The organism is Corynebacterium provencense (assembly GCA_900049755.1).
Taxonomy (GTDB): Bacteria; Actinomycetota; Actinomycetes; order Mycobacteriales; family Mycobacteriaceae; genus Corynebacterium; species Corynebacterium neomassiliense.
This window is the reverse complement of sequence record LT160593.1, coordinates 289,922-520,607: the sequence shown is the minus strand read 5'-3', so window position 1 is coordinate 520,607 and position 230,686 is coordinate 289,922. Positions and strand designations below refer to the sequence as shown.

Sequence of the window (230,686 nt, the reverse complement as noted above, 5' to 3'; positions counted from 1 at the left end):
ATGCCTTCCCCCCGTAGCCCGGGACGACCGAGACGATTCGACGAAGACGAGGCGCTGGAAGCAGCGCTGCTGGTGTTCTGGCGCTGCGGGTACGCGGAGGCATCCATGAGCGCCCTGCGTGAGGCGATGGGAATGTCGAGCGCGAGCATCGAAAACGCCTTCGGCTCCAAGGCCGAACTGTTCTCGAAGGTGATCGAGTACTACCTCACCCGCTATGGCGCAGTCACCGAGGCCGCCACCGATCTCCAGTTGCCTCCCCGCGAAGCGCTACGGACTGCACTGGTGCAGTCGCTGGAGATGCAGACGGATCCCGGTCATCCGCCGGGATGCCTGATCGCCCTCACCTCACCGGCGGCATCACACCGCAACGCAGACACAGCACTGATGGGAACCCGTGCACGCAACATCACGAGAGCGCGCATACGGACGGCGATAGAGCGCGGAATCAGCGCCGGCGATCTTCCCGACTCCACCGACGTGGACGGCCTCACTACGACGTTCGACTCCTATCTGCTCGGACTCTCCGTCGAAGTCTGCGACGGAGTACCCGCCAAGGCACTCCACTCGTCGATCGACTACGTCATGAATGCGTGGATGAGTGTAGTCAACAACGAGTGAACACAGCGGACCGGAAAGCGCCGCAGTTTCAAGGCCGACTACAGAACCTTGCGCTGCCAAAGCGAATCGTCACTGTGACGCTGGACAGGGATTTCGATCACTAAGGTCGAGTTAAGAGTGCGGACCTGCAGAGACCCGAGGGCAGGCCAAAGACAGAAAGGCCCCCATTCCGAAACCGGAATGAGGGCCTGCCCTGATACTTCGCTTGTGGAGCTGAGGGGAATCGAACCCCTGACCTTCTGCTTGCAAAGCAGATGCTCTACCAATTGAGCTACAGCCCCGGAAAGTCCGTTGGTGGGCCTAGCAGGATTTGAACCTGCGACCTCGTCATTATCAGTGACGCGCTCTAACCACCTGAGCTATAGGCCCCTCGAACGAATGGAAACTATACAGCCCCCGCGGAGAAACAAGCAAACTACCTGTTCAGGACATGTTTCCCGGGAAAGGCGTTCCCGGGTCACATGACCTCAGTCTGTGCTCTTCATGCCCGGAGGATCCGTACGCGCACCCCATCCTTCCGACGCCGGTCCTGTCCCGGGCACCTCGTCGGCGTCCTCCGGCGGTGTGGTGTCACCCGGCCTGAAGTCACCCGGGGCGTCCTGCCCGGCGTCCTGCACGACACTTTCCACGGGGTCCTGCCCGGCGTCCTCCACGGCGTCCTCCACCGGGACGAGGGTGACCCGCAGGCCCCCCACATAGTGCGCGATACCGTTGTAGATGACCGCACACAGGGGACAGAGCAGAACCAGGGCCACGACCTCGACCGCACCCAGCGCAGCCGCGACACCGAAGTACATTCCGGCACTGACACCGTCCGAGGCAAGAAGGTCTCCCGCCAGGCTGTTCACCCGGTCACGGATACCGGTCGCTCCGAGCAGGATGTAGATCAGTGCCGCGGCGGCCATCCACGCGACGAACAGGCACGCGCCCACACCCGCCCCGATCCGGGCGGCACTGACGGGGCCGACGGACCGGACAATGCTGACGGTTGCGACCGCGTCGTCGCCGGAGCCGTCTCCCTCTGCTGCGGGCCCGTCGTCAGTCACGGCGTCAGCTCTCGCTGTCGTTGTCGGCGACCTGCTGGGCTGATTCCTCACCCTCGTCCTCGACGTTCCTGTCGATGGCGAGGAGTTCCACACCCTTGTCCAGGTCGACGAGCCGGACACCCATGGTCGCCCGCGAGGTCTTGCGGATCTGCGCGACCCCGGTGCGGATGATGACCCCGGCACTGGTGACGGCGAAGATCTCGTCATCCTCGTTGACCACGACAGCTCCGATGAGCTTGCCCCGTTTCGGGTCGTACTTGAAGGTCACCACGCCCATCGTTCCGCGACCCTTCACGGGGTACTCCTCCATCGGGGTGCGCTTGCCGTAGCCGCCGGAAGTGGCGACGAGCAGGCACGAATCCTCCCTCACCACGGTGAGTGCGAGCAGCTGGTCCTCACCCCGGAAACGCATGCCCTTGACACCTGCGGTGGCCCGGCCCATGGGCCGCAACGTGTCATCGTCGGCGGTGAAGCGCAGCGCCTGGCCCTCCTCGGAGACCAGGAGGAGGTCATCGTCACCGGTGCACAGCTGCGCACCGATGAGCTTGTCGCCCTCGTTGAGGTTGATGGCGATGAGGCCGCCGGAGCGTGCGGTGTCGTAGTCGGTGAGCCGTGACTTCTTCACCCGCCCCTGCTGGGTGGCGAGAACCAGGTACGGGGCGTCCTCGAACGACTGGATCTGGATGATCTCCGCGATCTGCTCGCCGGGCTGGAACTCCAGCAGGTTGGCGACGTGCTGGCCGCGGGCCGTACGCGACGCCTCGGGAAGTTCATAGGCCTTCAGCCGGTACACGCGACCGAAGTTGGTGAAGAACATGATGATGTCGTGCGTGGAGCAGACGAAGAAGTGACGGACGATGTCGTCCTGCTTCAGCTCCGCTCCCCTGACACCCTTGCCACCGCGGCGCTGCGACCGGTAGCTGTCGACCTTGGTGCGCTTGGCGTAACCGGTGGAGGTGATCGTGACGACCACGTTCTCCCGGGCGATGAGGTCCTCCTCGGACACGTCACCGGTCGCACCGATGATCTCGGTGCGACGCTCGTCGCCGAACTTCTCTACGATCTCGGCGAGCTCGTCATGGACGATCGTCCGCTGGCGTTCCGGGGACGCCAGGATCGCCTTGAGGTCGGCGATCGTCGCCTCGATCTCGGCGAGTTCGTCGATGATCTTCTGACGTTCCAGAGCTGCCAGGCGGCGCAGCTGCATCGCCAGGATGGCGTCCGCCTGGATGTCGTCGATGTCCAGCAGGTCCCTCAGGCCTTCGCGGGCGATGTCGACCGTCGCCGACCTGCGGATCAGGGCGATGACCTCGTCGAGAGCGTCGAGGGCCTTGACCAGTCCCCGCAGTATGTGGGCGCGCTTCTCCGCTTCATCGAGGCGGAACTGGGTACGCCGGACGATGACCTCGATCTGGTGGCGTACGTACAGCCGCAGCATCTGGTCGAGACGCAGGGTACGGGGCACACTGTCGACGATGGACAGCATGTTGGCACCGAAGCTGGTCTGTAGCTGGGAGTGCTTGTACAGGTTGTTGAGCACGACCCTCGGGACGGCGTCCCTCTTGAGGGTGACGACGATCCTCATACCGACACGGTCAGAGGATTCATCGTCGATCTTCGCGATTCCGGCGATTTTGCCGTCACGGACCTGCTCGGCGATGGAGGAGACGAGATTGTCGGGATTGACCATGTACGGCAGCTCGGTGATGACGATCGTCTGCCGGTTGCCGTCCTCCTCGATGGTGGAACGCCCCCGCATCCGGATCGAGCCGCGGCCGGTGGTGTAGGCGTCCCTGATCCCCTGGTCCCCGACGATGAGGCCGGCTGTCGGGAAATCCGGGCCCTTGACGCGTTCCATGCACGCGTCCAGCGCGGTCTGCTCGTCAGCCTCCGGGTTCTCCAGCAGCCAGAAGATCGCCTCGGCGAGTTCGTTGAGGTTGTGCGGCGGGATATTTGTCGCCATACCGACGGCGATCCCGCTGGAACCGTTCATCAGCAGGTTCGGCACGCGGGACGGCAGGACATCCGGTTCCTGGGACTTGCCGTCGTAGTTCGGGGAGAAGTCGACCGTGTTCTCCCTGATGTCACGCACCATCTCCAGCGCCAGGGGGGTCAGCCGGCACTCCGTGTACCTCATGGCGGCGGGCCCGTCATTGCCGCGCGAGCCGAAGTTCCCCTGTCCGTCGACGAGCGGGTACCGCATGACCCACGGCTGGGCGAGACGGCACAGGGTGTCGTAGATGGCCGTGTCACCGTGCGGATGGTAGTGCCCCATGGTCTCGGCGACCGGTCGGGCGGACTTCACGTAGCTGCGGTCGGGTCGGAAGCCGTTGTCGTACATCGCGTAGATCACGCGCCGGTGCACCGGCTTCATGCCGTCGCGGACCTCGGGAAGGGCCCGGCCCACGATCACGCTCATCGCGTAGTCGATGTAGCTGTTCCGCATCTCCTCGGTGAGGTCGATGGGGGTGATGCGGTCGAACAGCGTCTCGCCGCCGCCGTTGGTGTCGTCGCTCACGTAGTGCGATCCCTTCTGGCTGACTAGATATGACCTGACCATTCTAGCACGTCAGGGGATATATTTTCCGCCGGTCACCGGAGGCGGGACGGCTGCGGCGTCGACCACTGTCCCACCGGTCGTTCCGCTAGTGAGGCTATCCTGGCCACCATGACTGACAACCCCCGGCAGCCGGCCCGACGTCGGCGTCCCGCCCCCGGTCCTGCGACCGTGACAGCTACCCGCCGCATCCCCGGCGGCATGGTCCGCCTCACCCTGACCCCGGAGAAACCTGTTTCAGCGATGGACCTGCAGTACACCGACCACTACGTGAAGCTTCTCTTCCCCCCCGTCGGGGCGACCTGGTCCTGGGAGGACGCCACGATCGACCCTGCCACCGTCCGGGACGTGCTGCCGAAGGAACAGCTTCCCGTCATGCGGACGTATACGCTGCGCAGCTGGGACACGGAGGCGAACACCGTCGACATCGACTTCGTGATCCACGGTGACCAGGGGATCGCCGGTCCGTGGGCCGCCGAGGCCGACGAGGATCCGGAGGGTCTCGGAACCGGGGTCCGGAGAAGCGTCGGGGGAACCGTGTGAACCGTTCACGGTTCGCCTTCGCCGGCCCCGGCGGGGCGTGGCGTCCTTCCCCCGGGTACAGCAGGTGCGTGTTCGCCGGGGACGAGTCCGCGGCTCCGGCGATTTTCGCCGGAGTGGAGAACCTTCCGGCCGGCAGCAGTGCCGAGGTCTTCCTCGAGGAGGAGGACGCCGCGCACGCCCTCGACGCTCCCGTCGCCCCTGAGGGGTCAGAGGTGACTGTCCACCGGGTGTACCGTGACGGCGCGGTGCACGGAACTGAACTTGTCCGGGCGGTCGTGGAGTCCGGTCTGGCCGCCGAGGCGGCATCCGGTACACGGACCTCCTGGTTCGTCCACGGTGTCGCGGAGATGATCCGCGATCTGCGGCGTCACCTCTTCGTCGACAACGGCCTTGACCGGGCTGACGTGTCGATCTCGGGTTACTGGAGGCTCGGGATGGTCGAGGACGAGTGGCAGGCGAGCAAGAGGGAGTTCAACGCCGAGATCGAGGCCGCCGAGGCGGCCGCTCAGGCCGCGAGGTAGAGGTAGGGACGCTGCGCGTCCGCCACTTCCCCGGTTTCGCGACCGGTGACGTGGAGGAGGGCGACAATGTGGTTGCCCGCGTCGAACTCCTGGTACAGGCGGGTGGTGAGATGGACAGCGGCACCGTCAACCAGACCCGCTCCGTTGTGGTCACGGTGGAGTGACTTCGGGAGGCGCTCACGGGTGAACTGCCCCGCGGCGAGTGTCTGCAGGGGGTTGAGCACCGAGATTCCCAGGGTGGGGGCGGATCGCAGTGCATTCCAGTCCGAACTGTCGGCAGGGACGCGGACGGAGACCAGCCCCGGGGCCAGACTCTCGTCGAAGAAAGAGTCGATGACCACACACATCATCCGACGGTCGACTTCAGCGGCAAGAACTGCCAGCGGAAGACGTGCCCGGTCGGAGACTGTTCCCTTGTCGGTGGCGACTGCGGCCGCCTGGAGTGCTGTGGTCATGGGTACAAGTAGACCACTCGGTCTGCGGCAGTGCAAGTGCCAGTGCTGCTGAATGGTGCGAATATGCAGGTCAGACCGTGAAAATATCATAGACAGATCGGTCTGTGAAGGACCTTCGGAAACGACAGGTGCACAGCCGATTCCCTGATTGCCCGTCATCATGACCGTGCCCCCCGTGACCTCGGGGAAAGGTCACCGGCCCCGGCACAGCTTCCTCGCCCTGCAGTCCGGCCTGGTGGTGGCGGTCCGGCCTGGTGGTGAAAGAAGCAAGGGGAAGTCATCCGGGAACTCTTCATCCCGGACGCCCTTCACGTCCTCGCTCCGTGTGCGCGGGTGCACTCTCCCTATGCGGTGGCATGGGCGCGGTTGATGGACTCCGTCACCTGGTGGCGGAGAAGCACAAAATCAGGATCCGCCGTCAGTGCCCGCAGACGCTCCTGGAGAGTTTCACGTGAAACCTCCCCGTCTTCCAGATCCACTCGGAGGTTTTCCGGGACAACCACATCCTCGATAACCCTCCCCGGACCCGCCGCCATCACGATCACCCGGTGGCCGAGGAGAAGCGCCTCCTCCACGCTGTGGGTCACGAAGATGATGGTCGGGCGCTTCTTCGCCCAGACTCGCAGCAGCTCCGCCTGCAGCTGCTCCCGGGTAAATGGATCCAGAGCGCCGAAAGGCTCGTCCATGAGTACATAGCGGGGACCTGCAGCCAGCACCCTCGCAATCTGGGTACGTTGCTGCATCCCCCCGGAAAGCTCATGAGGCAGCCGCTCCGCGGCGTCCCCCAGTCCCACGAGCTCTATGAGTTCATCGGCACTCTCCTTCTGGGATATGTCCCCCGAGTAGCGGTACGCCAACCGCACATTGTCGCGTACCGAGTACCACGGCAGAAGTGTGGGCTGCTGAAAGACCACTCCCCTTTCCGGATCGGCACCCTCCACCGGATGGCCGTCGACATCCAGGGTCCCGGAGGACGGCTTCAGGAAGCCGGCCAGGATCCGTAGCAGAGTCGATTTACCGCACCCGGAGGGGCCGACAAGACACACGGTCTCCTCCGCGGGAACGGACAACGACACCTCCTCGAGTGCGTGGACCCTGCCGGCAGTTTCGGTCTCGTAGTACTGCGAGACTCTCTCGAGAGTGATCACTGAATGTCCTTCCAGAGGTCGGGTCGGGTCGCCGCCGCATAGGCGTCTGCAGGCTTCACGGAGGGAATCTCACCCTGATCACGAAGGAACTCCGCCGTCGAGTAAAGTGCGCCGGCCACCTCGGCAAGGTACTCCGGTTCCTCACTGCCGTGGATGAAGATCTGGCCCTCGATCTGTCGGGACGCCGAATCCTCATCCATTCCGGACGCTGATGCATTGACCTTTCCGAAGTCATCCGGATCCTCGTCGGCATGGTCGACAACCCAGGCCTCCAGCTCCAGGAAAACCCGGAGAAGCTCACTGTTTCCGTCGATCCAGGGGTTCGTCGCCAGAGTGACATTGTAGGTGGCGTGTCCCGCTGCAGCCTGCTCCTCGGAGTCCGTGAGAACGTGCCCCTGCGGGGCTCCCCCGGTTCCCTGCTTGAGTTGTTCCAACGTCGGGTCCCAGACATACGCCGCGTCGATCTGGTCAGACTTCCAGGCAGCAGGAAGCTTGTCGGGCGAGATATTGACGATCTCCACGTCGCGCTGCGGATCCAGTCCGGCATCTATCAGGGCATTGAGCAGACTGTAGTGGGCTGTCGAGGAGAAGGGCACGGCAATCCGCTGCCCCTTGAGTTCGGGGACGGATGTCGCCTTCTTCGCGACCAGAGCCTCGGTCGCGCCGATGACCGAGTTGGCAGAGATCACGGACACATCGAGATTCAACGGTGCACTCAGGGCTTTGGTGGTCGGAGTGGATCCCAGTGCCGCCATGTCCACAGATCCTGCCGCAAAGGCCTGCACTATGTCCTGGCCCGTAGGGAAACGGGTCCAGGAGATCTCAGCGTTGGGGAGACAGGCTTCAGCAAGTCCCTGGTCCTGTGTGTAGAGATCGGCTGCCGGTCCACCCAGGTAGCCGATGCGCAGGGATCCGCCGGCTTCCGCTGGAGTCACCGGACAGGTGGCGTCTTCAGCACCGCCTGCCCATTCATCGGCAGGAGGGCCGACACAGGAGGTCAACGCCAGGCCGGAAACGGCGATGACGGCTGCCCCCGCCACCCGGTGAGAGCGTTTCACGTGAAACCGTGGGACTGCTCCGGCAGCGTTCCGCACTTCTGTGGTCCGGACCCTGCGGGCCGACGCCTTCACCGGCAAGGCCGGCGATGGAACAGGGGTGTCCTTGTACGTGGTCACTGCTTCGTCCTCCAGGGTGCATAGGTACGCTCCACCCACAGCAGAAGCTGATCGAGGAGAAGAGCTGCGATACCGATGACGATGATGCACGCAATCGCCAACGAGGTGTCCAGCTGGGTGCCGGATATGTAGGCGAGTCCACCGATGCCGGGGATGCCGTCGTTCATTTCAGCGGCAACGATCGCGGACCAGCAGAGCCCGGACGCCAGCCTCACACCGTTGATGATGTCAGGCAGAGCTCCGGGAAGCAGCACGGTCCGGAACACCTGGACACGGCTCGCCCCCAACGACTCGGTCGCCAGAATCCAGTCCCGGCGAACTCCGGTCACACCGACGAGCGTTGACACGGCCACGGTCGGAAAGGCTGCCAGAAACAGCAGGACGACCTTCGACTGGTCCCCGATACCGAACCAGACAATGAGAAGTCCTATGTAGCCCAGTGGCGGAAGGGCCCGGAGAAAGGACAGGTAGGGTTCCACCACTGAACGGACCCCGCGGCTACTGCCGAGCAACCATCCGAGCAGCACCCCGACCACTGTGCCGGCCCCCAGTCCGACCGCTATGCGCTGGATGGTGGCCAGCAGATGCTGCCACAGGAAGTATCCCTGGACACCGCACTCCGGACGACCGCTCCCTGAAGCCGACTGACACAGGTTCGTGGTGACAAGCCTGTCGGCCACCTCACCCGGACCCGGGAGAACCACCGGGTCCAGACCCCCGAAGCGGGCGACTGCCCACCATACCGCGATGACACCTGCAAGCGTGCCGAGATGCAGAGGTATCCGTCGCCGACGCAGGCCGGCAAGCAGACGTGACACACCACCATGACCCCCCTCCCCTGCTCCACCGAGGGCGGGACCGCCGGGCACAGAGTCGACGGGCACAGAGTCGACGGAGACGACACTGACAGAGGCACTGCCTCCTGACGCAGTGCCGTCAGAACTACCTCCCCCTCCCGAGACACTGTCGGGTGAACGGGCGTCCGGGACTGAACCGGGTGAAGCACCGGAAGGCGTCATGACGCACCTCCGACAGAGCTGACTGCGGCATGGTCGACGGAGGTGTCGATAACCGGGTTGATCTGTGTTCCGGAGAGTGCTCCGGCCGGTTTCCCTCCCACGGAGGAGCCGGTCTCAGAAGAAACAGAAGGTACCCGAGGTTCAGGGTGATTCGTCACTGTGACGCCACGGCGAAGTAGTGCGGGAACCGTTCCCTCGCCGACGTAGAAGCTCTCCTCCAGGTGCGGATAACCGGAGAGGATGAAGTGGCGGATACCCGCGGCACGGAATCTGTCGATGTTCTCCGCCACCTGATCATGGGAACCGACGAGCGCGGTACCCGCACCACCCCGGACCAGACCGATCCCCGACCACAGTCCGGGGAAGAACTCCAGGTCCCTGGCGTCCCCTCCCTGGCGGAACGCCGCACCACGACCGTGGATCTCCGCGATCCGACGCTGACTCTCAGACTGCGAGGTCCTCAGACCTGCCTGGGCCCGGGCCACGGCGTCCGGGTCGAGGGAATCATAGAGCCTCTGGGCGGACGCCCAGGCCTCTTCCTCGGTGTCCCGCGAAATGACGTGGAGACGTATACCGTACTCGAGCGTTCTGCCGTACTCTGCCGCCCGGGCCGCTACCCGCGACAGCTTCTCCGCGACCTCGTCCGGATGCTCCCCCCATGTCAGGTAGACCTCGGCCCGCCTGGCCGCCACCTCGATACCGGCCGGTGAGGAACCACCGAAGAAGATCCTCGGCACCACCCGGGGCCTGCGGGCCAGGACGCCACCTTCAATCCGGACGTGTTCTCCTTCATAGTTCACCGGACCGGGTTCGGACCACAGTCGGGAGGCGGCGTCGAGGGCTTCGTCGGCGATGGCGTACCGTTCCTCCTTCGTCGTGTGGTCTCCGAAGGACCGTTGTTCGGCGTCCTCCCCTCCGACCACCACGTTAAGTAGCAGGCGGTTGTCCGAGAGTTCCTGGTAGGTCTGCACCTGCTGGGCGAGCAGCGCAGCGGGAACCAGACTGGGGCGGAAGGCGACAAGGAACTTCAGCCGGTCCGTTGCGCTGAGCAGTGCGGCTGTCGTGAGCCAGGAATCCTGGCACCAGCGTCCGGTCGGGGTGAGGACGGACTCGAATCCGTTGTACTCTGCGGCCTGTGCCAGTTGGGTAAGATACCGCAGGTCAGGGAATCGGTCACCGACCTCGGCACCGGCTCCGTGACCCCCTCCCACGATCCCCCGGGAGTCGCCGTTGGTGGGAAGGAACCAGTGGAGTGTCACTTCCGGGGACGGGGGCAGTGACAGGGGCAGTTCGGTGGATGTCGTCGTCATGGGCTCCGAGTAGACCACCCTGTCTGTTCCCGGCTCCACCGTTCCATTCGCCGTGAGCGGAACGGGTCCCACCTCCCGCTTTGCAAGAGTACAGACAGAGCGGTCTGTTCTTTTCATTCCAACTGACCTAAGGTGTAACCCATGACCGTCACCGCACTCTCCCCCGAGACCCGCCCCACCTCCACCACAGGGACCCGCCCCACCGTGTACCGACAGACCACGTACCCCGCACCCTCCGGCCGTTCCCGGTCCCACGCCCCCACTCAGAACGGACCGGCAGGAACTGCAGAGCCCGCCGAACCTGCCGAGCCTGCCGTGGTGTCCACCGCACGTTTCGCCACCCCGGTGACCGGTCCCGCACGCGTACTCCACCAGATACGGACCTCACCCGGCATCACCCGGTCACGGCTCCACCAGGACCTGGACCTGTCACAGCCGACCGTGACCCGGCACGTCGCCGCCCTCATCGACGCCGGCCTCGTCGAACAGGCCTCCCCCGCCCAGAGCTCCGCAACCACGGTAGGACGCCCGGGAACCACCCTCCTTCCCGACGGACGCCACCTCACCGCCCTCGGAGCACACGTGGGACTACGCAGTACGCAACTTGTCGCGGTCGACGGCTCCGGACGCCCCCTGAGATCCCGGACCCTGAAACTACCTCTGCCGGACCTCCCACCCGAAGAAGCTCTCGAAGCCGTGCACCACGGCCTCACCTCCCTGGCCAGAGGCCTGCCGGACCCGGTGGGTCTGGGTGTCGCCTTCTCCTCCCCCGTCGACGCGACCGGGCATGTCTCCTCCCGTGCATACGGCTGGAACTCGGTCGATGTCGCCGGAATCCTCGGCAGGGCCGCCGCCGGCAGTGGACTTCCCGTGTCTCTGGCGACCGGTGTCGGTGCCATGGCAGGATCTGAGCTGACCAGCACCCCGTTGGGAACAGCTGACAGTGACATCCCCGGCGGCAGATCCACGCTCTACGTCTATGCCCGCGAACTTGTCGCCCACGCCTGGATCGTCGGGGACGCCGTCCACCAGCCGTTCACGGGAGTCTCCCCCGCCGCCTTCACCCGTATCGCCGAATCCGGGTCTTTCAGTGTCTCCCGGAACGGCTCCGGACATCCCCTGGGGACGACAGCAGTCCTCGAAGCCTCCCGGCGGCGCGGGATCAGGGTCTCATCGGTCAGCGAACTCGTCGCGCTGTCCTCGACGAACCCGGTGGCCAGGGAACTCCTCGACGAACGTGCCGAACTGCTCGGCCAGATCATTTCACTGGCTGTGGAAGTCGTGGACCCTGCGACAGTGGTCTTCGCGGGAGAGGCGTTCACCGCCGATCCCGGCGCCGTGAAAATCATCGCCCGTCACCTGCGCGGGGACGCCCCGAGGCGTCGTCTCAGCATCCAGCGGGCGGGTGACGGGATCCTGTCACGGGCTGCCGCGGTCACCGCCCTGCACCGGCTGTGGTCAGACCCCCTGTCATGATCCCCCTGGCCTGATCCCCCTGGCCTGATCACCGCCTGGTCACCCCGACCAGACCCCCGGACCGGTTCCGGTTGACGCTGTCCGGTGCTGTCTAGCGAGGTTCGCCGGAGGCAGCGGCGGCACTGTCCGCGCCGGTACGGTCGGCACGGATCTGCCCGACGAACGCCTCCAGTCGGTCGGCCACGGGACCGGGCTCCCGGGCCCACCGGTTGTGGCCCAGGGTCTCGGGGAGCTCCTCGATCCTGGCAAAAGTCTTCGGCAGCAGTGACGCCAGTGCCCGGCAGGACTCGACCGTGCAGAAGTCATCGTCGACGAACCTGGTGAGCAGCACCGGTACGCTGACTTTCTGCATCGCGTCCATGTAGTCGATGTCCCGGCCCTTCAGGTCCTCCAGGGAGTTGGTACGACCGAACCGGGCCCATTCCCGCAGGTGCACGCCGGACTGTCGTCCGTAGTTCGCCACGTCCAGGGGCCCCGCCGGCCAGTAGCCGAGGACGGAGCTCACGGCCCGCATGACGATGCCGCCGATCCGCAGCCGACGCTTCTCGGGGTCAGGGAAAGCCCGGTGGTAGGGTGATCCGGTTCCCACACCCATCATGCCGACCACCCCGAGTTCCGCCGCCTCCGGTCGGGCGAGGAACAGTGCCCCGATCTGACCGCCCATCGAATGGGTGAGGAGGACGGTCGGGTGGTCCTCCTCCAGGTCGAACCAGGCCTTCGCGGCGCGGACAGTCCGGGGATAGTCCTGGGACGCCATGTCGTGGTACCCCCAGCGGGAGGACAGTGACGCCACCGCTGTGCTTGACCCCTGCCCGCGCAGTTCCCCGACAGCCACGGGAAAGCCACGTCGGGCCAGTTCTTCGGCCAACGGCCGGTAGTACCGGGCACCCATGCCGAATCCGGGCCACACCACGACGAGAGGCCGCGGGGACCCCGCAGCCGCGGAGGAGACCTGTGCTGCGGCAGGGTACAGCAGCACGGTGGAGACTGATCCGCCCGGCATGGACACGTACATCGATGACGGGGTGGTGGCTGACTGGCGGGGTGAGGGGGTGTCAGACATCGAGGAAACGGACATCCTTCGCATTTCTGGTGATGAAGCTGCGGCGGGCGACCACGTCGTCACCCATGAGGACGGCGAAGGTTTCGTCGGCGTCCGCGGCGTCCTCCAGGGTGACCTTCTTCAGGATCCTGTCGGCGGGGTCCATGGTCGTCTCCCACAGTTCCTTGGCGTTCATCTCGCCGAGGCCCTTGTAACGCTGGATGCCGTCGTCCTTGTTGATCTTGCGCCCGGCGGCGATACCTTCGGCGAGCTGGGAGTCCCGCTCTGCGTCGGAGTAGGCGAAACCGGGCTCACCCTTGGCCCACTTGAGCTTGTACAGCGGCGGCATGGCGAGGTACACGTGGCCTTCCTCGATCAGCGGGCGCATGAACCGGTACAGCAGGGTCAGCAGCAGGGTGGCGATGTGCTGGCCGTCGACATCGGCGTCCGCCATGAGGACGATCTTGTGGTAGCGGAGCTTCCTGATGTCGAACTCGTCGTGGATACCGGTGCCCAGAGCGGTGATGATCGCCTGCACCTCGGCGTTCTTCAGGACCTTGTCCAGGCGGGCCTTCTCCACGTTGAGGATCTTGCCGCGCAACGGGAGAATCGCCTGGAACATGGAGTCACGTCCGGACTTCGCCGACCCGCCTGCGGAGTCACCCTCCACAATGTAGATCTCGGAGCGCACCGGATCCTTCGACCGGCAGTCCGCGAGCTTGCCCGGGAGACCGCCGAGATCCGTGGCGGACTTCCGGCGCACCAGGTCACGGGCCTTACGCGCGGCGACGCGGGCCTGCGACGACGAGACCGCCTTGTTGACGATGGCCTTGGCCTCGGCGGGGTTGGCGTCGAACCAGTCCGAGACATGCTCGTTGGTGGCCTTCTGGACGAACCCCTTGATCTCGGAGTTCCCCAGCTTGGTCTTCGTCTGCCCCTCGAACTGGGGGTCTCCGACGCGCACCGAGATCACCGCGGCAAGTCCCTCACGGCAGTCGTCACCGGTGAGGTTCGGCTCCTTGTCCTTCAGCAGCTTGTGGTCCCTGGCGTAGCGGTTCATCAACGAGGTCAGAGCGGCGCGGAACCCCTCCTCATGGGTGCCGCCTTCAACGGTGTTGATGGTGTTGGCGAAGGTGTGGACCGACTGGGAGTACCCGGAGTTCCACTGCAGGGCGATCTCGACCTCGTGGTCCTCCCCCTTCGCCTCCAGGTCGATGACGGTGGGGTGGACCGGGGTCTTGTTCTTGTTGAGGTGGTCGACGTAGTCCTTGAGACCGTCAGGATAGTGGAAGACTCTCGTCCGGACCTTCCGCCCGGACGACCCGCTGTCGTCGACCTCTCCGGCGGCCCGGGGTGCCGCTGCTTCGTCGGCTGCGGCGTCGGCAAGGTCCTCCTCCTGCTCGACAACGTGGTGACGCTCGTCGGTGAGGGTGATGGTCAGTCCCTTGTTGAGGAAGGCCATCTCCTGCAGCCGGCGGGAGACCGTGTCGAAGTTGTAGGTCGTGGTCTCGAAGATCTCCGGGTCAGCCCAGAAACGCTGCTTCGTGCCGGTTCCGCGGGCCTTCTTCACCTGCTCCAGCTCCTCGGGGACCGAGTGGTCGAAGACCTGGCGCCAGAGGTAGCCGTCCCTGCGGATCTCGGTCTCCACCCGGGTGGACAGGGCGTTGACGACAGAGATACCCACACCGTGGAGACCACCGGACACGGCGTACGCCTGGGAGTCGAACTTGCCGCCGGCGTGGAGTTCGGTCATGACGACCTGGACGGTGGGACGCCCCGTGGGGTGCATCTCCACGGGGATGCCGCGGCCGTTGTCGGTGACCTCCACCGAGCCGTCGTCCTTGAGGGTGACCTCGACCCGGTCGGCGTAACCCGCCATGGCCTCGTCGACGGAGTTGTCGACAACCTCCCAGATGAGGTGGTGCAGACCACGCTCACTGGTGGAACCGATGTACATGCCCGGACGCTTCCGGACCGCTTCGAGGCCCTCCAGGATGGTGATCTGGTCTGCGCCGTAGTCCTCGGATCCGTGGTGGGTTCCCTGTCCAGCGCTCATCTCAGCCTCAGCCACAGCCTTTTCCACTCCTTGATAATTACAGCTCCAACCACACCATCCTACCTGTTCGGGGACGGCTCCGGGATCATCCGTAGGTGTCCCGCGGTCCCCGACCCTTCACGTGGTAGCGGCCCTTCCTCCAGTTCGGGGGACGCGGACCGTAGATGCGCAGTTCAGCGACGACATCGGGCCCCACCTTCCGCGCGATGGTCTGCAGGATCATCGACTGCATGAGGCGCAGGTTCGTCGCCCAGGCGGTGGAGTCGCACTCGATGTGGAGCTGCCGCTCCTTCTCCTTGTACATCGCCACCGTGGTGTGTCTGGCGACGTCCTCGCCGACGATCCCCGCCCAGTTTCCCTTGAGTGTGCCGACGGCGAAGTTGCGGTTCCAGCCGTTGCGACGGATCTCCCGTTGCACCAGCTCCCCGAACACGCCGGGATCACGGTAGCTGCGGTCCGGACGACCGTCGTACCGGGTCTTCATGGTCCGGGGACGGTTCCCCCGCCGACGCCGCGGGTTGAAGGGCTGCCGTTGCGGAACCGGCGCCGGAGACAGGCCGTCCCCCTTCCCGGTGCCTGACGCCCCGGGCGCAGGCTTCGACAGTCGCCGGAGTTTCTCCCACTGCGCGGCGACCGGATCGTGTTCCGGGTACTCCCGGTCAAGACTGTCACTCACCGTCGACCCTCCCGTCTGCGCTGTCTGTGCCGGCTGTGCCGGCTGTGCCGTCCGCAGGATCCGCAGGATCTGAGGTGCCGGCCGGCCCCGGGGGCACGTCGAGCCCGGAGACCCGCCCCTCCTCCGTCACCTCCGCGCGCACCGTGTGGACCTGCGCGGACGTCAGAAGTCCGGCGGGGATGTCCTCGTCAACCGCTGCAGTGACGAGAACCTGCTCCGCCTCACCCGCCAGTTCGACGAGGGCCGCCCGCCTCGTCCGGTCGAGTTCGGCGAAGACGTCGTCGAGGATGACGACCGGTTCGGTACCGTCGGCACGCTGCATCCGGTGTGAGGCGAGCCGGAGAGTGAGCGCGAATGACCAGGACTCGCCGTGGCTGGCGTACCCCTTAGCCGGCTGTGTACCGAGCACGAGCTGAAGATCGTCACGGTGCGGACCGGTGAGTGTCACGCCGCGGTCGATCTCGGCGTCCCTGCGCTCCGCCAGCCGTGCCAGCAGCACGGCCTCGGCGACACCGGGGTCGATGAGGTAGTGCGTGCCCGAGGAGGGCTCCGCACCGATCCCGATCTCTCCGAGATCGGCGTCCACGGTGGACGTGTAGGCGATGTGTGCCGGACGGGAACCGGGTGCGAGCCTGCCGTAGGTGTCGGCGACATGGGGTGCGAGATCGTGGACGACCTGGACCCGGGCGGACATGATCTCCCCGCCGAGCCGGGCAAGCTGTCCGTCCCAGACATCGAGGGTGTCCGACACCGCCGCCGGGGAGGACGCCGACTTCAACAGGGCGTTACGTTGCCGCAGCACCTTGTCGTAGTCCGCACGGACCCCGGCCAGCCGTGGATACCGCGCGGTCATCACCTCGTCGAGAAAGTGCCGACGCTGCTCCGGCTCCCCCCTGACCAGGGCCAGATCCTCAGGTGCGAACATGGTCGTCCTGACGATCCCGGTCAGTTCCCTCTGACTCCGGCAGGGCGTCCGGTTCACCGCCGCGCGGTTGGCCCCGCGGGCGTTGATGACAAGGTGGGCCGTGAGTTCCCGGCCGTGGTTGACCGCGGTGGCCGAGATCCGGGCACGGTCCTGTCCTTCACGGACCAGGGCGGCGTCACCGCTGACCCGGTGGGACGACAGGTGTGCCAGGTAGCCCACCGCCTCGACGATGTTGGTCTTCCCGTTGCCGTTCGGTCCGACGAACACCGTGACACCGGGACCGAGCCCGAGGTCGAGTGACGCCCAGGACCGGAAGTCCCCGAGATGCAGTGAGCGCAGGTACATGCAGGTGGCGGTGTCCCTAACCCGGAAGGCGGACCGGCATGAGCAGGTAGATGAACGGGGTTTCCGGGGTGGGGAACGCGCCGTCGGGCCCGGGCTGCGGAAGATCCTCGGGTTCGGGGAGGAGGATGGCGGGACGGGAAGGTTGGGTGAACCCGAACACCACCCGGTCAGTGTGGATCGCCCCGAGACCGTCCTTGAGGTATCCGGGGTTGAACGCGATGACCAGAGGCTCACCCACGAATGCGCAGGGAAGCTGCTCCTCTGCGACACCGATATCGGAACCACCACCGGAGATGGTCAGCCCACCGTCCTCGAAGGCCATCCTGATCTGAGAGTTCCCCTCGGTCACGAGGGAGACGCGCCGGATGGCGTCGAGAAGCGGTGCGATCTCCACGGACGCCAGGGACGTGTTCTGCTTCGGCAGAAGGGGGCGGAACTTCGGGAAGTCGGCGTCGATGAGACGGGTGGTCGACCTCCGGTCGTTGGTGGCGATGCCCAGCAGCCGGCTGCCCCCGGAGGAGGGGTCGGTGTCCAGTGCGATCTCCACCGGCTCCCCGGTGGAATCGAGGGAACGGGCCGTGTCCGCCAGGGTCCGTGCCGGTATCAGCAGTTCGGCGGAGATGTCGGCACGGGCGGGGGCCCAGTCCACGGTGCGCACCGCGAGACGGAATCTGTCGGTGGCGGCGAGGACGAGGTGTTCACCGTCGATCTCCATGCGGATACCGGTGAGCATGGGAAGGGTGTCGTCGCGTCCGGCGGCGACCGCCACCTGGCTGATGACCTCGGAGAACAGGTAAGGGTCGAGTGTTCCGGCGACCGGAGGGAATTCCGGGAGCACCGGGTAGTCGTCGATGGTCATGGCGGGGAGCTCGAAGTGGGAGCTCCCGCAGTTGACGAGCACCTTGGTGCCGTCGAAATCGATGCGGACCGGCTTGTCCGGGAGTGCGCCGATGATGTTGGAGGCCAACCGGCCGGCGACGAGTATCCGGCCGGGTTCCGCGACGTCGGCGGACACCCGGACCTTCGTGGAGACCTCGCGGTCGAAGCCGGAGAGCTGGAGCCCTTCGTCCGTGGCCTCGATGAGAACTCCCCGCAGGATCGGCTGCGAGGCCTTGCTCGGGAGGCTGCGTGCCACCCAGGCCAGGGCCGAGGAGAGGTCGTCCTTGGCCACGGTGAAGCTGACGGACTGCTGGTCCCCCAGCTGGTCGGTGGTCACTCGTCGTCACCTTTCTGCAGGTCGCTCATGGTGTCACTCATTCGAACATGATTCGAACACCCGGGTTGCCGGCGTTCCCGGCACTCCCGGGCTGGGATGTGACCCTGCCCGGGGCAGGGAACACCTTCGGCTCTGTCGTCCCACAGTAGTCCACCGGGGTGGACTGCCGCGAGGCATCCCCTGAGATGGGACGGTGCGCGGGTCCCGGCCGTGCCGGTGACCGCGTCGCTGTATCCCCACCCCCTTTTTCTTCGTGATGATCTCCAGTAGATCGGTAGCAGTAGCAGTAGGGAGTGTGGAACGTGTGGACAACCACGGATCGGGCCTGTTCGTGGGCTTGACGGAGCTGTGGAGCTGAGGGTCACACAGTTGTGGATAACTCGGACCAATTGTGGACAACTCCCGTCGCCGCGCGGTTGTCCACAGGCGTTCCACCGGATTCTGCACTGGAGGACGCCAAGTTGTCCACAACCCTGCGGGTCTCTGACCTGCAGAAACAGTACTTTGTCAGAGGAAAGATCAGAGAACAGCTTCGGCTGAAGCACAGTCTTGTGATTCATCCACAGGCGGAGGGGTTTATCCACTGGCGGTGGATCTCCTGGACGGCTGATTCCGGCTCCACCGCTGAACAGGACGGAATCCCGGCGGATCACAGACTTGTAATTACATCGCTGTGGATAAACCTGTGGAGAGTGTGGACAGAGCGACCGGGTTGCCCGACTCCGGCCGTCGGAGGTTCTGTATGTGCCCGTTCTGCTCCGCCGGGAGTTCCTCTTCGTTCTGGGCGTCCTCCCCTCCCTCCCCGTTGTCCCTCCCCGGACACCTGACCCGGACACCTGCCCGCAGCTTCCTGCCCGACTGCGCAGTCCCCTCCGACTGCCGGCCCCCGGCGCAGATGTCAGCGCTGCCGGGCTCGGGACTTGATCTTCTGGGTGAGCTCTTGGAACTGCTCGAAGATGACGGTGTTCTCCTGGATCGCCTTCCTCATCTTCTTTTCCGCGTGCATGACGGTGGTATGGTCCCGGCCCCCGTACACCTCACCGATCTTCGTCGTCGACATCTCGCAGTATTCCCTGGTCAGGAACATTCCGAACTGTCGTGCCGTGACAATCTTGCGTACCTTCGACGGGCCGGTCAGCTGGTCGAGGGAGACGTTGAAATGCTCCGAGATCACCTCGATGACCATCTCCGAGGTGATCTTGACATCCTGCGGGAGAATGTCCTTGACCACGACCTCCGCAGCGGAGATGGTGATCGGTTCCCCGGTCATCGAGCAGTAGGCCACCACCCGTGTCAGCGCGCCTTCGAGTTCGCGGATGGACGACTCGTTACGGCTGGCGATGAACTCCAGGACGTCCCTGGGAACTTCAGCGCCGTTGAGCTGGGACTTCTTCGCCAGAATCGCCATCCTGGTCTCGAGGTCCGGGGTCTTGACATCAGTGGTGAGTCCACCCTCGAAGCGGGTCCTGAGCCTGTCTTCGAGGGTGGTGAGCTGCGACGGGGGCCGGTCGGACGACAGGACTATCTGATGGTTCGCCTGGTAGAGGGCGTTGAAGGTGTGGAAGAACTCCTCCTGGGTCGATTCCTTGCCCTGAAGGAACTGGATGTCGTCGACGATCAGCAGATCAAGGTTGCGGTAGTTGCGTTTGAACTGGTCAAGGGCCAGTGGTCCGCCCTGAATCGCGTTGATGAACTCATTTGTCATCTCTTCGCTGGAGACGTACCGGACCCGGATGGTCGGCTTGAGCTCCCGGGCGTAATGGCCGATGGCGTGCAGAAGGTGGGTCTTGCCCAGACCAGGCTGCCCGTAGATGAACAGGGGGTTGTACGCCTTCCCCGGGTTCTCGGCCACCGCGCGGCAGGCAGCCGCCGGAAACTGGTTCGACGGACCGGTCACGAAAGTGTCGAAAGTGTACTTCGGGTTGAGCCGGTTCTCGTCGTCGGCGTGGGTCGCCGCCGCGGCCGGGGCAGTTGCCGCGGTGGTCACGGGAATTCCGGCGGTGACTGTGACCGGTTCCGCAACGGCGGAATGGTCCGTGAACGGTGACGGGGGTTCGGCGGAGGGCCGTACCGAAGGCTGGACACCGACCGCGCCACCTGCGGTGTCGACGGGTCCGGGGAACGTGGCGTCCGCCATGTTCTCCCACAGGTCAGGAGTGTGCACCGGTCCCGGGGGAACCGGTGGGAGTTCACTGAACACGGAGTGGCGACGGTCCCCGTCTGCGCCGTCCTGACGGGCTGCGACGACCTGCGGCGGGGCGTCAACCCTGGTCACGGAGGGTTTTCCTGCGGGCGGGCGCAGTTCCTCCTGGCCGGTGGCCGTTTCGGAGTCCCGCTGAAGTCCCTGCTGGACTCCCTGGTCGTGGGACTGTTCCGCAGCACGTTCGGCGGCGGGCTCCGGTGTCCTCTCCTTGACGCTGAGGGACAGGGTCACCGGATAGCCGAGTTCTCTCTCCAGGACTTCGCTGATGTCTCCGCTGATCTTCTTCTTTGTTTCATTGCACACCCAGTTCGACGGTGCGGTGAGCACAGCAATCCCGTCGACGACGACCACCGGGTCCAGCTGTTGCAGCAGGCTGCGGGAACGGGGGGTGATCTCGGGGAACTCAGCCGAATCCGCATCTGCGGTGACCCACCGGGTGACGAGGTTCGCCCAGACGGAGGGAAAGTCCTCTGGTGTGGTCATCGGGTCGGTCCTTTCGAAGGTCTGCGAATCGGGAGAGGGGTGAATCGGGGCCGGGACATGTCAGAGTAGCCCGTTCCGGGGTGACCCCGTAGGTCTACCCGTTCACGGACACGGCCGACGAAATAATACACAGGGGACACCGAGGGTTCACCGGAAGGAAACCCACCGGGATGTGGAAAACCCCGGGGCGGTGTGGCCTGCGCATCCACAGGTTTGTGCACACCTGTGGATAACTTTTCCGGCTGTGTTGTCAACAGGCTACTCCACTGCTGTGGACAACCCCAAGGAGGCTGTGGAAAACGGTCTGACCTGCACGTTAGCGGGTTAAACAACACCTTGAAGGTTCGGGGGCGGACGAAGTTGTCCACAAGCTGTGTGTGGACAGTGCAACCTGTTCCCTGACCTGCGGCGCTCTGCTGTTCCACGGCGTCCGGGTGTTTTCCACGGCGCGGGGACATCCGTCCCCCCGGAAGGGTCGGTGGAGCATCCCCCGGGTTTCCACCCGGGACTCCCCCGGCTGTCCGGGGCCTGTGGCCCGGATTGTGGCCCGGAGTGTGGCTCGCCGCCCGGACGCAGTGGCGGTTCCGGCGGAGAAACAGCCGGTGCCGGGCCCCTGAGGACCGCGGTCGGAGGCTGGGTCGGGAGGGGGAACAGGCAGGTAAATGACAAGCGTGTGACGCGTGTCGGATTTTGCGCAACGCTCCGGAGCCTGTAAATTGTCCCTCGTCTTTGAGTGTCAACGGACCACGGGCCAGCGCCCTGACATCCCCGACCCTCCTCTCCGCCCGGAACGACTGGGGCGGACGGTCGACACCGTACGGGCCAGTCCCGGATAGTCGACCACACCAGCTATGACCGCAACACCGTGGTCGGCGGCCGGTCCGTAAGTGCCTCCCTGTCCGGGAGGCACGGAGCGGGTTCCGGTGGTCGACCACGGTCACACAGAACAAGGAGTGAGTACCGTGGCCAAGGGCAAGCGTACTTTCCAGCCGAACAACCGCCGTCGTGCCCACAAGCACGGTTTCCGTACCCGCATGCGCACCCGCGCAGGCCGCGCCATTGTCTCGGCGCGCCGCAGCAAGGGCCGCAAGTCCCTCACCGCGTGATTCTCAGCGCAACTGACTGAGACTGCACACCACCGCCGTGCTTCCCCCGGAACACCGCCTGCGTTCCACCTCCCTGTTCGGGGAGACTGTCCGCAGGGGCAGGAAGAAAGGGAGTCGCACGGCGGTGGTGTACGTGTATGAGCGCCAGTATGAGGGAACGGGCGCGGGATACCCGGCCACGGTCGGGGGACCACGGGTGGGCCTGGTGGTCTCGAAAGCCGTGGGCAATGCCGTGACCAGGCACGCCGTGTCCCGGAAACTGCGTCACACCGCCGGGCGGATCATCGCGGACGGCGTCCCTGCCGGTCTGCTGCGCCCTGAACACTCTGTCGTGCTCCGGGCCCTGCCCGCCGCCGCGGACGCGACCTCCGGGGAGCTGGAGCGGGATGTGCGTCATGCACTCCGACGCCTCCTCGGTTGAGAGCGCCCCGCTACAGGGCGGGGGACAGCCCGGTGACCTGTCCACCGGACGTGCCCGCCTGCTCCGGTGGCTGATCCTCGGTTACCAGAACTACCTTTCACCCCTTAAACTGGGTCCGTCGTGCCGTTTTACGCCGTCGTGCAGCGCTTACGCCCTCACCGCCTTCGCCAGGTTCGGGGTGGTGAAGGGTTTTGTGCTCAGTGCTGCCCGACTGGCGAAATGCGGCCCCTGGCACCCCGGCGGTTGGGATCCTGTCCCTCCTGCGGGGAGTCGGCGTCACTGACGGCAGTTCCCGGGTCCTGAGCGGGGCTCCGTCTCTTTTACCGACGCCCGCAGCCCACCATCAAGGAGAGCAAGGAGAGTCCGAGAGCAGTGCTCAATTTCATCTACTACCCCATCTCGTGGGTGCTCTGGTTCTGGCACAAAGCCTGGAGCCTCATCCTCGATCCGGATTCCGGGATCACCTGGGCTTTGTCGATCATCTTCCTGGTGGTGACGATCCGTCTGATCCTGGTCCGACCGATGATCAACCAGCTGCGTTCCAGCCGCAAGATGCAGGACATGCAGCCGCGGATGCAGGAGATCAAGAGGAAGTACCCCAACGACCAGCAGACTCAGGCTCTGGAGATGCGGAAGCTCCAGAAGGAGATGGGGGTCAACCCGCTGGCGTCCTGCCTCCCGATGCTGGTCCAGATCCCGATCTTCATCGGACTGTTCCACGTGCTCCGGTCGTTCAACCGGACCGGTACGGGCCACGGCCAGATCGGTATGACGATCGAGGAGACCAGGAACACCGCCAACTACGGGTTCGGTGTCGACGAGGTCCGGTCCTTCCTCGATGCACGTCTCTTCGGTGCCCCGCTCTCGTCCTATATCTCCATGCCACAGGACACCTTCGGGGCGTTCACCGCGGACGGGTCGATCGACTTCACCCGGACGAACATCATGCTGGTCGTCATCCCGATCATGCTCATCGCCGCAGTGATCATGCACTTCAACGCCAAGCACTCACTGGCACGGCAGGCGCGGAAGAAGGCCGAGCAGCCGAAGAAGAAGGGAGCGACGACCCCGCAGCAGGACATGATGGAATCCCAGATGGCCATGATGCAGAAGCTCATGGTCTGGGTGATGCCGGTGCTGTCCCTGCTCGGTGCGTACTTCTGGCATGTCGGCCTGGCCGTTTACATGCTCACCAACACCACCTGGACTTTCGCCCAGCAGGTTCTGGTCTACCGGAAGATGGACCGTGAGGAGGCCGAGGAGAAGGAGGCGAAACTGGCCGCGAAGCGGACCAATGCTCCCCGACCCGGCAAGAAGCCGAAGCAGCAGACATCCGGTGAATCCCAGGCGACCTCGACTGCTGTCCTGGAGGACACCTCCCGATCCGCCGAGGCGCAGGATCCGGCCGTGCAGGACGCCGGGAACGCGGCGGCCGTCGCCGGTCCGGAGGTGGACTCCGGTGACGCTGCCACCGCAGGTGCCGGTACTCCTGCCGGCCCGCCTCTGACCGAAGCCCAGGTGAAGTCGATCCGCGGTGAGGCGGCACACTGGACCCCTGCTGAGCTGGACGCCGAGATCGCCGGTATCGAGGCCCAGATCGCCGACCCCGCCACCCGGAAGAAGTCCAAGAAGCAGAAGAGGCTTGCGGTGCTCAAGGAGTACCGGGCCGAGCAGCAGAACGGTATCGGCTGAACAGTCGGTCTCTGCCGGCCGGACCGCGAAGGCCGGCCGGCGGCAGTCCCCGGTGACACCCCCGGATGAGCGACCCCGTGGTCGCCGCCGGGGGTGTCGTCTGTCTGCAGGGCTGACCTGCTAGAATGAGGCCCGTGACTGACTCTGTGACCCCCTCCCCCGACGGCCCGCCGGAGACCGCTGCCCGTGTCTTCGGTGACCGCCTCCGACTTGCCGTGCGGTATGCGGAATGGCTCGCCGATGCAGGCGTGGTCCGGGGGCTCATCGGTCCCCGTGAGGTATCGCGGCTGTGGGAGCGTCATATCCTCAACAGTGCAGTGGTCGGTGAGGTCATCGGAGACGGTGCGAGGGTCGTTGACGTAGGGTCCGGGGCCGGTCTGCCGGGGATACCCCTGGCGATCGCACGACCTGATCTCACGGTCCAGCTGGTGGAGCCGCTGCTGCGCCGGGTGACGTTCCTCAACGAGGTTGTCGACGATCTGGGGCTGGCGAATGTCGAGGTGTACCGGGGGCGTGCGGAGGACAGGAGTGTCGTGGACGCCGTGGGTGGCGCCGATGTGGTGACGTCGAGAGCTGTGGCTCCGGTCGGCAGGCTCATGGGTTGGTCGCTGCCGTTGGCGGCGGTCGGCGGTTCGGTGCGGGCACTCAAAGGATCGAGTGTCGGCGAGGAGCTGGAGCGGGATGCCGCGGAGATCCGGCAGGCCGGGGGTTCGGCGGGCAGGGTTCTGACTGTGGGCGAGGGCGTCCTCGAGCAGCCGACCTATGTTGCAGTCGTGGATCGGCTCAACTGACAGGAGTCCGGTCAGGCTGTCCGGTCACACAACCCGGCTGAGGGGTGCCGCAGCTGCGTTTCACGTGAAACCGGATGCTGCGGCGGAGGGTGTTCCGAGGTCCGGTTCAGAGGGCCGGTTGGCGTTGTCGCCGGAATGGCGGAGGACTAGGCTTGGGGCGGAAGCCGAGGGGAAAGCCGCCCATGTTTCACGTGAAACCGGTCACCGGCAAGAACGGATGACATCGGCGCAGATGCAAGAGATAGGAACTCCATGAGTCCAGCTGACTGGGATGAGACCCCGATCGCTGAAGCAGCACGACGTGCGTCGATCATTCAGAATCCCGCCAAACTGACTCTCCCCCGCCCCGGGCGTTGTCGCCGCATCACAGTCGCCAACCAGAAAGGCGGCGTCGGCAAGACCACCTCCACCGTGAACTTCGCCTGGACCCTGGCCCTGCACGGGATGAAGGTCCTCGTCGTGGATCTCGATCCGCAGGGCAATGCGTCCACGGCGTGCAATGCGGAACACCGGATGGGAACCCCGTCCAGCTATGAGCTCCTCATCGGGCAGAAGAAGGCCGAGGAGACCATCCAGCAGAACGCCGACAACCCCAACCTCTACTGCATTCCCGCCACCATCGACCTCGCCGGGGCGGAGATCGAGCTCGTGTCGATGGTACGTCGCGAGTACCGCCTGCATGACGCCCTGAACGACGACTTCCTCTCGGACGCCGGATTCGACTACGTCTTCATCGACTGCCCTCCTTCCCTCGGACTGTTGACCATCAACGCGATGAACACCGCCACGGAGGTCCTCATCCCGATCCAGTGCGAGTATTACGCCCTGGAGGGGGTGGGGCAGCTCCTCAGCAACATCAACATGATCCGCATGCACCTCAACCCGGAGATCCATGTTTCCGCGGTGCTGCTGACCATGTACGACGCCCGCACCAAGCTCGCCGAGCAGGTGGCTGAAGAGGTCCGCTCCCACTTCGGGTCAGTTGTGCTCCGTAACCTCATTCCGCGCAGTGTGAAGGTCTCGGAAGCCCCCGGGTACAGCCAGACAGTCCTGCAGTATGATCCCGGCTCCCGGGGTGCCATGGCCTACTTCGACGCTGCGGTAGAGTTTGCTGAACGTGGCGACTACCTGCCGACAGAGAGCACCGCGCCTATCGGTGTCGCTCCTGAACTCCGACTGGAGGCGGAACGGTCATGACCGCGAAGAAGAGTGACAAGGCCGCCAAGAACACCGGGACAGCCGGGGCCGGTAAGACCGCTAAATCCGGCAGAGCTTCAACGGCAGGTGAGTCAGGTACGACCGGTGGCCGGAACCGCAGGAACGGACACCCGCAGCTACCGCGCATGGACACCCACCGGGGAGGGCTCGGTCGTGGACTCTCGGCGCTGATCCCCACCGCTCCCCCGGGCCCCAGGCTCGGCGACAGTGCCGCGGACGTCATCCTCGGACCGTCAGGTCGTGGAGGTGGCTCCTCCGCAGCAGCACAGGGCAACGCAAAGCGGTCCACAGGTCCGGGCGGGGCCCTGGGCGCCCTGGGACTCGGAGGAGACTCCCCCTCCTACCCGGCAGCAGGGACCGGGGCAGCCGGGACCGGGGGACGTCCGTCCTCGACCGGTACGGCAGGAACGCTGCCGTCCGGCCGCGCGGTCCGGGACGCCTCGGCCGCCACTGTGGCACGGGCTGTCTTTTGTACAAATCTAGATGTGTACAAAAAACAGGTCCGGGACGCCCGCAGCGGGGCCGACCCGGAGACCGGCTCCACGGTCCGGAACCCCGCCGAGTTGCCCGCTGAACCGGTCAACGAGTTCGGTGCAACCTACCGGGAGATCCCTCTCACCGAGATCCGCACCAACCCGAAGAACCCCCGTCAGGTCTTCGAGGAAGACGCCCTCGACGAACTCGTCCACTCGATCCGGGAGTTCGGGCTCCTCCAGCCTGTCATCGTCCGACCCCTCCCCCGCGGCGACGAGGTCGCCTTCGAGCTCATCATGGGCGAGCGGCGACTGCGCGCGACGAAGCTCGCCGGTCTGGAGGTCATTCCCGCCATCGTCCGGGAAACCGACGACCAGGACATGCTGCGCGACGCGCTCCTGGAGAACATTCACCGGGTTCAGCTCAACCCGTTGGAGGAAGCCAGCGCCTACCAGCAGCTGCTGGAGGAGTTCGGCGTCTCACAGGCGGAACTGGCACGCCGGATAGGGCGGTCACGTCCGTTGATCACCAACATGATCCGCCTGCTGCAGCTTCCGGTACCCGTACAGCGCAAGGTTGCCGCCGGGGTCCTCAGCGCAGGACATGCCAGGGCGATCCTCGGGGTGAAGACCGGTGCGGCCGAGCAGGAGAAGCTCGCCGAGCGGATCATCGCCGAGGGCCTCAGTGTGCGTGCCACCGAAGAGGCTGTGGTCCTGATCAACCGGGGGGACGCTGAGGACGCACCGAAGAAGAAGCGCGAGCCCAGGGAACAGCCCGAAATGGTCCGGGAGTGGGCCAGCTCGGCGGCGGACGCCCTGGACACCCGTGTCACGGTCCAGATGGGTGCGAAGAAGGGGCGGATCGTCGTGGAGTTCGGGGACACCGACGACTTCGAGCGGATCACCGAACTGCTGAAACTGCCCCGGGACTGAGCCTCGGAACGGGGGGACCGGGGATCGTCCGGCTCCTGCGGCCGGGATTCCCGGTGGGTACACTTTCGGTGGTGACGACACACAGCTGACGAGGAGTTCGGGTGGAGATCAGGTACAGCGCGCTGAGCCACGCCGGTGCAGGAATGCTGGAGGCCAGGGCGTCCCGGGACACCTTCTGGGAACTCCCGCCGGGGACGCGGACGGACGACCCCGAGTTCGACCGGCAGATGTGGATACAGTCCGTGCTGTACCGCTGGGGTATCTGCGGGTACACCGCTTACGTAGGTACCGGGGAGAGCGGCAGTGTGGAGCGCCCGGCAGCGACCGTGTTCTTCGCTCCCTCCGGGTACTTCCCGGGGGCGGATGCCATGCCCTCCGGCCCGGCGTCCTCCGATGCGGTACTGATCTCGAATGTCTTCGTCGACCAGCCCTACATGGGGCTGTATCTTGAGCACAGTCTCATCGAGACGGTCCTGACCGAAGCGGAGCGCCGGGGTGTGAAAGCGGTGGAGGCGTTCGGCAGGAATGATTCCGGGGAAGCTTCCGACGTGTACATTCCCGAGGGCTACCATGGCTGGGAGGAGCGTCCCACCGGCGAAGACCTCGAGAGCGCGCCGGTGCTTTCGGCGGACATCCTGGTGCAGGAGGGCTTCTACGTCATCGGTCCGCACCGACGCTTCCCCCGCTACCGTCGGGACCTCCACAGCAGGTCAAACCTGTTCTCCACGTTCGGGACGGACGCCCACGAGCTTCTCAACGACCGGGAACCTCTCAGCACCGTCCTCGGTGGAGGACGCTGACAGCGTCCACCCGGGGCGGCTACCCCGGGTGTTGACCGCTGCGGGCTCACCATCAGGACCCACCCCGGGGTCAGAGGCGTCCTTCCTCGGCCAACAGTTCGCTGAACGAGTACTGGCCGGTCTCGGCGACGTCCTTGTCCATCATGTACAGACGCTTCACCGCGACCACCAGTGCTTCGGCAATGGTGTCACGGACCTCCGGGTCGGTCAGTTTTGCGACATCGCCGGGGTTGGTGATGTACCCGGCGTTGAGCTGGACGGTGGGCATCTTGGTCATGCGGAGAACATCCCAGGTCCGCCCGTGGGTGTGGTTGTCACCCAGCCCTGTCCGGGCGGTGACCTCCCGCTGGATCAGACCGGCGAGACGCTCACCGGTCACTGACGTCGCCCCCGTCTCCGAGCCGTAGTAGAAGGACGCCGCGCCGTTCCCCTTCTCATTGTGGTACCAGTCGCAGCGCAGGGAGATCATGAGGTCCGCGCCGAAGGCGTTGGCGATGGACGCCCGGTCCAGGTTGGTGGGATTGTCGGTACGGGGCCGTGAACAGATGGTCTCCACGCCTGCGGAGATCATGCGCCCTTCCGTGCGTGTGGCGAGATCCCAGAGGATCTCCTCCTCGGTGATGTCGCCGTAGGGGCCGGGTACGATGCTCCCGGTCTTCTGTCCGCCGAAACCCGGGTCCAGGACGATACGTTTCCCGGCAAGGTGTGTGCCGGCCGACCGCAGCTGTTCCTGTTCCCTGGCAGCCTGCGGTGAGCCGCCGGTGATCCTGCGGCCCAGACGTGACAGGGACCTGAGGGTCGCCGGGCCGACGATACCGTCAGGGGTGAGACCTGCGTTGAGCTGGTAGTCCGTGACCGCGGCGTAGGTCACGGGGCCGAAGTGCCCGTCGATGCGGGATTTGAGGAAACCGAGGTCGTGGAGATGGGTCTGCAGTTCGGCGACGTCGTCACCGACGAGGTAGTGGCCGGGTGCCTGCAGGTCCAGGACCCGCGCACCCAGGGAGTAGGACGCCTCACGTAACGCCCGGAGCGTCCCGTCGGTGATGTGGCCGTCGGCGACGATGCCGCGCTTCTGCTGGAAGGCTCGGAGGGCGGATTCCAGTCCGGCGTCGAAGTACTCGTCCTCGGGACGCCGCTTCTGGTTTCCTCCGCCCGTGGCGTCCCCGCTGAATCCGTCAAGGAAACCCAGCCGGGCAAGGGTGCCGCGGACCTCCGCCACGCGCGGGGACCGGTCACCGAGTTTATGGACTTCGCCGTACACTGCTGCAGTACCTGCCGGTCAGACCAGGGCGTCGAGAGTTTCGGCGAGCGCGGCCCGGGACTGCTTTCCGTGGAGTTCGGCCACCTTGTGGCCGTCCTTGAAGACGAGCAGGGCAGGGATACTCATGATCTGGTACATCGAAGCCAGAAGGCGCTCTTCGTCGACGTTGACCTTCGCCACGGTCACGCGACCGTCGTAGTCCTCGGCGATGGAGTCGAGTACGGGTTCCATCTGCCGGCAGGGGCCGCACCAGGAGGCCCAGAAATCGACGATGACCGGACGCCCGGCGTCTATGACGGAGGAGCGGAACGTGTCCTGGGTGACGGTCACTGATTCTGCCATTGTGGATCCTCCCGGGTTAGAGGGACAGTTAAGGGGTTCACACAAGGATACCCGTGCAGTGCCCGGGACAGGTCATTGACGAGCGTGCGCCCGGGTTGACGGCGGTGGTGCACGGTAACGGTGGGGTCCCGGCCGGGGGGTGTGAGAGGTCGCCGGGTCAGGCGTCGAGGGCGGCGAGATAGGCTTCGGCGTCGAGAGCGGCGCGGCAGCCCGACCCTGCGGCCGTGACCGCCTGCTGGTAGCGGGAGTCCACCAGGTCTCCGGCGGCGAAGACCCCGGGAACTGATGTCGCCGTGGACGGCTCCGCGACCTTGACATAGCCGTTGTCCTGCAATTCGACCTGGCCTGCGAAGACCTCGGTGCGGGGATCGTGGCCGATGGCGACGAACATCGCGTCCATGGGGATCTCGCGGGTCTCTCCGGTGACGGTGTCCTGCAGTCTGAGCCCCTGGACGGTCCCCTCCCCCAGGACCTCGACGACGGTGGCGTTCATGATCATGTCGATCTTGGGGTTGTTGCGGGCCCTTTCCTCCATGATCTTCGAGGCCCGGAACTCGTCACGGCGGTGGATGAGGGTGACTTTCTCGCCGAACCGGGTGAGGAAGTCTGCTTCCTCCATGGCCGAGTCACCGCCGCCGATGACGGCGATCTGGCGGTCCTTGAAGAAGAAGCCGTCGCAGGTCGCACAGGCGGAGACGCCGTGTCCGAGCAGCTTCTCCTCACCGGGGACGCCGAGGTACCTGGGCGCGGCGCCGGTCACGAGGATGACGGTCCTGGCGTGGAACTCCTCGTCGTCGGTGAAGACTTTCTTGATGTCTCCGTCGAGTTCCACCCGGACGACATCTTCCATCCTCAGGTCGGCGCCGAAGCGTTCGGCCTGGTTGCGCATGTTCTCCATGAGGGTCGGGCCCATGATTCCCTCCGGGAAACCGGGGAAATTCTCCACTTCGGTGGTCTGCATGAGCAGGCCGCCGAAGTCCATCCCCTCGAACACGAGGGGGTTGAGCTCCGCCCGGGCCGCGTACACGGCCGCCGTGTAGCCGGCCGGGCCGGAGCCGATGATGATGACGTCGTGGATGGTGGGGGTCTGCTCGCTCATGACGCCCGATCTTAGCCCCCGCACCGGGTTGGCGTGGCAGCCGGTGGCAGGGTCCCTCAGGCGGTCACCGCCGGCACTGTGTCACGGGCGACGGTCGGTGTGAGCCCCGCCTCTGACAGGGAGGAACGTAACTGCCTGCGGGCCCGGCTGAGCCGTGATTTGACGGTCCCGACCGGTACACCGGTGCGTGCGGAGACGTCCTCCATCGACAGCCCGTGGACATCGGAGAGAACGACCGTGACCCGTAGGCCGGGACGAAGTGAGCGGACGGCGTCCTGCAGGAGCAGGCGTTGGATGGTCCGGCCTGCGTCGACAGCACGGGTGTCGGGAGTTCTGCGCAGGCGGTCCAGTATCCCGTCCTCACTGGCGTCCACCTCTTCGTGGCGTCGGCGTGTGGACCTGATGTGGGTCAGGGCGGTGTTGGTGACGATGGTGCGGAGCCAGGCTGCCGCACAGTCGGTGCCACGGAAGCTGTCCGCCTGACGGTGGACTTTCAGCAGTGCCTCCTGGAGAATGTCGGCGCGATCCTCCGGCGCGATGTGGAGACGGTGCAGCGTCCACATCAGGAGCCTTTCGTGCCGACTGACGAGTACACCGTAGGAGCGGTCACATCCGTCACGGTGACGCTTCAGCAGCTGGGCGTCTGTCAGGTCGTCGTAGTCCCATCGCGGCCCTGTGGTTCGCGTTCGTTGCGCTGCCGGTCCTGCCGTTCCTGCCTGCCCCGGCGTCCCTGCAGGCGCTGTCGTTCCTGCGGCGTGCGGAGTTTCCCCCGGAAGTACAGTCTTCACTGGTGTTTCCCCTCGTGTTGTCCCCTCTCCACCTCCCCCGGTGGAGCAACTACCCGTGCAGTGTAGCTGCTGGATCCGGTGTGTGGGGAGACTGCGGAGTCACGGACCTGTTCCTGTGGATGTCGTATCCACAGGGTGGGGTCGGCTCGGCGGACTTCAGGGCAGGGTGAGTACCCCGGACTACGGCGGACTGCTGTGACCCCTGGCGGTATGACACATCCGGAGGTGGCCTTCGTGGCGGCTCTGACCGCCGTTTCGGGGCGCGGACGCCCGTGAGCAGTAATGAATGATGTGTTTGAATGGTGCCGCTTCCCGTCGTCCCCGGAACCGGGCGTCCGGACCTCGTGACGTCACCGGGTCGAAGGACATCGCCGCGGTTGTCTGCCCGTCTGATCCACTGTCTTTCCGGAACGGTTTCACGTGAAACATGGCCGGTGTCTGCGCCTGTGGTCCGAGTCTGCTCCCGCGAAGGTGCGTGGATTCCGGGGTGTATCCGGCAGTACCGGGGCGGTACGGGCAGTACAGGACGGAGCCTGAGGTACCGGCGGCCGGCACGAAGGTGGCCGGCAGTCCCCGGGGATCAGTCTGCGAGGAGACCGCGGATCTTCGCGGCGATCAACCGGGCTCTTTCTGCGGAAACAGGGGCGCCGCGCTGTGACCCCAGGGCGAGGGTGTCCGCAAGGATTCCGGCCTGCCGGACGGTGAGACCACTGAACGCATCGGGATAGGTTGTCCGGAACTCCTCGGTACGGTCGATACGGTCGGTACGGTCGATCTGAGGGTCGCTGACGATAAATCCCACTGTGTTCCTCTCCCACCGGTGCCGGCCGCGTCCGTACCACGGACCGTGGCCCCCGAGCTGACCCGGAGTGTGCTCCGGGCAGAGCGCTGGGCCGGCCCGGATGACAGTGCAGACGGTATCACGGACGCCGCACCGCTTGGCTGTCACCACCCCTCGATTCGAACAGGTGTGCCAACAACTGACCGGTCCAACACTATCCCCGGAACCGGAGGGTGTCCAGTGCCTGCCACCGGTTCCCCCCGGGCAGGCACCCGGACCGGGAGCCTTACTCCGTCGGAGCCGGTGCCACTGCAGAACCGGTACGGTCCCCCTTGACCACCGGCGCCCCGTGGACGGTGATCTCCCCCACCGTCGCGGCGTCCGGCATGGGCAGTCCGGTGATCCACACCAGAACCCGGTCCGCCGGCTTCGGGAGATCCCGGGAAACCCCCTGCTTCCCGTCCTCCGGCACCGTCGTCTCCGGGGACAGTGTCAGTGAGTTTCCCTCGGAGGTCGCGGTGGCCAGCAGTGTCGTCTGGTCCAGTGAGGTCACGTCCCCGTCACCCGTACGCAGCTCCACGGTCATGCCCGGCCTCACCCCCGTCAGCTCAACCTGGGTCACGGCCACGGGCTCCGGCAGAGTGAGCAGAAGACCGATACCGTCCTTCACCGACGACGACGTCGGACCGAACTGGGCCTGGTACTGGGCGCTCGACCAGGTGCTGGACGGGTCTCCGTCGATGGTGAGCGGGGCGTCCTCCGGATTGTCCGGAGTTCCACGGCCGTCCTCCGGAGCCCACTCCCCCACCCCGGTCGGGCGGGAGACCCCGATGGTCCCCAGCCCGTCGCCGCCGAGAATCGAGTCCGTCGTCAGCGGGGAATCCTTCCGCCCGCCGCCCAGCACGGCCAGAGCCACCGCGATCACGGCGACCACGGCGACGACCCCTGCGACAGTGGCCACACCGATCACCGTCAACCGGCCCCGGTTCTCCGGTGCAGCACCGAAACCGGCACGGTCGGTGACCTCCGGGGCCACGTCCGCGGTGGTACGCAGATGCGGGCCCGTCGACTGGTCGTTGTCCGGGTGCGTCGCCTCACGCAGGACACGGGCCAGCTCGTGACCGTCACTGAACCTGCCCGCCCGCGCATCATCGGCGATCCTGGTGAGGTTGTCCGGTACCGCCCCGGGAACCCCCGACAACAGGAGTGACAGAGACACCCCGATGGAGTGCAGGTCGGCGACAGAACCTGCCCCTGCCGAAGACCCTGCCGAAGACCCTGCCGACTCCCCTGCAGAAGACCCGGCCGCACCTGCCGGACCCTGCGGTATGACGCCTGGGAAAGCGAGCACGGCACGACCGTCCGTGCTGATCCTGATCCGGTTCCGGTGGTCGATACCCAGTGAGCATCCCGACCCTGCGGCGTCCGCGAGACCGACCATCGCCCACGCCGCGGCATAGGGGTCGGGGCCGGACTCGGCGACCCGTGTCAGCGGCGTCCCCTCCGTCCAGTCCGCGACGACCACGACCAGGGTCCGCGCGTCACAGATCTCCCGGACCAGAGCCACCGCCGGGGACGTCGCCGTCGCCTCCGCCAGCTTCGCCGTGGCATCGATGATCTCCCGGGTGGACCGTCCCGACCTGAGAGCGTCAATGACCGTCAACGCGACAAGATCACCGTCGGAATTGTCCCGGGCCTGCCACAGTCGGGCCGTCGGCGATCCGCCGTGGTCCGCGAGGAGGCGGTAACGGCCCTGCAGGATCGGCGCACCAGGCACCAGCCGCGGGCCCCGGACCCTGCCCGCGGACAGCGGAGGCAGTGCCCCGACCATGCCGGTGGGCATCATGCCGGCACCCGAATCGCCGAAGGACAGGGCGGTGATCTTCGTGCCCGGGGGTGCGACGGTGGCCGCGCCGTCGCCCTGCTCCTCCTCCGCCACCGCTGCCCGGCGGAACAGGCGGCCGACGACCGGCAGCCGGGACAGGGCAGCCCCGACAGTGACGACCTCCGGCAGCCTGGAGAAGGACAGCAGACCGATGACCACAGCGAGGAAGATGACCCCTGTCACCAGCAGACGGACGATGAAGCCGACCGACGTGTCCGCCCCCACCACGAACGTGGTCAGCAGGACATCCACCCGCCACGCCACCAGAGCCCCCACCGCGGACGCCGCGAACGCCCACAGCCCGGTCTTCAGGACACTGCGCATCCCCAGATGTCCCAGGGACCGTTTCAACAGCCTGTGACCGATGATCGCACCGGTGACGAACCCCATACCGTTCGCCGCTCCGAGCAGGACCACCACGAGCCGGGGCTCACTGGCCACGTGCGGGGCGAGATAGGCGAGCACCAGCTTCGTCACCGTGATCCCCGCGATGATGAAGGTCGGCGTCCACACCTCCTCACGGGCGTAGAAGACGCGCAGGTGCAGCAGGACCATCGCATAGGGGATCAGCGTGAACGCCGAGAAACTTATGGTCCAGCCGAGGACGTTCGCGGCGTCCTTCGAGTAGTCCCCGTAGGCGAACAGTGCCGGGCCGATGACCGTGCCGAAAGCGGTCATGTAGACGATCACCGGGACCATGGCCAGCATCGTCAGACGGGTCGCCGTCGACAGGTCCTTCACCACCGCCTTGTCGTCACCGTCGGCGGCGTTCCGGGACAGCCGGGGCATGAACGCGGTGAGCAGGGTGACGCCGATGATCCCGTAAGGCATCTGCAGCAGCTGCCACGCCTGCGTGTAGATCGTCGGGGCGCCACCGTCCGCACTCGAGGCGATACGGTTGTTGAGCACGTAGCCGGTCTGGGAGATCAGCACGTAGACGACGATCGCCACGGCCATTCCGCCGAACTGCTTCAGACGGCTGTCCAGGCCCCACAGCGGGCGCAGGTCGATTCCCGCCTTACGCAGGAAGGGGACCATGATCAGCGCCTGCACCACCACGCCGGCGGTGGTGCCCAGGCCCAGCAGCATGATGTGCGGGTCGGTGAGCGTCACCGAATCCGTCGGCGACAGTTTCGAGTCCTCCGGCAGCAGCCAGTACAGGCCGAGGATCGCGATGGTCACCAGGTTGTTCACCACCGGGGCCCACGCACCGGGTCTGAAGTAGCCCTTCGTGTTCAGGACCGCCATCATCACCGAGAACAGTGCGTAGAAGACGATCTGCGGCAGCACCAGGTAGGCGAAGGCCGTGGACATGCCGACGTTGACCTTGCCGTCCGCGTCGAGGGACATCCGCGTCAGCAACGGTGCGGCGAACACCGCCAGGACAGTGACCGCCATCATCAACGTGAAGGTGAGGGTGAACAGTCTGCGGATGAACGCCGCACCCCGGTCCGGGTCCTCCTTCTCCGCACGCACCAGCAGCGGGATGACCAGACTGGACAGCACCGCACCGAGCACCAGTTCGGTGATGAGGTTCGGGAGGGTGTTCGCCGTGTTGAAGGCTGACCCGACCTCCACGCCGAGCGCGGACCCGATGAGGACCGTCCTCAGGAACCCGGTGATCCGGCTGAGGAGGGTGGCGAAGGCCATGGAACCCGTGTTCTGCACGACCTCGGCATCACTGGGAGTGCCGTCGGTGGTCACGGTGCCGGAGTCCGCACCCGCCGGTACGTCGGGGTTCTCCACGGTCATCGTCGCACCGGCCCCCGACGCGGGGAACCGGTCCAGGTGGGAGAGGTCATCCCCGTCCGGGGTCGCCGCCCGGGGATGACGCGCCGGGGAGGGTTTCGGCGCGGGCGTCACCGAAGGGGAGCCGGACGCCACGAACCGGTGACGCTGCCCCCGCGGGCCGGGTTGTCCCGCTCGGTGTCCCGGATGGCCCGGCTGTTGGTCGGGGTCCTCGTACGAATCAGTCACGTGCACCATCATCGTGCACGTGGGCCGTACTTGGCGAACTGCGGCGTGGAGTACGTCGCGATGACCGCCGTGATCTACTTCGTGGATCACCCGGTGCGGGGTCGGACAGGCTGTGCGCTGCGGCCGTCCGGGCGTTACGCCGCCGGCGGAGGCCACGGCCCACGAAGAAGACCAGGACCAGGGCCCCCAGGACAGCTGCCGCGGTGCGCCAGCCGAGACCCGGCGCGGACGCGACCCGGATCTCCACGTCCTCCGAGATCCGTACGTTGTCCGGGGTGGAGAGGTACATCGTCAGGTCCGAGGGGGCACCGGTGTCCGGGATGGACGAGGTCATCTGCAGGGTCACACTGCCGCGCGCGGGAATCCGCTGCACACCCGGAGTGTTCAGTGTCACCTCGGGGGCTGCCGTGTAGTTCACCCGGACAGACACCGGCAACGGCAGTCCGTTGCGGGCCACGACGATGAGCGGGGACGAGTCACTGGTCCGGGTGAAGACATTGCCCGGGGGCAGCAGGGTCACCGCGTTGCGCAGGGCGTACGCCAGGCCCGTGACCCGGCCCGTCCTGTCGGAGGCGCCGATGCGTACCCGGGCGGAGTCCTTTTCGGAGCGACGCCCAGTATCGGACACGGACCGCAGCAGGTCGTCGAACATCGGGCGGGTGAACACCCGCCGGGTCAGCGCGATGTTCGGGACATCGTCCATCATCATCGTGATATTGCGGATGTGTCCGGCGATCTGTGCGACATTGCGGGCCTCCCCGTCATTGACGGCGGCCGGGTCTCCGTCCAGGGTAGTGGCCTGCGCAGCCTGGTTCCCGGTCTGGTTCCCGGCCTGGGTGGCGGACAGGGTCGCGGTCCCGGCCGGTGCGGAGAGCGCGGAGCCGAAGGACACCGCCCTGGCTGAACCGTCGGTGAGGTGGCGGGTCACCGCCGACAGGAACGTCGCCGCGTCCGTCGCGTCGACCGACCATGCTGCGGGCGGTACGGCGAGGATGTTCCGGGACCGTGCGGTGCCTGAACTGACGGCGGCGATCTCCAGGTCCAGCACGCTGACTGCCGCGGACATCCGGGACGCCGCCCCGTCGCCGGAGAGATGACGCCGGGAGGACGCCGGGGTGTAGGCCACGGTCTCCGGCCGTTCACCGGTGGCGGCCAGGGCGGCGCCGAGATCAGCGGGGAACTGCAGTGCCCTGACCGTGCCGGACCCGGTGTCGAGGGTGTCCACGGCACTTCCTTCGGCGGGGTCCGGGTCCCGCCGTGCACTGTCGCCCGTGCCCGGTTCCCCGCCTGTGCCGTCACTGCCGCCGGAACCGGTGTCGGTGACCGTCGAGTCCGCGACCACGGCGGTGACCGGCCCCGTCGAGGTGGACTGCACCAGCGGCAGTGCGTCGGCGTCGAGGTATCCGGATCCGGGGATCTGCACCCCGGTCGCCGGAGTGACGCCGAGGATCTCCTCGACGGTCGACGTCCCCCGGTCCGTCAGACCTTCGGCGAGCCACGGGTCGCCGCCGGCGGCCACGGCGTTGACGTCCGCATTGGCGAAGGGCAGCGGGACCACGCAGGAGTCGGTGACGGCGTCACGAAGGTCACCGAGCCAGGTGGCGGCGGCGTCCGCACCCGTGCCGTCCACCGCGTCCCCGGCGGCGTCCCTCCGGTTCCAGCTGTCACGCAGCCGGGTCGGTTCCTCGACCGGTGACGGCACGGCGCTGCCCACCTTGTACCCGCCGGCCATCCGTTCGACGGTCTCCAGCAGGTCAGGATCCACCGCCAGGCACGTCGCCGTGCGTACGGAGCTGCCGTCGGGCCCGTTGACGGCGTCACGCCAGACGTCGAGGAGACCGCGGAGCCGCCCGCCCTCGGACAGCTCGCCGGCGAGAGTTTCGTCGGGGAGATACAGTTCGGCGGGGTCCGGGGCGTCCCCCACCTGGCCGGCCACGGCAACTGAGCTGGAGGACAGGGGCCAGAGCACGGTGAGCCCGGCGCGGGTTCCGTCACCGGTGTCTGTCGTGCCGTCTGTGCTGTCGCTGTCGCCGGTGACGGTGAGTGTGGTGCGGGCCGCGGCGAGGTACGCGGTGCCGGACTCCCCGTAGTCTCCGTTGAAGTTGAACAGCAGGGGATGGACCCCCGCGCCGGTGATCCCGAGGCCGGGCAGGGTCACACCGCCTCCCTCCGCGTCCGCGGCGTCGCCACCGGAGGTCTCCCCGGCGGAGGTGCCGTCGTCGGATCCGCCGACGGGGACGGAGACCTCGACCGTCCGGGTACTCCCGGCCTCGACCGTGCCCTCCACGGGCACGAACGTTCCCACCCACGGGTACTCGCCCTGGTTCGCCAGCAGTGATGTCGCCACCCCTGCGGGGGTGTCCACCGGGTCGGCGCGCTGGGCCCGCAGCTCCAGTGCGCTGAGATCCTGGTCGGAGGAGTTCGTGATCTCCACCGTGACCTGAAGGACATCGGCGGTCGTCGCTGTCGTCGTGGACTGTCCGGTGACTTTCGCCGTCACCCCGTTGTCCGGGTCCGCGGACCGTGCCTCCGGATTCGCCCACAGCAGGTCGTCGGTGGTGGTGGTTCCCGTACCCCCGGCACCGGTGGAACCGTCGTCCTGGGCCGCGGCACCGGACACCCCGGTGAGACCGGCCGTGACCCCGAGGGCGGCCGCGAGGGTGAAGGACGCCACCCGCGACCGGACGGCCGTGCGGAGCCGGCTGAGACCACGATAATAACCGCGACGAACCCGCCGGGATGTGCCGCGATGGCGGCACGCACGGGGTCGAGGTCGGAGGAGGGCACGGGCTGTCTCTTATACGCATCAAGATGTGTATGAGAAACAAAGGGTGAAGGACGCCACCCGCGACCGGACGGCCGTGCGGACACGGGCCCGGACGGCGGCGGAAATTCGGGACACTCGCACGTCGACAGTCCTTACCGCAGGGTGCGGCGCCCGGCCTTCGCTTCGGCGCGTGCCAGGTCGGGCAGCCTGTCGAGAGCCTGGCGGGCGAGCTTGCGTTCGTCGGCGTAGGCGAGCTTCTCGACCAGGTGGCTCACCGGGAGCCATGCCACCTCCGTGACCTCGGGGTCCTCGTCGTTGAGCTGGCCGTCGACGATGCGCAGCAGGTGGTGGTGGACCGTCTTGTGGATCCTCCGGCCCTCGGAGACGAACCAGTAGTCGATCGTGCCGAGTTCGGAGAAGACCTTCCCGTGCACCCCTGTCTCCTCCCACACCTCACGTTCGGCGGTGGTGTGGGCGTCCTCCGGCTCCTCGATGTGCCCTTTGGGGATCGACCAGAGGAGGCGGCCGCGCCGGTCGAGACGCCCGATGAGTGCGACGTACATTTTCGACAGGTCCACCGAACCGTCACCGCGGACGGATTCAGCCAGCCCGGACAGCACCAGGCCGCCCGCGCTGGTTTCGACGGAGGTCGGCAGCTCATGGTGGTCCCGCTGGTGGACCGGGCGCGCCGGAGACCGACGGGGGTCCGGAATGCTGCGACGACGCCTCTGACTCATGGTTGCCCAGACTAGTGCCTCCACCTGAGAAAGGGTGAGCCGGCTGTATCATTGTGGGAATGCAACGATCCACCGGAACCATGCTCGCGACCGCGCGGGACGCCGTGAAAACCCACGACCGTACCCTCACCTCCCTCGCCGCCGCTTTCGCCACCCGTGGACACTCCCTGTACCTCGTCGGCGGTTCCGTACGGGACGCCCTCCTCGGCCGCCTCTCCCACGACCTCGACTTCACCACTGACGCCCGCCCGGATGTTGTCACGGAGATCCTCGCCGGGGTCACCTCCACCGTGTGGGACACCGGTATCGCCTACGGCACCGTTTCCGGCATGGTCCACGGAATGACCGTGGAGATCACCACCTTCCGCGCGGACCAGTATGACGGGGAGTCCCGCAACCCCGAGGTCACCTACGGCGACACGCTGGAGGACGACCTGGTCCGACGGGACTTCCGCTGCAATGCGGTGGCCCTGCGGCTCACCGCTGACGGGGAGCATGAACTGTGCGACCCGCTCGACGGGCTCGCGGACCTGGCCGCCGGGATTCTCGACACGCCCGCCGCCCCGGAGAAGTCCTTCCACGATGATCCGCTGCGCATGCTCCGGGCCTGCCGCTTCACCTCCCAGCTCGGCTTCTCGGTCGCCCCCCGGGTGCAGGACGCCATGACTGCGATGGCGGCGGAGATCGACCGCATCACCGTCGAGCGGGTCGCCGCGGAACTGGACAAGCTCATCCTCGGCGCCGAACCGTGGACCGGCCTGGACCTGATGGTGGCCACGGGCATCGCCGCCCGTGTCCTGCCGGAGCTGCCGGCCCTGCAGCTCACCCAGGACGAGCACCGGCAGCACAAGGACGTGTACGCGCACTCCCTGCAGGTGCTGCGCAACGTCACCGGGCTGGAGGACCGGCTCGCGGCGTCCTCCCCGGGCACCGGAGGTGACGGGGACGCCGAGTCCCCGGAGCAGCCCCCGGAGCAGTCCCCGGGGCAGTCCCTGGAGCACCGTCGGCTCGTACTGCGCTGGGCGGCGCTCATGCATGACTGCGGCAAACCCGCCACCAGGGCCTTCACCGGGTCCGGGACGGTGACCTTCCACCACCACGAGGTGGTGGGTGCGCGCATGGTGCGCCGGCGGCTGAAGGCGCTGAAGTACCCCAAGAAGACTGTCGAGGAGATCGGCCAGCTGGTCTTCCTCCACATGCGTTTCCACGGGTACGGGGAAGGGGCGTGGACGGACTCCGCCGTACGCCGGTACGTCAACGATGCCGGGGTCCTGCTGCCCGAACTCCAGCTTCTCGTCCGGGCCGACTGCACCACCCGTAACCGCCGGAAGGCCGAGCGTCTCCACCGGATCTGCGACGACCTGGACGCCAGGATCGTGGAGTTGAAGGAGAAGGAGGACCTCGCCGCCGTCCGTCCGGAACTCGACGGCAACGAGATCATGGAGGTGCTCGGTATCGCGCCGGGGCCGCTCGTCGGGGAGGCCTGGGCATTCCTGAAGGAACTCCGGCTGGACCGGGGACCGGTGGACCATGACGTGGCCGTCGCCGAGCTGCGGTTGTGGTGGGCAGACAGGGAGGCTCAGCGCGCACAGCAGGACGTGCACGAGGACGTGCACGAGGATATGGAGGATACTGACAGGTGAGACGCGCGGACCTCCCCGTCGACGGCACCGTCGGGGAGCCCGGGAACCTCGACAGGATCCGGGACGGGATCCGGGACGGACTCCGGACGTCGTGGACGGTGGCCCTGGGACTGCTGCCCCTCGGTCTCGCATTCGGGCTGCTCGTCAGCCAGGCGGGCTTCGCCTGGTGGTGGACCCCGGTCTTCAGTGTCGTCATCTACGCGGGTTCCATGGAGTTCCTGGCGGTGTCCCTGGTCACGGCCGGGGTGGCACCCCTGTCGGCGGCACTGACCGCTTTCCTGGTGAACTTCCGGCACGTCTTCTACGGGCTGAGCTACCCGGTCGGGGCTGTCCACTCCCCGCCGGCGAGAGCGTACGGGATCTATGCGCTGACCGACGAGACCTACGCCGTCCTCTCCTCCCGGCCGCGGGCGGACTGGACGCAGGTGAAGGTCCTGACGGTGCAGGTCTTCTGCCAGTTGTCGTGGGTGCTCCCGGGCATCGCCGGCGCACTCGTCGGGGCGGCGCTGCCGGTGGACCTCGAAGGCCTGGATTTCGCACTGACCGCGTTGTTCGTCGTGCTGGCGGTGGAGGCGGCCGATGCCCGCCGGGACCCTGTCCTCCCGGTCGTCGCAGCCGCTGCCGGCCTGGTGGGACTGCTCCTGGGGCGGGACCGGATGCTGTTCACCGCGCTGACGTTGTACTTCGTCTTCCTGGTCGGGAAGTTCCTCCTGCAGCGCAGGACAGGAGGTGGGCCGCGGTGACGTCCACCGTGACCGGGACAGCTCCCCACCCTGGGACCGTTGATCTGGCCGTGGCAGGACTGCCCGAGGGGGTCGACCTGCAGAACACCCTGCTCATCCTCGGCGGAATCTGCGTGGTCACGGTCGTCCTGCGGGCACTGCCGTTCGCGGCGGTGAAGTTCTTCCGCGAGAACGCCCTGGTCGGATGGCTGGGAACAGCCATGCCCGTGGGAGTGATGGTGGTTCTGGTGATGTACACGCTGGGTGACAGCACCGAACGCCCGGGCGGGGTGTGGGCCGCGCTGGCGGCCGTCGCGTTCACCGTGGCACTGCACCTGTGGAGACGTTCGGCGACATGGTCCGTGCTGCTCGGCACGGCGCTCTACGTCGTCCTGGTCAACTGGGTCCTCTGAACCGGGGTCCTGCTACGCCGTCGCCTTCTCGAGCAGGGGGACGAGCAGATCCAGGGCGTGCAGCATCGAGGCGGGGGTGCCCAGGGAGATGGCGTTGGCGAGTTCCTCGTCAGTGACGATGGAGTGGCCCTCCTTCACCGCGGTGAGCTGCTTCCATGAGGCGTCCGCGGTGAACTCCTCGGCGCTGAGACCGATGGGGAATCCGATGACGACATCGGAGTCTGCCTTGTCCACGTTCTCCTCGGACAGGGAGACGTAGAATGTGTCCTTCGCCAGGTCGGTGATCTCCGGGTTCGGCTGGAAGCCGAGGTCTTCGACCAGGTCGGCACGCGCGTCCCCGGCGACGTAGGCGCCCCATTCCACGGTGGTCTTCGCGAGGACCGTGGCGGTCTTGTCCGCCCACTGCGGGTGGGCGTCCTTCACTTCGGTGATCCGGTCCTTGACCTGCGTGACCAGTTCCTCGCCTTTCGCCTTCTCGCCGAGGGCGGTGGAGATCATGCTGACCTGGGAGTCCCAGGGGGTCATCCAGTTGTCCGCGCCGTCGGGGACGGAGACCGTGGTGGCGATCTTGCTGAGCCTGTCGTAGGTCTCCTGGCTGCCGTCGGCACGCACGTTGAGGATGAGGTCAGGTTCCAGGGCGGCGATCTTCTCGTAGTCGGGTTCCATGGTGCCCAGCTGCTCCGGTGCCTCGTCGTAGGTGGCTGTCGCCCAGGGGCTCAGGCCGTCGCCGCCGAAGTCGAGCCAGTCGGACACCCCCACCGGCTGGACCCCCAGCTCGGTGGCGATTTCGGCGTCCCCCCAACCCAGGGCGACGACCCGCTCGGGCTGGTCCTTCACCTCGACGTCGCCGAACTTCGTGGCGACGGTGACGGGGAAGGAGTCGGTGGCGGTGGAGGCGGCCGTGTCGTCGGCACCGCCGGAGGAGTCGTCGGAACCGGAGTCCGACGAGCAGGCGGCCAGGGCGACGGCCGTGGCCAGGGACAGTGCAGCCGCGGTGATGCGCGTGATCCGTGAAGTCATGGAGGTGAGCCTACAGTTACCTCGGGGGACTGCGCAGCACCCCCGCCCGACTGCCCGACCGGCTGGCTAGACTCGGGCCCCATGGGAACACCTCAGTTCATCGTTGAACTCCGCGAACAGATCGGCCACGCACCACTGTGGTTGCCGGGGGTCACCGCGGTCGTCGTCCGGGACGTCGCCCCGGACGCACCCGCGTTCGCGACACCGGAGGTGCTGCTGGTCAGGCGGGCCGACGACGGCAGGTGGACGCCGGTCTGCGGCATCGTCGAACCCGGGGAGGAACCCCACGCCGCCGCGGTGCGGGAAGTCGCCGAAGAGACCGGGTTGACCGTCGAGGTGGACGCGCTCATCGGGGTCGGCGCGGTCGGACCGGTGACCTACCCCAACGGCGACGAGTGCCGGTACATGGACACCACCGTCCGTTGTGTCGTCGTCGAGGGCGGTGGAGGCGGGACAGGTGAGGACGCCTGGACACCCCGCGTCAACGACGACGAGTCCACCGAGGTCGGATGGTTCGAGGTGGCACAGCTCCCTGCACTGGACCCCCGGTTCCGTCTCGTCATCGCCGACGCCGTGGCCCAGCTCCGGCACCCGGCAGGTTTCCGCCCGCGGATGGGGTACACCCGGCGCGACCGGCCGGCGTGGCACTGACACATGAGTCGGAAGCGGGCGCTGCCCAACATCGTCGCCGACGCCCTGGAACGCATCTGGGAGGGTGCGACAGCCGACGACCTCGAGTCAGCGGTCCTCGACTTCAAGGAGGACCCCGCCCACACCCCCACCGCCCACGTCACGGCGAAGACGGCCGACATGCTGGTAAGGACGGCGGCATGTTTCGCCAACGGGTCCGCAGGGCGGGCGTTCATCGTCTTCGGGATCGCCGACCGCACCCCCGGCCCGGCGGCGTTCAACGGGACCGGGAGGGACCCTGCGGACATCGCCCACACCATCTTCGCCAACACCCGACCCCACCTTGCCGTGGACGCCTGGTCGACGCAGGTGCACGGTGCCCGGCTCGTCATCATCCGGGTCGCCGCGGGAATGGCGGTCTACACGGGGTTCGACGGGGTGGTCAAGCACAGGGTCGGTGATTCCTGCCTCCCCCTCGACGGTGCCGAGCTCGCAGAGATGACCCGGGCGCGCAGGAACCCGGACCCGACGGCGCACCCGGTCGCACTGCCGGCGTCCGCGCTGGCCCAGTCTCTTATGCACATTTCTGCCGGACTTCGATGTGTCGAACGAGACCAGGTCCGGTCGCTTATACACATCTAGTAGTGTATGAGAGACAGGGGCAGACCCCGGACCAGAGTCCGGTCAGGGTCCCGGGGAACTCCACGGTGCGGGCCGGCTTCTCCGACGACCCCGCCGCCCTCTTCGACGCCCTTGACCTGCTCACCGATGACGGCTCGCCCACTGTTGCGGCGAAGATCCTGTTCGGTATGGCGGATCCGGAGCACCCGGTGGCCCGCCACATCTTCCGGGACGCCGGGGGCGAGATCGTCGCGGAAACCGAGCTGCATGATCCGCTGGTTCTCGCCGCACGCTCCCTGCACCGGCTCGTGCGTTCCCATTCAGATGCCGGGATACCGCCGACGGCGCAGACTGAGGCACTGAACAATGCGTTGCTGCACCGGGACTGGTCCCGGCCGGACCCGGTGGTGGTCTACCAGTCCGCGGACATGCTCCGCGTCAGTTCTCCGGGGGGACTGCCGCCCGGGGCGTCCGCCGAGAGGCTGCTGTCCGGACCGTCCCAGCCGCGGAACCCGGCACTGGTCAACGCGGTGCAGCAGTTGGGGATGGTGGAGTGGTCCTCCCGTGGTTTCGACCGGATGTGGGTCTCCATGCTCAGCGCCGGTTTCGAACCGCCGACGGTTGACGTGCGCGCCGACTCGGTGGACGTGGTGCTCTTTGACGGGGTGGCTGACCTCGGGTTCGTTGCCGCACTGTCGGCGGTGCGGGCCGAGTTCGGCCGCGGCATCACCAGGGACGCCGCGACGTTGGTCGTGCTGCGCTACCTGCTCGGCAGTTCCGGTGGTGCAGGTCCGCGCAGCGCCGGGGCGGCGGTGATCACGCTGGAACGGGTCGCGGCCCTGCAGCAGGCGACCGAGGCGGACGCCAGGACGCTGATGACCTGGCTGTCACAGCGTGGACTGCTGCACCGCACCTCCAGGCGTCGCGACGAGTGGCGCCTGTCGGACCGGACTCTCGCCGTGGTGTCGGGGTCGGGACGGTCATTCTCAGCGGAGTAGATCGGCTGGTGACGGTGGAGACCACGGACGCCCGGACCGGGTACCTCATTTCTGGGAGTGAGGAGGATGAGGTCAACAGCGTCAGTCGGTCGCTGTCGGGCGAAGAGGTCGCCCTGTATCCCGTCGAGGACTGGGTCTGCGGACCACCTACCAGGTGTTCTCCGGACGCTCACGGTCATATTTCGCGGCGCGGACAGAACACATCATCAGCTGTACCTGGTGGAAGATCATCAGCGGCACGATGACCAGTCCTGCTCCCCCGGTGAACATCACCGTCGCCATCGGTAGCCCGGAGGCGAGGGACTTCTTCGTCCCGCAGAACTGGATCGCCACCTGGTCTGCGAAACTGAATCCCAGTTTCCGGGCGACGAAGGAGGTCAGGGTCAGCATGATCCACACCAGGGCCACCGACCCGAGGACGATCCCGACCACCGCGACCCAGCTGACGGAACTCCACACGCCCATGACGATGCCCTCGGAGAACGCCGAGTAGACGACCAGCCCGATGGAGATCTTGTCGACGTACCCGGTCGGTTTCGCCTTGGCGAAGGTCTGTACGGCGGGGAACACGGCGCGGGCGACCTGTCCGAGGATGAACGGGGCGAGCAGCTGCAGGGCGATGTCGAGGAACACGGAGGTGTCGATGTGCAGGCCCGTCCCGGAGCTCATCAGCAGAAGCACCAGCAGCGGGGTGGCGAAGACCCCGATGAGGTTGGACGCTGATGCGCTGATGATCGCGCCGGGGACGTTGCCGTGCGCGATCGAGGTGAAGTTCACCGAGGACTGCACTGTGGAGGGAACGAGGCAGAGGAAGAGTATCCCCTGGTAGAGGTCGTCACCGATGACGTCCCTGAGCGGCATGAGGGCCAGACCGATGAGGGGGAAGAGCACGAAGGTGAAGGCGAGGATCAGCAGGTGGAGCCGCCAGTGCGTCAGTCCGTTGAGGGCTTCCCGGGTCGACAGCCGGGCACCGTAGAGGAAGAACAGGACGGCGATGACGATCTTGACTGTCCCGTCCACAGCCACGGCGAATCCGCCCTCGGCGGGGAAGGCGAGTGCGAGAAGTACCCCGACGACGATGAGGACGATGAGAAGGTCCGGCCGGTATCCCAGGATGCGGGAAATGAAGTTCCTCATGTCGGGCACTGTATCCGACGCCGGGGGCCGGAGCGGGCACTGGTAGAAACATACTGCATGGAACTGAACGTGATCGGCACCGGCTATCTCGGTGCTGCGCACGCCGCAGGAATGGCGTCCCTCGGCCACGATGTCACCGGTGTGGACACGGACCGTGGCAGGGTGGGGACCCTGAACGCCGGGCGGGCCTTCTTCCACGAACCCGGTCTCGACGAACTGCTCAGGGAGGGCACCGCCACCGGCGTCCTGCGGTTCTCCACCGATCCCGCAGCCCCTGCCGGGCACGGCAACGTGCACTTCCTCGCGGTCGGCACCCCCCAGGAACGTGGCTCCTACCGGGCGGACACGGGCAGTCTGGACGCCGTTGTCGATGCCCTGGTCCCGCACCTGTCCGGTGCGCATCTTCTTGTCGGCAAGTCCACCGTTCCGGTGGGGACGGCACAGCGGCTGCAGCACAGGGTGGACCGGATCCTGCGGGAGACCGGGTCGTCGGCCCGGGTGACGGTGTGCTGGTGCCCGGAGTTCCTCCGGGAGGGGCATGCCGTGGAGGACACCCTCCATCCGGACCGGATCGTCCTGGGTCTGCCTGAACTGCCGGAGGACGCCGCAGCTGAGGTGGAGGCGGTGATCCGGGAGATCTACGCGCGTCCGCTGGCCGGGGACGCGACGCACCGTCCCGCTCCGCTGCTGGTGACTGATCTTGCGACCGCTGAGCTGGTGAAGGTCAGTGCGAACGCGTTTCTGGCGATGAAGGTCAGCTACATCAACGCTGTCGGTGAGGTCTGCGAAGCCGCCGGTGCGGATGTCGCTGTCCTCGCCCGGGCGATCGGGATGGACGGCCGGATCGGGCCGGAGTTCCTGCGAGCGGGGCTGGGTTACGGCGGGGGCTGCCTGCCGAAGGACATCCGCGCGTTCATGGCCCGGGCGGGTGAGCTGGGTGCTGACGAGGTGCTGACGATGCTGCGGGAGGTCGACACGGTGAACCTGAGACGCCGGGAGAAGATGATGGCCCTGGTCCGGGATTCTTTCGGGGGTGCGGTCTCAGGTCACCGGGTCACGGTACTCGGAGCGGCGTTCAAGCCGGACAGTGACGATGTCCGTGACTCCCCTGCCCTGCAGGTGGCGGGGGCGCTGAACCTGGCGGGTGCGCAGGTCACGGTCTACGACCCGGTGGCCGTGGACAATGCACGTCGGCTCTTCCCCACTCTTCGCTACGCCTCCTCCCTGGAGGCGGCGCTCGTCGGCGCGGAGGCGGTGGTCGTCGCCACGGAATGGAAGGAGTTCCGGGACGCGGACCCGGCTGTCGCGAGGGAGCTCGTGTCCAGGCCGGTGATCTTCGACGGCAGGAACTGTCTTCCGTCCGGTTCCTGGACGGATGCAGGGTGGGTCTACCGGGGAATGGGGCGGTGTGTGTCCTGAGCGCGGAGCCGGTCATCGGGGAGGACACCCCGGCGCATGGACCGTATGAGCCGGGTGGCCCGTGGTGCACTCGCGACCGCAAGATAGATGTCGTGGACGAGGTAGGCCAGACCTGCCCCGACGAGTCCGTGGGCGGGGACCAGGAGTGCCGCAGCTCCGGTGAGGACTACGGCACCCACCCCCTGCAGCAGGGCCGAACAGCCGATACGGCCGTTCACCCGTTCCAGGTTGCCGTAGATGTACGCAGAGGTCGACACCGCCTGGCCCAGGGCGATGAGCAGCAGCAGTGCCAGTGACCCGCGCGCGTAGTCCGCACCGTAGAACCACATCAGCACCGGACCACCGAGGGCGACCATGACGGTACGCAGGACCGATATGCGCAGGTACATCAGGATGAACCTGCGGGTCAGCGGGCCGAGCTGGTCTGGATTCCGTGACGCCGAGCTCACGTACGGTCCGGCGACAGCGGTGACCAGCACGGTGGAGGCGGTGACCACGGTCCAGCTGAGGTTGAAGTAGGCGGCGGTCTCCTCCGATGTCCCGCGCAGGACGATGACCGGAACCGCAAGTCCCGGAAGCGCCTGCACGACCATCCAGACCGTGGCCAGGAGGTTGAAGCTGATGATGCGGCGGGCAGGTGGGAGCCGGGGCGGAAGGTCCCGTTCCCGGCGCAGCAGTCCTCCGGTCGCGAAGAGTGCACACTGGACGACCACCACTCCGACCAGGGAGGGGATGATCCAGCTGAGGACGATCCCGGTGGATGCAGGGCTGGTGGCGAGTGCGGCGATGATCACGAGCTTCGCCACGGCGTGGGCGATGTTGCGCAGTGCGCTGAGTTTTCCGGTGCGCAGACCGATGAGCACCGAATCCTGGAGGCTGTAGCGGGCCAGCACCGGGACGGCGAGAACGAACACAATTTTCTGTCCGTTACCGGGGAAGAGCTGGTCGGACGGGCCGATCCAGAGGAATGCCAGTGCGAGGACGACGGCGAGGCAGCCGGTGACCGCCTGGACCAGAGTGACCATTTTCAGCTGCAGTCGGCCGGCCACCGGGACGAGGCGTTCGACTACCGGGCCGAGGGCGAGATTGGAGACTGTCGCGAGGGTGAGCGCACTGTTGACGGTGGTTGAGGCGATCCCGACGTCCTGTGCCGGGAAGAAGCGAGCGGCGATGAACCAGTACACCGCACCGAGTGCGGAATTGACCAGACTGGCGACGGTGAGCATTCTTCCGTCGAACACCATGGTGCGGAGTTCGCCGGTTCCCGGAATTTCCGTCTTTTTCTGTGACATTTCCCACCCGAGGGGCATTTTTTCTCTGTGTGTTCGCCTGTTTGACGACTGATATGCTACGGAGAATGAGTTTTGAAATCCATTCCCGGATGCTGTTCCGGCTGCTCGCAGTCGTGCTTGCGACGGTGCTGGCGACGGTGCTGGCGGGAGCGTCCGGGCCCGCGGCGGCGCAGGAGAGCAGGGGCAGGGGGGCGTCCTCGGGTGCGGGGGTCTACACATCCAGATGGGGGTAAGGGACAGGGGTGTAGTAGGCGGCGGGCTCCTCCGGTTTCCCGCGCAGGACGATGACCGGGAACGGCAGGCCCGGCAGCGGCCGCCCGACCATCCCGACCGTGGGCACGGCGGCGCAGGAGAGCAGGGGCAGGGGGGCGTCCTCGGGTGCGGGGGTCGGTCCGGGGACCGCTGCAGGTGCCACCCAGTTCACCGCCGAAGTCGGGTTCACCCCCCACGGAAACCTGTGGTGGCCCGTGACGTCCTCCGCACAGGACATCACCTACAGCCTGCGGAACACCGGGACGGCACAGGTCTCCGGCGAGCTGACTGTGCTGGTGGACCAGATGTTCGACAGGCAGACCAGGGTGGGACAGCCCCGTCCGTTCACGCTGGCCCCGGGGCAGACCCTCACCGGTGCGGTCAGGGCGGAAGTGGCACCGCTGTTCGTCATGCGGCCGACGCTCTCGGTGGACGGCGGGGAGGGTCCGCTGCGTGTCGAGGTGTCACCGGACACCCCGCAGTGGGTGGTGCCGTGGGCGGCTGCGGGCGTCCCGCTGCTGGCAGTGGTGATGCTGGTGGCGTCCTGGAACAGGAGAAGGGAGAGTGCGGTCGCAGGAGGGGAGATCCGCCGGGGCAGACCGGAGTCCGGTCCGGGGTCTGGTCCCGGGTCCGTTCCCGGGGCTGCAGGCACGGCTTTCAGTGCCGGGTGAATCCCCCCTGTCCGAGCAGCTGTGCAGGGGTGAGGTGACGGGGCAGGACGCGCAGGCCCGCCACTGCCCCGCCGACGGCTGCGCGGACCACGGCGGGACGGGACCTGTAACTTATACACATCTAGTTGTGTATTAGAGACTGAGGTGGGGGCGGGGATTGCGGGGTTCTATACGCGTCCCCTCGGCGCGGATGCGGCCGAACCTGCCGCCCCGCTTGTCGGTAACGGTCATGCCAGCACGGCCGGGAGGCGGCCCTCCGCCGACGTGGACGAGGGAACGCTGTGGCGGCTGTCTCTTGTACACAGCTAGAGGTCTAGACCACGGCGGGACGGGACCGCGCCGGGCTGTGACGCCACTGGTCCACGAGGATCCCGCGGAGAAGGTCCGCCCACTGGCGCGGGCTGATCGCTGACGTTCCGTCGGCCCGGCGGCTTTCCCGCAGACACCACACGAGGTTCCGGATGTTGTGGACGGCTCTGCCGGGAACGAACCGGGCGGGTCCTGCATTGCCGACGAGATGGGTGATGCGGGCCGACGGCAGCTGGCGTCCGGGCACGGTGCGGGCGAGCCGGGCGGTGTATTCGGTGTCGTCGTGCCAGAGGAAGAAGTCGTCGAGTGGCAGGTGGGTGGCCAGTGCCGCCTCCGCGCGGATCAGTGGACCGACGAAGGACGCCGCGGACACGCTGAGGTGGCCCCGCTGCGCGGCGGCGAGGGCGTGGGGGATCCGGTGGTCGAGGAAGGGCCTGTTCCGGGTGTGGAGGGCCCCGTCCCGGTCAACCACGGTGGGTGCGACGAAAGGGACCGCCGGGTCTTCGCTGAGGGCGGAGAGCAGCAGGTCGAGGCAGTCGGGGTGGGGGACGGTGTCGTCGTCGGTCAGCCAGAGCGAGTCTGTCCCCTCGTCCAGGGCGGCGGCGATCCCGAGGGCGAAACCTCCGGCTCCACCGCGGTTGGTCCGGGTCTCCAGGAGGGAGATCTCCCGGTGGCGGGACGCCGCGGTGCGCAGCCAGTTCCGTGAACCGTCCGTGGAACCGTTGTCGACCACGATGATCCTGTCCGGGGGCCGGGTCTGGGACCTGAGCGCGGTCAGGGTCGTGCGGAGTCGGTCGAGCCGGTTGAAACTCACGACCACAGATGTGACGAAAATCTCGGAACCGGACCTTTGACTTTGCTGTGGCGATGTCATAGCATTGATTGTAATTGTCAGGTGTATTCTCACTTTCGTGAATGTGCCTGAACTGCCTGCCGTAGCGCTCCTGAGGGGGAGAAACAGGGCGACGGCGCCACACATCACCGTGACCGCTGAGCTGGTGGTCCTGTGGATCACCGGTTTCGTCAGCGTGCTGCTGCCGGTCCTCGTCTGGCTGGACACCGGTGGCCCGTTCCGTACCGCAGTCACTGCCGTGAGCGCGGTCCTGGTCCCCGGCGTCCCGGTGGCGATGGCCTTCTACCCCCGGCGCCGGCGGATGTGGCTGGCCCTCGGTCCCGCGGTCTCCCTCGGAGTGCTCGTGCTCGTCGCCGTGGCACAGCTCCTGACCGGCCAGTGGTACCCCGGGACAGCGGCGAGCCTGGTGAGCCTGCTGGGCCTGGCCGCGGTACTGCCCGCCGCCCGTCGGAACCTCCCCGAAGCCGCGCGGAAACCCGACGCAGTCCGGTACCGGACCCTGACGACGGTCACGGTCGTCCCCGTGGTGGTCTGTGCGGCGTCCTTCGGCCTGTGGACCTCGGCGGTGCTCCGCCTCGACCCGGGCAGGGCGGGCAGCCGGGGGATCATCACGGCCGTGCCCCCGGAGTACTTCGCCGGGCTCGCGCTGCTCCTCTGCTGCGCCCTCTGGCTACTGGTCTCCAGATGGGACCCGCGGCACCCCCTCCACCTGCAGCTCGGACTCCTCGCAGCGGCCCTGACCGTGCAGATCACGACATTCGTCAGTTTCGCCGACGGCGGCGCGGTGGTCGGGACGGGATACGTCCACGTCGGATTCGTCGACGCGATCGGGGACCTCGGACGCACCCTCGAAGGCTTTGACGCCCGGTTCAGCTGGCCGGGGTTCTTCGCGGCATTCGCCATGCTCGCCGCATGGGCGGGAGTGGATTCGGTGGCGGGACTGCTGACCGTCTATCCGGCGGTCGTCGGAATCCTCTTCATCCCGGTACTGCTCGTGCTCGGCAGGATCCTCACCGGCAGTGACCGCACGGCCTGGGGCGGGGTACTGGTCTACCCGCTGGTCAACTGGGTACAGCAGGACTACTTCTCCCCGCAGTCACTCGCATTCCTGCTCTACTTCACCGTGGTCGTGGTCATGCTCACCGAAACCGGGGGACGACCCTCCGCCGACGGAGACGGGGGAACACTGTGGCGGTGGCTGCGGACCACTCCCCCACGACCCGGCAACAGGACGCGCCGGGGTGAACTGTGTGTCGAGGTTCTCCTGCTCCTGCTGTGCACCGCCATGGTGGTCAGCCACCAGCTCACACCGGTGGCCCTGTTGACCACCCTGATCCTCTTCGGCGCGACCGGGGTCGTCCGGCAACGGTCGCTCTGGATGGCGGTGGGGGTCATCTTCGTCGCCTGGTTCGCCTTCGGGGCCAGGGACTGGTGGAGCGGCAATCTCGCGGTGGTCATCAACGGTTTCGGGAAGTCGCAGGAGGCACTGAGCTCGGGGATCGGTGGGCGGGTGCAGGGCGATGCCGCATACCGGCAGATGCAGCAGCTGAGGATCCTGTTCACCGCGGTCCTCGGTCTCACCGCAGTCGCGGGATGGTTCACCGTCCGCGGGGTGTGGCGGAAAGTGTGCTGTCTTCTCCTTGTCGCGTCACCGGTCTCCCTGGTCGCAGTGCAGACCTACGGGGGTGAAGTGGTTCTCAGGGTGGTACTCTACGCGTCCCCGGTGCTTGTCGTGCTCACGGCGTCCGCCGTGGCGTGGTGCTGTTCCCCCGGCCGGAACAGGCCTGGCCGGAACTCCGCCGTGCACCTGACTGGGCGGGTCCCTGAGCGGGTGAGGGGCGTCGTGCTCGTCGCCGGGGCGTTGATGGTCACCGTGGTCGGGGTGGCAGCCAGGGGGACGAACACGGCCTTCGAGCGCAACCCCGCCTCCACCGTCGAAGCCGCCCGGGCGGTCCTGGACAGTGCCCCTGCGGGAAGTGTGGTCGTGCCCGTCGAGACCGATGCCGTCCTGCGCATGGACAGGGTCGGTGAACTGCGTTCCACCAGGCTTTCCGGGGAGGGGGAGGTCGCGGACCAGATCATGGACGCCCGTCCCGACTTCGTGTTCTTTTCCTCGGCCAGGGAGGCCTACGAACACATCCTCCACGGCCGGCCGGCCGACTGGTTCACAGACCTGGTCCGGCAGATGGTCGACAGCGGAGACTACGAGATCTTCACCCGGACCGACACCGCCACAGTCCTGAGGAGGATTGCGTGACCCCGCTCCAGTTCATCACCGGACCAGCCCTGGCCGCCTCGCTGATCACGATGTTCCTCGTGTACGTCATCTCTGTCGTCCGCAGATCTAGGGACGGCGGGGCGCAGGTGACCACGCTGGCCACCTCGCGTCCCGGCCTCACCGGGGTGTTCCTCACCGCGTTCTGGTGCGGTGCACTGCTGCTCGTCATCCGTCTGGGAGTGCTCTCGTGAAAAAGACCCGCACCGCCGTGGCCGTCGCCGCGCTTGTGGTGGTGTTGCTGACCGCCACGGGCATGTACCTGCACCTGGGTCGACCTGAACTGTCCGCCGACGTCTCCGGGGACCCCGGGCTCGTCGCGGACGCCCGTCCGCTGCTGGACGGGGTGAGGGACAGCGTCGCCGTGTGTGAGGTGGACGGTGGTGACGTCACCCGGGCACTGTTCGGGTCCTCGGGGATCCGGGAGTACGAGATCGCCTCCCTGAGCAAGGTGGTCACCGGTGAACTCTTCGCCGACTCGGTCCGTCGCGGGGAGGTGCGCCCGGACTCCAGGGTGGGTAGCTACCTCGACCTCGGGGACAGCCCGGTCGCCGGGGTGACCCTGTCCGAGCTGGCGACCCACACCAGCGGGCTGGGATACTGGGGCGATGACGACCGTGACCACGGTCCGTCGGTGTGGTGGACCGAAACGGTCCGGGGGGACACCGTCGTCCACGACATGTCGGTCCCCGACCTGCTCGACAGGGCACGTCATGATCCCCTGGAGACCCGTGGGAGGTACGCGTACTCGAACATCGGTTTCGCGCTGCTGGGGCACGCGCTGGCGCAGGCCGCGGGCACAGACTACCCCGACCTGCTGGAACAGCGGGTGACCCGGCCTCTGGGGATGACCCGCACCCGCCTGGGACAGTCCTCGGACCGTAACCGGATGCAGGGCTACAACGCGGAAGGACGCCGTGTCCCCGCCTGGAACCTGGGCGCCTACGGCCCGTCCGGCGGCATCGTCAGCACCCCCGACGACATGTGCCGGTTCGCCCGTTTCCTGGCCCGGCCTGATCCCGGAGACGGCGTCGGAACCTCCGCCCGGGTCCCGGTCACCACCGACGCTGAAGGTGCCGGGTCCGGCCTGGGGTGGAACACCAGACAGCTGGGGGAGACCCGGGTGGCCTGGAAGGAGGGCATGACCGGGGGGTTCTCCTCGGCCGCGGCGACCCTCCCCGGGTACTCCCTGGTCATACTCAGCAACACCGCCGTCCCCCTGGACGGACTCATGTGGGAGCTGGTGCAGAAGCGGGCGCTGTCACAGAACTGACGGATCAGTGTCTCAGATGTTTCTCATCATGAGATTCTGCCGTGACGGTGCAGCGAAGCCGGTGCGGTGAAGTCGGTGCAGTTCGGCAGCGGCGCACAGAGAAACTCCTTCTTTATTCCCCCCGTAAAGGGGGATTAAGACATTTTCCGGGAACTGTCGGAACAATTCCCACGACTAGTTACCTGTGACGGTCCTGACCGGTGAATCAGCTGATCCTTTCCGGCAGGTTTCCAGTGCTGCTTCCGTCACGGCGGAGAAATGACACGAAAGGACCGGGAAGTAACTGATGGCTGTCGAAATCACACCGGCGCAGAACGGGAACATGGGCAGTGCGGTGACAGGATTCACCGTTGCCGGGGCCACCGCGGAGGACTACGCCGCCCTGCGGCAGGCCGTCTACCGGGACCGGATCATCGTCCTGAAGGACCAGCAGGACATCACCCCCGAGGAGTTCGTCGAGCTGGGACGTCACTTCGGCACCATCGTCCCCTACTACGAGGAGACCTACCACCATCCCGACCACCCGGAGATCTTCGTCTCCTCGAATCTCTCCGCGGACGGCAGGCCCCTGGGCGTGCCCCGGACCGGCCGCTTCTGGCATGCGGACTACATGTTCGCCCAGGAGCCGCTGTCCGTCACGGTCTTCGCGCAGAAGATCCTGCCGCCCGGACGACGGGGAACCTACTTCATCGACATGGTCAAGGCGTTCCGTGACCTTCCGGAGTCCCTGAAGCAGGAGGCCCGCGTGACCAGGGCGTCCCACAGTGTCCGGCGTTTCTTCAAGATCCGGCCGGGGGACGTCTTCCGTCCCCTCGGCGACCTCATCCGTGAGGTCGAGAAGATCAGCCCTCCTGCCGTGCACAACACCGTCGTGACCCACCCGGTGACCGGGGAGGAGATCCTCTACGTCAGTGAAGGTTTCACCGACCACCTCATCGGCGCGGAGCGCGACAGTCTCCTCCGTGATCTCCTGGAGGCCAGCGGACAGCTCGACGAGACTTTCACCGACCCGCACATCGTGCTGCACACCTATGAGCCGGGCGAGATCGTGGTCTGGGACAACCGCGCGCTGGTGCACTGTGCCCTCCATGCGACCGACCCGTCGGCACCGGTGATGTCACACCGTGTGACCACGGTCGACGGGCACCCCTTCGACGCGAACCCGACCCCGGCCGGGCGGGGAGCCGGCACCGGAAGCGCAAAATAGGGAATCCGGTGAAAATGACGGGAAAACTCTCTTTCCGGCCCGGCGACGATCTCTTCGACCGGGCGGTGGAACCCTACAGGTCGAAAAATTCCGTGTACCTGAGATCATGCGAGATGATCGACTCCGACGGTGACACTTTCACGACCGTGGGGCAGTTCAGAATAGGTGAAAGCTGCTACATCGACGACACCGGACATTTCAATGCTGCAGAATTCGTCATCAGCTACAACCAACTTATGTACACGAGCCTCGCGGCGGCCGTCTCAGAGTGGAACATACAGTTTTTCTCAGGATGGACCCCCGGAGACTTCTGGCGGCGTCAGCTGCCCGATGTGCTGATCCAGGAGCTCTGGAGCCGCTACTCACGCCCGATCAACGCCCGGGCGTTCACGGGACGCTTCCGGGTGGAGGGGACAGACACCTCCCGCACCGACCGGGGGATCCTCAAACTCCGCACCTCCGTCGAGTTCACCGACGACAACGGTGGCCGGGCCCGTGGCACCGTGCTGCTGGCGTTGACGAACATCCCCCGGAGCTCCGGGAGGTGAGTCGTGGCCCGCACAGAAGTGGCCCGCACAGAAGTGGCCCGCACAGAAGTGGCCCGCACAGAAGTGGCACGGCAGGCAGCACCGCGCCGGACGCGCCGGACGCGCCGGCAGAGACGGGGGTCAGTGTGGTCATCCCCTCCCTCGACGAGCAGCACAATCTCACGGTGCTGCTGCCGAGGCTGCCCCGGACCCCGGACGGCCTTGAGGTCATCGTCGTCGAAGGAGGAGATCTGGAGCGTACCCGGACCCTGGTCGACAGGTTGTGCCCGGAAGCGACCGTTGTCCCCCAGGCGCGGATAGGGAAGGGGAACGCCCTGGTGACGGGTGTTTCTGTGGCGCGGGGTGACTATGTCGTCCTCCTGGACGCCGACTGTTCGGCAGATCCTTCCGAGATTCCCGCGTTCACCGCCGCTCTCGACGCCGGTGCGGACATGGCCAAGGGATCGCGCTACCTGGACACCGGCGGGAGTCTGGACCTCACCGGGTTGCGGAGCCTGGGAAACCGGGGACTCTCCGCCGTGTTCAACATCCTGTTCCGGCGCCGGTTCACGGATCTCTGCTACGGCTACAACGCCTTCCGCACTTCGTCGTTCCCCCTGCTCGGCCTTCCTGACCCCCGGACCCCCGCGGAGAAGATGTGGGGTGACGGTTTCGAGATCGAGACCCTGTTCACCTGCCGTGCCGCAGCCGCCGGTCTGAGGATCACCGAGGTCCCGAGTCTGGAGCGGCGGCGTCTCCACGGCAGGTCGAACCTGAACGCGTGGAGTGACGGCTGGCGTGTCCTGTTCACCCTCCTGCGGGAGTGGGCGGGGACCGTCCTCCAGGTCAGCGACGACCACCTGCCCCGGATACGGGGCTGGATGCCGCGTGCCCCCGGACAGCACACATTCCGCTGAGTCGGGCGGGAGGACGCCGTCAGTCCGGCACCGGAACAGTCGCAGCCAATCCAGCCCGTCCATTCCCTTCCCCCGTTCACCCCTATCACCACCACCGTTCCACGTCCGCAGCCCGGCGGACATACCTGCACAGAGGAGGCACACCGTGACACACACCCCCGGCCGGACGACACCGGCCCTCGACATCGTCGTCTGCACCTGCGACCCGTCGAGACTGCCGCTGCTGCGCGCGTGTCTCGACGCGGTGCAGCGCGGAATCGGCCCCCGGGACACCCTCACCGTCGTCGTGGACCACTGTCCGCAACTGCTGACCCGTCTGTCCCCGCCCACCGGAGAAGCCGGAGAAACCGGGGCAGACGGAGCTGCCCCACCTGTCACTGTCGTGGAGAACACCCGGACACGCGGACTGTCCGGGGCTAGGAACACCGGACTCACTGTCGGGGGAAATCCGGTGGTCTGCTTCCTCGACGATGATGCAGTACCCTCCCCCGGCTGGTCAGAGGCAGTACGTGGAGCGTTCGACGATCCCGACGTCATCGGTGTCGGCGGCAGGGTCGAGCCGAGGTTCACCGGCCCCGACGGGGTGGAGACCCGTCGCCCCCGGTGGATACCGGCGTCCTGTGACTGGATCTTCGGCTGCGACCGTGACGACAGCCCCGTTGACGGAGAGACTCTCCGCAACCCGGTCGGCGCGGCGATGGCGGTACGCCGGGAAGCCCTGGCGGACCTGCCCGGAAGTCGACCTCCCGGGCCCGGAGAGACGCAGGCCGACGGTGAGGTGTTCCGTGAGGACCTGGGCAGGACCGGATCCGACGCGGCAGGAGGAGAGGAGACCGAACTCTTCCAGCGGTTGACAGCTCGGCAGCCGGGACACACCGTACGCAGGGTGGACGCTTTCCATGTCCGGCACACCGTACCGGCGTCACGGACCCGCCCCGGCTATGTGCTGCGGCGCAGGTTCCCCTCGACCGCGACTTCATCTCCCTCGGCGGCGACAGCATCGCCGCCCTCACCGCCTCCGGAAGACTACGGATGCGCGGCTACGCGGTGCCCGCCAGGGAGTTCCTCACCGGGACCCTGCTCTCGGACATCGCCACGTCCGCGGAACCTGTCACACCCGCCGGAGCCCTGTCCGCCCCCACCTCCGGTACTGTCTCCGGCACACGCCCGGCCGGAGAGGCCGGCGGCGGTACCGCCGTCGCCACGGGGGCACTGCCGACCGTGCCGCTCCCCGCTGACACCGCCCTGTGCGGCACCCTCCACGGAATCGACCCGNACATGGTCTGCTTCCGGGCGCAGGTCACCGAACCCTCCGGGCGGGTACGCACCGTCGACGGTGCCCCCCGCCGTCCCCGCCGGTCGCCCCGTCTCCTCGACCGCGACGGGCTCGCCGCGGCGCTGCTCGACGGTACCGTGCGGGGCTACCTGTGGACCAAGGTGATCCGCAGGAGTGTGCTGGCCGGAGTGCTTGACCGGTACCCGCACACGAGTTCGCAGAGTGACTTCATGACCGTGCTGGCGTGTGTACCGGACCTGCACCGGACACTGCTGCTCCCCGACACCGGTTACGGGTACGTGCAACGGCAGGGCTCGGTCTCCACGACAGACACCCGGCAGCTGGACAACACCGCACGTTGCGCTGATCTGGCCCTGTCGGTTCTCCCGCCGATGGTGGGGGGACGCCTGCGACCACGGATACTCGCGGCGTCCTTCCGGGTGTGGTTCCACCTGGTCCCGTGCTGTGCCACCCCGGTCCACCAGGCGTGGCCCCCGGGCAGGGTCCGCGACGTACACCGCGGGCTCCTGCCCGGCATCGGTGTGCGCGGGATCGTCTGCACGGCGTTGACCGGGCATCCCGGGGTGGCGGCCCATGCCGTGGTGCTGCGGTGTCTGGGACCTGCGGGACTGTATCCGCCGGTGTACCGGACCGGGCGGGCCCTGCTGGACGCGGTGTCCGGCCGCGTCGCCCGGCACAGCCCACAACTCAGGAACAGCAAGACGGAATCAAGAACAGCAAGACGGAGGCACAGCAGTGACAGATGACAGCAGGGGTACCGGAGACAGGACCGGGGACGCCACGGTCCCGGACCGGCCGGCCACTCCACTGGAGCTCACGGTCGCCGGGGCATGGTCGGCGCGCACGGGGGTCGAGCCGGTCCTGCCCGATGACAGGTTCTCCGAACTCGGCGGCACCTCCATGGACGTCGAGGTCGTCCTCGTGGAACTGCGCACCGCCCTGGGGCGCGACATCGACGCCTCCCTCATGGCGGACGACCCGACCCTCGCCACCCTCGCCCACCGGATCGAGGAGCGCGGCAGACGCGACTTCCTCACCCCCTCCGACACCTGTACCCACCTCACCCCGGGGGCCGGAGACCTGCCGAAGGTCTTCTGCTTCGCGGGGGCGGGGGCCTCGGCGGTGACATTCTTCGGTCTCGCCACCGCACTGACGGGGGTGCGTGACCTGTGGGCCTTCCACGCCCACGGCTTCCACTCCCGTGGACTGCCCGACCGGACCCTCGCCGCGCACGGCAGACGGCACACACCCCGGGTCACCGAACTGCAGCCGGACGGGCCCGTGACCCTGGTCGGCCACTCCTTCGGAGGCCATGTCGCCCTCGAGGTCGCCCGCCGGCTGCTGGCGGAGGGTCGGGTGGTCGACCGCATCGTACTGCTGGACACCGTGCTCGACGGTGCGGGCGGGTCGGTCGCCAACTTCGCCGACAGTCCGGTGGCCGGACCACCGTTGCGTGAGCGTCTGCGCACCCACTGGCGGATCGCCACCGCCGGGATCATCCCCCGCGACGTGCGGACACAGCACGACGTGTTCTGGGAACAGGCGGTGCGGGTGCAGAACCGCATCCGGCTCACCGATGTCCCCGATCGCACGGTCGTGCTGGTCACCGACGAGAACGCGCGTCAGGAAGCCCTGTGGAGAGCGTTGGACGGTCCCCTCGAGGTCCGGCGGGTGACAGGCAGTCATCTTGACCTCCTGTCGCAGCCTGAGCCGTTGTCGGCCGTGGTGGACGCCGTGACAGGTCCGCCCCCGGCCGACACAGATCCGCACTGACCCCGAACCCCCGACCCCCGAACCAGGACTGACGATGATCTACCTCCCCCAGCTCACCACCCTCGCGGAATCCCTCTCCTACCACTCCTCCCGCACCCCGCACCGGACCGCGGTGATGACCTCCGAAGGAGACGAGGTCAGCTACGCCCGCCTCGACAGGAAGTCCTCGCAGCTCGCGTCCGCACTCACCGCCGCAGGCGTCAGCGAAGGTTCCCGTGTCGCCTTCATCGGCAGGGAACGCGCCTCCTACTGGGAGACCCTCTTCGCCTGCGTGAAGACAGGTGCGGTCCTCGTCCCGGTGAACAGGGCACTCACCGCCGCCGAGGTCGGCCACATCCTCTCCGACTCCGACGCCGTGGCCCTCGTGATTGACGGGGACCACCCGTTGCGGGGCACCACCGGGCTCGCCGAATTCGACGCCACCCCGGAGACCTGGGATCTCTGGCTCGAAGGCTACGAGCCCCTGGCCACCCCGTTCATTCCGGTCCCGGACACTCCCGTCGCACAGCTCTACACATCCGGAACCACCGGCCTGCCCAAGGGTGTGGTCCTGGCGCACCGCAGCTGGTTCGGGGTCCGTGACGCGCTCGGTGAGGCGGGGTCGGACTGGATCACCTTCGAGGAGGGCGACATCTGCTTCGTCGGTATCCCCGGGTTCCACATCGGCGGACTGTGGTACGCCACCCAGGTCTTCAACGCAGGTCAGACGGTGTTCAGCATGCCGGACTACGAACCGCGTGCCGCCCGGGAGCAGTTCCGGGTCCACAGGATCACCAACGCGATCTTCGTGCCCGCGATGATGGCGTCCCTGGCCACCCTGACACCCCCGGACCCGGAGGCGTTCACCGCACTGCGCCAGGCGATCTACGGCGGTGCACCTATCGGGCCCTCAGTCCTCGAGATCTGCATCCGGGTGCTGGACGCCAGGTTCATCCAGATCTACGGGCTCACCGAGACGGGCAACACCGCCTGCTGCCTCCCACCGGAGGAGCACTACATCGGCTCCCCCCGGCTGAAGGCTGCCGGACACCCCTACCCGGGGTTCAGGGTCCGCATCGTCGACAGGGACGGCTCTGTCCTGCCCGCGGGTGAGGTCGGGGAAGTCCAGCTGTACACCCCCAACCGCATGGTGGAGTACTACAACCTGCCCGAGGCCACCGCACAGACCCTGGTCGACGGGTGGATCCTCACCGGGGACGCCGGCTACACCGACTCCGACGGCTACGTCTACATCTCCGACCGTTACAAGGACATGGTGCTGGTGGGAGGCGAGAACGTCTTCCCCGCCGAGATCGAGAAGGAGATCGTCAAGGTCCCCGGAGTGGAGGACGCCGCGGTCATCGGGGTGCCCGACGAGAAATCCGGGGAGGCTGTCATGGCCTTCGTCCAGGCCGCCCCGGGCCGCACCCCGAGCACCCGCGACCTGGTCACATTCCTGCGTGGTCAGCTCGCCCCGTTCAAGATCCCCTCCCGGTGGCGTTTCGTCGACTCGGTGCCCCGCAACTCCTCGGGCAAGATCCTGCGCCGTGAACTGCGCGAGGAGTTCTGGGCGGGCAGGGACCGGAAGGTCAACTGAGCTGACTGCCCGCCCGCTCACGCACCGCCGCCCCGTCGGCGCAGGACGCCGAGGCGCCCGGGGACTCCACGGCGAGACTGCCGGCCGCGACGGCGAAGCGGGTGGCTTCGCGCAGACCTGACCCTGTCGCCAGTGCGGTGGCCAGAGTGCCGCAGAAGGCGTCTCCGGCGCCCGTGGTGTCCACGACCTGTGCCGGTGCCGGTGACTCCACCGCCACCGTCCCACGCGGGTCGATGACAAGGGCACCCCGGGCCCCGAGCGTCACCACCGCGGAACGGCACAGTCCCCGGCCCACTGCAGCTGCCAGGCCGTCGAGCACCTCGTCGAGACCTGTTTCCCGCGGCACCCCCAGGACATCCGCGGCCTCGGTCTCGTTGACGATGAGAGGATCCGCCGTGGACACGAGTTCCTGCAGGTCATGGCCGTGCACTGTCACCGGCGCAAGATTGAGGACGAACCGTGCCCCGTGCCGTTCGGCGAGGTCGGGCAGACCTGCGGAATGCCCGGGGGTGAGTTCCCCCTGGGCCAGGAGAACATCGGCGGCAGGGGTGGCGTCCTCCCCTGTCGGGTCCCCGGGGCCGGGCACCTGCGCCGGATCGGTGAGGGTGTTCGCCCCCGAGGTCACGATGATGATGTTCTCCCCCTCGGCGTCACCCATGATGAACGCCGAACCGGTCGGGGTGTCCTGCGACCGGGCCACCCGGGAGACGTCCACGCCGGCGGCACGCAGGGTGTCGAGGGCGGCTGCACCCGCGGCGTCCTCCCCCACCGTGGCCACCAGGTACACCGTCGCCGCCCTGTCGTCCCCGGTGTCGTCCACGGTGCCGTCCCCGGCACAGCAGGCGGAACCTGCCGCGAACCGTGCCGCCGCGACCGCCTGGTTCGCCCCTTTCCCTCCGAGCACAGGCCCGCCGCCCACTGTTCCCGCAGGCTCGGCGATGACCGTCTCCCCGGGGGCGGGAAACGCCCGGACGCGGACGAAAGTGTCCGTGTTGACGCTGCCGCAGACAATGACGGCAGGACGCGGACCGTCCGCGGGACGGGACTGTCTGTGCTGCACCGCGCGGGCCCGGCTACCGTGCGCTGTGGCTGTCCCGGGCAGCCACAGCGCGCCGGGCCGCCTCCAGATCGAGGACCGGGTTGCTCAGCGTGGTGGTCGTTCCGGAGAGGTCGGCGTCCGCGTGGTCGCAGGCCCCGCAGTCGTCACAGGAGCCGCCGCAGGAGTCCGCTGCGGCGGACCCGGTGGTGCGGGAACCGGCCGCAGAAGACCCGGAGGAGGACGCCGCGGCACCCCCGCCCGAGGAGCAGCAGCCCGCCGCCGCGCGACGGGCCTCGACCTCCTGGCCCTTGCGCAGGTCGATGCGGGCCACGATGTGGGCGGCGTTCGCCGCGCCGACACCGATGAGGCCGAGCGCGCCGACGGTCAGCAGGACCGCGACCGCCCACATCCAGCCTCCGCGCAGGCTGACCAGCCCGCCGACGATGACGGCGGCACCGGCGCCGGTCCAGAACGGGCCGACGATACGGTGCGCGGTGGTCCACATCTCACGGCTCTTGCGGACCTCCGGGACGTGCAGTCCGACCCACCTGTTTCCGGGGAGCGTCCCCGTCAGTCCCATAATGCCGGTGACCAGCACCGCAACGCCGAGGATGAACAGCAGGACAGAGAGAACGGTCATGACCGGCAGTCTATTACAATGACCAGCCATGAGTAATTCCAGCGAGACCACCCCCTTCCGCTACACCCCGGAGCTCGCCGGCGACATCGAGGCCCGCTGGCAGAACACCTGGCGGGAGCAGGGCACCTTCAACGCCCCGAACCCCGTCGGGGACCTCGCTGAACCCGGCCGGGAACTCCCGGAGGACAAGCTCTTCGTCCAGGACATGTTCCCCTACCCGTCAGGCGTCGGCCTGCACGTCGGCCACCCCCTGGGGTACATCGCCACCGACGTGTACGCCCGCTACAACCGGATGCTGGGGCGCAACGTCCTCCACACCCTCGGGTACGACGCCTTCGGCCTGCCCGCCGAGCAGTACGCCGTACAGACCGGCACCCACCCTCGCACCACGACCCGGGCGAACATCGAGAACATGGAACGTCAGCTGGGACGTCTCGGCCTGGGGCACGACCGGCGTCGGGTCATCGCCACGACGGACACCGACTTCTACCGGTGGACGCAGTGGATCTTCCTGAAGATCTACAACTCCTGGTTCGACCCGGAGCTGAAGAAGGCCCGGCCCATCTCCGAGCTGGAGGAGAAGTTCGCCGCCGACGGCGTCGACGGGACGCCGTGGTCCTCCCTCTCCCCCGCCGAACAGCAGGCGGAGCTGGACGCGCACCGTCTGGTCTACCGGGCGAACTCCACGGTGAACTGGTGCCCTGGGCTGGGCACCGTGCTGGCCAACGAGGAGGTCACCGCGGAAGGCCGGTCGGAGCGCGGCAACTTCCCGGTGTTCCGCAAGCGGCTGTCCCAGTGGATGATGCGTATCACCGCCTACGCGGACCGTCTCATCGACGACCTCGAGGACCTGGACTGGCCCGAGAAGGTCAAGGCGATGCAGCGCAACTGGATCGGCCGGTCCCGCGGCGCCGAGGTCGACTTCGCCACGGACCTTCCCGACGGTCAGGGCATCAGGGTGTTCACCACCCGGCCGGACACCCTGTTCGGGGCGTCCTACATGGTGCTCGCCCCCGAACATGAACTGGTGGACCCGCTGGTGGAACTGTCCGCGGGGGCCGACTACCCGGCGGGCACCGACCCGAGGTGGACCAACGGCGAACAGTCCCCGGCTGCGGCGGTGGCCGCCTACCGGCGGTCCATCGCCGCGAAGTCGGACCTGGAACGGCAGGAGAACAAAGAGAAGACCGGTGTCTTCACCGGCGCCTACGCCACCAACCCGGTCAACGGTGAACGGGTGCCCGTGTTCATCGCCGACTACGTCCTCACCGGCTACGGCACCGGCGCGATCATGGCCGTCCCTGCACACGACACCCGTGACCACGAGTTCGCGACCGTCTTCGGCCTGCCGGTCCGTGAGGTCGTCGCCGCCCCCGGCACCGAAGTGGACGTGCAGGAGGAGGCTTTCACCGGTGACGGTGTCCTCGTCAACTCCGCCAACGGTTCCGGCCTGGACCTCAACGGCAGGAACAAGGCGGAGGCCGTCGCCACGGTCATCGCCTGGCTCGAGGAACGGGGCCTGGGTGAACAGAAGATCCAGTACAAGCTGAGGGACTGGCTCTTCGCCCGCCAGCGGTACTGGGGTGAGCCCTTCCCGATCGTGTACGACTCTGACGGAGTGGCGCACGCCCTGCCGGAGTCCATGCTCCCCGTGGAACTCCCCGAGGTCGAGGACTACCGCCCGGTGAGCTTCGACCCGGACGACGCTTCCTCGGAACCGCACCCCCCGCTGGCGAAGGCGAAGGAGTGGGTCGAGGTCACACTGGACCTCGGTGACGGCGAGAAGGTCTACCGGCGTGACACCAACGTCATGCCGCAGTGGGCGGGGTCCTCCTGGTACCAGCTGCGGTACATCGACCCGACGAACCAGGAGAAGTTCGTCGACATCGACAATGAGCGCTACTGGACCGGTCCCCGGGAGGGCATGCCCTCCGGCGGTGTCGACCTGTACGTCGGTGGAGTGGAGCACGCGGTGCTCCACCTGCTCTACAGCAGGTTCTGGCACAAGGTCCTCTTCGACCTGGGGTACGTCAGCTCCTACGAGCCCTACCACCGGCTCTACAACCAGGGCTACATCCAGGCCTACGCCTACACGGACTCGCGTGGTGTGTACGTGCCCGCCGCCGAGGTCGAGGAGAAGGACGGCAGGTTCTTCTACAACGGTGAGGAGGTCAACCGGGAGTACGGCAAGATGGGCAAGTCCCTGAAGAACGCCGTCTCCCCCGACGAGATCTGCGACGCCTACGGGGCGGACACCCTCCGGGTCTACGAGATGTCCATGGGCCCGCTGGACACCTCCCGCCCGTGGGCGACCAAGGACGTCGTCGGTGCCCAGCGTTTCCTGCAGCGCGCCTGGCGTCTCGCGGTCGACGAGCAGACCGGGGACGCCGTGGTCTCCGACGCCGCCCTCACCGACGAGGATCTCCGCACCCTGCACCGTACGGTCGCCGGGGTCCGGGACGACTACGCGAACCTGCGGGACAACACCGCTGTCGCGAAGCTGATCGAGTACGTCAACTACCTGACGAGAACCTACGCGGGCGGGGCGTCCGGCTCTGCGCCGCGCGCCGCCGTGGAACCCCTGGTCCTCATGCTGGCTCCGGTGGCCCCGCACATCGCCGAGGAGATGTGGGGCCGTCTGGGGCACGGGGAATCCCTGGCACACGAGGACTTCCCCACCTTCGACGAGAAATGGCTGGTCGACGATTCCGTCGAGCTGCCGGTCCAGGTCATGGGCAAGGTCCGCGGCCACATCACCGTTGCCGTGGACGCCCCCCGTGACGCCGTGGAGGCCGCGGCCCTGGCGGAGCCGAACGTCCGGGCTCACACCGACGGGAAGAATATCGTGAAGATCATCGTGGTCCCCGGCAGGATGGTCAACATCGTCGCGAAGTAGCCGGCCGGTCCCGCAGGGGGTCTACTCCCCCAGGATCAGCTTCTGCAACAGGGTGGTCGCGACCAGCAGGAACCACGGGATCAGCGCCCACACCGCCCCCATCAGCGGCGCCCAGGCGTGGTAACGGCTCCACCGCCGGCTGGTCACCACGCACACGCCCACGGCCCCGGCGAGGGAGACGATGACCGGTACCGCGTGGGTGAGCGTGGAATCCCCGGTGAGTGCCCGCAGCACGAGATAGACGGCCACGGTCAGTACCGGGACCCCCAGCCCCCACTGCCACGCCATTTTCACCGCCGCGCGACGGTCCTCCCGCTCCAGGTGTCCGATGACGTCGTCCCTGTTTCTTCTGCCGTCTGTACCGCCTGTCCCGTCATCCATGACACCCAAGGGTAGTCAGGGTGCGGACACCGGGGGCGGGGCCGGGCGTCCGAACCGGACGGCTAGACCGCGCTGACGAGAACAGGTGCAGGCGAATGCCTGAGAATCTGGTTCGTCGACGGTCCGATGAAGACCTTGTTGAACGTCCCCAGAACCGAGGAACCCACCACCAGCAGGTCACCCTTCTTCCAGCGCAGGTCGCCGACGGAGGTCTCCCAGTCCCCGCCGGTGCCCACCCCGGTCTGCACCTCAAGCTCCGGGTGACGTTCCAGTGCACGCCGGCGCCCCCGGTCGATGATCTCCTCGGCGCGGGCGGTCCACCTGGCCAGGATCCGGGCGTCCTTCCCCTCCGGCAGGGGGACACGGGTCGGGTACATTGTCGCCCCGGTCGGGCTGAACACGACCAGCCGCAGCGGGACCCTGTGACGGGCGGCGAGGTCCGAGGCGTGGCGCAGGGCCTGCTGCGACTGCTCGGTGTCCACGTACGCGCAGCTCACCCTCGTTATCCCGTGGCCGGACAGTACGGGCGCGTGCGGTGCCGTGAGCACGGGCAGCGGCGAACAGTGCAGCAGTGCGTCGGCGGTGGCGCCGGCGCGGAAGCGGCCGTCGGGGGCACCGTTGCGTGGCCCGATGAGGATACAGTCCGCCCCGAAGTCCGTGGCGGCGTCAATCAGCGCCGTCGTCTCGGAGTGGCTGAGCAGCACGTCCCCGCCGTCTGTCGGGGTGCCGGGCACGGAACTGCCTGCCCGGTACGTGGTGTCGATGCTGTCCTCGGGAAGACCTGCGTCACGCAGTGCGGTGACCGCGTCTTCCAGGCAGGCCGCTGATTCGGCGGCGGCCCAGTCCCCGAACGCCCTGCCGAGGTGGTCCTCGCCGTCGCCTTCCGGCCAGACCCGGGGAATGACGCTGACCGGCCGGACGAGGACCGGTCCGCTGCGGGCGAGCCAGGCGGCCGTGGCGGCGGCGTCCGCTCCGGCGGTGTCCGGCGCACCGTCTCCGGGACGCCAGGCGAGCAGTATCCGTGTGGTGTTCACGCTGGGCACATTACCGGGCGGAGTCGTCGGAGGCGGATTCCCCGTCTTTCTCGGTGGCGGTCCCCGACACATGGGGCCCGAAGGTCGCGAGCACCCTGTCGAACAGGGGCATGGCGTCCTGGATCTGGGTGAGCTCATCCTCGGTGAGCCCGTCGAGCAGTGTGGCGAGCTGCTCGACGCGTTCCTCGCTGATCTTCCCGAGCTGGCGGACGCCTTCCTCGGTGAGGCGCACCCGTACTCCGCGACGGTCGCTGACGTCGCGGACCCGGGAGACCAGCCCCATCTGTTCGAGGTGGTTCACCGCGTTGGATGCGGTGGGCATCCGGATGGCCTCGAGGTCGGCGATCTGGCTGATGCGCAGAGGGCCGTTGTCCTGGAGGTTCATCATGATGGACAGCTGGGCCATGCTGATGGCGGAAGTCGCGGTCTGGCGGAAGTACAGCAGGTACAGGCGCGTGAGCACCGGCCGGAGCTGCTTCGCGACGCCGATTGATGAGACGGTCATGTCACCGAATCTACCTGTTCCACGGAGGAACTGTTCACCCGGAGGGAATATTCTGGATAAATATGCTCGGCGTCACAGTCTGGCGAGACTGTCGGCCACGTCCTGCTCTTGGCCGGAGCTGTCCGCGGCCACGGCGGACACTGCGGACACGGCTGCTCCGGCGTCCCCGGCAGGGCGGGTCGCGTCCTCTCCGGCGATGAAGACCTCGAGATCCCGGCGTCCCTGGTCGTCGTTGACCTGGTGGCGCGGAGACTTCATGAGGTATGTGGAGGCCGGGTCGACCGAACCGCCGATACCCCGGTCCAGGGCGATCTTGGCGGCGCGGACAGCGTCGATGATGACCCCGGCCGAGTTCGGCGAGTCCCAGACCTCGAGCTTGTACTCCAGGTTCAGGGGCACGTCACCGAAGGCGCGGCCTTCCAGCCGGATGAAGGCCCACTTGCGGTCCTCGAGCCATTCGACGTGGTCGGAGGGCCCGATGTGGACGTTGCGGTCGGAGATCTTCCCCGCCAGTTCACCGTGGAGGTTGGAGGTCACCGCCCGGGTCTTGGAGACCTTCTTGGATTCCAGGCGGTCACGCTCGAGCATGTTCTTGAAGTCCATGTTCCCGCCGACGTTGAGCTGGTACGTGCGGTCGACGGTGACGCCGCGGTCCTCGAAGAGCTTCGCGAGGACGCGGTGGGTGATCGTCGCACCGACCTGGCTCTTGATGTCGTCGCCGACGATCGGCACGCCGGCGTCCGCGAACTTCTTCTCCCACTCGGGGTCGGAGGCGATGAAGACCGGCAGGGCGTTGACGAAGGCGACTCCGGCGTCGATGGCGCACTGCGCGTAGAACTTGTCGGCCTGTTCGGACCCGACGGGGAGGTAGCAGACGAGGACGTTTGCGCCGGTCTCCCTGAGCGCCGCGACGATGTCGTCGTGGGTGGCGTCCGGCTCGGCGGATTCCTCGATGGTCTCCCGGTAGTACTTTCCGAGGCCGTCGAGGGTGTTGCCCTTCCGGACCGTCACCCCGGTCTCCGGTACGTCGCAGATCTTGATGGTGCAGTTCTGGCCGGACTCTATGGCTTCGCTGACGTCCTTGCCGACCTTGTCGGCGTCGACGTCGAAGGCGGCGACGACCTTGATGTCCCGGACATGGTAGTCACCGAAGCGGACGTGCATGAGGCCGGGGACGGTGGCGTCGTCAGGGGTGTCGCGGTAGTACTCGAGGCCCTGGACGAGGGAGGCGGCACAGTTGCCGAGTCCGACGATGGCCAGTCTGATCGTGGAGCTGTCATTTGCGGTCATGGGTGGGACCATAACCCCGCTGCGGGAGGAAAAGCGCACGTCCGGGGCTGTTTGCGGGGTCTTGACCGGTTCACCGGCGAGCTTGACCGATACAGCAGGACGCCCTGACGCTCCGGGCTCCCGTGCAGCGCCGCCGGCCGGCCACACCGGCGTCACGGGTGATGCACGCAGGAGTTACCTAGGATGGTGACATGAGCGGTGACATGAGGTCGGTACCAGTCCCCTGCCGCACCGTGGACCACGAGCTGAGCCGCCGACGGACACTGCGTGCCCTCGCGCGCGGGGAGATCAGCCGGAAAAGTGTCTGCGACGCAGGTCGTGAGGTCCTGGCCAGTGCCGAGGTGCTGGGTGTGAACACCGGCCGGGCATGCCCGGTGTGCGGCGACGACCTGCGGGAAACTCAGTGGATCCACGGAACGGCGATGGGGGAAAAGTCAGGGACAGCGCGTAGTCTCTCGGAGGTGAGACAGCTCCTGTCCACCCTCGGGACGGATGAGGAACTCACGGTGCACACCGTGGAGGTCTGCCTGCGGTGCGGGTGGAACCATCTGATCCGCGAAGAGGGCTACCGGGGTGTTGTCGGTAGTATTCTGCCAGAATCCGGGTCCGCGACGGGGCCCGGCCGTCGACGGGAAGACCAGCTAGGTGAGTAACGAGAACAGCTCGAACGAGGGCGCTAACCGGACGCCGGGAGACGGCGGGGACAACCTGCGTATCCGCACGCGACGTCGCCGGCCGCCGTGGCGCCGGGTCATCACGACGGTCTGCTCGGTCATCGCCGTCCTCATCATCGTCCCGCTCGTCGCCTTCTTCGCCGCCTACGCGGTGACCAAGGTGCCGCAGCCGGAGGAGCTGCAGAACAACCAGATCTCCAATATCTACGCCGCGGACGGCACCAGTGAGATCGCCCGCATCGTGCCTCCCGAGGGCAACCGCCAGAACATCAGCATCAGTGAGGTTCCCGAGCACGTGCGCAGTGCCGTCCTCTCCGCCGAGGACCGGGACTTCTACTCCAACAGCGGCTTCTCCGTCACCGGTTTCGGTCGTGCCGCGCTCGGTCAGCTGACGGGGAACTCCTCCGCCGGCGGCGGTTCGACGATCACCCAGCAGTACGTGAAGAACGCTGTCGTCGGTGACGAACGCTCCCTGGTCCGCAAGGGCAAGGAGCTGGTGATCTCCGCGAAGATGACCCGTGAATGGTCCAAGGACCAGATCCTCGAGGCCTACCTGAACACGATCTACTTCGGCCGCAACGCCTACGGCATCGACGCCGCGGCCAAGGCGTACTTCAACAAGCCGGTGAAGGACCTCACTGTCGAGGAGGGGGCGGTGCTCGCGGCGTCGATCCAGCGGCCCAGCCAGCTCGACCCGTGGACCAACCGTCCGGAGGCGGAGGAACGCTGGAACTACGTCATGGACGGCATGGTCGGGCTCGGCGCGATCACCCCGGAGCAGCGCGCCGCCGCCGTGTACCCGGAGACGGTGGACCCGGCGACGACCGCGGAATCCTCGTTCGCCGAAGGCACCAACGGTCTGATCCGCACCCAGGTGCTCAATGAGCTCGCCGCGAACGGCATCTCCGAGGACGCCGTCAACACCGGCGGCCTGAAGATCACCACCACGATCGACTGGAACAAACAGCAGGACATGGTGGACTCGGTCCACGCCAAACTGGACTCCTACGATGACACCGTCCGCGCCGCCGGGGTGGCCGTGAACCCGAAGACGGGCGGCATCGAGGCCTACTACGGCGGCGACGACCCCAACGGTTACGACTGGGCCAACGCGGGCCTGCAGACCGGTTCGACGTTCAAGATCATCACCCTGGCCGCGGCCGTGGAGCAGGGCATCCCCACCAGTGCGCTCTACGACTCCTCACCGGTGGTCTCCGGGGACAATACCGTCACCAACGACTCCGGTGAGACCTGCGGCACGTGTTCGCTGGCCCAGGCCCTGAAGATGTCCCTGAACACCTCTTTCATCCGCCTGACACAGAGTCTCAACAACGGGCCGCAGGATGTCGCCGACATGGCCCACCGCCTCGGTGTGGCCACCTCGATCCCGGGCATCGACAAGACCCTCACCGAGAACGGCGGGGTCCCCTACGAGGGCATCACGCTGGGCCAGTACCAGTCCCGTCCGCTGGACATGGCCTCCGTCCTGGCGACCCTGTCCAACCAGGGAAAGTACTTCCCGGCCCACTTCGTGCAGAAGGTCGAGACGCAGTCCGGCGAAGTCCTGCTGGACAACTCCGGTATGCAGCCGACCCAGGTCATCAGCCCGGAGACCGCGGACGCCGTCATCGCCGCGATGGCGCCGATCGCCGCCTACTCCAACGGGCACTCTCTCGCCGGCGGTCGGGTGTCGGCGGCGAAGACCGGTACCTCCCAGCTGGGTGACACCGGTGCCAACAAGGACGCCTGGATGATCGGGTCCACCCCCCAGCTCGCCACCGCGGTGTGGATGGGCAACGTGGACGGTCAGCCGCTGGTCGACCTGACCTACGGCGGCCCGATGTACGGGTCCCGGTCACCGGCGGACATCTGGAAGAACTTCATGGACGCCGCGCTCGCCGATGACCCGGTGGAGTACTTCGGTGGTGAGTCCGGCTCCGCGTCTGCTGCGGCCGCGGGATCTGCCGGGTCCTCCGGGTCCGGGTACTCCTCCGGCTACGGCACGGGGGGTTCCACCTCCACGGGCGGCGGTGGCGGTGGCGGTGACTCCACGACGGACGACGGCGGCCAGGAGGCTCCGGCCCCCGATCCGGGCGGTACCGGTGGTGGCGGAACCGGTCAGCTGCCGGACGTCGGCGCGATCATCGACGACCTGCTCAACGGCCGGTAGCGGGGGCCGGGACGTGTCTGACGTCGGCGTCATAGTCACGATGGTCAGCGTGGGCATCGGGTTCGTCCTCTTCGGGGCGTCCTTCAAGGGGTTCATGGACAGGCGGGGGCCGAAGGTGGTGTGGGGCCTGTTCACCGCGGCGGTTGTCTTCATCACGCTGGTGCCCGTGGGGATTGCGGTGTTCTGGGCCGCGTAGCGTATGCTGGACCGGTTGCTGACGCAACGAACCCTCCTGCCGTGCCCAACAGGGGTACGGCCGAAACACTAGACCACAGGAGGTGATGAGGTCCGTGCGTCAATACGAGATGATGATCATCATCGACCCGTCCCAGGATGAACGCACCGTTGCCCCGTCGCTGGACAAGTTCCTCGAGACGGTCCGCAAGGAAAACGGTACGGTTGACAACGTCGACATCTGGGGCAAGCGTCGCCTGGAGTACCCGATCAACAAGCAGGCCGAGGGCATCTACGCCGTCGTCGACCTGCACTGTGAGTCGGCCACCGTCCAGGAGCTCGACCGTCTGCTGAACCTGAACGACACGATCATGCGCACCAAGGTTCTGCGCAAGGACGCCCACTAGGGCTCCTCACGGCACAGGACTGCAGGGCCTCCGGGTCCCGCACCCCCACCACCGTCAGTAGAGACCGGGCAGAGAGCCGGCAGAAGACATAGGGAGAGACCACATGGCACAGGGAGACACCCCGATCACTGTGGTCGGCAACCTCGTTGCCGACCCGGAACTCCGTTACACGCCCAGCGGGGCTGCCGTGGCGAACTTCCGTGTCGCGTCCACACCCCGACGTTTCGACTCCCAGTCGAACCAGTGGGTCGACGGCGAGGCTCTCTTCCTCACCTGCAACGTGTGGCGTCAGGCAGCCGAGAATGTCGCGAACTCGCTCACCAAGGGTGACCGGGTCATCGTGACCGGCCGTCTGCGCCAGCGCAGCTTCGACACCCGCGAGGGCGAGAAGCGGACCGTGTTCGAGGTGGAGGTCGACGAGGTCGGCCCGTCCCTGCGGTACGCGACCGCGCAGGTCGCCAAGACTCCCCGGCAGGGTGGTCAGGGCGGCTGGAGCGGTGGTCAGCAGGGCGGTGGTGGCCAGGGCGGGTACTCCGGTGGACCGCAGGGTAACGCGGGCCAGGGATTCGGCGGAGGCTACCAGGGCGGCAACGCCGGTGGTGGCCAGGGTGGTTCCGGCAACCAGAGCCGGCCCTCCGCTCCGCGCGGCAACCAGGGCGGATTCGGCGGGCGTAACGCCTCCACCGATGACGACCCGTGGAATTCCGCTCCCCAGCAGTCCGGGTTCGACGGTGGCGAGGAGCCCCCGTTCTGATCTGCCGTGTGACCGTTCCCCAGCAGAAACACCCCCAGAAGTCCCAGCACAACGAAAGGCACCGGATCAATGAAGCTGATCCTCACCGCTGCCGTTGACAACCTCGGTGTCCCGGGCGACATCGTCGAGGTCAAGGCCGGCTACGGCCGTAACTACCTGCTCCCCCGTGGCCTGGCGATCACCGCCACCAAGGGTGCCGAGGCACAGGTCGAGAACATCCGTCGGGCCCAGGCTGACAAGGTCATCCGTGACCTTGACCACGCTCACGAGGTCAAGAAGGAGATCGACCACCTTCAGGGTGTGACCGTCAAGGTCCGCACCTCTGAGAAGGGTAAGCTCTTCGGCTCCATCAACGCCGCGGACATCGCCGCCGCCGTCAAGGAGGCGGGTGGACACGAGCTTGACAAGCGGTCCATCCTCCTCGACCAGGGCGACATCAAGGCCACCGGCTCCTACAACGTCGACGTGAAGCTGCACCCGCAGGTCGTCGCGTCCCTCAACTTCAAGGTCGTCGCCAAGTAACTGGCGTCGCCCCGTCAACCGCCTTCCGGGCGGAGCACTGACAGTGCTCCGTCACACCTACGACGGCCCCGGCCCAGACACCCGGGGTGTGCCGGCCCAGACACCCGGCCCCGTCGACTGCCGTGAACCCGGCCAGGCGATCCGAAGAACATACTTCAGACAACAGCACACCGCACGGACCTTTCCGGCCATCGGCCGGGACAGGTCCGTGTGGTGTCTCCGGACGCTTTTCGGCGGGGGTTTCCGGTCAGATGACCCACCTCCGGGACCGTTGTGGACAACGTGCGCACCACCGGGTGAATAGCATGTGCATAGTATGCGCATATTCGACCTGCGTCGATATAAACAGATACAGTCCTACCTGCGGTCGCGCAGGTGAGGAAACAGTTGTCCACCCGGCATTTCCATGCACTCCCCAGGTTGTCATCGCTCTGACCTGCGTTAACAAGGGTCACCTGGCTCTCGCGGCCGAAGTTGTCCACAGTTTGTCCACAACGCGACCTGCACTGATCGTCGATATGCACTGAATGTCCACAAGTTGTCCACAATTCCCTGTGGACAACTCTGTGCACGACCGGCTGTCTGACCTCCGCCGGGAGTGGTGGACGGCAGACCCTCGGCCGGCGTGACCGACTTGGGACGGGGCGTGAACCCGGTCTACAGTGGGCCCATGAGTGCACAGGACAATGCGGTGTCAGGGGAGCCGTTCGGGAGTTCCGGTGTGCCGGGGGAGAATTTCGCGGCAGACCAGGGTGGTGTACCCCTGCCTCCCGAGCCCTCCGCATGGGACGAGGGTCCCACTTCGGCGCCCTTCCCGGGCGGCGGCAACGGTGACGGACGTCGCCGGGGTGGCAGGGGAGGCCGGGGAGACGGTCGGGGCAGGCCCGGCGACGGGCCCGGATTCACCGGACTCGGGGAACCGATGCGCCAGATGCCGCAGAATGTGGAGGCCGAACAGGGCGTCCTCGGCGGCATGATGCTGAGCAAGGACGCCATCGCCGATGTCGTCGAGAGGCTCAAACCGGACGACTTCTACCGCCCGGCCCACCGGACCATCTACGACACCATGCTCGAGCTCTACGGCGAGGGGATGGAGGTCGACCCTGTCATCCTCGGCGGTCGCCTGGACAACAACGGTCTCATCGATGAAGTCGGCGGGCTGCCCTACCTCCACGAACTGTCGAGCAAGGTCCCGACCGCGGCGAATGCCGGCTACTATGCGGACCTTGTCGCGGAGAAGGCGGTGCTGCGTCGGCTGGTCAGCGCGGGTACGCGCATCGTCCAGTACGGGTACTCGGGACTGGAGGGCGCGGAACTCGAGAGCGTCGTCGACCGTGCCCAGCAGGAGATGTTCAACATCACCAACGAGTCCTCCAGTGAGGACTACATGGTGCTGGCCGACCTCCTGGAGTCGACGATGGACGAGCTTGACGACCTCTCCGCCGGCGCCGGGGGTGAAGGTGGCGTCATGTCGGGATTCCGTGACCTCGACGAACTCACCAACGGATTCCGTGGCGGTCAGATGATCATCGTCGCCGCCCGTCCCGGTGTCGGCAAGTCCACCCTGGCGCTGGACTTCATGCGTTCCTGCTCGGTCCAGCAGAACAAGGCGTCCGTGCTGTTCTCCCTGGAGATGAGCAAGTCCGAGGTGATGATGCGCATTTTCTCCGCGGAAGCGTCGGTGCCGCTGGCGGCGATGCGCGGCGGGAAGATGGACGACGCCCAGTGGGACAAGCTCACCCGGAGGGTCACCGAGATCGAGAAGGCGCCGATCTTCATCGACGATTCGCCGAACCTCACGATGACCGAGATCCGGGCGAAGGCCCGGCGGCTGAAGCAGAAGCACGATCTCGGTCTCATTGTCGTGGACTACCTGCAGCTGATGAGCTCAGGCAAGAAGGTCGAGTCCCGTCAGCAGGAGGTCTCGGAGTTCTCACGCCAGCTCAAGCTGCTGGCGAAGGAGGTCGACGTACCCCTCATCGCGATCTCGCAGCTGAACCGTGGTGTCGAGGCACGTGGCGACGACGCCCTGCCGCGGGTGTCGGACCTGCGTGAGTCCGGTTCGCTGGAGCAGGACGCCGACATCGTCATCCTCATCAACCGACCGGACTCCCAGAACCGTGACCACGAGCGTGCCGGCGAGGCGGACCTCATCCTCGCCAAGCACCGTGGTGGTCCCATCGGAACAGTTCGGGTCGCGCACCAGCTGCACTACTCGCGTTTCTCGGAGCTCAGTCCGGGGGCGTGACGGGGGGCCGGGTCAGGCGGTGTCAGCCAGTGCCAACCGGTGCCAGGCTGTCAGTCGGCGTTCTCGAACTGGGCGATGAGACACTCCAGGATCGAGGACAGGTCACGGGCCTGGGTGGGGGAGAGACGGTCGACGAAGAGGCGTCGGACGGTGTCGACGTGTCCGGGGGCGGCTGCGACGGTCGCGGCGAGACCGGCGGGCGTCAGCACGATGAAGGCGCCTCTTCCGTCAGAGTCGCACATCTCCCGGTCCACGAGGTTGCGCTTGCGCATGCGGGTGATCTGGTGGGAGAGGCGGGAGCGGTCCCACTGCAGCTTGTCCGCGAGTGCGGCGATGCGCATGCGTTGCCCGGGGGATTCGGACAGGTTGACCAGGACCTCGTAGTCGGCGATGGAGATGCCGTTGTCCCGGAGCATCTGGCGGGCGAGGTTGGCCTGGATCCGTGTCCCGACCTTCAGCCACCGCCGCCACAACAGCTGCTCCTCCGCGGTGAGCCAGTTTCCTGCGGGGGTGGCCGAAGAGGGTGACGCCGCGGCGGCCGCTGCGGGCGCGGTGAACGTGCCCTGTGCAGGTGAGGCGGATGCGGTAGCGTCGGCTGTGTCCGCAGCTGGGCGGGGGTCGGCGCCGGAAACGTTGCCGGCGTTCCGGTCGGTGGGGCGGTCGATGTCGAGGTCCGGGTCTTTCATACCTCTGATTGAACCACATTCCGGAACTAGATGACATATCAACTACATAACGTGTACAGTGGTCCGTGTCGTCGCGGTCCAGTCTCCGCGGAGACGGACAAGTAACCATCCCCGAAAGGAACTCCACATCATGAGCACTGTCAACGACTTCGCCGGCACCTTCACCATCGATCCGGCCCACACCGAAATCGGCTTCATCGCCCGCCACGCCATGGTCACCAAGGTCCGCGGCGCCTTCAGCTCCTTCACCGGCACGGCCACCACCGGCGAGAACCTGGAGGGTGCCTCGATCAACGTCGAGATCGACGCCGCCTCCGTCGACACCCGCAACGCCGACCGCGACGGTCACGTCCGGTCCGCCGACTTCTTCGACGTGGAGAAGTTCCCGAAGATCACCTTCACCTCCACCGAGGTCAAGGCCAAGGGTGATGACGTGCTCGAGGTCACCGGCGACCTCACCATCAAGGACGTCACGAAGTCGATCACCATCGACTTCGACTTCGACGGTGAAGCCACCGACCCGTGGGGCCAGACCCGCGTCGGTTTCGAGGGCCAGGTCACCATCCAGCGTTCCGACTTCGGTCTGAACTGGAACACCGCCCTGGACGCCGGCGGCGTCCTCGTCTCGGACAAGATCACTCTCAGCTTCGACGTCTCCGCAGTCAAGAACGCCTGACCGGGCGGTACTGGTATCCGGCGCGGTTGTCCTACACCGCGGCGGAACCGGCCCACAGTCCGACTGCCGCGGCGAGCACCGTCACTGACAGTGTCCCCGCCGCGTAGACCATTCCGGCCATTTTCCTGCCGTGTCGCAGCAGGTCCACAGTCTCCACGCTCGCCGTGGAAAATGTGGTGTACCCACCGAGAAAGCCGACCCCGGCCAGTTGTTGCCACTCAGGGGCAAGAATACCGGTGCTGACAAACCCCGTGAGCAATCCCATTAGCAGGGAGCCGCTGGCGTTGATCAGGAATGTTGCCCACGGCAGCCTACCCGCGGAGCCGGGGAACCGTGTCACCACGTGATCTTTGACCACGCCGTCAATGACGAATCTGCAGCTTGCGCCTACACCGCCGGCCAGCGACAATGCGCAGAACAGGATCGGTGTCACCGGGCGTCATCTCCGTCCGTCACCTCGTGATGTGGAGCACTCCGGACGCCTCTGGCTGCTATCATACCTGCGCCTGCGGCCACAATGCCTGAAACGACGGACACGACGGCATAGCTGATTCCGTCGGCTGTCAAACCCTCAGCGGAGAGGCGGGCAGTGTCCGTGGCCAAAGCACTGTAGGTGGTAAAACCCCCCATGACCCCCGTTCCTGCAAAGAGTCTGAAAGCACAGCGTCCTCCGGTGTCGTCACCGAAACGGGGAAGCAGTTCCAGAATGAGACCCAGGAGGAACGCGCCGATGATGTTGATCACGGTGATCAGCCAGGGGATGCCGCTGTAGGGGAACGCGAGCACCAGCCCCTCCCTGACAGCAACTCCTATGGTGCCACCGACCAGGACCAATGCAATGAGTCGAGGTTGCAGATACACAGCTATCCCACCTTCAGATACACGTAATGTACAGACGGTAGGGACTGTTGTCGGGGGTAAATCGCACATGATGCGAACCGAGGTTGGGTACGGCAAGCCCCACTGCCGGTGTCTCCGAGGGAGACACCTCAGAAACTGATCGACATCCTACCTTCATCCTCATCGTCCCGGAAGTCGGACAGAGTCGCGATACTTCGCATCAACAACCTGGTTTAGGAGGCTCTCTTAGCGGAGATCCACACGTCGATTTCCGCGGTGACAGGTTCGACACCCGCGTCGTCGATGAAAGTGACCTTCACCGTGTGCAGTGAGCCGCCGGTCTCCCGGGTGATCGTGGAGAAGTCGGGCAGGTCGAGGGTGGCGGTGACGGTCAGTCCCCCGGTGGACTTCGCCGGGTAGTCCGCCCGCATGCTGCGCGGGATCCACCGGTGGGTGGTCGGAACCGAGGCCTCGCAGACCAGGCCCATCGCCGCCTCGGCACCGTTGAGTGCGGCTATGACGTGGAAGGTCCCGATATGGTTGGTGACACCCCACCACTTTCCGACCCGGACCACAGCACGCCCGGGCTCGACGACCCGCACCCGGGGGCTGACGGTGCGGAAATAGGGGGCCTTGAGGGCATAACCGAGGGAGAACAGACCGCGAAGCGGGGCAGACGAGTTGCACCGTCCCCAGAGTTTCAGCAGGGGAGTGGGCTCGGGGGAGGACGCCTGGGGGATCATGTGCGCAGAGAGTACCTGCCACGTGCTGGTCGTGTCCGGCAAACGGCCGAAACTGGCAGTAAGCTGGACCGAAACCCCTGCGCCAGCGGTACCCCGGGAAGAAGCACGGGAATACCTACGCCGACGCGACTGTTACAGATGATGTAACGACCCCAGACATGGATCTCCGAAAGGACCAGGCATGAGCACCCAGACGATCACCTCCGAGAATTTCAGGGACACCATCGACAAGGACGGGATCGTCCTCCTGGACTTCTGGGCCGACTGGTGCGGCCCCTGCAAGCGTTTCAGCCCGGTGTACGAACAGGTTTCCGAGGAGTACCCCGACCACGTATTCGGCAAGATCGACACCGAGGCCAACCAGGAGCTCGCCGCGGGACTGCAGATCCAGTCCATCCCCACCCTCATGGCCTTCCGTGACGGCATCCTCGTCTACCGCGACGCCGGAGCCCTTCCTCCCAAGGCGTTGAAGGACCTCATCGCCCAGGTCGAGGGTCTGGACATGGACGAGGTACGCCAGAAGGTCGCCGAGCAGCAGGGTGCCCAGGGAGAGTAACTCCCACCCCCGGTGGGCGGTAAGTGTTTATCCTGGACAGCACACATACCCTCCGACCATCGGGAGCTACCATGGCGAATCCTTTTTCCAAGGGCTGGAAGTACCTCATGCAGTCCCTGGACATGAAGATCGATGAGAACGCCGACCCCAAGGTGCAGATCCAGCAGGCTACCGAGGCGGCGAGGAAGCAGCACCAGCAGATCACGGATTCCGCCGCGAAGATCATCGGCAACCGTAACCAGCTGGAGATGCAGCTCGACAGGCTGGTCAAGGACCGTGAGGCTCTGGAGAGCAACACCCGCACCGCGATCAGTCAGGCAGATGCGGCGACCTCCGCCGGTGACACTGCGAAAGCGACGGAGCTGGCGAACACGGCGGAGATCTTCGCCACCCAGCTCGTCACGGTCGAGCAGCAGATCGAACAGACCAAGCAGCTGTACGCACAGGCTGTCCAGGCCGCCGAGCAGGCGAGGCAGCAGCAGGAGCAGTCGGCGACCCGTCTCCAGGAGCAGCTCGCGCAGATCGACCAGCTGCGCGCCCAGGTCGACCAGGCGAAGATGCAGGAGGCGTCCAGCCAGGCCATGCAGTCGATGCAGGGGATCCAGGCGGATGACTCGGTTCCCACGCTCGACGGCGTCCGCGCCCGTATCGAGGCCCGGTACGCCAACGCCCTCGGTGCGCAGGAACTCTTCGAGAACAGTGCGGCCAGCCGGATGGCGGAGATCGAGCAGTCCGGCCGTGATTCTGCCGCCGCCAGCCGGCTGGAGCAGATCCGCGCGGAGATGGCGGGGACCGTAGAATCCGCGGCGCCCGGCCGGTCCGCCGTGACAGGGGGAGATGCCCGGGCTGCCGTTGAGGCGGCGCCGGAGACAACGGGTCCCGGTGTCGTCGACGCTGAGGCGGAGGACGCCGCGGGTGAGGACGCGCCGGGTGCGGACACCCCGGCCACGGACGCTCCGGGGGAGAAGACCACCCGCTGACCACCCCACCGGGAGAACTGTCGCCTGAGGGTTTTCCTGAGGGGTCCGCACGGTGTTTCTCGGCGTTCACCTGTGTTTCGGCGTCCCGGTGCAGGTGAGTGGCAGGTGTGCCACCACGGCAGCCGGCTTTCCACAGTTCTGCACCTGTTAACCTGCGGTTTCACTGTCGTCGTCCGATTTGTGCACCCCCGGACGGGTGTTATACTGGATGCCCGTGTCTGCCGCTCCGCCCGGCCCGGAGCCGGCACGCCCGGCAGGTTCCCGTGAGTTTCCCGGGGGCCTCCCCACACTGACGCACCGCAGTACACGGTGCCCAGGCCGAGCATGGAAAGCGTGACCCTTCCAGACCATGTCTGAATCTCCCAGTTCTTCTGCGAAGAAAGTATCTATCTCCTCTCCGTCGTCTGCTTCACCGACATCACCGGAGCAGTCCACCACCGCCCGGGACAGGCCCGGTCGCCCGGGACTGCTCATCGGCATCCTCGTGATGGCCGCGTTCGTGATGATCCTCAACGAGACGACCCTGTCCAACGCCCTCCCGGACCTCATGCTGGAGTTCGAGGTCGGCGCGGACACCGCCCAGTGGCTCACCACCGCGTTCATGCTGACGATGGCGGTTGTCATCCCGATGACCGGTTACCTCATGGCCCGAGTACCCGGACGGGTGTTGTTCATCGTCGCCGTCGGACTGTTCACCGTCGGAAGTGTTATCGCCACCGTTGCTCCGGTGTTCGGTCTGCTGCTGCTCGCCAGAGTTGTTCAGGCGGCCGGTACCGCACTGGTCATGCCCATGCTGATGACCACCATTATGGTGCTAGTCCCGGTCGAGCGCCGCGGAGCGATGATGGGGCTTGTCGGCATTGTCATGGCGGTGGGACCTGCTGTGGGGCCGACCTATGCCGGAGTTGTCCTGGAGATCGCCGACTGGCGGTGGATCTTCGGGACGATGATCCTGCTGGGGGTGGTAGTCCTGGTCATCGGCGGACTGCAGATGCGTTCCTTCCAGCCGACGTCCCGCCCCCCGTTCGACATCCCCTCCGCCGTGCTGTCAGCAGTCGGCTTCGCCGCGACCATCTACGGCCTGTCGAAACTGTCCGAGCTGGCCGACGGGTTCCCTACCCAGTCGGTGGTGTTCCTTATTGTGGGCGCAGTGGTACTCACCGTGTTCTTCCGTCGCCAGAGTGCTCTGATGGCGGGGGAGGCAGCCGGTGAACCGGTGGTTCCCCTGATGAACACCACACCACTGCGGACCCGGGAGTACGTACTGTCTCTCGCTCTGATGCTGCTGGCGTTCTGCACCCTGTTCGGGTTCATCATCCTCATGCCGATCTTCGCGCAGAGTGTCCTGGGGCTGTCACCGTTGCAGACGGGTCTGGTGACCCTGCCCGGCGGTATCGTCATGGGAGCCCTCGGCCCCGTCGCGGGGCGGATCTACGATGCAAAGGGAACCCGTCCGCTGATCATCCCCGGTGCTGTGGCCCTGGTGGCAGCAATGCTGTTGATGATGACCCTGGACGAGGGGAAGAACGTGTGGTTCCTCATCGGATGCGCACTGCTGCTCAACATCGGCATGGCCTTCCTCATGACTCCGCTGATGTCGAACGCCCTCGCGGCGGTGCCTCTGCACCTGTCGGCGCACGGCTCCTCGATCCTCAACACGCTGCAGCAGCTGGCCGGCGCAGCAGGTACCGCGCTCTTCGTCGCGGTGATGAGCATCGGCGTCTCCCATTCCACCTCGGCTCCACCGTTCGGCCCGATGATCGACGGGGTGCAGATGGCGTTCTGGATGGGCTTCGCGATCGCCGCGGTCGTGCTGGTCATGGCACTGGTGCTGAAGATCGACTCTCCGCGGGGGCGCAGTGAGGTCGTCTCCGACCGCGGGGACGCCACCGCCGCGGTGAAGTAGGGTCCGCCGGCCGCCGGTGCCTTCAGGCCCGGTCGACCAGGGCGCCGAGGTCCACCTCCGCCGGGAGGGTGCCGTACTCCATGCCACGGGTCGTGGGGTCGAGGCGTCCCGCCAGGAATGCGGTGGCCACGGGTGCCGGGGCGTGGGTCAGCAGGACCTGGGCCTGCAGCGTCAGGGCCAGGGCCTCGATGAGCTGCCGTGCGAGCCCCGCCGCCGACCCCGGATCGGAGGACGCCGCCTCCAGCAGGGCGTGCATGCGGCGGAACTGGGCGTCATACCGTTCGTCGGTGCCGAGGGTGGTGGACATCTCGGCGAGGAAGGCCTCGGCGGCCGCCGGCTGCTTCGCCAGGGCGCGCAGCACGTCCAGGGCGATGACGTTGCCGGAGCCCTCCCACACCGCGTTGACCGGGGCTTCGCGCAGGCGGCGGGCCATGGGGAACAGTTCGGTATAGCCGTTGCCGCCGAGACATTCCAGCGACTCGTAGGCGTGGTGGGGACCGCGTTTGCACACCCAGTACTTCGCCACGGCGGTGGCGAGGCGCCGGAAGTCGGCCTCGTGGCCGGTGTCGGGGGCGTCATGGGCGGACGCCAGACGCACGGCCGTCCACGTCGCCGCCTCGCTCTCGAGCTGCAGGTCGGCGATGACGTTGACCATCGCCGGCTGGTCGATGAGGGTGGCGCCGAACGCCGCACGGTGCCGGGCGGACCCCCTGGCGCAGTCCGGCGGCGGAGCCGATGATGCAGTCCAGCCGGGTGCGGTTGACCATCTCGATGATGGTCGGGACGCCGCGGCCCTGCTCGCCGACGAGCCAGCCGACGGTGGCGTCGAGTTCGATCTCGGAGGAGGAGTTCGACCGGTTGCCGAGCTTGTCCTTGAGGCGCTGGACGTAGAAGGGGTTTCGCTCACCGCCGGGGAGGATGCGGGGCACGAGGAAGCAACTCAGGGCGTCCCGGCGGGAGTCCGGGTCGAGGGGGTCGGAGGTCTGGGCGAGGACGAGGAAGGCGTCGGACTGCGGTGCCGAGCAGAACCACTTGTGGCCGGTGAGAGACCAGGTACCGTCGGAGTTGGGGACGGCGCGTGTGGTGTTCGCCCGGACATCCGACCCGCCCTGCTTCTCGGTCATGGCCATACCGAAGATCGCGGACTGTTTGGTCGCCGGGTCCCGGAGTTCGGGGTCGTAGACCGTGGAGAGGAGTTTCGGTTCCCAGAATTCTGCGAGCTCCGGGCTTCTGCGCAGGGCGGGGACCACGGCGTGGGTCATGGACACCGGGCATCCGTGACCTGCCTCGATCTGGCTGACGAGCATGAAGCCGGCGGCACGCAGGACGTTGGCGCCGGGTCCGGGATTCGCCCAGGCGGAGGTGTGGAGTCCCTGGCCCACCGAGTATCCCATGATGCGGTGGTAGGCGGGGTGGAACTCGATGTGGTCGACCCGGTTGCCCCAGCGGTCGTGTGAGTGGTGGACCGGGCTGATCCGGTTGGACAGGTCGGCGTCGTGCTGGTACGAGGCGGTCGCGACCTCGGCGCCGATGCGGGTGAGGGCTGCGTGCGCGGCCGTGGACTCTGCTGCGGTGCCGGCGGCACTGCCGGGGCCGAAGGCGATGACGGCTTCGACGAGGGCGGTGTCGGAGGTGTACTCGTTGACGTCCACCCGGGGGGCGGACTGGTTGACCACCCGGTGGTTCACCCGGGCGGGGCCGGGGCGGGTGCTGGTGTCGGGAAGGAAAGTGGTCATGGTGCTCCCTGTATCGCGTGCGGGCTGTGCGTGCGTGCTGTGAGTGCGGGACGGGTTCCTGTCGGGGGTACTTCCCACGAACAGTGAACTGTGGTTCACTGTGATACAGATTACATCACACAACGAAAGAGAGCCAGACCATGCACCTCTTCGACGTTCTCGAAGCCAGCACCCGACGCCGACCGGACCACCCCGCCGTCGAATGGACAGGGACACCCGCCGCACCGGACACCGGGGACCGGCCCCCGGTCAGGACCATGACCTACCGGGAACTGAAGGACGCCGCGGAACGCGCCGCGACCGTGTTCACGCACCACGGCGTCCTCCCCGGGGACAGGGTCATGGTCATGACCCTCAACGACCCCGGATTCCTCGTCGCCATGTACGGGATCTGGCGCTGCGGAGCCGTCCTCGTCCCCGTGAACCACAAAATGACCCCTCCCGAGATCGCCCACATCGCCGCACACTCCAGGGCCGTACTCGGGGTGGCCAGCGACCGTCTCGCCGACACCGCCCGCCAGGGCGCCCCCGGAGTGGACTGGCTCGTCACCTCCGGCGACCCCGTCAGCGCGCCGGGAAGCTTCGATGACGCCGTCACCGCCGCCGAACCGTGGACCGGGCCGCTCGTCGGGGACACCGACTACGCGCAGGTGCTCTACACCTCCGGATCGACCGGGAGCCCCAAAGGCTGCGTCCTCACCCACCGGGCAGTGAGCGCCATCGCCCCCAACATCTGCTCCAACATGCCCTTCGCCGCCGATGAACGCATGCTCGTGTGCATGCCGGTCTGGCACGCATCACCACTGAACAACTGGACCCTCACCACCCTGTTCGTCGGCGGCACCGTGGTCCTGATGAGAGAATATGACCCCACCCGGTTCCTCGGGGTACTCGAATCAGCGAGGATCACCTCCGTCTTCGGAGCACCGATCGCCTACATCGCCCCCGTGCAGCTCGCGAAAGCCGGCGCGGACAGTGGCACAGGTACACGGCAACCCGGCGACCACGACCTCACGAGCGTACGGATGCTCATATACGGGGCGGCACCCCTGGGGGAGGAGATGGCACGCATGCTCATCACCGCCTACGGGACGGAGAACTTCTACCAGGTCTACGGCATGACCGAGACCGGGCCCGCGGGCTCCGTACTCGTTCCCGCCGACCAGGTACGCAAGGCAGGCTCCATCGGCAGAGGCATGCTGGGGGTGGACCTCAAGGTCGTCGCCGACGACGGTACCGACGTGACCGCCTCCGGAGAAGGAGAGATCTGGATGAGGTGCGACTCCATGATGTCCGTGTACCTGTCCAACCCGGAGGCGACAGCCGAAGCCTTCATGGACGGCTGGTACCGCACCGGGGACGTGGGGAAAGTGGACGTCGACGGCTACATCTACATCGCCGACAGGAAGAAAGACGTCATCATCACCGGCGGTGAGAACGTGTACTCCACCGAGGCGGAGGAGGCGATCAGGGACATGCCGGAGGTCCGGGACGTCGCCGTCGTCGGCAGGATCCACCCCGAGTGGGGAGAGACCGTGGTCGCAGTGGTCGTCACCGACGAGGGACAGCTGCTCAGTGTCGACGAGGTGCGCGCCCACCTGTCCGGAAAGCTCGCGAAGTACAAGATCCCCCGCGAGGTCGTGGTCGCCCGCGGACTGCCGCGCAACCCCTCCGGGAAACTGCTCAAGCACGTTATCCGGGCGGAGGTGAACGCGTGAGGAGCGGGCGGGGTGTGTGAGGCGGGGCGGTCACCGGGTGGGACGGCCACCGGGTGGTCAACTCCCGCGAGTTGGAGAAGTCGGCTGGCTACTGCTGGATCTTCCCGGCCCTGAGCAGCCCGGTGCCGATCCTGCTGACAACGACGAGAATCATCCCCAGCGTGGCGAAGGCCAGGCCGCAGCAAGCAACAGCCAGTGCCCCGTCCGTGTCGAGCGCCATGACCAGACCTGACACCGCTCCCAGAATTCCGATACCCGTGGTCAGCCACCCCATGAACTCAGGGAGCATGAACGGGTCTCGCTTGCGCGGTCCAGCCGGAGTGTCGTGGGCTGGTGTCCAAGGCTGTCCGTTGCTCATATTCCTGTCTCCCTGCTTCCGGTGAGGTGAACTTCTCTGTGGCCCGAGATCTTTCACGGGGAAGGTCTCCTCGCTCCGGCAGCGGGTCACATGACGCTGAATCGCGCGTAACCCTACCGGCGGCGCGCGACACCTCCGCTCACTGTTCGAATCAGGGACGGGACCCGGGGCACGGGAGCTGGCCGCCAGGAGGCGGAAGATCAAGACGGCAGGAAAAGACGGGGGAACAACAGGGCGCGAGCCCCGGGCGCAGCAGGCAGCGCCGGAATACGGGACGCCTGGTGCGGCCGTGCCACCGACTGGCCGAGGTGCACCCGACCGTGTGCCGGCCCCCGCACCCGCCGCGGGTAGTCTCGACGGCACTGTGTTCCGACGACCACGGCGTCCTGATCCTCGGGGCGTTTCGGGACCCCGTACGCGAACGGAGACCACTCATGAGTGACCTCGAACTCAACCCGCTGTTCGCCCGTGCCGATGAAGTGACCAGCTTCCCGCGTCACCGTATTCCGGAGGTCGGCAGTCTTCCGGAGACCGCCTACCAGCTGATACATGACGAAGCGATGCTCGACGGCAACGCCCGGATGAACCTCGCCACCTTCGTCGGCACATGGATGGACGACTATGCGGACCGGCTGTACAGCGAGGCCTTCGACAAGAACATGATCGACAAGGACGAGTACCCCGCCACGGCGGAGATCGAGGACCGCTGCTGGCGGATGATCGCCAGGTTGTGGAACGCTCCCGATCTGGACCACACCTTGGGGACCTCCACCGTCGGCTCCTCGGAGGCGTGCATGCTCGGTGGCCTGGCGCTGAAGCGACGCTGGCAGCACGGGCGCCGGGAGGCGGGGAAATCCACCGAGCGGCCGAATATCGTGCTCTCCTCGGCAGTGCAGGTGTGCTGGGAGAAATTCTGCAACTACTTCGAGGTCGAGCCGCGGTACGTGCCGGTCAGCGAGGAACACCGTGTACTCGACGGTCATGACCTGGACAGTTACGTCGACGAGAACACCATCGGGGTGGTCGTGATCATGGGGGTGACCTACACCGGCATGTATGAGCCGGTGGCGGAGATCGCCGAGGCACTCGACGAGATCCAGTCCCGTCGTGGCCTGGACATCCGGATTCACGTGGACGCCGCATCCGGCGGGATGATCGCCCCGTTCCTCCAGCCGGATCTGGAGTGGGACTTCCGGCTGCCTCGGGTGGCCTCCATCAACACCTCGGGGCACAAGTACGGGCTGGTCTACCCCGGGCTGGGCTGGATCGTGTGGCGTACGCGGGAAGATCTGCCGGAGGACCTGATCTTCCGCGTCAACTACCTCGGCGGGGACATGCCGACCCTTGCACTGAACTTCTCGCGCCCGGGTGCGCAGGTACTGCTGCAGTACTACCTGTTCCTGCAGCTGGGAATGGATGGTTACCGGCGGGTGCAGGGAGCCACCATGGACGTTGCCAGGTACCTGGCCGGCGAGATCGGGAAAATGCCGGACTTCGAGTTGTGGAGTGACGACCCGGACATACCGGTGTTCGCGTGGCGGCTGGCGGGGGAGGACGCCAGGACCGGTGGCGGCGCGCGCCGGGAGCGGAAGTGGACGCTCTACGACCTGTCCGACCGGCTGCGTATGCACGGCTGGCAGGTGCCGGCCTATCCGATGCCCGACAACCTCAGTGACATGACGGTGCAGCGCATCGTGGTACGCAACGGGATGAGCAATGACCTGGCCACGCTCTTCGTCAGAGACCTGCGCACCTGCGTGCACTATCTTGACGGGTTGGACGCCCCGCTGCCGTCCTCTGCCGTGGGCGGACACGGGACGGGGTTCCATCACTGAGGGGTGGGGGGCTTTCACGATTGCGGTGGAAGTGAGCTGTGGGATCGCCTCGCAGGGAGGGAGCCGGAACAAGAATTCGAACGGTCTTGCGCAATTGCTCGTTGCTGCAGGCGCCCTGTCCTGTGCGCATGTTTAGCTTGTCGGCATGAATGAAACGGAAACCTTGAGTCTGGACGTGTTCTGGGCCAAGTTTGACCGCAAGACTTCGGGTTCACTGTCCCTGCGGCAGCACCTCACCGACGTGAGTGGAGTGGCACTTCCGGTGGCAAAGCATCTCCTGCCCCCTGCTCGTCTCCGGATGCTCGAGGAACGGTGCGGAGGAGATCTGGGGAAGATCCTCCGGTTCGTGGCGTGGGGTCACGATGTCGGCAAGGCATCCCCCTGGTTCCAGGGGAAGGTGCCCGAGCTGAACGAACGGGTCCTGAATGCCGGCTACCCGGCTATACTCGCCTCTCCCCAGGAAGTTCGCGCGATGGCTCATGGCCTGGTCAGTGCTTATACCGTTGTCGACTGGCTCGCTGCACGGGCGACGAGAAAACCCAGTGTCCGGGTGAAGCGGGCCTGGTTCTCCATCCTCGGTGGACACCACGGTGCCTTCCCCTCCATGGAGAAGAAGCCCGCCCCTCTCATCAATGAACCGGCGGAATGGAAGGACGCCAGGTTCCGGCTCCTTGACCTGGGCGTCCGGCATCTCGGACTGACCCAGGCAGACATCGATACCTTCGCACAACTGTCCTGGGAGATCCCGGACCAGGCAGTGGTCACCGGTCTGCTCGTCGCCGCGGACTGGGTGGGTTCCAGTACGTGGAACTTCCCGTACAGCTGTGATTCCGGCACTGACCAGGAGCGCCGCGCCATTGAAGGTCAGCGCAGGATGAACCTGGGTGGACGGTGGACGCCGTCGCCGGTCGATTCTGAAGCCTTCCAGCAACGTTTCAGTCTCCCCTCGGGTTCGACGATGCGTCCTGTGCAGGAAGCGGTGGTGGAGACGGTCCGAACGATGGACGGTCCGGGTCTGATCCTCGTGGAGGACGCCACCGGCGGAGGGAAGACGGAGGCGGCTCTGATGGCCGCTGACGTGTGGGCCGACCGGCTGGGCATGGACGGCGTCTTCTTCGGACAGCCGACCCGTGTCACCAGCGACGCGATGTTCAATCGGGTACTGACCTGGCTGGAGCACTCCCCGGAGACCGGAGAAGTGTCGACGATCCTCGCCCACGGAAAGTCACAGTTCAACAAGGACTATCTCTCCCTCTTCGGGCAGGGACGACCGACGAACGTCTACAGTTCCGACGGCAGTGACGAAGGGCTGTCTCCGGAAGCGAACGCATGGTTCCGGGGGCGTAAGACCGGACTGCTGGCCTCAGTGGTCATCGGCACCATAGACCAGCTTCTTTTCGCGGCCCTGAAGTCGAAGCATGTGGTGCTCCGGCATCTCGGGCTGTTCGGGAAGGTCGTCATCCTCGACGAGATCCACGCGGCAGATGACTTCATGACCGTCTACCTGACCAGGATCCTGGAATGGCTCGGGGTCTACGGCGTCCCGGTGATCGCACTGTCCGCCACCCTGCCTCCGGCGCGTCGGCAGGAACTGGTGGACGCCTACGCCACAGGCGCCAGCGCATTCGACACCGACCACATCGCGCTGGAGGACTCCAGTGCCTATCCGCGGATCACCTGGGTCACCGGAGCCTCCGCCGGTGTCGTTGTTCCGGCCGCCGGTGACCGGACCCGTCGGACCCGGGTCGAGTTCCTCCCCGGTGACCTGGAGGAGATGGCGGACGCCGTTGCAGCGGCGGCACGTACCGGGGGATGCATCGCCGCGATCTGCAACACGGTCAGCAGAGCGCAACAGCTTTTCGACCTGCTCGACGGGACAGTGGAGAATCTCTCGCTGCTGCACTCCAGATTCCTCACTGATCACCGTGCTGCCCTGGAGGAGGAGCTGGTGACAGCTCTCGGCCGGGATGGTGAGGCGTCACGTCGGCCCGGTCGGGTGGTTATCTCCACCCAGGTCATTGAACAGGGTCTTGACCTCGATTTCGACCTCATGTTCAGCGATGCTGCCCCGGTCGACCTGCTGATTCAGCGGATGGGCCGACTGCACCGGCACGACTTCGCGCCAGGTGTTCGGCCGCAGGACAAGAAGGACGCGAAATTTGTCATCACCGGGTGTTCGGAATTCGGGGACGAGGTCGCACCGGAGTTCCCCCGCGGCATTGAGGCTGTCTACCGGCGGTCCCGTCTGCTCCGGTCCGTGCTCACGCTGAATCGGCACCTGGCGGATTCCGGAGGAGTCGTGGATTCGCCACAGGATGTCGCCGGCCTGGTAGCCACCGCGTACTCGGAGAATCTTGTTCCTCCGGTGACGTGGGACGAGGTGTGGTCAGGGGCGGAACGGCGTGAAGAGGAGTTCCGGGCCGGGCAACGGCAGAAAGCGGAGCAGTTCCGTCTGCCTCAGGCAGACAACGGGAATCTGTCCACCTGGAACGTGGCAGCGACCAGTGACGCAGAGATCGAGGGCCTTGCCCAGGTCAGGGATGCTGACGACAGTGTCGAGGTTGTGGTGGCCCAGCGTGTTGACGGTCGGATTGTCGCTCTTCCCCATGTCCGTGAGCTGGCAGGGGTATTCCTCGACGAGCTTGTGGGGATCGATGACGGGTACGCCCGCCGACTGGCCCAGTGCACAGTCCGACTGCCGGCGTGGGTGATGCGCACCGATGCTCAGTTCGATGAGCTGGAGAAGGACGGACAGGAGTCCTGGCAGAGTTCACCGTGGTTGAAGGGGGTTCTCCCCCTGGTCCTTGACGAGTCCGGTGAGAAGCGCGTCGGGGACTGGCTGCTGCGGTACGACGACCGTCTCGGGTTGCTCTGTGAGCGGGTGAAGGGTTGATCCCCTGTCCTGGAGGCACTGTTAACCTCGGTGCAGACTGCCCCAGGTCCCCGCGTGAGTGGGGATGACCCGGTGTCATTGTCAGGGCAGTCGTGATCCCCGCCTAGGCGGGGACTGTCGCCGTCTCCTGCCTCTGCCGGTCATCTGCCAGAGAGCTCGCAGGGGGCGGCGTCATGCATCCGGGTGTTCGACAGGAGGGGGAACTCCACGGATGCCGTCCGGCAGGGCTGCTATACCTACCGGAAGAGGTTAGGGGGTGGCAATCAACTACCCCTGGTGGCAGGCATCTCGATTTGACGCTACCTTACAGACAATGACACGTTAGGTTTAAGAGAGGGTGGATGGTGGAACACTACAACCTCCTGGATGAGGCCTGGATCGATGTCGTCGATCATCAGGGCGTCGAGTCCAGGGTCGGCATCCGGGTACTGCTGCGGGATGCGTCCGACTACCGGGCGTTCGCCGCGCCTCTGGGTACCGTGAATTTTGCGGTTCTCCGCATGGTGGAGGCGATCCTGTACCGGGCGTGGGACAGCAGGAAGTGGCGCAACCTCGACAATGCGCTCGAACACTGGCAGGAGAAGTGGGACCAGGGCACTCTGCTCGACGACGCCGTCGCCGGATACCTCGATCAGTGGCAGGACAGGTTCGACATCCGGGACGCGGAGCATCCTTTCTTCCAGGTGGCCGGCCTGCATACGTCGAAAGGGGAGTGGAAGTCCCTGGACATCCTCTTCCCGGACGTCGGGGATACCGGCGATCTCTACACGATGCGCTCCGGACTGGCTTCTGTCGATGCGGCTGAAGCCGCCCAGATGCTGGTCCACTGCATGGCTTTCGATTTCTCCGGCATCAAGTCCGGTGCTGTCGGAGATGACCGGGTCAAAGGCGGCAGAGGCTATCCGATCGGGATCGGCTGGTGCGGCTGGCTTGGCGGCACAATGGTGGAGGGAAGAGATCTCCGCGAGACACTCCTGCTCAACTACGTGCCGAACCGGGAACAGGCGGGAACCGAGGACCAGCCGCTCTGGGAGATCGACGGGGTTGGTCCCGGCCCCCGTGACGATCCCCGCTACCGGATTGAACCGCAGACCGAGAACGGGACAACCGGACCGGTGGAACTGCTGACATGGCCGCAGCGTCGTCTGTTGCTGCGGTGGGAGGAGGACGCCGTGACCGGCGTCCTCATCACCAACGGCGATCCGGTCGGCTACACCACCAAGCGAGGTATCGAGACGATGACCCCGTGGAGGTTCAGCGAGCCACAGTCCAGGAAGGCGAAGGTGATCAGGTACATGCCGCAGACTCTGGACGCCGGCCGCACCATGTGGCGGTCGCTGGGCGGGATTCTTCCCAACAATGATGTACCGCAGACCACTTTCAAGGTTGACGGAACAAAGGTCGATGTGGACAAGTCGATCCCCGCCGGAAATGTCCGATGGGTGGGCCAACTGGTCGGTGCGGAGGTTCTCCCCGATGACCGGGACATCCGGATCCGCATGGTCTCCATGGAGTACGGCCCTCAGCAGTCGAGCTTCGCCGGCATCGTCGAAGACGCGATCACCGTGCAGTCGCCGATGCTCGCGCTGGACAACGACCAGCTCCGGGCTACCGCGCGCCGGGCCGTCGAGTTCGCGGACGGCGCAGCCAGATGCCTGTGGATGTTCGCCAGGAACATTGCGTTTGCCGTGTCCGGGAACCAGGATGACGCGGACACCGACCGGATACAGGCGGAGTTCTACACCCGGGTGGACGCCGAATTCCGCGTCTGGCTCCGTCGCCTCGGCCCGGACACGGACAGGGACGCTGCCCTCTCCGGCTGGGCCGGGAAAACCCGCTCCACGGCGACAGACCTGGCCAATGACCTGTTGACGGCTCAGGGTCCTGCTGTCTGGGCGGGACGCTGGGACGGCACCCGTCGGGTGACCGGAGCTGTAGCGGTTGACTGGCTGCGGAAGAACCTCAATGACTGCCTCGGGAAAGAACCCCGCAGGAACACGGAGAACGGAGAGAACGCATGACGGGACAGACAACGTCATCGACGGGTAAGGCGACGGAACTCGCCAGATACGTCGTGGGAAAGGTCGAGCGGATCCAGGCCGGTCTTGTCGACCAGCAGTCCTCTGCGGCGAAAGCGACGGCGGCGAGACTTCGTAGGGCCCTGACCAGACCGGCAGGATCGGTCCCTGAGGTCTGGGAGATCACCCTCGGCGGGCTTCCGGAGAACCTCATCGGACACGGTGATGTGCCGAGTCCTGCGGAACAGGCGGCGCACACCGCACTCTGCCTTTTCGCTGTCCACCAGCAGTCCCGGAGCGAGCGGATGCACCAGTCCGGGTGGGGCCTCGGACGGTCGCTCCGGATCCTGCACCAGCGGACCGGGGGCTCCGATGCCCTGGACAGTGGGCCGTTGATCCGGCGCTTCAATGCACTGAGCACTGCAGATTCGCTCGAGGAGATGCTCTGGCACCTCCGCGGTCTTATCACCCAGCTCCGGGCGGAGGGGATTCCCCTGGACTACGGCCGACTGGTCCGGGACCTCTACAGCTATCCGGTGCCCGAGTACCGGGACACTGTCCGGCTGCGGTGGGGACGCGACTTCTACACCTACCGACCCGAGGCCCCCGGGGCCTCCGATGCCACCGACAACAACCCATCCTCCGAAAACTGACATACGTAAGGAAACAGACCCATGACGACCTACCTTGACCTCCACATTCTCCAGCTCGTCCCTCCGTCCTGCATCAACCGCGACGACACCGGATCACCGAAGAGCGCCCGGTTCGGTGGCGTCGAACGGCACCGCGTCTCCAGCCAGGCCTGGAAGCGGGCAGCCCGTAAGGGGTTCGCCGATCTGCTCGACGCAGAACAGCTCGGCGAGCGGACGAAGTACGGTGCGCTCCGTGTCGCCGAGAAGCTCCGGGGACTGCGTCCGGAGCTCTCCGAGGAAGAGGCGCTGGAGTTCGCGGGTGAGGTTCTCAAGGCCGCCGGTATCACCATGGACAGGAAGCACACCGACCAGACCTCCTACCTGGTTTTCCTGTCCCGCCAGGAGATCGAGCGTTTCGCCGAACTGGCGGCCGGTCTCGCGGACGGCAACGAGAAGCTGTCGAAGAAGGACGCCCGTGCAGCACTGGTGGGAACCACCGCTGTGGATATCGCTTTGTTCGGTCGGATGCTCGCGGACGCCCCCGAGCTGAACGTCGACGCTGCCTGCCAGGTGGAGCACGCCCTGAGTGTCCACAAGGCGACCACGGAGTTCGACTACTTCACCGCTGTCGACGACAACGCGCCGGAGGACAATGCCGGCGCCGGCATGATCGGGACCGTGGAATTCGTCTCTTCCACCCTCTACCGGTACGCCACCGTCGACATTGACACGTTGGCTGCGAACCTCGGCGACCGTACCGCTGCCGCTCAGGCGGTAGAGGCATTCATCCAGGCATTCAGCCTGTCCATGCCGACCGGTAAGCAGAACACTTTCGCCAACCGGACGCGCCCGGACTTCATCCTCGCGGAGGTCCGTACCGATCAGCCCGTGTCCCTGGTGAATGCCTTCGAGAAGCCGGTCGCCAACGACGGCACGGCACTTGCCTCCGCAGCAGTTGAGCTCGCCAGGTACGCCGTTGACGGAGACCGCGATTTCGGAACAAAGCCGGCAACGTCCCTGTTCCTCGTGAACGAGCGGGCATCAACCCCTGAACTGCTGTCTGCGCTGGACGGACGTTCCACCGCAGCATCCTTCCCCGATCTGATCAGCGCAGTCGGCGCAGCTGTCAGCGAAGAGTCCGGCAAGTAGGCGGAGAACGATGCCGACACTTGTCCTGGCCCTTGACGGGCCACTCCAGTCCTGGGGTGTGACCGGGAGATTCGTCACCCGGTCCACGCAGAAGATCCCTACGAAGAGCGGCGTTCTCGGAATGATCGCTGCCGCCCAGGGCCGTTACCGGACCGATTCAGTTGCTGATCTGCTAGATCTGTCTTTCGCCGTCCGGACCGACCAACAGGGAAGTCTGCTGCGGGACTTCCAGACGGAGATCGACTGGCGTCCGAAAGCCCCGAAGTCCAAGCCTCTGACGAACCGCTGGTACCTGCAGGACTTCAAGTTCACGGTCGCCGTCGGCGGGGACCGTGAACTCCTTGAGACCCTCGATGCTGCGCTGCGGACACCCGAGTTCCCGCTCTATCTCGGACGCCGCTCCTGCCCACCTGCCGGCCGGATACCCCGGGGAATCGTGGACGCGGAACCGGTCGATGCGTTGAAGCAGGCTCCATGGCTTGCAGCTGCCTGGTACCGGAAAAAGCAGCCGAAAACCCTCGACCTACCGGTCAGCCGGGATGTCCGTGCCGGGGAGGTCCCCGATGAACAGATCCGGGATGCTCCCGTGAGTTTCGATCCCCGTGACCGTCGCTATGAGCTGCGTGGCGTCCGGCATGAATGGGTCAGCATGGACAACCCCGACGGCTATGACCTTGATCAGCATGACCCGTTCACACTCCTTGGAGGAATCTGACGATGTACCTGTCTCGGATGTACCTGAATCCGCAGCGGCGGCACTGCCGTGCCCTGCTGGCGAATCCGGAGATGATGCATGCGGCCGTGCTGTCTTCATTCCCCCCGGGTACTGACGCTGCGTCAGACGATGGTCGGGTCCTGTGGAGCATCGACCGTAGCGGTGAGAAGACCGCCTTGTGGATGCTGAGCCCCGCTGTCCCGTCCTTCGAACACCTTCAGGAGCAGGCTGGGTGGTCGCAACAGCAGACCTGGGAGACCCGGGACTACTCCCGGCTGACCGGTCAGCTGATGAAGGGGCAGCAGTACGCATTCCGCCTTGTCGCCAATCCCGTCCACATCGTCACTGAAGGCGGGGTGAAGAAACGTCGCGTTCACCAGAAGCCCGAGTACCAGTTGCAGTGGCTGCTCGACAGGCAGGAAGCCATGGGTGCGAGGTTCCTCGGTGAGGAGGACGCGGTAGCCGCGACCGTCACCGGGAGTGAGCACCTGGTCTTTGACCGGAAAGGCAGGAAAGTTACCCTGGTCCGTGTTTCGTACCAGGGGCTTCTGGAGGTCACTGACCGTGATCTGCTGGAGAAGACCTTGACCTCCGGTATCGGTAAAGCGAAGGCGTACGGCTGTGGCCTGCTGACCCTGGCGAAGGTCGGCACGTGAACGGCGGAATGCTCCCGTCTACACCCCGACAACTTGCCAGGGTCACTGACCGGGTCAGTTTCCTTTACCTGGAACACTGCACCCTGGGACGCGACGGGGGCGCACTGACCGCAACTGACGACACCGGCGTCATCCATGTCCCGGTGGCCGCGCTCAGCGTACTGTTGCTCGGTCCGGGTACCAGACTGACCCATCAGGCGGTGACCGTGGTGGCTGATGCCGGATGTTCGCTGGTCTGGGTCGGTGAGGAAGGCGTCCGTTATTACGCCCACGGACGGTCGATCGCTCGTTCCACGAAACTGCTGGAAGCACAGGCGAAGAAAGTCTCGAATACCAGGAGCCGGCTGGCCGTCGCCCGGGAAATGTACGCTATGAGGTTCCCGGGCGAGGACACTTCTGGTCTGACAATGCAGCAACTCCGAGGTAAAGAAGGCGCCAGGGTCAGGAAGATCTACCGGGAATGTGCCGATGCCACTGGTGTGGAATGGACGCGTCGGACCTATGACCCGAATGATTTCAGTACCGGTGATCCTATTAATCAGGCATTGTCTGCAGCCCATGCTGCGCTCTACGGTCTGTCCCACGCCGTGATCACTGCTCTCGGATGCAGTCCGGGGCTGGGATTTGTGCACACGGGACATGACAGGGCCTTCGTATATGACGTCGCAGACCTCTACAAAGCTGAATGTACGATCCCGGTTGCCTTTGACATCGTGAAAAAGCTGCAGGATGATGGCGCAGCTGATTTCGCAGACATTGCCGGCGTCACTCGTCGGGCCGTCCGGGACAGGATCAAGGAACTCCGCCTTTCGGAGCGTATCGCCCACGATATCGCGGTGCTGCTCGTGGATGAGAAGAACGAAGCGGGTGAGGAGGATCTGTGGGCGGATGTCGTCAATCTCTGGGACGACCGGACCCGCAACGTTGTGGGCGGCATGAACTACGGCGAGGGCCCCGAGGATGAGGAGGCATCTCGGTCATGATGACCCTTGTGCTGTCCGCATCTCCAGCGAAACTCCGTGGCCATCTCACTCGGTGGCTGATGGAGGTGAGCCCAGGGGTGTATGTCGGACGTGTCAGTGCACGCGTCCGTGACGAATTATGGCTGCTCGTGATCAGCGAGATGGAGTCGGGACGGGCGGTCCTGACATATCCGACATCGAAAAATGAGCAGGGGTTCATCATGAAGGTCCACCGCGGTGAGTGGGTGCCGACGGACCTTGAGGGACTGACACTGATGAAACGTCCGGTCACGACGGAGAAGGGTGCGATGAAAGCTGGATGGTCCAGGGCGTCGCGTATGCGCAAGGCCGGCCGCCGACGCAAGTGATGTAAAATCGCTGACTGAGATCGAAAACGTGCTGATCAGCGAGTGTGCTCCCCGCGCGAGCGGGGATGATCCCCGGGGTGCTGTGATGCAGCTGGTCCGGGTGAAGTGCTCCCCGCGCGAGCGGGGATGATCCCCGCCAATAGTGGTCCTCGGGCCACTCCACCGCGTGCTCCCCGCGCGAGCGGGGATGATCCCTTTCACGAAAATCGAACATTCGACACGCGAACGTGCTCCCCGCGCGAGCGGGGATGATCCCGGTGAGGTGGTCAGACGGGACCTCACCGCCCGGTGCTCCCCGCGCGAGCGGGGATGATCCCAGTGCCGAGGACCTCGCACGTCTGTGGGAGAAGTGCTCCCCGCGCGAGCGGGGATGATCCCATCGGCCTTCACCTGGGACGTTCCAACCTCATGTGCTCCCCGCGCGAGCGGGGATGATCCGCGTACTGGCGGGCGTTTCGTAAAGGCGCGGTTGTGCTCCCCGCGCGAGCGGGGATGATCCCGTGGCTCATCCTCGGACACGACCAGGGACGAGGTGCTCCCCGCGCGAGCGGGGATGATCCCTGGATCCATTGTTGTGCTCCTGTTTCTGGTGTGTGCTCCCCGCGCGAGCGGGGATGATCCCGAATGAAGGAGGGTGAATGACAGAAACGAAAAGTGCTCCCCGCGCGAGCGGGGATGATCCGGAACCAGGAATGACCAGTGAGAAGCGATTGCGGTGCTCCCCGCGCGAGCGGGGATGATCCCGCCCGGCAAAAGGCTCCAGCCCAACAGCGAAAGTGCTCCCCGCGCGAGCGGGGATGATCCCACATCGGCAGTCATAAGCGGATTCACGAAAGTGTGCTCCCCGCGCGAGCGGGGATGATCCCGCGGCGTCTTGCGCGGCAGGTGTCAGACCATTGTGCTCCCCGCGCGAGCGGGGATGATCCCCCAATTCGTCTCCTTGCCGGGGAAAGTCACTGGTGCTCCCCGCGCGAGCGGGGATGATCCCGGGACGAAGCCCGCGCCGAGGTGGAACGACTCGTGCTCCCCGCGCGAGCGGGGATGATCCCAATATTGACGTGCTGCGCGCCCCGAAGGCTCTGTGCTCCCCGCGCGAGCGGGGATGATCCCCGTGGAGGAACACCAGGCTCAGGCCCCTCAACGTGCTCCCCGCGCGAGCGGGGATGATCCCTTGATCCGCCGCCCGCCACGCCCGGGCGTGTAGTGCTCCCCGCGCGAGCGGGGATGATCCCCCCTCAATCTCTCGTAGTTGCACGCGCTGGACGTGCTCCCCGCGCGAGCGGGGATGATCCCCACACGATGGGCGCAGGAGCACTAGCCGAGGCGTGCTCCCCGCGCGAGCGGGGATGATCCCCAGCAACCCTTCGGTTACACGGGCAGACCCCGGTGCTCCCCGCGCGAGCGGGGATGATCCCGTGTGGCGTGCCAAGGCGGAGGCCGTGGCCCAGTGCTCCCCGCGCGAGCGGGGATGATCCCGCCCAACGCGGCGGAAGCCTGGGCAACAGACTGTGCTCCCCGCGCGAGCGGGGATGATCCCGGCACATCTGCCGCTGGCAACTCCGCAGCAATGTGCTCCCCGCGCGAGCGGGGATGATCCCGTCCTCGACGTCCTCGACGTCTTCGGGGGACGGTGCTCCCCGCGCGAGCGGGGATGATCCCGGAGACCGCAGCGTGACCCCGGAGGAGCAGCTGTGCTCCCCGCGCGAGCGGGGATGATCCCTCACCACACAGGCCCACGAGGCGGAGATCGTCGTGCTCCCCGCGCGAGCGGGGATGATCCGTCCTGTCGTCGCTTGCCACCGACGCCGGCGCCGTGCTCCCCGCGCGAGCGGGGATGATCCCCTGTCGGCACGCTTCTCGACGGCACGCAGGGCGTGCTCCCCGCGCGAGCGGGGATGATCCGGCAGTACCGGCCCACCTACCGCTTCGGCAAGTGTGCTCCCCGCGCGAGCGGGGATGATCCCTTCGACCCGATACCGCTTCCCGAGGTGTCTGAGTGCTCCCCGCGCGAGCGGGGATGATCCCATTGGCCTTCACCTGGGTCGTTCCAACCTCATGTGCTCCCCGCGCGAGCGGGGATGATCCGCGGGTCGCAGACATGCGCACCGACAAGGAAAAGTGCTCCCCGCGCGAGCGGGGATGATCCTATCCCTGCGGGTCTTTCATCTCTGTTCAGTTCGTGCTCCCCGCGCGAGCGGGGATGATCCCTCCCCGACCCGTTCGCCGGAGTGTGGGAGGTCGTGCTCCCCGCGCGAGCGGGGATGATCCCCTTGCAGCCATCCATCGAAAGAAAGCGGATCAGTGCTCCCCGCGCGAGCGGGGATGATCCAGCGCTCGCAGAGTTCGACGCACTATGCCAGGTGTGTGCTCCCCGCGCGAGCGGGGATGATCCGTTCAAGGCGTTCACCACCGAGGTGGCGGCGAAGTGCTCCCCGCGCGAGCGGGGATGATCCCTCGGGGCCGACAACAGCCCACCGGGAGGTGGAGTGCTCCCCGCGCGAGCGGGGATGATCCGCAACCGCGATCTGCGCGGTGACAATCCCCTCCGTGCTCCCCGCGCGAGCGGGGATGATCCGTCCCAATGCTGCCACAACGAATGGTGAATCCTGTGCTCCCCGCGCGAGCGGGGATGATCCCCCCCCCCTCATTTTTCTGCGTCTGCAGCAACTCGTGCTCCCCGCGCGAGCGGGGATGATCCGGTCAACACGGCGGAGTCCACGAGTTTCACGTGGTGCTCCCCGCGCGAGCGGGGATGATCCCGATGTTGTCCGCCTACCCGGTGTGACCTCCACGTGCTCCCCGCGCGAGCGGGGATGATCCGGGCGGGCCGGTTGCCGGTGCAGCTAAGTGGTGGTGCTCCCCGCGCGAGCGGGGATGATCCCCCCTCACCAAGGCCGTGGCGGACGCCTACCGTGTGCTCCCCGCGCGAGCGGGGATGATCCCCCATATCCAGGCAAGAGTGATCCACGCGGTTAGTGCTCCCCGCGCGAGCGGGGATGATCCGTGACGGACTTCGGATGACAGCCACAACCCCCAAGTGCTCCCCGCGCGAGCGGGGATGATCCCGACTCGCAGCCGAGCGGCTGGACCGCAACCCGGTGCTCCCCGCGCGAGCGGGGATGATCCCGTCCCTGGGGTCGGTGTCGTTCTCCGATCCGAGTGCTCCCCGCGCGAGCGGGGATGATCCCCGGGCTGCGGCCATGCCTGCCTGCCCGGCGATGTGCTCCCCGCGCGAGCGGGGATGATCCCACATCGCAATTCTTCGCGATCCAGCGCTCACCGTGCTCCCCGCGCGAGCGGGGATGATCCCTTTTTCCCACCATCTTCCCCACCAGTCCTTCCGTGCTCCCCGCGCGAGCGGGGATGATCCCCCACGGGAGCCATGGTGGCGGGAGAGTCATCCGTGCTCCCCGCGCGAGCGGGGATGATCCCCGGGAATGGATCACCGTCCACACGGAATCATCGTGCTCCCCGCGCGAGCGGGGATGATCCCCGCCCCACTGAACCACGAACCGTGCGAGGAAAGTGCTCCCCGCGCGAGCGGGGATGATCCCTGGCGAAGCGAAACGCGGACATGTACTTGTTCGTGCTCCCCGCGCGAGCGGGGATGATCCCTCGCACCAGGGTTTTAACTTCCGGGGCATTGAGTGCTCCCCGCGCGAGCGGGGATGATCCAGACTTCTATCAGGTGCGGCGTGACCTCCAGGTCGTGCTCCCCGCGCGAGCGGGGATGATCCCGAGAAATCGGGGAGAATGAAGCTCGCCGGACCGTGCTCCCCGCGCGAGCGGGGATGATCCGCCTATTTGTGCACCATATCGAACACTCCCCCAGTGCTCCCCGCGCGAGCGGGGATGATCCCTCCCCTGCCCCCGGTTTAGCCGTGGTGTTCGAGTGCTCCCCGCGCGAGCGGGGATGATCCTTGACGACCTTGAGGATGTGATGATGGAGGAAAGTGCTCCCCGCGCGAGCGGGGATGATCCCTCACCGACCTTGTCCTTCGCCTCAGCAAGATTGTGCTCCCCGCGCGAGCGGGGATGATCCCGCGCACGCCTGAACCTCACCCCGATCCGGGGGGTGCTCCCCGCGCGAGCGGGGATGATCCCTCCGGCACAACTCGTCCCTGGTCGTGTCCGAGGTGCTCCCCGCGCGAGCGGGGATGATCCCTCGTCCTCGCCCCGGACTTCGCAGGCGAACACGTGCTCCCCGCGCGAGCGGGGATGATCCCATGCCGTGGCACTGTCGTCCTCGAGGGGGCGGGTGCTCCCCGCGCGAGCGGGGATGATCCCAGAGTCTTTGCCCACCTCGAGCGGGGAGCAGAGTGCTCCCCGCGCGAGCGGGGATGATCCCTCATCACCCTCGCCAACGCCTACGACGTGAACGTGCTCCCCGCGCGAGCGGGGATGATCCCCGCGGCGCTCCGCTGGTCGGCTTCCGCGGCGAGTGCTCCCCGCGCGAGCGGGGATGATCCCAGCGTTCCACACCCCCCACTGAGGAAAACGCGGTGCTCCCTGCGCGAGCGGGGATGATCCCTAGGGGAGAGATACGGGGTCTAACTCCCCCACGTGCTCCCCGCGCGAGCGGGGATGATCCTCGGCTCCGGGATTGGCGCGGAGCTCGTCGAGGGTGCTCCCCGCGCGAGCGGGGATGATCCCCGATGATGCCGGCGAGCTGACCGAGGACGGGCGTGCTCCCCGCGCGAGCGGGGATGATCCCTCCACCGCCCCCGAAGCGGCGAGAAGAGCACGGTGCTCCCCGCGCGAGCGGGGATGATCCGTTCAGCAACCGGTGGACGGAGCACGGGAAGAAGTGCTCCCCGCGCGAGCGGGGATGATCCCCGTTAGCCGCCGATGCAGCAAAAGAGACCGAAGTGCTCCCCGCGCGAGCGGGGATGATCCCCAGCGTTCAGACTTCGACATGGCGTCCTGGGCGTGCTCCCCGCGCGAGCGGGGATGATCCTGCTACCTCGGGTTCGGGGAGAAGAGAACCGGAGTGCTCCCCGCGCGAGCGGGGATGATCCCCCCATGTCAGTGGTGATATGCGTCAGCTTGGAGTGCTCCCCGCGCGAGCGGGGATGATCCCACGCTCGACAGGATCACCCAACCCTGCGCATCGTGCTCCCCGCGCGAGCGGGGATGATCCCTGGTGAAAGAACCTGTCAACCCCTGTGTCCGGGTGCTCCCCGCGCGAGCGGGGATGATCCCTGCTTCAACTCCCCCGGCGTGATCGGCTCGCCGTGCTCCCCGCGCGAGCGGGGATGATCCCGCGGATACATGCCGGACGAGATAGTGGAAGCCGTGCTCCCCGCGCGAGCGGGGATGATCCCTTGTCGAAGGTGTCGGCCTCGAGCCGTTGTGCGTGCTCCCCGCGCGAGCGGGGATGATCCCAGGTGCGTATAGATCCCCAGAGTCGTCGCCGGGTGCTCCCCGCGCGAGCGGGGATGATCCCCGTCATCATCGACCCTGTCAGCCTCGGCGGGAGTGCTCCCCGCGCGAGCGGGGATGATCCCCTGCAAACTGCGCACGCACGTTGTCGCGTCAAGTGCTCCCCGCGCGAGCGGGGATGATCCCTCGCTCCACAGGTCATCGGCGTTCCACAACGGGTGCTCCCCGCGCGAGCGGGGATGATCCCCCCCTCCGGTGGGACACCGGAACTTTCCTTCTGTGCTCCCCGCGCGAGCGGGGATGATCCCCCCTCGGCCGACCGGAAGCCGGCGGCGGTGAAGTGCTCCCCGCGCGAGCGGGGATGATCCCACTGCGTCGACGACTGTCCAGCGCATGAAAAAGTGCTCCCCGCGCGAGCGGGGATGATCCCTTGCCCAGGCCCTTCACCAGGGAGCCGACACCGTGCTCCCCGCGCGAGCGGGGATGATCCCGCGGGAACGCTGACCAGCCTGTTCGAATCCTTGTGCTCCCCGCGCGAGCGGGGATGATCCCCTGAATGCCGGTGTAGGCGTCCACGTCGGCGGGTGCTCCCCGCGCGAGCGGGGATGATCCCGTCAGCCGTGCCGACAGGGGCAGCGCGGCAATGTGCTCCCCGCGCGAGCGGGGATGATCCCTTGCCGAACTCGTGAGAGTCAGGCTCACCACCGTGCTCCCCGCGCGAGCGGGGATGATCCCCGTGGCGGGTGGGAGGACGACCCCCTGCCATCGTGCTCCCCGCGCGAGCGGGGATGATCCCCCGCGGTTGTCCGCATCGGACACGATGGAGATGTGCTCCCCGCGCGAGCGGGGATGATCCCTCGAACGGGACAGCGGTGCCGGCGTGCTTCCAGTGCTCCCCGCGCGAGCGGGGATGATCCCGGCGTTCCACACCCCCCACTGCGGGAAACGTGGTGTGCTCCCCGCGCGAGCGGGGATGATCCCAGGGCGAGGACGGACGCGAAGATCCCGGACACGTGCTCCCCGCGCGAGCGGGGATGATCCCTGTTTGTCCGCCTACCCTGGACCACCTCGACCGTGCTCCCCGCGCGAGCGGGGATGATCCCCCCCGTAATCCCCTCAGCCCCAGGCCGATCCGGTGCTCCCCGCGCGAGCGGGGATGATCCGTTCAGCAACCGGTGGACGGAGCACGGGAAGAAGTGCTCCCCGCGCGAGCGGGGATGATCCCACCACATCACGAGAAAAACCCGCACACTCAGCGTGCTCCCCGCGCGAGCGGGGATGATCCCGACACGGAGCGGCGACCAGGGGTCACCTCGACCGTGCTTCCCGCGCGAGCGGGGATGATCCCTAATATTTCGGCCGTGCTCGGTGCGGTGCCGCGTGCTCCCCGCGCGAGCGGGGATGATCCGGAAACGGCGAAGTACGAGCGGGAGGTGTACCGGTGCTCCCCGCGCGAGCGGGGATGATCCCACGGTGCTGTCCCCGATCTACACGTGGATTGCGTGCTCCCCGCGCGAGCGGGGATGATCCCCAGTCGGGCCCACGTGTCCGACAGGGCACCATGTGCTCCCCGCGCGAGCGGGGATGATCCGCAGTCGCAGGTGAAAACCCCGATCGTGGTGCAGGTGCTCCCCGCGCGAGCGGGGATGATCCGGTCAACGAGTCCGGGTCCGCTGACCAGCTGCGGTGCTCCCCGCGCGAGCGGGGATGATCCCGAGAATGACTGCGAAATGTACGCGGAAGAGATGTGCTCCCCGCGCGAGCGGGGATGATCCCTCTCCGGCGACACCCCTAATGATGTAGTCGCCGTGCTCCCCGCGCGAGCGGGGATGATCCCCGGGCCGCCGAAGCAGCCATGCGCGAGTTGGAGTGCTCCCCGCGCGAGCGGGGATGATCCCAACGAGGGCAACTGGCAGGGGTTGAACCTGAGGTGCTCCCCGCGCGAGCGGGGATGATCCCCTCAACGACAACGGGACATTCCTCAGCTCGGAGTGCTCCCCGCGCGAGCGGGGATGATCCCCGCCTGTATGGGACGTCCAATACGGGCGAGCAGTGCTCCCCGCGCGAGCGGGGATGATCCCGTCTCCGGCGCCGTCGTCGCAGACGAGATGGAGTGCTCCCCGCGCGAGCGGGGATGATCCCGGGTCCTCCACCTCGATCTCCCCGTCCTCCCGGTGCTCCCCGCGCGAGCGGGGATGATCCCGTCGATCGGCACGAGTGTGGACCGCTGTGCATGTGCTCCCGGCGCGAGCGGAAATGATCCTCGCCGGTCATGTCCGGGGAAGTGGTGTGTCTGCCTTTCGATACATCAGGGCTGACGACACCAGGTCAGGGACCCTCGCGGACCCGGTGCCGACGATGGTTCATACCACCTGCCTGCCCGACTCGTCGGCGTCAATGATGCTGTCAGCCATCATCGTCCGGGGCTGCCCCACACCCGTCAGCGACATGTAACGCTTCTGCTTCGATCCAATCATCATGCTGATCGGCCAACACCACCCCGACCAGACGCACCACCGCAGCCCGGTCCGGGAAGACCCCAAGACATCGGTACGCCGGCGGATCTCCCGGTTCAGCCGGTCAGCGTGATTTTCGGACCACACCCTGGTCCACACCGCTTTCGGCACGGCGGTGAATGCCGACAGTTCGTCGAGGGCTTCTTCGAGGTAGCCGGCGACGTGCGGGAACTTCTGCCGGCAGAAGCCGACGACCTCCCGGGCCTGGGACCACACCGACTCTGCATCGGGTTGGTGGACGATAGTGCGGAACATCGCCGACAACGTCGGCCACTGCGACGTAGCCACCATGGACGACAGCTTCTTGTCCAAGTGTGTCCGACAGTGCTGCCACGACGCATTCGGCAGTACCTCGCCAATCGCATGCCAGACACCCGGATGAGCATCACCGGTGACCAGGTACAGGGACTGCTGCACGGTGAGGTGACATCTGATCTGGCTTGCCCAACAGGGCGGTCTGGAAAGATGGCATCGTGCCAAAGCCCTATCCCACCGAGTTTCGCGACGATGTCGTGCGCGTCGCACGCAACCGCGAACCGGGAGTGACGATCGAGAAGCTCGCGAAAGACCTCGGTGTCCCCCCGATGACGCTTACGAAGTGGATGCGCCGCGCCGATACTGATGAGGGCACCGAGCCCGGCCAGTCGCGGACCGAGGCGGCGCAGATCCGCGAGTTGACCAAGCGCAATCGGCTCCTCGAGCAGGACAACGAGGTCCTGCGGCGTGCGGCGGCGTATCTATCGCAGGCGAACCTGCCGTCAAGAGGTTCTACCCGCCCGCGGTCGAGCTCGTTGCTGCAGGGATTCCTGTGACGGTGCCGTGCCTGGTGCTCAAGCTCTCCCGCCAGCCCTGCTACCGGTGACTGGCTGACCCCGTCACTGCGAGCGAGGTGGTCGAGGCGTATCACGCGAACGCGCTGTCCGACGCCACACAAGGATGACCGAAGAGTTCGGGCACCGTCTCCTCGCCGATGAAGCGCAGCACGAACGGTAAAAAGCCTGGTCCGCCTGTCCATGACGATCTCTGCGCCGTGGTCGACCAGGACGGGCGCACGCGCCACGTGGTCGCTGCAGATGGACCCAACGAACTCTGGCTGGTGGACATCACCGCACACAGAACCGCGGGAGGCAAGATTTACTGCTGCGCGATCAACAACGCGTTCAGCAGTCGGATCGTCGGGTACTCGACTGACTCGCGGATGAAATCACGCCTGGCTGTCCAAGCACTTGAGTACGCGGTCGCGATGCGCGGTGACGTCACCGGCTGCATCGTCCACTCCGATATGGGCATCCCATTCTCGAAGCCGGAAGTTCCTTCGTGCTCTGGCCGGCCACGGCATGGTCGGTTCTATGGGCAGGGTGGGTCCGAGCGGGGACAACGCAGCCATGGAATCGCTTTTCGCGTTGCTGCAGAAGAAAGTCCTCGACCGCCGTTGTTGGACCACCCGTAGACAGCTGCGCATCGCGATCGTGACGTGGATCGAGCGGACCTACCACCGCCGACGCCGTCAGCCCCGCCTGGGACGGTTGACGCCCATCGAGTTCGAGACCATCGTGAACACGACTGCCGCACTGGCGGAGTTACTATAAACTACAATCTGTCACCTATCCGTGCAGCAGACTCCATCAAGCCAGGCTACCTCTGGCTACCCAAGACCCGAGCATCATAGACGCCGACGTTATCGAGGGATCATGATCACATATTCCGCACAGCTGGATGCCATCGTCGCTGCTGTCCGAGCGATTCCTGAAGAGAACTTCACTGCCTATCGTGGCGGCTACCCGCAGGAGATCAGCACAGCCCTTATCGATGCGGTGTTCTCAATCCGAGCACGTTACGACTCGAAATTCCCTGGTAGCGGAGTGCGCAATCGAGTACAGGCCTTCCGCGAAGAACACGGTGACGCGGTCAATGACCTGTCCGCGTTGGTCGCCTTGGGTGCGAATCCGATAGCGCAGGTCATGGGTTCGTCTATGACCGGGGGGAGGTTGAAAGCAGAGGCAGTTGTCGAGGCGGCCGAGGGCTATAGCGACGCTGGGGTCAATACTGCCGATGAGCTGCGTGCCATCGACAGCGAGCAGGCGAAGCGCATCTATACTACTGTTCCAGGTCTAGGGCACGTGACATTCGAGTACTTCAGCATGCTCTTGGGTATCCCCGGAGTGAAGACTGACGTGATGATCAGGCGATTCGTTTCGAATGCGCTTAAAGTTGCCAACCTTGGGGATGTTGATGCGGCAACCGCACGGAAATTGATCATTGATGCTCATCGACAGACCGGCTTGGGTGAGAGTCTGACGCATTTTGACCATGCTGTGCGGCTTTCGGAGAGTCAACTGTCCGAAGCCTAGAAGGAATGCTCCATTGCCGCCGGAACCTGCTCATTCAAGCTCTTCGGTGGCGGCCCCAGCGACAAATAGTCTCTTCCCACGATCACAGTGCAGGCCGGAGTAACCGCACTCTGTCTCTGTCCACCAAGAGGAGTCCGCACCAGTTCCACCGTCACCGCTCACCCGCCACAAGTGCACCCACCACAAGTGTCCCCACCACCCGGGTCAGCACCTCCAGCCCCGCCGTCAGGTCCGCGTTCGTGGTGAACTCGCGTTCGCAGTGGGAGACCCCGCCCACCGACGGAACAAAGAGAAGCATTGTCGGGACGATGCGGTTCATGGAGACGGCGTCATGACCTGCCATGGTCTTCAGACGGAGGCAGCTGACCCCGGCGTCCGCGGCGGCTTTCTCCGTCAGCTCCACCCCGGCCCCGGGGAAGGGCACCGCCTCCCGCAGGTCGAAGTCCTCGATCTCCACCCCCACATCGTGGCGTTCTGCCGTGGTGACCAGCAACGGTCTGAGAGTCTCCCAGGCCCGGACCAGCCGTTGCGGGTCAGGGGAGCGAAGGTCCACGCTCATCGTCACCTGCCGGGGCACCACCCCCGGCACGTTGGGCTCCACGGTGAAGCGTCCCACCGAGGTGACCATCGACCCCTCCGGAGCGTCGGCGGCGATCTTCCGTACCGAGAGCACCATCTCGGACGCCGCGGTCAGGGCGTCATGGCGGTCCCCCATCAGCGTGGCCCCGGTGTGGGACTGTTCGCCGTTGACGGTCACCCGGATCTTCCGGGTGCACCAGTTGCCCGTGACCGCGCCGACGGTCACGCCGGACCGTTCGAGGCGACGCCCCTGCTCAATATGCAGTTCCGCGTAGGCGACGGCCGGCGGCATGACGTCTGAGCCACGGCACCCGGTGGCGTCGAGCGCTTCAGCCACGCTGACACCGTCCCGGTCCGTCACCGCGAGCATCTCCTCCAGCGACCGCTGGCCGACCGCCACGGAACTGCCCATGAGAGAGGGCTCGAAGCGTGACCCTTCCTCGTTGAACCAGTCCACCACCGTGAGATTGTGCACCGGTACGGTGAGGCCGGCGGTGACACGCGAATGCACCGCGGCAGCGGCATGGAGGGACGCCACGACTCCGTACGTCCCGTCAAACCGTCCGGCCAGGGGCTGACTGTCCAGGTGGGAACCGGTGAGCACGTGCCGTGCCCCGGGAACCCACCGGTAGGACGCGAACTGGTTCCCGATGGCGTCCACGGTGACGGTCATCCCCATCTCCGCGGCCCGTCGCCGGAACCATTCCCGCACCGCACCATGCTCCGGGGTGCCGGCCTGACGGTCGATCCCGCCCCCTGCCGTCGCACCGAAGGAGGCGGTGTGGTGGAAGTCCGAAAGGAACGTCGGTGAAGGTCCGCCCGTCACTGTGCCTGCACCCCGCCGAGATCCGGTGTGGTGCCCGCCCACGGTCGGACCGATTCATACGCCCGGGCAGCGGCCAGGACCTCGACATCCCCCCGGTGCCGTGCGGCGATCTGGAGACCGACCGGAAGCCCTGATGCCGTGAACCCGGCCGGCACGGTGATCGCCGGCGTGGTCGTCATGTTGAACGGGTAGGTGAACAACCAGCGCAGCAGCTGCGCCTGCAGGGGTTCGCCCTCCAGCCAGGAGGGGGCGAACTGGTCCAGCGGGAACGCCGCAGAAGCGAGGGTCGGGGAGACCAGGAGATCGAAGTCCGCCATGAAGCTGCAGAAGATGTCGTACATCCTGGACCTGGCCACCTGGGCGCGGATGGCGTCCACCGCCGGCAGTGACCGGGCCGCCGCGATGATCTCCAGGTAGTTGGCGTCCACCTTCCCCTCCCACTGCCCCCAGTCACACAGGTCGGTGTCCAGGCCGATGCCGGGCACCCAGATCCCGTCCCACATCGCCTGCTCCGGACAGTCCCATTCCGGGGTCGCCTCCGTGACCGTCGCACCGAGCTGCGTGAACGCCTTCACCGCCTCCCGGCACACCGCATCCACCTCAGGGTCGACGTAGCCCACGTGCAGGTCCGGTGAATAGGCGACCGTCATACCCGTCATGTCGGAACCCGCGGCGCTGACCGCCCCGGGGTAGCTGGCCGTCTCCTTCGGCAGGCTCATGGGGTCGGAGGGGTCGAATCCGTTCATCACGTCGAACATGACCGTGGCGTCCTCCACCGTCCGGGCTATGGGGCCGTGGAAGACGTAGGTGGAGAACTTCCCCGCGACAAGGGTCTGCGGGATCCGCCCGAGAGAAGGTTTGAAACCCACCACCCCGCACAACGCGGACGGGATGCGGACCGAGCCCGCCCCGTCCGCGCCCTCCGCCAGGGGCACCATCCCCGCGACCTGGCTCTTTTTCATATCCAGAGGAATCTAAGCGACAGCCACAACAGCGCCGGAGGCAAGATCTACTGCTCGGCGAGCAGCAACGAGTTCAGTGCGCGGATTGACAGGCTTGCGACTGACTAGCGGATGTAACCACGCTGCGCGGACCTACGCAAGACCATAGAACCCAAACCCCCCGGGCCGGGGCGCCGGTCGAAAGAGGGCGAAGAGCGGGCCCCCGGCCCACCGGGATTAAGGATGGGACCAGTAAATATCCCGGTGTTTTTTATAATACAAATCAAAAGTTTTAAATACCCGCACTCCGGGGCGTTCGTCAGACCGGTGAACAGTCCACCCGCCGCTCTGAGACGGGCGACGACGGTGGCGTCCTTCTCCCCGACATTGTCGGCGAAGGGGACGAGGGCATGGGTGTGCGGCAGTCCCGCGACCTCGGTGAGACACTTCACGGCGAAGGGGACGCCGTGGAGCGGGCCGAGCGGGGCGCCGGAGGCCTGCCTCCTGTCGAGCTCGGCAGCGTCCTTCAGGACGGTCTCGCGGTCGAAGCAGACGTAGGCGTTGATGTCGGGGTTGAGTCTTCCGATACGGTCGCAGGCGGCCTCCGCCACCTCCAGGCAGGTCAGACTGCCGGAGGCGATGAGGTCACGCAGTTCAGTCGCCGTCGTGCCGGCGTAGTCGTCGGGGTTCACTGTCATCCTCCACAGGTCAGGGTCGGGGTGGCGCGGCGGGTGCCGTGCGGTGCGGTCGCTTCCACGGCCGCTGCCAGGCTGAGCAGCCGGGAATCGTCCCAGACCCGCCCTGCCAGCGTTGCGCCCACCGGCATGTTGTTGTGTTCCATGGCGCCCATCGGGACGGTCACGGTGGGAATGCCCAGGTGACGTATCACCACGTTTCCGTTGGCGACCCAGATTCCGTTGCGCCAGGCGGTGTCGGCGGACCGGGGGTTCACGTCCGCGTCGGCCGGCGCGACCCCCGCCATGGCGGGAAATATCAGGGCGTCGAGTCCGAGGGAGTCCATCCAGTCCTCGAGATCCACCCGCCGGGTCTCCTCGAGCCCCGCCAGACCGGCGGGCAGGGAAGGGTCAAGTTCCGGAAGCGGGGGAAGCTCGGGATGGCCCGAGAGCAGGGACCTGATGACCGCCGGATAGTCGGCGACGTCATGCTCCTGGCCGGTGTAGCGGTCCGGGAGCGCCCCCCGGGGCGGCGGGAAGATGTCCCTGCCGTCGACCCGGGTGAGAGAGTGCAGGGAGGGGTCACCGTTGGCCCTGAGGAAGTCCTCCCACGACCAGGCGGAGAGAACCCCGGTCTCCGCGAGCAGGAACTCGCGGGACACCAGCCCCCGGGAACTGACGGTCGGTGCTCCCGGACGGTCCCCCTCGTACCTGGTCACGGCAGGGAAGTCCACCTCCACGACCTCGGCCCCTGCAGTTTCGATGTCCGCGCGAAGCTGCTCCCACAGCGCCGTCACGTCCGGGGAGGTGACGACGCGCTGTCCCATCGACCCGCAGATGCCGACCTCGTCCCGGTGGTCCGGGCCGGTCCCGGCCAGGGGATCGGCGTTGACGTACATCCGGGGGACGCCGAGCCTGGCTCCCTCCAGCGGGGTCGTGGACCGGTCGAGATCCGGGTAGCGGGCCGGACGCACCCGGGAGGCGGGGGGAATGTCGATCCACGGCTGGACCCGCCAGAAATCTCCCCGGGCGGTGGTGTCGTCGGCGACGAGGACGTCCAGTATCTCCAGCAGGTCGCCCACGCAGCGGGCATGGGGGACCACCACGTCCTTGGTCGGTACGAGCGGCCAGTTGCCGCGGACGGAGATCACCCCCCGTGACGGCGTGTAGGCGCACAGGGAGTTGCAGGACGCCGGTGCGCGGCCGGAAGACCAGGTCTCCTCCCCGAGGCCGAAGACGGCGAACCCGGCGGCGGTCGCGCTGCCGGACCCGTTGGAGGAACCCGAGGCGAAGGCGCTGGTCAGCCACGCCGGATTGTAGGGGCTTTCCGCGCGCCCGTACAGGCCGCGCTGCATGCCGCCGTTGGCCATCGGAGGCATGTTCGTCAGACCGAGGAGGACGGCCCCGGACGCGCGGAGACGTTCGACAGCGAAGGAGTCCCACTGAGCGACGAGGTCCCGGAACGCCGGGGACCCGGCGGCGACAGTGAGACCACGGACCATGTACGAGTCCTTGGCCGTGTACGGGATACCGTCGAGCGGGCCCAGGATGCGGCCCTCGGCCCTCCTCCTGTCGGAGGCCTCCGCCTCCGCGAGAGCGTCCGGGTTGTCGACCACGACCGCGTTGAGCGGGACCGTTCCCTCCGGGGTGAGGGTGGCGTCCTCCGGGCCTGACGCAGTCCCGGCAGGTCTGTCGAAACGTCGGATTCGGTCGAGGAAGGCCGACACCAGTCCGACAGAGGTCAGTGATCCGTCGTCGAGGGCGCGGCGCAGGTCCGCGATCGGCAGCTGGGTGGGGTCGGAGATCACACGGGGGTCCTTTCTTCAGGGCGGACGGTTGAGGGGCAGGGAAAGGAAAGTGCGGGGAAGGGAAAACCCGCCGGGAACAGACCTGGCGGGTGTCTCCTGTGAGGATCAGGCAGTCGGCTCAGCGGCCGCCACCGGTGCTTTCTCTTCTTCCCATCTCTTCCAGGGATTGTGCGTGGCGCCGAACAGGTGACCGTCCGTGCCGCCGTAGTACCCGCACTCCGGGGCGTTCGTCAGACCGGTGAACAGTCCACCCGCCGCTCTGAGACCGGCGACGCGAACCCGCCACCGGTGGCGGGGTACGCTCGCCACGTGCCACGGCGAAGAACTCCTCGACACGGGCCCTGTCCGCCTCGGTACGACCGGTGACAGCGGAGACCACCAGGAAGACCACGAGGTTCACGATCAGGCCGATGATGCCGCCGGTGACCGACCCCAGAGCAGGAATGTCGTCCGGGTAGATCCAGGTCAGTGCTGCGGCGATGACGAAACCGACGAGCATGCCGGAGATCGCGCCGTACTTGTTGCCGCCCCGCCAGAAGATGCCGAGGAACAGCGGCACGCTGAGCTGGACGATGCCCTGGTAACTCATCTGCGCCAGCAGCTGCATGCGCTCCATGTCCTTCGTCGCGAACGCGAGGACGGCGGCGAGGATCATCGCCAGGACCATGCAGATCTTCGAGACGTACGTCAGCTGCCTGTCCGTCATCCTCGTCGTCGTCCCGAACAGGTCATTGGCGATCTGCAGGCCACTGACCTGCACAGAACCGTCGATATGGCCCATCGACGCGGCGAAGACGATGACAACTCCCAGACCGAGCAGCCAGGTTCCGCCGTAGTCGTTCATGAGCGTGAACCAGCCGTCCTGCGGGGCTTCGATGATCCCCGCCATCCCGGCTGCCGCGATGCCCACGAGCATCAGCAGTGTGTAGAAGATCCCCGAGATGAAGATCGTGATCAGGGTTCCTTTCTTCACCGACCGGACCGAAGAGGCGGTGTAGATGCGCTGGAAGCTCGTCGGCCAGCACAGTGACCCGACGACACCGGTGAGGACAAGGCTGAACACGTACCAGGGACCGTAGGCGTCCCCGTCACCGGGGACGCGCAGGTACTGCTGTGCCACATGGCCGAGATCACCGAAGGACACCGGGGTGTCACCGATGCCCGCGAGCATCAGCACACAGATCAGGGAGGCTCCGCCGTAGGCGACCGCACCCTGGAAGACGTCGGTCATGATCAGACCACGCATACCCATCTGGACCGTCCAGATCTGCCGGACGACGATGGCCGCCAGGCCGATCATCAACGACGTCGTGTACCCCCAGTGACCGTTGCCGGCGACATCGAACAGTGCGGCGAGCGCCTGCATGACCGTGATGATCCAGGGGAACAGGGAGACCACCCCGATGACACTGGCGATACGGCGGACCCAGACGGAGTTGAACCTCTTGCCCATCAGGTCGGGCTGGGTCCGCAGACCGTACTTCGCACCCCACCGCCAGGCGCGGGTCGCCATGAAGTACATGAACGCGACACCGAGGGTGGAGTACGCCAGACCGTAGAAACCGAAGACCCCGAGCCCGGTCGCCAGGCCGAAGAAGGCGATGAACGTGGACCCCGGCCACCAGGAGTTGATGTAGGACCAGGCGATGTACCAGGGGCCGTAACTCCTGCCGCCGACCGCGTACTCGTTGAAGTCCGGTTCCCGGGACTTTCGTGTGGTGTAGAGGATGCCGACGACGACCGCGTAGAACGCGACGAGCATTCCGATCATCACGATCATGCCGCGATCACCTCGTCCAGCTCACCGCGGGCGTCCTCGTACATGTAGAGGAAGCACAGGGACACGGCGACGAGAAGTGCGTCGAAGATCCAGTAGACGATGGACAGCGGCAACCCGAGGAACAGGGTCTCGTTCCCGCTGAAAGAGAAGTAGAGGGGAGGGACGACGGCAAGTGCCAGAGCGAAGATGTAGATACCGACGAGGGTGCTCTTCACCGGCGTCGGGGGCAGAGAAGCTAAAGCGTTCTTCATGATGGATGACCTCGATGCGTCAGATGTGGTGTGACGTCCCTCCGCAACCGCTGACGGTTCAGGAGGGAACGTGGACATCAGCATCAGCGCCAACCATTACTGGCCTCCGGCCAACCGGGTAAAGATGCGTTAATTGGGTCAGTGTGGACCAGCGGGAAATGGGTGGTGCAGTTTCGCGCCGGGCCGGTCACTGCGCACCGTCAGACTGGTCCTGTCCGCCCTGAACAGGTCCACCGAGAACTCCACCGGAGCGGCGTCCCCGCTGACTTCCCCGACGGCGTCCCCGCTGACTTCCCCGGTGACGTCCCCGGTGACATCCTCAGCCCAGGCGCGCCGGGTGACCTTCAGCAACGGTGCACCGGGACTGACATGCAGGATCCCCGACACCGGTGCGGTTGCCGCCGTCGCCTCGATAATCTCCTCGGTCCGGCCGACCACGGTCCCGTACTCGCTCGCCAACAGCGCATACAGGGACGTCAGAGGATGATTCAGCAGTCCGGGGAAGCGCGGGGCAGGCAGGTAGGCATGCTCGAGGGACAGGGCCTCACCGTCGGCGAACCGGACCCTGAGCAGAGACACCACCGGACCGGAACTTCCGAAGCACCCGGCGACCGCGGGGGAAGGAGCCTCCAGTGCCGCCCGCACGACCTGCGTCCCGTCCCGGTAGCCCTGTTCGGACAGCATCTGGGGAATCCCCTTGACCTGGTTGAGGTCACGGAGCACCTTGCGGCGTCCCTCCCCGGACCCCGGCACATCCTCCGGAACCGGGGGCCCGGTGGACACACCAGTGAGAAACGCCCCACCGGCACGACCCCTGACCCGGTACAGTGCCCCGTCAGCCTGCATCGCGTCCAACACCCGGCGCACCGTACTCTGGGACGCCCCGAGCCGGAGGGCGAGATCCCGTTCAGACGGAAGCTTCGCCGTCCCGCCCGCACGCATTTCCTCGCACAGACGCGTCAGCGACTTCTCCACCTCATGTTGTGAGCTCATGGGACGACAGTAACGGCGGACCATACCTTTTGCCGGCCCATTTCGGGGTCCTGACCGGACCTTTACCGCCCTTTCACACGGGGAACCTGCACCAGAAATGGTCCCCGCCGATTCTGGTGTCAGCACTCACCAAGGAGGACACCACATGATCACTCTCAGCGGCAGGACAGCCCTCGTCACCGGGGGCTCCCGCGGCATCGGGCGGGCCACGGCCCTCGTGTTGTCTTCTATACCCCTCTAGGTGTGTATATGCGAGAGCCGGGAGATCACCCCGATGTCTCTGTTAATACGGCAGAGCTCTATGCGGTACAACCTCCTTTGCCTCACATTAGGGTCGGTGCGGAAATCAGGCTTATCTCGCCGAGGCGGGCGCACGGGTCGTCATCGCCGACCGGACCGACTGCTTCGCCGACCCGGACACCGCCACCTGGGCGGAGATCGTCAGACGCGGTGGCCAGGCAGAATCCCGCTACCTGGACGTATCGGACAGTGCGGCAGTGGACACCCTTCTCGCCGATGTCAGTGCCAGCCACGGACTGGACATCCTGGTGAACAACGCCGGAATACTGCAGTCCGGGGAAATCGCCGAAACGAGTGACGAAACCTGGAGAGAGCAGTTCCGGGTGAACGTCGACGGAACCTTCTACTGCATGCGGGCGGCAGTCAGGGCAATGCTCGCAGGCGGCGCCGGAACCGGAGGAAAACCCCGGGGAAAGATCGTCAACATCAGCTCCATCAGCGGTCTCCGCGGCAACCCCGGATTCGCCGCCTACTGCGCCGCGAAAGCGGCGGTGGTGAACCTGACCAGGCAGGCGGCCATCGACTACTCGCCGAGAGGGATCAACATCAACTCGGTCGCGCCGGGCTTCGTGGAGACCGACATGACGGCCCTGTACGATGCGCCGACCCGCGAAGCACTGGAGGGCCAGACCCCGAACGGCCGGTGGGCGGACCCACGCCAGATCGCGGAGGCCGTGCTCTTCCTCGCCTCTGACCTGTCCGACCACGTCGTCGGCGACATCCTCGCCGTCGACGGCGGCTGGCTCATCGGCACACCGGTGGTGACACGATGAACACAGAGACAGTCCGTGCGGCCTACCGGGACGGAAGCCTCACCCCGGTCGACGTCCTGGAACAGACGCTCACCAGGATCGACGAGGTCAACGACAGCATCAACGCCATCGTCTTCAGGGATGACGTGAACGCCCTCGCCCAGGCCGAGGCGTCCGCGGCACGATGGAAGGCCGGCACCCCGCTCAGCGTGCTCGACGGCGTCCCCGTCTCGGTCAAGGACAGTGTCCGCGCCGCCGGGATGCCCTGGCGTCACGGCACTCTGCCCAACCGGGGTCTCGACGCGGACACCGTGGACTCACCCCCTGCGGCGCGGCTCCGCGAAGCCGGTGCAGTCATCTTCGGCAAATGCGCCATGCCGGACTTCGGAATGCTCGGGGCAGGCGTGAGTTCCCTCTACGGCATCGTCCGGAACCCGTGGAACCTTGCGATGAACACCGGAGGTTCCAGTGCCGGGGCCGGTGCCTCGCTGGCGGCCGGCATCGGGTCGATGTCCGTGGGAAGTGACATCGCAGGATCCGTCCGCCTACCCGCCGCGCACTGCGGTCTCGCGGCACTGAAACCGACCCAGGGAAGGATTCCGCATCTCGCACCCAGCACCACCCGTTCCGCCGGACCGCTGGCACGCAGTGTCCGTGAGGTCGCTGAACTGTTCAGCGTCATTTCCGGGCCGGACGCCCGGGACCTGCTCAGTCTGCCCGGAGGGCCACTGACACCGGAACCGGTCGACACCTCGGACCGGACTGTCGCCGGGCTCAGGATCGGGCTCATCCTCGACATGGGGTACGGGTACGGGGTCCACCCGGAGGTCGAGGCGGTGGTCCGTGCCGCAGCCCGGACACTCCAGGACGCCGGCGCGGTCGTCACCGAGGTTCCTCCCGTGTTCAGCGCCGACCCCTGGCCGGCCCTGGACCGGTTGTTCCAGGTCAGGGCTCTGGCGGAATGGCTGCCCTATGACGGGCAGGGCCGTTCCGAGGTCCTGCCGCAGATCACGGACTGGTGTGCCGCAGCCTCCGGCCTTGCCGCGGCGGACCACGAGAACGACCTCAACGCTGTCGCCGCCAGCGCCGCCCACTTCGCTTCGGTGGTGGACAGTTTCGACCTCATTGTGTCCCCCGTCATCCCCGGGCTCGGCTTCGCCGCCGGAATGGTCGGACTCAGTCAGGATTCCCCGCTGGAGCACTGCTCGTTCACCTGCTGGTTCAACCAGTCGGGACAACCCGCCGCCACGGTCGGCTTCGGTATGAGCCACGGGGTTCCCGTCGGTGTGCAGGTCGGCGGTCCGAGGTTCGCGGACCTGCGTGTCCTCGCGGTCGCGGAATGGCTCGAATCCCGGCGTCCCGCCCCGTTCGACTGGCCGACCGTCCCCCGCGACCTGCCGGCCCTGACCCCGGACCTGTACGCCGCCGGCTACGGGGACGCCACGGTCACCGCCAACCCGGCCGACGCCAACCCGGCCACTGCCGGAGACACGCAGAGGAGCTGACCCGGTGGACACCACAGAAAACACGGACGCCACGGAGAACACCGTGCACCTGACCGTTGACCCCGCTCTCACCGCCCCGGCGCCGACATCCGCCAGCCCGCAGTGGTGGGGAGCGGACTCGGTACGTGCCCGGCTGCGGGACGTGGACACCGGCCGCACCGTCTTCCTCAAGACCATGACCCCGGCAGCATCCACCTGCATCGACATTCCCGGGAGCTTCGCGGTCGCCACCGCGGCCGGGGACGCGGGGATCGGCCCCCGCGTGCTCGACGCCGACCCCGGACGCGGTGAACTCGCGATGGAGGACCTCACCGACAGCTACCGCACCGCCTCCGTACGTGACTTCAACGACCCGGACGTCACCGGATGTTTCGTGGAGAAACGCCGGGCCATGTGGGACCTGCACGTCCCCGGGGCACGCCGGGCGGGGATCTTCGACGACATCCGCGCCCTCCTCGACAGATGCACCGCGGCCGGTGTCGCCCTGCCCACCGACCTGCCGTGGATGCTCTCCGTACTCGACGACGTCGAATCACGGATCACCGCGGCAGGAACAGACACAGTTCTGGTCCACGGGGACGCCAACGCCTCGAACCTGGCGGTCAACCGGGTCACCGGGGAAGCGAAACTGCTCGACTACGACTGGGCCGCCTACACCGACCCGCTGCAGGACATCGGCTCAGTACTGCTGGAGATGTCCGGCAACGACCTCAGACCCGAGGAGATATTCGAACTCTACTGGGGGTCCTTCGACCTCGGCCTGTACAGCAGGGCCATGTGCTACCGGGCGGCGGACGCCGTCCGCGGCGGCCTCATCGGAGCCTGGGTGGACCACTGTGACCCCGGAACCTACGAGTACTCGAAATTCTCGGACTGGATGTTCCTCTGGGCACGCGAAACCCTGGGGGAACGCCGGTACGACGACTTCCTGGAGGAGATGTCATGACCATCATCATCGACAGGCCGGACAGCCGGCAGGACCGTTTCCCCGGTGCCCCCGGTGCCCCGGGCGCTTCCGCGGACAGTGGTCCGACGGGTGACCCGACGGGTGCTCCGACGGTGGAGACCGCGGAGCGCACGGGAGTCCCCGAGGGGGCGAAACCGGTCGGCACCGCTGTCTCCCCGGCGGAGACGAAGGTGGAGTCCTGTATCGGCGATGTCGCCGAATGGCAGGGCCGGGAGATCCGGTACTCCCCGGTCACCGGCGGACTGCAGAACAGCAACTGGAGGATCGACGTCACCGGCGACCCCGTCGCCTACTTCCTCAAAGTCCCCGGGGAAGGGACCGAGGACTTCATCGACAGGGGAAACTCCCATGTCGCCGCCCGACGTGCGGGAGACCTCGGGATCAGTCCACGGATCGTGCACTTCGACCCCGCCACCGGGGTGGAGGTCATCGAGTTCCTGGAAGGCTACCGGGCGTGCACCAACTCCGACATGAAACGGTGGGAGATCGCCGAGAACGTCCTCCACCTCCAGAACCAGTTCCACACCGTGGATGCCCTGCCGTTGACGAAGACGATCTTCGACCTCATCGACGAGCACCTGGACCAGGTACGCGAACACAATGTCCCGCTCCCCGGGTTCGCGACCTCGCTGCTCCGGGAGTACGCGAATGCCCGGGAGGCGTTCCGCGCCTCCGGACTGGACATCGTCCCCTGCCACAACGACCCGATGCCCGGGAACTTCCTCATCCGGGACGGACAGCCGATGAAGCTCGTCGACTTCGAGTTCGCCTCCAACAATGAACGCGCCTATGACCTGGCGGTGACCTTCACCGAGTTCTTCTTCGATGAACCGACCGTCATCCGGTGCATCGAGGAGGTCTACGGGGCAGCCACCCGTGACGTCCTGTCACGGTGTTTCGTCGCCTCTGCGCTCGCGGACCTGAAGTGGGGACTGTGGGGCTGTGTGAACCACTCGCTCAACACCGAATGGGACTTCGACTACCACAAGTACGGTGTCTGGAAACTTGCCCGGGCCCGTGACCGGACGGCAGACCGGCGGTGGGGCCGCTGGCTCCACGCACTGTGACGACCCCCCCCGACCGGGCCACGACAACCGGGCTACGACAACCGGGCTACGACAACCAATGAAAGGCCGAACGCCATGAGCGGTTCCACAATCATCGAAGGAAACTCCTTCCGCCAGGACAGCCCCGAAGCCCTCGCCGGCCTCTCCCCGGAGGACCGGACGCTGGTCGAACGCAGGAAGAAGAACCTCGGCCCGAGTTACCGGTTGTTCTACCGCAACCCGGTCCATGTCGTCGACAGCAGCGGAAGCTACCTCTACGGGCCGGAAGGGGAAGAGTTTCTCGACGCCTACAACAACGTCGCCAGCATCGGCCACGCCCACCCTGCCGTCGTCGAAGCGGTCCGTGAACAGATGTCCCGGCTGTCCACCCACTCCCGGTATCTCCAGGACGGGATCCTGGACTTCTCCGACCAGCTTCTCGCGACTTTCCCGGAGGAACTCGACCAGGTGATGTTCACCAACTCCGGGTCAGAGGCCAATGATCTGGCACTCCGGGTGGCCGCCGCCTGTACCGGCGGGACCGGGGTCGTGGTGACCTCGGAGGCGTACCACGGGACCACCGCCGCCGTCTCCGCGGTGTCCCCGTCCGCAGGCGGTGAGGGGACCGGGCCCCATGTGCGCGCGGTACCTGCCCCGGACTCCTTCCGCTACCGGCCGGAGGACCATGACGGCAGAAGCCTCGCGGAATGGTTCGCGGACAACGTCCGGGCGGCTTTCACCGACCTGGCGTCCGAAGGCTACCCGCCGTCGGCGCTCCTGGTGGACACCATCTTCTCCTCCGACGGCGTCTTTCCTGACACCTCGGTCCTCGGCCCGGCGGCTGAGGTCGCCAGGGAATTCGGGGCGGTGTTCATCGCCGACGAGGTGCAGCCCGGTTTCGGCCGTGTCGGCCGGGATTTCTGGGGCTTCGCCCGGCACGGGGTCGTCCCCGACATCGTCACCCTCGGCAAACCCATGGGCAACGGGGTGCCTGTCGCGGCAATGGTAGCCCGCAGCGGTGTACTCGCCACCTTCGGCTCCGACATCCCCTACTTCAACACTTTCGGCGGATCGTCGGTTCCGGTCGCCGCCGCCCGGGCGGTCCTCACGGTGATCCAGAAGGAGGGCCTGGCGGAGAAGGCGTCCGTCCTGGGGGACCGGATCGCCGGTCAGCTGCAGGAACTCCGGCAGTCCGCGCCGGGAGTCGGTGACGTCCGTGGAACGGGCCTGTTCTTCGGGGTGGAGATCGTGGAACCGGGAACAACGACCCCTGATTCCGCGAGGGCTCTCGACATCATCAACACCATGCGTGACATGGGCGTCCTCGTGTCCGTGGCGGGACCGTACAATTCCACGCTGAAGATCAGGCCGCTGCTGAGCTACACCGCAGTGGAGGCGGACAAGCTCGTGGGAGCACTGTCTGCCGCCGTCTCTGAGACCGGGAGGTGACGGCGGTGCCACTTCCTGAGGCAGTCTTCTTCGACTTCGACGGCACCCTCATCGACACCGAGCACCTCTACGCCATCGCCGGCGGGGAACTGGTGACGGCGTCCGGACATGAGTGGACCCAGGCGCACATCGACGCCGCGGTCGGCACCGCGCTGGACGACTTCGCCGTCCAGCTGCAGGACGCGGGGGTCCGGAAACGGGAGGAGGAGATCATCGGGCATGTCGTCGACCGGGTCAACGACATGATCGTCACCGAGGATGTGTGGAGGCAGGGTGCCGTTGAACTGCTGCAGTCGGTCGCCGGATCCGGGGTGCCTTTCGGACTGGTCACCATGGGATACCGGGAGACGGTCGACCGGGTGCTGGACCGGCCGGGGGTGCCGGAATTCCCGGTCATTGTCACCGGAGACACGGTGACCAGGGGCAAGCCCCACCCGGAGGCGTATCTGCGGGCGGCGGAGGCGCTGGGTGTGGACCCTGCCGCATCGGTGGCGTTGGAGGATTCCGTTCTCGGACTCACCGCCGCCGGGGCCGCGGGCATGCGCCGGATCGCCGTTCCTCCGACAGGGGGTCTGCCGGAGGAACTCTTCGACGTCTGGTGGCCTTCACTGGTCGGGCGGAGCATGGAGGATGTGACGGAGGCGTTTCTCCGAGGGCGGGTCTGACAGTCCCGACCGGGCTCGTGCCGGGTCTGCAACGGGCCCGTGACTGTGCCCGCCCTGCCAGTCTCAGTCGTCGTCCGGGAGGTACGGGTTGCTGCTGTCTCTTCCGGAGTCATTGTCCGCGGGGCTGATGTGGGCGCCCGGGTTCTTTTCGAGGTACGCGTCATCTCCCGCGCTGGTCAGCCCTATCCCCAGCAGAAGGGGGATGCCGGCGGCGATGCAGACCCGCTTCCAGTGCCGTGGTACCGGCTCCGGAGGTGGCGTGGGGGAGAGGGCTGCGGCGATCCCGGCGTCCTCCTCGGTGAGGTGGGAGACAAGTTCACGGTTGGTTGCCTGCTCCTTTTCCCAGGCTTCGTAGGCCTTCCGGTCCCTGCGGCGGCACACCAGCGGCCAGGCGCAGGGGACCAGCAGGGCCAGGCAGGACAGCATCTGCCCGAGACCGTAGAGGACAGAGTCCGAGAGAGCGGAGATGCCGCCGATGAACCCGAACGCCCACATCGCGGTCAGGACCGCGAGCACCATCGTGGAGAAGGAGTTGTTCGTCGGGCGGACAGGCACCGGCGGCTGGGCGGGCCGGACCGCCGGCGGGCGGGCCGGAACCCGACCGACCCTGTCGGCTGCGGCGCGGGCGACGTTGAGCGTGGCGTCCTTCGCGATGCCTGCGAGCTGGTCCTGGAAGGACGCCTGCCCCGGCTGCCTGACCTGCCGCGGAACCGTCCCGTACGGCGGTGGCGCGGGGTAGGCGGGAACTCCCGGCTGCCCCGGGTAGCCCGGCTGCCCCGGGTAGCCCTGTGGCCCGGGGGTGCCCTGTGGAGCATGGTAGCCCTGTGGCGCCTGCGGGCCGGGGACGCCCGGAGCTGCAGGATATCCGGGATAGCTCTGGTACCCCGGCTGCCCCGGCTGCCCCGGGTGGCCCGGGTGGCCCTGCATCCCCGGGGGAACCTGTCCTCCCGGTGGAGGCGTCAGTGGCCGTCCCGGGCGGGGGGCTCCCCGGCCCGGAACCTGGCCCGGAACCTGGCCCGGAACCCGGTACGGGTTCTCCGGACGCTTGCGTTCGTCCATCACATCTCCGTCTCTCCCGCGGTCAGGTACTTTCCTGGTGCTGACAGTATCCGTCGTACGGACGTGGATGTCACGGGGGCAGTACTGTTCGAACACCCCGGTCACCGGCCCGCCTACGCCGGGATGAACACCATCAGCCAGGCCAGGAGCGGCCCGACCGCCACCACGACCCCGGAGTACACGAGCATCTGCCGGAAGAAGGCGTCACGGTGCGCGGCGTCGACGTTGGCCAGCACCATCGCACCGTTCGTGGAGAACGGGGAGACGTCCACCACTGTCGCGGCCACGGCGATCGCCGCCGCCGCTCCCGCCACCGGCAGGTCACCGTTGAGCAGGAACGGTGTCGCCATCGTCACGGCGATACCGATCGTCGCGATGGAGGACGCCAGGGCCGAGACCACCCCCGACAGGTAGCACAGCAGCAGCAGACCGAGCACCGGGGCGCCCATCGACGCCATCTTCCCCGAGATCCAGTCCACGGTCCCCGCCGCCTGCAGGACCTCGATATAGGTCACCATCCCACCGACCAGCACAATCGTCGCCCAGGAGACCTTGTCCAGTGCCCTGCGGGACTCGACCGGGCGCATGACGGCCAGCACCCCTCCGACGGTCAGGGAGACCACCCCGATGTCGAGTGCGAAGATGCCCGCCCCGATGACAAGGGCGGCGAGTCCGGCGAGGGTCGCCCACTGGTAACCGGTCACACGGGAGGGGGCCGTGACAGTCGTTGACCCGGTGGGGTTCCCGCCCGCGGCGTCCTCCCCGACGGCGGCGTCCTCCCGTATCTCCTCCATCTCGGCGCGGGCACGGGCGCCGAGCAGGTGGCGTCCACCGAGGAAGATGAACACGACCAGGCCCATGACCACGTTGAACCCCAGTGCCATGAGGAACAGTGTCCAGGTGTGGTCGCCCAGCCCGTGGCTGCCGAGGAAGTCGTTGACGTAGATGCCGTACACACTCAGCGGGCTGAGCAGTCCGGCCATGCCCCCGTGGACGACCATCATGCCCATCATCAGCTGGTTGATGCGGTACCGGCGGGCGAAGGGCACCGCCAGGGGAGCGATGACGCCGATGGCGAAGATCGCCCCGATGGACATGAAGAAGCCGGTGAGTGCGAAGAAGATCCACGGCATCACCGCCCGGTTGCCCCGGACCAGGCGCATCGACCAGTGGAGGATGAGGTCGATGGTGCCGTTGTTCTGCGCGAAACCGAAGAGATAGGTCAGCCCCATCAGCGCGATCATGAGGTCGACGGGGAAGCCGGCAAAGACTTCGCCGAAGACGGCGTCGGTGCCGCCACCGTCCGCGGTGAACTCAGGGACGGCGAGACCGACGAGGAACGCGCCGATGAGACCGAGGATCCCCAGGTTGATGCCGCGCAGGGTTCCGACGAGGAAAATGAGGACGAGGACGCCGATAGTCAGGGCATGCATGCCTGCTGGTACTCCGTGATAGATGCGGGGCCGGCAGATCAACGGGATCACCGTATGAGACCGGTGGTTCCGGGCGGTGTCCGGTCCCTGTGAGGACCGTGGTCCCTGGGGTGGGGGACGGGGAGGACGCCGCGGGCGAGACCGACTCCAGATCGTAGCGGCCGCCGGTGGACGGGCGTGACCCGGGTGGTCGAACGGTCAGGGAACTGTGGCCGGTGCTGGGACCGCTGCTGTGGCCGGTGCTGGGCGGGCCGGTGGCGTCACCGTGTCGCCCACCGGACACAGGCGTAGAGGAGCTGTGTCGCACCGGGCATGAACCCTGAGCCGTGGTGGTAGACGGGATCCATGCTCGTGACCAGCAGCCGTCCCGGACCACTGTCGTCGACCAGGAGCACCGACCCGTCGACCCGGTTCTCGTCGGCCTCCCCGGGGAACACAGGGTTGTCCCCGACGAGCTTGTCGACCAGGCTGACCGCGGTGTCCGGACCGTGCAGGACCGCATGGTAGTGCCAGATCACCGCGCGCTCGGGGAACTCGTCCCAGATCGGGTCGTCCGGGACTCTCCGTCGGAGCAGGCTGTCCTCGCCGGTCCTCCACCACCAGAACACGGTGGGTCGTTCCTCCTCCCGGTACCCGGGCAACCAGGAACCGACATCGTTGATCCCGAACACGACGACTGTGCCTCCACGCTGCCGGACCGCGAGGATGTCGTCGCCGAGTGGCCGGAGCTGGTCGGGGCGGAGGCGGTCGGCGACGATGACGGTGTCCGGTCCTCCGAGACCTGCCAGCACCTCCTGCGCCGCAGGGGTGTCGCGGATGTGGACCGGGCGGATCCGGTAGCCCGCCAGTGCAGGGTCGCGGAGGGCGGCGAGCTGGAATGCTGTACCGCCGTGCAGGACGACGGTGGTTCCACCGTGGTAGGTGGACGGTGAGGAGGTCATTCGGAATCCTTCCGTGTGTCGGTCACGCACCCTGGGACCTGCCCCGGAATCTGCCCCGGAATCTGTCCTGCAGTCTGTCCGTCACGGTCCCGCAGCCAGTCGGTGAGCTGGTCCCACATATGTGCCGTACCGCGCGCGGGTCTCATGAACATCTGCAGGTCATTGCCACTGTGGACGAGCACCCGGCCCCGACCGAGGGGGTACTCCACGTCGACGGGCGCCTGCCACGGTCCGATCCCGTTCACGACCACGGCGTCCACGGGAAGTGGGGAGAGGTACCCGCGTCCGTAGAACCCGGCGACCCCGTGCCGCCGGAGTTCGTCGAGGGAGGGCAGGTCACCGGTGGCGGAGATGCCGTCGGTACCGCCCATCATGTAGAGCAGGCGTTCCAGATCGGCGCCGCGCCACACGGGGTGGTCGGTGACGCGGGTGAGCGCCAGGTCCGCCGGTCCGTGGAACTCCAGTTTGCGCCAGGTCCCCAGTCCGCTGAGGAAGGGGACCTGTACATGGCCGTTGACGAGTATGCGGCCTCCGGAGGTGACGAAGCTGTCGAGAATCTCCCGGTGCTCAGCCAGGGACACCTGGTCCACACCACCGCTGACGATGATCCCGGACACCGGCGACAGGTCGATGTCGGGGAGTGTCAGGGCGTCCACGGGAAGGACGCCGTGTCCGTCGGCTTCGGGCGGCCACGGCCGGGCCGAACCGGACAGGACGATGACCGCCTCTGTCGGAAGCTGGTAGGTGCCGGTCACAGGGGTGAACCTCCGGGTTCAGGTTGTGCGTTGTCGGACGCCGGGGTCGGGCCGGTGCCGCTGTCTGACCGGTCGTTGACCGACCGGCCGAAGTCGGGGACGGTGATGGTGCGTCCGTACCCGGGCAGGGGGATGTCGGCGATGTACACCGGCATCCGGTACAGCTTGCTGAGGGTCTCCCGGGTGAGCAGCTGCGGGGTCGGCCCGGTCCGGATGTCGTCGGCGTTCTCCAGCAGGAGGCAACGTTCTGCGACCTGCAGTGCGTGGTCGGGGTGGTGGGTGGTCATGACCACGGACATTCCTTCGTCGGCCAGTGTCCGCAGTGCCGTGAGCACCTGCCGTTGGTTGTGCAGGTCCAGAGCGGAGGCAGGTTCGTCGAGGACGATGGTCTGTGAGCCTCCGGCGAGTGCGCGGGCGATGAGGACCATCTGGCGTTCGCCACCGCTCATGGAACCGAAGCGCCGGTCAGCCAGGTGTGCGATCCCTATCCTCTCCAGCGCATCCATGGCGATCTCGCGGTCCTTCTTCCCCGGAACACGGAGGACGCCGACATGCCGGGCCCTGCCCATCAGGACAAGGTCGACGGCGGGGAACGCTGATCCGGCACCCTGTCCCTGGGGAACGTAGGCCACATGGCCGTCGGAGCTCACTGTCCCCGAGGTCGGTTCCAGCAGTCCGCTGAGGCATTTCAGCAGCGTGGTCTTGCCCCGGGCGTTGGGGCCGAGGACCGCCAGAATCTCCCCGGGGGAGGTGGAGACGGTCAGGTCGGAGACGATCCACCGGGAGCGGCGTCCGTAACGGAAGCTCAGGTTGTGTGCCTCTATCACTGCTGGTCACCTCCCCAGATCTGCTTCCGGTCGCGGATGAGCAGGATGATGAAGAACGGTGCCCCGATGACGGCGGTGAGGATGCCGATGGGCAGTTCGGTGGGGCTGATGGTGCGGGACAGGGTGTCCACGACCGTCAGGTACAGTCCGCCGAGCAGTGCGCTGGCGGGGATGATGAAGCGGTTGTCACTGGTGTCCAGCAGCATCCGTGCCAGGTGGGGGACCACCAGGCCCACCCAGCCGATGACGCCGGCGACGGCGACGGCCCCGGCCGTGGTGAGTGCCACGGCGGTGAGGAGCACGGTCCGCAGGGTGCGGGGGTCCACGCCGAGGGAACGGGCGTCATCGTCACCCATCGACAGGATGTTCAGCCGCCACCGCAGTGCGGTGATCACGGTCACTCCGACGGCGACAGGGACAAGTGCGGTGAGCACCTTGCCGTAGTCCGCGGACGCCAGGGAGCCCATCAGCCAGAACACGATGGTGGGGAGGGTGTCGTCAGGATCGGCGATGTAGGTGATGAAGGACACGAAAGCGTTGAACATCGCGCCGACAACCGTTCCCGCCAGGATGATCACGAGCAGGGGCAGACCCCTCGCGGTCCGCGCGATGGCGAGGACGAGGACGAGTGCGGCCACACCGCCGAGGAAACTGCCCGCCACCAGGGCGGTGGAGCCGAGGCCGAGAAGCAGGACCAGGGCCCCGCCGAAGGACGCCCCGGACGAGATTCCCAGGATGTGTTCGCTGGCCAGCGGGTTCTGGAACACGCCCTGACAGGCGGCACCGGTGACTGCGAGGCCGGCGCCGATGAGGAGGCTGAGCAGGACGCGGGGCAGGCGGACGTCGAGCACCACGCTCTTCTCCTGCGGATACCAGGTGGTTTCGAGGGGGAGCACCTGGCCCAGGAGCATGCGGACGATCTCGTTGACGGGCACGGTGTAGCGTCCGGCGGCCAGTGCCGCGAACACGGCCACGATGCACAGGAGGGCGAGGACCCCGATGGTGGCTCTCTGCCGCCGGTGGGGCCTGTGGTGTGAAGTGTCGCCGCTGCCCGCGTAGTGGTCGGCACTGCTGCCGGCACTGCTGCCGGCATCCAGGTCAGCTGGCGAACTGGTCATAGTCCGCGGACCCCGTGTTGACGTCGAACCTCAGGACATCGTCGATCTCCCGGTCACTGATGTCGTAGTTGTACAGGTCGGAGAAGGCGCTCTTCATGCGGTCCCGCAGGTCGGTGTCGGGGTCGGGGTACAGCACCTCGTTGAGCCACTGCCAGTACAGGGGGGATTCCGCACTGGGGACCTGCCAGCGGTAGGCGCCCAGCGGGTTCTTGTAGACCCGCTTGTTCTTCACGGCACTGACCTCGGAGAGACGTGGATCGGAGTAGATGTCCTCCGGGGTGGACTCGTCGAATCCGCTGAGGAGGATCACTTCGGGATCCCACTTGAGGATCTGCTCCACACTGACCGACGCCTGCTGGTTGTCCGAGCTGAATCCGCGGGTGACCTGGTCCGCGCCGACGAGGTCGTACTGGAAGCCGTCGTATCCGGCGTCGCTGGTGGTGGTGAAGGCGTCATTGGCCAGTGACAGCTGCATCGCCCGAGGGCGGGGCTTGTCCAGACCGGCGACCTTCTCCTCGATCTCCTGTCTGCGGGTCTGCTGCCACTCGACGAGTTCCTTGCCCCGCTCCTCTTTACCGAGGAGCTGGGAGAACACGGTGATCCAGGTCTCCAGGTCCTCCTGGGTGCCGTACTCGAGTCCGATGACCTTCATGCCGGAGTTCTCGATGGGGTCGATGACGTCCGGGCCGCGGTCACCCCACTGGATGACGACGTCCGGGTGGAGGTTGAGCAGGGTGTCGACGTTGGGGACGAAGTCCGGGCCGGCGACGACGGGGGAGGACGCCGACTGGGGGAAGATCGTGGAGAACAGGCCCTGCTGGTTCGCCGAGAGCGTGGACTGGTTCACCCCGACGATGCGGTCGTAGCTGCCGTCGACGGCGGCGAAGATGGACGGTGCCGGGATGACGGCGAAAGCGGCGGATTCGATGGGACTGTCGAACTCGACCGTCTTTCCACGCTGGTCGACGACGGAGAAGGCCCCGGAGCTGTCCGACGGGGTCTCCTCGGTGCCGGACCGGGACGAACAGGAGGCGGTGACGCCGACTGCTGCTGCGAGGACGACCGCCGCTGTGCTGCGGAGGAGGGTTGCGGGGATGCCCCGGCGCCGGGCGCGGGAGGTGGGCTGTGACATGGACATGAAAGCCTGACTTCAGTGATGAACGGGATTTCACCGGACTATAGTGCAGGCTAACCTAAATGCGAAACAGGCTAAAAGGCGTGCAGTTTCTGACAGGTGACACGTCAACGTCGTGCACGGCGTGCCGGCTACACGGCGTCATCTCTACGCAGCAGGTCCAGAGCCATCTCTGCGCAGCAGGGCCAGAGCCACGGTGCACACGACCCGGTTCCCGGCGTCCCCGAGGTCCATGGCGAGACGCCGCTCGAGCCGCCTCCGGTCGGACAGGAAGGTGTTCCGGTGGACCCCCGCCACCTCTGCCGCCGCGGTCGTCGTCGACGTGGAGAGCAGCGCGGACAGGGTGGCCAGCATCCGGGCGCTCTCCGGTGAACTGAGTACCGGATCCAGGACCGCGGTGGCCAGCGCCTCCTGCAGGGCGGCGGGAACGAGGTCGACGATGTCGTCGGTGTCCGGGCGACCCACCACCCAGACACCGGGCTCCGACCGTCGGCCCAGCAACCTGCGGATCTCCAGCACCAGATGACCGGTTCCGCGGACCGGCTCGCTGACGAGGACGGCGTCCCCGGCCCTGGCGTCGACAGCTCCACCGTCCCGGAGAAGGCGGGACAGTTCGGAGACGGAGACGGAGACGGCCCCGGACTCGGGGGACTGCCCCGGTCCCCGACCGTCGGCGACGAGGACGAACACCGCGTCCGTCACCGGAAGTGTCAGTATCCGGTGGTCGGGCTGCAGGAAGGAACCGACCCGGTGGGCCAGGAGGTTGCGCCGCACCGGAGACCGGGAGGACACGCGCAGCACCACCGAGCCCCGCAGGGTGGGGACACCGCGTTCGGTGATCTCCCCGGCCAACCGGTTGAACCCCTGCACGGTGGGGTTGCCGACCACCTCGTCGAGCAGGGGCCAGACCGCCGGAGCCGGATTCTCGAACTGTCGGGACAACGCCATGCTCAGGATCGCCGTCGCCGGAGTGAGCAGGGTCCGCAGGTCCCGGGACTCCTCTTCCCGGACACAGAGCTGCCAGGTCGCCTCCCCGCTGACGGGCAGCGGGATACCGACCGTGGCGCGGGCTCCGCCACGGTCACCGGCACGCTGACGGGCATCCGGGGACGCGGTCCCGGCGAACCGGTGCCCGGAATCGTCGAGAACCACCACGTCCACCCCGGCACGGTCCTCGATGAGGTGGACGAGCTCGTCGACGCCGGCACCGCGTCCGGCGGCCCGGGTGCAGTGTGCTGCGAGATCCCAGGCCTGGCGCGAGAGGTAGTAACGCTCGCTGGCGATCGACTGGTTCACCGAGTGCTGCAGCTGGAGGAAGGGGACGTCGGTCGGCACGGTGAGGACCGGCAGGCCGGCAGCATGTGCTGCCGCGGTGAGTCCTGCCGGAACCTTCCGGTGGGGCTGGCCGATGCCGAATGCCACGGCGGAGACCCGGCCGGTGACCAGACGTTCGACGTAGGCCTCCCAGATCCTGGCGTCCTCGAAGTTCATCCCTATGCCGGTGGTCAGCAGGAGGGTGTCAGGTTCGAGGTAGGCGGTCGGGGTCATCGACTCGGTCACCACGGCGGCACGTACCGGTTTCTCAAGGTCCCTGATCGGCGACGGGGTGGCCAGCTCCAGGTGGAGTTCCGGGTCGGTGATGAGGTCGGCGACGAGCAAAGTTCACATCCTGGATGCGGATCGGGGGGACATCGGTGTGCAGTGTGCACAATACTCTGTGGTGAATAAGTGCACTTTTCCCGTACCGGCGGGAAAACCCGACTGTTACTGTCTCTCGTGAAAGGAGATTCAGTCAATGGCGACAACTGTAAATGCGGATGTAGGTGAAGGAATAGGACTGCATCAATTCGGCAATGATGAAGAGCTGATGACTCTCATCGACGTGGCGAATGTAGCATGCGGATTCCACGCATCCGACCCCCAGGTCATGGAGAAGACGGTACGGCTGGCATCCGATAACGGAGTGGCGGTGGGAGCACACCCCGGACTTCCGGATATCGCGGGATTCGGACGCCGTGCCATGACTCTCAACCGGGATGAAGTGGAGAATCTCGTCCGCTACCAGGTCGGGGCTCTGACAGGATTCCTGAAGAAATACGGCACCGAACTCAACCACATAAAACCCCACGGCGCCCTCTACGGGATGGTGGGACGCGACCCCGAACTGATGCGGGGAGTGGCCAGGGTGGCGTCCGACTACGGTGTGGCGGTCCTCGGCCTGGCCAACACCGAACACCGGAGAATCTGCGAGGAGACAGGCGTCCCCTTTATCGCCGAGATCTACGTCGACCTCAACTACGCCCCTGACGGAACCCTGATCATCGAGCGCTCCCCGGCTCCGGCCGATCCGGCAGCGGCCGCCGACCGGGTACGGACCGCACTCAGTGAGGGATGGACGGAGGCCGTCGACGGGACCCGCCTCCCCGTCACGTTCGGCAGCGTGTGCGTGCACTCCGACCCTGCCAATGCCCCGGACGTCGTCCGCGCGGTGAGGTCCGCGATAGACGACATCGAACACGGTCAGTGACCGACAGTCACACATAACAGACGGAGAAACAAGAGAATGTTTGAGATCGAATCACCTATCCCCGGCGTCTTCTACCGCAAACCCGCCCCGGACAAAGACAACTTCGTCGAAGAGGGAGACCATGTCGAAAACGGTCAGACCATAGGAATAATCGAAATAATGAAACAGTTCAGTGAGGTGAAGTCGGGAGCTTCAGGAACAGTCAGGGAATTCAAGGTCCCTAATGAGGGAACCGTCAATCCCGGTGACGTCATCGCCGTCATTGACGAAGGTTAGGCCAGAGTCGTGAGAAAACTCCTTGTGGCCAACCGTGGAGAAATTGCGGCGAGGATCATCCGCAGTGCCCGGGACGCCGGAATCCGCACCGTACTCACTGTCAGTGAACCTGACCGGGACTCGGTCGCGGCGACCATGGCCGACGAGACCGTGGTCATCGGCCCGGCCCCCGTGACCGGCTCATATCTCAACATCGACGCGGTGCTCGATGCGGTGCGCTCCTCCGGAGCAGACGCAGTCCACCCCGGATTCGGATTCCTGTCCGAGAACGCGGACTTCGCCCGCGCCGTCCTCGACGCCGGCGTGACATGGGTGGGGCCCTCGCCGGAGACCATCGAGCTCATGGGCAACAAGTCCGCTGCCAGGGAAGCCGCCGAAGCTGCAGGCGTCCCCACCCTCCCCGGGACCAGAGGTGCCCTGGACCCCGGGGCCGACGCTGAGACAACGGCAGCCGGCATCGGTTACCCGCTGGTCGTCAAAGCGTCCGCAGGAGGAGGCGGACGGGGAATACGCCTGGTGGAGAAACCCGGCGAACTGCTGTCCACCATCGAACTCGCCAGGGCGGAGGCCCGCGCCGCCTTCGGGGACCCCTCCGTCTACCTGGAACGTTTCATCGAGAACGCCAGACACGTCGAAGTCCAGATTCTCGCCGACGACACCCGGGTCATCCATCTCGGCGACCGGGACTGTTCGATGCAGAGACGCCACCAGAAACTCCTCGAGGAGGCGCCCGCCCCGGCACTGCCCGACCACGTGAGAGAGACGATCCGGTCCTCCTCGGTGGAACTCGCCCGCAACTGCGGGTACCGGGGAGCCGGCACCGTCGAATTCCTCTACGACCCGGTGCGGCAGGAAGCGTCCTTCATCGAGATGAACACCAGGATCCAGGTGGAGCATCCGGTCACGGAGATGATCACCGGCGTCGACATCGTCGCAGAACAGCTCCGGGTCGCCGACGGGCTGCCCCTGTCCGTCAGCCAGGGGGACATCGTCTTCGACGGGCACGCCTTCGAGGCGAGAATCAACGCGGAAGACCCCGCCAACAGCTTCATGCCCTCCCCGGGGACGCTCACCACCGTCATCTGGCCCACCACCGGGGAGGTCCGGGTGGACACCGGTTTCGAGGAAGGGTCAGCCGTCCTTCCCTTCTACGACTCCATGATCGCCAAGATCATCGTCCACGCCGCAACCCGGGACCTGGCCCTCGAGGCGCTGCGGACCGCACTCGACGAACTGCACATCGAAGGAGTCGCGACCACCCGTCCGCTGCTCGCAGCCCTCGCCGCCACCCCGGAACTGCGGGAGGTGCGGCACCACTCGACATTCGTCGAGCACAGCGGAGAGCTCTACACGGCCCACCACGGGGAGAGCCTTCCCGGCGCCCACCATCAGAAAGGACTGTCATGACCGGTAGTTCCAGGATCACCGCACCTGCACGCTACAGCTTCGGCGGGGACGAATTCCTCTTCGTCGAGGTCTCTGAGGCCATGAGCCTGGCGGCGAACTTCAGGGTCACCCGCATAGCGGGCAAGATCAGCGAACTCGTGGCAGACGGGGAGCTCCCCGGAATCATCGAACTGTGCCCCGCGAACGCCTCGCTGCTCATCCGGTACAACCCTGACACTGTCAGCCCCACGGACCTCGAGCGCCGGATACGGGAGGTCGAAGCGGATGTCTCCGCCACCGAGGCGGTACCCGTCCGCACACGGGTCATCGAGATCCCCGTCTGGTACGACGACCCCGTCACAGCAGAGGTCGCCTCGCGGTTCCGCGAGGGGTACCACCAGGAACCCGGGGGACGTGACCTGGACTTCGCCGCCCGGGTCAACAACCTCCGTGGCGCCGACGAGTTCATCCGCAGGCACCACAGCTCACCGTGGCTGGTGACCATGGTCGGATTCGTCGCAGGACTGCCGTTCATGTACCAGCTGGTCGACCGGACGCATCAGCTCGAGGTCCCGAAGTACCTGTCCCCACGCACCGACACCGCCGAACTGACCGTGGGACACGGAGGTTGTTTCGGCGTCATATACTCCGTCCCCGGAGCCGGCGGATACCAGATGTTCGGACTGGCAGCGGCACCGATCTACTCCCCGGAACTGCAGGGGACCGACCGGGAGGAAGAGATGATCCTCTTCCGCCCCGGAGACATCGTGAAGTTCCGGCCCGTCGGAGAAGCGGAGTTCCATGACATCCGCCGCCGGGTCGACGAAGGTACCTGGCGGTACCGCCAGGTACCGGTGACCTTCGACATGAACCGGGCCCTGGACGAAGGCGAAAGCTACAACCGAGAACTGCTGGAGGTGCTCGATGCCGACCATTGAGGTGATTGAACCCGGCCTGTCGACGACAGTCCAGGACCGGGGACGTTTCGGGTACTACCACCTGGGGATCCCCCAGGGAGGAGCGATGGACGCCCTGTCCGCGACCGCAGGGAACGCACTGGTGGGCAACACCCCTGACGATGCGGTGCTGGAATGCACGTACATGGGGCCGAAACTCCGCTTCTCCCACGACACTGTCGTGGCGGTGACAGGTGCACCGGTCGGTGTGAGTGTCGACGGCACCGAAGTCGCACAGTGGACCCGGTTCGAGGTCCCGGCCGGGGCGACACTGTCCTTCGGCATCATCGCAGGCGGATCCCGGTTCTACATCGCCGTGCGCGGCGGCGTCGACGTCCCTGTCGTCCTCGGGTCCCGGTCCACCTACCCCGCCGGACGGATAGGCGGACATGAAGGACGCCAGCTGCGCGCCGGTGACGCCCTCCCGGTCGGCGATGCCGGAAACCCGTTGCCGGAGCGTGCGTCAACCCCGGACAACCTACGACCGGAGTTCGGACGTTCGCAGGACGTGCGGGTGGTCATGGGCCTCTACGACCAGAAACTCACCGACACCGGACGGGAGAACATCACCCACGGGGAATGGACTCTCACACCCGTGGCGGACCGGGCCGGGCTGCGCTTCAAAGGCCCGGGAGTGGAGTGGAGGGACCGGCCCCAGCCGTTCGGTGCCGGGGCGGACCCCTCGAACATCGTCGACGCCGGCTACGCCGTGGGCTCCATACAGATCCCAGGTGGCACGCAACCCATTGTCCTGCACCGCGACGCGGTCTCCGGCGGCGGTTACGCCATGGTCGGCACCGTGGTCAGCGCCGACATGGACCTGGTCGCCAGGCTCGCGCCGGGTGCCGCCGTGCACTTCGTCGAGGTGACGGTCGAGGAGGCGCTGGAGGCCCGGGCGGAGTACCGGGACCGGATCGCCGACCTGTGGGGGTAGCACGGGTCGGTCTGTGGGGGTAGCACCGGTCGGCCGGTGAGACTGCGGGGAGGGGGTCTGCCCCGGGGCCCCGGGGCCGGTGTGCCTGTGGGGGCGGGGGATCCGGGTACGCCGGGAGAACAGCTGTTTCAGAGCAGGCCGGTCAGGGGTGCCGGTTCAGTCCGGGTGTACTGCGGATTATCCGGACGGAAACAATTGATGAGTCATCTTTTAACCTTCCATACCCGGGCAGGGAAACTCTCCAGAAACTATTGCTCTTTAGATTCGGTTTCTGTGGCGGTCATGACGTCCGCCCGGAGAAGAGAAGAGGTGCAGAGCGCATGGTGAGTGCAATTGTCTCGTCATTGCTGGGACTTACCCTCCTGGTGGCAGGACTAGGTAAATTCAGAGATCCGGAAGCACATGCCCGGGTAGTGGTCGGCTACAAAGTGATGCCTGACCCCGCAGCCCGGGTCGTCGGCCGGGTCCTGCCGTTCACCGAGACGCTCCTCGGCGCAGCGCTCCTGTTCAGGGTCGGCTTTCCCTGGGCCGGTTACGCTGCGGCTCTCCTCTTCGTCAGCTACGCGACCGGACTGGTGGTGAACCTGGCCCGGGGCCGTACCGAGCTGGCCTGCGGATGCTTCGCCTTCGGTGAGGAGGATGCGCCTCGCATCGGTTGGTTCCACCCGTTCAGAGCCCTCTTCTTCGCTTCACTGGGTGTTGCCTCCGCCCTCTTGCCGGCACCGTCGTCCGCCGGAGTCACCGTGGCGGGGACGGCGGTCGCGCTTCTTGTCACTGCCCTGGCGTTCGCCACCTCCTCCCTCCTCGCGGTGCGCAGGCCGGGGCACCAGGCGGTGGACGACTACCTGGCCCCCGCTCGTGAGGAACTGCTGCGCCGTCGCGCGGCTCTCGGCTGAGTCAGCTAGCTGAGCGGCTGCGTCGCCGAACCCCTGCAAGGTGATTCCGGACGGGTGACCCTGAAGAATCCGGGTAAGCCGGTGCCGCCTCACCTCCCTCTGATATTCCACGCCGTGTGATACCGGATTTCCCGGGTCAGCCGGTTACTTCACCGATCCCGATTGAAGGAAAACATGACCACAATTCTTGCTGTCATTGTCGCGGTGCTCGTCATCGTCGACGTCGCACTAATTCTTCTCGTTCTGGGACTGGCCCGGGAAATCGGGAGGATCCAGGTACGTCTCGGACCACTCGGTGCACGGGTCATGGACTCCGGCCCGGAGATCGGGGACAAGGCCCCCGCATTCGACGGTCTGGTCGACCAGTACGACCGTGAAGTCAGTGTCGCAGGGATCCGACCCCGACCTCAGCTGCTGATGTTCACCGGGCCGAAGTGCTCCACGTGCAAGGCACTTCTCCCGGGGGTCAAGGCACTGGCCAAGGCCGAGAAGAACCTGGATGTCGTCCTCGTCTCCGACGGGACCCCGGAAGAACATGCGGAGTTCCTCGCTTCTGCCGGAGTCGGAACCGAGATCAGCTACCTCGATGCCCGGGAGGTCGGCATCGCATACCAGGTCGGCACAACCCCCTACGGCGTTCTCGTCGACGACGACGGGACCCTCGTCGCCAAGGGACTCTGCAACAACATGTCCCACGTCGAGAGTCTGCTCAACGCACTGGAGACAGCAACCCCCACCGTCCAGCACCTCTACTCCGGACTCTCCGCCGCCCGTTCGACAGAACGCGCAGCAGGGTGACCGGAGCAAAGATCTGAAAGGAACCGCCCATGTCTGAAATGCAGTACTCCGACCAGGACCGACTCAACGACCACGCTGCCTGGCTCGCAGGTGAAGGAGGGGGCAAGATGAGCCGGTTCACCCGTCGCCTCTCCGAGAGAACTTCGAGAAGATCCGCCATATCCCGGATCGCCCGGTGGACCATGGGCCTCACCGGTGTGGCGGTCGTGGCGTCCCTCCCCGTCACCAGGGACCCGAAAGCAACGGCCCAGTCCGGTTCCGCCGCGCCGACGTCGCCGGCAGCAGCCCCGCCCGACGGAGCCACGCCCTTCGGTGAGGGAGACGACCTCATCCCGACCTACGACGGCAAAGATCCCACGAAGTGCAACTACTGGCGCTGGTGCAACATGGACGGAACCCCCTGTACAGCCTGTGCCGGAGGCGGCATAGCCACCTGTGCACCCGGGTCCAAGCCCGGAGCCGAGTACTGGGTGGGCTGCTGCACGAACCCGGACGACGGCAAAACCTACCTCATCGCCTACTACGACTGCTGTGGGGCGCCGGGCTGCTCCACCACCTACTGCGGTGAGCCGGATGCGCAGGCCGTCATGTACAACCCCGTCTCCGGTTCTTTCGACCAGGAGATCATCTGGTGCATCTCCGACGAGTCGCAGTCCTACACCTGCACACTCTCGCCGATCGTCGGCGAGGACTGCCAGACCCAGAAGGCGACCCGGCCCCGCGTCGGCGCCGGATCCCGTTGACCGGACCCACCGGCACCAGACGCGAAAGAGAACCGGACATGAAAATGCTGACACACCGACGATCTCTCACAGCCGTGAGCGCCTCCCTGGCCACCGTGACAGCCCTCATCCTGGGCAGCTGTTCCTCATCCTCCTCCGACGATGACGGAAGCTCCGAATTCGATGTGGCCAACGGGATCGAGACGACCTTTGAGTTCCCCAATGTGCCGACCGTGAAAGACACACCCGAAGGTGGCGGTCTGGAGACCGAAGACCAGGCCGTGGGACAGATCGGCGACGAGCTCAACACCCCCTCGGTGGGCAAGGTCACCCCGATCGACCCCACCTGGATGATCACCAACGAATCCCTCGACAATGAATCCGTCTATGACGCCATCGACCCGGCAACGGGGAAGATCATGACGCGCATCACCACCGGCCACGCCATCTGGGAGGACATCGTCCACGTGTTCTCCACGGACAACGCCGACGCCCCCCAGGCAGTCGCCTTCGAAAAATGGTCACCACGAGGATCACGGGGGGAATCCGATTTCACGGTCTCGACCTACTCCGGCAATCTCCTTGAACCCGCTGAAGTCAACCTGCCCAGGCATGTCCGGTTCCACTCCCGGGCAGGCTCCCACACTCTGGCAGGGGGCGGCAAGTACCTGGTCTCATGGGATGACCAGCTTGTCGGGGTCAGGGTCGTGGACCTGGAATCCGGGAAGCTCACCGGAGAGCTCCAGGTCGTAGGATGCGGGCCCTACACCTGGCCGGTCGGGGAGAAGATCTACTCGGTCTGCGAGAACTCCCGTGAACTGCTGGAACTCACCATCGACGACTCCGGTCAGATCACCGAGACCGGGCGCCAGAAGGTTCTTCCGGACGACTTCACCGCGTCACGGCACGCGTCCTTCGCCTCAGGGACGAAACAGGGGTTCCTGATCAACGAAGCCGGTGATGCCTACGTCTTCGACTTCGCCGACGGCCTGCCCACCGGTGAGGTTGCCCCGGTGGGCAACGTCGGCAAGGAGGGAGGGCGCTTCGCCGCCCAGGACTACGGGATCACCCCGGACGGAAAGAGATTCTTCACCACCTACACCGACTCCGACATCCATCCGCATTCCGTCAACGGTGGTGACACCGTCAGCTTCCGTATCTTCGACGCCGTCACCGGGGACGAGACAAGACTGGTCACCACTGAGGACACCAGGCTCGACGCCATCGACTCCGTTGCCTGGAACGCCGACGGAACCCTCATCTACGTCCTCGGCACCGTCCCCGGTACCGGGGACAAGGAAGGCCAGGACATCACGACCCTGGTCGGTGTGGACCCGGTGAGCGGAGAGGTCCGCTCCTCCGTGGAGGTCACCGGATACGGATCACGTGACGGGGTCTCCGGCCTGATGGCCCCGGAAGTGCAGGGAGTCAACTGATGGCGTCCGTTGTCGATCGTGGAGAAGCTGCCCGCTTCGCGGAGCAGCTCTCCGTCCGCCCCCTGAGCCGGCGTGGATTCCTCACCGTGCTCGGTCTGGCTGGTGCGGGTACGGTACTCGCAGCGTGCGGTGACTCCGGCGGGGGAGACTCTGCCTCCGGTTCCACGGGGACGGACACCTCCGCCCGGATCCTGTTCGGTGACGACGAGATCACCGCCACCGAGAATGCCCGGTTCCGTTCCGGGGTGACGGTGGAGGCGACTGTCGCCGCAGTGATGGCGAATCTCACCGTGGACGGCAGGCCCGCGATGGCGGCCGCATACTCCGACGGGACGAATCCGGTGACCCGCCCTGTCGGCCCACTGATCCGGGCGTCCTACGGCGATGAACTTCACATCCGGCACGTCAACACCCTCGACACCGACACGGTGATCCACTGGCACGGGATCCACATCCGAAATGACATGGACGGCGCTCCCCCGCTGACCGGTGAAGCTGCCGCTCCGGGTGCCACCCTGGACTACCGTTTCATCGTCGACCATCCGGGGACCTACTGGTACCACTCCCATTCCGGGCTTCAGGCGGACGAGGCGATGATCGGAGCCCTGATCGTCGATGACCCGGATGACCCGTACCGTGCGGCAGCCGACCACGTGATCATCCTCGACGACTGGGTGTGCGGTGACGGCACCATGCCCGCGGACCTCCTCGGCGCGCTCAACCCGTCGTTGGCCGGTCATGCGGCGTCCGGCTCGGCTCATGCCCACCATGGGACAACCGGTGCCGGGACCACGGGTGCCGGGTCCACGGGTTCAGGGGCAGCCGGGGCGACGGCCCCGTCGGAGGTGACGGTTCCGGAGGCGGCGAAGAAGCTCGTTGCGGCTCCGCATGCCGAATCCACCGAACTCGGCGGGATGGTCCAGCACATCGCCTACCCGGTCCATCTGATCAACGGACTGCCGACCTCGGAGGCGGAGTCTCTTGAAGGTGCGCCGGGGAAGACCCGTCTGAGGATCATCAACGCCGCAGGTGAGACCCCGTACCGGTTCGCGGTCGGAGGTCGGAGGATGACCGTGGTCGAAACGGACGGATACCCGGCCAGACAGGTCGAGGCTGACTGTCTGATCATCGGCATGGCTCAGCGCATCGATGTCCTGGTCGACCTGGACGACGGGGACGCGGTCCCCTTCGTCGCCGTCCCGGAGGGCAGCGGGCGTCCGGCCGGGGCCGGTGCCGGCGTCGCAGTGACGGTGAAGACTTCCGGGGCTGCGGACCTGCCCCAGGAGACACTGGCAGGGGCGGTGGAGGCGACGGAGCTGACGTCGAAGCCTCTGCAGGACAGGGATCTCGCTGCCGCGGAGTCGGTGGTCCTGCCGGTGAAAACTCCGGACCGGTCGTACAGCCTGGAGCTCATCCAGTCCACTGACGCCTATGTGTGGGGTATCGCCGGTCAGGATGTCGGGAAGGTGACGATGAAGACAGGTGAACGGGTCCGGATCGAGATGGTGAACAACACCGACATGTGGCATCCGATGCACCTGCACGGTCATACGTTCGCTGTCCCGGACTACGGGGGGCTGCGGCGGGACACGGTGATCGTCAGTCCCGGGGAGACGGTCGCCTTCGAATTCGACGCCGACAACCCGGGTGGGTGGATGTTCCACTGTCACAACGCCTACCACCTCGATGCGGGTATGACCACGAACTTCTACTACGAAAGGTGACTTACACCATGACTGCTCCTGTTTCCCATCATTTCTCCGGTCTGCGGGGAGGCACCCGACGTGCCAGGGTCGTGGCTCTCGGACTGCTTGCGGTGTCGTCGCTGGCCGGCGCGTCGGCGTGTTCCTCCGGTGACGGAGGATCAGGTGAAACCGTGACCGTGACCGTCAAGGACATGGTCTTTGATCCGGCGTCGGTGACTATCAAACCGGGTGACACCGTCAAGTGGGTGTGGGATGCCGCTCTGCCGCACGATGTCGTGTCCGATGAGGGCTCCCCGGCGGAGTACAACTCCGAACTGATGACCGAGGGTGAGTACTCCTACACCTATGAGGAAGCCGGTACCTACGGCTACCACTGCACTCCGCACCCGATGATGACCGGGGAGGTGATCGTCCAGGAGTGACAGGAACCGAATCTGCCGGTCCGCGTCCCGGAAGAACTGCAGCGGTCCTGCTCGGGGCAGCAGCGCTCGTCACCGGGCTCACCGGATGCTCTCCGGACCAGGACGGGAACCGAGACAGGAACCAGACCCGAATCACTGTCAGGAATGTCGCTTTCGCACCTGAGGACGTGACCGTACCCGCAGGTACCGACGTCGGTTGGTACTACGAGGACGGCGGCACCTTCCACGACATCCTCATCGAGGAGCTCGGCGTCGACGCCGGATTCCGCCGGGAGGGCGACTGGCACTACACCTTCGACATCCCCGGTACCTACCGGGTGACCTGCTCCATCCACCCGACGATGACCGGCACGGTCACCGTCACATGAATCACAGGGAGAAGATCATGTCCACCACCACACCATCCACACCGTCCACACTGACCGCCCCACCTGTTGCCCCGCATCTGCGCCTGGCAGATGCCGCCACCGAAGCCGAACTCCGTTCCCGGTCTGTTCCTGACATCCCTGACCGCCATCTCGGCGATCATCCTGAGATCCGTCCCCGGATGGGAGCCAGGGTGGGTTTCGTCACCCGCCTCGGGACCACAGTCGCTGCCCTGGGGGCAGGAGCAGGTGCCGCAGCACTGGCGGGAGCCACAACCGGAGTGACCGCACACGGGGCGTTGACCGCAGGGGTCGTCGCCACCGGACTGCTCACCGCGGTCGCGGCGAACTGGTCGACCTGCGGTATGTCTGTCGCCGGCGTCGTCGCGGCTCCTAAACAGGAAGGACGCCCCGGTGCCTCTACCCCGGTCGGACGCCTTCTCGCACACCTCGCCGGATCGCTGCTCACCTCTGTTCCCACGGGCCTTGCCCTGGGAGGAGTCGGCTGGCTCATCCAGTCCACGGTCGGTGCCGGGTCCGTGCCCTGGGCCGCTCTGCTCGGAATCTGGGCGGTCATCGCCCTGGCCTACGGGCTGCACGAGTCAGACCTGGTCAGGATGCCGACCCCGATGCGCAGGGTGCAGCTGCCACGCCATCTTCGCCGCGCCGGGCGTCCTGCCAGGGTCTCCTTCTACTTCGGGATGCTCATCGGTCCGGGATTCATGATCTTCATCCGGTCCGCCGCCTACTACCTGCTCTTCCTGGGCGTACTCGCTCTCGGTGACCCGCTCCTCGGCGCGGCACTGTTCGCGCTGGTGTCTGTGGGACGCTGTGGACCTGCCGCCATGGCGATCGTCATGCAGCACAGGGGACGGACAATGGCGGACTTCCTGATGAAGTCCATGACCATGGACCGTATGGTGCAGTTGTCAGCAGGCGTCGGGCTCACCGCGCTGGCCGGTTTCGCCGGTACCGCCCTGCTGTTCTGACGGGGGCGCCCTGCCGGTCGGCTCAGCGTGCCGGTGACGGTCGGCGTCCTACCCGATCCCGCCGACCCAGCCGAAGGCACGGATTCCGGCGTCCCGGTAGTTGCGGAGCGCCCGGATGTAATGGGGGTCGGAGGTGACGACGACGGCCGTGCCGCCCAGCTCGCGGATCAGAGGTGCCGTGTAGGCGACATTCTGCAGAGTGTTCCAGGCCTCGTTCTCGAGGATGACACGGTTGGTGACGCCACGGTCGCGGAGCCCCTTTTCCATGGCCTCAGCTTCAGTGGTTGCCGGGCACTGGCTGCTGCGACCCCCGGTGACGATCACGGGGTTGTCCGGGTGGGACTTCAGCAGCCGGGTAGCGGCGTCCAGCCGGTCCTCCAGGACCTGTGGCAGCGAGCAGTCCTCGTTGATCTGCGCACCCAGGACCACAACCGGCGTGTTCTTGTCGAGAGTCAGCACAGCATGCGCGAGAGGCTCACGGAGGAACGGGGCGTCGGTGACGGTGTAGATCTGGTCCCGCATGGTCGCGAGCAGGGAGCCGAGCGGGTCAGAGGAGGTGGGGAGGGAACCGGTGACGGATACCGTCGACGATCCGGATCCGGAGGGGGCAGCTGCCGTGGCGGGTGCCGTGACCGCTCCGGCGGCCAGTGCGACCGTGACGGCGAGCATCATTGAGGACGCCGCGGTGGACCGGCGCAGGGACAGGTGGGACATGGTCAACTCTCTTCCGCGGTGGTCAGTCGTTGAGGTGGGCGATGGCGTAGTCGGCCTCTTCGGGGGTGAACTTCTCCCCGTAGTCACTGACGAGCTGGTCGCGGATCCCCTCAGGGGACATGTCCATGGTCTCCCGGTAGTCCTTCGCCTTGGCCAGTGCGTTGGCGTTCCAGTCGATGTCGAGGTTGTCGACGGCGTACTGCGCCTCCTCCGGGGTGAACTTCTCGGCCACTTCGCTGGTCAGCTGGTCGTACACGCCCCTCTTCGACATGTGGGTGGTCTCCGCGTAGTCCCGGCCCTTCTCCAGTGCGTTGGCGTTCCAGTCGGCCCCGACGTTGTCCACGGCGTACTGGGCAGCCTCCGGGGAGAACTTGTCGGCGTACTCGCTGGTCAGCTGGTCGTAGAGACCGAGCTTCGACATGTGCATCGTGTCCGAGTACTGCTTCGCCCTGTTCAGCGCCGAATCGAACTCGGCGGGGACGTCAGCGCTCCTGGCGTCCTCCACGGGGGCCGGAGCGGCACCGCCTGCCTCGACAGCGTCGGCCAGTTCCCCGCCCTCCGGAGCCGCATTCTCCGCAGCTCCGCCGGGTGCAGCTCCCGGGACAGGGGACGCCGTGCTCCCGGAGGGGGCACCGGTCGTGTCCTCGTCCCCGCCGCCGGTTGCTGCGGCGATGACGATGATGACCACGACAACCATGAGAATGATGAACCACACACGCTTGTAGAAGGGCTTCTTCTGCGGCTGGGGCGGCTGCTGGGGCGGGACGCCGTAGGGCATTCCCTGGGGCATGGCCTGGGGCATTCCCTGGGGAACTCCCTGGGGAGGGAACTGTGTGGTCGGCTGCGCCGGCCCCGGGGCTGCGGAACCGTACCCGCTCTGCGGCACACCGGAGTGGGGCAGGTGGGGGTCCTGTGGGAAGGGGGGAGTGGAGGTCATGAAACGTCTCATTTCGTGTGGGTGACCGTCGTCACAGACGTCCGGTCCGGTCGGAAGGTCATGAAGTCAGGTGACCCGGGCAGCCGGCGACATGAACACCGGCCTGCCCGGAGTGTCCGTGGTGCTTGGTGGCGGTCGGAGGTCTGGTCTCTCCGTAGGACACGGTGAGCATCATGGCGCAGGCACCGGACACGGAAATCCCGTGTTCGAGTGTTACGGCGCAACCTGTTCGAACAGCGGCGTATCGGAGGGGTGGCGCCGTTGCGCGCAGCCTGGATGCGACCATCGGCGGGGCACATGACAGTGAAGGATGCGGAAAGCACCGTAGCTTCAGCTGGGGCTTCCTCCGGGCCATCTGGAGCAACGACTGCCTGCTGTCCAGGTTCAGGGCTACCACAGTGGTGTAGACGAGGGCGGTCTCTCAGGCGACCTGCACAACCAGAACACAGGATTCTCGAGGATGGTCCTCACGAGCCTTCCACGGTCAGAATTCTGGTTTCACTCAGCGGTCCCGGTTCGGTGAACGCCGAGTCGCAGAAGTCACCCCGATCGCGGTCAACGTCGCCCCGCCTAAAACTGCCACTCCGCTCATAACAAAACCCATCACTGCTGAGAGGAGATAAGTCCTTGTGAGGGTGCTCTCGATGCTAAGTATCTTGTGTGGGTCATTCTCTGACACATGCGCGAACGGGGTCCCGTCAGTTTCCTCCAGCAAATGTGTCTGGACCACCTCGGCCTGGGAGAATGCGCTTAAGGGGCCGTCCACTGGTTGGCCGGGGAAGAATCTCCCCTCCTGGGATACGATGATGTGCTGACTGGCGAGCTCTTCCCTCCAAGAGCCCCACCCTGCCACCCCCAGAGTGAGGATAACTGCACCAGCGAGTGCGACCATGGTGCCGACCACGGGGAACGGTGGACGGTCCGGTGAACTGTGATCAGACATGGGCAACCACGAACGGTCGGGTGAATTCTCGGAAGTCATGATCACGCACTTCTTGTGGATATCGTTTGGTTCGACTGGTGCAGGTTCTCGAAATGACCTAATTCATCGGACGCAACTTTCTTAATGTAAAAACCACATGGTGCCTCATTTTTTCTGCCGCAGCGGGAAACGATAGGAGAAAAATACTATTGGCGATGTTGTTGAAAAATCCACGAAAGAGCTGCATTCATAACCGCGACCATTGAGGGTTCATGCGAATTTTTGGTACCACCTGTCTAGGTCGTGTTCTGGTCAGTGGTGCGGTTCTTCTGGTCGGGTGATTCGCCGACCGACGTCGGCAGAGAATCTTTTTTCATCTCGGACATCTCTGACTTGAAGATGCGCATCGACCTGCCCAGGGACCGTGCCGTGTCCGGCAGGCGCGAGGAGCCGAATAACAAGATGAGAACGATAACCACTATGAGCAGGTGATATGGAGAGAGTGCGCCCATGGAGAACCCCTATGCGTAGACAAGATCGTTACCTCGGACCTTACGCTGTCAGCGGGAGTATCACACCCTCCGTGGCCAACTGCGTGGGGCAACGGGCAGCCGGGGGCAGGGACGGGACCGAGTGCGTCGGGGCCGGGCGGATCCGGTGACCGACGTGGAGCTCTTAATGTCGGCATCGTACGACCGCGCACACTCCGCCACCGTTGGGTGACAGTGATCTTCGTGGGTGAGGCACCGGTGGTGCGTCCCGGAGGGTGTAGAACGCAGAGATCAGGCACCGCTGACCTGGGGTAGCGGACCCGATTGCCACGGTACAGCTGTCCGGATGGTGTCCTCCAAGCTCGTTCACCGTCGCTGTACCCGCTCTGAAGTCTCTGCGAGTAGACCACCGTTGCTCGGGTCGATCAGCGAGGTGGTGGCCGGCGTGACCCTCGGCAGGAGTCTGTTCAGATTGGACTTCGCACTCGGCGTCACTGCGTCAGTGGTGTTCGTGAAAGGGAATGGCCGACACCCCGACGCAGAACGGAGTCAGGGTCCACCTGCGGTGGGCAATCGAACAAACACTATGGGAGCACAATCCTCTGTCTGACTCTCACGGACGTGTGCTGGCAGGATTGCGGGGGACGGGCGGCCCGTCATCACCGCGGTGGAGCGTGGAGCCTGCAGGGGGCAGGTACAGGGAACCTCGTACGTGGCGGGCATCCGGGCGATCGCTCCGGGCGGCTACGGATCCGTTCGGACACGGCTTCGGATGAGTCTGAAGTCGCCGGGGGTCGACGACCGTCGGAGCAGGCTCAGGGACCGCCGGGGACCCGCCCGAGCGCTGCCGGTAACCTCGGTGGTCCGCTCGCAGTCGCAGCATTCATCGCGCTCCGACCTGGTGTGGTTCTGCCCCCGTAGAAGCTGTTTCTGGCATTCTTGTGGAACAGTATCGTCAGCGTAGGAGAGTGCACGATGTCAGAAGCTCCGCCAGTCAGCTCCTACAGGAACCGTGTTCTTGCCGGACTAATCATCCTGCTGTGGCTGAGTGTGGCCGCTCTAGGAGGGCCAAGGTTCGGTGACATAGGCGATGTCGCCACTAATGACCAGTCCTCCTTCCTTCCTGAGTCGGCTGAATCAACCGTGGTCAGCGAGAGGCTGGGGGACTTTCAAGACTCCAGATCGGCACCTGCGATAGTTGTGGTCACTTCGGACACCGACGGGGGCAGGGTCAACGCCGATTCACTGGGCGACATCCCCGCCCAGATTGCGGCCGCAGTGGACAGGGGTACCGACACGTCCGGTACAGAGGTGAGTCCCGCGATACCGTCAGAGGACGGTCAGGCGGCGCAGATCGTTGTCGTTCCCCCTGAGTCTGCGGCGTCGGCAGACGCCGTTGAAGTGCTTCGTGCCCAAATGGGATCACTTCTGCCCGAGGGGCTGCAGGCACAGGTGACCGGACCTGCGGGGTTCAGTGCAGATCTCGCGGAGGCCTTCTCCGGGATCGATGGGGTACTCCTTCTAGTGGCCGTAGCTTCTGTTCTTGTGATTCTCGTATTTGTCTACAGGTCTCCTTTTCTCCCACTTATAGTCCTGCTAAGTTCAATGGTCGCCCTGTGCGCTGCAGTTCTGGTCAACGTCGCGTTGGCCAGATCCGGAGCGGTGATGATCAACGGACAGATACAGGGAATCCTCTTCATACTTGTGATCGGTGCGGCCACTGACTACGGTCTGCTCTATACAGCGCGTTTTCGGGAGGAACTGGGCCGACATGCCGACTCCTGGACCGCAACCGCAGCAGCCATACGAGGAACCTGGCGACCAGTACTGGCTTCAGCAGCCACAGTGATTGCGGGTCTGCTATGCCTTCTCTTTTCGGATCTGGCATCAAACGCCGGCCTTGGTCCCGTGGCAGCCGTGGGAATAGCTGCAGCTTTCTTCACCTCGCTGACGTTCATTCCTGCCGTCCTCGGGCTGGCAGGAAGAAAAGCTTTCTGGCCGAAGGTACCCAGATGCACCGAACAAGATTTGGACACAAAAACAGAAATCTATACTGAGTCAAGAAACATATGGTGGAGAATCGCTGATGTTGTGGAACGCGCTCCCCGCCGCATCGCTGCCGGGGTGGGTCTGCTGCTCGTCGCTGGCTGCGCGGGCCTGGTAGCTCTCGACGCGAATGGCGTCCCGACCAGTGACTACGTGATCGGGGACAGCGATGCCCGAGACGGGCAAACCACACTCGACACTCACTTCCCTGCAGGAACAGGTGCCCCGACCTACATTCTCGTTCCCCAGAAGTACAGTGAAACCGTCGGTGACGCGGTCGCCCGCCTGGATGGCGTCCAGTCTCTGGGTAGTGGGGACGAGTCAGACCATCCGGTGGTGGACGGACAGGTACTTCTTGAGGTCACCCTAGTTGACTCTCCGTACTCTGACGCTGCAGAAGACACTGTCCGGGAGATTCGGGACGCAGTGGGTGACTATGGTGCCAAGGTTGGGGGTACAACCGCCACGGAGCTGGATACGAAGGAGACTGCAGTCTCCGATCTGAACGTCATCATACCGGTGGTACTCCTCGTGATCACGGCCATGCTGGCCCTATTGCTCCGAGCAGTCGTGGCACCACTGGTGCTGTTGGTATCTACAGTGCTGAGCTTCGGAACAGCTCTGGGTATCGGTGCGGCAGTCTTTGTGCTTGTAGGTTTCAACGGCTCAGATCCTTCGGTGCCCCTGTACGCTTTCGTGTTTCTAGTAGCACTGGCGATAGACTACAATATCTTTCTGATGACCCGGGTCAGAGAAGAATCTATGGTGCATGGTACTCCCGCCGGTGTCCGTCGCGGTCTGGTCAGTACAGGCGGGGTGATCACCAGCGCGGGGATTGTCCTGGCGGCTACTTTCGCAGCACTGTTGGTCGTCCCGATCCAGTTCCTGGTGCAACTCGCGATTATTATTTCCGTGGGGGTGCTGATCGACACATTCCTTGTCCGTTCATTCTTGGTGCCAGCAGTCACGCAGATCCTCGGAGATCGTATCTGGTGGCCGTGGCATTTCGCTGCCACCAGCCCTCGTGATAGACAACCCGAACGGCAGTAGACCACCGTCCAGGCTACCTTTGACCTGGACATCTCACCCCACATTCTTTCCGTCAGAATTCGATCGCTATTCTGTAATCTCCGGCCGTAGAGTAAAAACGAACTGTTGAGTGTATGCTGCGTGGAAAAGTGGCTCTTCGTGTTTGGGAGTGCGTAGCTGAGCCGTGATGGGGATCCGGGGTGGGGCTCGGTGTGCCGACATGAAGAGGCCCTGGTCGGTACAGGATGAGAGTCACCACACCTTCATCTGAGGGGAATCAGGACCCTGCCGTGCACCCTACCGGCAACCTCGTCGCCGACACTTTTCACGCCGCACCGCAGAACTCGGCCCGACGATCACCGACGCCGCCGACGCGGGCACCCTCACCGTCATCAACGCCTGCCCGGTGGATGTGGTCGACGCCTGCCCGGGCTGTGCGATGCCTGGGGTGAAGTGGTTCCGCATCCGACGTCGACTCGTTGATCTGCCGGTCGTGGGTTTGCCCACCTGCCTGGACGTCCGAGGTTCCCGCTTAACCTGCACCGACCCCGCCTGCGGCAGGAAGATCTTCGAGACCTCCCTGCCGTGCGCCGACGACGGAGCGAAACTGACCCGCCGGGTGACCGGCTGGATCCTGCGACGCCTCGTCGTCGACAGGATGAGTGTCGCGGCGACCGTCAAGGCCCTCGGGGTGGGTTGGGCACTGGTCACCAACATCGCGGTCACCGCCGCCCGCGATGTTGTCTCCGCCGGTCCGTCGCACCTGGCCGGGGTGCGGATGCTCGGGGTTGCCGTGCACGTGCGGGAAGCGTACCCGCCGGCCCGGTGTGCCGTTGTCGATGGTCACCGTGCTGGTGGATCTGATCCCACTGGGCGACGGGTCAGGCCCGGCACGCCTGGTCGACATGCGGTCTTCGGCGCAGTGCGGACGTCTTGGACACCCGGGTGCAGGACCGTGAGTCGGACTTCCGGGACACCGTCGAGCTCGTGACGAGTGGCACCGGGTCACCGGAGACGGCCTCCGCCGTCGACCACGTCTTGCCGACCGCGCGGAAGGTCATGGGCTAGGTTCCATGTCGTCCACCTGACCGTAGCGAAACACACTGGGTGTCGGCAACGGTTGCGGTGTGAAACCACGTGGCCGGCGCGGGAGGAAGGATGATCTGTTGTGCAAGTACCGTCGGGCGTTGTTGGCCGGGTCGGGCTTCCTTACTGCGTGGGAGAGACAACGGCGGGAGCTGCTGTGGGCCACCGATGATGTCTAGGTCGCGTTGCAGGTCACCTGGCAGTTTCTAGCAGGATCTGATCGGCGCGTACGGTCAGCCGGACAGGTCCCGGGGCAGGAAGCTGATGGGTCAGGTGGTCACCATGCTGGGTAAGGGGCTGTCTGCGGGGTTGGAGGGGTTGGTGCAGCTAGGCAGAGCTTTGTGGTGCGCAGAGCTTTGTGGTGCCGGCGGCTGGACATCGTCGCGTGATTCGACGTCGGGGTATCCGACGGGCTGGTCGAGGCCTGAATCAACGGAGGGTTGGAGCACCTGCGGGGTATCGGCCTGGGGTTCTTCGAACCTGGGTCACTACATGTTGCGGTCGATGATCCACTCAGGACAGTTGCAGGACCGGATCAACGCACTGTGAACTGCGAAGAGCCGGGAAAGTATTTGACAATTCTATACCAGGGTCGTGAAATGTCCCATACTCTGTGGCGACCGCGGTAATCATCCCTAGGCATGAGGCTATATCATCTCTGAGTACGACTCCCTATCACTCCGTTAGCGGGATAATGGGCTCTTCTCGATTTAGAGTGCGTTGATCCGGTCCTGCAGCTGGCCGGAGTGGATCAGCGACCGCAAGATGTAGTGGTCGAGGTTCCTGAACCCTAGGGCGATGCCGCGTAGATGCTCCAGCCTGCGATCCATATTTAACAAGCAGTCACCCACTTGCCGGGACCATCCGAACCGTCTGCATCATCTGCGACTTGTAAAAACTTGGTTCATCACACTATTGAGTTCTCAAACAACAACCGCACACCACGAACCGGACCGGAACACTGTCCCAGCCTCCCGTGGCAACCCCGACAAATCTACACACACTCGACACGACGGACAAGTCTGCAGGTCACCGGCCTACGGGCCCCGTCGTCCCCTCCCAACCCGCGGGCGTCACTCATCGGCGACCCGCTCCACCCTGGCGCCCAGACGGCACAGGTCCTCGACGAAACCGGGATACCCGCGGTCAATGTGGTGGACGTCGTTGACCCTCGTCACCCCGTCCGCGCACAGGCCCGCGAGCACCAGCCCCGCACCCGCCCGGATGTCAGAGCTCCACACCGGCGCATAACTCAACTGCTCTCTGCCCCTGACGACGACGTGGTGTCCGTCAATGGTGGCGTCCGCCCCCAGTCGTGTCATCTCGTCGACGAAACGGAACCGTGACTCGAAGATGTTCTCCGTGATCACACTCATCCCTTCACTGACCGAGCACAGGGCTATCGCCATCGGCTGCAGGTCGGTGGGAAAACCGGGGAAGGGCAGGGTCTGGTAGTCCACGGCGGTCGCCCGGCGTTCCTGGGTGACCCGGAAACCTGTCGGGTAGGTCTCCACTCCGGCACCTGCCGACCGGAGTTTCTCCAGGACGAGGTGGAGGTGGGCAGGATCAATGCCACCGACAGTGACGTCACCGCGTGTCATGGCCGCGGCATAGGCCCATGTGCCGGCGACGATCCTGTCCCCGACCACCCGGTGCTCCACCGGATGCAGCTTCTTCACCCCGGTCACCGTGATGGTGCTGGAGCCCTCCCCCTCAATCTGTGCGCCCATCTCGCGCAGCATGTGGCACAGGTCGACGATCTCCGGCTCCCGGGCCGCATTGTCCAGGACGGTGGTCCCGTCGGCGAGGACCGCTGCGGTGAGGATGTTCTCTGTGGCACCCACGGAGGGAAAATCCAGGTTGATCTGGGCCCCGTGAAGTTCCTCGGCTTCGGCGACCACGCATCCGTGCTCTATGCGGGTCGCGGCACCCATCTTCTCCAGCCCTGACTGGTGCATGTCGAGAGGGCGGTTGCCGATGGCGTCACCGCCGGGCAGGGCGACCACGGCACGGTGGCACCGGGCGGTGAGGGGACCGAGGACGCAGACCGAGGCACGGAACTGCCGGACCGCGTCAATGTCCGCGTCCGGGGAGATGACCTCGGGGACGGTGATCTCCACGCGCTCTCCGTCTGCGCGGGCGGTACAGCCCAGACCTTCCAGGACCTTGACCATGTAGGTCACGTCCGAGATCTGCGGACAGTTGTGCAGGACCGTCGTCCCCTCCGCGAGCAGTGCCGCAGACATGAGCTTCAGGACGCTGTTCTTCGCCCCGACGACAGAGACCGATCCTTCAAGGCGTGCACCGCCGGTCACCAGGAAATGTTCTTTCACGCCCACCACCCTAGTGGTCCGGCCGGATCAGGGCAGGGCGCCTATCCTCCGTGCGGCGTTGACCGCCTCGTACCTGGTGTGGGCGCCGAGCTTGCGCATGACCGACCGCAGATAGCTCTTCACCGTCTCTGCCCCGATCCCCATCTCCTCCGCGGCCTCCACGTTGGTGTGCCCCAGGGCCACACAGGAGAGCACGTCGAGCTCCCGGGCGGAGAGCTTGGTGGTCTGCTTCACCCGCACCGGACTGACCATCTGGTCGCACAGCACCTCGAGGTCGCGGCGAATCTCCTCGTCCTCGACCCGGTTGGCGAGCATCCTCAGTCGGGAATGCGTGGCCCTGACCTGTTCCCATTCCGCCCCGGACATCGTGCGCACCGGTTTGCTGACAGGTTCCCGGGGGTTGGCGTCCGCCCGGCGCAGTGCGCCGTTGACGGCGAAGTCCTGTTCCAGTGTGCGGGCGGTCATGGTCACCTCCTCCAGCACCTTGTCCCCCATACGGACCGGGGAGTGCACTCCGGCGTAGAGGACGCCACGCATCTCGCGCCCCACGATCACGGGGACGGCGACGATGGAATGGAGACCTTCGTCCCGGATCGGCCGGTCGAACTCGTGTGAGATCGACTTCGCGCGGATGTAGTCGGAGACACCGACCGGGCGCCGGGTGGCCATCACCCGACCTCCCACACCCTGTCCGGCCTCGATGGAGAGATTGTTCAGTGCAGGGGTACGCAGGCCCACCCACTGGTTGATCACCATCCGGCCGTCGGACTGGCACGACCCGAACATCGTCACCGGGATTCCGGTGGAGTTCTTCAGGGACGACAGTGCCGACCGGATCGCATCCTCGTCATCGCGGTGCCGCTGCTGCTCCACGGTTCGCCTTTCTCCCGCACCTGATTCACGTCAGGTGGTCTAGGTCCCTACAACGGGGGCACTCTGTGTGCCCCCTGAGTATAGGCAACCCCGGCCACTACCCCCAAATCTGGCCACTACTCCCCCACCCTGCCCGTCACCACCCCCGCGGAAACCACGCCCGAGGACTCTTTGACCCCCGTTTCCCCGGAAGCTGCGGACAACGGCCCCCGGGACACGACCGAGACTCGACCGGGACACACCCCGGACACTCCCGGGGACAGGACTCCCGCAGGCTGAGAACAGGCTCAGGAAGCCAGCCGGAGAATCCTCTCCACACCCTGGTCGGTGGACTGTTCCGCACCCGAGAGTACCCGGTCCACCAGCTTCGGGCCGATGACCGGCACATCCACCTGCACCGCCACCGTGGTCACCAGCGACGTGACATCGCCCGGGTCCCCCTCCGCCTCCTCGAACACCTGGTTGGTCGCCATGGTCCCCAGGTTTCCCGGCAGCGGCACCGAGGTGAACAGGGTGAAGGAGCCGTCCTCGTCAGGGGCGGACAGTTCGGCACGCTGCACCATGACCACGGCGTCCTCCCCCTGGCCGAAGGTCGCGGTGACTGTCGCCGTCACCGAGCCGTCGTCGAGCAGTTCGCGTTCCCCGCCGGTGAGGGTCACCGTCTGCCCTGGACCTTCGCCGACGGTGAGGAGGAACTCCTCGGACTCCACGACCCTGCGCACCGTCTCCAGCGGCAGGTCGATGGTCCGTGTGACTGTTGTCGCCCTGGTGACCATGGTCTACCGGTGCCTCCATTCGGGGTCCCGCTTCTCCAGGAAGGCGGCCATCCCCTCTTTCTGGTCCTCAGTGGCGAACAGGCTCCAGAAAGCTTCCCGTTCCCGTCGCATACCCTCGTTCAACGGGGTGTTCATCGCGGCGTCGACGGTCTCGGTGGCCACGGCGAGAGCGACACGGGAGAAGGACGCCACTTTCCTGGCCACCGCGTCGACAGCTTCCGCGAAGCCCTCGGAGGGCAGTACCCGGGACACCAGGCCGCTGCGTTCCGCCTCCTCCGCCCCCATCATCCTTCCGGTGAGGATGAGGTCCATGGCCTTGTAACGTCCGACTGCCCGTGTCAGCCGTTGCGTCCCGCCCATTCCGGGGATGACGCCGAGACCGATCTCCGGCTGGCCGAACTTCGCACGGTCGCTGGCGAGGATGATGTCCCCCATCATCGCCAGTTCACATCCACCGCCCAGCGCGAATCCCTGGACCGCGGTGATGACCGGGGTCTGCACCTCCGTGACGCGGTCCCACCGGGCGTAGAGCTGTCTCATCCGGACATCCGGCCAGGTCTGGTCCTTCATCTGGGCGATGTCCGCCCCGGCGGCGAAGGCTTTCTCACTGCCGGTGACGACGATGGCACCGACGACGGGGTCGGCGTCGAAGATCTCCAGGGCGGTGATGACCTCCTCCATCACGGTCTGGTTGAGGGCGTTGAGCGCCTCCGGGCGGTTCAGGGTGATCGTGGCGACGCCGTCGGCCACCGAGGTGAGGATCGTCGAATAGGCGGTTGCTGCGGCCTGCCCGGGTGCTGACCGCTGGTCCGGCTGGGAGTGTGGCTGCGTGTCTGTCATGTCCCCCATTGTGTCATGAGCCACCGTCGGCCCGTCGACACTCGGTGACATCGTGCTGTAGACTGACAACAGTGCGGACAGACCGATCGGTCTACCGCTTACCAGTCTCCTGAAAGGACGGCTCAACACAGCCATGGCAAAAATCTACGAGAACATCACCGACCTCATCGGCAACACTCCGCTGGTGAAGCTGAACAAGGTGACGGAGGGCCTGCCCGGTACCGTCGCCGTCAAGCTCGAGTCAGCGAACCCGGGCAACTCCGTCAAGGACCGCATCGGCGCGGCCATCATCGACGCCGCCGTCGCCGACGGCTCGCTGAAGCCCGGTGGGACGATCGTCGAAGCCACCTCAGGTAACACCGGTATCGCCCTGGCGACCGTCGGCGCCGCCCGCGGCTACAAGGTGATCCTGACCATGCCGGAGTCCATGTCCCTGGAGCGCCGGATCATGCTGCGCGCCCTCGGTGCGGAACTGGTCCTCACCCCGCCGCCCGCCGGCATGCAGGGTGCCGTCGACAAGGCCAACGAGATCGTCGAGAACACCGAGAACGCGATCCTCGCCCGCCAGTTCGCCAACCCGGCCAACCCTGACGCCCACTACGCCACCACCGGCCCTGAGATCTGGACCGACACCGACGGCAAGGTCGACATCTTCATCGCCGGCATCGGCACCGGCGGCACGGTCTCCGGTACCGGCCGGTACCTCAAGGAGAAGAACCCGGACGTCAAGGTCATCGGCGTCGAGCCGAAGGATTCGCCCCTGCTGACCGAGGGCCGCTTCGGACCGCACAAGATCCAGGGCATCGGCACCAACTTCTTCCCGGACAACCTGGACAAGGAGATCCTCGACAGCGTCTACGACGCCACGATCGAAGAGTCCGTGAAGTGGGCCCGCGAGCTCGCCGCCAAGGAGGGGATCCTCGTCGGCATCTCCACCGGCGCGAACATCGCCGCCGCGGTCGCCGAAGCCGCGAAGCCGGAGAACAAGGACAAGCTCATCGTCGCGATCGTCGCCGACTTCGGCGAGCGCTACGTCTCCACCCTCCTCTTCGACGACCTGCGCGACTAGTCCGCAGGACCGTCACGGCCCCGTACCACCCCATGCCCCGGCACGAGAGGTACGGGGCCGTCCGCATGCCCGGGCAGGAGCGGCACAACGGTACGGTATCCGTTGAGAGCCGGGCAGGTCGCCCGACGGTCCGACCGTGACAGACCTCGCCCGTACAGAAAGCACAGAAAACCCGGAAATCTGCCCGTGAAACCGTTGGACAGTGACTTGAAGGAGGCGACTCACCGGTGAGTCTGCTGAGCACGTTGAAAGAGGACCTGGACGCCGCCAGGACACATGACCCCGCCGCCCGGGGTGACATCGAGAATGCACTGGTCTACTCCGGCCTGCACGCGATCTGGAGCCACCGGCTGGCACACCGTCTGTGGCTCCGCGGTCTGCGCGGTCCCGCCCGGGTCCTCAGCCAGTTCACCCGCTTCCTCACCGGGATCGAGATCCATCCCGGGGCGACCATCGGACGCCGGTTCTTCATCGACCACGGCATGGGCGTGGTGATCGGGGAGACGGCCGAGATCGGCGACGACGTCATGCTGTACCACGGCGTCACCCTCGGCGGTTCGGAGCTCGTGCAGCGCAAGCGGCACCCCACCATCGGTGACGGTGTCATGGTCGGCGCCGGGGCGAAGGTCCTCGGTCCCATCACCATCGGCGCCGGTTCGGCGATCGGCGCGAACGCCGTGGTGACCAAGGACGCCCCACCGGACTCGATTCTCGTCGGCATCCCGGCGAAGATCCGTCACCGGCTCCCGGACGAGCACATTCCCCTGGTCGAGCCGGCCTCCTACGTCGACGATCTCCAGAACAACATCTGAAGGACGCCCCGAGGACGCCGAAACCCCCGTGGATTTCTCCACGGGGGTTTCTCTGTGTGCCCAGACCAGGGATCGAACCAGGGACCTTACACTTTTCAGGCGTACGCTCTACCAACTGAGCTATCTGGGCAAAAAGGGGGTTAACCCTCTTGCGACCCTGAAGGGACTTGAACCCTCGACCTCCGCCGTGACAGGGCGGCGCGCTAACCAACTGCGCCACAGGGCCATGCTCCGGGAAAACCTCGCGGTGTGCCCCGTGCACGAGCCGATACTCTACACAGCCCTCAGGAAAGCGGCAAACCTGCATGTCAGGGCGATCATTTCATTTCTGTCCCGCCACCGGCCCTCTGGCAGGTCCCTCCCCAGCCCCCCACTCCAGCCCTAGGCCGGGCCCCAGGCCAGGCCCCACCAGTCCCGGATGACCGGCGGCCGGGGACCCGGCGGTCCGGACTTCCCGAAGACGCAGACAACGGGCCCCACCGTGACGGTGGGACCCGTTGCTGTTCCATGGCGACCCTGAAGGGACTTGAACCCTCGACCTCCGCCGTGACAGGGCGGCGCGCTAACCAACTGCGCCACAGGGCCATGTAATTGTGTGGACACCACGCTACCGCAGTATCCGACGTACTCCCAACGGGATTCGAACCCGTGTTGCCGCCGTGAAAGGGCGGAGTCCTGGGCCACTAGACGATGGGAGCCCTACCTCTACCCTCGACCACCCGCACAACGGGGACCTCAGGTCGGCAGCTCGTTCAGAATAGACTACCGTCCGACTAATCACAAAAACATGCACTGGCCTGCTGTTTTCTCTCCCCGGACCCTGAAGACGGTTCAGGCGGGAGGGCGGGCCCCGAAGATTGCGGTGCCGACCCGGACGCAGGTCGCACCCTCCGCCACCGCAAGCGGGTAGTCCCCGGACATCCCCATCGACAGCTCGGTAAGGGGCTCCGGATCGACGATCCCCGAGCTGCGGGCCCGGTCACGGATCCCCCGCAGCTCGGCGAAGCACCGTCTGACCTCCGTGGTCTCCCGGGTGTGGGTGGCGACAGTCATGAATCCGCGGACCCGGAGCCGGTCACATCCCGCCGTGGCCCCGAGAATGGCGTCGACCTCCTCCGGTGCCGCACCCGTCTTCGACTCCTCCCCGGAAGTGTTCACCTGGACCATGACGTCCAGGGTGCGGTCCTTTCCCGCGTCGGCGAGCAGTTCCAACCGCCGCTGGAGGGTCTCGACTAGGCGCACAGAGTCCAGGGCCTGGAACTCGGAGGCGTATTCGGCGATGATCCTCGCTTTGTTGGTCTGCAGGTGTCCGATGGCGACCCACCGGACCGCGGGGAGTTCCGGGGCTCCGGCCAGGGCCGGTGCCTTCTTCTGGATCTCCTGGGGTTTGTTCTCCGCGAATTCGGTCATGCCGGCAGCGACCGCGTACCGCAGTCTCTCCACCGGGACGGTCTTGCTCACCGGGAGCAGGCGGATCCGGGCCGGATCGCGTCCTGCGCGGTGCGCCGCCTCATCGATGCCTGCCCGCACGGTCGACCACCGCGTGCGCAGTCCGGCCACCGCTGCGTCCTGCCCCGTCGCCGTCTCCTCACCGCTGTCCGGTGTATTCACTGGTTCAGTCACGCCGTTCAGCGTAGTCGGCGCAGCGGCCCCGTCTTCACCACCGTCTCCTCGTACTCGGCGTCCGGGTCCGACTGGGCGACCACCGCACCGCCGACCCCGTAGGTCAGACGGCCGCCGGCGCAGACGAGGGTCCGGATGACGACGGAAAGGTCCAGGGCACCGTCGAGGGAGAACCATCCGAGTGCTCCGCTGTAGATGCCCCGTGGGGAGTCCTCCAGTTCCTCCAGGATCCGCATCGTCCGTTCTTTGGGAGCTCCCGTCATCGAGCCGGGCGGGAATGCGGCACGCACGGCGTCGAGGCCGCCGGCACCGTCGCCGAGTCTCGCTGTGACGGTGCTGACCAGCTGGTGGACCGTGGCGTAACTCTCCACGCTGAACAGTTCGGGGACGTGTACGCTGCCCGGGTCCGCCACCCGCCCCAGATCGTGTCTGACCAGGTCGACGATCATGAGGTTCTCGGCCCGGTCCTTCTCACTGTGCTGCAGTTCCGCCCGGATCCTCAGGTCCTCCTCCTCGGTGTCCCCGGTGGGCCGGGTCCCCTTGATGGGGGACGAGGTGACCGTGCCGTCGGCGTCCACCCGCAGGAACCGTTCGGGTGAGGTCGACATCACTGTCACCCCCGGCAACTGCAGGTAGGCGCCGAAGGGGGCGGGACTCGCCGCCCGCAGTGCCGTGTAGATGTCGAAACAGGCGGGATGCCCGGACCGGACCGTCCCGTCGACGCTGACCTCCTCCGCGGTCACGTCGAGGACGGTCGTGAGGCAGGCCTCGTAGGTCTCCCCCTCCGCGATGAGCTCCCTTATCCTGCGGATCTTTCCGGTGTAGTCCCCCCGGTCGTGGAGTTCGGGCCGTACCCGCACGGACAGGCCACGGGAGCCCGGCACAGAGCCCTCCACAGTGCCCGGCACCGAGCCCTCCACAGTGCCCTGTCCCGGACCGGTGTCCCGGCCGGCCACCAGGCGACGCACCACCGCCGCGGTGGTTTCCGACCAGGCGGTCTCGTCGGCGGACGCCCAGGGCCCCGCGTTCCTGGCGACCGGACGGTCCAGGGTGAGAAGATGCGCCTCCGCCCGGTCGTGGTCGATGACGACGGCCCGGTCGAGGAAGACGAAGGCGGCATCAGGTCCGGTGCCCGCGTCGGCGGGGTGACTGTTCGGTCCGCCTTCACCGGGACAGCACTGCGCCTTCACCCCGTAGCCGAGGTAGCCGATCCAGCCCAGGCGGAATCCGAAGGGCGGTTCCCCAGCGAGGTCCTCGTCGAGCCCTCCGCCCCGGATGTTCCAGCGGGCCAGGTCCGCTTCCAGCCAGTCCAGGACGTCACCGTTCAGTACCTCGGTCGTGCCGCCCCTGGTGACTGTGACGGTGCCGGCGGCGACGTCCGCGGTGGCGGTCGCGGCAGAGGGGCCGGCGTGTCTGCCGTCCGCGGCACCCATGACGGAGAACCGGGCGCGGGGGTCACCGGGGGCGTTCCCGTCGAGCCACACCACGGTGGTTGCGGCGTCCCTGCCCCGGAACAGGGTCCGGAAAAGGTCCCCGGACAGTCGGCGGGTGTCGGTGGCGTCCTTCTCCCCTGCCGTGGTGGGAAGGGTCAGCGGGACCACCCGGTCGCGGACCCTGCGGACAGGGCCCTGCCGCCTGGTGATCTCGGCGAAGTTCGCGAGGATCTCCGGTCCGTGACCGGTCTTCACGGATTCGGGGTGGAACTGCACGCCCCACAGGAGTTTGCCGGGGACACTGACCCCCATGACAGTGCCGTCGCCGCTGCGGGCGTTGACGGTGAGGTTCGGTGGGACGTCAGTGACGGCCAGTGAGTGGTAGCGCACCGCTTCGAACGGGGACGGGATGCCCTGGAACACGCCTTTTCCGTCGTGGGTGATCTGTGAGATCCGCCCGTGGACGGGTTCGGCGGCCCGCTCCACGGCTGCTCCCTGGAGATGCGCGATGAGCTGGTGCCCCAGGCAGATCCCGAGGACGGGAAGCTGCCGTCGGACTGCACCGTCGATGACCGCAGGTCCGATGCCGACGTCCCCGGGTTCCAGGGGGGTGCCCGGTCCCGGGGATATCACCACGTTGTCCACCCGGTCGAGGATCTTTTCCCCCTCTGCCTGCCACCGGTCCCAGTCGTTGGGGACCACGACCGGCTCCACCCCGTTGACCCGGATGAGGTCGTGGACCAGGTTCCAGGTGAAGGAATCGTGGTTGTCGACGAGCAGTGTACGGATCATCTGGTCATGATACCGCAGCTCATGACCTGTTTCCCCCTTCCCGGTCGCTCTGGTCGGCCAGTGACAGCCAGGTCTGTACGACGGTGTCCGGGGTGAGGGACAGGGAGACGATCCCGCGTTCGACCAGCCAGGCGGCGAGGTCGGGGTGATCGGACGGGCCCTGTCCGCAGATTCCCACGTATTTTCCGCGCGAGGTGCAGGAGGTGACGGCCGACTCCAGGACCTTGAGCACGGCAGGGTTCCGCTCGTCGAAGTCGTGGGCGACGAGACCGGAGTCCCTGTCGACCCCGAGTATGAGCTGGGTCATGTCGTTGGAGCCGATGGAGAAACCGTCCACCCGGTCAAGGAACTCGTCTGCGAGGAGGTAGTTCGACGGGACCTCGCACATCATCACGATTTCCAGGGCGCCCCGGCCGGTGGTGTCCCCGCCGCTGCCGCGGGACAGGCCGTGGGACGCCATGAGCTCCAGCACGTCGTCGAGTTCGGCGGTCGTGCGGACGAAGGGGATCATGATCTTCACGTTGGTCAGTCCCATGTCCTCCCGGACCCGGCGCAGTGCCTCACATTCCATGGCGAAGCAGTCGCGGAAGTCCTCGGAGACATAGCGCGCCGCCCCCCGGTAGCCGAGCATCGGGTTCTCCTCCTCCGGCTCGTAGAGGTCGCCGGCGAGGAGGTTGGCGTACTCGTTGGTCTTGAAGTCCGAGAGCCGGACGATGACCGGTTTCGGGTCGAAGGCGGCGGCGATGGTGGCCACTCCCTCGACGACGCGGCGGATGAAGAATTCGCGGGGGTCCGGGTAGGCGGCGGTGATGGTGTCCACCCGGCGGCGGAGTTCGGGGGTGAGGGTGTCTCTGTCCAGCAGTGCCCGGGGGTGGACCCCGATCTGGCGGTTGATGATGAACTCCATCCTGGCCAGCCCGACACCGTCGTTCGGCAGTGAGGAGAAGGAGAAGGCCTGGTCGGGGGTGGCGACATTCATCATGATCTTCACCGGGATGTCCGGCATGTCCCCGGCGTCGGTGGTCTTCTCCTCGTACGGGAGGACGCCCCGGTACACCCGTCCGGTGTCCCCCTCGGCGCAGGAGACCGTGACCTCTTCGCCGTCGGTCAGCACCGTGGTCGCGTCCCCGGTGCCCACGATCGCGGGGACGCCCAGTTCCCGGGCGATGATCGCGGCGTGGCAGGTCCTCCCGCCCCGTTCGGTGATGATGGCGGACGCCCGCTTCATCACCGGTTCCCAGTCCGGGTCGGTGATCTCGGCGACGAGGACGTCGCCGGGTTTCATCCGGTCCATGTCGTCGAGGGACCGCAGGACCCGCACCGGTCCTGATCCGACCCGCTGACCGATCGAGCGGCCCTCGGCGAGTACCTCGGCCTGTGCCGTGGCGTCCTTGTCGATCTCGAAGCGCGACAGGGCCTGACCTGTACGTCGTGAGACAACTGTCTCCGGGCGTGCCTGGAGGATGTAGAGCTTTCCGTCGAGTCCGTCGCGTCCCCACTCGATGTCCATGGGCCTGCCGTAGTGGTCCTCGATCGCCATGGCGTGGCGGGCCAGTTCGGTGACCTCCTCGTCGGTGACACAGAACCGGCGGCGGTCCTCTTCGGGGACGTCCTCCCATCTGGTGGCGGAGTCGATGTCCGAACCTCCGGCGTAGCGCATGGCCACGGCTTTCCCGCCGACGGTCCGGGAGAGTACGGCGTCCTTCCCTGTCTTTCCCGCGCGGAGGGCCGGTTTCGAGACGTAGAACTCGTCGGGGTTCACGGCGCCCTGGACGACGGCCTCTCCGAGCCCGTAGGAGGCGGTGACGAAGACTGCCCTGTCGAACCCGGATTCGGTGTCCACCGTGAACATCACTCCGGACGCCCCGATGTCCGTTCGCACCATGCGCTGCACTCCGGCGGACAGTGCGACATCGTCATGCCGGAATCCGTTGTGGACCCGGTAGGCGATGGCTCTGTCGTTGTAGAGGGAGGCAAACACTGCCTTCACGGCCCGGAGGATGTTGTCGATCCCGCCGATGTTCAGGTAGGTCTCCTGCTGGCCTGCGAAGGAGGCGTCGGGGAGGTCCTCGGCTGTCGCACTGGACCGTACCGCCCAGGTGACCTGGTCGGGGTCCGGGTCGGCGGCGACGAGTGCGGCGTAGGCGTCACGGATGTCCTTCTCCAGGGCGTCGGGGAAGGGCTGTTCCATGATCCGCGAACGGATCAGGGCACCTCGGCGGGCCAGTTCGTTGACGTCGTCGATGTCGAGGCCGGTGAGGAGTCCGCTGATCTCACGGTCCAGACCGCCGACGGCGAGGAAGTCGCGGTAGGCGTCGGCGGTGGTGGCGAATCCTCCCGGGACGCGGACGCCCGCGTCCGCGAGGTGGACGACCATTTCGCCGAGGGAGGCGTTCTTGCCTCCCACACGGGGTACGTCGTCCATTCCGATCCGGGTGAAGTCGAGGACGTTGACGGTGGTGGACATGGGGTGGTCCTTTCTCAGAGGTCGCCTGCTCAGGTGTGGCGCAGGTCCATGGTTGTCAGGATGATGCTCGCCATCTCCTCCACGCTCATGGCGTGTGAGTCGATGGAGGGGATGCCGTTGCTCCGGTAGAGCTGTTCGGCGGACCGCAGTTCAGCCCGGCAGCGGGAGAGACTGGCGTAGCCGCTTCCGGGTCGGCGTTCACCTCTGACCTGGCTGAGCCGGGCCGGGGTGGTCGTCAGTCCGAAGAGGCGGTCCCTGTGCGGTCGCAGGACGGCGGGCAGCTCGCCGGGGGTGTCGTCCTCGGTGAGCGGATAGTTGGCGACCCGCAGGCCGTGCTGGAGTGCCAGGTACATCGCGGTCGGGGTCTTTCCGCAGCGCGACGGGGCCAGGAGGATGAGGTCGGCCCGGTCGAGGTCGGCGAGGCTGGTGGCGTCGTCGTGGGCGACGGAGAACTCGACTGCGTCGATCCTGTCGTGGTATCGCGCCAGGTCTCCGACCCGGTGGTATGCGGTGTCATTTCCTGTTCTTGCGGTACCCAGGATCTTCTCCAGCCGTGTGAGGTGTGGTCCGAGGAGGTCGACGACCTCACCGGGGGCGGTCGCCAGTTCGGATGCGACGGCCGGGTCGCGGACGGTGAGGAACACCAGCGGGGTCGGACCGCCACCCCCGGTTTCCCGGGTGATGCGGGCGACGGCCGACCGTGCGGCCTCGACCGAGTCGACGAACGGCAGGTGGCGACGGCGGAAGGTGAAGTCCGGGAACTGTGCCAGCAGTGCGTTGCCGAAGGTCTCAGCGGTGATCCCCGTGCTGTCCGAGACGAAGAAGACCGGTCGTCGGTTCGGTTCCACCGCTGTCGTCCTCACTGCCGTCCCGCTCGTCCGCCACTGCAAGTGCCCCCGAGGGTAGCAGCGTATGCGGAAAGGACGACGGCGCCGGTGTTGGGTTTCACCCCCGGCCGGGGTTGAGGACGCCACGGTCAGGCAGACCCCGGGAATGACAGAGGCGCTGTCACACCTCCACCCGGGCGTGACGCCCGGGATCGTGGTGTGACAGCGCCTGTACCGGTGGGCCCCGTGGGGCTCGAACCCACGACCTGCGGATTAAAAGTCCGTAGCTCTACCAACTGAGCTAGAGGCCCGTACCACTGTCGAGGAAGAGTGTAGCGCACACCGGAGGACAGGTGTGCGCCACCCCTGACCAACTCACTGCGGCAGCATTGACCCAGTCTCGACGAAGCGCTTCTGGAAATCGAAGACGTGGTCCAGGGCGTGCGGGGTCTGCAGGAACTCCCCCTGGCCCGCCATGTCCACGTACTCCTCCAGCAGGGGCCGGTACTCAGGGGCGGCGATGGCGATCATCTTCTCCGCCCGGTCCCGCGGGGCAAGTCCGCGCAGGTCTGCGTACCCGTATTCGGTGATGACGACCATCACGTCGTGTTCGGTGTGATCGGTGTGGGTGACGTAGGGCACGATCGCGGAGAGCTTGCCGCCCTTGGCGACGGCGGGACTGATGAAGGAGGAGATGTAGGCGTTGCGGGTGAAGTCACCGGACCCGCCGATGCCGTTCATCACCCTGGATCCGATGACGTTGGTGGAGTTGATGTTGCCGTAGATGTCCGCCTCGATCATCCCGTTGGTGGCGATGAGGCCGAGGCGCCGGATCACCTCGGGGTGGTTGGAGACCTGCTGGGGGCGCAGGATGATGTGTTCACGGTACCGCCGGGCCTCACGGTTCATCTTCTCCGCGTACTCGGGGGACAGGGAGAAGGAGGTGGCGGACGCCACGGTCATCTTGCCGGCGTCGATGAGGTCGAGCATGCCGTCCTGGATCACCTCGGTGTAGGCGGTGATGTTCTCGAACTTCGAGTCCAGCAGGCCCGCCATCACGGCGTTGGGGACGTTGCCGACCCCGGACTGCATGATGTACCGGTCGTAGCTGAGACGTCCCGCGGACACTTCTCCTTCCAGGAAGTCGAGGAAGTTCCCGGCGATCTTCCGCGAGGTTTCGTCGGCGGGTTTGAACGGGGCGTTGCGGTCGGGGGAGTCGGTTTCGACGACGGCGACGACCTTCGAGATGTCGAAGTCGATGTACGGGGATCCGATCCGGTCCCCCACGTCGTTGATCGGGATCGGGCGGCGGTGGCCGGGCAGGGGGATCCGGTAGATGTCGTGCATGCCCTCGAGCTCCTCGGACTGCCACGAGTTGACTCCGAGGATGATCTTCTCCGCGGCGTCAAGGTACTCGACGTTGTTGCCCACCGACGACGACGGGACGATCCGCCCGTCCTCGAGTATCCGGGTGACTTCGACGATGGCGACGTCCATTGTGCCGAAGAAGCCCTCCTGGACCATCATTCCGAGGTGGGAGAGGTGAATGTCGGCGTACTTCATTTTTCCGGAGTTGATCTTCTCGCGCATCAGCGGGTCGGACTGGTACGGGGCCCGGAATTTCACGGCGTCCGCGTCCGCCAGTTCGCCGTCCAGTTCGGCGGAGGTGGATGCTCCGGTGAGCAGTGAGATGGCGAAGCTGTCTCCTCTGGCATGGAATTCCCTGGCCCGTGCGGCGATCGCGGTGGGAAGCACCTTGGGGTACCCGGCACCGGTGAACCCCGACATTCCGACGAGGTCTCCGTCATTGATGAAGGTCGCCGCCTCGTCGGGGCTCATGACCTTGGCCCGCAGACCGGGGTGGGCGATCCTGCCTGAGCTGTCTGACGTGCTGTCTGACATGGTGTGTCCTCTCGTGGGAGTCTTTCTGGGGGAGTCTTTCTGTGGGTGTTCTGCTGTGACCGCAGCACAGGTGATGTACATCACGATGCAGCCACGAACGTGACTTCCATTATAGAGACGGACTACTTTGCTTTCCTGCTCCACACTTTTCGGGGGTGGCGGAACGATGCGGGCCGACACACGAAAAACCCGCCGGACGCGGGACGCGTACCGGCGGGGCCGTCAGACGGACGGGGTCACCCCGTCACCGGGCTACTTCTTCATCGACCCGGTCTCCAGGAACCGGGTGTGGAACTCGAAGGCACGGGAGAGGTCGTGCGGGGTGTGCCGGGCCTTCGACTTCGAGGCGTACTCGACGTACTCCTCCAGCAGCGGCCGGTACTCCGGGTCGGCGATCGCGATGATCTTCTGAACCCTGTCCCGCGGGCACAGTCCGCGGAGGTCCGCGTAGCCGTACTCGGTCACGATCAGTTTCACGTCATGCTCGGAGTGGTCCACGTGGGAGGCGAAGGGCACGATCGCGGAGATGTCGCCGTTCTTCGCCACCGCGGGAGTGACGAAGGAGGAGATGTAGGCGTTGCGGGTGAAGTCCCCGGACCCGCCGATGCCGTTCATCATCTTGGATCCGGCGACGTTGGTGGAGTTCACGTTGCCGTAGATGTCCGCCTCGATCATCCCGTTGATGCCGATCGGTGCCAGTCGGCGGATGACCTCCGGGTGGTTGGAGACCTGCTGCGGACGCAGGACGATGTGGTTCTTGTAGCGGGTCGCGTCGTCGTTCATCCGGTGTGCGGCGTCCAGCGACAGACAGAACGAGGTGGCGGACGCCATGGTCATCTTGCCGGCGTCGATGAGGTCGAGCATGCCGTCCTGGATGACCTCGGTGTAGGCGGTGATGTTCTCGAACTTCGAGTCCAGCAGGCCGGCGAGCACGGCGTTCGGCACATTTCCGACACCGTTCTGCAGGATCAGACGGTCGTAGGCGAGACGGCCCGCGGTGACCTCACCCTCCAGGAAGTCGAGGAGGTGGCCCGCAATGGCCCTGGAGGTCTCGTCGACGGGCTTGAAGGGGGCGTTGCGGTCGGGACCGTCGGTGAAGACGACGGCGACGACTTTCTCCGGGTCGATGTCGATCGAGGTCGTGCCGATGCGGTCCCCCGGGCTCACGATCGGCAGCGGAACCCGGGCCCCCGGCATGGGCATCCGGTAGATGTCGTGCATCCCCTCGAGTTCGGCGGCCTGCCACTCGTTGATCTCGATGATGATGCGGTCGGCGGCGTCCATGTACTCGATGTTGTTGCCCACCGCCGAGGAGGGGACGATGCTGCCGTCCTCGCGGATGGCCACAGCCTCCACGATCGCGACATCCATGTGGCCGAAGAAGCCCTCCTGGACGTACATGCCGAGCTCCGAGAGGTGGATGTCGGTGTACTTCACCTTGCCCTCGTTGATCTTCGCGCGCATCTTGGGGTCGGTGTTGAACGGGGATCGGAAGCTCACGGCATCCGCTTCGGCGAGGACGCCGTCGTTCTCGGGGGCGGTGGAGGCTCCGGTGAGGATCTTCACGGCCCATTCCTCACCACGCTCGTGCGCTTCACGGGCTTTCGCGGCGATGGCCGCGGGCATGCCCTTCGGGTAGCCGGCACCGGTGAATCCGGAGGTCCCGATCATGTCACCGTTACTGATGAACTGCACCGCTTCTTCAGCGGTCATGACCTTGGACTTCAGGGCCTGGTTCCTGATGCGCTCTGACACTGGCTCTCCTTGTGTGGATCTCGTTTAATCGTCAAAAACGTACTCGGCAGCCCAGTATCGCAGAAGACGTCCGCTTACCGCACTGCCCGGATCACAGCAGTGTTTTCCCGCATTTTCCGGGGACTGTGACGAGTTGCACCCCAGCCTAGTTACGCCGATGAAGTCACTGGGAACCCGGGTACCCTTAACCACCCCCGGACGCCACACCCACGTTGTCCACAGGCTCTGACATGCGTGACATGCACCCTGAATTGCGCCCGCCGGGTACCCGGTGTGAGAATCGGCCGGTGACTGTGTCGACCCCGGACGCCCCTGAAACCCCGACAGCGCACACCCCCGGCGGTGCGTCGCGGCGTCCTGCCCCGACGCGACCCGCACTGAAGATCGGCCCGCTCGAACTGGCCTCCCCCGTCGTCCTGGCCCCCATGGCCGGCGTGACGAACACGGCGTTCCGTACCCTCTGCCGCGAACAGGAGCGCAGGCACACCGGGACAGCGGCCGGCCTCTACGTCTGCGAGATGATCACCGCCCGCGCGCTCGTGGAACGCAACCCACGCACCCTGCACATGGCGTCCTTCGCCCCTGACGAGAACCCCCGCAGTCTGCAGCTCTACACGACAGACCCGGAGTACACCTACCGGGCCGCCCGCATGCTCGCCGAGGAAGACATGGCCGACCACATCGACATGAACTTCGGGTGCCCGGTCCCCAAGGTCACCCGCCGGGGAGGTGGTTCCGCCCTGCCGTACAAGCGCCGGCTCTTCGCCGCCGTCGTCGGCGCGGCCGTCAGAGGCTGTCCCTTTTACCCATCTAGATGTGTATGAGAGCCAGCCGACCGGCCTCCCCGCCCCTCTTCTCCGCGTCCTGTCGGCGCGGCCGTCAGAGGCGTCGAGGACGCCGGACGTGGCAGCGGCCCCGACGCCGTGCCGGTGACCGTGAAATTCCGCGTCGGCATCGACGACACCCACCACACCCACCTGGACGCCGGCCGTATCGCCGCGGCCGAAGGTGCCGCCGCCGTGACCCTCCACGGCCGTACCGCCGCGCAACGCTACTCAGGGTCGGCAGACTGGTCGCAGATCGCCAGACTCGTCGATCACATGGCCGGCACCGGCGTCCCTGTGCTCGGCAACGGGGACATCTTCCGGGCCACCGACGCCGCCGACATGATGGAGCAGACCGGCTGCGACGGTGTCGTCGTCGGACGGGGCTGCCTGGGACGTCCGTGGCTCTTCGCCGAACTCTCCGCCCAGCTGCAGGGACGGCCGGTACCCGCAGAGCCGACCCTCGGAGAGGTCACCTCCGTGATCATGCGCCACGCCGAACTGCTCGCCGAACACGACGGCGAGAAACACGCCAGCCGCGACATCCGCAAACATGTCGCCTGGTACCTCCGCGGCTTCCCCGCCGGAGGGGAGATGCGCCGGCAGCTGAGCACGATCAACAGCCTCGACGACCTGCGCCGGGTCCTCGACCCGGTCCGCGGGTCCACGGCGAAAGCTGTGGACGCCGACGGTGCCCGCGGACGTCAGGGCTCCCCCGGCAGGGTCTCACTGCCGCACAACTGGCTCGACGACCCTTACGAGGACTTTGTCCGTGTCACCGAAGATGTCGAGGACGCCGCGAACAACGGAGGGTAGAGAACATGTGAACGCCGGGTGAAGACTTTCCCGGCCGTCCCCCCTGAGCACCGACTTCCACGTAGACTGTCCGCCATGCGCACTGTCTACCAGGAACAGATGCGGACTTTCGCCCACGACCTCACACAGATGTCGGACCGGGTCCGCACCATGATGTCGGAGGCCTGCAAGGCCCTCTTCGACGCCGACATCGACACGGCTGAGGTCGTGCTCAGCTCCATCGATGCTGTCGAGGTGCTTCGCAAGCGTGCCGAGAAGACGTCTTTCGAGCTTCTCGCACTCGAAGCCCCGGTGGCCCGGGACCTCCGCCAGGTCGTGTCCGGCACCTACATTGTCGAGGACCTGTCGCGGATGGCCGCGCTGTCGGTGCACATAGCCCGGATCGCCCGCCGCCGTCACCCGGACAAGACCCTCCCCGACTCCGTCGAACCGTTCTTCCGGGAGATGGCCCGCCTCGTCGACGACATCGGTGACAAGCTCCACGACGTCCTGGTGACCTATGACCCCGAAGAGGCCATGGAGCTCGCCCTCGACGACGACGCCGTGGACGACCTCCACGAGCATATGTTCCAGCTGACATCGAACAGGGAGTGGCCCTACCCTGTCTCCGCCGCCGTCGACGTCACCCTCCTGTCCCGGTTCTTCGAGCGGTACTCGGACCATGCCGTGGACATCGGTACCCGGGTCGTCTACCTCGCCACCGGCAAAGAGCCGGAGGAGTACGAGACCACCCGGCGCAGCGAGGAGCAGCAGGAGACGGTCCGCGAACAGTTCGACGAGATCCGCCGCCGTTACGGTTCAGACTCCTTCTGAGTGCCCGCCTGCCCGGTCCCCCAGGAGCCCGGTCCCACGGCTCGCGGCCTGGGGACCGGGTTCAGGCCTGCCTGGCCACTGACAGTGCGGCCAGGGCGGCGTCCGCCAGCACCGCAGGTTCTCTGGTGGCGTCGAGACGGACCCCGGGTTCGTCGGCCCTGAGCCTCTCCAGTTCGGCGTACTGACGTCTCAGCACCTCGAGTTCAGCAGCATCGGGCTCGCGGCCGGTGCGTTGCCGGATCTTCTCCCGGATCACGTCCTCGGTGGCGTGGACGTGGACGAAGAAGACGAATCCCTCCGCCTCCCGGAAGATGTCACGGGCGCGGCGTCCCAGTCCCAGACTGACCACGACGGTGGAATGACCCTGCCGTGCCTGGTCGGTCATCCAGTCCCGTATGGCGTACGCCCAGGGCAGTCTCTCGTCCGGGGTGACGAAACGGTCCGCCGCCATCATCTCCTGCAGTTCCCCGGGCTGCAGTTCTTCGGCGGTCGCTCCCGTGAATCCGGTGCGTTCCACCAGTTCAGCGGCCAGTGCTGCCTTGCCGCTGTCGCTGACCCCCATCAGCACGATGTGTACAGGTTCCATCCCTCGTCTCCTTCCGTCACCCCAAGTGTGGCACGAAAGTGGGACGGGGGTGGTCCCCCGGCCCCGGTCGGGGCAGGTCAGCCGAAACGTCCGGAGATGTAGTCCTCGGTCTCCTTCTTGTCGGGGGACTCGAAGATCTTCTTCGTGGCGCCCACCTCCACGAGCTGTCCCGGCCGGCCGGTCGCCTCCAGGGAGAAGAACGCGGTCTGGTCCGAGACTCTGGCCGCCTGCTGCATGTTGTGGGTGACGATGACGATGGTGAACTCTTCCTTGAGTTCGTGGATGAGGTCCTCCACCGCGAGCGTGGAGATCGGGTCAAGTGCCGAGCAGGGCTCGTCCATGAGCAGGACCTCGGGTTCCACGGCGATCGCCCGGGCGATGCAGAGGCGCTGCTGCTGACCGCCCGACAGTCCGCCGCCGGGTCGGTCGAGCCGGTCCTTGACCTCTTCCCACAGGTTGGCGGAACGCAGGGACTTCTCGGCGACCTCGGCGAGACGCTTCTTGTTCTTGACCCCGGAAAGCTTCAGACCAGCGACGACATTCTCCTCGATCGACATGGTCGGGAAGGGGTTGGCCTTCTGGAACACCATTCCGATGGTGTTTCGGACTGCCACGGGGTCGATCGCCCGGTCGTAGATGTTCTCCCCGTCCAGGAGGATCTCCCCGGTCACGTACGCACCGGGGATCACCTCGTGCATACGGTTCAGGGACCGCAGCACGGTGGACTTGCCGCAGCCGGAGGGGCCGATGAATGCGGTGACCGACCGCGGCGGGACCTGGAGGTCGACGTTCTGGACGGCATGGAAGTCGCCGTAGTAGATGTTCACGTCGTGGAGGTCGAGGCGCTTGGCCATGGTGTGTCCTTCGAAAGTGTCAGTGTGTCTTGACTGCGAACCGCTTCGAGATGAACCGGGCAGCGAGGTTGAGGGCGGCGATGAGGAGCACCAGGGTCAGGGCGGCACCCCACAGGCGGGAGAGCACCTCGTCATTGGACTGGAGCTTGTACATTTCCAGCATGAACAGCGGCAACGAGTTCTGGTTGCCCTCCATGACGTTCCAGTTGATCACCGGGGTCGCGCCCACGAGGATCAGCACCGGGGCGGACTCACCCATGATGCGGGCGACAGCGAGCATCACACCCGTCACGATTCCGGAGAGGGCGGTGGGAAGGACGATCTTCACGATCGTCTTCCATTTCGGGACGCCGAGGGCGTACGAGGCCTCCCGCAGGTCATCGGGCACGATCCGCAGCATCTCTTCGGTGTTCCTCACGATCACCGGGATCATCAGGAGCACGAGGGCGAGAGACACGGCGAAACCGGACCGGTCGAAACCGAACAGGACGATCCACACGGCGTAGATGAACAGTGCCGCGACAATGGAGGGCACGCCGGTGAGGATGTCGACCATGAAGGTGGTGATCCGGCCGAGCCTGCCGCCCCTGGAGTACTCCACCAGGTACACGGCGGTGAGGACACCCACCGGGACGGAGATCACGGTCGTGACCGCCGCCTGAGTGAGGGTGCCGATGATGGCGTGGCTGATGCCGCCGCCCGGTTTGTTGGACAGCTGGCCCGCCATGTCGAAGGACCACCACCCGGTGTTCAGGACGGCCGGGAGGCCTTTCGCGACGAGGACGACCATCACCCAGATCAGGGGGACGAAGGCCAGTGCCATCATCGCGTAGACGACGACGGTCGCGATCCTGTCCCTGGCTTTCCGGGAGGAGGAGATGTCGGTGAAGCCGCTGGCGGCGAGGCTTGCGTGGGGTTCCACGTGGACGGTCATGTCGGTCCGTCTCCTACTTGCGGTTGTTGACGACGGCCCGTGCCGCCGCGTTGACGATGAAGGTCAGGGCGAACAGCACCAGTCCGGCGGCGATGTACGCTCCGGCTTTGGTGTCGTCGTTGAACTCCGGGGCGGCGTTGGCGATGGCGGTGGCGAAGGTGGTGCCACCGTCGAACAGGGACCACCTGAACCCCGGTGCAGATGCGATGACCATGTAGAGCGCCATCGTCTCACCGAGCGCACGGCCCAGTCCGAGCATCGCACCGGAGATGTAACCGGACTTGCCGAAGGGGAGCACAGTCATCCTGACCACCTCCCACCGGGTGGCACCGAGCGCCAGGGCGGCCTCGATCTGACCCCGGGGGGTCTGGACGAACACCTCACGTGCGGTGGCCGCGATGATCGGCAGGATCATGATGGCCAGCACCACACCACCGGTGAAGATGTTGCGGCTGGTGGAGAAGGCCGGGGAGGTCTGCTGGTCCCACTGGAACAGGAAGAAGCCGCCGGCCCAGCTGTGCACCCACTCGAAGATCCCGCCCAGTGACGGGCCGAGCACCTGCATTCCCCAGATACCGAAGACGATCGACGGCACGGCGGCGAGCAGGTCCACCATGAAACCCAGCGGGCGGACAAGGTGCTTCGGGCAGTAGTTCGACAGGAAGATCGCGATGCCCAGAGCCACCGGCATCGCGATGACCAGGGCCAGGACTGAGGCGAGCACGGTGGTGAAGAAGAGGTTGGGGATGCCGAACTGCATCCAGCCGCCGTCATTGGTGGCGTAGTTGAGGTTCCAGGCACCGGAGTAGGTGAAGAACCCGAGTATTCCGTCCCGTTCCTTCGCCAGGGCCGGAAGGGCCTGGAGGATGAGGAACAGTGCGATGGCGGCGATGAAGACTGTGATGAGCACCGCCGAGCCTGTGGTCAGGCCAGAGAAGATGCGGTCACCCGGACGCCGCGCAGAACGTCCGCTCCGTGCGATCACCGGTCCCTTCTCAGTCTGACCGGGCTGACCTGCGGTACCGGTGGTGGAATCGTTCACAGGCTGGACAGTACCGTGTGTGCCTGTCCCGGTCTGCCTGGCGGGCGTCTGCTCAGACGGAGCACTCGTCATGGGGTGTGCTTCTTCCGGTCGTAGTTACTTCGGTGCTACTGAAGTGCGTCGACGGCAGCGACGAGCTTGTCACGGAAGGAACCGGACAGGGGCACGTAACCGGCCTCCTCGAGGTCGGCGTTCTGGTTGTCGAGGATGGTGTGGAGGAAGTCCTTGACCCTGCCGGCGGTCTCGGTGTCGTAGCCGGCGGAGCAGACGATCTCGTAGGTGGTCAGGGCGAGCGGGTAGGCTCCCGGCTCGTTGGCGGCGAAGAGCGCCTCCGAATCGACCACAAGGTCATTGCCCGTACCGGTGAACTTCACCCCGGCCAGGGCCTTGTTGACGCTTTCGGTGGACAGCTCGACCGGGCCGGAGCCGAAGTCCAGGGCTGCGATACCGAGGCCGGCCGCGGTGGCGTAACCGGATTCGACGTAGGTGATCGCCCCGTTGGTGGCCTTGACCTGGTCCGCGACACCGGAGGAACCCTGTGCACCGGAACCGACCTTCGTGGGGAAGGTCTTGCCCTCGGTGTCCCAGTAACCGTCGGTGGCGGCGGTGAGGAACTTCTGGAAGTTGTCGGAGGTGCCCGACTCCTCCGCCCGGTAGAGCACACTGATCGGGAGGTCGGGCAGGGTGGTGCCCTGGTTCTCCGCGGCGACGGCGGGATCGTTCCAGTTGGTGATCTCGCCCTTGAAGATCTTCGCGACCGTGTCGACGGACAGGTTGAGTGTGTCGACACCGTCGAGCTTGAAGGCGACAGCCACGGGGCCGACGACCATCGGCAGATGCCAGGCGTCGTTGCCGCCGCAGCGCTTCGCCGCGTCCGCGATCTGCTCGTCCTTCAGCGGCGAGTCAGAGCCGCCGAAGTCGACCTGTCCGGCGATGAACTGCTTCTGGCCGGCGCCGGAGCCGGTCGCGTTGTAGGCCAGGGATGCGCCCGGGACAGCGGTCTGGTACGCGACGCCGAAGAGCTCCATGGCCTTCTGCTGGGAGCTGGCGCCTTCCCCGCGGAGTTCGCCGGAAGTGTTCGTGAGGTCGAAGGTCGAGGTGCTCTCCGCCTCGGACCCTCCGTTGCCTGAGTTCGAGCAGGAGGTCAGAAGCAGGGAACCGGCGGCCAGAGCTGCGAGAGCGGTGGCGGCAGGGAACTTCACGGTGGTCACGGGTGGATGTCCTCTTTCAACAGTCAGTGTGGACGGAACAGGCTTGACCATAGCGGTCCGAGGTGGACGCAAGTCTCCCTCAAAATGAACTCCGGATGAACAGATGACGTGTCCACGATGTCGTGGCACGTCACCCCGAAATCACACCATTCCGCGGAACACGACGTCCCGGTGCACCACCGTGAAACCCAGCCTGCGGTAGGTCGCGACCGCCGGGGCGTTGTCACCTTCGACATACAGGTCCACGGCGTCCACCCCCTCCTCGATGAGATGCCCGATCCCCAGCAGCGTCAACGGTCCTCCGAGGCCCCTCCCCCTGGCCCCGTCCGCCAGACACACCACATAAACCTCACCGTGCGGATCACCGTCCGGATGTTTCGTCCAGTGCACCCCGGCACACTGCGGCCCCTGGCACTCGTCCCGGCTCCACAGCATGATCACACCGGCCGGATCGAACCAGTCGGTGCCGCGGGCCTCACGCAGCCGTCGCAGATCCCAGCCGCCCTGTTCAGGGTGCCAGGCGAAAGCCTCGTTGTTCACACGGAGCCACTCCCGGTCGACCAGCTCCGCACCGAACTCAGCGCAGGCCGCGGGATAGTCGTAGATCCGGTACCCGGCGTCCTCCACGGTCGTCCGCGCCACACGGGCCCCGTCGACGAGCTCCCGGCGGGCAGGGTCCCCGGTACCGCAGGGGACGGACATCTTCAGCAGTTCACGGACGGTCCGCGCTCCCCGCACCTCCGCCAGTCCCCGGGCCGCGCCGAGGTCACCGTGCGCCCAGATACTGAACTGCGCCTCGGGATCGAGTCCACGACCCACCTCCCTCAGCAGCCCGGTGGCCGTTCCCCTGCGACGGGCCACAGGCCTGACCGCCATTTCCGCGACACCTGCCGCGTCATCCGGGCCCGCCGCGTCGACGGCGAGAACACCGACAACCGTCCCCCCGTCATCGACGGCGAGAAGATGACGGTGACCCGTGTGTCCCCCTTCGCCCCTGATACCCTGCACGAAAGCTTCCGAAAGGGCGGGGACGCCGTCCGCCTCCGCCACCTCGGCGAGCAGCCCGTCCAGTGCACCCCGGTACCTCTCCTGCACCTCGGGGGGCTCGTCCTCCATCCAGCGGTACACGGTCACGGCTCTACCTTCCTTCGGCGCTGATGTCCACGGCCTTGTAACCGACGTTACGGACCGTCGCGATGACTTTCTCGTAGTCATGGCCGAGCTTGGCCCTCAGCCGCCGCACGTGCACGTCAACGGTGCGGGTCCCCCCGAAGTAGTCGTAACCCCACACATCCTGCAGCAGCTGCTCCCTGCTGAACACCCGGCCCGCATGCTTGACCAGGAAATACAGCAGCTCGAACTCCTTGTATGTCAGATCCAGGGGACGCCCCTCCACACGTGCGACGTAGGTGACCTCGTCGACGATCAGTCCCCCGATGGACGCCACCTGACTGTCCTCGGCCTCCTCCACAGGAACAGGACGCCTGGTCATCAGCATCCGGAGTCTGGCGTCCACCTCCGTCGGCGAAGCGACCGGGAGGATGAAGTCGTCCACCGCCCAGGACCCGTCCAGGGCAATGACACTCGTCTCCTCGATGGAGACCGCCACCGGAAGAGTGGGGTAGGCGGCAGCCACGGACCGGCACAGGTCCCGGATACCCAGCAGATTCCTGCCGGTGACGTCGATGAGGACGATGTCGGCGTCCCCCACTTCACGGACGGACGTCGCGGTCGCCGGCAGCAGCACCGTCTCGTGCGACAGCAGCGCCAGAGAGGGCAGGACTTCCGAGATATCGTCCTTGTCCGAGAGCACGGTCAGTTTCACGGCCGGCGTCCTTCCTCTTCACGTCGTTGCGTCTGTGACGTAACCGAGGTTACACGCGGCGTACTCCAACGACGTGGCCATGGTCGTGGCACTCCTGGTCATCCTGTTCGGAGTGCTCGTCAGGTACTCGGGCGAATGGGGCCTCGACGGCGTCATCTCCGAGGCCGCTGACATCCCCACGGTGGACCCGGGCTCCCCGTGCGGCTCACACCTGTCGCTGATACACATCTACATGGGGATATGAGACAGGGGCCGCCCAGTGAGGGTTGCGCAGTGCCGCGCGCCCGATCGACACAGCATGCGCCTGCCCGGTGACCAGGATCGTCTCCGCCTGGGAGGCACTGTCGACGGCACCGACCGCCGAAACCACCACCGTGTCCTCGCCCAGACCGGCGTCCGCGAGAGTCCGGGTGACATGCTGTGCCAACGGCACCTGGTAGCCGGGGCCGGCAGGAATGGTCGACCCGTCGGTCAGACCACCGGAGGACACGTCCACCCAGCTGACGAGCCCCTCCGCGGCGAGGCCTCTGAGCACCTCCGCGACCTCGGAGATCTGCAGGCCGTCATCCACCCAGTCTGTTCCGCTGACCCTGACCCCCAGCGGCTTCGAGTCCGGCCACTCCTGCCGGACCGCGGTGACGACCTCGCGCAGAAGACGTGAACGGCCCCTGAGGTCACCGCCGTAGCCGTCGGTGCGCCGGTTGGTCAACGGCGACAGGAACTGGTGGATGAGATAACCGTGCGCGGCGTGGATCTGGACCACGTCATAGCCCGCCTCCTCCGCCCGCCGTGCGGCCGCGACGAAGGACGCCACCACCCCGGCGATGTCCTCCTCCGTGAGTTCCCGGGCGGGATCCAGCCCTTCCAGTACCGGTCCCGAGGAGGCACTGACGGTGGACCATCCTCCCTCCTCTTCAGGGACAGTGGCACCGTCGTTGTGACCGGGGAGCATCGGGTAGGTCGAGGCTTTCCCGCCCGCGTGTCCGAGCTGGACGCCGGCGAGGCGCCCCTGACCGTGGATGAAGTCGACGATACGGGTGTGGGCGGGAACCTGTCCGGCGTCCCACAGTCCGAGGTCCAGCGGCGAGATCCGGCCCCGGGCCTCCACACCGGTGGCTTCGACGACGACGAGTCCGAACCCGCCGGCGGCGAATGCTCCGAGGTGAGAGAGATGCCAGTCAGTGGGAACGCCGTCACGGGCGGTGACCGAGTACTGGCACATCGGCGCGACAAAGGCGCGGTTGCCGACCTCCAGTCCTGATCCGTCCGGGGTGGGCAGGGTCACGGGGGTGAACAACTTACGGGTCATACAGTGACCCAACGCGCGGGGCGGGGCGGGAATTCCCGTTTCAGCCGCGGACCCTGCGCTGGCGGGCGAACTCGCTGAGCACCACCCCGGCGGCGACGGAGGCGTTGAGCGACTCGACGGTGGAGGTCATGGGGATCGAGAGGATGTCGTCACAGGTCTCCCCGACCAGCCGGGACAGTCCCTTGCCCTCGGAACCGACGACAACCACCACCGGACCGGTGCCGTCGTAGGTGTCCAGGGTGTGGCGTCCTCCCGCATCCAGTCCCACGACCTGGTAGCCGGACTGCTGGAACTGCTTCAACGCACGAACCAGATTTGTCGCCTTGGCGACCGGAAGTCGGGCCGCAGTGCCCGCCGACGTCCTCCACGCGACCGCGGTCACTGATGCGGAACGGCGCCCGGGGATGACGACACCGTGCCCGCCGAACGCTGCGACCGACCTGATCACCGCCCCGAGGTTGCGTGGGTCGGTGATGTTGTCCAGCACGACGATGAGACCTGGTCGGCCGGACTCCTGTGCCAGGGTGATGAGGTCGTCCACGTCGGCGTACCGGTAGGGGGGCACCTGCAGTCCGATACCCTGGTGCATGCCGTTGCCGGTCATGCGGTCGAGTTCGTCCCTGCTGACCTCCAGGACCGGTATCCCCCGTTCGGCCGAGGTGTGCACCGCCTCGCTGAGACGGTCGTCATTGGCCGTGCCCACCGCGACATAGAGTGCGGTGGCCGGCACGTGTGCGTGGAGGCACTCGATGACGGGATTGCGCCCGACGACGAGTTCCGGCTGGGTGTCCGGGTCCTTCGGCGCCGGACGACCCGATTCACGGCGTTCCTTCGCCTTCTTCGCCTTGTACTTCGCGTGGTACACGCGGTCCTCTGCCTTGGGTGTGGCCTTCTTCCCCTTGAGCCCCCGCCGGACCTGTCCCCCCGAACCCTTCGTCGAGCCCTTGCGTTCGGTCCTGCGCACCGCGCCGCGGCGCCTGTCGTTACCTGCCATGGGGGTCATCCTACGGGTCAACCCCGGGCAGCTCTATTCCGGCACGTCCCATGAGGGTACCCTCATGGCCCATGAACACCACCCCTCCCCCGTCACCGTCCCCCTCGTCACCATCGTCACCGCATTCACCGCAGTCACCGTCCGCCGGTGCACTCAGCCGCACCGAGCGTCTCGACCGGCTCCCCGTGACCCGTCGGCACACCAGACTGCTCACCGGATCCGGTATCGGATGGGCACTGGACGCCATGGACGTGGGCCTCATCGGCTTCATCATGGCGGCACTCACCCAGCACTGGGGACTCTCCCACACCCAGACCTCCTGGATAGCTTCCGTAGGATTCATCGGAATGGCACTGGGCGCCACGGTCGGGGGGCTCTTGGCCGACCGGTTCGGACGACGCCACGTCTTCGCCCTCACCCTGCTGGTCTACGGACTGGCGACCGGTGCCGCGGCACTGTCGACCGGACTGGTCATGCTGCTGGTGCTGCGTTTCGTCATCGGCCTCGGCCTCGGCGCGGAGCTTCCGGTGGCCTCCACCCTGGTCTCCGAGTTCTCCCCCCGTGCCGTGCGCGGCAGGATGGTCGTGCTGCTCGAGGCGTTCTGGGCGGTCGGCTGGATCGCCGCTGCCGTGATCGGCACACTCCTCGTACCCCTCGGTGACAACGGCTGGCGCTGGGCCTTCGCCATCGGCGTGATCCCCGCCGCCTACGCCCTGGTCGTGCGGCTCACACTGCCCGAGTCGGTGCGGTTCCTGGAGTCACGGGGACGCCACGCCGAGGCCGAGGCCACCGTCCGCGAGTTCGAGGCCAGTGAACCCGGGCCGAAGTTCCTTCAGGCCGGGACCCCCGCGCCCGGGGACAGGGTGCTCGACGAGGCCCAGAGGGACGCCGCGATCATCGGGACAGACGGGGACGCCGAGGTCACCGGCATCTGGTCGAAGCCCCTGCGCAGGCGCACGGCAGCGTTCTGGACAGTGTGGTTCTGCATCAATCTCAGCTATTACGGGGCGTTCACCTGGATCCCCTCGATCCTGGCGTCCAACGGCTACTCACTGGTGAAGTCCTTCACCTTCACGCTGGTCATCACGGTCGCGCAGCTGCCCGGCTACGCCTGCGCCGCCTGGCTGATCGAGAAGTGGGGACGCCGCGTCACCCTGACCACGTTCCTCGTCGGCTCGGCGTGCGCGGCCGGACTCTACGGGCTGGCCGACGCCGGATGGCAGATCATCGCGGCCGGATGCCTGCTGTCCTTCTTCAACCTCGGCGCCTGGGGTGCGCTGTACGCGGTCGGGCCGGAGCTCTACCCCACGCCTCTGCGGGCGACGGGTACCGGGGCCGCCACCGGATTCGGACGCATCGCCTCGATCATTGCGCCGCTCATCGTGCCGCCGCTGCTGGTCTTCGGAGGGACCGGAATCCTCTTCGCCCTGTTCGGGGTGGCCTTCGCCGTCGCGGCCGTGGCCGCCTACACCCTGCCGGAGCTCAAGGGAACGGCCCTGGCGGAACGCTAGCACCCGGCCGAGCGGACCCGGCCCAGCTGCTCAGCCCAGCTGCTCAGCCCAGCGACCAGGTGGCACCGTCAGCGGAGTCCGCGACGGTGACACCGGCGGCCTTCAGGCGGTCACGCACGGCGTCCGCGGTGGCCCAGTCCTTCTCGGCACGCGCGGTCGCCCGGCGCTCCAGCTCGAATTTCACCAGCACATCCAACGCCTCAAGAGCCCCGGATGACGCCCCGGCACCGATGCCCTGGCCACGTCCTCTGGAGTCCGGCCCTGACCAGGTGTCCGACAGGGGATCGACCCCGAGGACACCCGTCATCGCGCGCACCTGGCCCGCGATCCGGGCCACCGCGACGAGGTCACCCCCGTCCAGGGCGGTGTTGCCCGAGCGCACGGCGTCCTGGAGGACCGCGATGGCCGCCGGCACCCCGAGGTCGTCGTCGAGTGCCTTCCCGAACTCCGGGAGCCAGTCCCCCACCTCGACGGTGCCCAGCACCTCCACAGCACGGTCGAGGAACTTCTCGACCCGGCGGAACCCGGCCGCGGCGTCCTGCAGGGCCTTCTCCGAGTACTCCAGCATGGACCGGTAGTGGGCGGACCCCAGGTACCAGCGCAGTTCGATCGGGCGGACCAGCGTCAGCACATTCGGCACGGAGAGTACGTTGCCCAGGGACTTCGACATCTTCTCACCCGACATCGTCACCCAGCCGTTGTGCATCCACAGGTTCGCGAAACCGTCGCCGGCCGCGTGCGCCTGCGCCGCCTCGTTCTCGTGGTGGGGGAACTGCAGATCCATTCCCCCCGCATGGATGTCGAACGTGGCCCCGAGGTACTTCCGGGACATGGCCGAGCACTCGATGTGCCAGCCCGGACGGCCGTACCCCCAGGGGGTCTCCCAACCCGGTTCACCGGGCTTGGCGGCCTTCCACATGGCGAAGTCCCGGGGGTCCTCCTTACCGGGGGCGGGATCCTCACCCTGGTCGAGTTCGTCGAGCTTCTGGTGGGACAGGAAGCCGTAACCGGGCACTTTCGCCGTCCGGCAGTAGACCGACCCGTCGGGGGCGGCGTAACCCAGGCCGTTGTCGATGATGCGACGGATGTAGGCGATCATCTCCGGGACGTGCCCGGTCGCACGCGGCTCCACCGACGGCGGGGTGACGCCCAGCAGGTCGTATGCACGGGTGAACGCACGCTCGTGCGTCGCCGCCCACTCCCACCAGGGGCGGCCGTGTTCGGCAGACTTGGCGAGGATCTTGTCGTCGATGTCGGTAACATTGCGCACGAAAGCGACGTCCAGCCCTTTGGCCGTCAACCAGTTGCGCAGAATGTCGAAGGCCACCCCTGACCGCACGTGACCGATGTGCGGGACGGACTGGACAGTCGCACCGCACAGGTACACACTGGCGTGCCCCTCCCGCAGCGGAACAAAGTCACGGAGTTCTCGGGTGGCGGTATCGAAGATGCGCAGAGTCACACCGTCATTGTAGGAGAGAAGCCCATGAAACTTGCCACAGCCCGCATCGACGCAGCCGGCAGTGTCGCCACGGTGCTCATCGACGACGGGGCCGACATCTCCGGTTCGGCCACCGTCACCGGCCGGGTGGTGGAACGCTGCGACCTCGGGACCCTGCTGGCGAAGTCCCCCGACGACCTGGAATCCAGGGTGTCGACCTGCCTCCGCCGGGACGGTGCCGAGGTGACCCTGGACCGTTCCGACCTGTTGCCGGTGGTCCCCCGCCCCGGCAAGGCCCTGTGCGTGGGGCTGAACTACCGGGAGCACATCGTCGAGATGGGCCACCCGGTCCCCGACCATCCCACCCTCTTCGCCAAGTTCCCCACCGCACTGACCGGTCCCTCCGCGACCGTGACCGTGCCGGAGCATCTGGCGGCGAAAGCGGACTACGAGGGTGAACTCGTCGTCGTCATCGGACGCCGCCTCCCGGGGGCCGCCGGAGGAGCCTCAGAGGAGGACGCGAGGGCCGCGATCGCCGGGTACGCCGTCGGCGACGACTTCTCGCAGCGTGACTGGCAGTACCGCACCCAGCAGTGGCTCCAGGGCAAGAACCTGGACGCGTCCTCCGCGCTGGGACCGTGGCTGACCACCGGGGTCGACCCGGTTGCCGGGGGTGCCGTCCTACGGACGTGGGTGAACGGGGAGCTGCGTCAGGAGCACTCCACCGCCGACCTCGTGTTCCCTCCGGTCGACCTGGTCCGGTACATCTCCGAGTTCACCACCCTGGAACCCGGTGACGTGATCTTCACCGGAACCCCGGAGGGTGTGGGGGCGGGCAGCGGCCGGTTCCTCAGGGACGGTGACGTGGTGACGGTCAGTGTCGACGGACTGGGTTCGGTCGAAACCACGGTGCGCTCACCCCTGCCTTTGGTAGGTTGAACTAAGAACTGACGTTCACCACACCACGCTGAGGAGTCCACCGATGACCACCACCCTCACCCGCCGTCCCGCCGCATTCACCGCCGCAACCGTCCTGGCCGTGGGCCTGGCCGCCTGCTCAGGCGACGGGGACGGCACCGGCGGAACGACAGACGCGGCCGGCACGGAGACCCCGGGCGACTCCACCGGTACCGTTCCGCCGACAAGTGAGGCGCCGCTGGCTGCCGGGGACACTCCCCCGGAAGATCCCGGTCCGCCGCAGATCTCCGCGGACAAGACCCAGAACCTCATCGACGGGGAACAGATCATCGTCACCCTCCACGGACTGGACACCTCGGCCGGGTACTACCTCGCGATCTGCAGGGAGGACACGGGGGCGGACGCCGCGGGGCGGGGAGCACCGCCGGAGTGCACCGGGGACCGTTCTGCCTCGAAGTGGATCGCACCGGAGTCTGAGCAGCGCGCCACCGACCATTTCGACGCCGAAGGCAACGCCGAAGTGACCCTCACCGTGGCGGAGAAGGGGGACGCCGTGGACTGCTCGGTCGACACATGTGTGCTCAAACTCTTCGGCGACCACGCCAATGAGTTCCGCAATGTCGGTGAGGCCCCGGTCACCTTCGCGGACTGAGCACCAACGGCGGTGCCGGGGGTCAGTCCTCGTCGAGCTCTTCATCGAGGTCGACGGTGTGCCTGGGCTCCTCACCTGCGGCGGCAGCGGCGCGGGCGGCGGCTGCGGCGTCCCGGTGACGCTGCACAGCTTCCTCCAGCCATCCGATGACGGCATCTGCCTTGTCATCGTCCACGCCCTCGGCCAGTGCCAGCTCACCGACGAGAACCTGACGCGCCTTGGCGAGCATGCGCTTCTCTCCTGCGGACAGGCCCCGGTCCTGGTCACGGCGCCACAGGTCACGGACGACCTCGGCGACCCGGTTGACGTCGCCGGAGGCGAGTCGTTCCTGGTTGGCCTTGTACCGGCGCGACCAGTTTCCGGCTTCCTCCACGTCGGTCTCCCTCAGGACAGAGAAGACTTTCTGGAGGCCCTCTTCACCGACGACGTCCCGCACGCCGACAAGTTCGGCGTTCGCCGCGGGGACCTTCACCAGCAGATCACCCTGGAGGATGCGGAGTACCAGGTAGTCGACCGTCTCGCCCTTGAACTCCCGCTGTTCGATTCCTCTGACCTCTGCGGCGCCGTGGTGGGGGTAGACGACAACGTCCCCGATGTTGAACTCCATGACCTGAAACTCTACCACCGTCCTCCCCCGTCCCTCCCCCACCAGCCCTGCCGGACGGGGTACTGAGTAGGTTCCGGGCGTCCCCAGGGGCTATTCTGGACGATGACTGCAGTACGACGTATGCCTCAATGGAGGAGAAGACAGTGAAGCACCTGAAGTCCCCCGGCGCCCGTGGCGCACTCGCCCTGGTCGCCGGTTCCGCGGCACTGGCCCTCACCGCCTGTGGTGCCGGTCAGATCTCCCAGACCGCCAACCAGGTTCCCGCCGTCAACGGGACCAACGGTGAGTCCGGGGACGCTGTCGTCCGCGACGTCAGCCTGATCATCCAGGAGGACCGGTCGGTGGCACTGAAGTTCAACGCCTCCAACCAGGCCATCGACAAGGACCCGGTGGTGCTTTCCTCGGTGAAGATCGAGGACGCCACATTCAACCTCGGCGGTAACCGCACCATCGACCCGCGGTGCAACCTCGTGGCGGACTCGGAACAGGGGCTGAAGGACATGCGGGCCCAGGACAACACGAGTTCCTGCACCGAGTACCTGCCCACCACGGTCGAGGGGACGGACTTCTACCCCGGCGCGTCCCGCAACATCACTTTCAGCTTCGACACCGGTGACATCCAGATCAACGCCCCGATCACGTCGTACTACGCGCCGTCGGGCACCCTGCACCGGGACCAGGACGGTGTGACCAAGGAAGGCAGTGAGCTCGCCGACCTTCCCGCCTCCCACTAGTTCCTCCCGTCTCCCCGTCGACAGGGAGGTCACGGCGGCCGACCCCGCCGACATGACGCGCGTCCACCGGCCACGGTGGGCGCGCGTTCCCGTGTCCGGTGCCCGGACTAGGCTGTGCGACCATGGCCAGGAAGACCCCCGGATACGAATGCTCCTCGTGCGGTTACCGCGTCCCCAAATGGGTGGGCAGATGCCCCTCCTGCGGGGAATGGGGGACCGTGGGAGAAGCCGCCCCGGCCGTCGTCGTCAGCGGCGCCCACGCCGGCAGGTCAGTCCCCGCCGGACTGACGCCCACCTCCCCTGCACAGCGGGTCACGGACATAGACCCGTCGGAGGCCGCACACCGTCCGAGCGGCATCGGTGAGCTCGACCGGGTCCTCGGCGGAGGGGTGGTCCCCGGAAGTGCCGTTCTCCTGGCCGGGGAGCCCGGGGTCGGTAAGTCGACTCTGCTTCTCGAGGTCGCGAACAGGTGGGCCCGGCAGGGCCGAAGTGTCCTCTACGTCACCGCCGAGGAGTCGGTCAGCCAGGTCCGTCAGCGGGCCGGGCGCACGGATGCCCTGTCAGGTGACCTCTGGCTGGCCGCAGAACACGACCTGGAGACCGCACTGGGCCAGATCGAGACTGTCGGCCCTGAACTGGTGATCGTCGACTCCCTCCAGACACTGCACGCACCGGGCGTCGAGGGGGTTCCCGGCGGTGTGGCCCAGACCCGTGCCGTGGCAGCCACCCTCACCACCTTCGCGAAGACGACGGGCATCCCGGTGCTGCTCGTCGGCCATGTGACGAAGGACGGTGCTGTGGCAGGTCCGCGTACCGTCGAACACCTCGTTGACGTCGTCCTGCACTTCGAAGGCGACAGGCACAGTTCGCTGAGGTTCCTCCGGGGACAGAAGAACCGTTTCGGGGCCACCGACGAGGTGGGGTGTTTCGAACAGACTGCCGAAGGCATCCGGGAGGTTCCCGACCCGTCCGGACTGTTCCTCAACCACCGGGATCAACCGGTGTCCGGGACGGCGGTCACGGTCGTCATGGACGGCCGTCGCCCCATGGTCGGGGAGATCCAGACCCTCGCCCTGAAGTCGGAGCAGCATAATCCACGTCGGGTCGTCACGGGCGTGGACCCCGGACGCGTCGCGACCGTACTGGCAGTCCTCGCGACCAGATGCGGACTCAACCTCATGGACCACGAGGTCTACGCCGCCACGGTCGGGGGGATGCGGATCACCGAACCTTCCGCTGACCTTGCCACCGCGCTCGCGCTGGCATCGACCAGCAGGGACCACAGTCTGCCCACGGGGCTGGTCGCCGTCGGCGAGGTCGGCCTCGGAGGCGAGGTACGCCGGGTCCCCGATCTTCGGCTCCGGCTGACTGAGGCGTCCCGGCTGGGGTTCACGTCGGCGGTGGTTCCCGCCGCCACGCGGGACGCCGACCGTGTGGCACTCCCCGGGCTCCGGATCATCCCGGTGCACACGGTGGCCGGTGCACTCGGGGAACTCGGACTCGACGGTTCCTGAGTGCGGGGCGCCGGTCAGGCCAGGTTGAAGGTCGCGGGTTCGGAGGTGCTGTCGCCCAGACGTCCGTACAGCAGGAACGCTCCGGTGCCCGCCGGTTCCCTGTCGGTGCACTGGTCGGGTGAGGATGTCGTCCGTGACCAGCCGTTGAGCGCGAAACTGCGCTCTTCCCCGGCGGCCAGTTCGAGTGTCCCGGTGAGTGTGGGTTCGTTGCAGTCCGTGTCCGCCCACACCCGCGCATAGTCACTGAGAGTGTAGACCTCGAAACTCATCGGATTCGCCGAGAGGTCCACGGCACACCCTGAACCGGTCGGATTCGAGACCGAAAGGTAGAAGTCCGGTAGTTCGCCGGCGGCGTACGTCGGCAGGCCGGCGCTGACGGAGAGGACCAGGTCTTCCGCGGTGCACTCCCCACCCGGTTCCGCGGCGAGGGAGGTGGTCGTACCCGCCGGGGCGGTGGATGAGGCCGGAGATTCCGACGACGCCGTGGAGGTAGCTGTGGAGGTTGCTGTGGAGGTTGCCGTGGTGGCTGTCCTGTCCGCCGCGGAGGAGGCGGTGGACGGGACAACGGATGTTGACGACGCCGTCCCCTCGGGATCACCGCCGCCGGCGACGGCCCGGACAACGAGAACCAGGACCACCAGCACGACGACCGCGACAACTGCCGCGGCGATACGACGCCGGCGGTAGATCTCGGGAGGGAGCGGGCGGTTACCTGGGTACGCGGGCTGGGTCACGCAGTCCAGTCTATCCAGCGCGGTGGTCCTGCCCCGGACACGACACCCCCCGGCCCCGCAGCGGTCCGGGCACCGGTCCGGACACAGGGGCCGGACACGGTGCGGTCACAGGGGCCGGACACGGTGCGGTCAGTTCAGCGGCTGACCCGGAGTGCCCGGGACGTCGAGACCATAGTTCACCACCGGTTCCGTCATCCCGTCCGACAGCCGGTAACGCATGCCGACCACCCCGACGGTCCCCTCCCTGAGTCTGGACAGTATCTGCGGTGAGCGGTCGACAATGTGTGCGGCGATCTCGACGACGTGGTGTCTCTCGAAGTCCTCCGCGGTGTCCCCGCCCTCAGCCCTGGCCGCGAGCAGTGACGGGGTGACCTTCTCGACCAGGACCCGCTGGAACCCGGAGGGAAGCTCGCCGGTCTCCAGGGCGTTCTGGGCGGCGTTCACCGCACCACAGTTCTCGTGTCCGAGAACCACGACCAGGGGGACGCCCAGGCCGACCACCGCGAACTCCAGCGATGCGAGGACCGACAGATCGGTGATCTCGCCGGCGGTCCGTATGACGAAGATGTCGCCGAGTCCCTGGTCGAAGATGATCTCCACGGGAACCCGGGAGTCCGAGCACGCCAGCACGACAGCGAAAGGGCGCTGACCGGTCGTCATCAGTTCCCGACGTGCCCCGTCCTGCCTGGGATGGGCGGACTCCTCTGCCATGAACCGGGAGTTTCCCCGGCGCAGGGCCTCGAACGCCCCCTGGGGAGTGTGGCGGGGGTCCGACGTCGCTGTCTGGTCCGTCTTCTCGGTTGTCATGGTGACCATTGTGCCACCGCACAGGAGGCGGTCGGACCTCCGGCTGGTGCGCCGCGCCCCGGTACGGCACAGTGGAGGAATCATGACCGCCGTCCAGTACCCTGTCCAGTCCACCGCCTCCGCCGCGTCCCCTGCCCCCGCCGTCTCCGCCGGTTCTGACGCCACCCTGGGTGAACTCCTCAACTCCTGGTACCGCGCCACTGCCCGTCCCCTGCCGTGGAGGGAGGAGGGCACCTCGGCGTGGGCGGTACTGCTCAGTGAGGTCATGTCGCAGCAGACACCGGTGTCACGGGTGGAACCACTGTGGAGACGGTGGCTGGAGAAGTGGCCGGCACCGGCCGACCTCGCTGTGGCCCCCACCGACGAGGTTCTCAGGGAATGGGCCAACCTCGGCTATCCGAGACGGGCACTGAGGCTCCGGGAGTGCGCTGCGGCGATAGTGGACCGTCACGACGGCAGAGTGCCCACGGACATCGCCGACCTTCTGGCGCTCCCCGGCATCGGCGGTTACACCGCCCGTGCCGTGGCCGCATTCGCCTTCGGTACAGCGGTACCGGTGGTGGACACGAACGTGCGCAGGGTCCACCGGCGTCTCGTCCGCGGAGAGTTCCTGCAGGGCCCGGCCCGTAGCGGGGACCTCGGTGACGTCGCCGACCTCATGCCCTGGGTCGACGACGACCCCGACCTTCTCCGGCGGGGCTACCGTAACCCGGTGCAGGACCGCTCCCGCCGTACCGAGGCACTGGGGATGTGTGCCTCTCTGATGGAACTCGGGGCCGTGGTGTGCACCGCACGCTCCCCGAAATGCACGGTTTGTCCCGTCTCCTCCCGCTGCCGGTGGATCGCGCTGGGGCGCCCGGAACCGTCTGACGCGGACCGGGCCGCGGCCAGGCGGAGAGTACAGAAGTTCGAGGGCACCGACCGACAGGTCCGGGGAAGAATCATGGCGGTGCTGCGTGACCGTGGCAGTGCCGTCGACTTTCCCGACGCCGGACCTGATCCCGTGCAGAGGGCACGTGCCCTGGCCTCCCTGGTGACCGACGGACTGGTCGAGAAGACGAATGACGGGAGCTACCGTCTGCCGCGGTAGCTCCCGTCACTCCGGGGGAGGTCGGATCCCGGTTACTTGGCGTCGGTGGCGTCCACGGACGGAACCTCGGGAACCCCGGGGACCTCGGTGACCCCGTCAGCCACGTCCACCGCGGGCAGCGCCACGGGGGCCGGCTTCGGCTTCGAACCGAAGACGAACCTGGCGTTCTCGGTCCGGGGACCTCCGTCCCAGTTCTCCACGTCGACGGTCACGATCTCACCGGAGTGCACGTTGCCGAACAGGATCTCCTCGGACAGGTGGTCCTCGATCTCCCGCTGGATGGTGCGACGCAGCGGACGGGCTCCCAGCACCGGGTCGAAACCGCGCTTGGCCAGCAGGTCCTTGGCCGTGTCGCTCACCTCGAGCGCCATGTCCTTGTCGGACAGTGCCTTACGCAGCCGGTTGAGCAGCAGGTCGACCATCTCCACGATCTGCTTCTGGGTCAGCTGGTGGAAGACCACGATGTCGTCGATACGGTTGAGGAACTCGGGGCGGAAGTGCTTCTTCAGCTCCTCGTTCACCTTCGACTTCATGCGCGCGTACTGGCCCGCCTCGTCAGTCTCGCCGCTCGAGGAGAAGCCCATGCCCACGGCCTTGGAGATGTCCCTGGTGCCGAGGTTCGAGGTGAAGATCAGGACGGTGTTCTTGAAGTCCACCACCCGGCCCTGACCGTCGGTGAGGCGGCCTTCCTCGAGGACCTGCAGCAGGGTGTTGTAGATCTCCGAGTGGGCCTTCTCGATCTCGTCGAACAGGACCACCGAGAACGGCTTGCGGCGGACCTTCTCCGTGAGCTGCCCACCCTCGTCGTATCCGACGTATCCGGGAGGGGCGCCGAAGAGACGGGAGGCGGTGAACTTGTCGTGGTACTCGCCCATGTCGATGGAGATCAGCGAATCCTCGTCGCCGAAGAGGAACTCGGCGAGAGCCTTCGACAGCTCCGTCTTACCGACACCGGAGGGACCGGCGAAGATGAACGATCCGGAGGGACGCTTCGGGTCCTTCAGACCGGCGCGGGTACGGCGGATCGCCCGGGAGACCGCCTTGACGGCGTCCTCCTGGCCGATGATCCGCTTGTGCAGCTCATCCTCCATGTGCAGCAGACGGGAGGTCTCCTCCTCGGTCAGCTGGACGACAGGGATACCGGTCCAGGAACCGAGGACCTCGGCGATCTCCTGCTCACCGATCTCGGCGACATCGTCGAGCTCGCCGGCCCTCCACTGCTTCTCCTTCTCCGCACGCTCCTCGGTGAGCTTGCGCTCGTCGTCGCGCAGGGAGGCGGCCTTCTCGAAGTCCTGGTCGTCGATCGCGGCTTCCTTGGCCCGACGGACCTCTGCGATCCGGTCGTCGATGTCCTGGATGGCCTTAGGCGCGGTCATGCGCTTGATACGCATGCGGGCACCGGCCTCATCGATGAGGTCGACGGCCTTGTCCGGCAGGAACCGGTCGTTGATGTAACGGTCCGACAGGCGTGCCGCGGCGACCAGGGCGTCGTCGGTGATGGAGACGCGGTGGTGCGCCTCGTAGCGGTCCCGCAGACCCTTGAGGATCTCGACCGTCATCTCGACACTCGGCTCCGGGACCTGCACGGGCTGGAAGCGCCGCTCGAGGGCGGCGTCCTTCTCGATGTGCTTGCGGTACTCGTCCAGGGTGGTCGCGCCGATGGTCTGCAGTTCACCGCGCGCCAGCTTCGGCTTGAGGATGCTGGCGGCGTCGATCGCACCTTCGGCGGCACCTGCCCCGACGAGGGTGTGGATCTCGTCGATGAACAGGATGATGTCACCGCGCTGGTTGATCTCCTTGAGGACCTTCTTCAGCCTCTCCTCGAAGTCACCCCGGTAGCGGGAACCGGCGACCAGGGAACCCAGGTCGAGGGAGTACAGCTGCTTGTCCTTCAGTGTCTCCGGGACCTTGCCGTTGACGATGTCCAGGGCCAGGCCCTCGACCACCGCGGTCTTGCCCACACCGGGCTCACCGATGAGGACCGGGTTGTTCTTCGTCCGCCGCGAGAGCACCTGCATGATGCGCTCGATCTCCTTCTCACGGCCGACGACGGGGTCCAGTTTGCCGTCCTTGGCCGCCTGGGTCAGGTTCCGGCCGAACTGGTCGAGGACCAGAGAGTTGGACTTCTGGCCCGGCTTGCCTGACGGGGTGGAGGGGGCACCTTCGCCGACACCGGCGGTGGCCGGCTCGTCCGAGGCGTGCTCGCTCTCCGGCTCGCCGCCCTCGTACCCGGACAGCAGCTGGATGACCTGCTGACGCACGCGGGACAGGTCCGCGCCGAGCTTGACCAGCACCTGGGCGGCCACACCCTCACCCTCACGGATCAGGCCGAGCAGGATGTGCTCGGTGCCGATGTACTTGTGGCCGAGCTGCAGTGCCTCGCGCAGTGCGAGTTCGAGCACCTTCTTCGCACGCGGTGTGAAGGGGATGTACCCGCTCGGCGGATGACCACCGGTGCCGATGATGTCCTCGACCTCGGTGCGCACCGCCTCGAGGGAGATCCCCATGGATTCGAGGGCCTTGGCGGCGACTCCCTCCCCCTCATGGATCAGCCCGAGCAGGATGTGCTCCGTACCGATGTAGTTGTGGTTGAGCGCGCGGGCTTCCTCCTGCGCCAGCACGACGACACGCCGTGCCCGGTCCGTGAACCTCTCGAACATGAGCTCTCCCTTACTCGCGGGGTCGGATATGGGCACCACCTTAGTGACTTCCGGACCCTTCGTTGACTCAGCAGTGTCAACACGGCGGAGCACGGGAGTGTTCCCGGCGCCCCGTCCCTGCCGACAGGACCCGTCGTCACAGGTCAGGACGCATATCCGGGACGCCACGGCGACCTGTTCGCCGTCAGCGAACAGGTCCCGGGAAGCCGGAACCCCGGGCGGTCGGAGGCCGTCTGCGCCAAAAACGGTGATTGGGCAAAACTTTCCATTTTTATCTGTAATCTGTGTTACAGAAGGGCGCTCAGACGCCCGTACGTCACTTCCGTCAGCCCCCGATCACGAGAGTAGGAACCATGAACGGATCCGACCCCGCCGTCTCCCTGAAGGAGCTCCCCAAACTCGCGGAAGGCACCCTGCCACTTTTCCGGTCCGGAGTGCTCGGCCTCATGGGACCACTGGCGATGGGCAAGGCACTCAAGGCCATCTACCAGTGGTCCTTCACCCCCGCAGGACTACTCGCCCTCGGCGCGGCACAGGACCCCTACCACACGGCCGTGATCGACGACGCCGGCTCCATCACCTACAGCGAACTCCACGACCAGACCAACAGACTCGCTCAGGCGCTGTACCGCACCGGAGTCCGCGAGCGCGACAAGATCGGCATGCTCAGCCGGAACCACCGCGGATTCCTCATGACCCTGTGCGCCCACGGCCGGCTCGGCACCGACATCGTCCTGTTCAACACCGGCGCCTCCGCCGCACAGACCCGTGCTGTGATGAAGGAGCAGAAGATCGACCTGCTCTTCATCGACGAGGAGTTCATCCCCCTGCTGCCCCGGGGCTTCGACGACTGCCCCGTCGTCATCAGCTGGGAGGAGAACCAGGACTCCGCAGCCGCGCCCCTGACCGACGAGGAGAAGAGACACCGGGCGTCCCTCGGCTACGACGTCATCGAGTACGCGAGCAACGTCGCCGAAGCACAGCAGTCCGACGACCACGCCGAACGCAACCCCCAGTGGCCCACCCTCACCGAGGTGCTGCGCACCTCCCCCGGGACCGAGAAGATCCCGGCCCACCCGAGGAGAGGACGCACCATCATCCTGACCTCCGGCACCACCGGTACACCGAAAGGCGCCCGGCGCCCGGAACCGAAGACCTACCTCCCGGCGTCCTCGGTCATGTCGAGGATCCCGCTGAAACACCACCGCGGCTACTACGTCCCCGCACCCATGTTCCACCTCTGGGGTTTCTGCCAGATCCAGCTGGGCCTCGCCCTACGGGCGACCTTCATCCTCCAGCGCAGGTTCAGCCCCCGTGACGCCGTGAAACTCATCGAGGCGAACCGGCCGGACACCATAGCCATCGTCCCCACCCAGCTGCGCCGCCTGCTGGAGGCGGTACCCGAGAATTTCAGCCCCGGCGTCCGCAACATCGTCGCCTGCGGTGAAGCCCTGCCCGCCCGTGTCATCCGCGACACCCACGAGAAGTTCGGCAAGGTCCTGTACAACCTCTACGGGTCCACCGAGGTCTCCTGGGCGTCCATCGCCACCCCCGAGGAACTCGAGGCCCATCCGACAACCGCCGGCAAGGCCCCGATGGCCACGGTCCTGAAAGTCGTCGACGACGAGGGCAACGATCTTCCCGAAGGTGAGATCGGCCGGGTCTTCGTCGGCAACGACCTGCTCTTCGACGGCTACACCCGCCCCGGTGTCGACAAGGAGAACCTCCACGGCCTCGTCGCCACCGGCGACCTCGGCTACTTCCGGGACGGCCTGTTCTACCTCGCCGGACGCAGCGACGACATGATCGTCTCCGGTGGTGAGAACGTGTACCCGCAGGAGGCGGAGGACGTCATCGCCGACATGCCGGAGGTCTACGAGGTCGCGGTCCACGGCGTCCCCGACCCCGACTTCGGGCAGGCACTGGCCTGCTACGTCGTGCTCAACGACGGGGAACAGGAGGAAGGTTTCGCGGAGAAGGCGAAACTCGCCGTGAAAGCGAAACTGGCACGCCACAACGTGCCCCGCTACTTCGTGTTCATGGACGTGCTGCCCCGCAACGCCGTCGGCAAGATCGTCCCGAGACTGCTGCCCGACGTCGACAACGGGATGCAGGACGGGGACTGATCCCGGGAAGGCCCGCCCCCGGGAGGAAGGACGCCGTCAGCTCGGCCCCAGGCGACGGTCCACCCACCTGCCGATCAACCGCATCACCAGCAGGTACGGGACACGGGTGAAGCGCTTCGAGTACCACGACAGTGTGGCGAAGGCGTCCGGGGTCACAGTCACCCGGCGCGCGTCCGCACCCCGCACCCCCCGGCGAGCGACCGTGGCCGCGTCCAGCCAGGTGTACTTCAGCAGGGAACGGGCCACCCGGTCGGCCGAGGCGTCGTCACCGGTGAGTGAACCGGCCAGACCCGAGCGGAAGAACTGGGGGCAGACGGTCGTGACGCTGATCCCCCGGCACCTCAGTTCCCCGTCAAGGGTCTCACCCAGTGCCACGGTCGCGGCCTTGGTGGCGTTGTAGGCCGCCATCGACGGCGCGTGGACCAGCCCCGCCAGGGAGGCGGTCAGCACGATCTGCCCTCCCCCGCCCATCCTCGGCAGCATCGCACGGACCCCCCGCACCGAACCCAGCAGGTTGATGTCCAGGGCACGTCGCCAGGTCGCCAGGGACGTCCCGGTGATCCTTCCGCCGACACCGATACCGGCATTGCTCACCAGCACGTCGAGGGAGCCGACCTCCTGCGCGGCGGCGGCCCAGTCAGCTTCATCGGTCACGTCGAGTTTCCGGTAGCTCCAGTCCCCGGACAGTGCGGTCACCGGTGACGGAGGAGTCTCGTGGATGTCGGTCAACGTCACCCGGTCCCCGCGACCCAGGTACACCCGGGCGAACTCCAGGCCCAGACCCGAGGCCGCACCGGTGACCAGCACACGGCGTGGACGGCCGGTGGACCGTCCGGCGCCCCTGTGGAACACCCGAGGCGCCCTCACAGTGCCGCCCCCGCCATGTCACTGCGGCGGATCTGCCCCGCGCCGACCCCGGCGAGGAATCTGCGGTACTCGTCGGCGAACTCCTCCGGATACTCGAGCTGCGGCATGTGACCGCAGTTGTCGAAGACCACGGCGTCCGCAACCTGTATCTTTTCGAGGGCCCGGCGGAAGTCACCGTAGGGCAGGATCAGGTCGTCGGCGCCCCATGCGAGCATGACGGGGATCCGGTCCCCGACCGCCCGGGTGAAACGGTCGAGCAGGTCTCTGCGCCATCCGGGTCGGATACCCGCCGGGCTACCGAGGTGCCTCACCATCCTGTGGTAGGTGCGGGCGCGGCCCGGATTCGCCGCGACCCTGCCCGCGACCCTGAGCCGGTGGGCGGTGACCGCTCCCCGCCGGCGGAGGATGAGATGCTCCACCGGGCGGTACACGACCGGCAGGCGGGTGGCGGCCGCGTTGATCAGGCCGAGTACCGGTACGGCGAGGAGCCTGAGCAGCGGGGTCGTCCCGGAGCCGAAGCCTGCCGGGTCCACCAGTGCCACGCTGGAGACCAGGTGGGGACGTTGAGCAGTCATCTCCATCGCCAGTGCGCCACCGAGCGAGTTCCCCAGAAGGGAGACGGGGGCGGGACTGTCTGTGGCGTCCTGCCCGTCGACGGCGTCCAGGGCCGCCCAGATGAGTCCGGCGGTGTCGGCGAGAGTGACGTCCCGGGGCGGTTCACTGAGCCCGAAGCCCGGCACGTCGACGGCGATGCAGGCGAGGTCACCGCCGGTGGAGCCGGTGGAGCCGGTGGAGCCGGTTCTTCCTGCCAGGGCGACCAGGTCGTCCCAGTCCTCGAGGGAACGTCCGATCCCGTGGATCATCACCACGGTGGTGCCGGCGGTGCGGAAGTCTCCCCCGGTGCCGGTGCGTCGGATCCTGACGGTCCGACCGGCGACGGTGACTGTCTCGGTGGGTGGGAGGTCGCCCAGGTCCGTCGGCCTGAAAGGTGCGGCCGACCCGACTGACCTGACCACCGGCCCCGGGGAGCATGCCCCGGCACACTGCAGGGCCCTGTCGCCGAAAGCCATGTCCCTGCGCTGGTCGCCGAATGCCAGCTCGGGCAGCTCGGTGAGGTAGTTCTGGGTGTAGTGCCACGGTGAGTGGTCGCCCTGGGTGGGGAAACGGTGGATTCCGCGGCGGATGTAGCCCGCGTCGAACTCGAGCATCGGCCGGTCGTGGCGTCCCGGGGGAAGTACCGGACAGTAGTACCGTTCGCCTGTACCCCACAGTCTGACCATGTAGCGGGAGACCATGTCGGAGCGCAGGGTCCAGGACGCGTTGATGTATCCCACGGTGAAGCTGAAGTTGGGCAGTCCCGCCAGCATGATCCCCCGGTAGAACACCCGTTCCCTGAGGTCGAGAGGTTCACCGTCGATGCTCAGCGTCCCTCCCCCGAACGCCTCGAGTTCCAGACCGGTGGCGGTCACGATGATGTCGGCGGGCAGTGTCTTCCCGGAGCCGAGGAGGATTCCCCCGGAGGTGAATCTGTCGACAGTGTCCGTGACGACGTCGGCGTTGCCTTTCAGCGCGGTGAAGAAGTCACCGTCGGGAGCCTTGCACACCCTCTGGTCCCAGGGACTGTAGCGGGGTGTGAAGTGCCGGTCGATCTCCTCTGCGGACAGGTACCTGCGCTGCATGAGCCGGAGGACCCTGCGGAACGCCCCCGGCGCCCGCTGCGCGAGGGTGTACTGGGCCATGTCCCTGGCCGCGTGGTTGAGCCGTGCCGCGCGGTAGGCGGCGGACGGGGGAAGCAGGTGTCTCCACACCGCGCTGATGATGTCCACCGAGGGCATGGGTGCGATGTAGCTGGGACTGCGCTGCAGCATAGTCACCCGGGCCCCGGCCTTCTCGAGGGCGGGAAGGAGGGTCACGGCGGTCGCACCGGAGCCGATGACGACGATCCGACGGCCGCGGCAGTCCAGGTTCTCCGGCCATTCCTGCGGGTGGATGACCTGTCCGGCGAAGTCCTTTTCACCGGGGAAGGTGGGCCGGTGGCCTGCGCCGTGGGAGTAGTAGCCGGAGGCGTAGTGGACCCGTCGGGCCCAGATGGTGCGTTCCCCGTCCCCGGTGACCGAGGTGACCGCGTAGAGGTTCCGGTCGGTGCGCCAGTCGGAGTCCCGGATCCAGGATCCTGTCCTCAGTCTCTCCAGTGCCCCGCTGTCCCTGGCCACGTCCCTGATGTACTCCCTGATGTCCGCACCCTGTCCGAGGGTGCCCCGGTGGGGCCAGGGTCGGAACGGGAATCCGAAGGTGGCCATGTCCGAGTCGGAGCGTATCCCCGGGTACCGGAAGGTGTGCCAGGTACCTCCGAGATCATCGTGGGTGTCGTGGATCTCCCACGTCCAGTCCGGGAAATTCGCGGAGACGTGGTGCGCGAGGTCGATCCCGGACAGGCCGGCTCCGACGATCAGCAGGTCGAGTGGATTGTCCGCAGTGCCCGGACGGTCCGGCGTGTGTGTACTCATGCCGGAAGTCTACTTCACAAAGTAGAACTGTTTTGTGGAATGGTGATTACATGTGCGGATCTACGGACACGCCTGGGGACGCAGTGACGGGGCGACGGGGTGTACGGGACGTACGGGGCAGACAACGCGGACGGCGCCCGGTCGGTGTGACCGGACGCCGTCGTGGCCTTACCCTGGCCTGCTACTTCAGCTGGGACGAGGAGAGGTTCAGCTCGCGCCGGGCGACAACGAGCTGCTGGATCTGCTGGGTGCCCTCGAAGATGTCCAGGATCTTGGAGTCCCGGGCCCACTTCTCCAGGAGGGAGCGCTCAGAGTAACCGAATGAACCCGCCAGCTCCACAGCCTTCAGCGTCAGCTCGGTCGCCATGCGGCCGGCCTTGGCCTTGCACTCCGAGGCCTCCTTGTTGTTGGGCTGCCTGTTGTCCGCCATCCACGCGGCACGCAGGGTCAGCAGGTAGGCGGCCTCCCAGTCGGACTCGAGCCGGATGTACTCGGAGGCTGCGGCACTCTGGTTCCAGGCCGGGGCGTCGTAGTCGATCTCCACGCCGGCGTCGGTGAGGATCTCACGGAGTTTCTCCAGCGACGCCCGGGCCACACCCACGGCCATCCCGGCGACGAGCGGGCGGGTGTTGTCGAAGGTCGCCATGGCACCGGCGAAGGACTTCTTCGTGTCGATCTCCGGGGAACCGAGCAGGTTGTCCTTGGGGACCCTGACATTGTCCAGGATGAAGTGGGCGGTGTCGGAGGAGCGGATGCCGAGCTTGTGCTCCAGGCGCACCAGCTCGAAACCGGGCGTGTCCCGCGGGACGAGGAAGGACTTGATCGCGGCACGGCCGGCGGACTTGTCGAGGGTGGCCCACACGACCACGTGGTCGCAACGCTCACCGGCGGTGACGAAGATCTTCTCGCCGTTGAGCACGTACTCGTCACCGTCGAGCTTTGCCGTCGTCGCCACTGCGGCGGAGTCCGACCCGAACTGCGGCTCGGTGATGGCCATGGCCGCCCAGACCTTGCCGAACCGCTTGAGCTGTTCGTCGGTGGCGACCGCGGCGACCGCGGCATTTCCCAGACCCTGGTACGGCAGCGAGAGGGTCAGTCCCACGTCGCCCCAGCAGGTCTCGATGACGTTGATGAGCGACGCCATGTTCCCGCCGTTGCGGACGGCGCCGTCATCCTTCTTCCTGTCGCTGCGTCCGCCTGAGGCGCCGGCCATGTTGCCGCCGCCGTCGGTCATCCCCTCGACGAGGGATGCCATGGTGTCGAGTTCGACCGGACGCTCGTGCTCGGCGAGGTCGTACTTGCGGGAGATCGGTCGGAAGATCTCTGCTGCGGCCTGGTGCGCCTGGTTGGCGGTCGCCCGCAGCTTCTTCGGGAGTTCGAGGTTGATCATGTCAGTTCTCCTGAATGCTCTGCTGATTTTCGGAACCGGCGGTGCCGGTGGAGTTCACTGTGCGGGCTAGAGGACCACGACGCCCTCGGCGACACCGACGGCACGCAGGTCGCGGTACCAGCGTTCGACCGGGTGCTCCTTGGTGAAACCGTGCCCTCCGAGCAGCTGGACCCCGTCCGAACCGATTTGCATTCCCTTGTCCGCGGCGAAACGGCGGGCGAGCCCGGCCTCCCGGTTGTAGGAGCGTCCCTGGTCGAGCCTGGACACCCCGCGCAGCGTGATGAGGCGGAGACCGTCCAGCTCGATCCTGATGTTGGCGACCATGAAGGCGACGGCCTGCCGGTTGGCGATGGGCTCACCGAATGCCTGACGTTCCAGGACGTAGGGCTTGACGTACTCGAGGACCGCTTCGCAGGTGCCGGTCGCCAGGGCCGCCCATCCGAGGCGGGCCCGGCGGATGATCTCGGTGTAGTTCTCCCCCCTGGTGTCGGCGTCCAGGTCCGCCCCGCCGAGAAGATTGGATGCCGGGACGCGGACGTCCTTGAACAGCACCCGTCCCAGGGATGCAGCGCGCAGTCCCATCGACGGGTCCGCTTCGACGATGACGCCGTCGGTGGACGATTCGACGATGACGAAGGTGTTCACCCCGTCCAGGTCGACGGCCACGACGAACAGTTCCGCGGAGCCGGCGTTGGGGACCATCGTCTTCACCCCGTTGACGACGATGTCGTCCCCTTCCCGCTTCGCGGTGGTCTGCAGGACGAAGGGGTCGAACAGTGCGCGCTGCTCGTTGACGATGACGGCGGACACGGGGACGTTCTGTCCGGCGAACTCCGGCAGGTAGGTCTTCTGCTGGGCGTCGTCGCCGTAGTTGGTGATCGTGTTCGCCACTCCTGCGGGTGCGAGAACGGCGACCGCCTGTCCCATGTCACCGAAGGCGAGGGCCTCGGCGACCATGGCACCGGTGGTGGCGGAGGATTCGGAGGCGAGGCCTTCGTACTCCTCGGGCAGGTTGATCAGCGAGATGCCGAGGTCGGCTGCGGCGGCGAAGACCTCCGGGGAGGTCGCGGCGGCTTCGTTGGCGTCATGGGCGGCCGGCCGGAGCTGCTCCTCGGCGAACTCGCGGACGGCGCCGACCAGCATCTCCTGGTCTTCGGTCGGGGTGAGGTCGAAGAGGACCTTCGCCGGCCTGGCGGCGTCCTCCGCTCCTCCGGCTTCACCGGGCTGCGGTTCCAGCCGCACCGGGCGTCCGGATCCCTTGACCTTCTTGAACTGGCGGTTGATGGCACCGAGGGTGCGCATTCCGCCCCTGGTGGATTCGTAGGCCACTCGGTCGATCTTCTCGCCGAGGCCGTACCGCTGCGCAAGCTCGGAGCCGGTGAAACGGGTGAGTACCCGCATCACGGCGCCGGTGGCGTCGCGCTTGATGGTGTTCAGGCCGGGCGTGGAATCGTTCCGCTTGCTTCGGTCGCTCATGGCGGGCAGCTACCTTTCGCTGTACTCGGACAGGGACGGATGAATAGTGATGATTTCATCATAGCCATTCACCATGATCCGCGTCACAATTCTACGAATCGTGCTGCACCGCACACCGGACCAGACACCCCCGACGGGGGTGGAGCTGCCCCGGGGCCCGGTCAGTGCTCCGGCTTGACCATGGGGAACAGCACCGTCTCCCGGATCCCCAGACCAGTCAGCGCCATGAGCAACCGGTCGATCCCCATGCCGTTCCCCGACGTCGGGGGCATACCCTGCTCCATCGCCTCGAGGAAGTCCTCGTCCAGGACCATGGCCTCGTCGTCACCACCGGCCGCCAGCCGGGCCTGGTCCTCGAAACGCTCACGCTGGATCACCGGGTCGACCAGCTCGGAGTAACCCGTCGCCAGCTCGAAGCCACGGACGTAGAGATCCCACTTCTCCGCCACCCCCGGCTTCGTCCGGTGCTGACGGGTCAACGGCGATGTCTCCACAGGGAAGTCCCTCACGAACACCGGGCCGTAGAGCTGGTCCCCGCAGAGGAACTCCCAGATCTCCTCGACAAGCTTGCCGTGACCCCAGCCACCCTTCTCCGGAACCTCCAGACCGATGAGGTCCGCCAGCTTCTTCAGGTCCTCCACGGAGGTCTCCACGGTCACCTCCGGCACCACAGTCTGCTCCGGGAACTTCCGGGCCAGAGCTTCGTTGAGCGACGGATACATCTCCATCGAACGCCACTCACCACCGAAGTCGTACTCCGTGCCGTCGACGAGCGTGACGGTGGTCGACCCGAACACCTCGACCGCAATCTCCTGGATCACGTCATGGATGAGCTTCGCCCCGGTGTCGTAGGTGCCGTAGGCCTGGTAGGTCTCCAGCATCGCGAACTCCGGCGAATGGGAGGAGTCCACCCCCTCGTTACGGAAGTTCCGGTTGACCTCGAAAACCTTGTCGATGCCGCCCACCACGCAGCGCTTGAGGTACAGCTCCGGAGCGATACGCAGGTAGAGGTCGATGTCCAGGGCGTTGGAACGGGTCCGGAAAGGCCGGGCCGCGGCGCCGCCGTGGAGGGTCTGCAGCATCGGGGTCTCCACCTCGAGGAAACCACGGCGTTCCAGGGCGTTGCGCAGGGCCCTCACGACCCTGATCCTGGTCAGGGCGTTGGTCCGAGCCTGTTCCCGCATGATCAGGTCCGTGTAACGGTGCCGGATACGGGAATCCTCGCTCATGTCCTTGTGCGCCACAGGCAGCGGACGCAGGGACTTCGACGCCATGGCCCACGAATCCGCCATGACGGAAAGCTCACCACGCCGCGAGGAGACCACCCGACCGTGCACGGAGACGATGTCCCCCAGGTCCACGTCCGCCTTCCAGGACGCCAGGGCCTCCTCCCCCACTTCCGCGAGGGACAGCATGACCTGCATACGGGTACCGTCACCCTCCTGGAGGGTGGCGAAGCAGAGCTTGCCGGTGTTGCGGACGAACATGACCCGACCGGCCACCGCGACCTCGTCGGAGGTCTCCTCACCGGGCTCCAGGTAGGTCACCCCGTCGACCCGCGCGACAGCCGCCGCCTCCTCCGGATCCCCGGGAAGGGCCCGGTAGGAATCCCGGATCTCGCGCAGGGTGCGGGTCCGGGGCACGACCACGGGGTAGGCGTCCTTCCCCTCCGCCAGCAGGCGGGCACGCTTCTCCCGGCGGATCTTCAGCTGCTCGGGGAGGTCGTCGGCATCTGCACTCTGGGGGGTCTGCTTCGCGTCAGTCACGGTCCCCCAGCCTACTGCATGGCAGGTCGGACACCGGAGTGCGCGTCCACCGGTGTAGACCACCGCGCCACGGCCGACGCTCGACCAACAGTGATGTCAACTTACAGCGGAATCCGATATCACATTGACGGATAGGACGACACCATGTCTGGCACCCTCGCCCCCTCCCCACTCCCCGATCTGCCGGACGCCGACACCGCCAAGGCCACCTTTGAGGTGGAGGATGTCGAGGAGTTCATCCACTCCCAGTCGGAGTCCGTCCTGCGGCACGTCGCCACCACACACCCTTACGGCACCAGTAGTACCGGCAGCGCGGACGCGGTGAGCCTCGCCGAGGCGATGCTGCAACGGCTGCAGGCGCAGGCCGTGGTGTGCGCCCGCGAACAGATCGTCGACGGCGCCGTGTCGACGGTGCGGACGGCACTCGACCAACTCGAGGAACGCGACATCGTGGACCTCGATCCGGAGCGGCGGGCGGCGATGGTCTCGAACCTGCTCGTCGTGCTGTGCTCCGACTCGCCGACGCAACCGGTGGTCAACACCGGTGGGCTGTACAGCTAAACCGCCGGACGAGGCGGGGAGAGCCGGGGAGAGGCACACACCATGGCACGCAAGAATGTGCCGCTGCGTATCGATCCGGCGGTCTACGAGGCCATCGCCCGGTGGGCCGCCGATGACCTGCCCAGGCGGGGACGTCCACGGAAGGACGCCGACCGCTGAACGCCGGTAGGGTCGGGGCATGGAGTACAAGGTCGTGGAGCTGCGTGAAGGGCTCATCGGCGGAAAGATGTCCGCCAGGAAGCTGGAGAAGGAACTCAACAGGCACGCCGCCGACGGCTGGCGCTACAAGTCATTGACCTCGGTCGACGTCAAGGGCAGGGTGGGGCCAGGCGGCGTTGACGGGGTGATCATCGTCTTCGAGCGGGAGTGAGGGTCCGGGCCGCCCCGCGATACCCGCGGCACGGTCGTACCGCGCCTCCGGCACATTCGCAGGACATGGCGGCCTGCAAAGGGGCAGACCTCTCACCGCTCATCGCGAGCCTCCTGGCGGACGCCGCGGTATCCGTCGACGGTGAGACAGGGACGTGCGCCACCCCAGGCGGGGATGAGGACTGTACCGGATCCCTCCACAGGTCCGGCAGCGCGGTTGCCACCGACCCAGCGGACAAGGGCCTCGAAGTCGGGGACGTGGACCACCTCCCCGTAGACCGAGTCGCGCGCGACGTCGGTGACGAGGTCGGGGTCGTGGTTCCAGCTGAGCCGGGTCCCACCCTCGGCGGGCATCTCGAACCAGCCGGCTCCGAGGTCACGGACGGTGACCGGGACGCACCGGTCGGGGAAGCGCCGGGCAAAGTCGGTGATCCGCCGACTCTGAAGGTAATGGACGCTGTGTCCTGGAGTGTGCAGGGTGCAGTGCGTTGTACGCATGATGCTCCTGTGTTTCGCAGTTTCCTCGCGGACTGTCGTCCAGCGGGGCTGATCTCTCTCGGAGGCACCGATGTACGCGACACGGTTGCCAGTCACTTCAGTCCGTCCGGAGCCGGAGGACGCCCCGGGGTTCCGGCCCGGGTCAGGTGCGTCGCTCAGTGAGCTTCGTGATCAACGTCGACGACGGTAGCATCACATAGACCAAGCTGTCTAGTCATTCTCGGGATGAGGTCAGGCCCAGCGTGACCCTGACCTTGACCCTGACACCGTGACAGGGTCTTCACTGGAGACATGACCAGAGACACGACAATGCCCACCAGCTCCGACAGCAACCGCCTGACAGGTGCCTACACGTCCTCCGACGCCGACACCCGACTGCGCGCCACCCTCGCCGCAGGTACCGACCCGCGGCCCGGCGACCTCCCCGCACTCATCGCACAGTGCCGTGTCGAACCGGACTTCTTCGTCCGAGACATGCTCACCTGGGCCCTGACCCGCCACCCGGTCGAGGACACGCTTCCCCGGCTACTCGATGAACTGCACTCCCCTGTTCCGCAGGCGGTCGCCCAGGCACTCCACACAGTGTCCAAGATCGGGGACGCCCGCGCCTGGCCGCACATCACCGACGCCCACCTCACAAGCGACGACGAGGAGACCGCACGCACCGCCTGGCGGACCGCCGCCGGACTCGCCCCACCCGGTGACCGCGCCGCTCTGGCGGACCGTCTCACCACACAGTTGGGTCGCGGAGACCGGGATCTCCGACGGTCCCTGTCCCGCGCTCTCCTGCTGCTCGGGGATGCCGCCCGCCCTGCCCTGGAGGCTCACACCGCCGACACCCACCGCGGCCACCACGCCCGGGCCACCCTGGTCCTGCTCGACGACGCCGACCTGAGCTTCGACGCCGCGGAGTATCAGACGGCCGCGGTCAGACCCACGACCGAAGGGCACACTGCCGTCCCTGAGTCTAACGGGCCGGCGCAGTAGGCTCGGTCCCATGCGCATCGGCGAGGTATCGGAACTCTCCGGCGTCAGCGTGCGCATGCTGCGCCACTACGACCGCACCGGGCTGCTCACCCCCTCCCACCGCACCTCCGCCGGGTACCGCGACTACACACCGGCCGACCTCGACCGGCTGCTGCGGGTGGAGGCCCTGCGTTCCCTGGGCCTCAGCCTCGCTGAGGTACGGGACGCCCTGACCGACCCCGACATGAGCGCCGCCTCCGTCCTCGACGACATCAGAGCGCGGACCCTCCTCCGGATCCGCGCCGAGCGGGAACTTCTCGACCGCCTCGATGAGGTCCGTGCGGCCACACCCACGGACTGGAAGGACGCCCTTGATGTCACCGCTCTGCTGACAGCTCTGCGCGAGGGCCCCTCCCGCCGCCGGCAGGCCGCGGTCATCCAGTCTCCGGACCGGCAACCCGTGGCCGCACTCGTGGCGTCCTACCTGGAGGAACCCGACGACAACGCCGCCGGAGCACTGCGGTGGTCACTGCTGCGTTCCGGGGAGGCTGCGGTACCCGGGCTCTTCTGTCACCTCCTGGAGCGCATCGGGGGAGATCCGGTGACCGACCGGAGGATCATCGACCTCCTCGACGGGAGCGACGCCCCCGCCGCCACCGCGGCGTTGAAGGATGTCCTGCTCATGAGCGACACCGACGAGAACATCTGCCCTGACACCGCAGCACGGGTGGCGACCGCACTCGCCCGGCGCGGTATCCGTCCGGAGAAGGTCATCGATACTCTGGTCGGCATGGTCCGCGACGGAATCCGTGACACGGAAGCGGCGGACGCACTCGCCGGGGTCGTCCGCGACGACCCCGGCGCCTGCAGCACCGTCATCGGAAAACTCCTCACCACGGCGGAAGACAGCGGCATTCCCGCCCGCCTCCGCATCGTCCAGGCATTCGGCGACATACCCGGCGCCGGCGCCCGGGAGGCACTGGAAAGGTTCGCCGGCGACGAGGACACCACCGTTGCAGGTACCGCCCACTACCTGCTGGGAAGATGATCTCCGGGGACGGATTCAGGAGTCCGGCCCGAGGTTCCGGACCGGGACGGGTCCCGTCAGACATCCCCCTCCAGGCGTGAGAAGATGTCGAGATCGTTCCACTCCCCGCGGAGGAACTCGGCGTCCCGCAGTGTCCCCTCACGGTGGAAGCCGGCGGACAGCGCCACCTTGCAGGACGCGAGGTTCTCCGGATTCGCCCGGATCTGCACCCGGTGGACGCCGTAGTCGAAGAGATATTCGCAGATCAACCGCACCGACGCAGTCATCAGCCCACGACCCCGCAGATGAGGTGCCGTCGTGTACCCCAGTTCGACGGTGGCGGAGTTCAACTCCACCAGACGCAGCTCCACGGTGCCCCCGAAACCTCCCTGGCGGTCCGGGTCGTCGACGATCCACAGCATCGCGCCCGGGTCGTGCATCATCGTCCGGAGGAACAGGGCAGCGTCCCGCCGGGTGTAGTTCTCCGGAAAACCGGTGAACCGCCTCGATCCCGCATCCCGGCCGGACACCACCAGGCCCTCCAGGTCCGTGTCCACCGGCGCACGCAGCCGCAGCACGGCACCGCCCGGAAGATCACCGACGACGTCGGCGGACGGGAGGGGCCAGACGAAACCGGTCATGGAGCGTCAGCATACCCCCGCACCGCCCCGGTCACGGGCGGTTCACTGACCCGTCAGCCAGTCGTTCGGGGAGAACAGTTCGAAGTGGATCCCCGCCGGGCACAGTTCCGGCAGATCAGCCAGCTGGGCCCGGACGTCCTGCAGGAACCCGTTGCCTCCGCAGAGGTACCAGTCAGCGCCGGCCGGGATGTCCCGTGTCCCCAGCACCACCCGTTGGCCACGGCCGGTCCAGCTGAAGTACCGGCGCACGGTGGAACCCTGCGACTCCAGGGCGTCCAGCAGTCCCACGGTCACGGCGCCCTGGGCGAAACTGTCCGGGGAGCGGTCCGAGTGGATCACCGTGACATCTCTCGCACCCGCCCCGGCCACCAGTGCAGCGAGCATCCCGGTCATCGGAGTGGAACCGATACCCGAGCTGACCAGCACCACCGGAACAGTGTCGTCGTCACCGAGGACCAGGTCACCGGCCGGCAGAGTGGCGTCCACCCGGTCCCCGACCGCAATCGTGTCGAGCAGGGCGCCGGACACCTCACCGTCGCGTTGCACGGCGACGGTGAAACCGCGGCCGTCCCAGTTCACCAGGGAGTACTGCCGGAGCTGCCGGGCACCGTCCCCCAGCCTCACCCCGAGAGACGTGTACTGGCCGGGCTGGGCCGCTGCGAAGGCGCCCGGGGCGTCCGGCACCTCGAAGGTGAACTCGGTGACCACGTCGGTGAGGTCACGGCGGGCGACCAGGACGGCGTACCGGAAGACGTCTCCCGGTTCCACGCCCGCGGTGCCGTAGAGGGCGCTCTCCTCTCCGATGAGGACCCCGGCCATGAGCTGGTACACCTCCTCCCACGCCTCGGCGACCTCCGGGGTCACCGCGTCACCGAGGACCTCCACGATCGCGGCGAAGAGGTGGTCGTGCACGATCTGGTACTGGTCGGCGACCACGCCGAGGGAAACGTGCTTGTGGGCGATACGCGACAGCATGTCGACCGGGTCCGGTGCGTCCGGGTCGACCAGCATGGACGCGAAGGCCGCCACAGAGGCGGCGAGGGCCTTCTGCTGTTCACCGGAGCGCTGGTTGCCCCGGTTGAAGGTGTCGCGGAGCAGCTCGGGGTGGGCCGCGAACATCCGGCGGTAGAACACCGGCGTGATCTCGTTGATGTGCGCCCCGATCACCGGGAGGGTGGCCCTCACCGTGGCCTCGTGGGCGGGGGTGAGACGGGCGGCGCGGGCGGCCCCGCGGAGTGTTTCGGCAGCGGTGAACATGGTCGTCAGTTCCTTCGGTTGTTCGGGGGGTGCGGGGCGGGCAGACCGACCCGCACCGGGGCGGGGGTGGGGGCGGGCAGACCGACCCGCACCGGGGCGGGGGTGCCCGGGCCTGAGTGCGCAGGGCCGGAGTGCGCAGGGCCGGTCCGGTCTATGAGGTCTCCGAGGGTGACACCGTCGAAGGTGGAGAAGAAGCGCTCCCGGGCGTCACGGAGAAGGTGCCGCAGAGCGCAGTCACGGGAGGACAGCGGGCAGGCGACCGCGTTCTCCCTGCCGTCACAGTCGACGACCTCGTGTACCCCCTCCAGTTCACGGAGCAGGTACCCGATGTCGGTGTCCCAGGCTCCCTCGGCGAGGTACACCCCACCGGTCCGTCCCCGTACGGAGGCGAGGACGCCGAGACCGGTGAGTCTGGCGACGACCTTCCTGACATGGGACGCCGGAGCAGCGGTACGTACGGCGAGTTCTCCGACCGTGCGGCGCTGCCCCGGGTCAGTGGCACCGGCTGCGCCGGTGTCCCCGAGGATCATGAGGGACCGCAGTCCCAGATCAGCGAACTTGGTGAGGTGCACACCACCCACGCTAGGGCCGCAGACGGAAAAGGTACATCTGGAATACCCTTTAAAAAATCGGTATCTCTGCCGGTCAGGGTATGTTCACCAGGGTCTGACCGGGGATGGTGCCGCCCGACCGGGACGCAGGATTGATCTCCGTCACATTTCGCCGGATCCTGCCCACCGGCCCCTCACCGACGGACCCGGCCCGGTCACCGGGAGGGGAAGCGTGGGTTCAGCAACCCCGACCCCACCGGCACATCCGCCGGATCATCCCCCAACGTCACCTGACGGTTGTGCTCGTCGACGAAAACGACGCGGGGACGGTACCCCTCCTCCAGGTCGGCGGCACTGAACTGCCCGTAGCCGATGATGATCACCAGGTCGCCGGGATGCACCAGGTGCGCAGCCGCACCGTTGATGGAGATCATGCCGCTGCCACGCTCCCCGGTGATCGCATAGGTCGTCAGCCGCGCCCCGTTGTCCACGTCGACGATGTCGATCTGCTCCCCCTCCAGAATGTCGGCGGAGTCCATGAGGTCCGCGTCGATCGTGCAGGACCCCACGTAGTGCAGATCGGCCTGGGTGACCGTCGCCCTGTGGATCTTCGACTTCATCATCGTTCGCAACACGCGGACAACCTTACTTCCCGACCCGGCCGGAGGTGGCGTCCTCAGCGACACCCGCGCCCTCCGCCGCCCCCCGGAAACCTGTGCCGAGCGGCACGCCGACATTGTCGATCAGCCGGGTGGAACCCACCCGTGCGGCGACGAGCAGACGGGCGTCCCCCACCTCAGGGGCCTCACCCAGATCAGTTCCCCGCAGTTCCAGGTAGTCCACCTCGACCCCCTCCACGGAATCCAGCACCCCGCGGGCGGTCGACAGCACCGCCTCCGCACCGTCCTCCGCGGCGTGGGCACCGGCGGTCAGGGCGGCGGACAGGGTCACCGCCAGCTCCCGCTCCCGTTCCGACAGGTAGACGTTGCGCGAAGACTTCGCCAGACCGTCCGCCTCACGCACCACCGGGACACCGTGGACCTGCACCCCCAGATTCAGGTCGGTGACCATCTGCTGGACCAGGATCAGCTGCTGGTAGTCCTTCTCACCGAAGACCGCGTGGGTGCAGTTGGTGACGTGCATCAGCTTGTTGACCACCGTCAGCACACCGGCGAAATGCACCGGGCGCACGGCCCCCTCCAGGATCTCCGCCAGCGGCCCCGGGTGCACCGAAGTTCGGGGACCGTTCGGGTACATCTCCCGGGCACCTGGTGCGAACACCGCATCCGCCCCGACCGCCCGGAGCTTCTGCACGTCGCTGTCGAGGGTGCGCGGGTAGGAGTCCAGGTCCTCCCCCTCCCCGAACTGCAGCGGATTGACGAACACCGAGACCACCACCAGGGCGCCGGGGATCCGTCGGGCAGTGCGGACCAGGGCCATGTGGCCCTCATGCAGTGCCCCCATGGTGGGGACCAGGACGACGGGACGCCCGACCTTGCGCATGGCACGGGTCAGCTCCCCGATCTCCTCGATACCCGTGTAGACGGTGGCCTGGCCGGGGGTGAAACTCACCGTTGCCGCTCCTTCGCGAAAAAGTGTGTGGTCCTGTGACGGATCAATAAGGGTAGTCCCCGTCCAGTGCCCGCTCCACATTGAGGGAGCCGAGCGCACGGGCGGTACGCTGGGCCGCCTCCCGGTATGCCCCGGACAGGCCACCGGCACCGTCGAGGCTCCCCGGGCCGTCGACCGGCTCCGGCGTGCCGATGTCGTCCAACGCACGGAGATGGCGCAGCACCGTCTCAGCGTCATCCCGGGCGACAGGGCCTGTCAACGCCGCGGTACGCCGGTCAAGCGCATTGGACAGTGCCGTGGGCAGGATACGGCGCAGCAGGACGGCAGAGTCCGGATCCACGGGCACCCTGCCCGCTCTGCCCGGCCGGTCTGTCCCGACCGCCCCCGCTCCCCCGTCACCGGGCACTCCCTCCGTGTCCGGGGAAGCCAGGGCGTGGTCAAGCATGCGCAGAGACTCAGACACCAGCGTGACCAGGTGGTTGGCACCGTGCGCCATTGCCGCGTGGTAGAGCGGACGGTTCTCCTCCGCGACCGGGACCGCCACCCCACCGCAGGAATTCACCAGCAGTTCGGCGACAGCGGCACCGGTGTCCGAGTCCGAGGTGACGCCCCAGGCACATCCCACGAGATTGGCGGTGTCCTCAGCAGTTCCGGTGAAGGTCATCGCGGGGTGCAGTGCCAGTGGGAGGGCGCCGGTGTCGGTGACCGGCTGGAGGACGCCGCAACCCGACGCCCCGGACGTGTGCACCACGATCTGGCCGGGGCGGGTGACCTCCGCGACCTGACGTACAACCCCGGGCAGGACGGTGTCGGGGACGGCGAGGACGACCAGTGCCGCACGGGAGGCGTCCCCCACATCCGTCACGTCCACCCCGGGGAGCCGCTGTGCGACCCGGTCACGGGACACCTGCGACGGTGCGACCACACCGTGGATGTGGTGGCCGGCCTGCAGGAGAGTTTCTGCGACCGCTGTGCCCACCGCACCTGCGGAAATGACCCCGACCGACAGGCGTGGTTCCTGTCGGTCGGGGTGTGGTGCTCTGATGCCTGTTCCGGTCACCTGGCGTTCTTCTTCAGCTGTGCCATCAGTTCCGCCACGGTCACCGACCCGCCGGCGCCGGCACGTTCATCGGCCCTGCGACGACCGTGGGGGTCCTCGACCTCCCTGGTACGACGGTGGTGTCCAGCCTGTCCGGAGTCCTCCGCCCCACCGGCCTGACCGGCGGGGAAACCGCCTGCGGCCGGGATGCCGGACGTCTCCGCAGTCGGCCCGGCCGGTGCCGGGGGCTCAGCCGGTGCCGACGGGGCAGGCCGGTCCCGGTCGATGTCCCGGGTGTCGACGACCAGCGGGATCATGCTCGTCTCCTCCGAGTCCGCCCCCGCCCAGTTCACCGCGGAGAATGTCCCGGTGGCGAAACCACCGCGCCGGGCGCCCTGGTGAGGTGCCGCGCCGGGACCCCGGTCCTCACCGGAGACCTCGGGTGCGGCAGATGGGACAGGGGCGGCGGAGGAGGCGGCTGCTCCCTCCGGAGTCCCCGGGGCAGGAGTCTCCCCCGAGCGCCGCTCCAGTTCGATGATCCGCTCCGCCCTGGCCCGCACAGCCACCTGGTCCTCACTGAGGTCCAGACCGGAGAGCTCGGAGAGCTGGGCCCGCAGGGCCGCCAACTCTGCACGGATGGACTCAAGGGTTTCGTCGCGGGCCGGGGAACCGTCGGCGGCGCTCTGTGCCAGAGTCTTCTCCAGCTCCGCCTCCCGGCGACGGTGCTCGGCACGCTCGGCGTCCAGTTCCGCCAGACGACGCGCATCCCGCTCCTCCGAGCGGGTGGTCTCCTCCCCCAGAGCGCCCGAGTACCGGAACACCAGGACAGCGCCGATGAACGCGGCCCACAGTGCCGCGATGACGGCCATGTTGATCCAGAAGTCGTTGTCGACGAAGAACATGATCACGGTCGCCGCCAGGGCAAGTGCCAGGAGCAGGAACATGAGCAGCTTCCACCCTGTACCGGGTGCCCGGGTGGTCTGTGCGCTGTTCGGGTCCGGAAGCCGGTGCAGATCAGGAGACGGATACGCGGAACTCATGGAGCCAACACTACATGGCCTGTGCTCCCGAACGACGACCGTCAGGGTCCGCGTCGCCCGGAGGGACCAGACAGCAACGTTCCAGGACAACCCCGGCAACCGCCACGCATACTCCTGCGGCTGTGCACACCAGTGCGCCCGGGGCGTCCTCCTGGGCGGCGAGAAGAGACGGGTACCGGATGAGGACGTAGACCGTCAACCCCAGGTAACCTCCACCCACCAACGCACCGAGCCAGGAGCACGCCTTACCCAGTACCGCGGCGCGGGCGATGAACACCGGCGACATCTGGCTCCGGTCCAGACCCACCTCGCCGTCGGCGATACGACGGCGCACCGCGACCGCGGTGAAAGCCGCGACGACGGCGAACACCCAGAGCGCGACCGAGTTGCGCACCCGCGCCGGCGGGAAGTCGCCGTAGAAGAACACCGCCGCGACCCCGATGATCAGCGCCATGCCGGCGGCGGCGGTCAGCAGGGCACTGACGGGGGTCAGTGCCAGGCCGGGGCCGCGGTCACCCCCGCCGTCTCCGGTGCCTCCCGCACGTCCGGTGTCCGATGTGTTCACGGTGCCCATGCTACGTCGGGCAGCGCCCGGACTCCCGCCAGATCACCGGCCGGGCAGGACGCCATGAGACCCGCGACCGGCTGTCCGTCCAGCGTGGCCGCCGGATCGGCGTCATTCCACGGGACCAGCACGAACGCCCGGGCGTGTGCCCACGGGTGGGGGAGGACCAGCTCTGCACCCCACCGACCTCGGCTGTGGATCTCGACGCCGGCGCTCCACAGCGAGATCAGGTCGATGTCCAGTGTCCGGGGACCCCAGTGCCGGTGACGCACCCGGTGCGCCGCCTTCTCCTCGTCCTGGCAGCGGTGCAGCAGATCCAGCGGCGAGAACAGTGCCTCATCGACTTCGACGACGAGCACACTGTTGCGGAATTCCGCCTGGTCCTCGACACCCCAGGGCGGCGTGGCGTACATCGCGGACGCCGCGGTCACGGTGATCCCCGGCGACTCCGCGAGCGACCGTGCGGCGCGCGCGATCTGCGCCACCGGGTCGCCGAGGTCACCGGGCAGGTTCGCACCGAACGCGAGGACGGCCTTCACCGACGCTTCTCCGCTCCCGCACCGGCCGCCGACCTTCTGGCGACGACCCGGACATCCGTGAACGGGTGGTGGATCGGGGCGTCCGGCTTGTGGACGGTGACCTCGACGGCGTACACCCCGTCCAGTCCGTTGATGCGGTCGGCGATGGTGGACGCCAACGTCTCGATGAGGTTGAGTGAGGGTCCGGCGGCGACTTCCACGGCAATGTCCGCCAGTTCGACATAGGAGATGGTGCGGCCGATGTCGTCGGTGGCCGCGGCGGCGCGGAAGTCCGTCCACACCACCAGATCGACGATGAACTTCTGCCCCTTCTCCCGCTCGAAGTCGTAGACCCCGTGGTATCCGTACACCTCCAGGCCGTCGAGCTCGATACGGTCAGCCACGACGTGCCCTCCATCCCTCCGGGACGTCCGGTCCGTGGCCCAGGGCCACCGCCCGGGCGACATCCACCGCGGCCCTCGACGGGGCGACATCGTGGACGCGCACGGCCCATACTCCGGCGGAAGCGGCCAGGGCAGACACTGCGGCGGTGGCGTCGTCGGCGGAGACGGGGGAACCTGGTCGACCGTCCGGGCCCGGCCTCAGCGCGGTGAGGAAGCGTTTACGGGACACCCCGAGAAGTGTACGGTAGCCTGCCGCGGACCACCCTGCGACGTACCCGGGCAGGGCGTGGAGCAGCGCCCAGTTGTCTTCGGCGTTCTTGGCGAATCCGATCCCGGGGTCCAGGATGATGCGCTCGGCCGGAACACCCTCGGCGACCGCCGCCGCCGACAGTTCCGTCGTCAGCGACTGCACGTCGGCGACGACGTCTCCCCCGTGGTCGGCCCGGCCGGCGGCGGAACCGAAACGGTCGGTCCTCCAGTGCATGAGGCAGTAGTCCACGGGCCGGCCGGGTCCCCGGTCACGGTTGGCTTCCGCGACGACCCGGTACATGTCGGGGTCCGCCAGTCCCCCTGAGACGTCGTTGACGATGTCCACGCCCGCCTCCACGGCGGCAGCGGCGGTGGAGGCTCGCATGGTGTCGACACTGGTGCGGATGCCCTGTGAGTGCAGTGCGGCGATGACGGGGACGACCCGCTCACGCTCGGTCCGTGCGTCGACCCTGGTCGCGCCGGGGCGGGTGGACTCACCTCCGACGTCGATGATGTCGGCCCCGGCGTCCACCATCTCCCTGGCGTGGGCGAGTGCCCGGTCGGGGGAGTTCCAGAGACCACCGTCGGAGAAGGAGTCCCCGGTGACGTTGAGGATCCCCATCACCAGCGTCCGTGAGGCCGGAGCCTGCATCAGTGCCCCCGGATCAGGGACATCGCCTCGGCACGGGTGCGGGCGTCGCTGCGGAACCCTCCCCGTACCGCGGAGGTGACGGTGGTGGCACCCGGCTTACGGATGCCGCGCATCGCCATGCAGAGGTGCTCGCACTCGATGACGACTATCACCGCGGACGCCCTGAGGCGGCCGGACACGGCGTCCGCCACCTGGCTGGTGAGCCGCTCCTGCACCTGGGGCCGTTTGGCGAAACCGTCGACGAGACGGGCCAGTTTCGACAGTCCGGTGACGGTGCCGTCACTGCCGGGGATGTATCCGATGTGCGCGTGCCCGTAGAACGGCACGAGGTGGTGCTCACAGGTGGAGTAGATGGGGATGTCCTTGACGAGGACGAGTTCCCGGTGGTCCTCGTTGAAGGTCTTGGCGAGTACTTCGGCGGGATCCCGGTAGAGGCCGTCGAAGATCTCCCGGTAGGCGCGGGCCACCCGGGCGGGTGTCTCCTGCAGGCCCTCACGGTCCGGGTCCTCCCCCACGGCGATGAGCAGTTCGCGCACCGCCGCCTCGGCACGTTGTCTGTCGAAGGGCCGGCCGGTCAGGAGTGACCGTGCCGGGCCGTTGCCCCGGTCGTCGTCCTTGTCCGGGACGTTGTCCGGTGTGTCGGTGGAATCTGTGGCACTCAACGCTGCCCGTCCCTGTCCTCGCTGTTGCTGTTGCTGTTGCCGCTGTTGCTGCTGCTGTTGCCGGCGTCGGGGTTGCCGCTGCCACCGGAGTCGGTGCGCGAATGGCGTCCCGTGGGGGCGTCATCCGTGGTCCACGGATTGTCGGGCTGCTCATTGTCGGGCAGCCGGAACCCCCGCATCTCCCCTGCCGGAGGCAGCGGAGGGGACACGGGACCGTCTGCGGCACCGTCGCCGGGACCGTAGTTCACCTCACCCGGGTGACGGGGCGGACCGGAACGGCCGTCCACCGGATCCCCGGGGGGATCCACCCGGTCCTGGCCGCCCCACAGATGGTCATGCCCGGCGCGCCGGTGCTCCTGCGGGTCCGACCGGGCACCCCACCTGCGGGTTCCGGTTCCCTCCTGCGGCGGGAAGCCGGGCAGGCGCTGAGCCTCGCCGCTGTCCTGCCCCTGGTCCGCACCTGCCCGCCTGGCCTCCTGCTCGGCCTTCCTGCGCTCCATCCGTGCCTTCCTGGCCTCAGAGTAGAAGTCGGGCCTCTCCGGCGGCTCTTCACCACGTTCGCGGGCGAGTTCGGTGGGGGTCTTCACCGGCTCCCGGTAGTCCCGGGGGAAGTCCCGGTCCTGGCCGTCGAAGATGTCCTCGACCGCGACCGGATCCAGTTCACCGAGGATCGCCTCGAGATCGGGGCGTCGCAGGGTCTCCTTCTCCAGAAGACGGGACGCCAGGGTGTCGAGGTGGTCACGATGACCACGCAGGATCCGGTAGGCGACCACGTGTGCCTTCTCGATGAGGGTCCGCACCTGGTCGTCGATGGTCGCGGCCACGGCCGGCGAATAGTCGAGGGTCCCCTGACCGCCGCGACCGGCGAAGGGGTCACCCTGCTCCTCCCCGTACTTCACCGCACCCAGCTGCGGGCTCATCCCGTACTCGGTGACCATGGCCCGGGCGATCTTCGTCGCCTGCTCGATGTCCGCGGACGCCCCCGTGGTCGGCGAGCCGAAGACGAGTTCCTCGGCGGAACGTCCTCCCATGGCGAAGACCAGCCGGGCGAAGAGCTCGGACCGGGTGTACATGCCCTTGTCGTCCTCGGGCCCCGCCATCGCATGCCCGCCGGTCTTGCCGCGGGCGAGGATGGTGACCTTGTACACCCGTTCGATGTCCCTGATGCCCCAGGCCGCGAGGGTGTGACCGCTCTCGTGGTAGGCGGTGACCTTCTTCTCCTGTTCCGAGATGATCTTGGAGGTGCGGCGGGGGCCGCCGATCACCCGGTCGGTGGCCTCCTCCAGCGCGTCGGCGGTGATGACGTTGCCGTTGACACGGGCGGTGAGGAGTGCCGCCTCGTTGAGCACGTTCTCCAGGTCCGCACCGGACATGCCGACTGTCCGCTTGGCCAGGGACTTCAGGTCCACGTCAGGGGCGAGCGGCTTATTGCGTGCGTGGACGCGGAGAATCTGTTCCCGCCCGGCCAGGTCGGGGTTGCCCACCGGAATCTGCCGGTCGAAACGGCCGGGGCGCAGCAGTGCGGGGTCCAGGATGTCGGGACGGTTCGTCGCGGCCATGAGGATGACACCTTCACGGTCGTCGAAACCGTCCATCTCGACGAGCAGCTGGTTGAGTGTCTGTTCACGTTCATCGTGTCCGCCGCCCATCCCGGCGCCGCGCTGACGGCCGACAGCGTCGATCTCGTCGACGAAGATGATGCAGGGACTGTTCTCTTTTGCCGTCTTGAACAGGTCACGGACCCGCGAGGCGCCGACACCGACGAACATCTCCACGAAGTCGGACCCGGAGATCGAGTAGAAGGGCACGCCCGCTTCACCGGCCACCGCACGGGCCAGGAGGGTCTTGCCGGTACCCGGAGGACCGTAGAGTAGGACGCCCCGGGGCACTTTCGCCCCGAGCTGCTCATAGCGGCCCGGGTTCTGCAGGAAGTCGCGGATCTCGTCGAGCTCCTCGACCGCCTCGTCCGCCCCGGCGACGTCGTCGAAGGTCGTGTCCGGGTTGTCGACGTTGAGTTCCTTGGCCCGCGACTTGCCGATGCCGAACGGCCCGCCCGCTCCCCCGCCCTGCATGCGGGTGAGGAAGAACAGCAGCAGACCACCGATGAGCAGTACCGGCAGCAGCATCACCAGCAGTGACCCGAGGAGACTGTCCTCGGTGACCTTCGTCTGGTACTTGTCCGCCCCGGACGCCTGGACCTTGTCGAAGATCGTGTCCGCCGCCCGCGCAGGGTACTGGGTGATGATCTTCTCGACGTCGTCGTCCCCGTCGACACTGATCTTGTTCTTCAGTGTGATCTGGAGCTGCTGCTCACGGTCGTTGATCTGCACCTCGCTGACGTTCTTGTCGTCGAGCTGCCTGACTGCGACGGAGGTGTCGACGTCGGAGTACCCGCGGGTCGAATCGGTGAGGACGCTGAACGCGTAGATGGCGACGAGGACCGCGGCGATGACCGCGGCGATCCGCAGGACCTTCTTCTTAGTCATAGTCTCACCAGAGTATCGCAGCGGGCGCCGTGACGTTCCGCCGACCGCGCCCTGCCCCGGGAGTCTCCGGTGTGACCGTGGCGGTGCCCCCGGTCAGCTGTAGACTTCCGGCCGCAGCGCCCCGATCCACGGAAGGGTGCGGTACCGCTCGGCGTAGTCGAGACCGTAGCCGACGATGAACTCGTCGGGGACCTCGAATCCGAGGCAGTCGCAGTCCACGTCGACGACGACACGGTCAGGTTTGCGCAGCAGTGCGACGATCTCCAGGCTCGCCGGACCCCTGGACCTGAGTTCCTCCACCAGCCAGGACAGGGTCCTGCCCGAGTCGATGATGTCCTCGACGACCACCACACTGCGTCCGGAGATGTCGGTGGTGAGGTCTTTGACGACCGTCACCTCCCCGGAGGATTCAGCGCCGGACCCGTAGGAGGAGACCACCATGAACTCCAGCTGGGCCGGCACCGTCAGCGCGCGGGAGAAGTCGGACATGAACATTGCCGCGCCCTTGAGTACGCAGACGAGGACGAGGTCGTCCGCTGCGTCCCGGTGACGTTCACTGACCTCCGCCGCGAGCTCCCGCACCCGGGACTGCAGGGTCGCCTCGTCGATGAGGACTTTCGTGATGTCGTCGCCGAAAGGATGTGCGGGCATGTCGACCTGCATCCGGTTCTCTCTCCTCAGTAATGCGGTCTCCAGCACGCCACTGCGCCGGCGGACCACCAGTCGATGGGTGTCACGCTGCTGTGACAGGTCAATTGTAGTCGCCGGGGTGTGGTGCCGTGCCCGGCGCCGGGGAATTCCGGGACTCCGGCAGGTGGATCCAGGCGCGGACCGCGGGCATCACGGTGGCCAGCGCGGCGACCGGCAGGGCGTCGAACAGGGACCGGAGTTCCGCAGTGCCGCCGGCGCCGTCCTCGCCGCCGTCGCCTTCACCGCTGCTGTCTTCCCCGCTGTCCCCGGGCGCACCGGCGGCCAGTGCCAGGAGACTGTCGAGGATCCGTGCGGTGAGTCGGTTGTCCCCGCTCATCCCGGAGCAGTCGGCGAGGACAGCGTCACCGACCGGGATCCCGTGGTCACCGAGAGTGTCGAGGACGGCCCGTGTCGCCCCGTCGAAGGTCTGCGGCAGGCCCCGGGCCGCCGCGACCTCCCGTCCGACAGCTTCCGCGAGAAGGTTGTCGCTGTGCAGCATCATGTCGCGCAGACGGGTGGGCAGGGCAGCCGACCAGACTGTCGCCAGAGCCTCACCGTCCACCGCCACAGGAGCGTCCGAGACGATGACTGCCGCGGCGTCCGCGCCGAGCGCCTCAGCGAGAGCGCGTCCGGCGTCCGCGGCGGGGGTACCGGACCGTGGCGAGTAGTTGTCGGCGGGGTCGAGACGGCCGGCGTCGACCATCACCGCCCCGAGCGGTGCGACATTGCCCGCCGCCACGTCGTCGGTGGACCAGGTCCTGTTGAACAGGTCACCCTCGCGCACCGAGTTGTCGACGACGACGGAGGTGACCGGCACACCGGCGGACGCCGTGACCGCCTGCGCGGCCAGGTCGGACAGGGACGCCGCTCCGGTGAAGAAGCCGGATCCCGGGGTGCGCTGCAGGGTGACGTCACCCCCGCCTTTCAGGACGACCTGCCCGGGGACGGTGCCGCGGTACACCGAAGTCGGTACCCGGTCGTCGGAGGGCAGGGTGAGCAGCGCTGCGGTGGCGGTGGCGAGTTTCGTCGCCGAGGCAGGCACCAGCGGGGTGTCCGGGGAGGACGCCCAGATCTCCTGCCCGGTGGCGACGTCGGTGACACGGCCGCTCAGCCTGCCCAGCGCGGCGTCCCCGGACGGACCGGAGAGCGGGGAAGTGAGCCTGTCTGTTATACCACTCAGGATGTGAATAAGGGACGGGCCCCCGCCGGAGTCTGCGGCCGGCGGGGCCGCCTGTACGACAGCCGTGGCGGCGGGAATCTCCGCGACGGCGGCGACCCTGGTCATCGTCCGGTCCCTGACCACCAGGGCGGCGGTGACGACCACGACCGCCGCCACGGTGAAGGCTATGACGGAGATGACCCAGCGCTTCAGCTGCGGCGCCGGCCGTCCGGAACCTGCCGTGGTTCCCCTGCTGCCGTCTCCGCCCATCTGCTCCGCTTCCTCGGTACCGTGCCGGCGGGTGCCGTGCCACCGGCGCCGACTTCTGACACCGACACTGTATCCGACTCAGGCGGCGCTCACTCGACCGCCTCGAAGAGGCTGCGGGCCAGGCGGTCGCGGCGGAACTGTCCGGGTGTCATGCCGTGGTGGGCACGGAACACCCTGTTGAAGGAGATTGCGGACCGGTACCCGACGGCGGACGCCACCTGTTCAACCGACCTTCCGGGGTCCCGCAGCAGCGCCCTGGCCTCCGTCATCCTCCGGTCCACCTTCCACTCCCGGTAGGACTGCCCGGTGTCACGCCGGAACAGCCGTGCCAGTTCCGGCGTGTCCGGACCGAGCCTCCGCGACCAGGTGGCCAGGGTCTGGTGGCCCTCGTCGTCGTCACGGAGGATCGCCGCCACCGACGGGCTCCTGTCGCGGTGCCCGACCGGGGGCAGGAGGGCGGCGAGTTCCCCGGTGAACTCCCCGGGGTCCCACGGGTAGGGGCGCAGGAGCGTGTTCATCACCGAGGCCCGGTACAGCAAATCCTCCTCCGGGATGCCGGGACAGGAGAAGGGGACGGCGTGGTCGTGTGTCAGCGGCACCTCCAGCGGGAGGGTGCCCAGGCAGAGAAGCACCCCTCCCGGGGAGGTGGTGAGTTCATGCCACACTCCGGCGGGAAACCACATGAGCTGTCCGCGGGTCACGGTCACCTCACGGCCGCGCAGGCGTACACGTGCACTGCCCCGGGCCATCCACACCAGCACGTGCACCCGGTTGACCAGTGGGAGGAGTGTCGCTGCCGGCGCCTCGGGCACGGTGACGGCGTCCGGCCGGGCCGCGACCGGTCCCCCGGAAACCGACCGGAACGCCCCGGGGGTCGTCCCGGTCCTCGCCCTGAAGGCCCTGGAGAACGACGCCGGGGAGGTGTATCCGCCCGCTGCTGCGGCCCTGCCGGCCGGGGTGCCGTCGGCGAGCATCCGCGCGGCGACCGCCAGTTTCAGCTCCACCCTCCACTCGCCGAAGGACATGCCGGTCTCGGTGCTGAAGATCCTGGTCAGGTGGCGGGGGCTCAGGTCAGTCTCCGCGGCCAGTTCCCTGAGGGTCCGTCGGTCGGCGGGGTCGTCCACGAGCTGACGTGCCACCGCCACTGCCGGCGGGGACACCGGGGTGACGGGGAAGGACACGGCAGGACGCCCCGGGCCGGAGAACACCCTGCGCAGGGTGACCGCGATGTCCGGGGTGACGGCAGCTTCCCGCCAGGACGGTGTGACCCACCGGGAATGGAGGTACAGGAGGAGGTCGCACAGTGGTCCGGTGAGGGTGCGCCGGACAATTCCCGCGGGGAAGTCAGGGAAGAGCCGTGACGGCAGCAGTACCGTGAACGCCACGCTGCCGGGTTCGGTGGAGATCTGGTCCACGGGCACCCCGGGCGGGATCCACAGGGCCTCACGTGCGGCGAGGTCGTGGACCTCCCCACCTGCCAGGACTTTCGCCGTGCCCCTCATCACCCAGAAGATGTGGTGGTCACTGTGGACGGTGACCGTCCCCAGCCAGCAGGCGGGCATCAGCTGGTCCACAGTCCGTCCTCGGTTCCGGTGTCACGGGTCTCACGGGACGGTTCCGTCCCCACTCTGCCCCCGGGGTTACCGGGCGCTGTCTGAGGTGATCCTACCTTCCGGTGTGCCCGCACCGGTCGGGCGGAACTCCTGCGTCCCCGGGCGCGGGGGACGTATGCTCCGTTCCATGGCGAAAGAACTGATCACCGCGTCCCGGTCCGTGCAGGCACCACCCGCGAAGGTCTGGAGGGCTGTCGCCGACCTGACGGCAATGGGCCGCAGGAGCCCCCAGTGCAGGCGGATGTTCGTTCTCGGGAAAGGGGAGCCCGGGGTCGGGACCGTCACGGTGAACCTGAACCGTCGAGGCGTCCTTTTCTGGCCCACGTGGTCACGTGTCACGGTCTGGGAGCCGGGAAAGAGACTGGAGTGGCGTGTCCCGCTGAACGGGTCCCGGTGGCGTTATGATCTGGCCGCCGACGGTGACGGAGCAACAACACTCACGGAATCGCGGATCGTGGAGGGGGACACCTCCCTGCTGTCCAGGTTCCTCGTCGCCACGGCGCTCGGTGGCGAGCAGGACTTCGAGGCTGAGCTCCTGGAGGGGATCCGCCGCACCCTGGATGCTGTGGCAGGGGAGGTCGAGCAGGCAGGCTGACCGGGGAAGGTAGACTTGACGCCCATGAGCATCGAAGTCACCATCGAGATCCCCAAGGGATCCCGCAACAAGTACGAGATCGACCATGAGACCGGCAGGGTCCACCTGGACCGCTACCTGTTCACCCCGATGGCCTACCCGGCCGACTACGGCTACATCGACGGCACCCTCGGCGAGGACGGGGATCCGCTGGACGCGCTCGTCATTCTTCCGGAGTCCGTGTTTCCCGGCGTCATTGTCGAGGCCCGTCCGGTCGGCGTGTTCAAGATGACCGACGAGGCCGGTGGTGACGACAAGCTGCTGTGTGTCATCGACGACGTCCGCTACGAGGGGTACCGGGACATCGACGACATCGCCCCCGACGTGAAGAACGAGATCGAGCACTTCTTCACCCACTACAAGGACCTTGAGCCGGGTAAAGAGGTCCACGGGTCGGGCTGGGGCGACAGGGCCGAGGCGGAGAGGATCCTCGCCGAGGCGGTCGAGCGTCACAGCTAGAGCGCTGAACGGGGCGTCGCCGGTACTCCGTTCCGGGACGCCCCGACCTCCTGCTTCCTCTGCCCCTGCCTGCGCGCCCGTGGTGTTCCCGGGCCCTGCCGGCAGGGGTTTTCCCTGCCCTGACCCGGGCGCAGTCCGGGCCATCGTAACCGGGCCGGTGCAGTCTCAGCCCTGCCCGCGGACGTAGGCGACCGCCTCGACTCCGGCATCACGGTAGTTGTCGAGGGCGCGCACATAGTGGGGGTCGGAGGTCACGACCACTGCCAGTCCTCCCCTGTCGAGGATCAGCTGCCGGGTGTTCTCGACGTTGCCGAGGGTGCTCGTCGCAGCCTCCTCGGTGACCACGGTATTGGTCACCCCCGAGCTGCGCAGGACGGCAGCCATGGCGGACGCCTCGGACACGCACCCGGTTCTGGTGGTGCCGCCGGTGACGACGACGGTGGCGTCGGGACGGGCGACCGCGAGTTCAGCTGCGGCGTCCAGCCGGTCCTGCAGCACCTGGGGTGGTGTGCAGTCCTCGTCGAGCCTGGCCCCGAGAACGACCAACGGCACCAGAGGGTCACGGGCCAGTACCCGGAGGGGCCGAGAGGGGTCGTACACGTCGGCGTCGACGGTGGCACGGTGGGCGGTGATCCAGTCCCGGTCCTCTGTGGTGGCTGTCGCCGCCGGGGCGGTCATGCCGGCGAGGACCGCTGCCGCGGTCACCGCCACCGCCTGGCGTGACATGGTGNAGCTGCGGCGTCCAGCCGGTCCTGCAGCACCTGGGGTGGTGTGCAGTCCTCGTCGAGCCTGGCCCCGAGAACGACCAACGGCACCAGAGGGTCACGGGCCAGTACCCGGAGGGGCCGAGAGGGGTCGTACACGTCGGCGTCGACGGTGGCACGGTGGGCGGTGATCCAGTCCCGGTCCTCTGTGGTGGCTGTCGCCGCCGGGGCGGTCATGCCGGCGAGGACCGCTGCCGCGGTCACCGCCACCGCCTGGCGTGACATGGTGCGGCCGGGCGCCCGCCGCCTGCCTCTGCCGGTGTCGGACACGGTGGAAGGGAAGGCGGAGGGGGCCGCCGGAGGAGAGGACCGGTGACGGTGAGGGAGCATGCGGGGCCTTCCGGTGAGGTCAGGTGATGTCAGGTGGGCGGCACTGCCCGGCGGCGCCGGACTCCACTGAAGCTTGCCCCTGCACCCCGGGCGGCGCCACCCGAACCGGGGATTCTCACGGTATTCATCCTCTCCCGTTGGAAAAGACCCGGCGCCGGCACACGGAATGCGGTGCCCGACCCCGCTGTCCCGGTACGCGGTCCGGCGTAGAATTCCGGGACATGAGTGATTTCGAGACAGTACAGCCGACGGAGGTTCCCGCCGGCGCCCAGCTCATCGACATCCGTGAACCGGAGGAATACGCCCGGTGGCACGCCGAGGGTGCGGTGAACCTTCCTCTCTCCCAGCTCCAGGAGCGTTACGGCGAGTTCGACCTCGACCGGGACATCTACCTGATCTGCCTGTCGGGGGGCCGGTCCGCCCGTGCATGCCAGTGGCTGGAGATGAACGGGATCGACGCGATCAACGTCGCCAACGGCACTTCCGGCTGGAGGGACGCCGGACTTCCGATCGTTGGTTCGCAGAACTAGGTCGGCGTCCGGTGGCCCGCTTCCGGGCACCCGGACCGAAACGGGGGATCCCCAACAATTGGGTGACCCAAACCCCTAACCGCTACCCTGAAGCCTATGGCAGAATCCCCCCATCTCCCCCACGGTCTCCTCGCGTCCCCGTCATTCCAGCTGGAGCGGCTGAGGCGCCGCACCCGGGGCTTCGTGGAGGCGGATCTCGCCCGCGAAGGATTCAACCTGCGCGAGTACTGGGTACTGACCTACCTGGTGGACGGGGACGCCGCCAGTCAGACCACTCTCGGGGAGGTCATCGGGGTCGACCGGTCGGACATGGTCAGGCTTGTCGATTCGCTGGAGCAGCGGGAACTCGCTCAACGGGTCAAGGACCCGAAAGACCGCCGCCGTCAGATCATCACGGCCACGAAGAAGGGCCGCAAGGTCCAGGAGAAGCTCACCCCGGTGGTGCAGGACGCCGAGGACAAGGCCCTCGACGAGTCGACATCCAAGCAGCTCAAACACCTCAAGAAGCTGGCGAAGTCCATCATCGCCGCCGAGGAGGACTGACCCTACCGCGGTCAGTCACCGATCTGGTCGCGGCCCCTCTTGACGATCTTCGGGTCCGGTTCACCGACGATGTCATAGTCCTTGCCGGTGTAGTCGAACTTGCTCAGCACGTAGCGCATGGCGTTGAGGCGGGCGCGTTTCTTGTCGTTCGACTTGATGGTGATCCAGGGGGATTCGTTGGTGTCGGTGTAACGGAACTGCTCCTCCTTCGCCCGGGTGTAGTCGTCCCACTTGTCAAGGGACGCCAGGTCCATCGGCGACAGTTTCCACTGCCGCACCGGGTCGACCTGCCGGATGGCGAAACGGGTGCGCTGTTCCTTCTGGGTGACGGAGAACCACAGTTTGGTCAGGCTGATCCCCGATCCCATGAGCATGTTCTCCAGCATCGGGACTTCGCGGAGGAACTCGGCGTGCTGGTCATTGGTGCAGAACCCCATGACACGTTCCACACCGGAGCGGTTGTACCAGGAGCGGTCGAAGAAGACGATCTCTCCGGCGCACGGGAAGTGCTGGATGTAGCGCTGGAAGTACCAGGACGTCGCTTCCCGGGGCGAGGGCTTCTCCAGTGCCACGGTGCGGGCACCCCGGGGGTTGAGGTGCTCGTTGAACCGCTTGATGGTGCCGCCCTTGCCTGCGGCGTCCCTCCCCTCGAAGAGGATGATGTGCTTCTGGCCGGTCTCCTTGGTCCAGTTCTGCCACTTCAGCAGTTCGATCTGGAGGGCGCGTTTGGTCGCCTCGTACTCTTCACGGTCCATGCGGTGGTCGTAGGGGTAGTTCTCACGCCACGTGTCCACCCTGTGACCGTCGGGGGTGATGAGCACCGGATCGTCCTCGTCAGAGTCGTCCACCAGATATCCCTCGGTGGCGGCCAGATCAACGATGTGGAATTCCTGGTTGTCGCCCGTCTTCTCAGCCATGACTCCAGTCTAGAGTGAACTGCCCCGGCCCCGGACACCACCGGGGACGCCGGCCCCCCGCCGTACCCCCGGGAACACACGTCGAGGTGACGGGCAGGGAAACGGACAGGGAAGCGGACGGGTACGTGAGTCTGCGGTACAGCCCGGTACAGTTCCCCGGCAGCACAGAACCCCCGGCACCGCGTACCTTCTTGCCGGTACACGGTTCCGGGGGTCAGGCAACCAGCGGGTGACGACCCGGGGTTACATGGGGGAGCGGATCAGAAGCCGCCCATGCCGCCCATCTCGTCCATGCCGCCGCCTGCAGCGGGAGCCTCGGGCTCCGGCTTGTCGGCGACGACGGCCTCGGTGGTGAGGAAGAGGCTGGCGATGGAGGCGGCGTTCTGCAGCGCCGAGCGGGTCACCTTCACCGGGTCGGCGATGCCCTCACCCAGCAGGTCGACGTACTCGCCGGTGGCGGCGTTGAGGCCGTGACCGTTCTCGAGGCCGGCGACCTTGTCGACCACGACGCCCGGCTCGAGACCGGCGTTGAAGGCGATCTGCTTCAGCGGGGAGGACAGGGCGGAGCGCACGATCTGCACACCGGTGGCCTCGTCACCCTCGAGACCGAGGTTGTCGTCGAGGACGTGGGCGGCCTGCAGCAGTGCGGAACCGCCACCTGCGACGATGCCTTCCTCAGCGGCAGCCTTCGCGTTGCGGACGGCGTCCTCGATGCGGTGCTTGCGCTCCTTGAGCTCGACCTCGGTCGCTGCACCGACCTGCAGGACGGCGACGCCGCCGGCCAGCTTGGCCAGGCGCTCCTGCAGCTTCTCCTTGTCGTAGTCGGAGTCCGCGTTCTCGATCTCCTGGCGGATCTGGCGGACCCGACCGGCGAGCTGCTCGGAGGAGCCTGCACCGTCGACGATGGTGGTGTCGTCCTTGGTGACGACGACCTTGCGGGCGGTACCCAGCAGCGGCAGGTCGGCGGTCTCGAGGGACAGGCCGACCTCCTCGGCGATGACCTGGCCACCGGTGAGGATGGCGATGTCCTGCAGCTGGGCCTTCCGGCGGTCACCGAAGCCCGGGGCCTTGACGGCGACGGACTTGAAGGTGCCGCGGATCTTGTTGACGACCAGGGTGGACAGTGCCTCACCCTCGACGTCCTCGGCGATGATCAGCAGCGGCTTGCCGGACTGCATGACCTTCTCCAGCAGCGGCAGGAGGTCCTTGACGTTGGAGATCTTCGAGGAGACCAGGAGGATGTACGGGTCCTCGAGGACAGCCTCGCCGCGCTCCATGTCGGTGGCGAAGTACGCCGAGATGTAGCCCTTGTCGAAGCGCATGCCCTCGGTGGTTTCGAGGGTGACGCCGAAGGCGTTGGACTCCTCGACGGTGATGACGCCTTCCTTGTTCAGCTTGCCGTCACCCACGGCGTACATGGCCTCGGCGATGAGCTCGCCGATCTTCTCGTCGGCGGCGGAGATTCCCGCGGTCGCCGCGATCTGCTCGCGGGTCTCGATCTCCTTGGCGGTGCTGAGGAGTTCCTCGGTGACCTTCTCCACACCGGCCTGGATGCCGCGCTTGATACCCATGGGGTTGGAACCTGCGGCGACGTTGCGCAGGCCCTCCTTGACCAGAGCCTGTGCCAGAACGGTGGCGGTGGTGGTGCCGTCACCTGCGACGTCGTCGGTCTTCTTGGCGACCTCCTTGACCAGTTCCGCACCGATCTTCTCGTACGGGTCCTCGAGATCGATCTCCCTGGCGATGGTGACGCCGTCGTTGGTGATCATCGGGGCACCCCACTTGCGCTCCAGGACGACGTTGCGTCCCTTCGGGCCGAGGGTGACCTTCACGGCGTCCGCGAGGGTGTTCAGACCCTTCTCCAGGCCGCGACGGGCCTCTTCGTCAAAAGCAATCATCTTAGCCATGTGGCTCTTGTTCCTCCGTGTGAGAGTAGGAGCGACACGTACGGTTCAGACGCAGCGCCCGCGACGGCACGGGTGGACGCATGCCGCGTCATCCACCCTCACTGCACCTGAGGTGACTTCAGTCAGATTGTCTGGCACTCATAATGGGCAAGTGCTAACACTCGTTTTTAGCAGTCTCGGCGTCCGAGTGCAAGGAGCAGAATCACTCCGGCGCGCTATCCTCTACCCATGACTGACTCCCCGACCCGACCGACCGCCCCCTCCCCCCAGGACGCCCGCGCGGCGATGGCGGCGCAGGCGGACTTCGTGAAAAGCGCCCTCACCGAACTGGTCTCCTTCCGTTCCGTCCACTCCACCCCCGGGCTCGAACAGGACAACGCCGCCGCAGCAGCCTGGGTCGTCGACGCCTTCCGTGAAGTCGGCGTCCCCGTCGAGCCCCACGTCACCGCCGACGGGTCGACCGCCGTCATCGGTCTGCGGGAACCCGCCCCCGGCCGCCCCACGGTCCTGCTGTACTCCCACTATGACGTCCAGCCGGCGACCGACACCACGAACTGGACGAGCTCCCCCTGGGAACTCACCGAACGCGACGGCCGGTGGTACGGGCGCGGCGCGGCGGACTGCAAGGGCCATGTGGTCATGCACCTCGCGGTCCTCCGCGCACTCAACATCCTCGCCGCCGACCGTCCCGAGCTTTCGGAGATCGGTGTCCGCGTCGTCGTGGAAGGGTCGGAGGAACGTGGCGGGTACGGGCTGGAGGACCTGCTCGACACACATCCCGAGCTTTTCGCCGCCGATGTCTTCCTCATCGCCGACTCCGGAAACGACGCCCCGGGCGTCCCCTCTCTCGGTACCGCCCTTCGTGGCACGGCGTCGGTGACCGTCACCGTGGAGACCCTCGACCAGCCCGTCCACTCCGGACAGTACGGCGGTGCGGCGCCGGACGCCCTGCTGAGCCTGATCCGCGTGCTCTCCACACTCCATGACGATGACGGGCTCGTCGCCGTCGAGGGCCTCGTCTCGGACGCACGGTGGGAGGGCAGGGGTCCGGACGCCCGGACGTTCCGCCGGGACGCCGGTGTCCTCGACGGCGTCGACGTGATCGGCGAGGCTCAGGGCCTCAGCCCGAACGACCTCACCGTCGCCCGCCCGTCGATCACCGTCACCGGACTCGACGCCCTTCCTGTCGCAGACGCCGTCAATGCGGTCGTCGCGCGCGCCGCCGCCCACGTCAGTCTCCGGGTTCCGCCGGGAACGGATGCCGTCGAGGCGCAGGATGCCCTGGTCAGACACATAGAGTCCCATGTACCGAACCACGCCCGGGTCACCGTCGACCGTGAGTCGACGGCGTCCCCGTTCGTCGCGGACACGTCAGGGCCGGCGCTCGCCCGCCTCAGCGACGCTCTCGCGGACGCCTACGGGGTCTCCGAGACCGCGCGGATCGGATCGGGCGGCTCGATTCCGCTGTGCAACTCCCTGCTGGGCCACTACCCCGACGCTGAACTCGGCCTGTTCGGTATCGAGGAACCCACCTGCCGTATCCACTCTGCGGACGAGTCCGTCTCTCCCGATGAGATTTCCGCCATAGGCGCCGCTGAGCTGCTCTTCCTTGCACGGACGGCGGTCCAGACAGAAGCCCGGGCGGCGGCAGAGCCCACCGCGTGACTTGCCCCACACCGGGGTCCGAACTAAGATCCTCGACCATGCGCATCTCCCTCAAGCGAGTACCCCACCCGGGTGGAGGAAGGGACTGACCCCTCCACCTCGGGGTCTCCGCCATACTCGCGCGGTGCGTCGGTCCACATCCAACCGACACCATCATCACCGCCAAAGGGAAAACCACTCATGTTCGAGTCACAGGACAACCGGATGTCATCCACCACACTGATCAGGTTCGCCAGGCCGGAGTCCACCGAGGACCGCCAGGCGAGCTACACCCTCCGCCCCACGGGCCGTCCGGCCGCACCACGGTCGAGTTCCGTCACCTACCGCAGTGACCGCAGGTCACAACGCATCGACAGGCGACGCAGCCGCACTTTCGCCGAGGATCCGTTCCGCGCCCGGTTCGGACGCCACCTCCCGTCCGGAATGCGTCAGGAGGCCAGGGGCATGGAATGGCGGACCTTCGTCGCCACGTACGCGCCCGAGAACATCCGGGTCGAGTCACTGCGCTCCACCCGGCTCACCGCCGGGCGCAGGAACTATGAGTTCGCGGTCACCGGGCTGACCGAGGGCATGTCCACCACGGTGTCGATCATGTCGATGGGTGCGGCAGGTGCGATGACGCAGATCCTCGCCGACCACGGCCGCCGGGTCGAGATCCTGGAGTTCCACCAGTACGACATCTTCGAGGCGACCGTCACCTTCATCTACGCGCAGCACAAGAACACGCGCGTCTGGGCTGTCGGATTCGGCGCGGACCGGGACACCTCCATCGCGTCCGCTCTGGCCTCGGCCGCCACCCGTCTGCACGGGTAGGGCCGCAGCCGCCGCTCACCCCGGGCCGCGGCGTCCCCTACACTGACCGGCGCAGTGTCTCCACCGTCAGGTCCACGGCCGCGATCCAGGCCTCCGGCTGGGTGAATCCCTGCTCCAGATTGGAAGAGCGTTGTGTAGGGAAAGCGCGTAGATCTCGGTGGTCGTCGTATCATTAAAATAATAGGTCGTCAGCCAACGTGCGAGTGTCAACACCGATAAACCAACCATCAGAATGACCCTGTCTCATTGCATTCATCACTAGC

General features: G+C 66.7%; 194 protein-coding genes, 7 tRNA genes, 12 pseudogenes and 1 CRISPR repeat array. Of the genes and pseudogenes, 98 read left to right on the top strand and 115 right to left on the bottom strand.

Annotated elements, in window-relative coordinates; genetic code table 11:
• Complete coding sequence (locus BN3906_RS08800) at window positions 1–618, top strand: TetR/AcrR family transcriptional regulator (RefSeq protein ID WP_066587281.1); 618 nt, start codon at window positions 1–3, stop codon at window positions 616–618.
• Between the two features lie 208 nt (window positions 619–826).
• Here the strand turns inward: BN3906_RS08800 and BN3906_RS08795 are convergent.
• The 4 genes from BN3906_RS08795 to gyrA all read right to left on the bottom strand — a co-directional run bounded on the left by BN3906_RS08795 (window position 827) and on the right by gyrA (window position 4,182).
• Window positions 827–899: transfer RNA gene (locus tag BN3906_RS08795), tRNA-Ala, on the bottom strand.
• Between the two features lie 11 nt (window positions 900–910).
• Window positions 911–987, bottom strand: a tRNA-Ile gene (locus tag BN3906_RS08790).
• Between the two features lie 98 nt (window positions 988–1,085).
• Window positions 1,086–1,664 carry a DUF3566 domain-containing protein gene (locus BN3906_RS08785; RefSeq protein ID WP_066587279.1) on the bottom strand — a complete coding sequence of 193 codons (579 nt, stop codon included), beginning with the start codon at window positions 1,662–1,664 and terminating at the stop codon, window positions 1,086–1,088.
• Between the two features lie 4 nt (window positions 1,665–1,668).
• A complete protein-coding gene (gyrA, locus tag BN3906_RS08780) occupies window positions 1,669–4,182 on the bottom strand; it encodes a DNA gyrase subunit A (protein WP_066587277.1) in 2,514 nt (837 codons plus the stop codon).
• A gap of 150 nt (window positions 4,183–4,332) precedes the next feature.
• Here gyrA and BN3906_RS15495 point away from each other — a divergent pair.
• Window positions 4,333–5,285 (top strand): annotated as a pseudogene (locus tag BN3906_RS15495) (siderophore-interacting protein).
• On the opposite strand, the gene BN3906_RS08770 reads toward BN3906_RS15495, so the two are convergent.
• The 5 genes from BN3906_RS08770 to BN3906_RS08750 form a co-directional block, all read right to left on the bottom strand.
• Complete coding sequence (locus BN3906_RS08770) at window positions 5,270–5,740, bottom strand: flavin reductase family protein (protein ID WP_066587274.1); 471 nt, start codon at window positions 5,738–5,740, stop codon at window positions 5,270–5,272. The pseudogene BN3906_RS15495 and the gene BN3906_RS08770 overlap by 16 nt on opposite strands.
• A gap of 344 nt (window positions 5,741–6,084) precedes the next feature.
• Window positions 6,085–6,888, bottom strand: coding sequence for an ABC transporter ATP-binding protein (locus BN3906_RS08765; protein WP_066587271.1), 804 nt, complete (start codon window positions 6,886–6,888; stop codon window positions 6,085–6,087).
• Complete coding sequence (locus BN3906_RS08760; protein ID WP_261796933.1) at window positions 6,885–7,946, bottom strand: taurine ABC transporter substrate-binding protein; 1,062 nt, start codon at window positions 7,944–7,946, stop codon at window positions 6,885–6,887. Before BN3906_RS08760 ends, BN3906_RS08765 begins: the two co-directional genes overlap by 4 nt.
• Window positions 7,947–8,059: 113 nt before the next feature.
• A complete protein-coding gene (locus tag BN3906_RS08755; protein WP_390620338.1) occupies window positions 8,060–8,881 on the bottom strand; it encodes an ABC transporter permease in 822 nt (273 codons plus the stop codon).
• 197 nt (window positions 8,882–9,078) lie between these two features.
• Window positions 9,079–10,392 (bottom strand): LLM class flavin-dependent oxidoreductase, encoded by a 1,314-nt coding sequence (locus BN3906_RS08750; protein WP_078057475.1) that lies wholly within the window; start codon window positions 10,390–10,392, stop codon window positions 9,079–9,081.
• Between the two features lie 141 nt (window positions 10,393–10,533).
• Between BN3906_RS08750 and BN3906_RS08745 the strand changes: the two genes are divergently transcribed.
• Complete coding sequence (locus tag BN3906_RS08745) at window positions 10,534–11,868, top strand: ROK family transcriptional regulator (RefSeq protein ID WP_078057314.1); 1,335 nt, start codon at window positions 10,534–10,536, stop codon at window positions 11,866–11,868.
• A gap of 91 nt (window positions 11,869–11,959) precedes the next feature.
• On the opposite strand, the gene BN3906_RS08740 is transcribed toward BN3906_RS08745, so the two are convergent.
• The 6 genes from BN3906_RS08740 to dnaA all read right to left on the bottom strand — a co-directional run bounded on the left by BN3906_RS08740 (window position 11,960) and on the right by dnaA (window position 20,814).
• The gene (locus BN3906_RS08740; protein WP_066587268.1) at window positions 11,960–12,931 is read right to left on the bottom strand and encodes an alpha/beta fold hydrolase; all 972 of its coding nucleotides are present in this window, start codon (window positions 12,929–12,931) and stop codon (window positions 11,960–11,962) included.
• Complete coding sequence (gene gyrB / locus BN3906_RS08735; RefSeq protein ID WP_187119924.1) at window positions 12,924–14,966, bottom strand: DNA topoisomerase (ATP-hydrolyzing) subunit B; 2,043 nt, start codon at window positions 14,964–14,966, stop codon at window positions 12,924–12,926. The genes BN3906_RS08740 and gyrB overlap by 8 nt, the downstream gene beginning before the upstream one ends.
• Window positions 14,967–15,051: 85 nt before the next feature.
• The gene (locus tag BN3906_RS08730) at window positions 15,052–15,642 is read right to left on the bottom strand and encodes a DciA family protein (RefSeq protein WP_066587260.1); all 591 of its coding nucleotides are present in this window, start codon (window positions 15,640–15,642) and stop codon (window positions 15,052–15,054) included.
• Window positions 15,635–16,912 (bottom strand): DNA replication/repair protein RecF, encoded by a 1,278-nt coding sequence (gene recF / locus BN3906_RS08725; RefSeq protein ID WP_066587257.1) that lies wholly within the window; start codon window positions 16,910–16,912, stop codon window positions 15,635–15,637. Before recF ends, BN3906_RS08730 begins: the two co-directional genes overlap by 8 nt.
• Before the next feature lie 16 nt (window positions 16,913–16,928).
• The gene (dnaN, locus tag BN3906_RS08720; protein WP_078057313.1) at window positions 16,929–18,128 is read right to left on the bottom strand and encodes a DNA polymerase III subunit beta; all 1,200 of its coding nucleotides are present in this window, start codon (window positions 18,126–18,128) and stop codon (window positions 16,929–16,931) included.
• 898 nt (window positions 18,129–19,026) lie between these two features.
• Entirely contained in the window at window positions 19,027–20,814 is a 1,788-nt protein-coding gene (dnaA, locus tag BN3906_RS08715; RefSeq protein ID WP_066587255.1) for a chromosomal replication initiator protein DnaA, read from the bottom strand.
• A gap of 962 nt (window positions 20,815–21,776) precedes the next feature.
• Between dnaA and rpmH the strand changes: the two genes are divergently transcribed.
• From rpmH to BN3906_RS08680, 8 genes are all read left to right on the top strand, one after another.
• The gene (rpmH, locus tag BN3906_RS08710) at window positions 21,777–21,920 is read left to right on the top strand and encodes a 50S ribosomal protein L34 (RefSeq protein WP_014011503.1); all 144 of its coding nucleotides are present in this window, start codon (window positions 21,777–21,779) and stop codon (window positions 21,918–21,920) included.
• Window positions 21,921–21,957: 37 nt separating this feature from the next.
• Complete coding sequence (rnpA, locus tag BN3906_RS08705) at window positions 21,958–22,341, top strand: ribonuclease P protein component (RefSeq protein ID WP_066587252.1); 384 nt, start codon at window positions 21,958–21,960, stop codon at window positions 22,339–22,341.
• A gap of 58 nt (window positions 22,342–22,399) precedes the next feature.
• Entirely contained in the window at window positions 22,400–22,624 is a 225-nt protein-coding gene (gene yidD, locus BN3906_RS14125; protein WP_078057474.1) for a membrane protein insertion efficiency factor YidD, read from the top strand.
• Between the two features lie 89 nt (window positions 22,625–22,713).
• Entirely contained in the window at window positions 22,714–24,033 is a 1,320-nt protein-coding gene (gene yidC, locus BN3906_RS08700; RefSeq protein ID WP_066587250.1) for a membrane protein insertase YidC, read from the top strand.
• Between the two features lie 125 nt (window positions 24,034–24,158).
• Window positions 24,159–24,824 carry a 16S rRNA (guanine(527)-N(7))-methyltransferase RsmG gene (gene rsmG, locus BN3906_RS08695; RefSeq protein WP_066587248.1) on the top strand — a complete coding sequence of 222 codons (666 nt, stop codon included), beginning with the start codon at window positions 24,159–24,161 and terminating at the stop codon, window positions 24,822–24,824.
• A gap of 252 nt (window positions 24,825–25,076) precedes the next feature.
• Window positions 25,077–26,021, top strand: coding sequence for a ParA family protein (locus BN3906_RS08690; protein WP_066587246.1), 945 nt, complete (start codon window positions 25,077–25,079; stop codon window positions 26,019–26,021).
• Between the two features lie 146 nt (window positions 26,022–26,167).
• A complete protein-coding gene (locus BN3906_RS08685; RefSeq protein WP_066589607.1) occupies window positions 26,168–27,448 on the top strand; it encodes a ParB/RepB/Spo0J family partition protein in 1,281 nt (426 codons plus the stop codon).
• 101 nt (window positions 27,449–27,549) lie between these two features.
• On the top strand, window positions 27,550–28,248 hold the full coding sequence (locus BN3906_RS08680) for a hypothetical protein (protein ID WP_066587243.1): 699 nt from the start codon (window positions 27,550–27,552) through the stop codon (window positions 28,246–28,248).
• A gap of 70 nt (window positions 28,249–28,318) precedes the next feature.
• Here the strand turns inward: BN3906_RS08680 and BN3906_RS08675 are convergent, their stop codons facing one another.
• From BN3906_RS08675 to BN3906_RS08640, 8 genes and pseudogenes are all read right to left on the bottom strand, one after another.
• Window positions 28,319–29,509, bottom strand: a complete 1,191-nt coding sequence (locus BN3906_RS08675) for an N-acetylmuramoyl-L-alanine amidase (RefSeq protein ID WP_066587240.1) — start codon at window positions 29,507–29,509, stop codon at window positions 28,319–28,321.
• 18 nt (window positions 29,510–29,527) lie between these two features.
• The gene (gene trxA, locus BN3906_RS08670; RefSeq protein WP_066587237.1) at window positions 29,528–29,851 is read right to left on the bottom strand and encodes a thioredoxin; all 324 of its coding nucleotides are present in this window, start codon (window positions 29,849–29,851) and stop codon (window positions 29,528–29,530) included.
• Between the two features lie 157 nt (window positions 29,852–30,008).
• Window positions 30,009–30,950, bottom strand: a complete 942-nt coding sequence (gene trxB, locus BN3906_RS08665; protein WP_066587233.1) for a thioredoxin-disulfide reductase — start codon at window positions 30,948–30,950, stop codon at window positions 30,009–30,011.
• Window positions 30,951–31,006: 56 nt separating this feature from the next.
• On the bottom strand, window positions 31,007–31,738 hold the full coding sequence (locus tag BN3906_RS08660; protein WP_078057312.1) for an RNA polymerase sigma factor: 732 nt from the start codon (window positions 31,736–31,738) through the stop codon (window positions 31,007–31,009).
• Between the two features lie 580 nt (window positions 31,739–32,318).
• Entirely contained in the window at window positions 32,319–32,540 is a 222-nt protein-coding gene (locus BN3906_RS14505) for a hypothetical protein (RefSeq protein ID WP_147592891.1), read from the bottom strand.
• A 265-nt stretch (window positions 32,541–32,805) separates the two neighbouring features.
• On the bottom strand, window positions 32,806–36,390 hold the full coding sequence (gene murJ / locus BN3906_RS08650) for a murein biosynthesis integral membrane protein MurJ (RefSeq protein ID WP_078057473.1): 3,585 nt from the start codon (window positions 36,388–36,390) through the stop codon (window positions 32,806–32,808).
• Window positions 36,374–39,055 carry a hypothetical protein gene (locus BN3906_RS08645; protein WP_066587227.1) on the bottom strand — a complete coding sequence of 894 codons (2,682 nt, stop codon included), beginning with the start codon at window positions 39,053–39,055 and terminating at the stop codon, window positions 36,374–36,376. The genes murJ and BN3906_RS08645 overlap by 17 nt, the downstream gene beginning before the upstream one ends.
• 245 nt (window positions 39,056–39,300) lie before the next feature.
• A pseudogene (locus BN3906_RS08640) lies at window positions 39,301–39,891 on the bottom strand (NUDIX hydrolase); the annotation flags it as partial.
• Window positions 39,892–39,944: 53 nt separating this feature from the next.
• Here BN3906_RS08640 and BN3906_RS08635 point away from each other — a divergent pair.
• The 3 genes from BN3906_RS08635 to BN3906_RS08625 are packed head-to-tail and all read left to right on the top strand — an operon-like array spanning window position 39,945 to window position 42,663.
• Window positions 39,945–41,528 (top strand): CCA tRNA nucleotidyltransferase, encoded by a 1,584-nt coding sequence (locus tag BN3906_RS08635; RefSeq protein WP_147592889.1) that lies wholly within the window; start codon window positions 39,945–39,947, stop codon window positions 41,526–41,528.
• A 56-nt stretch (window positions 41,529–41,584) separates the two neighbouring features.
• Window positions 41,585–42,271, top strand: a complete 687-nt coding sequence (locus BN3906_RS08630) for an AzlC family ABC transporter permease (RefSeq protein WP_066589601.1) — start codon at window positions 41,585–41,587, stop codon at window positions 42,269–42,271.
• A complete protein-coding gene (locus BN3906_RS08625) occupies window positions 42,268–42,663 on the top strand; it encodes a branched-chain amino acid transporter permease (protein ID WP_066587221.1) in 396 nt (131 codons plus the stop codon). The genes BN3906_RS08630 and BN3906_RS08625 overlap by 4 nt, the downstream gene beginning before the upstream one ends.
• Window positions 42,664–42,675: 12 nt before the next feature.
• Here BN3906_RS08625 and BN3906_RS08620 read toward each other — a convergent pair whose 3' ends face one another.
• On the bottom strand, window positions 42,676–43,683 hold the full coding sequence (locus BN3906_RS08620; RefSeq protein WP_066587211.1) for an iron-siderophore ABC transporter substrate-binding protein: 1,008 nt from the start codon (window positions 43,681–43,683) through the stop codon (window positions 42,676–42,678).
• An 81-nt stretch (window positions 43,684–43,764) separates the two neighbouring features.
• Here BN3906_RS08620 and BN3906_RS08615 point away from each other — a divergent pair, with 81 nt between their 5' ends.
• From BN3906_RS08615 to BN3906_RS08605, 3 genes are read left to right on the top strand one after another with little or no spacing between them, the layout of a single operon-like run.
• A complete protein-coding gene (locus BN3906_RS08615) occupies window positions 43,765–44,334 on the top strand; it encodes an NUDIX hydrolase (RefSeq protein WP_066587207.1) in 570 nt (189 codons plus the stop codon).
• Between the two features lie 3 nt (window positions 44,335–44,337).
• A complete protein-coding gene (locus BN3906_RS08610; RefSeq protein WP_261796932.1) occupies window positions 44,338–44,955 on the top strand; it encodes an ATP-binding protein in 618 nt (205 codons plus the stop codon).
• 2 nt (window positions 44,956–44,957) lie between these two features.
• Entirely contained in the window at window positions 44,958–45,932 is a 975-nt protein-coding gene (locus BN3906_RS08605; protein ID WP_261796931.1) for an ATP-binding protein, read from the top strand.
• 147 nt (window positions 45,933–46,079) lie between these two features.
• Here BN3906_RS08605 and BN3906_RS08600 read toward each other — a convergent pair whose 3' ends face one another.
• Window positions 46,080–47,069: a bile acid:sodium symporter family protein gene (locus BN3906_RS08600; protein WP_066587205.1), complete on the bottom strand. Its 990-nt coding sequence runs from the start codon at window positions 47,067–47,069 to the stop codon at window positions 46,080–46,082.
• Window positions 47,070–47,126: 57 nt separating this feature from the next.
• Between BN3906_RS08600 and BN3906_RS08595 the strand changes: the two genes are divergently transcribed.
• On the top strand, window positions 47,127–48,488 hold the full coding sequence (locus BN3906_RS08595; protein WP_066587203.1) for a UDP-glucose dehydrogenase family protein: 1,362 nt from the start codon (window positions 47,127–47,129) through the stop codon (window positions 48,486–48,488).
• On the opposite strand, the gene BN3906_RS08590 is transcribed toward BN3906_RS08595, so the two are convergent.
• The gene (locus BN3906_RS08590; RefSeq protein WP_066587201.1) at window positions 48,458–49,780 is read right to left on the bottom strand and encodes a lipopolysaccharide biosynthesis protein; all 1,323 of its coding nucleotides are present in this window, start codon (window positions 49,778–49,780) and stop codon (window positions 48,458–48,460) included. The genes BN3906_RS08595 and BN3906_RS08590 overlap by 31 nt on opposite strands.
• A 65-nt stretch (window positions 49,781–49,845) precedes the next feature.
• Here BN3906_RS08590 and BN3906_RS14710 point away from each other — a divergent pair, with 65 nt between their 5' ends.
• Both BN3906_RS14710 and BN3906_RS08585 read left to right on the top strand, forming a co-directional pair.
• Window positions 49,846–50,013 (top strand): hypothetical protein, encoded by a 168-nt coding sequence (locus BN3906_RS14710; protein ID WP_154669497.1) that lies wholly within the window; start codon window positions 49,846–49,848, stop codon window positions 50,011–50,013.
• A gap of 51 nt (window positions 50,014–50,064) precedes the next feature.
• Window positions 50,065–50,703, top strand: coding sequence for a hypothetical protein (locus BN3906_RS08585; RefSeq protein ID WP_066587199.1), 639 nt, complete (start codon window positions 50,065–50,067; stop codon window positions 50,701–50,703).
• Here BN3906_RS08585 and BN3906_RS15120 read toward each other — a convergent pair.
• Complete coding sequence (locus BN3906_RS15120; protein WP_261796930.1) at window positions 50,690–50,824, bottom strand: hypothetical protein; 135 nt, start codon at window positions 50,822–50,824, stop codon at window positions 50,690–50,692. The genes BN3906_RS08585 and BN3906_RS15120 overlap by 14 nt on opposite strands.
• Before the next feature lie 192 nt (window positions 50,825–51,016).
• Window positions 51,017–51,826, bottom strand: coding sequence for a glycosyltransferase (locus BN3906_RS08580; RefSeq protein ID WP_187119923.1), 810 nt, complete (start codon window positions 51,824–51,826; stop codon window positions 51,017–51,019).
• Between the two features lie 97 nt (window positions 51,827–51,923).
• On the opposite strand from BN3906_RS08580, the gene BN3906_RS08575 reads away from it, so the two are divergent.
• The 10 genes and pseudogenes from BN3906_RS08575 to BN3906_RS08530 all read left to right on the top strand — a co-directional run bounded on the left by BN3906_RS08575 (window position 51,924) and on the right by BN3906_RS08530 (window position 62,710).
• Window positions 51,924–54,122 (top strand): hypothetical protein, encoded by a 2,199-nt coding sequence (locus BN3906_RS08575; protein WP_187119922.1) that lies wholly within the window; start codon window positions 51,924–51,926, stop codon window positions 54,120–54,122.
• The gene (locus tag BN3906_RS08570; RefSeq protein WP_066587181.1) at window positions 54,119–54,334 is read left to right on the top strand and encodes a hypothetical protein; all 216 of its coding nucleotides are present in this window, start codon (window positions 54,119–54,121) and stop codon (window positions 54,332–54,334) included. Before BN3906_RS08575 ends, BN3906_RS08570 begins: the two co-directional genes overlap by 4 nt.
• Complete coding sequence (locus BN3906_RS08565; protein WP_066587176.1) at window positions 54,331–55,413, top strand: serine hydrolase domain-containing protein; 1,083 nt, start codon at window positions 54,331–54,333, stop codon at window positions 55,411–55,413. Before BN3906_RS08570 ends, BN3906_RS08565 begins: the two co-directional genes overlap by 4 nt.
• Window positions 55,414–55,699: 286 nt before the next feature.
• Window positions 55,700–56,620 carry a TauD/TfdA dioxygenase family protein gene (locus tag BN3906_RS08560; protein ID WP_261796929.1) on the top strand — a complete coding sequence of 307 codons (921 nt, stop codon included), beginning with the start codon at window positions 55,700–55,702 and terminating at the stop codon, window positions 56,618–56,620.
• A gap of 14 nt (window positions 56,621–56,634) precedes the next feature.
• On the top strand, window positions 56,635–57,168 hold the full coding sequence (locus tag BN3906_RS08555) for an FcoT family thioesterase (RefSeq protein ID WP_066587173.1): 534 nt from the start codon (window positions 56,635–56,637) through the stop codon (window positions 57,166–57,168).
• Window positions 57,169–57,293: 125 nt separating this feature from the next.
• A complete protein-coding gene (locus BN3906_RS08550) occupies window positions 57,294–58,064 on the top strand; it encodes a glycosyltransferase family 2 protein (RefSeq protein WP_066587165.1) in 771 nt (256 codons plus the stop codon).
• Window positions 57,946–58,731: pseudogene (locus BN3906_RS15355) on the top strand (glycosyltransferase family 2 protein); the annotation flags it as partial. The gene BN3906_RS08550 and the pseudogene BN3906_RS15355, both read left to right, overlap by 119 nt.
• A 140-nt stretch (window positions 58,732–58,871) precedes the next feature.
• A complete protein-coding gene (locus tag BN3906_RS15350; RefSeq protein ID WP_367294251.1) occupies window positions 58,872–60,107 on the top strand; it encodes an acyl carrier protein in 1,236 nt (411 codons plus the stop codon).
• Window positions 60,097–61,134 carry an alpha/beta fold hydrolase gene (locus BN3906_RS08535; RefSeq protein ID WP_066587159.1) on the top strand — a complete coding sequence of 346 codons (1,038 nt, stop codon included), beginning with the start codon at window positions 60,097–60,099 and terminating at the stop codon, window positions 61,132–61,134. The genes BN3906_RS15350 and BN3906_RS08535 overlap by 11 nt, the downstream gene beginning before the upstream one ends.
• Window positions 61,135–61,168: 34 nt before the next feature.
• Entirely contained in the window at window positions 61,169–62,710 is a 1,542-nt protein-coding gene (locus tag BN3906_RS08530) for an AMP-binding protein (RefSeq protein ID WP_066587156.1), read from the top strand.
• On the opposite strand, the gene BN3906_RS08525 is transcribed toward BN3906_RS08530, so the two are convergent.
• Together BN3906_RS08525 and BN3906_RS08520 are read right to left on the bottom strand one after the other, a co-directional pair.
• Window positions 62,703–63,770: a PfkB family carbohydrate kinase gene (locus BN3906_RS08525; RefSeq protein ID WP_066587153.1), complete on the bottom strand. Its 1,068-nt coding sequence runs from the start codon at window positions 63,768–63,770 to the stop codon at window positions 62,703–62,705. The genes BN3906_RS08530 and BN3906_RS08525 overlap by 8 nt on opposite strands.
• Before the next feature lie 13 nt (window positions 63,771–63,783).
• Complete coding sequence (locus BN3906_RS08520; RefSeq protein ID WP_066587150.1) at window positions 63,784–64,389, bottom strand: SdpI family protein; 606 nt, start codon at window positions 64,387–64,389, stop codon at window positions 63,784–63,786.
• A 28-nt stretch (window positions 64,390–64,417) separates the two neighbouring features.
• On the opposite strand from BN3906_RS08520, the gene leuS reads away from it, so the two are divergent.
• Window positions 64,418–67,285 (top strand): leucine--tRNA ligase, encoded by a 2,868-nt coding sequence (gene leuS / locus BN3906_RS08515; protein WP_066587147.1) that lies wholly within the window; start codon window positions 64,418–64,420, stop codon window positions 67,283–67,285.
• 21 nt (window positions 67,286–67,306) lie between these two features.
• Here leuS and BN3906_RS08510 read toward each other — a convergent pair whose 3' ends face one another.
• The 4 genes from BN3906_RS08510 to BN3906_RS08495 all read right to left on the bottom strand — a co-directional run bounded on the left by BN3906_RS08510 (window position 67,307) and on the right by BN3906_RS08495 (window position 70,495).
• Window positions 67,307–67,666: a hypothetical protein gene (locus tag BN3906_RS08510; protein WP_066587143.1), complete on the bottom strand. Its 360-nt coding sequence runs from the start codon at window positions 67,664–67,666 to the stop codon at window positions 67,307–67,309.
• A 62-nt stretch (window positions 67,667–67,728) separates the two neighbouring features.
• Window positions 67,729–68,700, bottom strand: a complete 972-nt coding sequence (locus BN3906_RS08505; protein ID WP_066589599.1) for a universal stress protein — start codon at window positions 68,698–68,700, stop codon at window positions 67,729–67,731.
• Between the two features lie 10 nt (window positions 68,701–68,710).
• Window positions 68,711–69,205: a MarR family winged helix-turn-helix transcriptional regulator gene (locus BN3906_RS08500; RefSeq protein ID WP_066587140.1), complete on the bottom strand. Its 495-nt coding sequence runs from the start codon at window positions 69,203–69,205 to the stop codon at window positions 68,711–68,713.
• A gap of 72 nt (window positions 69,206–69,277) precedes the next feature.
• Window positions 69,278–70,495: an inositol-3-phosphate synthase gene (locus BN3906_RS08495; protein ID WP_078057472.1), complete on the bottom strand. Its 1,218-nt coding sequence runs from the start codon at window positions 70,493–70,495 to the stop codon at window positions 69,278–69,280.
• A gap of 191 nt (window positions 70,496–70,686) precedes the next feature.
• Between BN3906_RS08495 and BN3906_RS08490 the strand changes: the two genes are divergently transcribed.
• The 7 genes from BN3906_RS08490 (at window position 70,687) to dnaB (ending at window position 77,444) form a co-directional block, all read left to right on the top strand.
• Window positions 70,687–71,148: a DUF5318 family protein gene (locus tag BN3906_RS08490; RefSeq protein ID WP_066587137.1), complete on the top strand. Its 462-nt coding sequence runs from the start codon at window positions 70,687–70,689 to the stop codon at window positions 71,146–71,148.
• A complete protein-coding gene (locus BN3906_RS08485) occupies window positions 71,141–73,339 on the top strand; it encodes a transglycosylase domain-containing protein (RefSeq protein ID WP_066587134.1) in 2,199 nt (732 codons plus the stop codon). Before BN3906_RS08490 ends, BN3906_RS08485 begins: the two co-directional genes overlap by 8 nt.
• 13 nt (window positions 73,340–73,352) lie before the next feature.
• A complete protein-coding gene (locus tag BN3906_RS08480; RefSeq protein WP_066587131.1) occupies window positions 73,353–73,535 on the top strand; it encodes a hypothetical protein in 183 nt (60 codons plus the stop codon).
• An 85-nt stretch (window positions 73,536–73,620) separates the two neighbouring features.
• Window positions 73,621–73,920, top strand: a complete 300-nt coding sequence (gene rpsF, locus BN3906_RS08475) for a 30S ribosomal protein S6 (RefSeq protein WP_174217133.1) — start codon at window positions 73,621–73,623, stop codon at window positions 73,918–73,920.
• Window positions 73,921–74,023: 103 nt separating this feature from the next.
• On the top strand, window positions 74,024–74,674 hold the full coding sequence (locus BN3906_RS08470) for a single-stranded DNA-binding protein (protein WP_066587129.1): 651 nt from the start codon (window positions 74,024–74,026) through the stop codon (window positions 74,672–74,674).
• Between the two features lie 69 nt (window positions 74,675–74,743).
• A complete protein-coding gene (gene rplI, locus BN3906_RS08465) occupies window positions 74,744–75,196 on the top strand; it encodes a 50S ribosomal protein L9 (RefSeq protein WP_066587126.1) in 453 nt (150 codons plus the stop codon).
• Between the two features lie 670 nt (window positions 75,197–75,866).
• Window positions 75,867–77,444, top strand: coding sequence for a replicative DNA helicase (gene dnaB / locus BN3906_RS08460; RefSeq protein WP_066587124.1), 1,578 nt, complete (start codon window positions 75,867–75,869; stop codon window positions 77,442–77,444).
• A gap of 50 nt (window positions 77,445–77,494) precedes the next feature.
• Here dnaB and BN3906_RS08455 read toward each other — a convergent pair whose 3' ends face one another.
• Window positions 77,495–78,130: a MarR family winged helix-turn-helix transcriptional regulator gene (locus tag BN3906_RS08455; protein ID WP_078057305.1), complete on the bottom strand. Its 636-nt coding sequence runs from the start codon at window positions 78,128–78,130 to the stop codon at window positions 77,495–77,497.
• A 130-nt stretch (window positions 78,131–78,260) separates the two neighbouring features.
• On the opposite strand from BN3906_RS08455, the gene BN3906_RS08450 reads away from it, so the two are divergent.
• Complete coding sequence (locus BN3906_RS08450) at window positions 78,261–78,806, top strand: YceI family protein (protein ID WP_066587121.1); 546 nt, start codon at window positions 78,261–78,263, stop codon at window positions 78,804–78,806.
• Window positions 78,807–78,837: 31 nt separating this feature from the next.
• Here the strand turns inward: BN3906_RS08450 and BN3906_RS08445 are convergent, their stop codons facing one another.
• The 3 genes from BN3906_RS08445 to BN3906_RS08435 all read right to left on the bottom strand — a co-directional run bounded on the left by BN3906_RS08445 (window position 78,838) and on the right by BN3906_RS08435 (window position 80,389).
• Window positions 78,838–79,239 (bottom strand): fluoride efflux transporter FluC, encoded by a 402-nt coding sequence (locus BN3906_RS08445; RefSeq protein WP_066587118.1) that lies wholly within the window; start codon window positions 79,237–79,239, stop codon window positions 78,838–78,840.
• A complete protein-coding gene (locus BN3906_RS08440) occupies window positions 79,236–79,640 on the bottom strand; it encodes a fluoride efflux transporter FluC (protein ID WP_261796927.1) in 405 nt (134 codons plus the stop codon). Before BN3906_RS08440 ends, BN3906_RS08445 begins: the two co-directional genes overlap by 4 nt.
• Window positions 79,641–79,879: 239 nt before the next feature.
• On the bottom strand, window positions 79,880–80,389 hold the full coding sequence (locus BN3906_RS08435; protein WP_066587109.1) for a hotdog fold domain-containing protein: 510 nt from the start codon (window positions 80,387–80,389) through the stop codon (window positions 79,880–79,882).
• Window positions 80,390–80,570: 181 nt separating this feature from the next.
• On the opposite strand from BN3906_RS08435, the gene trxA (BN3906_RS08430) reads away from it, so the two are divergent.
• The 3 genes from trxA (BN3906_RS08430) to BN3906_RS08420 all read left to right on the top strand — a co-directional run bounded on the left by trxA (BN3906_RS08430) (window position 80,571) and on the right by BN3906_RS08420 (window position 83,831).
• Complete coding sequence (trxA, locus tag BN3906_RS08430) at window positions 80,571–80,945, top strand: thioredoxin (RefSeq protein ID WP_066587105.1); 375 nt, start codon at window positions 80,571–80,573, stop codon at window positions 80,943–80,945.
• Window positions 80,946–81,016: 71 nt separating this feature from the next.
• Window positions 81,017–81,925 carry a PspA/IM30 family protein gene (locus tag BN3906_RS08425; protein WP_066587102.1) on the top strand — a complete coding sequence of 303 codons (909 nt, stop codon included), beginning with the start codon at window positions 81,017–81,019 and terminating at the stop codon, window positions 81,923–81,925.
• Between the two features lie 349 nt (window positions 81,926–82,274).
• Window positions 82,275–83,831: an MDR family MFS transporter gene (locus tag BN3906_RS08420; RefSeq protein WP_261796925.1), complete on the top strand. Its 1,557-nt coding sequence runs from the start codon at window positions 82,275–82,277 to the stop codon at window positions 83,829–83,831.
• A gap of 22 nt (window positions 83,832–83,853) precedes the next feature.
• Here BN3906_RS08420 and BN3906_RS15490 read toward each other — a convergent pair.
• Window positions 83,854–85,567 (bottom strand): annotated as a pseudogene (locus BN3906_RS15490) (acyl-CoA dehydrogenase family protein).
• A 140-nt stretch (window positions 85,568–85,707) separates the two neighbouring features.
• Here BN3906_RS15490 and BN3906_RS08410 point away from each other — a divergent pair.
• Complete coding sequence (locus tag BN3906_RS08410; RefSeq protein ID WP_066587100.1) at window positions 85,708–87,285, top strand: class I adenylate-forming enzyme family protein; 1,578 nt, start codon at window positions 85,708–85,710, stop codon at window positions 87,283–87,285.
• Between the two features lie 88 nt (window positions 87,286–87,373).
• On the opposite strand, the gene BN3906_RS08405 is transcribed toward BN3906_RS08410, so the two are convergent.
• On the bottom strand, window positions 87,374–87,643 hold the full coding sequence (locus BN3906_RS08405; protein ID WP_222705277.1) for a hypothetical protein: 270 nt from the start codon (window positions 87,641–87,643) through the stop codon (window positions 87,374–87,376).
• A gap of 434 nt (window positions 87,644–88,077) precedes the next feature.
• Here BN3906_RS08405 and gad point away from each other — a divergent pair, with 434 nt between their 5' ends.
• From gad to cas2e, 9 genes are all read left to right on the top strand, one after another.
• Complete coding sequence (gad, locus tag BN3906_RS08400) at window positions 88,078–89,478, top strand: glutamate decarboxylase (protein WP_147592885.1); 1,401 nt, start codon at window positions 88,078–88,080, stop codon at window positions 89,476–89,478.
• Between the two features lie 145 nt (window positions 89,479–89,623).
• Window positions 89,624–92,371, top strand: coding sequence for a CRISPR-associated helicase Cas3' (gene cas3, locus BN3906_RS08395; RefSeq protein ID WP_261796922.1), 2,748 nt, complete (start codon window positions 89,624–89,626; stop codon window positions 92,369–92,371).
• Between the two features lie 341 nt (window positions 92,372–92,712).
• Entirely contained in the window at window positions 92,713–94,392 is a 1,680-nt protein-coding gene (gene casA / locus BN3906_RS08390) for a type I-E CRISPR-associated protein Cse1/CasA (protein WP_066587087.1), read from the top strand.
• Window positions 94,389–95,042, top strand: coding sequence for a type I-E CRISPR-associated protein Cse2/CasB (casB, locus tag BN3906_RS08385; RefSeq protein WP_066587085.1), 654 nt, complete (start codon window positions 94,389–94,391; stop codon window positions 95,040–95,042). Before casA ends, casB begins: the two co-directional genes overlap by 4 nt.
• A gap of 21 nt (window positions 95,043–95,063) precedes the next feature.
• A complete protein-coding gene (gene cas7e, locus BN3906_RS08380) occupies window positions 95,064–96,170 on the top strand; it encodes a type I-E CRISPR-associated protein Cas7/Cse4/CasC (protein ID WP_066587083.1) in 1,107 nt (368 codons plus the stop codon).
• Window positions 96,171–96,180: 10 nt separating this feature from the next.
• On the top strand, window positions 96,181–96,885 hold the full coding sequence (gene cas5e / locus BN3906_RS08375) for a type I-E CRISPR-associated protein Cas5/CasD (protein WP_066587080.1): 705 nt from the start codon (window positions 96,181–96,183) through the stop codon (window positions 96,883–96,885).
• Window positions 96,886–96,887: 2 nt separating this feature from the next.
• Window positions 96,888–97,541: a type I-E CRISPR-associated protein Cas6/Cse3/CasE gene (cas6e, locus tag BN3906_RS08370; protein ID WP_066587079.1), complete on the top strand. Its 654-nt coding sequence runs from the start codon at window positions 96,888–96,890 to the stop codon at window positions 97,539–97,541.
• Between the two features lie 8 nt (window positions 97,542–97,549).
• Window positions 97,550–98,524, top strand: coding sequence for a type I-E CRISPR-associated endonuclease Cas1e (cas1e, locus tag BN3906_RS08365; RefSeq protein WP_066589588.1), 975 nt, complete (start codon window positions 97,550–97,552; stop codon window positions 98,522–98,524).
• Window positions 98,521–98,871: a type I-E CRISPR-associated endoribonuclease Cas2e gene (gene cas2e / locus BN3906_RS08360; protein ID WP_066587078.1), complete on the top strand. Its 351-nt coding sequence runs from the start codon at window positions 98,521–98,523 to the stop codon at window positions 98,869–98,871. The genes cas1e and cas2e overlap by 4 nt, the downstream gene beginning before the upstream one ends.
• A 44-nt stretch (window positions 98,872–98,915) precedes the next feature.
• A CRISPR array of direct repeats spans window positions 98,916–106,517; the repeat unit is 29 nt; unit sequence GTGCTCCCCGCGCGAGCGGGGATGATCCC.
• Between the two features lie 99 nt (window positions 106,518–106,616).
• Here the strand turns inward: cas2e and BN3906_RS08355 are convergent.
• A pseudogene (locus BN3906_RS08355) lies at window positions 106,617–107,174 on the bottom strand (transposase); the annotation flags it as partial.
• A 68-nt stretch (window positions 107,175–107,242) separates the two neighbouring features.
• Between BN3906_RS08355 and BN3906_RS15485 the strand changes: the two are divergent.
• The 3 genes and pseudogenes from BN3906_RS15485 (at window position 107,243) to BN3906_RS08340 (ending at window position 109,120) form a co-directional block, all read left to right on the top strand.
• Window positions 107,243–107,581, top strand: a complete 339-nt coding sequence (locus BN3906_RS15485; RefSeq protein WP_066587072.1) for a transposase — start codon at window positions 107,243–107,245, stop codon at window positions 107,579–107,581.
• A gap of 161 nt (window positions 107,582–107,742) precedes the next feature.
• Window positions 107,743–108,358: pseudogene (locus BN3906_RS15480) on the top strand (transposase); the annotation flags it as partial.
• Window positions 108,359–108,460: 102 nt separating this feature from the next.
• On the top strand, window positions 108,461–109,120 hold the full coding sequence (locus BN3906_RS08340) for a DUF8548 family protein (RefSeq protein WP_066587067.1): 660 nt from the start codon (window positions 108,461–108,463) through the stop codon (window positions 109,118–109,120).
• A gap of 151 nt (window positions 109,121–109,271) precedes the next feature.
• Here the strand turns inward: BN3906_RS08340 and BN3906_RS08335 are convergent, their stop codons facing one another.
• From BN3906_RS08335 to BN3906_RS08305, 8 genes and pseudogenes are all read right to left on the bottom strand, one after another.
• Complete coding sequence (locus BN3906_RS08335; protein WP_066587064.1) at window positions 109,272–110,525, bottom strand: M20 family metallo-hydrolase; 1,254 nt, start codon at window positions 110,523–110,525, stop codon at window positions 109,272–109,274.
• Window positions 110,522–111,487, bottom strand: coding sequence for an amidase (locus BN3906_RS08330; RefSeq protein ID WP_078057301.1), 966 nt, complete (start codon window positions 111,485–111,487; stop codon window positions 110,522–110,524). Before BN3906_RS08330 ends, BN3906_RS08335 begins: the two co-directional genes overlap by 4 nt.
• 104 nt (window positions 111,488–111,591) lie before the next feature.
• Window positions 111,592–112,164 carry an amidase family protein gene (locus tag BN3906_RS08325; protein WP_078057300.1) on the bottom strand — a complete coding sequence of 191 codons (573 nt, stop codon included), beginning with the start codon at window positions 112,162–112,164 and terminating at the stop codon, window positions 111,592–111,594.
• Window positions 112,161–113,948 carry an amidase gene (locus tag BN3906_RS08320; protein WP_066587051.1) on the bottom strand — a complete coding sequence of 596 codons (1,788 nt, stop codon included), beginning with the start codon at window positions 113,946–113,948 and terminating at the stop codon, window positions 112,161–112,163. The genes BN3906_RS08325 and BN3906_RS08320 overlap by 4 nt, the downstream gene beginning before the upstream one ends.
• A gap of 156 nt (window positions 113,949–114,104) precedes the next feature.
• Window positions 114,105–114,227: pseudogene (locus BN3906_RS15475) on the bottom strand (amidase family protein); the annotation flags it as partial.
• Between the two features lie 220 nt (window positions 114,228–114,447).
• Window positions 114,448–115,710: pseudogene (locus tag BN3906_RS08315) on the bottom strand (sodium:solute symporter family protein); the annotation flags it as partial.
• A gap of 14 nt (window positions 115,711–115,724) precedes the next feature.
• Entirely contained in the window at window positions 115,725–115,979 is a 255-nt protein-coding gene (locus BN3906_RS08310) for a hypothetical protein (protein WP_066589585.1), read from the bottom strand.
• A 138-nt stretch (window positions 115,980–116,117) separates the two neighbouring features.
• Window positions 116,118–116,972 (bottom strand): GntR family transcriptional regulator, encoded by an 855-nt coding sequence (locus BN3906_RS08305; RefSeq protein WP_066587045.1) that lies wholly within the window; start codon window positions 116,970–116,972, stop codon window positions 116,118–116,120.
• A 365-nt stretch (window positions 116,973–117,337) separates the two neighbouring features.
• Between BN3906_RS08305 and BN3906_RS08300 the strand changes: the two are divergent.
• The 6 genes and pseudogenes from BN3906_RS08300 to BN3906_RS08275 all read left to right on the top strand — a co-directional run.
• Window positions 117,338–118,045: pseudogene (locus tag BN3906_RS08300) on the top strand (SDR family NAD(P)-dependent oxidoreductase); the annotation flags it as partial.
• Window positions 118,042–119,529: an amidase family protein gene (locus tag BN3906_RS08295; RefSeq protein WP_066587042.1), complete on the top strand. Its 1,488-nt coding sequence runs from the start codon at window positions 118,042–118,044 to the stop codon at window positions 119,527–119,529. The pseudogene BN3906_RS08300 and the gene BN3906_RS08295, both read left to right, overlap by 4 nt.
• 4 nt (window positions 119,530–119,533) lie before the next feature.
• The gene (locus BN3906_RS08290; RefSeq protein ID WP_078057296.1) at window positions 119,534–120,475 is read left to right on the top strand and encodes a phosphotransferase; all 942 of its coding nucleotides are present in this window, start codon (window positions 119,534–119,536) and stop codon (window positions 120,473–120,475) included.
• Window positions 120,472–121,563 carry a choline/ethanolamine kinase family protein gene (locus BN3906_RS08285; RefSeq protein ID WP_078057295.1) on the top strand — a complete coding sequence of 364 codons (1,092 nt, stop codon included), beginning with the start codon at window positions 120,472–120,474 and terminating at the stop codon, window positions 121,561–121,563. The genes BN3906_RS08290 and BN3906_RS08285 overlap by 4 nt, the downstream gene beginning before the upstream one ends.
• A gap of 75 nt (window positions 121,564–121,638) precedes the next feature.
• Window positions 121,639–122,991: an aspartate aminotransferase family protein gene (locus BN3906_RS08280; protein WP_066587040.1), complete on the top strand. Its 1,353-nt coding sequence runs from the start codon at window positions 121,639–121,641 to the stop codon at window positions 122,989–122,991.
• Between the two features lie 5 nt (window positions 122,992–122,996).
• Complete coding sequence (locus BN3906_RS08275; protein ID WP_066589578.1) at window positions 122,997–123,656, top strand: HAD family hydrolase; 660 nt, start codon at window positions 122,997–122,999, stop codon at window positions 123,654–123,656.
• A 63-nt stretch (window positions 123,657–123,719) separates the two neighbouring features.
• Here BN3906_RS08275 and BN3906_RS14495 read toward each other — a convergent pair whose 3' ends face one another.
• From BN3906_RS14495 to BN3906_RS08230, 8 genes are all read right to left on the bottom strand, one after another.
• Window positions 123,720–124,715: a collagen-like protein gene (locus BN3906_RS14495; RefSeq protein ID WP_147592883.1), complete on the bottom strand. Its 996-nt coding sequence runs from the start codon at window positions 124,713–124,715 to the stop codon at window positions 123,720–123,722.
• A gap of 113 nt (window positions 124,716–124,828) precedes the next feature.
• Window positions 124,829–126,148 (bottom strand): SLC13 family permease, encoded by a 1,320-nt coding sequence (locus tag BN3906_RS08260; RefSeq protein WP_066587032.1) that lies wholly within the window; start codon window positions 126,146–126,148, stop codon window positions 124,829–124,831.
• A 260-nt stretch (window positions 126,149–126,408) separates the two neighbouring features.
• Window positions 126,409–127,089 (bottom strand): hypothetical protein, encoded by a 681-nt coding sequence (locus tag BN3906_RS08255; protein ID WP_066587029.1) that lies wholly within the window; start codon window positions 127,087–127,089, stop codon window positions 126,409–126,411.
• Window positions 127,086–127,844, bottom strand: a complete 759-nt coding sequence (locus tag BN3906_RS08250; protein ID WP_066587026.1) for a hypothetical protein — start codon at window positions 127,842–127,844, stop codon at window positions 127,086–127,088. Before BN3906_RS08250 ends, BN3906_RS08255 begins: the two co-directional genes overlap by 4 nt.
• Window positions 127,841–128,671, bottom strand: a complete 831-nt coding sequence (locus BN3906_RS08245) for an ABC transporter ATP-binding protein (RefSeq protein ID WP_066587025.1) — start codon at window positions 128,669–128,671, stop codon at window positions 127,841–127,843. The genes BN3906_RS08250 and BN3906_RS08245 overlap by 4 nt, the downstream gene beginning before the upstream one ends.
• The gene (locus tag BN3906_RS08240) at window positions 128,668–129,789 is read right to left on the bottom strand and encodes a FecCD family ABC transporter permease (protein WP_078057293.1); all 1,122 of its coding nucleotides are present in this window, start codon (window positions 129,787–129,789) and stop codon (window positions 128,668–128,670) included. The genes BN3906_RS08245 and BN3906_RS08240 overlap by 4 nt, the downstream gene beginning before the upstream one ends.
• Window positions 129,770–130,921 (bottom strand): ABC transporter substrate-binding protein, encoded by a 1,152-nt coding sequence (locus BN3906_RS08235; RefSeq protein WP_161972268.1) that lies wholly within the window; start codon window positions 130,919–130,921, stop codon window positions 129,770–129,772. The genes BN3906_RS08240 and BN3906_RS08235 overlap by 20 nt, the downstream gene beginning before the upstream one ends.
• Before the next feature lie 150 nt (window positions 130,922–131,071).
• On the bottom strand, window positions 131,072–132,583 hold the full coding sequence (locus BN3906_RS08230) for a PucR family transcriptional regulator ligand-binding domain-containing protein (RefSeq protein ID WP_066587021.1): 1,512 nt from the start codon (window positions 132,581–132,583) through the stop codon (window positions 131,072–131,074).
• 136 nt (window positions 132,584–132,719) lie between these two features.
• Here BN3906_RS08230 and pxpA point away from each other — a divergent pair, with 136 nt between their 5' ends.
• The 13 genes from pxpA (at window position 132,720) to BN3906_RS08165 (ending at window position 144,337) form a co-directional block, all read left to right on the top strand.
• Window positions 132,720–133,451 carry a 5-oxoprolinase subunit PxpA gene (gene pxpA, locus BN3906_RS08225; protein WP_066587019.1) on the top strand — a complete coding sequence of 244 codons (732 nt, stop codon included), beginning with the start codon at window positions 132,720–132,722 and terminating at the stop codon, window positions 133,449–133,451.
• A 36-nt stretch (window positions 133,452–133,487) separates the two neighbouring features.
• Entirely contained in the window at window positions 133,488–133,727 is a 240-nt protein-coding gene (locus tag BN3906_RS08220) for an acetyl-CoA carboxylase (RefSeq protein ID WP_066587016.1), read from the top strand.
• A 9-nt stretch (window positions 133,728–133,736) separates the two neighbouring features.
• Window positions 133,737–135,134, top strand: coding sequence for an acetyl-CoA carboxylase biotin carboxylase subunit (locus BN3906_RS08215; protein WP_066587012.1), 1,398 nt, complete (start codon window positions 133,737–133,739; stop codon window positions 135,132–135,134).
• Window positions 135,131–136,051, top strand: a complete 921-nt coding sequence (locus BN3906_RS08210; RefSeq protein WP_066587009.1) for a 5-oxoprolinase subunit B family protein — start codon at window positions 135,131–135,133, stop codon at window positions 136,049–136,051. The genes BN3906_RS08215 and BN3906_RS08210 overlap by 4 nt, the downstream gene beginning before the upstream one ends.
• Window positions 136,038–137,003 carry a 5-oxoprolinase subunit C family protein gene (locus BN3906_RS08205; protein WP_066587005.1) on the top strand — a complete coding sequence of 322 codons (966 nt, stop codon included), beginning with the start codon at window positions 136,038–136,040 and terminating at the stop codon, window positions 137,001–137,003. The genes BN3906_RS08210 and BN3906_RS08205 overlap by 14 nt, the downstream gene beginning before the upstream one ends.
• Window positions 137,004–137,323: 320 nt before the next feature.
• Window positions 137,324–137,899, top strand: a complete 576-nt coding sequence (locus BN3906_RS08200) for a MauE/DoxX family redox-associated membrane protein (RefSeq protein WP_066587002.1) — start codon at window positions 137,324–137,326, stop codon at window positions 137,897–137,899.
• A gap of 174 nt (window positions 137,900–138,073) precedes the next feature.
• Entirely contained in the window at window positions 138,074–138,697 is a 624-nt protein-coding gene (locus BN3906_RS08195; RefSeq protein ID WP_066587000.1) for a redoxin domain-containing protein, read from the top strand.
• A 29-nt stretch (window positions 138,698–138,726) separates the two neighbouring features.
• Window positions 138,727–139,440 (top strand): methylamine dehydrogenase light chain, encoded by a 714-nt coding sequence (locus BN3906_RS08190; RefSeq protein ID WP_066586996.1) that lies wholly within the window; start codon window positions 138,727–138,729, stop codon window positions 139,438–139,440.
• Window positions 139,441–139,514: 74 nt separating this feature from the next.
• Window positions 139,515–140,855 carry a hypothetical protein gene (locus BN3906_RS08185; protein WP_078057292.1) on the top strand — a complete coding sequence of 447 codons (1,341 nt, stop codon included), beginning with the start codon at window positions 139,515–139,517 and terminating at the stop codon, window positions 140,853–140,855.
• A complete protein-coding gene (locus tag BN3906_RS08180; RefSeq protein ID WP_078057291.1) occupies window positions 140,855–142,579 on the top strand; it encodes a multicopper oxidase family protein in 1,725 nt (574 codons plus the stop codon). The genes BN3906_RS08185 and BN3906_RS08180 overlap by 1 nt, the downstream gene beginning before the upstream one ends.
• Before the next feature lie 8 nt (window positions 142,580–142,587).
• Window positions 142,588–142,983: a cupredoxin domain-containing protein gene (locus BN3906_RS08175; RefSeq protein ID WP_066586987.1), complete on the top strand. Its 396-nt coding sequence runs from the start codon at window positions 142,588–142,590 to the stop codon at window positions 142,981–142,983.
• Window positions 142,980–143,351, top strand: coding sequence for a cupredoxin domain-containing protein (locus BN3906_RS08170; RefSeq protein ID WP_078057290.1), 372 nt, complete (start codon window positions 142,980–142,982; stop codon window positions 143,349–143,351). Before BN3906_RS08175 ends, BN3906_RS08170 begins: the two co-directional genes overlap by 4 nt.
• Before the next feature lie 179 nt (window positions 143,352–143,530).
• Window positions 143,531–144,337, top strand: a complete 807-nt coding sequence (locus tag BN3906_RS08165) for a methylamine utilization protein (RefSeq protein ID WP_390620351.1) — start codon at window positions 143,531–143,533, stop codon at window positions 144,335–144,337.
• A 48-nt stretch (window positions 144,338–144,385) separates the two neighbouring features.
• On the opposite strand, the gene BN3906_RS08160 is transcribed toward BN3906_RS08165, so the two are convergent.
• The 3 genes from BN3906_RS08160 to tatA form a co-directional block, all read right to left on the bottom strand.
• Window positions 144,386–145,051 carry a YdcF family protein gene (locus BN3906_RS08160; protein ID WP_066586983.1) on the bottom strand — a complete coding sequence of 222 codons (666 nt, stop codon included), beginning with the start codon at window positions 145,049–145,051 and terminating at the stop codon, window positions 144,386–144,388.
• Window positions 145,052–145,073: 22 nt separating this feature from the next.
• Window positions 145,074–145,988, bottom strand: coding sequence for an Ltp family lipoprotein (locus BN3906_RS08155; protein WP_078057469.1), 915 nt, complete (start codon window positions 145,986–145,988; stop codon window positions 145,074–145,076).
• Between the two features lie 1,218 nt (window positions 145,989–147,206).
• Window positions 147,207–147,422: a Sec-independent protein translocase subunit TatA gene (tatA, locus tag BN3906_RS14105; RefSeq protein ID WP_078057289.1), complete on the bottom strand. Its 216-nt coding sequence runs from the start codon at window positions 147,420–147,422 to the stop codon at window positions 147,207–147,209.
• 954 nt (window positions 147,423–148,376) lie between these two features.
• Between tatA and BN3906_RS08145 the strand changes: the two genes are divergently transcribed.
• Together BN3906_RS08145 and BN3906_RS15470 are read left to right on the top strand one after the other, a co-directional pair.
• Window positions 148,377–150,497 (top strand): MMPL family transporter, encoded by a 2,121-nt coding sequence (locus tag BN3906_RS08145; protein ID WP_066586976.1) that lies wholly within the window; start codon window positions 148,377–148,379, stop codon window positions 150,495–150,497.
• 269 nt (window positions 150,498–150,766) lie between these two features.
• Window positions 150,767–152,111, top strand: a pseudogene (locus BN3906_RS15470) (transposase).
• A gap of 161 nt (window positions 152,112–152,272) precedes the next feature.
• Here BN3906_RS15470 and BN3906_RS15095 read toward each other — a convergent pair.
• The 5 genes from BN3906_RS15095 to BN3906_RS08115 form a co-directional block, all read right to left on the bottom strand.
• On the bottom strand, window positions 152,273–152,401 hold the full coding sequence (locus tag BN3906_RS15095; protein ID WP_261797040.1) for a hypothetical protein: 129 nt from the start codon (window positions 152,399–152,401) through the stop codon (window positions 152,273–152,275).
• 234 nt (window positions 152,402–152,635) lie between these two features.
• Window positions 152,636–153,895 carry a UDP-N-acetylglucosamine 1-carboxyvinyltransferase gene (gene murA / locus BN3906_RS08130; protein ID WP_066589557.1) on the bottom strand — a complete coding sequence of 420 codons (1,260 nt, stop codon included), beginning with the start codon at window positions 153,893–153,895 and terminating at the stop codon, window positions 152,636–152,638.
• Between the two features lie 27 nt (window positions 153,896–153,922).
• Entirely contained in the window at window positions 153,923–154,768 is an 846-nt protein-coding gene (ramA, locus tag BN3906_RS08125; RefSeq protein WP_066586974.1) for an acetate metabolism transcriptional regulator RamA, read from the bottom strand.
• Between the two features lie 287 nt (window positions 154,769–155,055).
• Complete coding sequence (locus BN3906_RS08120; RefSeq protein WP_066586972.1) at window positions 155,056–155,544, bottom strand: DUF2505 family protein; 489 nt, start codon at window positions 155,542–155,544, stop codon at window positions 155,056–155,058.
• A 3-nt stretch (window positions 155,545–155,547) separates the two neighbouring features.
• Window positions 155,548–156,384: an enoyl-CoA hydratase-related protein gene (locus BN3906_RS08115; RefSeq protein WP_078057468.1), complete on the bottom strand. Its 837-nt coding sequence runs from the start codon at window positions 156,382–156,384 to the stop codon at window positions 155,548–155,550.
• A 133-nt stretch (window positions 156,385–156,517) separates the two neighbouring features.
• Between BN3906_RS08115 and cysK the strand changes: the two genes are divergently transcribed.
• Entirely contained in the window at window positions 156,518–157,453 is a 936-nt protein-coding gene (gene cysK / locus BN3906_RS08110) for a cysteine synthase A (RefSeq protein WP_066586971.1), read from the top strand.
• 227 nt (window positions 157,454–157,680) lie between these two features.
• Window positions 157,681–158,265: a serine O-acetyltransferase EpsC gene (epsC, locus tag BN3906_RS08105; RefSeq protein WP_066586969.1), complete on the top strand. Its 585-nt coding sequence runs from the start codon at window positions 157,681–157,683 to the stop codon at window positions 158,263–158,265.
• Between the two features lie 57 nt (window positions 158,266–158,322).
• On the opposite strand, the gene BN3906_RS08100 is transcribed toward epsC, so the two are convergent.
• The 11 genes from BN3906_RS08100 to scpC (BN3906_RS08050) form a co-directional block, all read right to left on the bottom strand.
• Window positions 158,323–158,395 (bottom strand) — tRNA-Phe (locus BN3906_RS08100).
• A gap of 22 nt (window positions 158,396–158,417) precedes the next feature.
• A tRNA-Asp gene (locus tag BN3906_RS08095) sits at window positions 158,418–158,491 on the bottom strand.
• A gap of 282 nt (window positions 158,492–158,773) precedes the next feature.
• Window positions 158,774–158,850: transfer RNA gene (locus tag BN3906_RS08090), tRNA-Asp, on the bottom strand.
• Between the two features lie 40 nt (window positions 158,851–158,890).
• Window positions 158,891–158,963, bottom strand: a tRNA-Glu gene (locus tag BN3906_RS08085).
• Between the two features lie 133 nt (window positions 158,964–159,096).
• Window positions 159,097–159,888: a YggS family pyridoxal phosphate-dependent enzyme gene (locus tag BN3906_RS08080; protein ID WP_066586967.1), complete on the bottom strand. Its 792-nt coding sequence runs from the start codon at window positions 159,886–159,888 to the stop codon at window positions 159,097–159,099.
• A 5-nt stretch (window positions 159,889–159,893) separates the two neighbouring features.
• Window positions 159,894–162,113 carry an aminodeoxychorismate synthase component I gene (gene pabB / locus BN3906_RS08075; RefSeq protein WP_066586965.1) on the bottom strand — a complete coding sequence of 740 codons (2,220 nt, stop codon included), beginning with the start codon at window positions 162,111–162,113 and terminating at the stop codon, window positions 159,894–159,896.
• Between the two features lie 19 nt (window positions 162,114–162,132).
• On the bottom strand, window positions 162,133–164,580 hold the full coding sequence (gene ppsA / locus BN3906_RS08070) for a phosphoenolpyruvate synthase (protein WP_066586963.1): 2,448 nt from the start codon (window positions 164,578–164,580) through the stop codon (window positions 162,133–162,135).
• Between the two features lie 29 nt (window positions 164,581–164,609).
• Window positions 164,610–165,428 (bottom strand): pyruvate, water dikinase regulatory protein, encoded by an 819-nt coding sequence (locus BN3906_RS08065; RefSeq protein WP_066586960.1) that lies wholly within the window; start codon window positions 165,426–165,428, stop codon window positions 164,610–164,612.
• A 217-nt stretch (window positions 165,429–165,645) separates the two neighbouring features.
• A tRNA-Lys gene (locus BN3906_RS08060) sits at window positions 165,646–165,718 on the bottom strand.
• A gap of 64 nt (window positions 165,719–165,782) precedes the next feature.
• Window positions 165,783–167,309 (bottom strand): succinyl-CoA:acetate CoA-transferase ScpC, encoded by a 1,527-nt coding sequence (gene scpC / locus BN3906_RS08055; RefSeq protein WP_066586956.1) that lies wholly within the window; start codon window positions 167,307–167,309, stop codon window positions 165,783–165,785.
• 252 nt (window positions 167,310–167,561) lie between these two features.
• A complete protein-coding gene (gene scpC / locus BN3906_RS08050) occupies window positions 167,562–169,064 on the bottom strand; it encodes a succinyl-CoA:acetate CoA-transferase ScpC (RefSeq protein ID WP_066586953.1) in 1,503 nt (500 codons plus the stop codon).
• A 425-nt stretch (window positions 169,065–169,489) separates the two neighbouring features.
• Here scpC (BN3906_RS08050) and BN3906_RS08045 point away from each other — a divergent pair.
• Together BN3906_RS08045 and phoU are read left to right on the top strand one after the other, a co-directional pair.
• Window positions 169,490–170,704 (top strand): annotated as a pseudogene (locus BN3906_RS08045) (tRNA dihydrouridine synthase).
• A 75-nt stretch (window positions 170,705–170,779) separates the two neighbouring features.
• Entirely contained in the window at window positions 170,780–171,517 is a 738-nt protein-coding gene (phoU, locus tag BN3906_RS08040; RefSeq protein WP_066586950.1) for a phosphate signaling complex protein PhoU, read from the top strand.
• A 61-nt stretch (window positions 171,518–171,578) separates the two neighbouring features.
• Here the strand turns inward: phoU and BN3906_RS08035 are convergent, their stop codons facing one another.
• The 7 genes from BN3906_RS08035 to BN3906_RS08005 all read right to left on the bottom strand — a co-directional run bounded on the left by BN3906_RS08035 (window position 171,579) and on the right by BN3906_RS08005 (window position 177,969).
• A complete protein-coding gene (locus BN3906_RS08035) occupies window positions 171,579–172,103 on the bottom strand; it encodes an AAA family ATPase (RefSeq protein ID WP_066586947.1) in 525 nt (174 codons plus the stop codon).
• Window positions 172,104–172,180: 77 nt separating this feature from the next.
• Window positions 172,181–172,957 carry a phosphate ABC transporter ATP-binding protein PstB gene (gene pstB, locus BN3906_RS08030; protein WP_066586943.1) on the bottom strand — a complete coding sequence of 259 codons (777 nt, stop codon included), beginning with the start codon at window positions 172,955–172,957 and terminating at the stop codon, window positions 172,181–172,183.
• 19 nt (window positions 172,958–172,976) lie between these two features.
• The gene (gene pstA / locus BN3906_RS08025; RefSeq protein WP_066586940.1) at window positions 172,977–173,891 is read right to left on the bottom strand and encodes a phosphate ABC transporter permease PstA; all 915 of its coding nucleotides are present in this window, start codon (window positions 173,889–173,891) and stop codon (window positions 172,977–172,979) included.
• A gap of 13 nt (window positions 173,892–173,904) precedes the next feature.
• Complete coding sequence (gene pstC, locus BN3906_RS08020) at window positions 173,905–175,005, bottom strand: phosphate ABC transporter permease subunit PstC (protein WP_078057287.1); 1,101 nt, start codon at window positions 175,003–175,005, stop codon at window positions 173,905–173,907.
• A gap of 35 nt (window positions 175,006–175,040) precedes the next feature.
• On the bottom strand, window positions 175,041–176,144 hold the full coding sequence (gene pstS / locus BN3906_RS08015) for a phosphate ABC transporter substrate-binding protein PstS (RefSeq protein ID WP_066586937.1): 1,104 nt from the start codon (window positions 176,142–176,144) through the stop codon (window positions 175,041–175,043).
• 141 nt (window positions 176,145–176,285) lie between these two features.
• A complete protein-coding gene (gene mshD, locus BN3906_RS08010) occupies window positions 176,286–177,260 on the bottom strand; it encodes a mycothiol synthase (RefSeq protein WP_066589548.1) in 975 nt (324 codons plus the stop codon).
• Between the two features lie 22 nt (window positions 177,261–177,282).
• Entirely contained in the window at window positions 177,283–177,969 is a 687-nt protein-coding gene (locus BN3906_RS08005; protein WP_066586926.1) for a response regulator transcription factor, read from the bottom strand.
• Between the two features lie 73 nt (window positions 177,970–178,042).
• On the opposite strand from BN3906_RS08005, the gene BN3906_RS14705 reads away from it, so the two are divergent.
• Complete coding sequence (locus tag BN3906_RS14705; RefSeq protein ID WP_187119918.1) at window positions 178,043–178,213, top strand: hypothetical protein; 171 nt, start codon at window positions 178,043–178,045, stop codon at window positions 178,211–178,213.
• On the opposite strand, the gene BN3906_RS08000 is transcribed toward BN3906_RS14705, so the two are convergent.
• Window positions 178,175–179,278 carry an NADH:flavin oxidoreductase/NADH oxidase gene (locus BN3906_RS08000; RefSeq protein ID WP_066586924.1) on the bottom strand — a complete coding sequence of 368 codons (1,104 nt, stop codon included), beginning with the start codon at window positions 179,276–179,278 and terminating at the stop codon, window positions 178,175–178,177. The two genes, BN3906_RS14705 and BN3906_RS08000, sit on opposite strands and share 39 nt — an antisense overlap.
• Before the next feature lie 40 nt (window positions 179,279–179,318).
• Window positions 179,319–180,272, bottom strand: a complete 954-nt coding sequence (rlmB, locus tag BN3906_RS07995) for a 23S rRNA (guanosine(2251)-2'-O)-methyltransferase RlmB (protein ID WP_066589545.1) — start codon at window positions 180,270–180,272, stop codon at window positions 179,319–179,321.
• 71 nt (window positions 180,273–180,343) lie between these two features.
• Between rlmB and BN3906_RS07990 the strand changes: the two genes are divergently transcribed.
• A complete protein-coding gene (locus tag BN3906_RS07990; protein WP_078057285.1) occupies window positions 180,344–181,783 on the top strand; it encodes an MFS transporter in 1,440 nt (479 codons plus the stop codon).
• A gap of 43 nt (window positions 181,784–181,826) precedes the next feature.
• Here BN3906_RS07990 and cysS read toward each other — a convergent pair whose 3' ends face one another.
• Window positions 181,827–183,245 (bottom strand): cysteine--tRNA ligase, encoded by a 1,419-nt coding sequence (gene cysS, locus BN3906_RS07985; protein ID WP_066586912.1) that lies wholly within the window; start codon window positions 183,243–183,245, stop codon window positions 181,827–181,829.
• Window positions 183,246–183,269: 24 nt separating this feature from the next.
• On the opposite strand from cysS, the gene BN3906_RS07980 reads away from it, so the two are divergent.
• Window positions 183,270–184,163, top strand: coding sequence for a fumarylacetoacetate hydrolase family protein (locus BN3906_RS07980; protein ID WP_066586910.1), 894 nt, complete (start codon window positions 183,270–183,272; stop codon window positions 184,161–184,163).
• 43 nt (window positions 184,164–184,206) lie between these two features.
• On the top strand, window positions 184,207–184,794 hold the full coding sequence (locus tag BN3906_RS07975; protein WP_066586908.1) for a neocarzinostatin apoprotein domain-containing protein: 588 nt from the start codon (window positions 184,207–184,209) through the stop codon (window positions 184,792–184,794).
• Between the two features lie 22 nt (window positions 184,795–184,816).
• Here the strand turns inward: BN3906_RS07975 and BN3906_RS07970 are convergent, their stop codons facing one another.
• Window positions 184,817–185,401, bottom strand: a complete 585-nt coding sequence (locus BN3906_RS07970; protein ID WP_066586907.1) for a CarD family transcriptional regulator — start codon at window positions 185,399–185,401, stop codon at window positions 184,817–184,819.
• Between the two features lie 143 nt (window positions 185,402–185,544).
• Here BN3906_RS07970 and BN3906_RS07965 point away from each other — a divergent pair, with 143 nt between their 5' ends.
• Both BN3906_RS07965 and radA read left to right on the top strand, forming a co-directional pair.
• Window positions 185,545–186,135: a hypothetical protein gene (locus BN3906_RS07965; protein WP_227871048.1), complete on the top strand. Its 591-nt coding sequence runs from the start codon at window positions 185,545–185,547 to the stop codon at window positions 186,133–186,135.
• Window positions 186,136–186,257: 122 nt separating this feature from the next.
• A complete protein-coding gene (radA, locus tag BN3906_RS07960) occupies window positions 186,258–187,649 on the top strand; it encodes a DNA repair protein RadA (RefSeq protein ID WP_066586903.1) in 1,392 nt (463 codons plus the stop codon).
• A gap of 14 nt (window positions 187,650–187,663) precedes the next feature.
• On the opposite strand, the gene BN3906_RS07955 is transcribed toward radA, so the two are convergent.
• Entirely contained in the window at window positions 187,664–188,383 is a 720-nt protein-coding gene (locus BN3906_RS07955) for a hypothetical protein (protein ID WP_066586900.1), read from the bottom strand.
• A 129-nt stretch (window positions 188,384–188,512) separates the two neighbouring features.
• On the bottom strand, window positions 188,513–189,199 hold the full coding sequence (locus tag BN3906_RS07950) for a carbonic anhydrase (protein WP_066589537.1): 687 nt from the start codon (window positions 189,197–189,199) through the stop codon (window positions 188,513–188,515).
• Between the two features lie 73 nt (window positions 189,200–189,272).
• Between BN3906_RS07950 and BN3906_RS07945 the strand changes: the two genes are divergently transcribed.
• Window positions 189,273–190,280, top strand: a complete 1,008-nt coding sequence (locus tag BN3906_RS07945; RefSeq protein WP_078057284.1) for an HhH-GPD family protein — start codon at window positions 189,273–189,275, stop codon at window positions 190,278–190,280.
• A 32-nt stretch (window positions 190,281–190,312) separates the two neighbouring features.
• Here the strand turns inward: BN3906_RS07945 and BN3906_RS07940 are convergent, their stop codons facing one another.
• A complete protein-coding gene (locus BN3906_RS07940; protein WP_066586897.1) occupies window positions 190,313–192,940 on the bottom strand; it encodes an ATP-dependent Clp protease ATP-binding subunit in 2,628 nt (875 codons plus the stop codon).
• A gap of 353 nt (window positions 192,941–193,293) precedes the next feature.
• Here BN3906_RS07940 and BN3906_RS07935 point away from each other — a divergent pair, with 353 nt between their 5' ends.
• The gene (locus tag BN3906_RS07935) at window positions 193,294–195,066 is read left to right on the top strand and encodes an AMP-binding protein (RefSeq protein WP_066586894.1); all 1,773 of its coding nucleotides are present in this window, start codon (window positions 193,294–193,296) and stop codon (window positions 195,064–195,066) included.
• 36 nt (window positions 195,067–195,102) lie between these two features.
• On the opposite strand, the gene BN3906_RS07930 is transcribed toward BN3906_RS07935, so the two are convergent.
• The 5 genes from BN3906_RS07930 to lysS form a co-directional block, all read right to left on the bottom strand.
• Complete coding sequence (locus BN3906_RS07930; RefSeq protein ID WP_261796919.1) at window positions 195,103–195,918, bottom strand: SDR family NAD(P)-dependent oxidoreductase; 816 nt, start codon at window positions 195,916–195,918, stop codon at window positions 195,103–195,105.
• Window positions 195,919–195,929: 11 nt separating this feature from the next.
• Window positions 195,930–198,440, bottom strand: coding sequence for an alpha/beta fold hydrolase (locus BN3906_RS07925; RefSeq protein ID WP_066586886.1), 2,511 nt, complete (start codon window positions 198,438–198,440; stop codon window positions 195,930–195,932).
• A 181-nt stretch (window positions 198,441–198,621) separates the two neighbouring features.
• Window positions 198,622–199,830 (bottom strand): acyl-CoA dehydrogenase family protein, encoded by a 1,209-nt coding sequence (locus BN3906_RS07920; RefSeq protein ID WP_066586882.1) that lies wholly within the window; start codon window positions 199,828–199,830, stop codon window positions 198,622–198,624.
• 66 nt (window positions 199,831–199,896) lie between these two features.
• Window positions 199,897–201,306 (bottom strand): acyl-CoA dehydrogenase family protein, encoded by a 1,410-nt coding sequence (locus BN3906_RS07915; RefSeq protein WP_066586873.1) that lies wholly within the window; start codon window positions 201,304–201,306, stop codon window positions 199,897–199,899.
• Between the two features lie 161 nt (window positions 201,307–201,467).
• Complete coding sequence (lysS, locus tag BN3906_RS07910) at window positions 201,468–203,072, bottom strand: lysine--tRNA ligase (protein WP_066586871.1); 1,605 nt, start codon at window positions 203,070–203,072, stop codon at window positions 201,468–201,470.
• Window positions 203,073–203,261: 189 nt separating this feature from the next.
• Between lysS and BN3906_RS07905 the strand changes: the two are divergent.
• Together BN3906_RS07905 and BN3906_RS07900 are read left to right on the top strand one after the other, a co-directional pair.
• Window positions 203,262–203,633 (top strand): annotated as a pseudogene (locus tag BN3906_RS07905) (SPFH domain-containing protein); the annotation flags it as partial.
• Between the two features lie 178 nt (window positions 203,634–203,811).
• Window positions 203,812–204,003: a DUF4177 domain-containing protein gene (locus tag BN3906_RS07900; RefSeq protein ID WP_066586865.1), complete on the top strand. Its 192-nt coding sequence runs from the start codon at window positions 203,812–203,814 to the stop codon at window positions 204,001–204,003.
• A gap of 92 nt (window positions 204,004–204,095) precedes the next feature.
• Here BN3906_RS07900 and BN3906_RS07895 read toward each other — a convergent pair whose 3' ends face one another.
• Window positions 204,096–204,500, bottom strand: coding sequence for a hypothetical protein (locus tag BN3906_RS07895; protein ID WP_066589523.1), 405 nt, complete (start codon window positions 204,498–204,500; stop codon window positions 204,096–204,098).
• 291 nt (window positions 204,501–204,791) lie between these two features.
• Here BN3906_RS07895 and BN3906_RS07890 point away from each other — a divergent pair, with 291 nt between their 5' ends.
• Together BN3906_RS07890 and BN3906_RS07885 are read left to right on the top strand one after the other, a co-directional pair.
• Window positions 204,792–205,487: a HEAT repeat domain-containing protein gene (locus BN3906_RS07890; protein WP_066586855.1), complete on the top strand. Its 696-nt coding sequence runs from the start codon at window positions 204,792–204,794 to the stop codon at window positions 205,485–205,487.
• Window positions 205,488–205,497: 10 nt separating this feature from the next.
• The gene (locus BN3906_RS07885; RefSeq protein WP_066586852.1) at window positions 205,498–206,514 is read left to right on the top strand and encodes a MerR family transcriptional regulator; all 1,017 of its coding nucleotides are present in this window, start codon (window positions 205,498–205,500) and stop codon (window positions 206,512–206,514) included.
• A 56-nt stretch (window positions 206,515–206,570) separates the two neighbouring features.
• Here the strand turns inward: BN3906_RS07885 and BN3906_RS07880 are convergent, their stop codons facing one another.
• The 16 genes from BN3906_RS07880 to BN3906_RS07805 all read right to left on the bottom strand — a co-directional run bounded on the left by BN3906_RS07880 (window position 206,571) and on the right by BN3906_RS07805 (window position 221,822).
• Window positions 206,571–207,134 (bottom strand): GNAT family N-acetyltransferase, encoded by a 564-nt coding sequence (locus BN3906_RS07880; protein WP_066586835.1) that lies wholly within the window; start codon window positions 207,132–207,134, stop codon window positions 206,571–206,573.
• A gap of 42 nt (window positions 207,135–207,176) precedes the next feature.
• A complete protein-coding gene (locus BN3906_RS07875; protein WP_066586832.1) occupies window positions 207,177–208,391 on the bottom strand; it encodes a globin domain-containing protein in 1,215 nt (404 codons plus the stop codon).
• Between the two features lie 5 nt (window positions 208,392–208,396).
• Window positions 208,397–208,963 (bottom strand): RrF2 family transcriptional regulator, encoded by a 567-nt coding sequence (locus tag BN3906_RS07870; RefSeq protein ID WP_261796918.1) that lies wholly within the window; start codon window positions 208,961–208,963, stop codon window positions 208,397–208,399.
• A gap of 194 nt (window positions 208,964–209,157) precedes the next feature.
• Window positions 209,158–209,577 (bottom strand): aspartate 1-decarboxylase, encoded by a 420-nt coding sequence (gene panD / locus BN3906_RS07865; protein WP_066586826.1) that lies wholly within the window; start codon window positions 209,575–209,577, stop codon window positions 209,158–209,160.
• 10 nt (window positions 209,578–209,587) lie between these two features.
• Window positions 209,588–210,514, bottom strand: a complete 927-nt coding sequence (panC, locus tag BN3906_RS07860) for a pantoate--beta-alanine ligase (RefSeq protein WP_066586822.1) — start codon at window positions 210,512–210,514, stop codon at window positions 209,588–209,590.
• 43 nt (window positions 210,515–210,557) lie between these two features.
• Window positions 210,558–211,574, bottom strand: coding sequence for a Rossmann-like and DUF2520 domain-containing protein (locus BN3906_RS07855; protein ID WP_078057282.1), 1,017 nt, complete (start codon window positions 211,572–211,574; stop codon window positions 210,558–210,560).
• Window positions 211,571–212,593 carry a DUF6779 domain-containing protein gene (locus BN3906_RS07850; RefSeq protein ID WP_066586819.1) on the bottom strand — a complete coding sequence of 341 codons (1,023 nt, stop codon included), beginning with the start codon at window positions 212,591–212,593 and terminating at the stop codon, window positions 211,571–211,573. Before BN3906_RS07850 ends, BN3906_RS07855 begins: the two co-directional genes overlap by 4 nt.
• 10 nt (window positions 212,594–212,603) lie before the next feature.
• The gene (locus tag BN3906_RS07845) at window positions 212,604–213,158 is read right to left on the bottom strand and encodes a DUF3180 domain-containing protein (RefSeq protein WP_390620335.1); all 555 of its coding nucleotides are present in this window, start codon (window positions 213,156–213,158) and stop codon (window positions 212,604–212,606) included.
• Window positions 213,155–213,697, bottom strand: a complete 543-nt coding sequence (gene folK, locus BN3906_RS07840) for a 2-amino-4-hydroxy-6-hydroxymethyldihydropteridine diphosphokinase (RefSeq protein ID WP_066586818.1) — start codon at window positions 213,695–213,697, stop codon at window positions 213,155–213,157. The genes BN3906_RS07845 and folK overlap by 4 nt, the downstream gene beginning before the upstream one ends.
• A complete protein-coding gene (gene folB, locus BN3906_RS07835) occupies window positions 213,694–214,080 on the bottom strand; it encodes a dihydroneopterin aldolase (RefSeq protein ID WP_066586817.1) in 387 nt (128 codons plus the stop codon). The genes folK and folB overlap by 4 nt, the downstream gene beginning before the upstream one ends.
• Window positions 214,073–214,981 (bottom strand): dihydropteroate synthase, encoded by a 909-nt coding sequence (gene folP / locus BN3906_RS07830; protein WP_066586816.1) that lies wholly within the window; start codon window positions 214,979–214,981, stop codon window positions 214,073–214,075. Before folP ends, folB begins: the two co-directional genes overlap by 8 nt.
• The gene (folE, locus tag BN3906_RS07825) at window positions 214,981–215,559 is read right to left on the bottom strand and encodes a GTP cyclohydrolase I FolE (RefSeq protein ID WP_066589515.1); all 579 of its coding nucleotides are present in this window, start codon (window positions 215,557–215,559) and stop codon (window positions 214,981–214,983) included. Before folE ends, folP begins: the two co-directional genes overlap by 1 nt.
• A gap of 80 nt (window positions 215,560–215,639) precedes the next feature.
• Window positions 215,640–218,129 carry an ATP-dependent zinc metalloprotease FtsH gene (gene ftsH / locus BN3906_RS07820; protein ID WP_066586815.1) on the bottom strand — a complete coding sequence of 830 codons (2,490 nt, stop codon included), beginning with the start codon at window positions 218,127–218,129 and terminating at the stop codon, window positions 215,640–215,642.
• Window positions 218,130–218,222: 93 nt separating this feature from the next.
• Window positions 218,223–218,780 (bottom strand): hypoxanthine phosphoribosyltransferase, encoded by a 558-nt coding sequence (gene hpt, locus BN3906_RS07815; RefSeq protein WP_261796916.1) that lies wholly within the window; start codon window positions 218,778–218,780, stop codon window positions 218,223–218,225.
• 100 nt (window positions 218,781–218,880) lie between these two features.
• Window positions 218,881–220,248, bottom strand: a complete 1,368-nt coding sequence (locus BN3906_RS07810; protein WP_066586813.1) for a D-alanyl-D-alanine carboxypeptidase — start codon at window positions 220,246–220,248, stop codon at window positions 218,881–218,883.
• 89 nt (window positions 220,249–220,337) lie between these two features.
• Entirely contained in the window at window positions 220,338–221,822 is a 1,485-nt protein-coding gene (locus BN3906_RS07805) for a helix-turn-helix domain-containing protein (RefSeq protein ID WP_066586811.1), read from the bottom strand.
• A gap of 166 nt (window positions 221,823–221,988) precedes the next feature.
• Between BN3906_RS07805 and BN3906_RS07800 the strand changes: the two genes are divergently transcribed.
• Window positions 221,989–222,456, top strand: coding sequence for an SRPBCC family protein (locus tag BN3906_RS07800; RefSeq protein ID WP_066589512.1), 468 nt, complete (start codon window positions 221,989–221,991; stop codon window positions 222,454–222,456).
• 24 nt (window positions 222,457–222,480) lie between these two features.
• Window positions 222,481–222,954, top strand: a complete 474-nt coding sequence (locus BN3906_RS07795) for an inorganic diphosphatase (protein WP_066586810.1) — start codon at window positions 222,481–222,483, stop codon at window positions 222,952–222,954.
• 165 nt (window positions 222,955–223,119) lie between these two features.
• On the opposite strand, the gene BN3906_RS07790 is transcribed toward BN3906_RS07795, so the two are convergent.
• Complete coding sequence (locus tag BN3906_RS07790; RefSeq protein WP_066586809.1) at window positions 223,120–223,680, bottom strand: YdcF family protein; 561 nt, start codon at window positions 223,678–223,680, stop codon at window positions 223,120–223,122.
• Between the two features lie 589 nt (window positions 223,681–224,269).
• Here BN3906_RS07790 and BN3906_RS07780 point away from each other — a divergent pair.
• Together BN3906_RS07780 and BN3906_RS07775 are read left to right on the top strand one after the other, a co-directional pair.
• A complete protein-coding gene (locus BN3906_RS07780; RefSeq protein ID WP_066586804.1) occupies window positions 224,270–224,578 on the top strand; it encodes a rhodanese-like domain-containing protein in 309 nt (102 codons plus the stop codon).
• 96 nt (window positions 224,579–224,674) lie between these two features.
• Window positions 224,675–225,121 (top strand): MarR family winged helix-turn-helix transcriptional regulator, encoded by a 447-nt coding sequence (locus tag BN3906_RS07775; RefSeq protein WP_066586801.1) that lies wholly within the window; start codon window positions 224,675–224,677, stop codon window positions 225,119–225,121.
• 11 nt (window positions 225,122–225,132) lie between these two features.
• Here BN3906_RS07775 and ppk2 read toward each other — a convergent pair whose 3' ends face one another.
• Both ppk2 and groL read right to left on the bottom strand, forming a co-directional pair.
• Window positions 225,133–226,038 (bottom strand): polyphosphate kinase 2, encoded by a 906-nt coding sequence (gene ppk2, locus BN3906_RS07770; RefSeq protein WP_066586798.1) that lies wholly within the window; start codon window positions 226,036–226,038, stop codon window positions 225,133–225,135.
• Between the two features lie 260 nt (window positions 226,039–226,298).
• Window positions 226,299–227,945 (bottom strand): chaperonin GroEL, encoded by a 1,647-nt coding sequence (gene groL, locus BN3906_RS07765; RefSeq protein WP_066586795.1) that lies wholly within the window; start codon window positions 227,943–227,945, stop codon window positions 226,299–226,301.
• Window positions 227,946–228,173: 228 nt separating this feature from the next.
• On the opposite strand from groL, the gene BN3906_RS07760 reads away from it, so the two are divergent.
• The gene (locus tag BN3906_RS07760) at window positions 228,174–229,610 is read left to right on the top strand and encodes a dipeptidase (RefSeq protein WP_066586793.1); all 1,437 of its coding nucleotides are present in this window, start codon (window positions 228,174–228,176) and stop codon (window positions 229,608–229,610) included.
• Window positions 229,611–229,790: 180 nt separating this feature from the next.
• Window positions 229,791–230,423: a hypothetical protein gene (locus BN3906_RS07755; protein WP_078057280.1), complete on the top strand. Its 633-nt coding sequence runs from the start codon at window positions 229,791–229,793 to the stop codon at window positions 230,421–230,423.
• The last annotated feature ends 263 nt before the right edge of the window (window positions 230,424–230,686 follow it).

Bases quoted from the DNA above. Each gene is read 5' to 3' on its own strand.
- BN3906_RS08490 (WP_066587137.1), top strand. From the start codon at position 70,687: ATGAGCGGTGACATGAGGTCGGTACCAGTCCCCTGCCGCACCGTGGAC.
- tatA (WP_078057289.1), bottom strand. From the start codon at position 147,422: ATGGGCGCACTCTCTCCATATCACCTGCTCATAGTGGTTATCGTTCTC.
- BN3906_RS07980 (WP_066586910.1), top strand. From the start codon at position 183,270: ATGAAACTTGCCACAGCCCGCATCGACGCAGCCGGCAGTGTCGCCACG.
- ftsH (WP_066586815.1), bottom strand. From the start codon at position 218,129: ATGACTAAGAAGAAGGTCCTGCGGATCGCCGCGGTCATCGCCGCGGTC.
- BN3906_RS08770 (WP_066587274.1), bottom strand. From the start codon at position 5,740: ATGACCACAGCACTCCAGGCGGCCGCAGTCGCCACCGACAAGGGAACA.
- BN3906_RS08220 (WP_066587016.1), top strand. From the start codon at position 133,488: ATGTTTGAGATCGAATCACCTATCCCCGGCGTCTTCTACCGCAAACCC.
- cas6e (WP_066587079.1), top strand. From the start codon at position 96,888: ATGTACCTGTCTCGGATGTACCTGAATCCGCAGCGGCGGCACTGCCGT.
- cas7e (WP_066587083.1), top strand. From the start codon at position 95,064: ATGACGACCTACCTTGACCTCCACATTCTCCAGCTCGTCCCTCCGTCC.
- dnaB (WP_066587124.1), top strand. From the start codon at position 75,867: ATGAGTGCACAGGACAATGCGGTGTCAGGGGAGCCGTTCGGGAGTTCC.
- phoU (WP_066586950.1), top strand. From the start codon at position 170,780: ATGCGCACTGTCTACCAGGAACAGATGCGGACTTTCGCCCACGACCTC.
- BN3906_RS08145 (WP_066586976.1), top strand. From the start codon at position 148,377: ATGTCAGAAGCTCCGCCAGTCAGCTCCTACAGGAACCGTGTTCTTGCC.
- BN3906_RS08690 (WP_066587246.1), top strand. From the start codon at position 25,077: ATGAGTCCAGCTGACTGGGATGAGACCCCGATCGCTGAAGCAGCACGA.
- BN3906_RS08340 (WP_066587067.1), top strand. From the start codon at position 108,461: ATGATCACATATTCCGCACAGCTGGATGCCATCGTCGCTGCTGTCCGA.
- cas2e (WP_066587078.1), top strand. From the start codon at position 98,521: ATGATGACCCTTGTGCTGTCCGCATCTCCAGCGAAACTCCGTGGCCAT.
- BN3906_RS08520 (WP_066587150.1), bottom strand. From the start codon at position 64,389: ATGACCGTTCTCTCTGTCCTGCTGTTCATCCTCGGCGTTGCGGTGCTG.
- BN3906_RS08495 (WP_078057472.1), bottom strand. From the start codon at position 70,495: ATGACCGCAAATGACAGCTCCACGATCAGACTGGCCATCGTCGGACTC.
- BN3906_RS08800 (WP_066587281.1), top strand. From the start codon at position 1: ATGCCTTCCCCCCGTAGCCCGGGACGACCGAGACGATTCGACGAAGAC.
- BN3906_RS08330 (WP_078057301.1), bottom strand. From the start codon at position 111,487: ATGAAAAAGAGCCAGGTCGCGGGGATGGTGCCCCTGGCGGAGGGCGCG.
- BN3906_RS07775 (WP_066586801.1), top strand. From the start codon at position 224,675: ATGGCAGAATCCCCCCATCTCCCCCACGGTCTCCTCGCGTCCCCGTCA.
- radA (WP_066586903.1), top strand. From the start codon at position 186,258: ATGGCCAGGAAGACCCCCGGATACGAATGCTCCTCGTGCGGTTACCGC.
- BN3906_RS08285 (WP_078057295.1), top strand. From the start codon at position 120,472: ATGACCATCATCATCGACAGGCCGGACAGCCGGCAGGACCGTTTCCCC.
- BN3906_RS08740 (WP_066587268.1), bottom strand. From the start codon at position 12,931: ATGTCTGACACCCCCTCACCCCGCCAGTCAGCCACCACCCCGTCATCG.
- BN3906_RS08000 (WP_066586924.1), bottom strand. From the start codon at position 179,278: ATGACCCGTAAGTTGTTCACCCCCGTGACCCTGCCCACCCCGGACGGA.
- BN3906_RS08235 (WP_161972268.1), bottom strand. From the start codon at position 130,921: ATGTCACAGCCCACCTCCCGCGCCCGGCGCCGGGGCATCCCCGCAACC.
- BN3906_RS07935 (WP_066586894.1), top strand. From the start codon at position 193,294: ATGAACGGATCCGACCCCGCCGTCTCCCTGAAGGAGCTCCCCAAACTC.
- BN3906_RS08305 (WP_066587045.1), bottom strand. From the start codon at position 116,972: ATGAGCTCACAACATGAGGTGGAGAAGTCGCTGACGCGTCTGTGCGAG.
- pstB (WP_066586943.1), bottom strand. From the start codon at position 172,957: ATGGCCAAGCGCCTCGACCTCCACGACGTGAACATCTACTACGGCGAC.
- BN3906_RS07915 (WP_066586873.1), bottom strand. From the start codon at position 201,306: ATGAGCGACCGAAGCAAGCGGAACGATTCCACGCCCGGCCTGAACACC.
- cas5e (WP_066587080.1), top strand. From the start codon at position 96,181: ATGCCGACACTTGTCCTGGCCCTTGACGGGCCACTCCAGTCCTGGGGT.
- pstA (WP_066586940.1), bottom strand. From the start codon at position 173,891: ATGACCGTCCACGTGGAACCCCACGCAAGCCTCGCCGCCAGCGGCTTC.
- BN3906_RS07795 (WP_066586810.1), top strand. From the start codon at position 222,481: ATGAGCATCGAAGTCACCATCGAGATCCCCAAGGGATCCCGCAACAAG.
- BN3906_RS07880 (WP_066586835.1), bottom strand. From the start codon at position 207,134: ATGACCGGTTTCGTCTGGCCCCTCCCGTCCGCCGACGTCGTCGGTGAT.
- dnaA (WP_066587255.1), bottom strand. From the start codon at position 20,814: ATGACCACACCAGAGGACTTTCCCTCCGTCTGGGCGAACCTCGTCACC.
- ppk2 (WP_066586798.1), bottom strand. From the start codon at position 226,038: ATGGCTGAGAAGACGGGCGACAACCAGGAATTCCACATCGTTGATCTG.
- BN3906_RS14495 (WP_147592883.1), bottom strand. From the start codon at position 124,715: ATGGACGAACGCAAGCGTCCGGAGAACCCGTACCGGGTTCCGGGCCAG.
- BN3906_RS08175 (WP_066586987.1), top strand. From the start codon at position 142,588: ATGACTGCTCCTGTTTCCCATCATTTCTCCGGTCTGCGGGGAGGCACC.
- trxA (WP_066587105.1), top strand. From the start codon at position 80,571: ATGAGCACCCAGACGATCACCTCCGAGAATTTCAGGGACACCATCGAC.
- BN3906_RS08325 (WP_078057300.1), bottom strand. From the start codon at position 112,164: ATGACAGTGAACCCCGACGACTACGCCGGCACGACGGCGACTGAACTG.
- BN3906_RS08610 (WP_261796932.1), top strand. From the start codon at position 44,338: ATGAGTCGGAAGCGGGCGCTGCCCAACATCGTCGCCGACGCCCTGGAA.
- BN3906_RS07800 (WP_066589512.1), top strand. From the start codon at position 221,989: ATGGCGAAAGAACTGATCACCGCGTCCCGGTCCGTGCAGGCACCACCC.
- BN3906_RS07890 (WP_066586855.1), top strand. From the start codon at position 204,792: ATGACCAGAGACACGACAATGCCCACCAGCTCCGACAGCAACCGCCTG.
- BN3906_RS08685 (WP_066589607.1), top strand. From the start codon at position 26,168: ATGGACACCCACCGGGGAGGGCTCGGTCGTGGACTCTCGGCGCTGATC.
- BN3906_RS07810 (WP_066586813.1), bottom strand. From the start codon at position 220,248: ATGGGCGGAGACGGCAGCAGGGGAACCACGGCAGGTTCCGGACGGCCG.
- BN3906_RS07790 (WP_066586809.1), bottom strand. From the start codon at position 223,680: ATGTCACGCCAGGCGGTGGCGGTGACCGCGGCAGCGGTCCTCGCCGGC.
- BN3906_RS08435 (WP_066587109.1), bottom strand. From the start codon at position 80,389: ATGATCCCCCAGGCGTCCTCCCCCGAGCCCACTCCCCTGCTGAAACTC.
- BN3906_RS08195 (WP_066587000.1), top strand. From the start codon at position 138,074: ATGACCACAATTCTTGCTGTCATTGTCGCGGTGCTCGTCATCGTCGAC.
- recF (WP_066587257.1), bottom strand. From the start codon at position 16,912: ATGTACCTGCGCTCACTGCATCTCGGGGACTTCCGGTCCTGGGCGTCA.
- BN3906_RS08500 (WP_066587140.1), bottom strand. From the start codon at position 69,205: ATGACCGTCTCATCAATCGGCGTCGCGAAGCAGCTCCGGCCGGTGCTC.
- BN3906_RS07950 (WP_066589537.1), bottom strand. From the start codon at position 189,199: ATGGTCACCATGACAACCGAGAAGACGGACCAGACAGCGACGTCGGAC.
- BN3906_RS07875 (WP_066586832.1), bottom strand. From the start codon at position 208,391: ATGTTCACCGCTGCCGAAACACTCCGCGGGGCCGCCCGCGCCGCCCGT.
- BN3906_RS07975 (WP_066586908.1), top strand. From the start codon at position 184,207: ATGACCACCACCCTCACCCGCCGTCCCGCCGCATTCACCGCCGCAACC.
- BN3906_RS08600 (WP_066587205.1), bottom strand. From the start codon at position 47,069: ATGAGGAACTTCATTTCCCGCATCCTGGGATACCGGCCGGACCTTCTC.
- groL (WP_066586795.1), bottom strand. From the start codon at position 227,945: ATGGCTAAGATGATTGCTTTTGACGAAGAGGCCCGTCGCGGCCTGGAG.
- rsmG (WP_066587248.1), top strand. From the start codon at position 24,159: ATGAGGCCCGTGACTGACTCTGTGACCCCCTCCCCCGACGGCCCGCCG.
- rplI (WP_066587126.1), top strand. From the start codon at position 74,744: ATGAAGCTGATCCTCACCGCTGCCGTTGACAACCTCGGTGTCCCGGGC.
- BN3906_RS15120 (WP_261796930.1), bottom strand. From the start codon at position 50,824: ATGTGTATAAGTTACAGGTCCCGTCCCGCCGTGGTCCGCGCAGCCGTC.
- BN3906_RS08240 (WP_078057293.1), bottom strand. From the start codon at position 129,789: ATGACCAGTTCGCCAGCTGACCTGGATGCCGGCAGCAGTGCCGGCAGC.
- murJ (WP_078057473.1), bottom strand. From the start codon at position 36,390: ATGGTGCACGTGACTGATTCGTACGAGGACCCCGACCAACAGCCGGGC.
- BN3906_RS08595 (WP_066587203.1), top strand. From the start codon at position 47,127: ATGGAACTGAACGTGATCGGCACCGGCTATCTCGGTGCTGCGCACGCC.
- cas1e (WP_066589588.1), top strand. From the start codon at position 97,550: ATGCTCCCGTCTACACCCCGACAACTTGCCAGGGTCACTGACCGGGTC.
- BN3906_RS08635 (WP_147592889.1), top strand. From the start codon at position 39,945: ATGCAACGATCCACCGGAACCATGCTCGCGACCGCGCGGGACGCCGTG.
- BN3906_RS14710 (WP_154669497.1), top strand. From the start codon at position 49,846: ATGAGTTTTGAAATCCATTCCCGGATGCTGTTCCGGCTGCTCGCAGTC.
- cysK (WP_066586971.1), top strand. From the start codon at position 156,518: ATGGCAAAAATCTACGAGAACATCACCGACCTCATCGGCAACACTCCG.
- trxA (WP_066587237.1), bottom strand. From the start codon at position 29,851: ATGGCAGAATCAGTGACCGTCACCCAGGACACGTTCCGCTCCTCCGTC.
- hpt (WP_261796916.1), bottom strand. From the start codon at position 218,780: ATGCCCGCACATCCTTTCGGCGACGACATCACGAAAGTCCTCATCGAC.
- BN3906_RS07780 (WP_066586804.1), top strand. From the start codon at position 224,270: ATGAGTGATTTCGAGACAGTACAGCCGACGGAGGTTCCCGCCGGCGCC.
- BN3906_RS07945 (WP_078057284.1), top strand. From the start codon at position 189,273: ATGACCGCCGTCCAGTACCCTGTCCAGTCCACCGCCTCCGCCGCGTCC.
- BN3906_RS08165 (WP_390620351.1), top strand. From the start codon at position 143,531: ATGGGAGCCAGGGTGGGTTTCGTCACCCGCCTCGGGACCACAGTCGCT.
- BN3906_RS08035 (WP_066586947.1), bottom strand. From the start codon at position 172,103: ATGGAACCTGTACACATCGTGCTGATGGGGGTCAGCGACAGCGGCAAG.
- BN3906_RS07895 (WP_066589523.1), bottom strand. From the start codon at position 204,500: ATGCGTACAACGCACTGCACCCTGCACACTCCAGGACACAGCGTCCAT.
- BN3906_RS08200 (WP_066587002.1), top strand. From the start codon at position 137,324: ATGGTGAGTGCAATTGTCTCGTCATTGCTGGGACTTACCCTCCTGGTG.
- BN3906_RS08750 (WP_078057475.1), bottom strand. From the start codon at position 10,392: ATGACGACGACATCCACCGAACTGCCCCTGTCACTGCCCCCGTCCCCG.
- BN3906_RS08745 (WP_078057314.1), top strand. From the start codon at position 10,534: ATGACCGTCACCGCACTCTCCCCCGAGACCCGCCCCACCTCCACCACA.
- BN3906_RS08205 (WP_066587005.1), top strand. From the start codon at position 136,038: ATGCCGACCATTGAGGTGATTGAACCCGGCCTGTCGACGACAGTCCAG.
- BN3906_RS08280 (WP_066587040.1), top strand. From the start codon at position 121,639: ATGAGCGGTTCCACAATCATCGAAGGAAACTCCTTCCGCCAGGACAGC.
- folP (WP_066586816.1), bottom strand. From the start codon at position 214,981: ATGCAGGCTCCGGCCTCACGGACGCTGGTGATGGGGATCCTCAACGTC.
- BN3906_RS08510 (WP_066587143.1), bottom strand. From the start codon at position 67,666: ATGGATGACGGGACAGGCGGTACAGACGGCAGAAGAAACAGGGACGAC.
- BN3906_RS08190 (WP_066586996.1), top strand. From the start codon at position 138,727: ATGTCTGAAATGCAGTACTCCGACCAGGACCGACTCAACGACCACGCT.
- pstC (WP_078057287.1), bottom strand. From the start codon at position 175,005: ATGACGAGTGCTCCGTCTGAGCAGACGCCCGCCAGGCAGACCGGGACA.
- BN3906_RS08295 (WP_066587042.1), top strand. From the start codon at position 118,042: ATGAACACAGAGACAGTCCGTGCGGCCTACCGGGACGGAAGCCTCACC.
- BN3906_RS07970 (WP_066586907.1), bottom strand. From the start codon at position 185,401: ATGGAGTTCAACATCGGGGACGTTGTCGTCTACCCCCACCACGGCGCC.
- casB (WP_066587085.1), top strand. From the start codon at position 94,389: ATGACGGGACAGACAACGTCATCGACGGGTAAGGCGACGGAACTCGCC.
- rlmB (WP_066589545.1), bottom strand. From the start codon at position 180,272: ATGGCAGGTAACGACAGGCGCCGCGGCGCGGTGCGCAGGACCGAACGC.
- BN3906_RS08615 (WP_066587207.1), top strand. From the start codon at position 43,765: ATGGGAACACCTCAGTTCATCGTTGAACTCCGCGAACAGATCGGCCAC.
- BN3906_RS08620 (WP_066587211.1), bottom strand. From the start codon at position 43,683: ATGACTTCACGGATCACGCGCATCACCGCGGCTGCACTGTCCCTGGCC.
- BN3906_RS08180 (WP_078057291.1), top strand. From the start codon at position 140,855: ATGGCGTCCGTTGTCGATCGTGGAGAAGCTGCCCGCTTCGCGGAGCAG.
- rpsF (WP_174217133.1), top strand. From the start codon at position 73,621: ATGAGGTCCGTGCGTCAATACGAGATGATGATCATCATCGACCCGTCC.
- BN3906_RS07755 (WP_078057280.1), top strand. From the start codon at position 229,791: ATGTTCGAGTCACAGGACAACCGGATGTCATCCACCACACTGATCAGG.
- BN3906_RS08585 (WP_066587199.1), top strand. From the start codon at position 50,065: ATGACCGGGAACGGCAGGCCCGGCAGCGGCCGCCCGACCATCCCGACC.
- BN3906_RS08555 (WP_066587173.1), top strand. From the start codon at position 56,635: ATGACGGGAAAACTCTCTTTCCGGCCCGGCGACGATCTCTTCGACCGG.
- BN3906_RS07760 (WP_066586793.1), top strand. From the start codon at position 228,174: ATGACTGACTCCCCGACCCGACCGACCGCCCCCTCCCCCCAGGACGCC.
- casA (WP_066587087.1), top strand. From the start codon at position 92,713: ATGGTGGAACACTACAACCTCCTGGATGAGGCCTGGATCGATGTCGTC.
- BN3906_RS07850 (WP_066586819.1), bottom strand. From the start codon at position 212,593: ATGAGTTCCGCGTATCCGTCTCCTGATCTGCACCGGCTTCCGGACCCG.
- BN3906_RS08255 (WP_066587029.1), bottom strand. From the start codon at position 127,089: ATGACCTCCTCACCGTCCACCTACCACGGTGGAACCACCGTCGTCCTG.
- BN3906_RS07925 (WP_066586886.1), bottom strand. From the start codon at position 198,440: ATGAGTACACACACGCCGGACCGTCCGGGCACTGCGGACAATCCACTC.
- pxpA (WP_066587019.1), top strand. From the start codon at position 132,720: ATGGCGACAACTGTAAATGCGGATGTAGGTGAAGGAATAGGACTGCAT.
- pabB (WP_066586965.1), bottom strand. From the start codon at position 162,113: ATGATCCGTACACTGCTCGTCGACAACCACGATTCCTTCACCTGGAAC.
- BN3906_RS08530 (WP_066587156.1), top strand. From the start codon at position 61,169: ATGATCTACCTCCCCCAGCTCACCACCCTCGCGGAATCCCTCTCCTAC.
- BN3906_RS07900 (WP_066586865.1), top strand. From the start codon at position 203,812: ATGGAGTACAAGGTCGTGGAGCTGCGTGAAGGGCTCATCGGCGGAAAG.
- BN3906_RS08115 (WP_078057468.1), bottom strand. From the start codon at position 156,384: ATGACAGACACGCAGCCACACTCCCAGCCGGACCAGCGGTCAGCACCC.
- BN3906_RS08410 (WP_066587100.1), top strand. From the start codon at position 85,708: ATGCACCTCTTCGACGTTCTCGAAGCCAGCACCCGACGCCGACCGGAC.
- BN3906_RS07940 (WP_066586897.1), bottom strand. From the start codon at position 192,940: ATGTTCGAGAGGTTCACGGACCGGGCACGGCGTGTCGTCGTGCTGGCG.
- trxB (WP_066587233.1), bottom strand. From the start codon at position 30,950: ATGAGCGAGCAGACCCCCACCATCCACGACGTCATCATCATCGGCTCC.
- BN3906_RS08420 (WP_261796925.1), top strand. From the start codon at position 82,275: ATGTCTGAATCTCCCAGTTCTTCTGCGAAGAAAGTATCTATCTCCTCT.
- cas3 (WP_261796922.1), top strand. From the start codon at position 89,624: ATGAATGAAACGGAAACCTTGAGTCTGGACGTGTTCTGGGCCAAGTTT.
- gyrB (WP_187119924.1), bottom strand. From the start codon at position 14,966: ATGAGCGCTGGACAGGGAACCCACCACGGATCCGAGGACTACGGCGCA.
- BN3906_RS07990 (WP_078057285.1), top strand. From the start codon at position 180,344: ATGAACACCACCCCTCCCCCGTCACCGTCCCCCTCGTCACCATCGTCA.
- BN3906_RS08560 (WP_261796929.1), top strand. From the start codon at position 55,700: ATGGCTGTCGAAATCACACCGGCGCAGAACGGGAACATGGGCAGTGCG.
- BN3906_RS08470 (WP_066587129.1), top strand. From the start codon at position 74,024: ATGGCACAGGGAGACACCCCGATCACTGTGGTCGGCAACCTCGTTGCC.
- BN3906_RS07920 (WP_066586882.1), bottom strand. From the start codon at position 199,830: ATGATCAACCTCGAACTCCCGAAGAAGCTGCGGGCGACCGCCAACCAG.
- BN3906_RS07885 (WP_066586852.1), top strand. From the start codon at position 205,498: ATGCGCATCGGCGAGGTATCGGAACTCTCCGGCGTCAGCGTGCGCATG.
- BN3906_RS08450 (WP_066587121.1), top strand. From the start codon at position 78,261: ATGAGCACTGTCAACGACTTCGCCGGCACCTTCACCATCGATCCGGCC.
- leuS (WP_066587147.1), top strand. From the start codon at position 64,418: ATGAGTAATTCCAGCGAGACCACCCCCTTCCGCTACACCCCGGAGCTC.
- BN3906_RS08455 (WP_078057305.1), bottom strand. From the start codon at position 78,130: ATGAAAGACCCGGACCTCGACATCGACCGCCCCACCGACCGGAACGCC.
- ppsA (WP_066586963.1), bottom strand. From the start codon at position 164,580: ATGTCCACCACCGTCAACGTCCTCGACTTCACCCGGATCGGAATGGAC.
- BN3906_RS08210 (WP_066587009.1), top strand. From the start codon at position 135,131: ATGACCGGTAGTTCCAGGATCACCGCACCTGCACGCTACAGCTTCGGC.
- scpC (WP_066586956.1), bottom strand. From the start codon at position 167,309: ATGTCAGACAGCACGTCAGACAGCTCAGGCAGGATCGCCCACCCCGGT.
- BN3906_RS08425 (WP_066587102.1), top strand. From the start codon at position 81,017: ATGGCGAATCCTTTTTCCAAGGGCTGGAAGTACCTCATGCAGTCCCTG.
- BN3906_RS08155 (WP_078057469.1), bottom strand. From the start codon at position 145,988: ATGACCTCCACTCCCCCCTTCCCACAGGACCCCCACCTGCCCCACTCC.
- BN3906_RS08160 (WP_066586983.1), bottom strand. From the start codon at position 145,051: ATGTCCCACCTGTCCCTGCGCCGGTCCACCGCGGCGTCCTCAATGATG.
- mshD (WP_066589548.1), bottom strand. From the start codon at position 177,260: ATGGAGGACGAGCCCCCCGAGGTGCAGGAGAGGTACCGGGGTGCACTG.
- BN3906_RS08260 (WP_066587032.1), bottom strand. From the start codon at position 126,148: ATGCATGCCCTGACTATCGGCGTCCTCGTCCTCATTTTCCTCGTCGGA.
- BN3906_RS08405 (WP_222705277.1), bottom strand. From the start codon at position 87,643: ATGAGCAACGGACAGCCTTGGACACCAGCCCACGACACTCCGGCTGGA.
- gad (WP_147592885.1), top strand. From the start codon at position 88,078: ATGAGTGACCTCGAACTCAACCCGCTGTTCGCCCGTGCCGATGAAGTG.
- BN3906_RS08590 (WP_066587201.1), bottom strand. From the start codon at position 49,780: ATGTCACAGAAAAAGACGGAAATTCCGGGAACCGGCGAACTCCGCACC.
- BN3906_RS08310 (WP_066589585.1), bottom strand. From the start codon at position 115,979: ATGAAGAACGCTTTAGCTTCTCTGCCCCCGACGCCGGTGAAGAGCACC.
- BN3906_RS08120 (WP_066586972.1), bottom strand. From the start codon at position 155,544: ATGGTCACCAGGGCGACAACAGTCACACGGACCATCGACCTGCCGCTG.